The following is a 230686-nucleotide window of genomic DNA, read 5'->3' on the forward strand; positions in this document are numbered from 1 at the left end:
GCAAAATTTCGTTCAATCATAAAACGTGGCATCGGATCCTCCTTGAGTAGTGGCTGCATCGCTGCGCCTCGCAACCTGCAGCCGGGTACTAGTTTCTGAGCCCTGTGCTTGTCCGAGCGGCACGGATGCGCTCCACGAGGGCAAACATCTTCAGTTCGTTCGCCGCGGCGGCCGCCGCGGCGAGCAGGTCTTGCGCTCGTGCTCTGTCTTCGATGCGATTGCGTGCTGCCAGCATGAGGGCGAATTCGTGCCGGCTATGCGCCAGCCAGGGCGACGCTCGCAAGCGCTCATCCATGCACAGCGCGTATTCGAAATGCTCTTCGGCGGCGGACCAATCGCCAAGAGCGCCGGCGAGCATGCCGAGATGCCGTGCCGCCGATCCGCAGCACAGCGTAAACACAGGAACGGTGACAACCTGGTCCCGGAACGGCAGGAGAAGGGCATATATTTGTTCGGCGTGCCCGACGTCCCGGAGCCGCGCAGCGACTTCCGCCACATACGTCAACGTGACGAGCCGCTTGCTGTCTACGGGGATGCTGGATTCCGATTCCGCAAGCCGATCGAGATTGTCGCGGGCCTGCGCTTCGAAGCCGAGATCGCTGCAGATCAACATGAGCCCCGGACGCCACACAGCATCTTCGGAATGCTCGTCGACGAACCGCTTGAAGAGCGGCGCGACCTCGGCGAGCCGGCCTTGTTCGCGGCGTATCGAAAACATCTGCATGCCGTAGACCCCCGTTGCGAGTTTCGCATCGACACTCTGCGCCATTTGCAACGACTCTCGCGCCTTGTGCTCCGCCACGGCGAAGTCCCCGACGAGTATGGCCCGCATCGCCTGCGCACCCGTCACGCACCACTTGTCGACGAAATGCTGTCCACTGGTGGCAATCTGCCGATATCTTTCCAGAGCGCTCTCGAAGCGTTCCACCGCGCCGATCTCCAGGTAGCCGGCGAGACAGCGAGCGCATGCGTGACCTATGGTGTGCGCATCACCGAGATCTTCTGCGATCTGGCTCAACTCCTGTAACGCGCTTGCACGCTCCGGGAACTTGTCCGCAGGCAGAGGGCGAGCTCCGATATGCATCATGTCGCACGCCAATGCGTCGAACAAGCTCGGCAGGTCGTTCAGACGTCTGGCTAGAGCGACAGCCTCAAGAACCAGTTCGTCGGCTTGTTCACCTGCACCGGTCATGTGGACGGTGCGGACCAGACGACTCAACAGGCGAGAGCGCTCGACGGACTCCTCGGCGCCGATCAAGCCGAGCGCCTCTTCCAGCAAGGAAAGCGATGCTTTGCCGGAGCCTTCGAGGAACGTCTCGGCGGTGTCGAAACCCAACGCCGCCTGCACAAGAAACGACGGCAAGTTCTGCTCGCGAGCAATTTGCGCGGCCTGCCGGAAGGTCACTATCGCCTCGCGCCGGGCTAACCGGAGTTCCGCTCCGCCTCTTGTCAGCAGCAGAGGCACCAGGTGGGCTGCCCGATCCTGACCACTATAGGAACATCGGCTTATCAGTTCAAGCCCGCGCTGCACGTGAGCGATAGCCTCGTCGTAGGCTGCGCCGGCAAGGGCCTGCTCCGCGGCACGCTGCCAGTAGCCGATTGCGCGATCTGGCAGGTCGGCCGCAGCGAAGTTCTGAGCGATCAATTCGGGCTGCCGATTGACGATTTCCGGATAATGCTCCTCCAGAGCAGTGGCGATCAGCGCGTGGTATTGGCGGCGGCGCGCAAGCAACAGGGATTGGTAGGCGATCTCCTGGATCAACGCGTGCCGGAACAGATACACGTCTCCCTCCGCGGGGTTACCCGAAACGGGGAGGATAATTTCGGCTGCGATCAGACGGTCTAGCGTTTCCTGCAGATCGTTCTCCGACCTCGACGCGATCAGGCCAAGCAGTTTCCTGCCGAACTCCCGCCCCACCGTGGCCGCGATCTGGGCGGTTTCCTTCACGGCTGGCTCGAGCCGGTCGAGCCGCGATAGTAGCGAGCCCTGTAGCGTGTCTGGGATCGCAATCGTCTGCGGCGTTCCTTTCAACTCGTAGCGCGTGCCGGCATCCTCCAGCAATTCGCCTTGGAGAACGGTCTTTGTCAGTTCCTCGACGAAGAGCGGTACGCCGTCCGTTTTGGAGACGATCTGATCGACTACGAAACGCGGCAGCCGCTTTCCATTGGTCAGCCTTTCGATCATCGCAATGCAATCGCGGCGCGAGAGCCGATCGAGGTTGACCCGTACGAGATGAGGGTAAGTCCATCCCGGTTCGAACTCGGGCCGCGCCGTGAGCAATAGCAGCAGCGAGGCGGCCACGAGCCGCTCGAGCACCAGCCGAACGAACTCGAGGGATGACGGATCGATCCAGTGCGCGTCCTCGACGATGACGAGCACCGGCTGAATTCGCGTCGACTTTTCGATGATGGCGACGAGCACGTCGAGCGTCCGGCGTTTGAAGGACGGGGACGAGGCATCGATTGCCGGATGGCGCGCGCCCGCCGGGATTCCGAGCAAGGTCGTCAGCACGAGAAGCGTCTCGTCGGCATCGAGTCGGAGTCTTGCAATTCCGGCCTCCAGCCGTTCAAGATCCGACGAGTCGGGCGCGTCGGGACCGAGGCCAAAGCTGCGCCGAAGCCAGCGCAATACCGGCCAGAAAGGGCTGTTGCAATAGTACGAGGAACATTGGAGCGAAACGACCGCATGGTTGTCGCCACTGATGCCGTCGCCGAATGCCCGCAGCACACGAGATTTTCCGATACCCGGCTCGCCGCTCAACACCACGCAGCGCATTTCGCCGTCGACGCTCTGCTTCCAGCGTTGCCGGATCATGTCGAGTTCCGCGGCTCGGCCGATGAGCGGCGTGATGCCGCAGACCGCCCTGATTTCGAAGCGGTCGATCGCATCCGTTTGCGCCAGCACGCGTTGGACTCGAACCGGGCCAGCGATCCCTTTAAGCTCTTGCCAACCAAGGTCTTCGAGCACGAACGATCCTTCGATCAGCCGCTGGGTGGCCGGGCCCACGACGATCGCGTCGGGCGGAGCGACCGACTGCAGCCTTGCGGCGATGATTGGCGCCTCTCCGACGATCGCCTGGCGGTCCCGCGTGGACCCAGCGCCGATCGCGCCGGCGACGACAAGTCCCGTCTCGATCCCGATACGCATCTGCAGGCGTACGCCGTGCTCGACTTCGATGCGATCGTTGGCCTCTCGAAGCGCCGAAACGACAGCGAGAGCGGAGAGTACCGCGCGCACGGCATCGTCTTCGTGCGCGTTCGGGTAGCCGAAGTAAACGAGCAGGCCGTCACCGATGTAAAGCGCGATGTGACCTTCATGAACTTCGATCACGCTTGCACAGACTTGATGATAGATCCCTAGCAGGCGTCGCATGTCCTCGGGATCGAATCGCTCCGCGAGAGCGGTGGAATCGATGAGGTCGACGAACATCACGGTGAGTTGCCGCCTCTCGGCCTCGACGGTTGCGCGCGCAGCCAGCGCAGGCAAGTCTGCTCGCTCCTTCGCGCGGTCGAGCGATCGCGCGTGGGATTCGCTCAGCGCCGCAAGCCCTTTCGCGAGCCGCTTGCGGTCGCCGAGCGTCAGGCCGAGCTCCTTTAAATCGCCCTCGGACAGGTCGCCGAGCACATCCCAGTCGATCCCTTGCGATGCAAACTTCGTGGCGTGCCCACCGAGGCCAATTTGCACCAGCCATGTCGTCAGATCGTCCGTCATCGTTAGAACTCTGCTGTGCCGTCGAGGACTATGATCGGCGTGGTAGCGCTACTTGTCCATGCATGTTCTCGCCCGTTCCGACGATTGCCTGATCAGGCGTCGGCAATGTGAGGCGCGTGCGGGCATCGCTTAAGTAAGAGGAACGAACATTGCGCCGCTTGGCGACCCACGGTTAGCGATGCCTGGCTCCTCACGGATCGGCGCGGCGCAGACGTTCGAATGCCGTCCTAACGGCCGTCCCTCGTCGGTCGGTCAGCCGCACCGCGCGCGCTGACTGCCAGCGATAGATGCATCGGCACTGCAACGCTACCACGTTGCAAAGCCTTCCCGACGATGGTGTGTGGTGAAAACTGAAGGTATCGACGACAGGATGCGCTGGTGATTAAATTCCGGGTCGCATTCGGCCACACCCAGCTACCCACAACCGGCGAATGCACGTAACAATATCCTGTACGAGGTCGCCGATATCTTGACGCCTCGCACGGGTTATCCCTCCTAGAACCGATGACGCACCCCAACCGACACAAGTGTCTGTGTATTGGAGCCCGAATTCAGGCCGTAATCGCCGATCACGGCCTGCGCTGCCACGCTCTCCCCTGCGGCATTGAGCGTCGATCCCGACGCGCGTTGGAATGCCGCGATCGCGTAGATATCGGTGCGCTTCGACACGAGGTAATCCGCGCCGGCGTTGACCTGGTTATAGTGCGCCGCATCCGCGCCGCTCAGCCACGTGTAGTGATAGCCGACTCCGAGCCGCAGTGCCGGATTTGCCTGATAGTTCATGAACACCGAGCCGCTGTTGAACCGCGCGCTGCTGGTGAAGAGCGACGCGCCATCGGGTGTGTATTCGGTACGCGAATAGCCGAGACCGCCGGTCCACGCGCCATACGTGTATTGGCCCGCCGCACGCGCAATGCTGACCGAACGCGCGCTCGTGAAGCCTGCGTTTCGACCAGCCCTCAACGAATTCATCCCGGCACGGGGACTCTCAGCGTTCTCCGGCTCGTCCAGTTCAATGCCCTCCTCGCTTTATGCCTCCCAGGAATGACTGTTATCGATGGCGCCTGCCTTCTTCGAAAAGGCGCTGACCTTCATCATTTGCTCACCATCAACCAACAGGAGCAAAACGATGAGCAACTTCCAAACCTACACGATCGATAACGCACCGGCCGCCTCGAAGGCCAGCCTCGAAGACACGAAGCGCGCCTTCGGCTTTGTCCCCAACCTGCAGGCGCATATGGCGGAATCGCCCGCGCTGCTGGCCGGTTACTCGGCGCTGTGGGACCTGTTCTCGAAGAGCACGCTGACTCCACACGAACAGCAGGTCGTCTACCTGACCTCGAACTTCGAGAACAACTGCCACTACTGCATGGCCGGTCACAGCACGCTGGCAAAGATGATCAAGATGGACGCAGGCGTGATCGCCGCGCTGCGCGCCGGCACGCCGCTGCCGGATGCAAAGCTCGAAGCGCTGCATCGCTTCGCGACGCTCGTGGTGCGTGAGCGTGGCTTCGTGCCGGACGCCGATGTCGACGCGTTCCTCGCCGCTGGCTACACCCGTAAGAACGTCCTCGAAGTAATCCTGGGCGTGGCAACCAAGGTGATGAGCAACTACACCAACCACATCGTCCACACTGAACTCGACGGCTTCATGGCCGGTAACGAGTGGACCAAACCGGTCGCTGTCGCCGCCTAAGTCGTTTGCGGGAGCCCACGTGGCTCCCGTCCAGTTCCATGCCGAAATGCCCCGAGGAACCGCGATGTCCACGTTCGACCGCCATAAAAACGCTTACTCCAACGCTACGTTGGCCCGCACGTCGGGCGGCGGCCTGAATCCACCGACTCGTTAGTTTCTCAATTCCTCTATTCCTCTCGACGGAGAACACTCATGTCACTGCAAGACAAACTCGACGCATTCCGGGCCGACTTCAAAGCCGGCAAGCCGCCATTCAGCGCGCCGCCGGAGATTCATCCGGTGATGGAACGCGCCACGGCAGAGCTGATTGCGAGCGGGCAGGCAGGCCGCGCGATCAAAGCCGGCGACCGCGCACCGCATTTCAACCTGAAAGATCAGGATGGCAATGACGTGTCTTCCGCTGCGTTGCTGGTGAAGGGCCCGCTGGTGGTGACGTTCTACCGCGGCGTCTGGTGCCCGTACTGCAATATTGAGCTGCAGGCGATCAACGAAGTGCTGCCGGCGATTCAGGCCTACGGCGCGAACGTCGTGGCGATCTCGCCGCAAACGCCGGTCAATAGCCGCAAGTCGGTGCGCACCAACGAACTAGGTTTTCCGGTGCTGAGCGACGTGAACGGTCAGACGGGCGCCAATTTTGGCCTGCGTTTCGCGTTGCCCGACTATCTGGTCGAGCTGTACAAGAACCTGAAGAACGATCTGCCGGCGTTCAATAACGACCCGAGCTGGACCTTGCCAATGCCCGCGCGCTACGTCATCGGACAGGATGGCATCGTGCTCTATTCTGAGGTCAACCCGGACTACACGCGTCGTCCCGACCCGTCGGACATGTTCACGGTTCTGGAAAAAGCGAAGGCCAACGCCTGAGCCTTTCCGCTCAACGCTCGGCAATCACCACGCCGCGCCGGAGAACCCGTTGCGGCTTTTCGATTCTTTCCGGTTAGTAAAGGACATTTGATGACACAGCGTACATTTCTCGTAACCGGCGCGACCAAGGGCATTGGCCTTGCGTTGACAGAACGGCTGATTGCCGACGGCCACCATGTGGTGGGTCTCGCGCGCGAAGCATGCGATTTCCCGGGCGAACTGGTCCGCGTCGATCTGGCCGACCGTTGCGCAACGGGTGCGGTGCTCGATGATCTGGTGCGTCGTCATGCATTCGATGGCGTGGTGAACAACGTCGCGCTAGTCAGGCCGCAGCGTCTGGGTGAAATCGCACTCAACGATCTCGACGACGTTCTCGCGCTGAATCTGCATCCTGCCGTGCAGACCGTACAGGCGCTGCTTCCCGGTATGCGGGCACACGGCTGGGGACGCGTCGTGAACATTTCCAGCCTGACGATTCTCGGCATGACGCAGCGCACGGCCTATGCAGCGGCCAAAGCAGCGCTGGTGAGTTTTGCGCGTTCGTGGGCGCTGGAACTGGCCGGCACGGGCATCACGGTGAATGCCGTCGCGCCGGGTCCGACCGAAACCGTGCTGTTTCGCGCGAACAATCCGCCGGGGAGCGAGGGTGAAAAAGCGCTATCTGTCCGCAGTGCCCATGGGTCGCTTGGGCCAGCCTCATGAGATTGCCGCGACCATCGAATTTCTGCTTTCTGAGGCGGCCGCTTTCATGACCGGTCAGACACTCTATGTCGACGGCGGAGCGTCAATCGGCAAGCTCGCTTTCTGAGGAAGTGCCGCCGTTGCTGCTGCCAGCGGCGCCGAGTATCTCTTCCACGAACGCGACGAACGCTCGCGCCTTCGCACTCACCAGACGTCCGGCCGGGAAGACCGCCCACAGGTCGATCGGGGGCAATTCCCAGTCGGTCAATACCGCCTGAACCGTGCCTTGGGCAAGTTCCGGCGAGAACATCCATTCCGACGCGATCGCAAGGCCCAGTCCACCGAGCACCGTGGTACGCATGCCTTCGGCGGCGCTCACGCTGACGCGCCCGGACACGACCACCGCCACTTCCTTGCCGTGCTGGCTGAACGCCCACGATTCGCCGCCGCCTCGCAACGAATACACGATCACCTGATGCTGACTGAGGTCCGCAGGCGTTGTCGGCACGCCCGCTTCGGCGAAATACGCGGGCGTGCCGACAACCAGCCGGCGGCTTTGCGCAATGCGGCGTGCGGTCATCGTCGAATCGTCGAGCGATCCCATGCGCAGGGCAACGTCCACGCCTTTTTCGAGCAGATCGATGGAGCGATCGTCCAGCACGATATCGATCTGCAAATCAGGGTGCCGATCGAGAAACGTCTTGAGCGCAGGGAGGATATGCAGCCGCGCGAAGGTCACGGCGGCGCTGATGCGCAGCACGCCGGACAATCCGGTAGACGCGTCGCGCGCGAGATGTTCTGCAAGGTCCGCTTCTTCGATTGCACGCCTTGCGTGCTCATAGAAGCGCTGTCCCGCATCGGTGGGCGTCAGTCCGCGTGTCGAGCGCAAGAGGAGCCTCACGCCGAGTCGCTCTTCGAGTTGCGCAATCGACTTCGAGACGGCCGGTTGCCCGAGTTTGAGCCGTTTTGCGGCTGCCGAGAACGAGCCCGCCTCCACTACGCTGACATACGTTTCCATTGCTGCCATCCGGTCCATGCCGCTGCTTCTCCTTGAAGGACCGTGAAGTCCGTGTCGGGGATAAGATGTGTTCAGGCGGAAGTCTAGCGCGTCAGAGCATGTGGCCGATGAAATTGCTGGTGATCCGTCTTTGCCATCTGAATTCACGCAAACATCCACAAAAGCTAAACGGCCCCGCCGCAGGCGATCCTGCGGTGGGGCCGTTAGCTATGCGCGCAGTCCCGCTCACATAACCGGCGCTGCGCTGTGGAATAAATAATCGGTGTAGCCGCGCGCATCGCCGCCATAGAACGTCGAGCGGTCGTAACGGTTCAGCGGCGCCCCGGCGCGCAGTCGCTCGGGCAGATCCGGATTGGAGATAAACAGGCGCCCCAATGCGACGAGATCGGCGTCAGCTGCTTCGATCATGCGATGCGCACTATCCGCAGTGAAGCCGCCCGCCGCGATGAGCGTACCTTTGAACACGCGCCGCAAGTCCTTCGCCGATACCGCCGACGCCACTGCGGCGATGTCATCATTACCGCGCACACCCGGCTCGACCACACGCAGATGCGCCGGCCCATAGCCATCCAGACGGCGCGCGACATGACCACACCGATTCATCGGTGAGACGACCCCGCTCGCCAATCAACTGCGTAATACCGAACCAGCGCTCAGCCATCCACCTCGGCGAGCAAGGCCTTGACCGCCGCCCTCGCCTCGCGCCCTAGCTGCGCGAGGTCCACGCCGTCGATCTCGTCATTGCGGACCACCTGCCGCCCCGCCGAAAACAGCGCGGCCAAAGACGGCCGCCCACCGGAGGCCACCGGTCCAATGGCCGGATCATGCAGGCCGAAGTAACGCGGGTCGTCGAGGCGATAGATGGCGATATCCGCGGAGTATCCCGGCGCGATTTTGCCCACTTCGTCGAGGCCCGTGATCTGCGCGCCGCCCGCGGTGCCCCAATGAATGACGTCTTCCACGCTCGCCGCATGCGCGCCGCCTTCGAAACTGCCGCCGCGAAATTGCGGTGTGGCCGCCATTCCGAGCCGAGCGCGTTGCGCGAGCCACGTCATGTGTACTTCTGAAATCATGTCGGCGGCTTCGTTGGACGCAGCGCCGTCAACGCCGATCGACACCGGCACACCCGCATCCGCCATCTCCCGAACCGGGCAAATGCCGCTGCCAAGGCGACCGTTGCTTTGCGGACAATGGGCGACTCCTGTACCCGTTTGCGCGAGCATAGCGATTTCGTCGGCATCGACCTTCACGAGATGCGCGTACCAGACGTCGCTGCCGAGCCAGTCGTGCTCGCCGCAGAACGCAACCGGCGAACGCCGGTAAAGATCGTGCGCGCTATCCTGGTAGCCCACTGTCTCGGAGAGGTGACTGTGCAGACGCAGCCCGAGACGGCGCGCCACCGCCGCGCTCTCGCGCATCTGCGTGGGCGAGATCGAATACAGCACCGTAGTAGGTGCCATTACGACACGCTGCATCGCCCGTGGCGAAGCATCGTGATATGTGGCGGCAAGACGTTCGATATCACCGATGTAAGCGTCCAGCGTTTCGGGGCGTAGCGCGGTCGGCAGATCCGCTTCGAGTTGCCGCGTTTGCGTGGCACCGCCACGCAGCAGAACAAATCGCAGACCGAGCTTTTCCGCTTCTTCGAACAGGATGGCCGAGCTGTCGAACGGCATGTCCGGGTAATAAACGTAGTTGTGGTCGGCGACAGTCGCGCAACCGGAACGCGCCAGTTCGATCAGACCGATGCGCGCCGCAAGACGAAAGCGCTGCTCGTCGAAGAGCGCGCGAAAGCGATACGGCGTCGCCGCGAGCCAGGGCGTGAGCGTGGCGTCCAGACCGGCCCTATCGCCCTTGAGCAGCGACTGGAACAGATGATGATGCGTGTTGACCCACGCCGGGTAGATCACGCAATCGGTTGCATCGACAATCGCCTCGCCTGGGCGCGGGGACAGTGCGCCAATCGCTTCGATCGTCTCGCCGCGAATGCGGATATCCGGGCCGCTCACGCGCGCGGGATCGGTCGCGTCGCCACTGCCGCCGGTCATGATGGCAGCGGCATTGCGGATCAGGATAGAGCCTTGCGTTTCGTTAGTTTGCATAGGGTTTGAACGATAAGTAGACGAGGAGCGTAGTGCGTGGAGCGAAAGCGAATCAAAGTTGACTCTCGTGCCATCCGCGCAACCCGATACGCGACACCCACGCGGTGATGCCGAACAGTAGAACGCCCGTTACCGTTATCAGAAGCAAAGCGGCGAAAAGCCGTGGAATGTTGAGCTGGAAGCCTGCCTGGAGGATCTGATAAGCCAGCCCCGCACCGCTTCCGCCTGTGCCGGCGACAAATTCGGCGACCACCGCGCCGATCAGCGACAGACCGCTGGAAATGCGCAGTCCTCCGAAGAAATACGGCAACGCGCTAGGTATGCGTAGCCGCATCAACGTTTGCCAACGCGTGGCACGGTTGATCCTGAACAGATTGATGAGACCGGGATTCACGCTACGCAGTCCGAGCGCCGTGTTCGAGATGATCGGAAACAGTGCGACCAACGTCGCGCACACCACGAGCGCGACAGTTGTGTCCTTCACCCAGATGATGATCAGCGGTGCGATCGCTACCACCGGCGTGACCTGCAGCAGGATGGCATACGGAAACAGGCTCGCTTCGATCAACGGGCTTTGCACGAACAGCAGCGCAATCACTACGCCTAACACCGTGGCGAGCGCGAAGGCCAGCAACGTGATCTTCAGGGTCATCAGCAGGCTGCCGAACAGCAACGGCGCATCCTGGATCAGTTGCCCGACAATCGCCACCGGCGACGGCACCAGATACGCAGGCACCTTGAACAGCACGCACCAGCCCTGCCACAGCGCCAGAAACACAATGCCGACCAGCCACGGCGCGATCGCCTTCGCAACACCCGGCCGCTGCAATATCGGCGTTCGTGTGGGGGCTTTCGCGGCCGCCGCGCGTTGAGTGGGATGAGCCCGCAGCACTTCGCCTGTCATGATTGCACCTCTGTTTGCCCGGTCGGAATCGATGCGCGGTGCGCGTCGGTGATCAGCTCGGAGAGCGTCTTGCAGTCCTGCATGAAGGGGGCGGACACGCGGTACGCATCGTCCCGTTCGAGCGGTCCTTCAATCGACACCCCGGCGATGATGCGTCCTGGCCGCGCCTGCATCACGACAACCCGGCTCGACAGATACACCGCCTCATAAATGCTGTGGGTGACGAACACCACGGTCATGCCGCGCCGCTGCCACAATGCGCGCAGGTCGCTGTCGAGCCGGTTGCGGGTGAATTCGTCGAGCGCCCCAAACGGCTCATCGAGCAGCAGCAGATCCGGCTCGGTGACGAGCGCGCGCGCCAGCGAGGCGCGCATCTGCATACCGCCGGAAAGCTCGCGCGGCAGCACCTTGCCGAATTTCTCGAGGCCAACGCCTGCCAATGCGTCGGCAACGCGCGCGTCCGCCTCGCGGCGCGGAACCTGCGCGAGATCGAGCGGCAAGCGCACGTTGTCGGCCACGGTTGCCCACGGCATCAGGGTCGCTTCCTGAAAGACCATCGACATGCGGCGCCCCGGCGAGCCGACCGTTTCGAACGGCTGCCCCCACCAGCGCAGATGGCCATGCGTCGGCGATTCGATGCCGGCGAACATTTTCAGCAGCGTGCTCTTGCCGCATCCCGATGGTCCGAGCAGGGAGACGAACTCGCCGGGCGCGATGGTGAGCCGCACGTCTTCGAGCGCGACGGTACCGTTCGGATAGCACTTGTCGACGCGCTGTACGGCGAGCAACGGCGCTTCGGCCGCCTGCATGATTTCAGGCTGGCCGTGCTCGCCGGATCGAGCGGAATTCCTGTTGATGCTTTCCATCGTCACGCCTCCGTTTCGACGCGAAACACTTCGCTCTCGCCGTGATCGTTCAGTAGCTTCAGCAGCATGCGACGCATCAGCAACCCCGGTTGATCCGATTCCATATGGCATTCCTGCTGGCGCCGGACGTCGATGCAGGCGTCGTAGTCCGTGGCTTCGAGAATGTCGCGGTCTTCGTCGGTGATGGGACGGTCCCAGTCGATCAGTTCCTGCGTCGAACAGGCCTCTTCGCTGTCGTTGCGGTAGAGCCATTGCGACAGCATCAGCGTGCGATCGTCGATCGGCGTTGCGCAGTTGTAGATGATGTGATGCACGCCGCTTGCCGGATATACGCAGCCAAAGCGCCGCGCAAACGGCATGAACCAGCGGTTGGTCAGATGCCGCTCGGTGACTTCCTCGACCGTGCCAGTCACGCGATGACTCGCTGGCGGATTGCGCACGGGAACGTGCGTCTGCGCTTCGAAGCCCCACTCGTTAGGACGGAATTCGTATTTCGACGGCTTCGGATTGTCGAAGAGACCGAAGTTCGACTTATGCACGAAGCTGAAATGGGAATTGTCGAACGAGTTTTCCATCATCCGCAGTGGGCTCGTTTCCCAGCGCTCGTAAAACTGCAGGATGCGGCGATAACCGGGAGCAGTTTCCTCGGGGAACTCGGGGATAGGCTGCAACGGTTCGTCGAGCGCGACCCACGCGTAGCCGTAGCGCTCTTCGCAGCGATACGCCTGAACTACCGCGCGCGATGGAATCGCTGTGCCGTTGTTCTGCGGAATCTTCACGCATTGACCGGAACAGTCATAGGTCCAGCCGTGATAGCCGCATGCAATGTTGCCGTCGCCATCGACAAAGCCCTTCGACAATCTTGCCGTGCGATGACAGCAGCGATCCCGCAACGCATGCGGCTTGCCGCCCGCGCCTTTCCAAAGCACGATCGGCTCGCCGAGCAGCGTGAACGGTTGCGGACCTTCATCGAGTTTGGCCATCGGCATGATGGCGTACCAGAAGCGGCGTAAAACCCTTTGACGGGTGACGAGCATCGCGAATCTCCTTCAGCATGTTTCGGTTCTCTGCGTGTGCGGGGAAGGAACACCCGGTCATACACCGAGGTATTAGAGAAGAGTGGTCAAGTGATAATGAGCCTGCGCTTAGGGCATCACCTTGGCGTTTTGAATGAACTGCAGCGTGTACGCACTGTGGTAGTCAGTAGCGGGCTTCAGCAGCTTCGCGCCGACCATGTACTCAAACGTCTTCTTCCAGCGCGCGTCGGTCATCGCACCAATGCCCAATGCTGCCGCGTCACCGCCTGTAACCAGCTTCAGCTTCTTCAATTGAGCGACGCCATACGCGAGTTGCGCGTCCGTCATCTGCGGATTGTCTTTCTTGATCAACGCATTGCCCGGCGCCGGATCGTTCAGATAGCTTTTCCAGCCTTCCATCGACGCTTTCACGAAGCGCGCCACCACATCGGGCTTATTCTTCAGCGTGTCGCGCATCGTCACGATGGTCGTGTTGTACGGCGGATAGCCGTCGTCCGCGAACAGGAAAAAATGCGCAGGAACATGCGCCTGTTCGGCCTGGTAGGTCTCCGACGACGGATAGGCCTGCATCGCCACATTGGGGTCCGCGAAGAACGGTTGCAGGTTGAAGGTATACGGGCGCGATTGGGCGTCCGCGTATCCGTACTTCGCTTTGAGCCAGGGCCACCAGCTGGTGCGCCCCGAGCCGGCCACCAGAATGGTTTTATCTTTCAGCCCCGCGAGACTCGACACGTCAGCGTGCGTGAGGATGCCTTGTGGATCGTACTGAAATGCCGCCGCAACGGTCGTTACCGGAATCCCTGCCTCAACGCTCGATAGCGTCTGAAAATCGTAGCCGAGCATGAAATCAGCCTGACCGCCGGCAAGCAACTGCATGCCGTTCACTTGGGGGCCACCCATCTTGATCGTGACATCGAGCCCGTACTTCTGATAGATACCAGCCGCGACTGCCTGATAGAAACCGCCATGCTCGGCCTGTGCATACCAGTTGGTGAGCAAGGTGACGTGATCCGTAGCATGGGCAAACGGCGCGGCAATCAGCCCACCGGTCAGCGTCACGGCAGACACGCTGCGTGCAACGAATGAGCGGTGAGAACCGAACAAGCGGAAGACGCGGGACAGCAAATGCAAAGGGCTCAGAACACGCATGACAAAACTCCGTGTGAGGACACACAACATGTGGATGGTTTGGATGGTGTGGAACGGAATCGCCGAGATAGAGCCAACAAAGAGCATCGCGCGATGCGCGCACGAATGCCCACGCCGCTGGGCGACTGCACAGGCGGTGAGACACATCGTTCGTGAGAAATCGGGCAATACATCGCGCGCTCCTTGTTGGCGAAACCGGACGGTTCCGTTCAAACGTCGACACGAAGATCGACGCGGGCGCACGGTGCGCCCCAAGAGCAATGCCCCACGTTTCCGGCAAGATCCGCCGGTCGCTAGCCGCTTCTACTCTGGCTGCCTATTAAGCGAAGTGCGTGCCAGGTGTGAAGCGAATCGCAAAATCCCTACGCAGAAACGGCTTTGCACGGTGAAGCCGCAAGGCCAATGCCGCGACATGGATGACAAGTGCACGGAGACGAGGCATTTCGGCACCGAGGCAGTGCGTTTTTCGATGCGTGGTGAACAATAAGCAGGCGACAGGGTCGCTCGCTGGCCCGCATTGGTCCTTAATGAAAGACCACCAGCCGCCGCGTCGGCCGCCGGGTGCCCGCTGAACTCACCGGCGTCACCTCGAAATTGGTCTCTTCATCATAGTGAATGGTGTTGCGCGAGAAGTACGGCGGGACGAACATGTCGAACTGTCGTCATCCTGGCTTACGTCGCTAAGCAGTAGATCGGTGCCGCTGGCTATGTCGAGACGAAGCTTCTCCCCTGCAACCAGGACAACCGGCTGCGATGTCAGGCTGAAGCGAAGCGTGACGGTTCGCCAGGCACCAGAGGCTCCGGCCGCTCCATATCGATCGCTATTTCGCTCGTCGAGCCCCGCGTCTTGTCCATATCGCCGCTGCTTGACCCGGTAACCTCACTGCGGCAGAGCCTTGAGGGCTTTACGAGGCCGCGCGCGACGATCAGTACGTGCAGCACGAGTTGGAGTTTCCTGCGCGAGAGAACGACCATAAGAACCATCTTGCGAGCGGACTTCATGGCCTGGAACGAACGGGGAAGTGACAGATTTACTGCGTCTGATGCGAAGTGACAACATTGCTGCGCTTGACGCTAACCGGCAAAGGCTTCTCCCCCCGGGCTCGTCCGGATTCCGGGCGCGAGCCGTGTCCATGGCAGATCGGCGGGATCCGCTGTCATCGGGCCGGGCGCTTTTGCCACGAGAATCGCCTCCGCAATCGGCTCGAAATCCGCACGGAAATGCACCGAACTCTTGTTGATGAGAATCTTCATGTCCTCAGGTTGGATGCCGGCCACGCGATACAGATTGCGGTCGAGCATCTGTGCTTTGCTAGAACTTACCGCGATCAGCACGTCATCGACGCGCAGGCATGCCACGGGGCCGAGTTCGGCCTGCATGCCGTTCATCATCGGGCCGTCATAGCGCAGGTGTCCGTCAGACAATGCAACGACCTCAAAAGCACCGTCGAATGGCCGATCGCCCGGCACGCGCGACTGTCCTCCCAACGACAATTCGAGCCGCGCGCCCAGCCCCGCACGATGCGCAGCGAGCGCCGCGGCGGGATCGTAGATCAGACCGATCGCCGCGCCCTTCGCCCCATTGCGCACGAGCGCGTGCAGCATCTCCATGGTGTTCGCGTCGCCGCCCGCGCCGGGGTTGTCCTGGGTATCGGCGATGACAACCGGGCGGCATGCATCAGCGGACAGCCGCATCGCTTCGCGCACGGCGTCATCGGGGGAAAGAAAGGGCACGCGCCACGCGGCTTCTTCGTCGATCATGCGGTGATAGAGCATATCCACCGCTGCGTGGGCGGCTTTGGGTGCGTTGCCATAGGCCCAGATCACCGGACCACATTCGGGAAAGTCCGCCGCTGGAAAGCCGGGTGCGAACGACACCGATACGACAGCACCCTGTTCGAGCGCCGCGACGCTCGCGTACATGCCGCGCGAGGGCTCCAGCATCGTGCACATGCCGTTGATCGGAATCAGGAACGGCAGCCGCCGCGACGCGTGCTGCAGGCGCTCGCCTGCCAGCAGCCGTTCGAGCAACGCGAAGGCGCGCGCGCCTGTCTCGGCCATATCGACGTGCGGATAGGTGCGATAGGCGACCAGTGCATCTGCATGACGCAGCATGTCTTCGGTGACGTTTGCATGCAGATCGAGCGAAGCGACGATGGGCATATCCGGGCCGACAGCTTCGCGCATCCGTGCGAGCAATTCACCCTCGCCGTCGTCGACATGCTCGGCAACCATCGCGCCATGAAGGTCCAGATACACCGCGTCGAAGACGTGCGACCGTGCCGCGTCAACGATCTCTCCGGCGATGCGTTCGAACGCGTCGCGCGTGACATGCGCGGAGGGGCTCGCGCCCGCCCAGATGACTGGCATGAGGACATGCCCTTGCGCTTCGGCCGCACGGATGAAGCCGCCTGCAGGAATGTTCACCTCGCGCAGCGCGAGCACATCGTCGCCGCGCGACATTAGCGGAAAACCTTCACCGCGCTGGAAATTTTCATAGGTGGCTCGCGACGGCGCGAACGTGTTGGTTTCGTGCTGGAAGCCAGCAATCAGAATGGTGGACAAGTGAAAACCTCATTTTTCTGGTTTGAACGCGCCAAGCGCATGAATGGGAGTTAGCTGCCCCGCGCAGGACGCATCGCGATCAGCACCAAGGCGCCGATTGCGAGAAGGGCGACCATCACATATAGGCCGGCATGCAGGCTGCCTGTGACTGTCTGCGCCCAGCCGATGATTGTCGGGCTGAGAAAGCCGCCCGTCAGCCCGAGGGTGTTGATGAGCGCAATGCCGCCCGATGCTGCGTCACCCTTGAGGTACTCGGAGGGCATCGCCCAGAACACCGTGTAGGCGACCCACATCATCGCCGTGGCGATTGTGATGCAAGTGAGCGCAACGGAGAGTTGATCGCCGAAATACGTTGCAAGCGCGAGTGTCGCCGAGCCCATGAGCGCCGGGATCGCGCTGTGATAGCGACGCTCACCACGCCGGTCCGAACTGCGGCCTATCAGCGTCATTGCAATGGCCGAGGCGAGATAGGGGATGGAGGAATAAAGACCTATCTGCATCGTGTCCTTCACGCCCGCCGCCTTGATGATCGAGGGCAGCCAGAAGCTCACCGCATAGATGCCGCAGATAAAACAGAAGTACGGCACCGCCATCAGATAGACGCGCGGGTCCTTCGCGACCTGCGCAAACGAGTGATGCGAGCCCGATGTGTCGAGTTCAGAGGCTAGCAGGTGCTTTTCGTCGTCGCTGAGCCAGCTTGCGTCGGCGGGACGGTCGTCCAGGACGAACAGCGCGAGCACACCCAGAATTACACATGGCAGGCCTTCGATGAGAAACATCCACTGCCAGCCGTCGAGACCGTGGGCCCCGGAAAACGAAGTCATAACCCAGGTCGAGAGCGGGCCACCGAACATGCCGCCGATCGGTCCGGCGAGCATGACAATCGCCATCACCTGCGCCATACGCGAGCGGCCGTACCAGTACGTGAGATAGAAAATCATGCCCGGTGCGAAACCCGCTTCGAACACGCCGAGCAGAAAGCGCATCGCATAGAACATGGGTTCGTTGCGCACAAATAGCATTGCTGCCGATGTGATGCCCCACAGCACCATGATGCGGCTAATGGTCTTGCGCGCCCCGATCCGGGGCAGCAGCAGATTGCTCGGTATCTCGAACAATACGTAGCCAAGGAAAAAGATGCCCGCGCCGAGGCCGTAGACGGCGTCGGAGAAGCCCAGATCGGCCTGCATCTGCAGCTTGGCAAAACCGATGTTGACGCGATCCAGGTACGCGAACGTGTAGCACAACAGCAGGAACGGCAACAGGCGCCAGCTGAGCTTGCGATAGAGGTTCGCATGCCGCTCAGCGACGAGCGTGGAAGGAATGGCGGACAAGGGCTTTCTCCATGTACGTGGGGTGAGTCATGTTCGACAGCCAAAAACCAGCGAGCAAGAGCAACTGAAGTTTGCTATCGTTGCCGTTCAAGCAACAGTCATCACACTTAACCGATGCGCGAACTCAATCAGCGACGCCTGCGGTATTTCCACGAAGTGCTGACGCACGGCTCGATACGCGCCGCCGCCGACAGTCTGAACACGGCAGCATCCGTGATCACGCGGCAGATCCGCCTCCTGGAAGAAGAAGTGGGCGCGACCCTCTTCGAGCGGCGGGCGCGCGGCGTGCGGCCAACCGAAGCGGCGGCCCATGTACTTGAGTACTGGCGCGGATGCCAATCGCAGCAGGAGCAACTGGAAGATCGCCTGCAGGCGTTGCGTGGGTTGCAACGTGGGCATATCCGGCTCGCCATCAGCGAAGGCTACATAGACGGCTTGATGGAAGAAGTGCTGCAGGCATTCTGTACGCAGTACCCGAAGCTCGACGTCGTGGTGGACGTGATGCCGGTCAACAACGTCCTCGAGGAAATTATCGAGAGCCGCGCGCATATCGGCCTTGCGTACAACCCGCCAGCACATCCCGAAGTCGAATACCGTGCGACGTCGCCAATGCCGGTGGTACTGCTCGTCAATGCGCGGCATCCACTTGCGGTCCGGGGCGGGCCGGTCACCATTGACGAGATGCTCGCCTGTCCGCTTGCGTTGATGCCGCCAGCGTTCGGTCTGGGTCAGATCGTTGACATGCTCGCCTACGCGGAAAACCTCGACATCCGTCCCACACTCACGACAAACTCGCTTCAGGTGCTGCGCCAGTTCGTGACGCGCGGCAATGGGGCAACGCTGATCAGCGCGTTTTCTGTTTATCGGGAAATCGCTGCGGGAGAACTGGTGGCGTTGCCGATCTCACACCCGATTTTCGAGACCGCCAAAGCTCGCGTGCTCGTCAAAGCGCGCAGACCGCTTTCGGTTGCAGCGGAGCAACTGCTGGAATGGATTGTCGAACGAATGACGGTGTTCGCCCGCGGCCCGTGATATGCGCGAAGCGGCGTCGTTGCTTCCGCCACTCTTCACGGCATCCTTGAATGACTTGCCGGCGGTAAATTACCAAAACTGCATTTAATGGTCAGAATCCGGAATTTTTGCACTCAACCGTAACTCCGGCGGGTCTCTCCACTTACCTGTTCACCTCTTTTTCATCCCTGATCATGGGCCAACCGGGCCTTGGCTCTCGCCCTGACGCAGCCTATAGCCGCACCACCTTCGCCGCCCTGCGCCTTTGCCGTGCGATGAAGCAAAAGTAGCAGCGTTACGGAAGTAAAAGTAGCAACAGCCGGCAACACCATTAAAGCTGGCCACGCGGCGAAACATCCGGCCAGCCTCCCGAACTGACTCGGTCACGCCCGGGTGTCCCCCGCTTCGGCAATCGTCCGGCCCGATCTACGGCGATGTGACGCTCCCAGGCACCCAGCGCCCGATGAGAGAACACGCAGGTTGCGGATCCGCCCGATGCGGGGTGGACACTGCAAGATGAGTTCGGGCGCTTACGTTGCACGCAAGAGCAAAAAACAATTCCCTTTCACTCAGCCTTACGTCGAGCCTTCGAATACGCGGAACGACATTTGCTCACAGAAGGGATGCCACTTCCCCTCTCTTCGAGCAAAAGGAGCCTGCAATGTCCGAAACTGTCGGCGATTTCATCATTGAACGACTTCACGAGTGGGGCGTCCGGCGCATCTACGGCTATCCTGGTGACGGCATCAACGGCGTATTCGGCGCACTGAACCGCGCACAAGCGGAAGCAAGGAAGCGCGAGAAACGCGAACGCAAAGACGGCGACGTAGCCGGACCAATCGAATTCATCCAGGTACGCCACGAGGAGATGGCCGCGTTCATGGCGTCGGCACATGCCAAATTTACAGGCGAGCTGGGCGTCTGCATCGCGACCTCGGGTCCGGGCGCCTCCCATCTGATTACCGGCTTGTACGATGCGCGCATGGATCATATGCCGGTGCTGGCGATCGCCGGTCAGCAGGCGCGCGCGGCGCTCGGCGGCCACTATCAGCAGGAACTCGATCTCGTCTCGATGTTCAAGGACGTCGCGGGAGCTTTCGTCGAGCAGGCGACGGTGCCCGCGCAAATTCGTCATCTGGTCGATCGCGCGGTGCGTATCGCGATCTCGGAACGCAAAGTCACCGCGCTGATCCTGCCCAATGACCTGCAAGACTTGCCTTACGAAGCCCCCGGTAGAAAGCACGGCACGCTGCATTCGGGCGTCGGTTATCGCGCGCCGCGGCTAGTACCTTATCAGGATGATCTGCAACAGGCCGCCGATGTACTGAACGCCGGCAAGAAGGTCGCGATTCTGGTCGGCGCGGGCGCCTTGCAAGCCACCGACGAAGTGATGGCCGTCGCCGAAAAGCTCGGCGCGGGCGTGGCCAAAGCGTTGCTCGGCAAGGCGGTGCTGCCCGACGATCTGCCGTGGGTGACGGGTTCGATCGGACTACTTGGTACCAAACCCAGTTACGACCTGATGGCCGAATGCGACACGTTGCTGATGATCGGCTCGGGTTTTCCGTACTCCGAATTTTTGCCGAAGGAAGGCGCTGCGCGCGGCGTGCAGATCGACATCAAGGCCGACATGCTGAGCCTGCGTTATCCGATGGAAGTCAACCTGGTGGGCGATAGCGTGGAAACCTTGCGCGCCCTGCTGCCGCTGCTCGAAGAAAAGAAGGATCGCGCCTGGCGCAAGCGGATCGAAGGCTGGACTGATGACTGGTGGAAAACGCTCGACAAACGCGCGCATGAACCAGGCAAGGACGCCGTCAATCCGCAGCGCACCGTCTGGGAACTGTCCAAACGGATTCCCGCAAATGCGATCGTCACGAGCGACTCCGGGTCGGTGGCGAACTGGTATGCGCGCGACCTGAAAGTGCAGCGCGGCATGATGTGCTCGCTGTCGGGCGGGCTCGCCTCGATGGGCGCGGCGGTGCCGTATGCAATCGCCGCCAAGTTCGCGTATCAGGAGCGGCCGGTGATTGCGCTCGTCGGCGACGGCGCGATGCAGATGAACAACATGGCCGAACTCATCACGGTGTCGAAGTACTGGCAAGGCTGGTCCGATCCGCGCTGGATCTGCATGGTGCTGAACAACCAGGACCTCAACCAGGTCACGTGGGAGCAGCGTGCGATGGAAGGCGATCCGAAATTCGCGGCGTCGCAGGACATTCCTTCCGTTCCGTATCACAAGTTCGCGGAGCTGATCGGCCTCAAGGGCATCTATGTCGACGACGCTGAACAGATGGGCGCGGCGTGGGACGAAGCACTCGCGGCGGACCGCCCCGTGGTGATCGAGGTCAAGGCCGATCCGAATATCGCGCCGCTGCCTCCGCATATCACGCTCGCGCAGGCCAAGGCATTCGCGTCGACGCTGATGAAGGGAGATCCCAACGAAGGCAACGTGATCGTCGAAACGGCGAAACAGGTGCTCGGCGCCGTGCTGCCAGGTCATCACGACAAGTGAGCGAGCGATGACTCACTCGTCTCATCCCGGCGCATCGCGGGCACCTATCGATCACGTGAATGCGCACGCCTATCGCATTCCGACCGACGCGCCGGAAGCCGATGGCACGTTCGCGTGGGACGCCACCACGCTGATCGTCGTCGAGGTGCATGCCGCCGGCCGGAGCGGGCTCGGATACACGTACAGCGATGCCTGCACGGTCGATCTGATTCGAGACACGCTCGCACCATGTCTCTTGCGGCAGGACGCATTGGACCTCCCTGCCCGTTGGCAAACCCTGTGGCGGCAGGTTCGCAATATCGGCCGCTCGGGTCTCGCTGCAAGCGCGATCGCGGCGCTCGACTGCGCAACATGGGACCTCAAGGCGAAGCTTTTCGATGTGCCGCTCGTCGGCCTGCTCGGCTCCGTTCGCGAGCACGTGCCGTTGTATGGCAGCGGTGGATTCACCACCTACAGCGACGCGCAGATGCGCGAGCAGCTTTCCGGCTGGATCGAGCGCGACGGCTGCCGCTGGGTGAAGATCAAGATCGGCAGTGAACCGGAGAAAGACGTGGGCAGAGTCGAGGTCGCCCGCACTGCAATCGGCGGCGACGCGGGTCTGTTCGTCGATGCGAACGGTGCTTTCTCACCGCAGCGCGCCACGTGGTTTGCCCAGCGTTTCGCCGACTACGACGTGCAATGGTTCGAAGAACCGGTTTCGTCGGATGACAGGGAGGGTTTGCGTTTCGTGCGCGAGCACGCCCCGGCCGCAATCGCGATCGCGGCGGGCGAGTACGGCTACACCGCCGACGATTTTCGCCACCTGCTCGCCACGGGCGCCGTGGATGTGCTGCAGGCGGATGTGAGCCGCTGCGGCGGCATAACCGGCTTCATGCAGGCCGCCGCGCTATGCGACGCGTTTCACGTGCCGCTCTCGGCGCATTGCGCGCCCGCTCTGCATTTGCATGTCGCCTGCGCGGTGCCGCGTCTGCTGCATCAGGAGTGGTTCCACGATCACGTGCGCATCGAGTCCATGCTATTCGACGGGGCGCCCCGCGCGCGCAACGGTGCGATCGCGCCCGATCTGTCGCGACCTGGCTGCGGGCTCGAATTCAGGCACGCCGATGCCGCGCCATATCTGGTGAAATAGTTTCCAGCAAGGGATAACGACAACAATGGCTTCATCCCCGATCGCAGGTCTGCTACTGGCTGCAACCGGCGCAATCACCGTCGCCGCTCTTGCTCGTCGTCCCCAGCACGGCCGTTCGGCGGTTCACGTTCCATCCCTGCACACTGCGCTGATGCCCACACGCAAGGTGCACATTCAGGCCGCCCGCAGTTTCAATCATAGCTCGGCGCTACTGGCGCTCTCGGTGCTGGCCGATAGCGCGATGGAGCACTATCGCGGCTCCTTCGACAACCCGGCCATGTACACGCCGCTAGTCTGTGCCGCTCTATCGGTTGGCGCCGGCTTGCATGGTGGACGCGACCACCGGCAGCGCACCCATCAGATCCGTCACGGCATCTATCTGGGCGCGGCGGCCGCGGGCATCGCGGGCACCGGCTTCCATGTCTACAACGTGACGAAACGGCCCGGCGGCTGGAGCTGGAACAATCTGTTCCACGCAGCGCCCATCGGCGCGCCGATGGCGCTGCTGCTTTCCGGCGCGTTCGGCGCGGTGGCCGAAAGACTGCGCAACGAACCCGAGCACGATCCGCAACTGCTCGGCATGCCGGCAGGCCGGGCGCTCGCGCTGCTGGTCAGCGCAGGTTTGATCGGCACTGTCGGCGAAGCTGCGCTGCTGCATTTTCGCGGCAATTTCCAGCACCGTGCGATGTACGCGCCCGTATGCGTGCCACCCGTCGCCGCCGCGCTGCTCGCGCAAGCGGCGCTCGGCGCACCGCGCGAGCGCTGGCTGGCCAGAGCATGGTTGCGTGTGACCACGGCACTCGGCTTCGTCGGCATGGCATTCCACGCTCGCGGCATCGCGCGCCGCCAGGGCGGCTGGCGCAACTGGAGCCAGAACCTGTTCGCGGGGCCGCCGCTACCGGCTCCGCCGGGTTTTTCGGCGCTGGCGCTCGCGGGACTCGCCGCATTGCGGCTGAGGAGAACCGAAACGTGACCGACAAAAAGACCCGAGCCACCGACTACCCCGGCTACGATGTTCTGGACAAACGCGATACACCGTCGTGGGACGAACCGACGCGCGAGGTCATCGCACAGCGGCTCGCGACACCGGCTGAGCCGCGTTTTTTCGACGCCGTGCAATGGCGGGCGGTGTGCGCCCTCTGCTCGCGCATCGTGCCGCAGGCCGACGCCGCGCCGACGGTGCCGATTGCCGGCATGCTCGACACGCGCGTCCATTCGAATCAGGGCGATGGCTATCGTCACGCCGGTCTGCCGCCCATGCAGCGCGCGTGGCGAATTGGCCTTGCCGCACTCGATGCGGAAAGCCGCGCCGCGCACGAGCTTCCCTTTGCGAGTCTCGAACGTGCCATGCAGGACGCGCTCCTCGAGCAGATGCAGCGCGGCCAACTGAAGCACGAAGCGTGGCAAGGCATGCCGTCGAAACTGTTTTTCAGCGAGCGCGTGCTGCACGACATTTGCGGACTTTACTATTCGCATCCTCATGCGTGGAGTGAAATCGGCTTCGGCGGCCCCGCCAATCCGCGCGGCTATGTGCGCCTCTATTACAACCGGCGCGATCCCTGGGAAGCGGCGGAAGCCACGCCCGGCAACGAAGAAAAAGCCCGCGAGGAGAATCGCCGTGTTCGATGAGGCGCTGGAACAGCCGCGAGGCAGAAACGGCCGCGCGCCCGATGTCTTCGAGCGCGGCGGCTGGCTGCCCATGCGCGAGTACGCGGACGACGACGAAGTGGACTTCGCGATTGTCGGCACTGGCGCGGGCGGCGGCACCCTGGCATGCCGGCTGGCCGAGCGCGGCTTTCGCGTGGTGGGCTTTGACGCGGGCGCGTGGTGGCGTCCACTGGAAGAATTCGCCTCCGACGAAACGCATCAGCAAAAACTCTTCTGGACCGACGAGCGCCTCTGCGACGGTGACAATCCGCTCAAGCTCGGCCACAACAATAGCGGCAAGGCGGTTGGCGGCAGCACCGTCCACTTTGCGATGGTATCGCTGCGCTTTCGACCTGAATGGTTCAAGTCACGCAGCGTGCTGGGTTACGGCGCCGACTGGCCGCTCGACTGGCGCGACATGTGGCGATACTACGGCGAAGTCGAGGAGGCGCTGAAAATATCCGGGCCGGTCAACTATCCGTGGGGGCCGAAGCGGCCGCGTTACCCTTGCCGCGCGCATGAGCTGAATGCCGCAGCGATGATTCTCGCGCGCGGGTGCGAGGCGCTCGGCATCGGCTGGACCGCGACGCCGCTGGCCACGTTGTCCGCGCCCCGGGGCAAGGCGCATCCCTGTGTCTATCGCGGCTTCTGCGTCACCGGGTGCGCCACCAATGCCAAGCAAAGCGCGCTGGTGACATGGATTCCGCGGGCCGTGCGCGCGGGTGCGGAGATACGCGACCTCGCGATGGTGGGACGCATCGTCACGAACGACGCGGGCCGCGCCACCGGAGTCGAATATTTACGCGAAGGGCGCTGGCGGTTTCAGCGCGCCAAACATGTGGTGGTGGCCGGGTATGCAATCGAAACACCGCGCCTGCTGCTGATGTCGGCCAACAGCCGCTTTCCGGACGGCCTCGCCAATAGTTCGGGACTGGTCGGCAAGAATCTGATGGTGCAGGCGAACCAGGCCGTATACGGCGGCTTCGATGAAGAAATCCGCTGGTACAAAGGGCCGCCCTCGCTCGCGATCACCGAGCACTGGAATTACACCGACACCGGCAAGGACTTCTTCGGCGGCTACAGCTATATGAGCCAGGGGCCGCTGCCGAATGCATGGGCCGCCGCCCAAAATGGACGCGGACTGTGGGGCGACGCGCTCGCCGCCGAAATGCGGCGCTACAACCATCAGGCCGGACTGAAGATCGTCGGCGAAATGCTGCCTCAGGAGCGTAACCGCGTCACGCTAGCAGACGAGAAGGACCAATACGGGTTGCCCGTGGCGCGCGTCACCTATTCGCTGTGCGATAACGACAAGCGGTTGATCGAGCATTCACTACGATTCATGGAGAACGCACTCGGCGCGGCTGGCGGCAAGCAGATATGGCGCGAAACCGACGACACGTGCCACCTGAACGGCACGGCGCGCATGGGCGACCATCCGGCGACCAGCGTGGTCGATGCGGACTGCCGGAGTTGGGACATCCCCAATCTCTGGATTTGCGATGGTTCGGTTTTTCCGACCGTCGGTGGCGTCAATCCCTCGCTCACGATTCAGGCGATTGCGTGCCGCACCGCGGATCGGATCGTGGCGCTCGCCGCGCGCGGAGAACTCTAGCAGAACCGACGGGAGGGTCGAATGTGGCATCCAGGCAGTTGTAGTTGCGCCGGCAAGACCGTGGTCATCACTGGCGCGAGCGCGGGCGTTGGCCGCGCGAGCGCACTCGAGTTCGCGCGGCGTGGTGCGAATGTCGCATTGATCGCGCGGGACGCCGCCGCGCTCGACGATGTCGCGGCACAAGTGCGTGCTCACCATGTCAAGGCATTGTCATTGCCACTGGACGTTAGCGACGCCGACGCCGTTGAAGCGGCCGCGCAACGCGTGGAGTCGGAACTCGGCCCCATCGACGTGTGGATCAACAACGCGATGCTCACCGTATTTTCTCCGGTCACGCGGATCACGCCGGCAGAGTTCGAGCGCGTGACGCAAGTCACCTACCTCGGCTACGTGTGGGGCACCATGGCCGCGCTGCGCCGCATGCTGCCGCGCAATCGCGGCACGATCGTGCAGGTTGGCTCGGCACTCGCGTATCGATCTATCCCGCTGCAATCGGCTTATTGCGGCGCCAAACACGCGATCCACGGCTTCACTGATGCATTGCGGTGCGAGTTGCTGCACGAGCGCAGCCGGGTCCATCTGACGATGGTGCAAATGCCTGCGCTCAACACGCCGCAATTCGATTGGGCGGAGAACCACATGCCGCATGCGCCGCAGCCTGTCGCGCCCGTGTACCAGCCCGAAGTCGCGGCGCGGGCGATCGCATGGGCCGCGACGCACCGCAGGCGCGAAGTCTACGTCGGCACTTCGACGATGAAGGCCATACTCGCCAACAAGCTTGCGCCCGGCTGGCTCGATCGCTATCTGGGGCGCACCGGCTACCAGTCACAGCAACGCGAGGAACCCGCCGATCCGCATGCCCGCGCGAATCTCTGGGAGCCCGTGCCGGGCGCGCATCGCACTCACGGCCCGTTCGACGACATGGCCAAAGCCCGCAGCGCCGCGCTGTGGCTGGACACGCACCGCTCGATTGCATTCGCCGGCGCCTTGGCGCTGGCCGCCATCGCATGGCGCGGCCGTGCGCGGAAATAGGAGGCGCAACGTGGCCATGCATATCGAGGACTACGCAATGATCGGCGATGGCCAAAGCGCAGCGCTCGTCAGTCTGCATGCTTCGATCGACTGGCTCTGCTGGCCCTCCTTCGACTCGGACACGTGTTTCGCGGCGTTGCTGGGCGACAAGGAGAACGGCTGCTGGACGCTCGCGACCGAGGCGCCGCTCGTCAGCGCGCGGCGTTGCTACCGGCCCGGGACGCTGGTCATCGAAACCACGCTGGAAACGCTAGAAGGCACGCTCGTCGTGACCGACTGCATGGTGCGGCATTCAGAGCGCCCCGTGCTGCTGCGGCATCTGGCATGTACGCGGGGCATCGTGCGCGTAACGAGCGAGGTGCGGGTCCGCTTCGATTACGGCCGTGCGATACCGTGGTGCCGCAGCCGGGCCGGACAGGACGGCCGCGTGAACATGATCTGCGGACCGCAGTCGCTGTGGCTCGACGGCACCGTTGCAAGCGCATGCAGCGACGACACCCCGCGCGCGGACTTCACGATGAGCGCGGGCGACCGGCATCACTTTTCGCTGACCTGTGCCTACTCGTGCGAAGAAGCGCCGCCCCCGCCGGACGCGGACCGTTTGCTGGCCGATACGGTGCAGTTCTGGATCGACTGGTCTGCGCAGAGCACGGCGCGAGGCAGGCATGCCGACGCCGTGTTGCGCTCGCTGATCACCCTGGAAGCGTTGTCCGACACGCGCACAGGCGGGATTGCTGCCGCGCCCAGCAGCTCGTTGCCGGAACGCCCGGGCAGTGCCAGCAACTGGGATTACCGGTTCTGCTGGCTGCGCGACGCAGCCTTCACGATGAGTGCGCTGCTGGGCTGCGGTTATCACGCCGAGGCCGCGCGCTGGCGCGACTGGCTGGTTCGCGCGATTGCGGGCCACCCGGCACAGTTGCAGGTCCTCTACGCTCTCGACGGCTCACGGCGGCTCGACGAATGGACATGTCCGTGGCTGCCTGGCTATCGCAACTCGGCGCCAGTGCGCTTCGGCAATGCAGCGGTGCAGCAATCGCAACTCGACGTCTACGGAGAAGTGCTGAACGCGCTCTATCTGTCGCGCCGAGCGGGTTTGACGCCCGATGACGACGTGTGGTCACTCGAGGTGGGTCTGATCGATCATCTCCAGAAAGTGTGGCGCCAGCCGGACGACGGTATCTGGGAAGTTCGCGATGGCCCGCGGCAATTCACGTTTTCGAAAGTCATGGCATGGGTGGCGGTCGATCGCGCGCTGAGTTCCGCGAAAGAATTCGGTAAGCCGGCGCCTGTCGCGCAATGGCTCGCGCTTGCCGATGAGATACGGCAAGACGTGCTCGCGCGAGGCTACGACGAGCGTTTGAAAAGCTTTACGCAAAGCTATGGCAGCGAGCGCCTCGACGCGAGCTGTCTACTCATACCCGTGGTCGGCTTTCTGCCGATAGATGATCCGCGCGTCGCAGGCACGGTGGCCGCCATCGAGGCGAACCTGATGTGCGATGGCCTGGTTCTGCGCTATCGGGGAATAGACGGGGAACCTGGGTCCCCGTCGTCTGGCGAACGACCGTTTCTCGCGTGCAGTTTCTGGCTCGTCCACGTCTGGAAAATGCAGGGGCGCTGTGCTGAGGCGCAGGCGCTGTTCGAGCGGCTGTTGAGCCTGCGCAACGACGTCGGGCTGCTCTCTGAAAAATATGACGAGGAAGAGAAGTGTCTCGTCGGCAACTTTCCGCAGGCGCTTTCTCATGTATCGCTCATCAATGCAGCGCTGTGCCTGGACGCAGATATAAAGCGGTCCGGGTCGGATTGAAGACCGCGCAGCATGGCCACGGGCTTTGCGGCTGCGGCGCACATAATCTGAACGTTGCCGCGGCACCGCTATTGCTGAGCTATCGACAGCAGCTGGACGCAACGGTCCAAAACATTCATTCGGTGAATTTTTGGAGAATCGCCACTCGACAGGAGATGCACAGATGGCTGGTCGTCATCCGCTCATTGCTTTTCTTGCTGGATTGCCGCAATTCGATGCCATCGCGCTCACGGACTCGGTGCTCGAACTGAGATCGGGCTGCGTCGTCTCGGCAAGCCGGTCCGCCGCCGCGGGCGATGCGGACTCGCGCTTCCGCCTGAACCTCGCGTGGCCGGGCGGCTCCCGTTCCGCAGCGCCAACGCACGAGGTGGACGCCTACAAATACATCGCATTGCAGGTGCAGGAAGCCGCGCGCCTCGGTTTCGATCTACAACTCATGGCGCAAAGCGCGGAACGCGCGATGCTCGACGCTAGCGAGTGGCGCTCGGACGTGAAAGGCGACGAGTCGCCATAGACATGTATCCCTGCTTTCGTTAGGCTCGGGAATAGATAGCCGGGCTTGCTACTGACGGGAACATAGCGTCCGATGTGCGCAGGGGAAAATGAATATTCCCCCACCGCGTGATTGGATTTTTTCTCGCCTCGTCGCAACCAGCGATGGCGGACATGTTTCTTGCTGCTCAACCGTGGAGGGCCGAAGCGCCCTGCCTTCGACGAAGCCCCGGAGGGCATATGTCTTATCAATCCTCTACACCGTACCGCGGGTACAGCATAGATGTCCACATCGTCTCGGCCAGGACCTTGTCGTTCCACGGCGTTGGGCGTCGCTACAAGGTCTCCTGGACAATCAGTTCATGCGAGAACTCCGCGCAAGTGACCGCCGGCTTTCCGGAGCGGCTGGAATTCATGTCCGAGCGGGAAGCGTTCGCCTATGCGAACAATCGGGCACACACGTTCATCGACTGCCTGTTCTCTGGAGCAGCAACCGCCCCCTCACCCGCTGAGTCCGTGCGTGCACCTGCGCCCAACTGATGGCCACGCGAGCAGGGCATCGACGCTATGGCTGGCTGCCCGCCTTCGTCACTCGCCAGACCACGTTACCAACGTCGTCGGCAATGACGACGCCGCCGTCACGGTCCTGGGCGAGACCCACTGGCGCGCCGTGCAGTTCCTTTTCGTCATCGGAGGCGAAGCCCGTGACGACGGGTCTGGGCGCACCCACCGGCTTGCCATTTTCGAACGCGACATACGCAACCGCATAGCCGCTGAGTGGTGATCGGTTCCAGCTGCCGTGCTCGCCGATGAATGCGCCGCCTCGATACTGCGCCGGCAGATTGCTGCCGGTGTAGAAAAGCAGTCCCAGTGGTGCGACGTGCGAACCGATTGCATAGTCCGGCCGTATCGCCTTCGCGACCAGGTCTGGACGCTGCGGCTGCGCACGCCGGTCGACATGCTGGCCATAGTAGCTGTACGGCCAACCGTAGAAAGCGCCCTCCTGGACCGACGTTAGATAGTCCGGAACCAGATCTGCACCGATCTCGTCGCGTTCATTGGCGACCGCCCACAGCCGTCCTGTCTTCGGTTCCCATTGCAGCCCGGTCGGATTGCGAATCCCGGCTGCGTATATGCGGCTGCCGCCAGTTGCGATGTCGACTTCCAGTACGTTCGCGCGCCGGTATTCGACGTCGAGTCCGTTTTCCCCCACGTTGCTGTTCGAGCCGACACCGACATACAACTTCTTGCCGTCGGGACTCGCGAGCAACGCTTTGGTCCAGTGATGGTTGATCGTGTCCGGCAGATCGGTGAGTTCGATCCCACGCGCTGATATGCTCGTCTCGCCCGATTGGTACGGGTACTTCAGGATCGCATCGGTGTCGGCAACATAGAGGGTATCGCCAATCAGTTGCATGCCGAACGGCGAATGGAGGTGTTCGATGAATACGTGTTTGTCCCATTCGCCGCTACCGCCAGCGCGCTGGCGCAGCAGGGTAATCTGATTCGCGCCCTCTGCTTTTTTTCCGGAACGGCTTTCGATCAATCCGGCGATCAACTGCTTCGGTGTGGTCACGGCTTCTTCATTCGGACTGTTCGCTTCCGCAACCAGAATGTCGCCATTGGGCAGAACATAGACCTGGCGCGGATGATGAAGGCCTGATGCGATCTTCTCAATCTTCAGGCCATCCGCCACCTTGGGCGCGTCACCGTTTTGCCATCCGACGTACTTCGGTACTTGCATGGGTGGTGCGAGAAAACTGCGCGCGCCTGGCATCGGCGGATTCGATCCGGCCTGGTGCTCTGCGTCATATTGGGCTCGCTCGTTGCATCCACTGGCAAACACCGCGAAGGTGACAAGGAGGATGCCGCTCTGGATGGATCTATTCACGCGCTAACTCCCTGAATCCCGACTTGCCCACTGCAAGCACGACTTGTCCGATGCTCAGCAACGCCACGGTGATCACCGAGAGGATTACGTTCAGTGGAACCATCGCGTAAGCATCGCGGCTGTGAACGAAGGCGTTGAAGATCGCCGCGATGATGCCCAGCAGGTTCAGCCAGAAATCGAGCTTCTCAAGCCGCGATACCGGATAGCGCGACGGCAGCCAGACATGGCAGAGATTGATCAGGCGCGGCAGGACGGCGAAAAGCAGGCCGGCAGTGACAAGCCATGCAGCGCCCTTCCCCCAGAAAACATTCCTGGTCACCGCATAGGTAATGTCGAAAATCAACGTGCCGACGAAGAGCCCGTATGGGATCGGATTGAACAGATCGAAGATCGCTGTGAAGAATCTCGATCGGTGGGTCGGAATGGCTGGAGTCATGGTAGGTCCTAGTGCTGGCGGCGAAAATGCAATAAGCGACGCCCACTCATGCTGCCGGGAGTAACCGAGGAATAGGTGTCCGAAGATAGGTGTCCGTCGTTGCTTCACGCTTGAACTGCTGGCCCTCTCGCATCGGCATGACGCGAGTCAAGCACTTCATGTGCCCGAGGAATACAAGACCCTGACACGCGCGCAGGGCGTTCCGCTGAAAAGGCTCGCGACTCGGGCATGTCGCCTGCTGGCGAATAGTGGAAGTCTTGCCGCGTGATCGCCCGATACGCACCCGGCACGTGTGGCGTCGGACCCAGGCACGCGCGGCACTCAAACACGAGAGGAGGAGCAATGAAACAGTTTGCACACATCGCACTCGTGGTTGGCGTACTAGCGTTCGGCGTTACGGCATGCCAGAAAGCCCACGAGGCAGGCAATGACAGCATGAGCACAGGCAATAGCCACATCGAGGCGGCTGCCGGGCAATCAGGGAGCGGCGCCAACACGCCGCTTGCCAGCGCCGCTTCTGCCGTCGCGAGTGCTGTCAGACCCGCCGGCGCCAGCCAGTAAACCGCGCGCTGCGAAAAATAGAGTCGCACGAACACCCGCGGGTTGTCTCACCGCATCTCGGGCGCGTGAAGGGAGAAGCGCGTCGCAACGGGGCGATTCCGTCGAGCCCGCGAGGGGCCGAAATTACTTGCTCATCCCACTGGTTACGCCGAAGTCGTTCATGCGAGCGCGGACTGTCTGGACCAGCTGGGTGAGAAGGCCTCGCGCTGCGCGCTTCTATTCCTACGATCGAGCCGCGGCATCGTGCGGAATGCCGCCTTTCCTTCGGCAAGGCGGATATTCTTCGAGCAACAAGGCCATCATGGCACCGGAGCCCCCCGCCTTACGTCTGCGCCATTCAGCCGCGCGGGCGCTGTTTCCGGCGTGACATGAGATCGGCGAGAGACTGAAGGTTGAAGGGCTTGGCGAGGCATGCATCACAGCCCGCCTCCAGTCCGGCTTGTTCTTCCTGTGCGACGGGGCGGCCCGTGACAGCAACGATCGCACTGGCCACGCACGACGGCAGCGCTCTGAGATGCCTCACCAGCCAGTACCCGTCAAAATCCGGCAGGTTCACATCGGTAACGATCAGGTCGAAACTCCGCTGCTTCGCGATTTCCAGCGCGTCGGACGCATTGGCGGCTGTCATGACCTTCGCGTCATAGAGCGAGAACAGGTCCGACATCGCCACGACCGATTCCCGCTCGTCGTCGACCAGCAAAATGCTCGTGCCCCGAAAAACCGAGGGATCCGCCTGCCGGTCGCCCGGTTGCCGATGATCGGATGACGCATCGGCAGGCAGCCAGACGACGAAACGCGCGCCATGACCCGGCCCATCCGAATGCGCCTCCACCGCGCCACCATGCAAGCGGGCAAGCTGTCGCACCAGAGAGAGGCCGATACCCAACCCACCTCTGCGGGCGTGATGCGCTACCACCGGCTCCTGGTGAAACATTTCGAAGATCGACTCGATTGCGTCGGGCGCAATACCAATGCCGGTGTCGCTTACCTCGATCCGCGCCTGTGCCGATTCGAGCGACAAACTGACCGTGACGGTACCTTTTGGCAAGGTGAACTTCAGCGCATTGCTCACCAGATTCCATACGATCTGTTCGACGCGGATCGCGTCACCCCGAATCAGTACTGGTGTCTCGGGCACTGCGACCCGCAGTTCGATGCCTGCTTCCGTTGCATCCTTCTGCAGAGCGTCGGCGATTGAACGCACGATCTCGCTCACATCCGTCGGCGCGAATCGCAGCGACAGCTTGCCTGTATTGACTCGGGAAAAATCGAGGAGATCGTCAATGATCTGCGCCTGGGTATTGACAGATTTCTGTATCGCATCGGCGACTTCCTGAATCCTGCCAATGTGGCGCGCCTCGGGAAGCCGAACCAGCATCTCCGCTTTCATATGAATCAGGTTCAACGGATTCTTTAGCTCGTGCGACAGCACGGCAATGAACTCGTCCTTCATACGGCTAAGTTTCTGCACTTCGGTGTGCTGCGCGCGCTCAATTGCCAGCGCCTCCTGTTGCTGGCCTTCTGCCAGCTTGCGCTGCGTCGCATCATGAACAATCTTCACGAAGCCGGCAAACCCGGGCACATCGATATGGCTCAGAAAACCGCTGCAGAAGACCTGCTCGCCGGTCTGCGTGAGATGCCAGCGCTCGTCTTCGGCGCGCCCGCTTTCCATCGCCTTGCGCCGTTCATGGGCCGGCACACCGCTCGCACGGTCTTCGGGCGTAAAAATGGCGTCGAGGGGGTGGCCCAGCATGTCTTGTGCTTCGAAGCCGAAAATGCGACTCGCACCTGCGTTCCAGTTGACGATCGTGCCATCGGCGTCTAGCACGATGATCGCGAAGTCGTGGGTAGCCTGCGCCGCCAGCCTGAGCTTTTCGACGCTGGCGCGCACCTGGGACTGTGCGGTTTTTGTTTCGCTAATGTCGATGAATGCCAGCACGGCGCCATCGATCCGGTCGTCGTCGGTGCGGTAAGGAAGGACACGCGCGAGAAAACTCCGACCGTCCTTGCTGCCTATTTCGCGTTCGGTTTTCTTCAGTTGCTCGAATGCGGTTCGCAGATCCTCGATCATCGCCGGGTACTCGAGGTTATGTGTCAGATGCTGAAGCGGGCGGCCCCGGTCGCCAGGCAGAATATTGAAGAGTGTCTCCGCCGGTGACGTGTATCGCTTGATGTTGAGCATTCGGTCAACGAAGATCGTTGCGACGCCAACCAGCGAAATGAGGTTCTGAAGGTCGTCGCTGATCCGCGCGGATTCCTGTACCTTGATCACCAGTTCGGAGTTGACCGTCACCAGTTCTTCGTTGAGCGACTGCAGTTCCTCGCGGCTCGCCTCCAGTTCTTCCGTCGCCGAGCGCAGTTCTTCATTCATCGCCTGCAATTCTTCGTTGGATGCCCTCAGCTCCTCGGTTGAGTTCTGCACATTCTGCATTGAACTGCGCAGGCGGTGTTCGCTGCCGGCCAACGCATGTTTCAGCGAGTCGATCGTTTCACCGCCGTTTTCCGCAGCCGGTTTTATCTGCATACCGGGCACGGGCGCAACAGGGTCGCAAACGATCCACAGCAGGTTTTCGTCGTGAGCGGGATCGTGATAAGGCCGCAGTGAAAGATCGACCGATATTGCGCCCGTCGCCGATTCGAACGGGACCGCCTGTTCTTCGTCGCGCCGGCCATTGGCGAGACACCGCTCGATTGCACGTCGAAGGGAGGCCTGTGCGTCGGCGCGCACGATATCGAAAAGGTTGTGCACCCGTGTATGGCGAAGATCGTGCGTGAGGCCATTCGCATTCGCGGACCGGTGCAGGATCTCGCCATCGGCACGCATGATGATCACGGGCGGCCCAAAGAGGTCGAGCGCGCGCGCATGATTGGGCGGAAGTGCATTAGCCACTTTGCCGTCGCCCCCCAGCGCAAAAAAGGTTTGTCCCGATGTGGCTTTCTGCGCCGGTGCGACCGGAAAAAGCGGCAAGCCGCTTTTCGTGGCACCGGGCAACGCCCGGTAGATCTTCCTGTGCTTGTCGACCGGCCCAAACAGTTCGCTTGCGAAGTCGGCCGACTCGGCGCTACCCAGGAAAAGATAGCCGCCGGGCCGCAACGCGAAATGAAACGTATCGAGTACGCGGGCCTGCGCGCGCCGATCCAGGTAGATCAGCACGTTGCGGCATGAAACGAGATCGACGCGGGAGAACGGCGGGTCCCGCAGCAGATTATGTGCTGCGAAGATCACCCTGTCGCGCACCGATTTGACGAGTTTGTACCGGCCGCCGTCTTGATAGAAGTATTGTGCGAGGCGAGACGCCGGGATGTCATTGGCGACAGCTCCCGGATAGCTTCCAGTGCGGGCGATCGAAATTGCCCGCTCGTCGATGTCCGTTGCGTAAACCGTGACACGCGGCTGATGCGGCACCTTCCGCGCCGCTTCGCTCAACATGATCGCGATCGAAAATGCCTCTTCGCCCGTCGCGCAGGCCGGCACCCACGCACGGATTTCGTCGCGCCCTTGCAGGCTTCTGGACAGTTCCGGGATGATCGCTTTCTCCAGCGCGTCGAACGCTTCGGGATCGCGGAAAAAATTGGTTACGCCGATGAGCATGTCCGCAAGTAGTCTGGGCGTCTCATCGGGGGTCGCTACCAGGAAGTCGCGATAGGCGGCAATGGTGATCAGCCCGTTGACCTGCATGCGTCGCTCGAGCCGGCGCAGAATCGTGCCGTGCTTGTAATTGCCGAAGTCATGGTGGGTCCGCTGACGCAGGATATCGAGCACTTCTTCGAGCGGCTCGCCTTCAAGCAACAGTCTTTCCGCGCTCCCGGCAGGCTCCTCGTCCGAAGGCGACGGCAGGACGATATCGGCTGCGCTCCTGACCAGTGTCAGCAATCTCGGGACGATTTCGTCCACCGGTAGCACGAGGTCGACGTCGCCCGTCGCGATAGCGCTTCGCGGCATTTCGCTGTATTCCGCTTCCTCGGGCTGCTGCGCGATCGTTATGCCACCCCTTTCACGCACGCGCGCAATCCCCACCGAGCCGTCAGATCCCGCTCCCGAAAGGATGACGGAAATCGCACGGGAGCCGTGCGCATCGGCAAGACTGCGGAAAAAGACGTCGATGCTCGTCGGCGGCAGCCTGGGCAAATTCGGCTCGCTCAGGCGCAGATAGCCATCGACCATCGAAAGAAGCTTGCCCGGCGGGATGACATACACGTTGTCCGGTTCAAGGGGAACGGGCCCTGTCACCTGTCTGACTTTCAGACCCGTGACGTTCTGGAGCACCGCCTGCGCATGGCTCGTATGGTTTGGCGACAGATGCAGCACGACGACAAACGCGACGCCTGGCTTGGGCGGCACCGACTGAAAAAGGCGCAATAGTGCTTGAACTCCGCCTGCGGACGCGCCGATGCCGACGACCGCAAAGTTCGGCCCGTCGCCATGCGCTCTTGCGCCATTACGCGGTTTGCTAGTCATTTCTTCTCCGATAGGTGCGGCGTGCAATGTAGCGCAATCAGGGCGCTCGGGGGCCTGGCAGGAACCCTGCCGAAGCCCCACGCTCAATTGGGTGCCTGAACATCCGAAATGATAGCCATAAGCGGATCGGCACCGGCGCCCTTGCGGCAGAACGCATCGAAGCCGGCTTGCACCCCCTGATTTTGCACCTCGCTTTCTTCCATTGAAGTATGGGCAATGAGATAGATACCCTCGGTGTCACGCCGGCCGCGCAAAGTTGCGGCAAGCTGGAATCCGTTGGGCGGCGGCATGTTGACGTCGAGGATCGCGATATCCGGCGTCCATGAAGCAAGCCGCCGTAAGGCGTCCTCGCCGCTAAATGCAAATTGCGCCTCATAACCGGCGAACGTCATGGCAAGGGCCACCGCCTGCGCCCCCAGTTCATGATCGTCGACGACCAGTATGCGCAATGGCTGATGCATACGCGTCCGTCTCGCGGTCCATGTTGCCGATTGTCTGGCTGAACTCATACGTCTCCCGCTGGAATCATCGCCGCATCAGGGATGTTTCGGAATGGCGCAACGGCCGTACCAGCCTTTCTCCGTGCACCGTGCTGGTCGTAGCCCGGTCGGCGTCCGACGAAGCGTGGTGCCCCGCCGACCCTGCCTTGCCGGGAGCGGCAATGCACCGGGGCGTCAGGCACGACAGCTGCTGGCTGTCTCGTCGTCAACGGCGGCCGCGCGGCCTGCTTACCAGCTCACCGAACCAGGAGATAGCGATGCAGGTTCTTGGCGCACTGGGACATGCCGTATGGATGTCGTTCATGATGTTGTGGCAGATATTCTGGGGAGTCAGTCTGGGGTTCCTGTTCTCCGCCGTGATCGAAGTAGCGGTGTCGAAGTCCGAGATGTCGAATCTGTTGCCTGACGACTCCCCGCGATCACTGGCCCTCGCGAGCCTGTTCGGCGCCGCGTCGTCGTCCTGCTCTTATGCAGCGGTTGCCATGGCGCGTTCCATGGTTCGCAAGGGAGCGGATTTCACCGCCGCGGTGGCATTCCAGTTTGCGGCCACCAACCTCGTGCTCGAACTCGGCGTACTGATGTGGGTGTTGATTGCATGGCAATTCGCGGCCGCGGCTTTCATCGGCGGATTCGTCATGATTGCGGTGCTCGCTCTGATCTTCAGGTTCCTGCTGAGGAATTCGCTGAAGCGACAGGCGATCGCTCAGGCAAACAAGGGGATTGCTGGCAGCATGGAAGGACATGCTTCGATGGCGATGAGCGAACAGGAAGGCACCTGGAAAGACCGCATCATGTCCAGAGAAGGCTGGAAGGCGATCAGTCACAACTATGTGATGAACTGGATCATACTATGGCGGGATATCGGCGTTGGCCTGCTCGTGGCCGGCGCCATATCGGCATGGGTTCCGGACAGTTTCTGGCAAAAATTCTTTTTCGCAAATCAGCCGACCGCCTCATTGCTTCTGGGCTCGTTCATCGGGCCGCTCGTCGCGGTTGCGTCCTTCACATGCTCGGTCGGAAATGTGCCCTTGGCGGCGGTTCTCTGGAAGGGAGGCCTCAGTTTCGGCGGCGTTGCCTCGTTTATATTCGGTGACCTGATCATCCCGCCCATCGTTAGTATCTACCGAAAGTACTATGGCGGAAAAATGACCGTTTTCATGGTCGCGACCTTCTACTTTGCGATGGTCGTCGCGGGTCTTCTCGTAGAGGCTCTGTTTCAGCTGACGGGTCTCGTGCCCAAGCAACGCCATGGTGCGTTCACTGACGCCACGATCACGTTCAATTACACGGCAGTTCTGAACATTGTCTTTGGGCTGGTTTTGGTAGCGTTGACAATTACTTTCTTTCGCACCGGCGGCGTGGAGATGATGCGAATGATGAAAAGCGGTGAGCATGAGGAGCGCGGACGCGACGCGCATCGCGATAGCCATGAGTCGTCCGCACATCGCCCGCAGTGATGTGAGAGCCGTCGGGCGTTCCGAAAGCGGTACGAGAACCGTCGTCCTAGGGTGGCCACCGGCGTGGCGCGGACGGTTGTCATTGCGCGGAGAGACTTGCATGTTCCCGGTGAGGAGTGCGGGTCGCTGCTTCAGGCAGCGCTTGTATGCACGGTTCCACTATTCAGCAGGCCAGTCGCCCGAGCCTGCCCATCGCAACGTAACGATCTCATTCGTCCGACAATCGGCCGGGAATAACGGGGAGTGATTTCCTTGTCCAACATCCATAGCGATCCCGGACGAGCGAACGTCCACGGCTCGAGCACGACTGGAATCATCGATAGCGCTGTTCTCGAAGAATTCGAGCGCGCGCATGAAGCACAGGTGTTGGGTAAATCTACAAATTTATGCAATCGCTCCCAAACGCTACAATTTTGTGCACAGCCCGTTGCGGATGAATTGTCCTTGAGAGCGCGCACAGCCTTTATTTAAGGCTTGCTGGATAGGAACACATTTGTGCAAACCGACGAGACTTCGATAGTCCAGCAGCGTGGACAACAGCGTGTGAGTCAGTTGCCGCCTTGGTCGCAAAGGAGCCTTACGCCGCAGCGTTCGCGCTGCCTCGAATTCCCGCTTATCATGGTATCGGCTGTCAGCACCGCGGTTCTGGCGATTGGCCTCGCGGGTGCAGGCCCCCGTCGCTCGTCGCAAGATAGCGTCAATCGTCGCACGAATCCGCGCGATCATTGCCCTGCGAGGCCTGCTGCCGCCGCACTCCACTCTGAAAGGAGGCGTGACATGAAAGCATCTGCCTTCCGGCCCATATTGCCCGCGCTCATCGTCGCTGCATTGTCGTGCGGCTGCGCAACCGGCCCCATGCCTGATCCGGGCAGGAACCTGACCGATGCGCAATGTCGCGACCTCACGGCAATCGCGGCGCATGCGCCGCCCACGCGGCAGAGCAACGCGAGCGAGCTGGCTGCATTGCGACGCGCGGGCTATGACCCGTCGCCGTGGTACGACCCGTACTATCCCGACGATCTGCAAGCCGCGCAACGTCTGGTCGATTACTGGTATCGAATGGAGTGCGTGCTGGCTCGCAGCGGATAAGCGAGGCCCCTTGCATGGCTCACGTCTGCGTCGTCCTGCTATGCGGCGGCGCCTCCGCGATCGGTCGGCGACACTATCGGTCGACACATCGATACTGAGCTGACGCTTGCCGCGCTAGAAGTCGCTGTGCGTACCCGTAGGCTGGAGCCAGGAAACTGCGTCCATCATTGCGACAGAGGCTGTCAGGACAGGCGCTTAACGACCGGGCGATAGGCCGCCGTCGACTCGCAGATTCACGCCGGTAATGTATCCGGCAAGCGGACTGGCGAGGAAGGCTATGGCATCCATCGATGACGCAGTCATGTCGTTTATAGCGGCCTTGCACGCCGAATAGTCGGGTGCGGTTAGTGGTGGCATCGTCGCGGCCAAGCTCGAAATATGGATCACGCGTCCCCATCTGGCTTGCTGCATGCCGGCAGCAGGCGCTTAGTGACACGAAGGGCAGCCAAGGACATCGCGATCATAGCCGGACGCCTATGCGGCCGGCTGTGTGTTTGCCCAGCTCTCTTTTGAGCCACCCGACCCTCCAGCATTGTTGATCAGGATATCGACAAGGCCTGCGAGGCTTACCGCATCCTCGATCAATCGCTGCGCATCATCGTCGTGCGTCAAATCGCCAACCACCATAGGCGTGGCCGCCCTGCGCGGTGATGTCATTGGCTACTTTCTCTGCCTAAGCTTTATCGCGACCGTGACCAATGAGGATTGTCTTCTCGAGCGGCGCGGGTTCCTGGCTATGGCTTCGCCAATCGCTTTGCTGCTCCCCGTGGACCGGCAGGAATTCCGAACGATCCATGGCGCTGACCTCATGAGAGGCCGTCGGCAGCTATCCGAAGCGTCGATGGCGCACACGGCGATCATGCGCTGGGTCCAGCGCTTCACGCCGGAGTTCGTCAACCGCTGCAATCGCCTGGCCATGAAAGCCAGTCGGTCATGGCGAGTCGGCGAGAGAGGGACTGCTACAGCCGTCCTGCAGGTCGATCATTCGAGCTTTTCGTGTTTCAACGCCAGTTGCACGGCGGGTCGGGCGCGCATGCGCTGCGCGAAATGCGTCAGCCGCTCCGGCACGTCGATGTCTACCTTGCTTGCCCACAGCAGCATCGTGAACAGATAGGCGTCGGCGACACTCGCGTTGGCGCCAAACAGGTAATCGCCTTTCATCATCGCTGAGATCAATTTGAAACGCTGAGCAAGTTTTTCTCGTGCAGCACTCGCTTCGGCGTCGCTGGTGGGTTTGAATACGCGACCAAATTGCTTGTGTATTTCCGTCGAAATGAAGGCGAGCATTTCGAGCAAGCGTGTGTCGCCCAGTTCGCCGTCCGGTGCCAGCGACGGTTTGCGTTGCGCGATCCACGAGAGAATGGCGACATTCTCCGTCAAGATCTGGCCATCGTCGAATTCGAGCACAGGGACGTAGCTTTTACCATTGATCTCGTCGAATTTCTGTCCGGACTCGGTGAGCTTCGTCTTCAGGTCCACGCGGACCCGCTCGAACTTGAAGTCGGCTTCGTGCAGCGCGATATGGTCGGCGAGGCTACATGCACCTGGCGAGTAGTAGAGTTTCATGGCAATCCCTCTGGTTTGGTAGGAGTGGCACTGTATGAGCGAGCAATGCCCATGCCGCCGGAACCGAATTGCCGCACGCGCTGTCGCAGTGTGTCGTCGGGCGGCATAGAAAAACTCCTGCAAATGAAGGCCAATGGCGCAGCCACGGGAAAATCACCGAAGAACAAATACGATACTTGGAACGAGCGCGCAAGATAAGCCGTACTTCGCTGATCGATCTCTTTTGTCTCTCGCTGCTTGCCGCAAAAAAAGCCCCTAGAAGAACGAGAACGGCGGATCGACGAATCAGGTACGGCGGTTGCGCAACCAAGGTTCTCTAAAGCGCTTTGAGGAATGGCATCATGGACCCGCTCGGCTCAAATGATCCGCTTGATCCCCTCGACCCGAACGCCGTCAGGTCGTCCACGCAGCCGGGAGCAGCCGGCGCACGAATCACGGGGAGCGGAGTCGGCGACGGCCCCGGCCCCGACGTGATGGCGGCAGCCACGCTAGACGGCAACAAAGTACTCTCTTCCGATGGCGAAGATCTCGGCAAGATCTCGGACATCATGCTCGATTTGCGTGGTGGCCGAATCGCTTACGCCGTGCTCACAGCAGGCGGGTTTCTTGGCATGGGCGGAACACTCCATGCCATTCCGTGGAGCGCGCTCACGCTTGACACCGATGAAAAGTGCTTCCGCCTCGATGCGACCGCGGAACGTGTAAAAAGCGCCCCCGGGTTTGACAAGGACCATTGGCCAGCGATGGCTGATCCGCAGTGGGGTGCTGCCGTCCACCAGTTCTACGACCGCGAACCGTACTGGCAGGCCACGCGCGAGGTGGTCGAAAGAGACCCGTTCACCCGGATTGACCCGCCGGCCGATCTGTAGTCTCTACGTCGCGGATATCGGGCGCAGTGCATCCGCGACGTTGCAGATTGAGCTAGCCGTGGGTGGCCTAAGCAGAGCGCCTATGACGTTCACGTGATTTGACCGAAGAACGCGTCGTCCGCGCGACGCGGCACTACGTCGGAGCCGCGATCACGGGCGCGCTATGAAAATCAATGACAGTGTCCAGGTGAGCAATCGGTATTGCGCGCCTCGATGCTATCTCGCAGGCTTTGCCGACAAACGGCGACCTTGGCTAACGTTATGTGACTGCTGGAGACAAACGATGAATATCCCCATGCAAGCCGTCTCTTTCCTCACATCGCGAGGCCTGAAACTGGCCACTGCCGAATCCTGCACCGGCGGCCAGATCGCGTCCTACCTCGCGAGCGTGCCGGGTAGCGGCGCGTGCCTCGACGTCGGCTTCGTGAGCTACTCGCCATCGGGCAAAGCCGGCTTCCTCGGCGTCAGGAGAACGACGATGGAACAGTTCGGCCTGACGAGCGAAGAAGTCGCCCACGAGATGGCGGAAGGCGTGCTTCGCCAGGAAGGCTGCTGTGCCGATGTGGCCGTGTCCAACACCGGGCTCGCGGACGCCGCCCCTGAAGGCGGTCCGCCAGCGGGTACCCAGTGCTTCGCCTGGTCGTTCCGGACCCGCAACGGCGAACTGCTCACGTTCACTGAAACGCGCCTCTTTCCAGGCGACAGAAACGAGGTACGTTCGGCAGCCGCGCTGTACGCGCTGTCGCGCATCGAGCATTACTTCGATCGACTACCGCGCACTCAGCGGGAACACTCTCAGAGGACTTCGCCATGACTTTGCCGCCTTCTACCGAAAGGGACGCCTGGCAACAGGCCGTCATTCACGAACTCGGCGTTGCTCGCGATTTCGACGTCGACATGGAGCGGGAACAACGCATCGCCTTCCTTTCCGACTACCTCATCTCGCAGGGGCTTCGCACTTACGTGCTCGGCATCAGCGGCGGCGTGGATTCGTCCACCGCGGGCCGGCTTGCGCAACTCGCGGTCGAGCGCCTTCGCGCACGCGGCTACGAAGCGAAGTTCGTGGCTGTCCGACTTCCCTACGGCAGCCAGCGCGACGAGGAAGACGCCGCTCTCGCGCTCGAGTTCGTCCGTCCCGACGAGACGTTCACGGTCAACGTCAAGGATCCATCGGATGCGATGCTGTTCTCGCTCAAGCGAGGGAACGTCCAGTACGTCGACGACTTTCAGGAAGACTTCGTGCTCGGCAACATCAAGGCCCGGCAACGAATGATCGCGCAATATGCAATCGCCGGGGCTCGCGTGGGCGTCGTGATCGGCACCGACCACGCGGCCGAGTCACTCATGGGCTTTTTTACGAAATACGGCGACGGCGGTGCGGACATCCTGCCTCTCGCCGGTCTCACGAAGCGGCGCGTACGAGCATTGGCGCAGGCGTTGGGCGCGGCAACTCGCCTCGCCTGGAAGGTACCGACGGCTGACCTCGAATCGCTGACGCCGCAAAAGCCGGACGAGGACAGCTACGGCATCAGTTATGAAGACATCGACGACTTCCTCGAAGGCAAGCCGGTCGGCGACGCAGTGTTTGCCACGATTCATCGCTTTTATACTGCAACCCGTCATAAGCGCGCGCTTCCGGTGTCGCCGGTCTATCCACAGCTATGATCGACGGTCCAGCAGGCACCGCACGCTGCTGCAAAAGAACGAGTTCGCCGATTGCCGAGCCGGGTTGAACGGTCGCCGTCAGGCGTGCAATCTCCGGTAGACAGGTATGCACTGCGGCATTGCCGAAACGCGGTCGCGCCGTCCGTCCCGGGACGGAGCCACCCGGTGCGAGAACGGCCTCAACGCAGCGAACGCGACGCGCACGTGCAGCGTTATTTGTGCAGCTTCTGCCGTAGTGAACTTACATCGTTCGCGGTTATCGGCTGTGCGTTGTTGCCCCACGCGCTGCGGATGTAGGTCAGTACCTGGCCAATTGCCACATCGGGGAGCGTGTCGGCGAAGCGCGGCATTTGTTGACGGGGCGGTCCAGTAAGCGTCGACGGACTATTGCCACCCTCGACCATCAGGCGAATCAGCGAGGTCGTATCTTCCGCGAGCACCGACGTGTTGCCCGCGAGCGCGGGGAACACGTTCGGTACGCCCTCACCCGCCTCACCGTGGCATTTTGCGCAAAACGAACGATAGACGCTGTATCCCAGCGACGACGTATCGGGCACGCGATTGCCGTTCAGCGGCTTGCGCGCAACATTGTCTTGCGGCGCATAGGTTCCCGAGGGATTATGCGGCGGCAGCGACTTCAGATAGCGGGCAATCGCTTGCAGGTCGTCGTCGGTCAGGTACTGCGTGCTGTCCTCGATCTGCTCGACCATGCTCCCATATGCAACGTTGCCCGCGCCGTGCCCCGTCTTCAGGAACGCGGCGATTTCGGCTGCGCGCCAGCGGCCGAGCCCCGAGCCCGGATCCCCGGTTAAATCCGGCGCGAACCAGTGGTCGTTGACGCCGCCGGTGAGAAAGGTCGACGACGTTTCATCCGTGCCCTTCTCCTGGTAAGCGACGCCGCGCGGCGTATGGCAACTGCCGCAATGGCCCGCCGATTGCACGAGGTAGGCACCGCGATTCCACTGTGCGTCGCGGTCGGCGCGCGGCCGGTACGGCTCGGGCGGCACGAACGCCCTTTGCCAGAACCGCAGCGCCCAACGCTGGTTGAACGGGAATGCGACATCCGACTCGGCGTTCGGCTTCGCGACCGGCTGGACGCCATGCATCATGTACGTATAGAGCGCATGCATGTCCGCGTCATCGAGCTTCGCAAACGCGTTGTACGGCATCGCCGGGTAGAGCCGCTTGCCGCCACGCGCGATGCCTTGACGCAGCGCACGCGCGAAGTCGTCGTAGGTGTACCGGCCGATCCCGTAGCGCGGATCGGGCGTAATGTTGGTCGCCATGATCGTGCCAAATGGTGAAACGAGGCCGTGTCCGCCTGCATAGGGCGCGCCGCCTTGCGCCGCCGTGTGGCAACCTGCGCAATCGCTGGCTTTCGCGACGTACTCGCCGCGCGCGAGCGTCCCCGCGTCTGGTCGAGGCGCAGCGGCTCCTACTGGAGCACCTGCCGAAGACGATGCGGAGACGGCGCGCGACGAGTCCGATGCCGACGCATCTTCACTGCGCGCGTCGCGCATTGCGATGCCGGCGGCGGCTATCGCGAGCGCGAGGGTGCAAGCGGCAAGCCCGGCATGACGGCGGGCTCTCGCAAATGCGCGTGACGTTTGCGGCATCATCGCGCACCGTCCTGCGGCAATGCCGCTGTGGGATCGCTGGCGAGATCGTCTCGCGTCGGGCTCCTCAACCAGCGCGCCACGATCGCCAATCCGCCGACCAGGTATACGATCGCAGCCGGCACCCACATGATGAGGCCGCCGGCCTGCTGGTCATGCAGCACATCGACGCCGAGCGCGCTCGTCGGCTCGATATAGAACGGATACCACAAGCCCGGCGCGAGCGAAATCAAGGCGCCGAGCGCGCTCGTATGGACCATCGTCGTGAACACGGACAACAACGCGTGACCGCCTGACTGACGCGAAGCACCGTCGCCAAAGACGGTCCACCAGAAAATGAGCGCGGTCAGCAGGAAACTGGTGTGCTGCAGCGTGTGCACCCACGGGTGCGCGAGCGCGGCTTCGAACATCACCGGCGCATGCCAGCCCCAGAGTGCTGCCGCGTGGAGGACCCATCCGGTGAGCGGCGCGGTCAGCCCCCGCCACGCGCGGACGAATGCGGGCCTGCGCACCGCCCGGCCGACGCGCCGACGGGCGCTGCGTGGCAATGCCCAAATCCATACGCCGAGCGGTCGTGCCGCCACGAGGAGCGGTGCGGCGATCAGCATCATCGTTTCGTGCTGGACCATGTGCGCGGAAAACAGAGCCGCGGACAAAGCATCGAGCGGCGAGCACAACGCGATCACGAGCGCGGCCATGCCACCCGCAAACGCACTCGCATGCCTCGCGCGGATTGCGCGGCTATGCGACGAACCGCGTCGGCGCAACCGCAGGTGACCGATCGCATACGCGAGCGTGCTTGCGAGCATCAACGCGACGACCCACGCGTCGAACGACCAGCCGAATGTGGGCGCGCCGCGTTCGCCTTCGGTAAGCACGTGCGCGCATGCGAGCGGCGCAGCGGTCAGTGCCAATGCGGCGCCCGCGCGCCCGAGCGCGAGTCGCCGCTTTCCGGCAAGGAGCGCGAAGTAGCAGATTGCGGAAAGCCACGCGATCATCGGCAGGGTGAAAGCAGCCATTGCGGGAACCACATCGTCAACTGGATGACCGCGCACAAAGCGGCGACGAGCATCGCCATCAGGGCAAGAAACGGCCGACGCGCGCCGCGCGGCACATAGCTGCCGTGGAAGCGCCCGACTGTGGCGCGCCAGCGCCGGTAGGCAAGCCACGCCGCGATGACCGAGAAGCCGAACGCAAGCGCGCTCACCACGTCGAGCGCAGTGTGCCGGCCGGACGCGCAGGCGATCTGCACCAGCACGTAGTTGAGGCTCTGCGCGCCGAGTACTACCGCCGGGGCCACCAGCAGGCCAAGCCAGATCGAGATTCCACTATGCTTCATTGATGGATCCGCGGGACAAGGTAGATGACTGCGTAGATGGGCAGCCAGCTCAGGACGACGAAGTACCAGTAGACCGCGTTCTCGCTCGTGTCGAGCAGGCGCTTTTTCTCGAACGGCCCGGTGTAGAGCAGCGTCGCCAGCACGGCGGTATCGACGGTATCGGTGATCAGGTGGGTCGTGTGCAGGCCCAGCAGCAGCCACACGATAGAACCGTATGCATTCGCGTACCACATCACGTTGAGCGCGCCGAATTCAGCGCCACGCACGACAAGGAACACAAGCGCAAACGCTAGACATATTACAAGCCATAGGCGCGCCCGATTGCGTTCGCCACGCTCTGCCGCGCGCTTGGCAAGCTGGTTCGGCCAAAGACTCGCGACCAATACGGCCGTATTGACCGATCCCCACACCAGCGAGGGCGGCGGTGCGTGCAGGGGCCACGCTGTGTTGACCGCGCGCAGATAGAAGTACATACCGACGGCCATCGCGAACAGGGTTCCCTCGATCAGCATCAAGCCCGCCGTCGCCCACCACATGAGGCTGCGATGACTGAAACCGAAGCTCGGCAATGCGCGCACGTCGAGCACCGCGGCCCTCTGCGAGGCGCCATGGCTGGCCGCTTTGCGCGACGGCGGGTTCGCGTTCACATGGCGCGCCGCCTTATTCGTGGCGGGCGAATCCGGCCAGCGCTCGAGCGCGCGCGCGACCCGGTTCTCGCGCCGCCCCGGCCAGAACCAGGCAATCATCGCCACGGCGACCGGCACCGTGCCCCACCATACGGCCGAGGGCGTGAAGATCGAACCGATGAAGAAGACTGTGGTCGCGATCGCACTGAGGAACGGCCAGATCGACGGTTGCGGAAAGAGCGGGCGCGTGTCCGGCCGCGCGTCGAGGGCTGTCGTGGTCAACACCTCGCGCGCGAGCGCGGCGAGGCCCGCCACCGCACGCGGCGCGCGCCCCGGCTCCCAGAGCGGCGCGCGGCCGTGCACGACCGGCAGCACATCGAAGTTGTGCGGCGGCGGCGCGCTTGGGACGCTCCATTCGAGTGTGCCCGCACCCCAAGGGTTCGCGTCGGCCCGCGCGCCCCGCCGCAGACTCCATATCACGTTGACGATGAACAGCAGCACGCTCACGGCGATCAGGTACGCCCCCAGTGTCGCGATGAGATTCATGCCGTCCCAGCCCATGGCGGCGGGGTACGTCCACACGCGCCGCGGCATTCCATGGAGGCCCAGCAGGTGCATCGGAAAGAAAGTGACGTTGAAGCCGACGAAGAACAGCCAGAACTGCCAATGCGCGAGGCGCTCGCCAAGCATGCGTCCGGTGAATTTCGGAAACCAGTAGTGGAAGGCGCCAAAGAGCGGAAACACCGCGCCGCCGAGCAGCACGTAATGCAGATGCGCCACGACGAAATAGGTGTCATGTACCTGCAGGTCGAGCGGTACGGAGCCGAGCATGATGCCGGTCATCCCGCCGAGCACGAGAATGAAGAAGAACGCGAGCACGAACAGCAGTGGCGGCTTCACACTGAGACGTCCAGTGAGCAGCGTCGCTAGCCAGCAATAGATCTGGATACCGGACGGAACCGCAATCATCACGCTCGCCGCAGTGAAGAATGTCTTGCCGAGATCAGGGACGGCCGTCGCGAACATGTGGTGCACCCATAAGCCGAACGCAAGAAACGCCGTCGCGATCAGCGCGAGCACCATCGCGGAGTAACCGAAAATCGGGCGGCGCGAGAATGTCTCGATGATCGATGACATAAACCCGAGCGCCGGAATGAAGATCAGATACACCTCGGGATGACCGAAGAACCAGAACAGGTGCTGCCACAACAGCACGTCGCCGCCGAGCGCCGGGTTATAGAACTGCGTCCCTACCAGTCGGTCGAGAATCAGCGCAGTGCTCGCCAGCATGACTGCGGGCATCGCGAAGAGCACCATGAATTGCGTGACAAGCGTGGCCCACACGAAAAGAGGCATCCGGTTCAGCGACATGCCCGGCGCGCGCATCTTGAGGATCGTGGCAATCAATATGACAGCGACGAGTAACGCGGACAGTTCGCTAAAGGTGATCATTTGCGCCCAGATATCGCTGCCCTTGCCGGTCGCATAGTCGGGGCCGGCCAGCGGCACATAGCTGAACCAGCCTGAGCGCGGGCCTGCACCTAGCAGAAACGCGATGAAGAGCGTGACACCGCCGAACAGAAAGACCCAGTATGCGTACGCGTTCATCCGCGGAAACGCGACGCTGCGTGCGCCGATCAGCAGCGGAATCAGGTACATCGCCACCGCCTGCATCACAGGAACCGCGAACAGAAACATCATGGCCGTGCCATGGATCGTGAAGAGCTGGTTGTACATGTCAGGGCCGACTACGTGGTTCGCCGGCCGCGCGAGCTGAGTGCGCATCACAAGTGCCATGATCCCCGCGAGCAGGAAAAACACGAACGTCGTGCACATGAAGCGGCGCGCGATGGTTTTGTGATCGATCGCGCTGAACCAGCCGATGATGCCCGGGCGATCGCTCCAGGTGCGCGCCAGCGCGGCCAGCGTACCGGTATCGGCATCCGGCCCGTCCTTTATCTGCGCGACGGCGTCGGCGCCCGGCGGCTTTTCGATCGTGCTCATTGCAATGTGGTAAGCCATCGGACGACCGCGAGGCGATCGGCATCCGCAAGCGGCACAGCCGGCATCGTCGCGCCGGGCTTCTGTGCATTCGGATCCTTTATCCACGCGGCAAGATTTTCAGGCGTGTTGGCGAGCACGCCCGCGGCGATCGTCTCCCTGCTCATCAGGTGAGTGAGGTCGGGGCCGGGCGTGCCCGTCGCGGAAGTGCCGCGCACCGTGTGGCAACCCGCGCAACTCGCGCGCTCGAACACGTCGCGGCCATGAAGCGCGACGGCGTCGGTGGTTTGCGCGAGCGGCTGCGCCTGCCGCGCCACCCAGGCCGCGTAGCGCTCGGGCGGCTCGGCGACGACGAGCATTGCCATCAATGCATGTTCTGCGCCGCAATATTCAGCGCACTGTCCGCGATAGACTCCTGGCTGGTCCGCGCGAAACTCGATCGTCGTGTCGATACCCGGCAGCATGTCTTTTTTGCCGTGCAGACTGGGCACCCAGAAGCTGTGGATCACATCTTCCGCCTGCAGCGACACGACAACCGGCCGGCCAACCGGCACGTGCAATTCGTTTGCGGTAACGAATCCCGGCTGTCCGCCCTGCGGAGGATACGACGCCTGCCACCACCATTGCGCGCCGATCATGTCGATGCGCACGGGGTCTGTTACCGGCATCCTCGAGAGCGCGCGATCCGTCAGCACGTCGGCGACGATCAGTCCGACGAGGACGATCACCGACAGCACGCTTGCGCCAATCACGACACGCCGCGTGCGGTGTTCCGGCTGCGTCAGCGAGCCAAGCTCAGGCGGGCGAGTCGCCGGCGGTTGCGCGGCAAGGCCGCGCCCATTGCGGACCAGCGCAACGAGAGTCGCCAACAGCACGAGTGCGAAAACGATCCCGCATACGATCAGCGAGAGATTCCATAGCTTCGCAATGTGCGCAGCCTGCACGCCTGCCGGCTGCAACGCGTTTTGCTGCGGCTGCGCGGCGGATTGCGCGACGTGCGACATCGCGAGCAGCGAGCCGGCGACCGTATAGGCCGCGCGTTTCCAGCCGGCAGGCGCAGCGCCGCCGCGGGACCGCGCAATCGCGTGAATCTGAGCTCCGACGTCAGGGATCATTTACGTAGGTAAGCGTATGAGTTTGCGGTCCGCCGCATTTTTCGTGCCGCGTGTCCAGCAGGCGAAAGCGGCAGGTGTTCCGTTACGCCAGCAATGTTCCTCGAGGGCGCGATGGGAAGGCTTGCGCGGCAACAAGCGCGAGCCAACGTGGAATGCGGCTTGCTCACCACGAATTTCCATGTCCCGCCGCACACAGCGCGCAAAGGTCTCATGAACTTCGGCAGCCCACTGCTTGTCGTCTCTCCGCATCTGGACGACGCGGTGCTGAGTTGCGGCCTGTTGCTCGCCGCGCATCCGGCCGCAACCGTATGTACGATTTTCACGTCCGCGCCAGAAGGCGACATGATGACCGACTGGGACCGCGCCTCGGGCTTCACAGGCGCATTCGAGGCGACGCGCGCGCGCAGAACAGAGGATGTGCGCGCTTTGAGCGTGCTGCGCGCTTCACCCATCCATTTGCCTTTCTGCGACGCGCAATATCTGTCATCGCCTTCGCACGAAGCACTTGTCGCGGCGTTGCGCGCAACGTTCCTCGAAGTGAAACCCGCGACTGCGCTGTTCCCCCTTGGACTATTCCATTCCGATCACACGATGGCGTCCGACGCTTGCCTCGCCGCCCTGCGGTCATTCAAAGATCTAGCGGCGTACGCCTACGAAGACGTCCCCTACCGGAATATTCCAGGCATCCTCCAGGAGCGTCTGGCCACTATGCTCGAACAAGGCATCAAGGTGAGTCCAATCGACATGGCAGACACCGGGGCGCACGCGCGACACCTCCAGTTGAAGCAGGCAGCGCTCGGCAGATACGGAAGCCAGCTACGAGCATTCGGTCCCGAAGGGCGTGCCGCCCTCGATTCGCCGGAACGCTACTGGGTCCTTCGCGCTGCCGACGAAAGCGGCAGTAGCCGTGATTGAGCGCATCGGCACAACGCTTGCTCGACACCTGCATCGCATCGTCAGAAGAACATCAACAGCATGGAAAACAAAACGCTGGCCCGGCGCATTTCCGTTGTCGTGCTGACACATAACCGCGCGGACGAACTGAGCGCCACACTTACACGCCTGCTCGCCCTTCCCGAACGCCCACCCATTTATGTCGCCGACAACGCTTCGACCGACAACACCGTCGCGCTCGTCAAGACGCTGTTTCCGACGGTCCGCGTGATCGAGTGCGGCGAAAATCTCGGCGCGGCTGGCCGCAATCGTGCGGCTGCCTTCGTCGGCACTGACTATGTCGCCTTCTGCGATGACGACACGTGGTGGGAGCCGGGCTCGCTCGAACGCGCGGTGCAACTGCTCGACGCGTGGCCGAACGTCGGTGTGTTGAGTGCGCGCGTCGTCGTCGGTGAGAACCAGGCGCTGGACCCGACGTGCGCCGTGATGCGCGCGAGTCCGCTCGGCAGCAACGGCCTGCCCGGTCCCGCATTGATCGGCTACATGGCGGGCGCGTGCGTGTTCCGCACGTCACTGTTCCGCGAGGTAGGCGGCTACGAACCGCGGCTGTTCGTCGGCGGTGAGGAAGAGTTAGTGGCGCTAGACGTGCTGGCGGCGAACCGGTCGATTGTCTATTGTGAACAGTTGACCGTACACCATCATCCATCGCCGGCACGCGATAGCCGCTTGCGACGTCGCACACTCGCGCGCAACGCCGCGTGGATCGCGTGGCTGCGTCTGCCATGGCTGCAAGCATGCCGTGCGACGCTGCGCGCGCTCGACATGCTTGCGCGGGAGGGCAACCTGATGCGCGACGGCGCCGCGCTCATGCGCGGACTCGCCTGGGCACTCTCGCACCGCCGCGTCGTACCGGTCAACGTATTGCATTTGCGCGCACGTGTCCACGCGGCTGAACGGTCCATCGGCGCGATACCGGCGGACAGCCACCAGAAGCCAAGCGGCGGCGAGATCGACGCGCGCACGTGAGTTCATTCACCCGGCGTCGTATATGACGCGAGGGCCCTCGTGCAAGCGGCACCGAGGCGCAGCGCTCCAACGCTCTCCCGCGACCAGCTTCACATGCACTAAGTCGCGGTATTCGCCCGCGACTTGGCGCCCGTCAGCTTCGTGATGGCGAGGATCAACTCTTGCGGCGGCACAGGCTTCGTCAAATGTGCGTCGAAGCCGGCCGCCTGTGCGCGCCGTGGGTCTTCCGTTTCGGCATAGCCGGTCAGCGCGATCGCCGGCAGCGGTGCATGCGCCGTGCTCATGCGTTCGCTTTCGAGTGCGCGTATACGATGCAGCACTTCGTAACCGTCTACGTCCGCTAGCACAATGTCACATAACAGCACCTGCGGCCATTCGTTCCTCTGCGTGCGCCTCAGCCACTCGAGCGCCTGCGCACCGGACGATGCGAGCTGCACTCGCGCGCCACTGGCGCTCAACACCGCTTCGAGCGCGTCGCGCGCTTCCTCCTGATCGTCGACGGCCATGACCAGCAGATCGTCGATCTGCCTCGCGCCATCGTCTTCGCGCACATCGGCAACGGCATGCAGCGGCAGCATCGCGACATACGCGAGCTGGCCGTGCAGCGGCATCAACGTCAAGCCACCGCCCGCCGCTGCAAGCGTCGCTTCCATGCGCCGCGCGGCCGACTCCTCAAGCTCGGCCGGCTTGCCGCCCGCGCCGAGCACACTGACCCACGCATGATTGTTATGTCGTTCGACCCGCAGCGCGATCCGCTCGCCGGCTGCCGCCTGCTGGATTTCATTGAGGCACAATTCTGCGATCACCGGTTGCAGAACGCTCGGATCGCCGGTCACGCGCAGGTCGTTGTCGCCGAGTTCTACGTGCAGAGCCACGCGCTGCGCCGCGATTTCGTCATGCAATGCGTCGACCGCACCGGAGGTCAACGTGGCGAGGCTCACCGACTGCGCGGTGAGTTTGCGCTGCGCATGCTCGAGTTCGCCCTGCTGCCATTGCAGCGACCACATCTTCGCGTAGACGCCGTCGCGCGACAGCAATTCCCGATGCGTGCCCTGTTCGACCACGCGGCCATGCTCCATCACGAGAATCCAGTCGGCGTCCACCACAGTGGAAAGCCGATGAGCGATCACGATCGACGTACGGCCCTGCGCGAGGCGCGTCAGCTCGGTCTGGATTGCTCGTTCGGAGCGCGTATCGAGCGCCGACGTCGCTTCATCGAACACGATAATGCGCGGGTCCTTCAGAATGGCGCGCGCAATTGCAATGCGCTGACGCTCACCGCCCGACAGACGCACGCCGCGCTCGCCCACGCGCGTATCGTAATGGTCGGGCAGCCGCTCGATGAACTCGTCCAGTTGCGCGGCGCGCGCCGCGCGCACGACGTCCGCACGCGTCGCGGAGGGCCGGCCATAAGCGATGTTGTAAGCGATCGTCTCGTTGAACAGCACGGTATCTTGCGGCACGATGCCGATGGCTTCGCGCAGGCTTCGCTGCGTCACCTTGCCGATGTCCTGACCGTCGATGCGGATCGCGCCACTTTCGGGCTGGTAAAGCCGGAACAATAATTTTACGATCGTCGACTTGCCTGAGCCGCTGCCGCCGACCACCGCTAGCGTCTTGCCCGCATACGCATGGAAATCGACGTCGCGCAAAATCGGCCGCGCCGGGTCATAGCCGAAGTCCACGTGTTCGAAGTCGATTTTGCCCGCGTTCACGATCAGCGGCTGTGCTGCGGGATCGTCGATATCCTCGCCCACTCGCCCTTGCGTCGCGAGAATCGCGAACATGCGCTCGACGTTGACCATCGCGTCATTGGTCTCGCGAAATACGAAGCCGAGCGTATTCAACGGCATGCAAATCTGGATCAGATAGGCATTCACCAGAATCAGATCGCCGACGCTCATCGAGCCTGCAATCACATGCTGCGCGGCGAGCAGCATGATTGCGGCGATGCCGAGCGCGATCACCGCGCTCTGCCCGACATGCAAGGCGGTCAGCGCGCGCTGATTTGCCATTCTTGCGTGGACCCATTTTTCCAGCACTTCGCTGAGGCGGCGCGTTTCAGCCGCTTCGGTCGCGAAGTATTTGACTGTGTCGTAATTCAGCAGGCTATCGACGAGACGTCCATCGGATTGCGCCTCGAGCAGATTCACAGCGCGCTGAAAGGCAACCCGCCGCCGCGTGAATAAAAACGTATAGACCGCGTAACAAACGAAGGTAAGCGCGATCGCCAGTGTGAATTCGCGCGCATAGGCGCGCACCATGATCGTGACGATCGTCGCGATCTCGAAGCCGGTCGGCACGATGGTGAACAACGCGACGCCGAGCAGAAAACCGATACCGTCGGCCCCTTTCTGCACGTCACGCGCGATTGCGCCGGTTTCACGGCGCGTATGAAACCGCGCGCTCATTCCGTGCAGATGCGCGAACGTCCGCGCGGTGAAGGCGGCTACCGTGCGCTGCGTGACGACGCTGAACGCCACATCGCGCGCTTCGTTGAGCCCGTCGCCGAGAAAGCGCAGCAGCGCGTAAGCAAGCACCAGGAACACGGGAAACAGCGCCTGCGCGGCGGGTCGACCGAGTTCGTCGACGATGTGTTTCAGGACGAGCGGAATCAGTACGATCGACAGCTTGGCCGCCACCATCAGTAAAAGGGACAGCACGGTTTGCTTGCGATAACCCCACACGGCTTGCGCGAGGTCGGCGGCGATTCGGCCAGTGAGCCGCCGACGGGCCGACGGCGATTGCGGGGACGAAGTCGGTGAATTCAGCATGGGTGTCGACTGCTTCTACGCGCGCTGCGAACGCGACCAACAACTATCTACCGGCCGCGTGACGAAATATCGGAAAGCGAACCATCCCTGCTTGCAATGCGTTCGCACAGCAAGCAGCGCTCCCGGCATATGCAGAAAGTGACATACATATAGCGCCTTTAGCAAAAATTCCCTCGCAATCGCGTATACGCATCGCAGCACGGAACGATCTTCCACGCGCGCAATGTTACATGCGGCGTGTAAAAACAGGGAACGCCACAGCGCTTCTCTCGCACCGAATCGAAAACCAGTGACGACGCTTCGTCCGTCCGCAGAGCAGTGCATCTGCCCGCGTCGGCGGGTAGAACCGTTGGCACACCCCATGCTGTGCGTACTACAACCGCCGCGCACCAACCATTTGTGCCCACCCTGCAAAGGAACGCCATGAAAATCGCTCTCGTCAGTGAACACGCCTCGCCACTCGCTATTGCCGGCGGGGTCGACAGCGGCGGACAGAACATCTACGTCGCCAATGTCGCGCGCGAACTCGTGATGATGGGGCATCAGGTCGATGTCTTCACGCGCCGGGACCGCGCGCTGCTGCCGCTCATCTCGGACATGGACGGCGTGCGGGTCATTCATGTGCCGGCGGGGCCGCCAAAGCAGTTGCCGAAGGAGCAGCTCTTGCCGTTCATGGACGAATTCGCCGCGTTCCTGGTCGAATTCTTCCGACGCGAGCGCGAGCCGTATGAGGTCATCCACGCAAACTTCTTCATGTCCGGTCTTGCCGCGCTGAAGGTCAAGGCGGCACTTGGCGTGCCGCTTGTCACTACCTTTCATGCGCTCGGCCGCGTACGCCGGATTCATCAGGGCGCGGACGACGGCTTTCCTGACGAACGTTTCGCGATCGAGGACGAACTGGTGGCGCGCTCGGACGTCGTGGTCGCAGAATGCCCGCAGGACCAGGCGGACCTGATCGAGCACTATCGCGCCGACCTGTCGCGCATCGAGATCGTGCCATGCGGCTTCGACGCCGCGGAATTCCGGCCGATGGACCGCGCTGCCGCACGCGAAGCGCTCGGCTGGCGCCAGGACGAATTCACGGTGCTGCAACTGGGCCGGCTCGTGCAACGCAAGGGCATCGACAACGTGGTGCGCGGCGTGGGCGTTCTCAAGCAGGCGTTCGGGGCATTCGCGCGGCTCTATGTAGTGGGCGGCAATTCGAACTCGCCGAACGAACTTGCGACGCCAGAGATCGCACGGCTACGCAGCATCGCGCGCGAGTGCGGCGTGGCGGACCAGACTACCTTTGTCGGCCGGCGCGGACGTGCGCAACTGCGCCATTTCTATAGTGCCGCCGACGTGTTCGTGACCACGCCCTGGTACGAGCCGTTCGGCATCACGCCGGTCGAGGCAATGGCTTGCGGGACGCCAGTGATTGGCGCCGACGTAGGCGGCATCCGCTATTCGGTCGCGCACGGCCAGACTGGCTTCCTTGTTCCGCCGCGAGATCCGGCCGCGCTTGCCGCGCGCCTCGACCAGTTGCGACGGGACCCCGAGCTTGCCCGTCGCATGGGTGAGGCAGGTCTTGCGCGCGCACACGCGCAGTTCACATGGCGAGGCGTCGGCGATTCGCTGGCGCAGATCTACGCACGCGCGGCGTGCCTCGCGCCGGCGACAAGCGCTTCCGAGCAGGTGGAAGTGCCGAAACGCGCGGCGGTGGGCGGGGCTTACGGATAAGGCAGCGAATGCGAAGCGCACTTGCGTCGTTGCCCCATCCCTGCCACGGCCATTCATTTCCTGCTCACGCTTTCCGCCTGGACGTTTCATGATGCAAGCCGCTGTATTCCTCGACAAGGACGGCACGCTGCTCGACGATGTGCCATACAACGTCGAGCCTTCGTCGATGCGTTTCGCGCCGGGCGCAGGCGACGCTTTGCGACTGCTCGCCGCGCAGCCGGTCGCGCTGTTCGTCATCAGCAATCAGTCCGGCGTCGCGCTCGGGAAGTTCGACTACGACGCGTTGCATGCAGTCGAAGCCGAACTGCATCGCATGTTCGCCAAGTGCGGCGCGACGCTGGGCGGCGTGTACTGGTGCCCGCATCTTCCAGGCGGCCGCGTCGCGCGCTACGCCTGCGTGTGCGGCTGCCGCAAACCGGCGCCCGGCATGCTGCTGCGCGCCGCGCACGAACACCGGCTCGACCTCGCGCGGAGCTGGTTCATCGGCGATATTCTCGACGACGTCGAAGCGGGCAATCGCGCGGGCTGCCGAACGGTGCTGCTCGACAACGGTCATGAAACCCAATGGCTCGACAGCGAGCACCGCGTGCCGACCGCGCGCGCCGCCGATCTGCATGAAGCCGCGCAAATCGTGGTTGGCGGCGGCAGGACCGACGGCGGACTCGATGCGCCAGTGCGCGAGGAAGCCGCGCGATGAATGCCCCACTGCAACTCGCTCAACCGACACTCGCGCATGCACGGGTAGCCGATACGTCGCCGCCCACTCGCTGGGGTGAGGACGTCAAGCGGATTCTCTGCATACGCGTCGACAATCTCGGCGACGTGCTGATGACGACACCCGCGCTGCATGCGCTGCGTCACGGCGGCCCGGATCGGCACATCACGATGCTCGCATCGCGCAGCGGCGCGGCGCTCGCGCCTTTTCTCGACGACGTGGACGACGTGATCGAATACGGCGCGCCTTGGGTCGCGCCTTTGTCGAACGGCGCACGCACGCTGCTGGACGATCAGCGGATGCAGGACCGATTGCGCTGCGGCGCCTTCGACGCCGCGGTCATTTTCACGGTCTATAGTCAAAGCCCGTTGCCCGCCGCGATGCTCTGCTATCTGGCCGGCATTCCGCGCCGTCTCGCGCATTGCCGCGAAAATCCTTATGCGCTGCTGACCGACTGGCTGCGCGAACCCGAACCGCAGCAGCGCACGCGCCACGAAGTGGAACGGCAACTCGACCTCGTGCGCCACGTCGGCGCGCACGCGCAGGATACGCGCATGCGCTTTCGCGTCAACGCTTCCGACCGTCGCACGCTCCAGGCGCAACTCGTCGCGCGTGGCGTCGCCTGCGAAGGCGGGTGGATCGTGCTGCATCCTGGCGCCACGGCCGCTTCGCGCCGCTACCCGCCTGAGCGTTTTGGCGAGGTCGCGGCTCGGCTCGTACGCGAAACCGGCGCGCCCTTGCTGATTACCGGCTCTTCCGGCGAACGGCCACTGGTCGAAACAGTGATTCGCGCGGCCGCGCCCGGCGTGCGCTCGAAGCTGCACGATCTGAGCGGCGCGCTCACGCTCGGCGAACTCGGTGCATTGATCGAGCGCGCCAGCGTGCTCGTGTCCAACAACAGCGGACCGGTGCATCTCGCGTCCGCACTGCATACACCCGTGGTCGATCTCTATGCGCTGACCAATCCGCAGCACACGCCCTGGCAGACGGCGCAGCGCGTGCTGTTTCGCGACGTGGAATGCCGCTGGTGTTATCGCAGCGTGTGTCCGCAAGAGCATCACGCCTGTCTGCTAGGTGTCGCGCCGGACGAAGTGGTGCAGGCAGTGCTCGAATTGCGCGGCGAGGCAGCGGCGCGCGACGCGGCCGGTGCCACGGCTGGCGACGCGGCGAAGCAGGCCGATCACGCCAGCACGGCGCCCCTCTCTGGTGAACCCATCGCTCCCTGAAACCTTTCTCTTGCGAACGACCATGTACACACTCGGAATCAATGCCGTCTATCACGACAGCGCCGCAGCCCTGCTGCGCGACGGCGTCGTGCTCGCCGCCGCCGAAGACGAACGCTTCACGCATGTCAAACACGCGAAACGGCCTGTGCCGTTTGCGACCTGGCAACTGCCCTTCGACGCCATCGACTACTGCCTGAAGGCCGCCGGCATCACGCTTGCCGAAGTCGATCATGTGGCCTACTCCTATGACCCCACGCTGTTCGGCGGCATGCCGAGCCGCCCGGGCGCGACCATAGAATTGCCGTTCGATCCGGCCAATACGCATGTTCCCGACCCGTCGGCATCGCCGTGGGATCCGCTGTTCCTGAGCTATATCGCGAATGCCAAAGGGCAACTGCTGGACGGCGCGCCGCATCACCTGAAAAAACGCTTTCAGGGCGTCGATCGTGACCAGGGCTTCCAGTGGCACTTCGTCGAGCATCACCTCGCGCACGAAGCCAGCGCCTTTCTCGCCGCGCCGTTCGACGATACCGCCGTGCTGACGATGGACGGTCGGGGCGAAGGTGTGACGACGAGCATGGCCCGCTTTGTCGACGGCGAATACACGCGGCTGAAGCAGGTCGAACTGCCGCATTCGCTCGGCCTGCTTTACGAAGCCGTGACGGATTGGCTCGGCTTCCTGCACTCGTCGGATGAGTACAAGGTGATGGCGCTCGCCTCTTACGGCAAGCCGCTCTACCTCGATGTATTCCGCGAGATCGTGCGCTACCGCAGCGATGGAACCTATACCGTGGATGCGCCACGCCTCGTCGAGCGCTTCGGCCCGGCACGGGAACGCGGCGGGCCGCTGGAGCAGCGGCACTTCGATATCGCGCATTCGTTGCAGCGCGTGCTCGAGGAAACGGTGCTGCAACTGGCGGACTGGTTGCATCGGCAGACGGGTCTGAGCAAGCTCGCGATGGCCGGCGGCGTCGCGTTGAACTGCGTGATGAATTCGAAGCTACGTGACGCCGGTCCATTCGACGACATTTGGGTCCAGCCCGCTGCTGGCGACGCTGGCACCGCACTCGGCGCGGCGCTGTGGATCGATTACCGCGAGCGAGCCGCGCGCGGTGACCGTGCGCGTCGCTGGACGATGGACCACGCGTACCTCGGCCCCGAATACAGCGAAGCGGAAATCGAACAATTCCTGAGTTGGTCGAAGCTGCCCTACCGCCGCATGGACAATATCGCCGCCGAGACCGCCGATCTGCTCGCAAATGGCAAGGTGATCGGCTGGTATCAGGGGCGCACGGAATTCGGCCCGCGTGCGCTCGGCGCGCGTTCGATCCTCGCCTCGCCGGTGGATGCGCAGATGCAGGCGAAGCTCAACGAGATCAAGGACCGCGAAGACTTCCGCCCGGTCGCGCCGGTCGTGATGGAAGAGTATGCGAACGAATGGTTCGTGGATGGCAAGGTCGCACCGTTCATGCTGTTCGTGTTCGACGTGCGCGCGGACAAGGCAGCGCGCATTCCGGCCGTGCGCCACGTCGACGGCACGGCGCGCGTGCAGACCGTCAATCGCGCGCAGCATCCGCTGTATTACGACTTGCTGAACGCGTTCAGACAACGCACGGGTGTGCCGATTCTGGTCAACACGTCGTTCAATACGCGCGGAGAACCAATGGTGAATACGCCGCGCGACGCGGTGGAGTCGTTCTGGACCTCACCGCTCGACGCGCTGGTGATCGGGCCGTTCGTCGTCGACAAAACGGGGGGCCGCGCATGAGTTCGTCCGCGGCGGCTCCAATCGAAGCCGGCGGGATGTCGGCAAGCGCGTCTCGCGCTGAAGAAGCGGTTGCCGCGGATTATGCAGGCGCGCTACCCGCTCGCATGGATGTGTCCGTCGTGGTGCCGACCTATCGCCGTCCCGCGCTGCTGGCGGCGTGTCTGCGCGCACTGTGCGAGCAGGACTACCCTGCGGATCGCTACGAGATTATCGTTTGCGACGACGGCCCTGATGAAGCCACCCGCGCGTGCGTGGCGCGCTTCGCGGCCGCGCAGGCGGCGCGAGGACTGACCGTGCGCTACGTACCCGTCACGGGTAGCCAGGGCCCGGCAGGCGCGCGCAATGCGGGCTGGCAACAGGCGCGCTCGCCGTTGATCGCCTTCACGGACGACGACACGCTCCCTGATCGACATTGGCTTACGGCCGGTGTGGGGGCACTCGCACCCGGCGTGGCGGCCGCCTCGGGAAAGATCGTCGTGCCGCTGCCCGACTCGCCGACCGATTACGAAGCCGACGCGAGCGGACTCGAACGCGCGGAATTCGCCACCGCCAACGCCTTCGTCGCGCGCAAGTTTCTGGTTTCGACGGGCGGGTTCGACGAGCGCTTCACATCGGCGTGGCGCGAAGACTCCGATCTGCAATTTACGCTGATGCAAGCGGGCGGCGAGATCGTGCGTGCGACCGATGCCGTGGTCGTGCATCCCGTGCGGCCCGCACATTGGGGCGTCAGCATCGCGCAGCAGAAGAAGAGCCAGTTCGATGCGCTGCTCTACAAGAAGCACCCGCATCTGTTCAGGACACGCATCCGCGCGACACCGCCACTGCTTTACTACGCGATCCTGTGCGCGGCACTGACTGCGTTGTTCGCCGTGCCGGCCGGCCACATGACTATCGCGCTAACGGCGCTGATCGTGTGGCTGGCGTTGACTGGCTACTTCTCCGTCATGCGTTTGCACGGCCGTGATCGCAGCTGGCGGCACGTCGCCGAAATGGCGTGGACGTCTGTCCCGATTCCGTTTCTCTCGATCTATTGGCGGCTCTATGGCGCCTTCCGTTTCAAGGTGTTCTTTCCATGACTGCACCCTCGTTCCTGAGCGCGCTCGCGCCACGCCGCATTGTCGTGTTTCGCGCACTGCAACTCGGCGACATGCTGTGCGCCGTCCCCGCGCTGCGAGCGTTGCGCCACGCGGCACCGCACGCACACATCGCGCTGGTCGGGTTGCCGTGGGCTTGCGCGTTCGTCGAGCGCTATGCGGGCCTTATCGACGAACTGATCGTGTTCCCCGGTGCAATCGGATTTCCCGAGCAGCCGGAAACGAACGCCGGGCTGCCCGAATTTTTCTCGCGCATGCGCGCGCGGCATTTCGATCTCGCGATCCAGATGCACGGCAGTGGCGGGCCCGCCAACGATCTGCTGCTCGAGCTGGGTGCACAGGCTCTGGCTGGTTTCGTGCAGCCTGACGAGCCGGCGCGCCAAGGCTGCTTTATCGGCTGGCCCGACGATCTGCCCGAGGCCGACCGTTATCTCGCGTTGACGCACGCGCTCGGCGCACCGACGATCGAGCGGCAATCGGCATTTCCGCTTCATCATCAGGATCACGAAGAATATGAGGCGCTGGCCGCCGTCCATGGTGTGGAAGCGCAGCGGCTCGTGCTGATCCATCCCGGCGCGCAGTTGCCGTCGCGGCGCTGGCCTGCCGAGCGTTTCTCCGAGGTGGCCGACAACCTCGCAGCCGAAGGCTGGCAGATCGCGATTACCGGAACCGCCGCCGAAGCCTCGCTGACCGGCGCCGTGTTGGGTTCGATGATGTCTCCCGCGCTGCATCTCGCGGGCGCGACTTCGCTCGGCGGCCTCGCTGCACTCGTCGCGCACGCGCGTCTCGTCGTCTGCAACGACACCGGCATTTCGCACATCGCGGCGGCCGTGTCGACGGCGTCGGTCGTGATCGCTTCCGGCAGCGACACGCGCCGCTGGGCGCCGCCCGACCATGCGCTGCACCGCGTGCTCGCCGACTATACCCCCTGCCGGCCTTGCATGTTCCGCGAATGCCCGTATGGTCATCCATGCGCGTTGAATGTCAGCGTGGAACAGGTCGTTGAATCGGCGCGTGCGCAGCTCGCGCGGGTACACGGCGCGCAACCCGGCGCGCCGAACACGTTGCATGCGAACGCTCGCACTTTCGAGGAGATGCATCATGCTGCGTAACTGCCGCCGCCTGCGCGTGCTGACCTGGCACGTACACGGCAACTATCTGTATTACCTGACGCAAGCGCCGCACGATTTCTATCTCGTCACGAAACCGGGCCATCCGCCCGGCTACGCCGGCAAGGTCGGCGTGCTGCCGTGGGGCGACAACGTCCACGAAATCAATGCGGACGATGTGCCCGACGAAGCGTTCGACGTCGTCCTGTATCAGCACAAGAGCCACTGGGAATACGACCGCGAACATCTGCTGAGCCCGGCGCAGCAGCGCTTGCCGCGCGTCTATATCGAGCATGATCCGCCGCAGGACAATCCGTTCCAGCAATGGCATTGGGTCGACGACCCCCACACCTTGCTGGTCCACGTCACGCATTTCAATCAGTTGATGTGGGATTGCGGCGTCACGCCGACCCGGGTGATCGAACACGGCGTAGTCGTGCCCGAGGGCGTGCGCTATAGCGGCGAACTGGAACGCGGCATCGTGGTGGTGAATCATCTCGCGCAACGCGGACGTCGGCTCGGCGCGGATATCTTCAGCGCGACGCGCACCCGTGTGCCGCTCGATCTCGTCGGCATGGACGCCGGGCGGCTCGGCGGTATCGGCGAGATTGGCAATCTCGATCTGGCCGCCTTCACGGCGCGTTACCGCTTCTTCTTCAATCCGATTCGCTGGACCAGTCTCGGCCTCGCGATCGTCGAAGCGATGACCATTGGCATGCCGATCGTTGGTCTCGCTACGACCGAACTCGCCACGGTGATCCGCAATGGCGAAAACGGCTTCATTCATACCGATGTCGACGCCCTCGTTGATGCGATGGGTAGTTTGCTGCGCGACCCCGCCGAAGCGCGGCGTCTTGGCGAAGGCGCGCGGCGCACGGCGCTGGAGCGTTTTCATATCGACCGTTTCGCGCAGGACTGGCACGACGCGCTGCTGCACGTCACTGCCTGAGCGGCCGCGAACCGTACCTTGAGCAAGGACGACATGTCATGAAAGAACTCACCCGCAAGCGGATTCTGGTTACCGGCGGCGCAGGCTTTCTCGGCTCGCATCTGTGCGAACGGCTCGTGACAGAAGGGCACGATGTTCTGTGCGTCGACAATTTCTACACCGGCACGAAAGACAACATCGCGCATCTGCTCGACTGCGCGAATTTCGAGCTGATGCGTCATGACGTGACCTTCCCTTTGTACGTGGAGGTCGACGAGATCTATAACCTCGCCTGTCCCGCCTCGCCGGTCCATTATCAACACGACCCGGTGCAGACCACCAAAACCAGCGTGCACGGCGCGATCAACATGTTAGGGCTCGCCAAACGCGTGAAGGCGAAAATCTTTCAGGCGTCGACGAGCGAAGTGTATGGCGACGCACTGATGCATCCACAAACGGAGGAATACTGGGGGCACGTGAACCCGATCGGCCCGCGCTCCTGCTACGACGAGGGCAAACGGTGCGCCGAGACGCTATTCATGGATTACCGGCGGCAACATGGATTGTCGATCCGGATTGCGCGGATCTTCAACACGTATGGGCCGCGCATGCATCCCGCCGATGGCCGCGTCGTGTCGAACTTCATGATGCAGGCACTGCAAGGCGAGCCGCTCACGCTCTATGGCGACGGCTCGCAGACACGCTCGTTCTGCTACGTGGACGATATGATCGACGGCTTTATCCGGCTGATGAACACAGCGGACGACCCCAACGGCCCGGTCAATCTGGGCAATCCGCACGAAGTAAGCATGCGCGAGATCGCGCAGCGGATCGTGGTGATCACCGGCTCGAACTCGCCGCTTGAACTGCATCCTCTGCCGACCGACGACCCGTGGCATCGCCAGCCGGATATCACGCGTGCGCGCGAGTGGCTCGGCTGGCAGCCGCGAACTTCTCTCGACGACGGCCTTGCCGCGACCGCGCGCTATTTCCGCGCGCGCATCGAAGCGGGCCGCGCGAAGTTACCCGACGCAGTCGCAAGCTTCGCCGCTCCGCTCGCGCATAGCTCGACATGAACCAGCGGGAGCGGCGGCCGGGCGACTGCCCGGCCGCCACGGATCCGGCTACGGTTCGAGCTTGACCTTGATCCAGCCCGGCTCACGCCGGTCGAACGCGCGGTAGGCCTCGATTGCATCCGTGATCGGCTCGCATTGCGTCAGCACGCCGAGCGGATCGAACGAACCGTTGCGTACGAGTTCGATCAGATGCGGCGTAATCGCCCGATGATTGCAGTTGCCCATGCGGAGGACGAGATTGCGGTTCATCGCCTCGCCGATAGGAAACGTTCGGTCCGTTTGCGGATATACGCCGATGATCGACACCGTCCCCGCCTTCGCCGCCGCCCGCACGGCCCACGACAATACCTGCGATGGCCCGCTGCCTGGCCGCCAGTTGTCGCCGTCCGGTGTGGCTTGCGGCGCGATCTCCTTGACCTCCGCGTCGAAAGCCTGCTGCTGATCTTTCTCTTTCTCCGCCGCCGGTCCGCGTTCCGCCCGTACCGCGTCAATGCCCACGGCGTCGATCACGCGGTCCACGCCAATGCCACCCGTAAGTTGCAGGATGATGTCGACAGGATCTTCCTCGTCGAAGTTGATGACCTCGGCACCTTGTGCGCGCGCCATGTCGAGCCGGGACGCGATCCGGTCCACCGCGATTACGCGGCCTGCGCCCATCAGTTTCGCGCTCGCGATCGCGAATTGACCGACCGGCCCCGCGCCGAACACCGCGACGGTATCGGCAGTTCGCACACCGGCGAGCTGTGCGCCGAAATAGCCGGTCGGAAAGATGTCGGAGAGCAGAATTGCTCGATCGTCATCGATTTCGTCGGGCAGGCGGATCAGGCTCGCGCTCGCGAGCGGCGTGCGTGCGTACTGTGCCTGCAAGCCCTGGAACGGGCCGGTCATTTTGGGGCCACCGAAAAACGCGGTGCCCGCGGCCGCGCCGTTCGGGTTCGCCGTATCGCACTGCGCGGTATAGCCTGCCCGGCAATACGAGCAGAACCCGCAGGAGATGGTGGATGGGATCAGCACCCGGTCGTGCTTGCGAAGATTACGCACCGAGCGCCCCACTTCCTCGATTATCCCAATGCCTTCGTGACCGAGGATGGTACCCGGCACCATGTCGCCGAGCGTGCCGCGCACCATGTGCAGATCGGTGCCGCAAATTGCACTCGACGTAAGACTTACCAGCGCGTCGGTCGGTTGCTGAAGTTTGGGTTCCGGAACGTTGTCGAGACGAATGTCTCCCACGCCGTGAAAGACCACTGCCTTCATCATTCACCTCCTTCAATCACACATTGTTCGAGACTCTCGCCGTTCGGTTTGTTTCGCTTTATTTCGCTTCATGCTCGCGGAGACATGCGTTGTAAAAATTTCGATGCGCTCACCGCGCACCGCTCCGCCTATTGCGCTCCGCTTATTCGTTACCGGGCCCTTTCGAGACCTCGGCGGGACAGCTGTATTCCTGTTGGCAGATTGTCCATCGCAGCGAGAACTTCACTGTCAGCTCCGTTCCCCCTTTGCGGTGCCCAGCAGACTTACCTTGTCGGCGGGATAGCAAGCGATTTTTGCGCCTTTGCACGTCGATATCAGGGTCGCCTTGCATGAGCGGGTGGAATTGACGCGCATGCAGGGATGCAGCATCGACCGTTCCAGCAAACGTATGTCTTTAACGGCCAGCTTTTGCGTGATGGCGCGCTGGCATGACGGGCATTCGCCTTGCTCGTCGACAAGAGTTCGCAGACAAGACAACGAAGAAGCGCCAAGAAACAGCACCGAGGCAACCGACGCCACCACATGTCAAGGAGAACGATATGAATCACGAACCTTCCGATCCCGTCGAACGAGCAGATCAGCGACGGCAAAGGACCGGTGACGGAGATGTGAAGCTCAGGCCCGACGGCGCCGTCGAGCAACGCGCGCACGGCAACATGGACGAAACGATGGTGCCCAAACGCAAGGAACATCCGGACGAAGGTCCGTACGTTCCGGAGCACGACCATCTCGACCCTGATCTCGAACCGGAAACGGGCAAACAGCCGCACGCCAAAAAGGATGAGGAGGCGTGAGCTGCACGATACGTGATCGTCAATGGATCGAATAGACGCTAGAGACAGGTGTGCGAGAGCAACAGCTGGATGCCGATCACGGGCGGTCATTTCAGGGCACCACTGGTGAACGGCGAGATCCTGAATAACTGCGCTGACTAGCAGGTGGTTACGTCGGATGGACCTGCTGTGATCGACAGGCGTTATCTGCTGAAGATGGAGTCAGTGAGTTTTCCGGTTGCGAAGGCAGCACCGGAAACGCTCGATCCGCAGCGATGCGATAGACACAACGCGCCCGGAACCCGCGAAGGCAACGCAAATTCTACGTAGAGTTATTTGAAGTGCAGACTCAAAGACAACTGAAAAACCTCGGGCGATGTCAAACTAACTCGTGCCTGTGCCGCCTACCTGGCGGCTCCAAACCAAAGAGCTTGGCGACTTTGAATTGGCAAAGAAGATCGAGGCTCGTCCGGGGCCGCATGCGTTAGTGACAGCGCTTGCCGCAGCGCTGCGCGAAGCCGCGGTCAGTGACAAGGCGTGCTTCTGTCAGGAAGCGGCCGCGAGCGCGCGCGGCGGACTTCGTGCGCTCATCCAGTTCCAACCTCGCCGGGCGCTCCTTAACCAGTTCTTCGATTGTTGTACCGGCCGAAGGATCCACGTACCCGTACGAATCAGGCGCTTCGTGTCACGGCGGGCGTGCGGGCGCCGCATTCGGCACTGAACTATTGCAGCTTCGTGTCTTCGCGTTTCGCGTCCGCCATGGCCTCCGGCTCTAACTCTTCCGCAGACCGATTCAGGCGGACAAACAGCCCCCAGGCGGCAAGGAGCAAGGCTGTCGAAGCAATCAGCCCGGCAGCATACCAAAGCTGCGATGGATCATGATGTAGCGCTTTGAACGTTGCCACGAGCCCTTCGATGGCAAGCGCGACGACGACAACCACCAGGAATCGCGACATGAAACGTCGTACCCGCGTCGGCGCGCTAACGTCAGCCTCGCGTATGACCTCTTCCTCTATGATGGTCTCGGCGATCTGCAAGGCGACAACGGCCCCAGCCAGCAGTCCCAAAGCTTCAATGATGGATTGCGCGCTTGTCTGGTCCCATCGACTCGCAAATGCAATCGATCCGATGCGAGCAGCAATGGCAATCAACATCAGCGCCGCGCCGGTGAAGAGAACAGCCATCAGCCCATGCACGATCGTAAAGAAGCGCAATAGGAACTTCATTTTTTTGGCTCCTCTCGAATTGCAGGTGGGTGATCCATGCCGTATTCGACAAATTGTGAAAGGCGCGGCGACGAGGACTGATTGTAGAGGCGGACCCCTTGGGCCTGACAATGGGGCCAACCCGCGCTCAGCAATTACCGCTCCTGGGCGCCAGCGCCTGACACCGGTCTCGGGCCGCTCCTCACGTGCTTTAATGTCGAACGCTTGCAGCGGTATTTTTTCCGGTCAAATTTGCATGCGTCGCCCCCACTCAGTATCGGTGGCCGTGGCGCCGTCATGACGCTGAAGTGACGTTATAAATCGAGCACCAGCAACGGCGACTTCGAACGCGAACAACAGGGCAGCAGTTGATCGTTCGCGGCGCGTTCTTCGTCGGTCAGATACACGTCGCGATGATCCGGCTCGCCCTCCAGCACGCGCGTGAGACACGTGCCGCAGACACCCTGCTCGCAGGAAGTCGCGATGGCGATGCCGGCCTTTTCCAACGCTCCTGCGATAGTCTGCGTCGCGGCCACGTCGACGACACGGCCACTGCTTGCGAGCCGCACCTGGAAAGGACCGTCGCTGTCATGCGCCGCCGCATTCGCCGCGGGAGCGCCGAAATACTCGCGATGCACGTTCTCGCTGTGCCAGCCGAGCCGCCGCGCCGCATCGAGCACGAAGTCGATGAAACCTGCGGGACCACACACGTACACATGCCGGTCGGCGGCGGGCGCCGCCAACACGCGTTCGAGATCGAGCCGCCCGGTGGCCGGCGCAGTGTCGAAATACAACCGGCTGTGCGGCTTCAGATGCGGCGCGGCGAAACGCTCGCGAAACGCCGCTCGTTCGGGCTCGCGCGTGCAGTAGTGTAGTTCGAACGAGGCTCGCGCATGCGCGAGCCCCTCGGCCATGCATAGAATCGGCGTCACGCCGATGCCGCCCGCCAACAGAATCGAATGAGCGGCATCAAGCGCGAGCGGAAAGTGATTCCTGGGCTCGCTGATATCGAGGAGCGCACCTTCGCGCAATGCATGCATCGCCGTGGAGCCGCCACGCGAGCACGGCTCACGCAGCACGCCCAACACGTAGCGGTGCGTTTCGCGCGGATCGTTGCACAGCGAATACTGACGCACGAAGCCGTCGGCGGGCATCACGTCAATATGGGCGCCGGCCGAAAACGCGGGCAAAGCCGCGCCGGCGGGATCGGCGAATTCTAACGACACGATGTCGCGCGCCACTTCAGTCTTGCGGATAAGCTGAACCTTCATGACGCGCTCACCTCCTGCGTGGCGTCGCGCTCTTCTTTCAGCAGACGTTCGATGATCTTGCGCGACTGCACGCCACCCGCGTCGATGTTCAGGCTGAGAATCTTTCGATGCGGATTGGCGAGCAGATTGCGCTGCTGCGCCTCGAGCACGGCGAGGTCTTCAGAGAAAATCTTGCCCTGCCCTTCGCGAATCGTTTGGGTGAGCGTTGCGTCCTGCGGCGCAAAGTTGCGTGCCATACCCCAGAAGTACCAGATCGACGTGTCGGTTTCCGGCGTGATGAAATCGACGACGATACTGCCGGCGCGATACTCCGCCGGCGCGTCGTAGCCGCCGTGCCCCGCGTGCGCGACGCCGACTTCGATCAGCACATGACTCGGCGGCGTGAAGCGACAGATCTGCCAGCGGTCGCACGGCACGTTGTCCGCGAGGCCGTTGCCGCGCAGTGCCGCAGCCCAGAACGGTGGCGGCATGATGTTCTGCATGTGGCGTCCGGTGACTACCGTATCGCCTTCCACGCGTGTGGCGGGCGGCGCTTCCTCGATCTCGGGCTGGCCAATGCTGCTTGCGTGCACATAGGTCTCGTGCGTCAGGTCCATCAGGTTATCGATCATCAGCCGGTAATCGCAGTTGATGTGATACAGGCCGCCGCCATAGGCCCACTCGGGATTGTCGGCCCATTCGAGATGATGGATCTTTGCCGGATCGGCGAGCGCCTCTTCGCCCGGCCAAACCCAGATGAAGCCGTAGCGCTCGACGGCCGGATAGCGGCGAATCGCCGGAATACCGCCCACACGCTGCGCGGGCATCGCTTTGCATTTGCCGTCGGTGCCCATCACGAGACCGTGGTAGCCGCAAACGAGCTGGCCGTCGCGCAGAAACCCCAGCGACAGCGCCGCGCCGCGATGCGGGCAGAAATCTTCGAGTGCCGCGACCTTGCCTTCGTCGCCGCGGAACAGCACCATTTTCTCGTTGCAGATCGTCCGACCCAGCGGCTTACCGTCGATTTCGTCAGGCGTGCAGGCGACGTACCACGCATTCTTCAAAAACATTCCTATCTCCTTAGTTATACTGATTTCGTGATCCGGACGTGTAATCTATCCGCCGTGTTCCGGCGCAGCGTCTAACGCCCGATCGGCAGGCGGATCAACTTTCCGCCAGGAACCTGCGTCATCGCATTCTGGTTTTCGAGCGCAGCATGCAGGTTGCGCTGTGCAATGCGGGCATGCTCGCGCATGAGCGCCTCGGCACGTGCGCCCTCACGCCGTTCGATCGACTCGACGACCGCGCGATGCTGCGACTGCGCGATTCGCAGCATGTCGCGCGCGCTGGCATCGATCGATTGCGCCATGACGAAGGCGCTCGGCGAGGCGAACGGCATCGTCATGACCCGCTCGATCTGACGTTCGATCACACTGCTGTTGCTCGCCGCGGCGAGTAGCGCGTGCAGGCGCCGGTTCGCATCGACGTAGGCCGAGAACGCGTCGTCGGTGAGTTCGCCGGCGAGGATCACGTCGATTTCATCGATACAGGCATGCAGTTTTTGCAGTTGGACGGCATCCACGCCGCGTTCGGCCGCGAGCCGCGCGGCCAGGCCTTCCAGCGTGCCGCGCAATTCGATCGAATCGCCGATGTCTTCGACCGTGAACGAACGAACCGCGAAGCCGCCCGACGCGATCGGTTCGAGCAGGCCTTCTTCTTCCAGCCGATTCAATGCGGCGCGCACCGGCGTGCGCGACACGCCAAGACGGTCGACCACCCACAGTTCCGAAATCCGCGCACCGGCAACCAGGTGACCTTCGACGATCAGTTCGCGCAAGCCGAGCAGCGCGCGTTCCGTTTGCGACGCTGCGCCGGGCGCTCGGGCGCGATGTGCGTTCGTCTCGTGCGGCCCGTCTTCGCCCGCAGGTTGTCTTGCCGCGGCATTGCCGACGGCTGCATTTGCGTCGAGGTCAGGCGGCGAAACGGGTATGAGGCGGCGCTGGGTCATGAGGAGGGGTCAGTAACTTGCACGGGTCAATTGTATGCATACAATTTGGATCGTGAGGCATTTACACACGTTTAATCGCCATTTCCGAGGGTAATTACTTAGAATTGGAGCCCAAAGTCGATCATGCTGTATACAAAGATATGGTGATCTTGCTCATTATTCGATGCGCGGAAGATCGACAGCCACACCGGTGCAAAGGCCACGCATGCGCCTTTACAGCGAGCTCCTGCACGAACTCACCGACGTCGCCGCTGGCAGGAAGACTCTCCCTACCCGATTTACCGCGACCAACGACCGAGCGTCCAGAGCGTTCTACCGGAATCGGACCACCCCTGCTTGCTAGGACGAGACAGCGTCGTGCTCACACCGCACATCGCGAGCGCAACGCATGAAACACACTTGAAGATGGCGGAACTGACGCGCGACAATGTACTGCGCTTTTTCTGTGCCGGTCATGCGCTGACCCCGGTCGCGTTGCCGTCCCAACCCGTTGCCGCCGAGTGGCAACCTTACTCAGTGAATGACGCCCATCATGACGCACAACTGCCAGTCCGATCCGTCCGCCGATCAACCCGATACGCCCGCAGCCGCGCGTTCTTCCAGCGGCCTGCGCCAGGGCCTCACGAACTACGGTGACGAGGGCTTCGCGCTTTTCCTTCGCAAAGCTTTCATCAAAGGCGCCGGCTACACGGACGACGTCCTCTCGCGCCCGATCGTCGCAATCGCCAATACGGGGAGCGCGTACAACCCGTGTCACGGCAACGCGCCTCAACTGATCGAGGCGATCAAGCGCGGCGTCATGCTTGCCGGCGGTCTGCCCGTCGAATTTCCGACCATCTCGATCGCGGAAAGCTTCTCGCATCCGACCAGCATGTATCTGCGCAATCTGATGTCGATGGACACCGAAGAGATGATCCGCGCGCAGCCGATGGACGCGGTCGTGCTGATCGGCGGCTGCGACAAGACGGTGCCCGCGCAGCTGATGGGCGCCGCCGCCGCGAATGTGCCGGCGATCCAGCTCGTCACCGGCCCGATGCTCACCGGCTCGCATCGCGGCGAGCGGGTCGGCGCCTGCACCGATTGCCGCCGCTTCTGGGCGAACTTTCGCGGCGACCAGATCGATGCGGCCGAGATCGACGCGGTGAACAACCAGCTGGTCGCGACGGTCGGCACCTGCTCGGTGATGGGCACGGCGAGCACCATGGCCTGCATCGCCGAAGCAATGGGGATCATGCTGCCGGGCGGCGCAACGCCGCCGGCGGTGAGCGCCGAGCGCATGCGGATCGCCGAAAAAACCGGTCAGCAGGCCGTCGCGATGATCGGCGCGCAGCTTACGCCGCAAAAAATCCTGACGCCGCAAGCTGTCGAAAACGCATTGCGCGTGCTGCTGGCTACCGGCGGTTCGACCAACGGCATCATCCATTTGACGGCCATCGCCGGCAGGCTCGGCATTCGTCTCGATCTGCAACGGCTCGACCATATTGCACGGCAGACGCCCGTACTCGTCGATCTGAAGCCCTCTGGACAGCACTACATGGAGGACCTGCATCGCGCGGGCGGCCTGACGACTGTGATGCGGCGCATGCGCCATCTGCTGCATCTCGATGCGCTCACCGTGACCGGACGCACCTTGGGCGAGGAACTGGACGCCGCGCCCGCCGACTTCCCGCAGGACATCGTGCGTTCAATGCAGAACCCGATCTACCCCGAAGGCGGCATCGCGGTACTGAGCGGCAATCTGGCGCCGCGTGGCGCGATCATCAAGCAGTCCGCGGCCAATCCGGCGTTGATGGAACATAGCGGGCGGGCGGTCGTCTTCGAAGATGCCGAGGATCTCGCGCGCCGCATCGACGATCCCGACCTCGACGTGCATGCCGACGACGTGCTCGTGCTCAAGCGGATCGGGCCGGTCGGCGCACCCGGCATGCCGGAGGCCGGGTACATTCCGATTCCGAAGAAGCTGGCGCGGCAGGGTGTGAAGGACATGGTGCGAATCTCGGATGGCCGCATGAGCGGCACCGCCGCAGGGACGATCGTGCTGCATGTCACGCCCGAGGCAGCCGTCGGCGGCCCGCTCGCGATCGTGCGTAGCGGTGACCGCATCCGTCTGAGCGTGGCGCAACGCGTCGTCGCGCTCGAAATGGACGACGCGCAGATCGCCGAACGTCTCGCCGCGTTGCCGCCGGTCGCGACCGAGACGAACGAACGCGGCTATCGCAAGCTGTTTTTGCGCTCGGTCACTCAGGCGGATGAAGGTTGCGATTTCGATTTTTTGCAAGCGCCGCACATGACGGTGAGTGTGCCGCGATAGTGCGCGGTGCCTTGACGCGCCAGCTTGTCACTCCGAGTCTCGATTTTCGCTGCTGCGTTGCTTTAAGGCATTTTTCGCGGCTCGGGAGCGGCAAACCGTCGAGCCCGCGTGCCCTCCCCGCCCGCCCCCCGCAGCAGCGCCTATGAATTGTGAGGAACACAACATAGACTGAACACCCAATAGCCGGTCCAATGGAGAACAGATCATGGCTTGCGAGTTTCGTCACTGCACCTGTCCCGATTCCTCACATTCCATTCAAAGAGGCCGACGTACAGCGCTGAAAACAGGCCTCGGCGTCGCACTTGCCGCAGCGGTTGGCACCGCCGGGCTCTCGGTGTCGTCTGTCTCCCTGGCCGCGGCACTCACGCAAAAAGAGCGTGACAGTCTGACGCCCGATCAGATCATCGAAAGCATGAAGAAAGGCAACGAACGTTTTCGCTCGGGAACCGCGCATCGGCACGACTATCTCGCGCAGAAACGGGCTAGCGCCGGTGGCCAGTTCCCCGCCGCTGTCATTCTCAGTTGTATCGACTCCCGCACACCCGCAGAACTCATCCTCGATTCCGGCATCGGCGATACCTTCAATGCACGTATCGCGGGCAATATTGCCAATGAGGATCTGGCCGGAAGCCTCGAATTCGCGTGCGCCGCAGCCGGAGCCAAGCTCGTGCTGGTCATGGGTCATACGGATTGCGGCGCGATCAAGGGCGCTATCGACAACGTCCAGCTCGGCAATCTGACCGGCTTGCTGGCGAAGATAAAGCCTGCCATCGATGCCACACAATATGAAGGGAAACGCACGGGAAGCAACATTGAATTCGTCGACAAGGTTGCAAGAGCGAATGTCCAGAACACGATCGACGACCTACGCAAACGCAGCGAAATCCTGGCGTCGATGGAAAGGGATGGAAAGATAAAGATGGTAGGTGCGATGTATCACCTGAACAACGGGAAAGTCGAGTTCATGACCTGACATTAGAAACCAGGAAAGGCACGGCGGCGATATTCCTTCTCGAAGCCTGCCAGGAGATACCACTCGGCGCCGCAACAAAAAAATGGCGCTGCAGACGTTCAGCCTGCAGCGCCATTGTGTGGTGCTACGACGCGACCGACACGCCGTAGCCCGACAGCACGCTTACATCTCGACGGTGTCGGCCACTTCCTTGAAGTCTTCGATCTGGTCGAAGTTCATGTACTGGTAGATCTTGTCGCTGTTGGCGGTGAGCACGCCCATGTCGGCCATGTACTCCTCCCGGGTCGGAATCTTGCCCAGACGCGAGCAGATCGCCGCCAGTTCCGCCGAGCCGAGGTACACGTTGGTGTTCTTGCCCAGGCGGTTCGGGAAGTTACGGGTCGAGGTCGACATGACCGTCGCGCCTTCGCGCACCTGTGCCTGGTTGCCCATGCACAGCGAGCAGCCCGGCATTTCGGTACGGGCACCGGCTGTGCCGAACACGCCGTAGTGGCCTTCCTCGGTCAGCTGCTTCTGGTCCATCTTGGTCGGCGGGGCCACCCACAGCTTGACCGGGATGTCGCGCTTACCTTCGAGCAGCTTCGACGCGGCACGGAAGTGTCCGATGTTGGTCATGCACGAGCCAATGAACACTTCGTCGATCTTGGCACCGGCCACGTCCGACAGCGTCTTCACGTCGTCCGGATCATTCGGGCAGGCCACGATCGGCTCGTGGATGTCGGCCAGGTCGATCTCGATGACGGCGGCGTACTCGGCGTCGGCATCCGGCGCCAGCAGTTGCGGGTCGGCCAGCCACTGCTCCATCGCCTTGATGCGGCGCTCCAGGCTGCGCGGGTCCTGGTAGCCTTCGGCGATCATCCACTTCAGCAGCGTGACGTTGCTGTTGAGGTACTCGATGATCGGCTCCTTGTTCAGGTGGACCGTACAACCGGCGGCCGAGCGTTCTGCGGAAGCATCCGACAATTCGAATGCTTGCTCGACCTTCAGCTCGGGCAGGCCTTCGATTTCGAGAATACGGCCCGAGAAGATGTTCTTCTTGCCTTGTTTGGCAACCGTCAGCATGCCTTGCTTGATGGCGTACAAGGGAATCGCGTTGACCAGGTCGCGCAGGGTCACGCCCGGCTGCATTTTGCCCTTGAAGCGGACCAGCACCGATTCCGGCATGTCCAGCGGCATCGTACCGGTGGCGGCCGCAAAGGCGACGAGGCCCGAACCGGCCGGGAAACTGATGCCGATCGGGAAGCGCGTGTGCGAATCGCCGCCGGTGCCCACGGTGTCGGGCAGCAGCATGCGGTTCAGCCACGAGTGGATCACGCCGTCACCCGGGCGCAGCGCAATGCCGCCACGGGTGCTGATGAAGTTCGGCAAGGTCTGGTGGGTCTTGACGTCCACCGGCTTCGGGTAGGCGGCGGTGTGGCAGAACGACTGCATGACGAGGTCGGCCGAAAATCCCAGGCACGCCAGGTCCTTGAGTTCGTCGCGGGTCATCGGGCCCGTGGTGTCCTGCGAGCCGACCGAGGTCATCTTCGGTTCGCAGTATGTGCCGGGGCGCACGCCCTCGCCTTCCGGCAGGCCGCAGGCGCGGCCGACCATCTTCTGGGCCAGCGAGAAACCCTTGCCGCTGTTGGCCGGCTGCTGCGGCAGGCGGAACAGGGTCGACGGAGCCAGGCCCAGTGCTTCACGCGCCTTGGCGGTCAAACCACGGCCGATGATCAGGGGAATGCGGCCGCCCGCGCGCACTTCATCGAACAGCACGTCGGACTTGACCTGAAATTCGGCGATCACTTCGCCGTTCTTCAGGGCTTTGCCTTCGTACGGGCGCAGTTCGACCACGTCGCCCATGTCCATCTTCGACACGTCGAGTTCGATCGGCAAAGCGCCGGCGTCTTCCATCGTGTTGTAGAAAATCGGGGCGATCTTGCTGCCCAGGCACACGCCGCCGAAGCGCTTGTTGGGGATGAACGGGATGTCTTCACCCGTGAACCACAGCACCGAATTGGTGGCCGATTTGCGCGAGGAGCCGGTGCCGACCACGTCGCCCACATACGCGACCAGGTGGCCCTTTTCCTTCAGCGACTCGATGAACTTGACCGGGCCACGCTTGCCGTCCTCTTCCGGAGTGATACCGGGACGGGCGTTCTTCAGCATCGCCAGCGCGTGCAGCGGGATGTCCGGACGGGTGGTTGCGTCCGGGGCCGGCGACAGGTCGTCGGTGTTGGTTTCACCCGTCACCTTGAAAACGGTGATGGTCAGGCTTTGCGGCACTTCCGGACGACTGGTGAACCATTCGGCGTCGGCCCAGCTTTGCAGCACGGCCTGGGCGTTGGCGTTGCCCTTCTGCGCGAGTTCCTTGACGTCGTGGAACTGGTCGAACATCAGGAGAGTCTTCTTCAGCGCCTCGGCGGCCACGGTGGCCACATCGGCATCGGACAGCAGCTCGATCAGCGGCTGGATGTTGTAGCCGCCCAGCATCGTGCCGAGCAGTTCGGTGGCGCGAGCGCGCGAGATCAGCGCGCAGGCGGTCTGGCCTTTGGCCACAGCGGCGAGGAAGCCGGCCTTCACGCGAGCGGCTTCGTCCACGCCGGCGGGCACGCGGTTAGTGATCAGGTCGAGCAGGGTCTGCTCTTCGCCGGCCGGCGGATTCGTCAGGAGTTCAACCAGTTCGGCGGTCTGCTGAGCCGTCAGCGGCAGGGGAGGAATGCCGAGCGCGGCGCGGGCGGCCACGTGAGTACGAAAATTTTCAAGCATGGGGGACCTGCTGGTATTTGCGTTTCAGGGAAAGGCTTTTACGGCACGCCCAAGGCCGTGCCGGACACTGCTCAAGCGCGATTCTAATTGCAATACGCCTGCACGGTCAAATGTCTTATGTCTTATATAAGAGTTGACGCTCAAATCAAATCGCGATCCCGATAGACGTCTCGCGAGGTTGCAAGTTCGGAAACAATGTATTGACGAGAGCTATTTGTGATTAATTTGTAAGAAGATGGCGGACATCAACGCCGGTTGAATCCACCGGCGCTTTGCTGACCTTCGCAATCCGGTGCCGGTGAATGTCGGATGCGTCATGGATGAATGGGTCTTCCGGACCCATCGTCGTCCTTCACCACTGCGGCGTGAATGTCCGCGTGGTTGAGTGGTACTGCCGCATGGACTTCGGGAATTTGTCCTCGAGGTTGCGCCGTCATGCATGGAGGGAAGCCTGATGCGCCATACATTGTCGTTTCATGCTGCTATTGCCTACCTATACTCTGCAAGGGGGGTCGTTAGTTTTACTGCAAGGAACGACAGCCCTTTTTCGTCAGATATATTCTGACTTCGTAGCGTGAGGTGGCACATGCAATACGACCAACAGAAAGTGGAAGACTTCATGGGGCGTATGGTTGGAGAGTTCGGCGCAGTGGCGTGCGCGCCGCTGATCGCGCTCGGCGACCGGCTCGGCCTCTATAAAGCGATGACCGAGCAGGGCTGGATGACCTCGGAGCAGGTCGCCGAACGCGCCGGTCTCGCCGAACGATACGTGCGCGAATGGCTCGCAGCGCAAGCTGCATCCGGTTTCATTGACTATGACCCTTCGACCGCCCGCTATCAGCTCGCCAATGAAATGGCGATGTGCTTTGCCGAAGAAACGAGCCCGACTTTCATCCCCGGCTTCTGCGACTGCGCTGAAGCGATGTTCCGCAGCTTGCCGAAACTCGAAGCCGCGTTTCGCACGGGTTTGGGCGTCGGTTGGCATCAGCATCATCCATCGCTGTTCCGGGGTACTGAACGATTCTTTCGTCCGGGCTACGCAGCGCATCTCGTCGATGAATGGATCCCCGCGCTCGACGGAGTACAAGAGATTCTCAAGGGGCGTGGCGCGAAAGTCGCGGATGTTGGCTGCGGCCACGGCGCATCCACGATACTGATGGCTCAGGCATACCCAAACGCGGCTTTCATCGGCTTCGATTATCACGAACCGTCCGTGCAGAGAGCACGTGAACTTGCCGACGCCGCGGGCCTCGGCGACCGCGTCACGTTTGAAGTCGCAACCGCCCAGCAATATCCTGGAAAGGACTACGACCTCGTCGCATTCTTCGATTGCCTGCACGATATGGGCGACCCGACGGGCGCAGCAGCACACGTCCTGCAAACGCTGCGACCCGATGGATCGTGGATGATCGTGGAACCGTTCGCGAATGACCGCCTCGAAGACAATATCAATCCTGTCGGACGGGTATTCTATTCTGCGTCGACGATGATCTGCACAGGCGCATCGTTATCACAGGAAGGCAGAAGAGCGCTCGGCGCGCAGGCGGGCGAAGCGCGGCTCAGGGAAGTCGTGACTGCTGGCGGCTTCACGCGCTTCAGGCGCGCAACGCAAACGCCGTTCAATCTGGTTTTTCAGGCGCAGGCGTGAACATGGTTTGCTTGCCGGAAACCGTGCGAGCGAGGCACAAAGTCGTCGGAGCGCGCTTGTCCGCACCAATGCTGAAGACGTTGACGAACGTCCGCGCTTCGCCTGCCATGCAACGCCCGCCGCCCGCCTGGAGCTAACTCAGGCGATGACCTTCTGCTCTGCGGCAGCCTGCTCGCGCATGCGACGGGCTTCGTCGCGCAGGAACTGCTGGTAATCGTCCAGATCGCCGTCGAAGGGCTCGACGCCGCCCTTGGTGACCAGCCAGAACTCATCACATACCGCGCGCAGCAGGGCCCGGTCGTGACTGACCAGCATCACCGTGCCCTCAAATTCGTTGAGCGCCATGGCTAGCGCTTCGCGTGTGGCCAGGTCGAGGTGGTTGGTAGGCTCGTCGAGCAGCAGCAGGTTCGGGCGCTGTCACACGATCATGCACAATACGAGCCGCGCCTTTTCGCCGCCGCTCATCGTGCTAACCACCTGATGGACCGTGTCGCCACTGAAGTTGAAAGTGCCGAGGAAGGTGCGAAGCGATTGTTCGGTTCCACTGTGGCCGGGGGCGCGCATGTGAGCAGGCGTGTCCCTGGCAAGGCGGATCATGTGCTCCATCGGCGTGTCAAGCGGGCGCAGCACGTCGAGCTCCTGCTGGGCGAAGTAGCCGATGTTCAGGCCTTTGCCTTCGCTGATTTCGCCGGCAATCGGCGCCAGCGCGTGCGCCACCGTCTTTACCAGCGTGGACTTGCCCTGGCCGTTGGCACCGAGAATGCCGATTCGCTGTCCGGCCAGCACGGAACGGTTGATGCCCCGCACGATGACCGTGGGCGGCGTGCCCGACGGTGCGCCGGTCGGCGCGGGGTAGCCGAAGCTCGTGTCCAGCATCGACAACAGCGGGTTCGGGACGTTGAGGGGCTCCTTGAACTCGAAGTTGAACTCCGCATCGGCCAGCACCGGTGCGATCTTTTCCATTCGTTCGAGCGCCTTGACCCTGCTCTGCGCCTGTTTCGCCTTCGAGGCCTTGGCCTTGAATCGGTCGATGAATTTCTGCAGGTGAGCGATCTTGTCCGCCTGCCTGGCCACTGCAGCCTGCTGCAATACGAGCTGCTCGGCGCGCATGTCTTCGAACTTGCTGTAGTTGCCGCCGTAACGCACGAGCTTGGCGTTGTCGACGTGCACCGTCACCTGCGTCACCGCGTCGAGGAATTCGCGATCGTGGCTGATCACTACCAGGGTTCCTTGATAGCGTTTGAGCCAGGCTTCCAGCCAGACCAGCGCGTCGAGGTCAAGGTGGTTGGTCGGCTCGTCGAGCAGCAGGAGGTCGGACGGGCACATGAGCGCGCGCGCCAGTTGCAGTCGCATGCGCCAGCCGCCGGAGAAGCTGTTGACCGGCTGGCTAAGCTGCGCAGCACTGAAGCCAAGGCCCAGGATCAGCGCCTGGGCACGTGCGGGGGCATCGTGTGCACCGGCGTCGTGCAAGGCCATGTAGGCGTGGGCCATGCGCATGCCGTCGTCGCTGGCTTCGGCGGCGGCTGCTTCGGCCTGCGCGGCCAACAGCATGGTGTCACCCTCGATTACGAAGTCCGTCGCGCTCTGCTCGGTCTCCGGCATCTCCTGGGCGACCTGGCCCATCTTCCACGCAGCGGGAATCGAGAACTCGCCGCTGTCTTCGTGCAGCGTGCCGTTGAGAAGGCCAAAGAAGGACGATTTACCGGCGCCATTGCGGCCGACAAGACCAATCTTTTCGCCGGGGCCGAATGTGATGGACGCGCGGTCGAGTACGACATTAACGCCGCGGCGCAGCGTGAGATTACGGACAGAAATCATAAGGAGCCACTTCGAAGAGGATTGGCATGATAGCCGACCGGACGTGCAGGGCTGTTTCTTTTCTGATCCGCTTGCGCTTCGCGGCGCCCACCGGCAAAGCGAGGTAAGCCATGGTGCACCGGGCTTTCCGGCTGCGGGGCCAGCGAACTTGGCGGTGGATGACGGATCTTGGCTGCGGATTCAACCGGTCGATGCAACACAATCGATGCTGCGTGAGCAGCGGGAAGGTTGCATCGACCGGTTGAATCCGCAGCCGAGTCTTGCCACCTCATTGCAGGGTGAGAAGCTGACGGATTCGAGGCACCTCATGCCGGAGGGAGGTCTTCCGGTGACTTCAACCATTTCGCATACGAGCAACCAACGCGAGCAAGCGAGCACTCATTTCCTTGGCCGGCAAGTGCGCAAGCCAGCCATGACCAGGAAGCAGCCATTCGAAGCGATACGCGGCCAACTTGCCGAGCGATTCAGCGAGCTCGGTCCACGAGTACCAGCATGCATCCCTGAACGCGACTAGGTCCTGCTCGCGCGGACTCCAGGCAAGTGAATCACCCGAGAAGAGCACGCAATCGTCGAGCAGGTACACCACGCTACCTCGAGTGTGCCCGGGCATCGGAATTGCGCACACGCCGGCCGCGATGCGCGGTGCTGATCCGTCGTCGAGCAGATCCGTAGCATATGGGGCAGCCGAACTGTCCTCGCGGTGGATCCACACACGAGCTCCAAACTGGCGCGCGTATTTGTCTGCGTCTGCGACGTCGTCACGATGCGACAGAAGGATGTGCGCAATACCGCCCGAAGCGTCAAACCATTTCACCAGTTCCGCCGCATACCGCGGTGAGTCGATCAGCAGGTTGCCATCCGGCCGCGCGGCAAAATAAGAATGTGCGCCAAACGACGACCGAGCGTTGAACCCACAGCGCCACACGCCCGTTATGATCTGCTGCGGAAAGACCGCGGTGCGCGGACGAGGCTGCTTCGTTTCGCTGCGTACGGATGCCGTAGGACATACGAACACCGCACGCCAGGCAGCAAGCTGCTCTTCCGGCGTGACGGGCTGCCGAACGAATACGCTCTTGTCGTTTCGTTCGGCGATCAGCCCAGGCGCGACGTGCCGCGATGCACCGCAATTGATGCACGCCGTGTCGATGTACCATTCCCCTGGGACGGAGTCCGTATTGCGTAGCGGCTTCATTCCATGCTCCGGTTCTGACAACGCATCGCAACCTCGCAGTTCCCATGATAGAACTTTCAACCGCCCCCTGACGACCGGAGCAACGGAAGGCAATCGGAGGCTCGAGCTTCGTAGCGCTTTACCTCTTGACCGAGCCGTCATTGCACCGAATTTGGGTCGCCGGCGAAGGGGCGAAATCGACCCGCTTCGGCCTGTCGGCGCAACATTCCTCCAGAGGCAGCTTCGAGGGGCGGATTCAACCGGTGGATGCAATAGTTTGCTGGAATCGTTCAGCCGGTGTTTCGTAATCCAGGGTCTTTCGTGGTCGCTCGTTCAGCCTTCGTGCCACGGCGTTGAGTTTGGCCTGTGAGTAGACCGACAGGTCGATGCCTTTCGGAAAGTACTGTCTTAACAGGCCGTTGGTATTTTTGTGATCTGAAGCACTTGTTGGTTCCGCAGTAGAGTCAATCAGGCGTCGAGCGCATACGGATCAACTGTCAAAGCTGCGATCGCAGACCAGTCGCGATCGCCCATGCCCGCGTCGACAGTTTCGGCCATCCGGACATGTACCGCGGCGAGCATCGGCAACGCGCGGCCAGCCTGTTCTGCTGCTTCGGAGGCAAGACGGAGATCCTTCAAGCCGAGCGACGCCTTAAAGCCAGGTTGATACTCGTTCCGGATGATATTGCCGGAGTAGGTCTGATAAGGACGACTACCGAACAGCGTTCCAAGGATCAGTTCGAAAAAGCGCTCTCGCGAAAGTCCGTTCGTCTCGGTTAGAACTACGGCTTCTGCCATCGCCTCTATCGCCATGGCGATCATCATGTTGCAGGCGATTTTGGCGGCATAGGCCATGGGTGGCTCCTCGCCCATGTACCAGACGCGTTTGCTGATGACTTCCAGCGCTGGCTTTACTTTTTCCAGAGCGGTTGACGCGCCGGCGGCGAGCACGTTGAGTTCGCCCCTGGCGGCAACGTCCGGCCGCCCCAACACCGGCGCAGCCACATAGCCGACTCCTGCCGCACCGTGTATCTCCACCAGCTCCCGTGCGAACGCCACGGAGATGGTCGATGCCACGACATGCACCAGGCCCGGCCGTGCCTGACACAGCAGATTCGCATCCAGCAAGACGCTACGGATCGCCGCGTCGTCGGACAGCATCGTCAGGACCATGTCGGCCTGCAACGCCTGCGCAGGCGACTCGACCATGCGCACACCTTCGACATTCCCGCCAGCGCGATTCCACGCGGTGACGGTATGGCCGGCAGCGACCAGATTGCGGGCAATTTCCCGGCCCATTGCGCCTAGACCAATTATTCCGATTTCCATTTGATTCTCCAGGTAAATAAGCTGCTGAACGAGCTGGCAAGGGAGCCGACAAACGAGAGCGAGGTCTGTCCGAACCGAACAGCCGAATCTCAACCAAAGTCGGTTGCGATGGCAACCTGTCGCCCTGCGTCGATGTCTTCGCGAAGTGCCGCCAGCTTGCGATCGGCAATGCCGTAGGCGACCGGTCGCAAGGGCAGGTGCAACGGTGGCGCTTCGCTGTCGACGGCCTGCAGCATCACGTGAACAGCCTTGGCAAGGTCGCCGCACTTCCTGATCCAGCGCCTCAGACAAGCCCTCGACTGCGAACTTGATGGCGCCGTGTTAGCCAGAGCCCCCCGCGCCGGCAATCCCGAAAGTAGATGACAGATTGACGATGCTCTCGCCGCGCCGCTCGCGCAGTACGGGCAATGCTGGGCGGGTGACTTCGATCAGCCCGAAAACATTCACCTCGAACATCGGCCGGTACTGGTCGGGCACGCCTTCCTCGATCGCTCCGAACAGGCCGTAGCCCGCGTTGTTGACCAGCACCTCCAGGCAGCCGAAGGTTTTCCGCAGCCAGCGCCGCGGCCGTCATGGCCGCCTCCGGTTGCGTGACGTCCAGCGCGCACACGCGCACCGTTTCCGGATACTGCTCCGCCAGCGCTCGCAGCGTCTCCAGGTTGCGAGCCGTCGCCACCAGCTGGTCCCCTCGCGCCGCTACCGCCAGCGCGAGATGTTGGCCCCGTGCGCGGGAGCAGCCGGTAATCAACCAGATCTTTTCACGGTTGTCCTTGCGCCCTGCGTCGCTGCTTCCGTGTGTTCGATGAGCCAGTTCAATACCGGCGCCAGCGCTTCATCGGAGTTCTTCTCGTAGATGAGCCCGTGGCCATTGCCGAACACGCCATGGTCAGGAAGATGCAGCACTTCGGCGTGGCTGCCTGCCGCTTTGAGTTGCTCGATCGCGGGTCGGCTCGCAGCGGCAAACGCGGAGGCCTCGGCCGTAACGGCGACGATCGGCAATCCAGCGAGCGCCGGCAGCCGGTGCGTACCCGGGGCGGCCGCGCGCAGTTCGGCAGGCGACGCGACCGGCGGCTCCCAGTTCAGCGGCGCCGCCGCGAGGCCCCATGTCAGCGACCCGATATTGGGAATCTCCGCGAAAGGAGGGCCCATCGGCTCGATCGCGACGATCGCTTTCACGAGTCCCGGCCGGCGATCAGCTACTAACCAGCCGACTGGCCCCGACGCCGAGTGCGTCAGCAGGATCGCCGGGCCAATTCGGTCCAACAGCTTTGCGATCCGGTCCGCCTCCATGTCCTCGGAAAATGCGAGGTCGGTGGGAAGCGGACCATAGCCGGCGATGAACTCGTCCATCGCGGCCTCGTCATCCCGGGCAAAGGGCCATTGAGTGTGCTGACCTTCGTATTCGGCCGGGAAGTAGATCTGGCGGCCGTGTTCATAGGAAAACGCCGGGCCCATCGGTCCCATCGTCTCGACGTGAAAGGGTGAGCGTCCTTGTCCCGGACGGTCGGCGACGAGAACCGCATAGCCCGCTTCGACGAGGCGCTGTGCCCAGCCGGGCCGGCCCTCCGGCGTGTCGAACCACTCGGTTCCCTGATAGCCGCCTCCATGGAGAAGCACGATCGGCCACGGACGAGTCACCTGTTCCGGCGCTTCCCACTCGACAAAGAGCGGACCGCATTGGTAGGTCTCTCCGTCTCGTTCGATCCGGTCGCCGGCAATCCACATGTGTCCGCGACGCACAGTGCGGGGGGCTGCATTTTTCCAGAAGGCCATGGTCATTCTCCTGTCCTTAACATGAGTAACGTGAGGGGCGCGAGACGCGCGCGAGTCGTGCATCACCCCCGTCAGAGCCGGGCGACGCGCAAGCGTGTCGGGGAAATGTCGGTGAAGGTCTGAACGTCGGCCATGACTTCGGCCGCTTCCGGAGATCCGAAGCAGGCTTCAACGGCCGCCTCGTCGCGGAAACGGCATTCGCAGATCACGAGGGTGCCCACGCGGGTGTTCACATCCGTCAGCGCCGGAAAGAAAGCCGCGACATCCTCTAGACCGTAGCGTCGCCATGCCTGCATCACGAGCGGCAGGTGATGTTCGACGTAATGGCTCCGGTCGAAGCGGTCGTTGGGCGCGCCTTTATAGGTGACGTACACGGTTGGTGATGCGATGCGAGACATGACAATCTCCGTTCAGCCTGTCGTTCTGATCAGCCTCGCGAAACCACTCGCGAGGACGTTGGGGCATGCAACGGATCGAAGTCTCGCAAATTCATTCATGTTCGACAATTCACTATAATGCACGCTGTCCGTTCATTTTTGTGGGTGCGTGGGTATGGAGTGGAGCGACGTCAGGATCTTCCTCGCGGTAGCGCGTACAGGGACGCTCGGCGCCGCCGCACGTGGGCTGCAGCTGAGTCATCCGACCATCGGGCGGCGGCTTCGCGCACTCGAAGAGGCCACGGGACAGGTGCTGTTTCAGCGAACCGCGGACGGTTTCGTTCTGACGGAGGAAGGCAGCGCCATCCTGCCGCTCGCCGAGCAGATGGAAGAGAGCGCGTTGACGATGGAGCGCAGGCTGACCGGCGAGCAGCAGAAGCTGGAAGGAACCCTCAAGGTGTCGTCGGCCGACTGGTTTGGCGCCTATGTGCTGCCACCGGTGATCGCCGAATATTCCAGCGAGTATCCGCTGGTTGAAATCGAGGTTCTGACTGGGACACGCCTGTTCGATCTCGCACAGCGTGAAGCGGACGTTGCATTCCGCATTGTTCCGTTCAACGGGCCCGATATCGTGCAAAGACGGCTGACCCGGATGCGCTACGGGGTCTACGTGGCCACAGCAAGTGCCGACCCAGTGGAAAGTGACGGCATGGGGCACCGCTTGATCGCGATGGATACGTCGACCGGCGGCTTTCCCGATATCGACTGGCTAAAAAATCGCTTCCCCAACTCGGGCGTCGTATTGCAGTCGAATAACCGCAATGTCCAGGCACAGATGTGCGGGCGAGGTTTGGGCATCGCCGTTTTACCGCGACCTGTCGGAGATCAGCTCGGTACCATTCGCAGGCTCGATCTGAGCGACGAGCCGCCGAGTCGGGAGATCTGGATGGGCTACCATCGCGATCTCAGGCGGCTGCATCGGTTACGAGCTTTTGTGGAGCTGGCGGTTAAACATCTGGCGGATTAGTCGATGGACGCGATTAATATCGAACTGTAGGGGCTCACGAGCCGGTTGACACCGGCCTTTCAGACCATTGCTCTGAGCGAGTGAGACTTGCCACATGTGGGCGAAATTGCAACGGCTAAGATGGATCGATCGCCTGAGACAGGGCGGATTTCGTCACGGCAGAAAAGATTCGCGGGGAAATCGAGCGTTAATCTGCCTGACTACCGTAGCTTTCGGATGGTTCGCCGCGTGTCGAGCCGGCCCCTCGTCAAACCCCTGTGGCGGCAGCTATCAGGCAATCCGGCCGTTCTACTGTCCGCTCCGACCGACGCGCAGTTCATGGCCGAAGAGACCCGTTCGATAAGCATTTTGCAGTGCCGACGTTGGAGCCCTCAACGGCAGCTTTCCGGCGACCTGCTTGAGTACCTATTGACGCCAATGGGTTGCCGTCCGCCTGGAAACTGCGACCGTCTGCTTTCGCGTGCGACATTCGCTCGCGGCGCTCGTGAGCTTGTGAAGCCATACTTGACGGACGATCAAGCGACGTCCGAGCCATCGCGCCGACCATGCCGATCTATGGTCATCGAGCCCAATCCCACCCGAACGGAGTGGGATCACGGCTGACGTTGTCATCGCCATCGCCGGTGTCGCGCATCGCCACGTTAACCGTAAAGGTGCTCTGTGCAACTATGTTGTCGGATGCGTTGCCGACGTAAACCGTATAAGTCCCTGCGGCGATGTTCCAGCTCTGCGCTGCATTGTCCCAATAGCTAAGCGCGTGAAAACCGTTAATCGGATAGATGTACATCGAAAGCGCCCTCTTCTCGCCCGGTTTGAGCAGCACTTTCTGGAATGCAATCAGCCGCTTCGTGGGTTCGCCGAGGTTCGGCGGCAAGCCCAGATAGACCTGTGCGACCTCCGCGCCTTCCCGCAGCCCGGTATTCTCCAGGGTCAGCGCGACCACAATCGGGCCGTTGCCGGTATAGCCGCGCGGCGAAACCTGGACGTCGGAAATCTTGAAAGAGGTATACGACAAGCCGTGACCAAACGCGAACAACGGTTTGACCTGTCGCGTGTCATACCACCTGTAACCGACCAGTAGACCCTCCGAATAGTGCACAACGGGATCCGACCCGGACGTTCCGGGGTAGCGCTCCGGCATGCTGGTAGGAGTATCCGTAGCCAGTCGTGGATACGTCACCGGCAGCTTGCCGGAAGGATTGGCCAGTCCAAACAGCAATCGCGCGACGATGTTGCCGTCTTCCTGTCCCGAATACCATGTCTCCAGAATTGCCGGAACCTGATCGACCCACGGCATCAGAACCGGGTCGCCGTCCTTCAGAACGACGATCGTTCGCTTATTGCGGTTGGCGACAGCCGCTATCAACTTGTCCTGCCCTTTCGGCAACGACAGATCGGGACGGTCACTCCCCTCTCCAGTCACGACGCCCGCCATCACGATCGCGACGTCGGCCGTCGCCGCAGCCGCGGCGACCGCAGCGTCCATGCTGCCGTCGTTCGGCACGGCGAGCGTCTTCACGGTCGCACTGGAGCCTAGCTGCCGAAGTACGTTCGTGATCCCTTGCTGTGGGCCGACGGTGTAGGTAGGCAGTACTCGCGAGCTACCGCTTCCGCCAGCGATAGCGTCATCCACATAGGTATTGTGGCCAACAATCGCGATCGATTTGATCGCGCCCGACAGCGGCAGCAGATTGCCGCTGTTCTTCAATAGCACCGCGGACTGTTCTCCGATCGCACGGGCCTCGGTTCCGTCATTCTGGATCGTCGTGGAATCGAGCGGCGTACGGGCTACCGGACGATCGAAAATGCCGGCTTTGAACATCTGCGTGTAACGACGGGTCAGCGCCTGGTTGACCGTCGCCATGGTCAACTCGCCAGTCGCCAAGGCCTCGTTAAGGTTTGGCAGCGTGAACCAGATACCCGACTGCATCTCGAGGTCCAGACCGGCATTCATCGCCGGTGCAGTCGAATGCGTTGCGCCGAAGTCGGACTGCACGTAGCCCATGAAACCCAATTCACCGCGCAAGATTGCATTTAGCGTTCGCGGCGTTTCGCAGGCGTACGTCGAGCCGATCCGGTTATAAGAACACATCACCGAGGCGACGTTGCCCCTTCTGACGGACACGGCGAATGGCAGCAAATAGATTTCGTGAAGCGTACGGTCATCGACGACCACACTCACAGTGTTCCGATTCGCCTCCTGATCGTTGAGTATGAAATGCTTGGCCATCGCAATGACGCCGTTCTCCTGCGCACCGCGGATCTCGTTTTCGGCTATGACGCCGGCGAGTACCGGGTCTTCACTGAGGTACTCGAAGTTTCGGCCACCTTGTCCAACGCGGACCGCGTTCATGCCGGGCGCTTCGACTACGTGCAGGCCCAGCATGCGTGCTTCACGGCCCAACACGTCGCCGTACGCTCGCGCAAGGGTGGGATCGAAGCTCGCAGCCAGCGCCATCGACATCGGCAATGCGGTCGCCCGGTCCTGCGGCACGCAGTCGCCCGCCCCAATGCCAACCGGCCCATTCGTAATCCGGAACGTCGGGATGCTCAGCGCCGGTATGCCCGGGATGTGACGGGTACTGTTTCCACACGCCGGCACCTCGGCTATCGTGCCGCTTTGGCCATGCAACTGGGCGGCTTTCTGATCCAATGTCATCGCACTGACCAGCAATGCCGCTCGCCGCTCGGGAGCAAGAGCCGTATTCATCCACGGCGGCCCGCTTGCCGCTTGCGGCGCACCCGCTGACAGCGAAACGAACGCGGCAACGTAAGCGGCGCTTTTACATGCAATGCGGATCGCGTGATGCGGGGTCCAGCGTGGATGAGGTGATGCTTTGAAATTCGACATATCGGTTCTCGATCGAGTGATCAAGGAAAAAGGGACCCGATATGCAATGAGCTTCTTCGTTGTTCGTTTACGGCATTGCGAATCCAGTCGCCGTTTTTTCTCGAGTCACGGTTCATCGGAGTGACACTCGGCGAGCCCTCTTAGACCGGCTGCTGGAAATGGAATCACACAAAGTAGTTACTTCAGCGGAAGCAGCCGCATCAATCGTCGTCTTATGACTGATTTTAGTGCTGCCGTTCGACGCAGCTTCAATCTCGTAAACCCTGCTGAACAGGCAAACTGTCCCGTCACAGCAATCGCCGCGACGTCGTTCTTTGCTCCTGCTTCAGCGACAAAGACCTCGCCCAAAAGGTACGCGCGACCAGCTGCTCGAAACGCACGGCCTGGCGGCGCAGGAGCTCGCAATGGTCAACGAGGGCCCGATGGCGAAGGGCCTCATGCTGAAAGTCGGTTCGGTAGTTGACGCCACGTTGATTTCAGCCCCAGGTTCAACGAAGAACAACGCCGGGACGCGTGACCCGGGCATGCGTTCGACGCAGAAAGGCGGTAACTGGTACTTCGGAATGCGAGCGCTCGACGCGGCTCAAATGTCTGCACGTGGTGGGCGAGTTGCGATCAACGTCCGGTAGGACAGTGCGCGTTCATGGCCGCTCTGTGCCGCCGGCGGCAGTCGCTCGTCGGACCCGCACCAGTCTCTCACCGTTACCGAAAACGGACATTCGAGTGGTGAATGCCGCGGGCGTACGCAGCCTCAAGTGCCGCTTAGCCTGCTGTGAGGAATCGGCTTATTTCAGCAGCCAGTGCCACTGGCTCTTCCAACATCATCATATGGCTGCTTTCACGTACAGACAGCGAAAACTGGTTGGAATACTGCAAAGCGTCAGTTTGGTGCTGAACCCCAAGAAAGTATGCTTTAAGCATTTCTTTATGCCACTCGGGGAGTTGCGCCGGCAGGCTGAGCCGATTTGCGCGAAGGATCAACGTTGGCGCGTCAATTGAGCGGATCAGATCGAAGAAGCTATCATCATGGAGAAATGCTCCATACAAAGCGCGAATTCCCTGAATCGCCCGCATGTCCGTATGGAGCGAGTGACTTTGGTTGCCAAGTGGTTTCAGCGCTCGCCTAACAATCTCTGAACTATCGGCCGGCGAAAGGCCGTAGGCCTCGATTAAGTTTTCTTCGAGCTTAGCTACTGCCTTGTCGGTCAAGTTCGGCTGCGGCCGCACCCATTCAGCTCGCACTCTTTCTTGAGAGGCCGCCGCTTCTTCGGGAGAAAGGCCGACATACTCGGTGGCGAGTAGCGCAAACCCGTCCAAATCGATTACCTGGCTAACACCGCCATACCGCGACGCGTAAAGGAATGCCAAGACTCCTCCGAGCGAATGACCGGCGATAGAAATATTGGTGGTCGAATAGCTCTGAAGCACGGCCCTTATGTCTTTCAAAACAAGATCGACATTCCAATCTCCCGACCCGGATAGCCCGTGGCCGCGCAAGTCCAACGCAATGACATGTCGATTTGATGTCAACAAATGCGCCATTGGAAGCCAATCGGCGGCCGATCGCCCCGCTCCGTGCAGCAAAAGCATGACAGGCCCGATTCCGCCATGATCCTGTACCGCGAGTCTTACAGGACCGGACTGTATAAACGCCTCAAGTTGTAGTGTCATCGCTCATTGTTGATATGCAACTACCGAGGCTCCTCAGTCGGCTAGCTCAATGCGATAACGAAGAGTTTCAGCGAATCCGTAGGCGGCCGTCTTTTTGAACCTTTCGATCAGGACACCGCCGCATGCTGCGATCACCCGCTGTGAGGCTATATTTTCGGGATCAACCGTTAGCTCAACGTAAGACAGGCCTTGTAGCCTCGCTTCGCCCAGCATCAAGTTGAGCGCCTGCCTGGCGTAGCCGTTGCCTCTCTTCCACGGCATGACCGAGAAGCCGATATGTCCAAGTACATACGGCGGCAACTCGGCAGTTCCAGCTTGCCAACGAAATCCGATTGCGCCGCTGACATCGCCGTCCCAAATCCATCGAACCATGCTTGGCAGGCGAGCGATGGTCGATCCGTCGGGCAAAGGAATCGGGCCGCCCGATGCGGTCGGATCATCCAGCCCATCGACGAATGCCTCCGCGTTCAATGCGATAGCGTGCAACTGTTCGCGGGCCGCGACCTCCTTGCGAACATTGTCTGGTGACCATCCCGCCTCAAGGGCCGAAACGTAGCTAGGCAGCAATGCAATCGTAGGCCTCAAGAGTTCAATTTCGGTCATCGTCTTGTTCGTGTCAGGAAGAATGATTGGCAACAGTTTAAGCGGTGGCGTCGAGTGTCTCAAAGTGGCCCGATCAGTGCCTCATGCAAGCGGCATGCGCACGCCGAGGCCGCCCGATGCAGTCATCGGCAGTAGGCGGACCCGTTGGGACCATTCGAACATGAACTGCGGCCGTCTCCTTCCAGCCGGGGACCGGCCAGTTGTAGGTGGTCGGCCAAGGAAGCGGCCGGTCCTCGCACGACGACCGCCTGCCTGATGAAATGGTCGAGGGAGTTCACCGGACGGTTGTTGTCCTGGAGCTTGCAACGCCCGAACGCCGAGGGTTGTGCGTCTGGTACAGGCTCATGAAATCGATACCTCAAGGCATATTTCCTTGCCTTCAGCTACCAAGTCGCGCAGTTCTTATATGATGTCTCCCATGGTTTGCAGGAACACCGTCGACGAGTCGGCATTTGCCCCGGACGTCGCGCTGGCCGCCGAGGCCAACCGCGCGGTCGGCCAGGTGCCAAGGCAGGTGCGACGACTCCGTTTGCGAAAATCGCTGACTATTCGGTCATGTTGAAGGAGCAAAACGCATGTTCGGCCTGACGGTGCTCGACCTCGCCCGTTTTCAGTTTGGCTTCACGATATCCTTTCACATTCTGTTCCCTGCCATTACGATCGGGATGGCCAGCTATCTGGCCGTCCTTGAAGCGTGCTGGCTGCGCACCCGCCAGAACGTCTATCGCGATCTCTATCACTTTTGGCTGAAAATCTTCGCTGTCAATTTCGGCATGGGCGTCGTGTCGGGCATCGTGATGGCCTACCAGTTCGGCACTAACTGGTCTCGTTTCGCGCAGTTTGCCGGGGGCGTGACGGGGCCGTTGCTGACGTATGAAGTGCTCACCGCGTTCTTCCTCGAAGCGGGCTTTCTCGGCGTCATGCTGTTCGGATGGAACAAGGTTGGCCCCGCGCTCCACTTCCTGGCAACGCTGCTGGTCGCGATCGGTACGCTGATCTCGGCGACGTGGATACTCGCGTCCAATAGCTGGATGCAGACGCCACAGGGATACGAGATCGTGAACGGCCGCATCGTGCCGGTGCGCTGGCTCGAAGTCATCTTCAATCCTTCATTTCCGTATCGCCTCGTTCACATGAGTCTGGCGGCGTTTCTCGCGACCGCCCTGTTCGTGGCCGGGTCAGCGGCATGGCATCTGCTGCGTGGCAATGACAACGCGGCGATCCGCAAAATGCTGTCGATGGCGATGTGGATGGTGCTGGTGGTGGCGCCGGTCCAGGCGGTCGTCGGCGATGCGCACGGCCTGAACACGCTGGAGCATCAGCCCGCGAAGATCGCCGCGATGGAGGGGCATTGGGAGAATCATGGCAATGAGGCGGTGCCGCTGATTTTATTCGGCTGGCCTGACATGCAGCGCGAACAGACACGCTTCGCCGTCGAGATTCCTCACCTGGGCAGTTTGATTCTCACACACAGCTGGAACAGACAGTTCAAAGGCCTCAAGGACTTTGCTCCCGAGGACCGGCCCAATTCGACGATCATCTTCTGGACGTTCCGGGCCATGGTGGGACTGGGCATGCTGATGATCATGCTCGGTCTGTGGAGCTTGCTGCTGCGCCGTCGTGAGCGACTCCACCGAACTCGCCCGTTCCTGCGCGCGACCCTGCTGATGGGTCCGATGGGCCTGGTCGCGCTTCTTGCCGGCTGGCTGACAACGGAAATTGGCAGGCAGCCGTGGGTCGTCTACGGCCTGCAGCGCACTGCGGATGCGACCTCACCAACCGGCATGCCGCAACTGGCGCTATCGGCCACGTTATTCGTAGTGTCGTACTTCTTCGTGTTCGGGGTTGGCATCGCCTACATCCTGCGCCTTGTGAGAAAGGGACCGTCGCAGTACATCGAAGAAGCGCCACCGTCAGGCGGCCCGGGGCAGGAGCGCACGCCGGCACGACCGCTGTCGGCTGTCGGCGACGAGTCGCCAAGAACCACGCTGCGTGAAAATTCTAGGAACTGGCGATAATGGCCATCGACATCTCGCTGATCTGGGCCGCCATCATTTTTTTTGGCGTGATGATGTACATCATCATGGACGGCTTCGATCTCGGCATCGGGCTGCTCTTTGCGTTCATCACGTCGCGCGCCGAACGCGACGTGATGATGAACACCGTCGCGCCGGTCTGGGACGGCAACGAAACATGGCTGGTGCTGGGCGGCGCAGGCATGTTAGCTGCATTCCCTATCGCGTATTCGATCCTGCTCAGTGCGCTGTACCTGCCGCTGATATTCATGCTGCTCGGGCTCATTTTCCGCGGGGTCGCTTTCGAATTTCGCTTCAAGGCGAACGACCGGGAGCGCCCCATCTGGGATGCCGCGTTCATCGGGGGCTCGCTTGTCGCGTCGTTCTTCCAGGGCGTATCGCTCGGCGCGTACATCGACGGCGTGCGTGTCAGCGGCTACGCGTTCGCCGGTGGCCCACTCGACTGGCTGCGGCCGTTTCCGGTGTTCTGCGGTATCGGCGTGGTTGCCGCGTACGCGCTGCTCGGCGCGACGTGGCTTGTCATGAAGACGGACGGCAAACTGCAGCAGGCTATGATCCATTTTTCGGGACGGCTCGTCTGGACGCTGCTCGCCGCGATCGTCGTCGTCAGCATCTGGACGCCGCTCTCGCAACCGCACGTCGCTCAGCGGTGGTTCACGCTGCCCAATCTGCTCTGGTTCTGCCCAGTGCCCCTACTCGTTGCCCTGTGCGTGTATGCGCTGCGAGGTTCGCTGCGACATGAACCTGACATGGGACCGTTTCTCTATGCACTGGCGTTGATCTTCCTCGGCTACAGCGGTCTGGCGATCAGTATCTGGCCGAACATCGTGCCGCCGGGCATTTCGATCTGGGACGCAGCCGGGCCGTTGCAAAGTCAGCTGTTCACGCTGGTCGGCGCACTGTTCATCATTCCATTCATCCTTGTCTATACCACGTGGTCGTACTATGTGTTTCGCGGCAAGGTACGACCGGGCGAGCACTATCATTGATGACAAGACAACACGGCGCATCGCGTGTCTGGGGCAAGCGCGTCGCGTGGCTGATCGCAATCTGGGCGGCGAGCGTCGCCGCGCTCGGTATTGTTGCGAGCGTGCTGCACATCGCAATGCACGCGGCCGGACTGAGCCACTGAATCGTTAGCACACCGCGCGACACCTGGCGTGCCGCGCGTGCCCGGTTTCAACTTCCTGGCTTACGATTGGTCCGCGCTAGCCAGGCATTACCGATCAAGCCAGCAATATCGCTGCTGATGACCCGCCATTCGACGGGCGCATGCCGACCATAAGTCCAGGTAAGCGAGAATGTCCCGTCATGGCCGGACCCGGCCCGACGACGAATTTCCGTAGCCGAACCCAAAGCGGTGCTCCAATACGTCACGGTGACAATGCGGGTCTCGGAACCCCTGCGCAAAGTCGTCCCTTGTCTAGTCCTGCTGCGCAACGTACGACGATGCCCAGAAGTGCCCCCAGCACCACATCGCTTGTACGGGACATCGTGCCCACGCGCGTCGCGTTCGCCAGCGCGAGCATCAGGCTTTCGGCTTCCTCACAACACGCGCCCAAATAAACTTACAGTTCGCAACAAATCGCTTGTTTCCAACATCGTTTATACGTGTGCTAGCCTGCCGTGACTCTCGTTCCGGAGATCGCACAATGCCTGGCAAACGCAGCGCCCTTCCTTCAGCAAAGAGCCGCAAGGATAATGGGCGAGTTCTTGACGCGCCCGTATTCTCTCAACCGCAGCCAACGTCCGACCCGCGGACGTTCGTCGTCAGACACGCTTCGGATGTCGCCGCCTACAAGGTCATCGACGAGCTGAACCGCGAGCATAAGCTCAAGCCCTTGCCCTTCCCCGCGCCGCGTGGCGGCGTCGAACCGCGTCTCTCGCTCGCGGACGTGCTCGACAGGAATCAACAAGTGCTGGAACAGATTAACGCGAACGGTCAGATCGTCTTTCATTCGACGGGCGATTGCGGCAGCACCAAAGCCCCGAAAACGCAGAACGAAGTCTCCGACAAGATGGTGAGCGATTTCGATGAAACCGATCCAGCCGAGGTGCCCCAATTCAATTTTCTTCTCGGCGATATCGTCTATAGCTTTGGTGAGTCGCAGTATTACTACGACCAGTTCTATGAACCATATCGCGACTATCACGCGCCGATACTCGCCGTGGCCGGCAACCATGACGGAATGATTTCGCCGCTTCAGCATGAGAAGAGCCTTCAGGCGTATCTCCGCAATTTCTGCGCTGACTGCTTCAAGGTTTCGCTCGATGCCGGGCATCTGTCGCGCACCGCGCAGATCCAGCCAGGTGTCTTCTTCACGTTCGAAGCGCCCTTCGTCCGGATCATCGCGCTATACAGCAACACGCTGGAAGATCCAGGCGTCATTGCGAATGCCGACATCGGCAATAGCCAGCTCAAGTTCTTGAGAGCTGCGCTAACCCGCGTCAAGAAGGAACGTTATACGGGCGCCCTGCTCTTTGCTCATCACCATCCAGCGTATGTCGTACGCGGGAAACATGGATGGAGCATCGAGATGCAGCAGCAGATCGATGCCGTCTGCAAGGAAGTCGGCGTTTGGCCTCATGCGGATCTCGCAGGGCATGCGCACAACTACCAGCGGTTCACAAGGACACGACCGGACGGAACGCACATTCCGTATATCGTATGCGGCAACGGCGGTCACAACGTCCAGCTGCTGACAACGAACGGCCAGCCGCCGCTGCGCGCGCCGCAACTGATCCAGCGGGCATCCGGAGACACTGACGCAGTCGTGTTCGAAAACTACGATGATCAGAACTACGGCTATCTGCGTCTGGTGGCCAATAGCTCACAGTTGCGGATCGAGTACCATTCGGCCAGCGACGGCCCGCACACGAAGGCCCCCAACGATTCGGTGACCGTCGACCTGACCACGCGCCAGCTTTCTCATTACGTGGCACGCGACACAGGGATACCCGCACTTGCATCGCAAATACGTGCTCACATGGTAAGCAGCCAGGTTGCGAAGGACGACGAAAAAACGCGCAAGAAAGCGAAATAAACTTTTCCGCAGCATCGGGGCACATCAGGGCGGTGGGCGAAGATGCGCGAACAGCGTTGCGAGCCGCGAACGACGGTCTTCATTTTTCTGGAGTACCTGGCGCGTCGGCCGGTCAGGCATGTCGTTCACCGCCACGCACGAGGGCCAAGGACGCGACGGTGAATGCGCCCGACTTCGCAACTCCGAAGCGCGTCTGTTTGGGTGCGAGACAAAAGCGCAAGTGGAAGCAGCGGCTCGAACGAAAACACGAATGGATTGCTGAGGCAGTACTTCCCGAAAGGGACCGATCTCTCCGTCTACTCACAGGCCCGGCTTAATGCAGTAGCAAGGCGGCTCAATGAACGCCCCCGGAAAACACTAAACTTCGACACACCAGCTGAGCGATTTCATCAAACTGTTGCATCGACCGGTTGAATCCGCAGGGTCGAGCCGTCGCTCGATACTGCAGCTCGCGGACGTCAAATAGAGCGAAACCTGCTGCCAGCAGCCAGGTCTCCGTCTGGATTCCGCACACCGGCACGCGAAGACCTAACTCTTTGCGACGGGTGCAGGAGGTACGGGCAGGATGATCTCAGAAGCAACCTTCCAGTCCTTCCCGACCTTTATCCAGTTGATGATCATCAGAAACGGCTTGGGAGTTCCGTCCTGCCCTGCATAAGAGACCGTGATGTTCACCGGCGCGTAGGATTGCGCTACGTCCGCCGTCAAGCCGACGACCTTGAGCTTTGAGTAATCCGGTCGGAGGACGACCGGGCCGGAGGTGCCGATGTCGTGCAGCTTCCGATCGATTGCCTCGTTGCCCCAGAAGCCTGCCCAGTTCCCCTCGGAGGGAATTGCGCTTTTGGCGACGAGAAGGGCCGAGGGGGATTGCCAGAACATCTCGTGCAGAGCCTTGAAATCGTGCCGGTTGGCTAATTCCATGAGCTCGCCGAACTCTGATTTGATCGTGTTCAAGGCCTGAGCGTCCAGCGGCTCCTTGTAAGCGGCAGGAGCAGCCGCGAGAGATCCGGCGGAGACGGTCAAGGTGATGGCAGCGGCCAATAACGTCCTGTGCATGGTCAGCACTCCTTTGGGGATTCCATAGCTTCGTTGTGGTGCGGAGCAATCCTACGCGGCCTTCCTGGCGGAGTTCGCCGCGCCCCAGAGCGAGCCCGGATTAGCGTGGTCGGGGTAGAGTTCGAGCATCGCGTCGTAGAGTTGGACGACCAACTCGAGACACAAGGCCCAGCATATTCGATCGGCTGATCGGAAATCTTTAAATTCCCTACGTCCGTTTTCTGGCGTGCGCTTAACTCCTCCCGCTGGGGATGCGGATTTCGCGTCATTGCGCTCGTATGTGCGCGGCGTCGAGCCATGCCCGTCACCCATTCAACTCAAAGATGCTGTCAATCTCAACCGGGATGCCCATCGGCAACGAATGCACTCCCAGCGCACTTCGAGCCGGCAGATTCTCTTGCCCAAACAGCGTCAGCAACAGATCACTGGCGCCATTGGCCACTTGCGGATGCTGGGTGAACGACTGTGTTGTACGCACGTAAACTGTTAGCCGGCTGCATCGCCGGACGTTGTCGAGTCCGCAGGCCTGTTCGACACAGGCCAAGATCATGAGCATCGTTAGGCGCGCCGCGTCTTGAGCCTTTTCCAGAGAAATATCGCGGGCGACCATTCCGACGATTGGCTTGCCATCCTCGAAAGGGCCGAGCCCCGATACATACAGTTGATTCCCCGAAACGGAAACCGTTCGATAGGACCCAAGTGGGTTGATGGGCGATGGCAATTTTAGGCCCGCTTGCGCGAGGCGTTCGGATACGTTCATGTTCGGGCTCAACGTAACGTGAAGAGGAAATGGACTTGGCCTGGTGAAATTAGCGCGATGCAGTGAGCTCGACCGTCCGATACACCGAACGACGTTCGTCGGTTGAGGCTCGATACGCTCGCGGATGCTTGTCCTGCTTACGATGCATTGACGCAATCGATCAGTTCGGTCAACGCATCACGTATCAAGAAGCGTGTGAGTCCCGTTGCTCGAGCCCTGATATGTACGCACTACGGGAAAGTCAATCTCCGTGTTTGCAACGACATTGGCGTAGTTCGTCAAGACGCTCAGTGCGATGTGCACGACAATTTCGACGATCTGCGCATCCGTGTAGCCGGCCTCCTTGAGGACGCGCAGATCTTCGTCGGATACGCGGCCACGTTCGTGCGCGACCTTCGCGGCGAACTGCACGGCAGGGGCAGCCTTTGGTTCATTCGAGCCGCCATTTCGATTGGCGGACATTTCCGCATCGTCAAGCTTCGCCACGTTCTTTCCTAAATAGCTGTGCGCCGACATGCAATAGTCGCAGCCGTTGATTTCGGCGACGGCGAGAGCAATACGTTCGCCGGTTTGTGCTGGAAGTGCGCCTTTTGCCAAGGCTCCGGCCAGACCGAGGTACCCCTCTAGCGCCGCTGGGCTGTTGGCTATCAGACGAAACAGATTCGGTACAACACCCAGTTTCTTGTTGACGGCCTCCAGGAAGGGCTGAGAAGCAGCCGGTGCATCTGCGATCGTGGCGGGTATCTGAAGACGGGACATATCGGTTCTGCCTTTTGAAAACACGAGAAATTGTCGAGACAACGGACGTGTATGCTTCTATTGGAAAGAGCATCCCGGCACAGACCATCGAAGAGCGGCCTGCAGGACGGTGCGCGGAAGCCCGGATATCGCATGCCCACAGCAACACACTCGAAGCCAAAGCGCGGGATGACGAAGCCTCCCGCCTTCGCTTCCCCGGACCGACCGTAAGCCGCCTATTTCGCAGCGGCCTCGATCGCCTTTGCCAGACCGTCGGGATCGGTGAGGAACGGCGTATGACCGGTCGGCAGGGAGTACTCGGCTCTCACGGGAGTGGCGGCAACCATCTCGGCCTGGAACGAGGGGCTGATGACCTGGTCCATGGCTGTGTGGATATAGACCTTGTCGACCTGACCAAAGTTGGGGGAAGTCACGTGTACAGGCGTAGCCAGCGGGCCGACGGGTTCGTCCAGGATCAGATCAGGAATTGCCTCGCGTAGTTTGTCAGGACCTCCATTGGCAAACAGATCGGCACGTGCCGGATATTCGATGGAGGCAATGCCCTTTTCCTTATCGATCTGCAGGTGCGGGCCGATCTTGGCGTCGGCATCCTTACTGGCCATTGAAACGAGCGAGTCGCCGTCTTGCGGCAGGTAGGCGGCAACAAAGACCAAAGTCTTGATCTTCTTCGGTGCCGTTTCCGCGGCGTCGGCGATGACGATGCCGCCGAAGCTGTGACCGACCACGACGGCCGGGCGATGGGATTTGTTCAGCGCGGCGACCACGGTGTCGCGATAGAGGTCAAGGCTGACTTTGTCCGGTGCGGCTGGCGCGCCCGGACGCCCTGGCAGATCAACAGCCACCACCTTAAAGCCGTCGGTTTGAAGTCTGGATGTGACATAACCCCAGACCTGGGCGTCTTCGAAAGCGCCGTGGACCAGAACGATGGGGGGCTTTTCCGCAGCCATCGCACCAGTACCAAAGGCCAATGCTGACATGGCGAGAACAGCGAGGATGAGTTTCATCTAGATTGCTTCCTTGAAGAGACATCGGTGCCGATGTCGTGAATTGAAACCTGCACTTGAAAGATCGGTGGGCATGCCTCGATCTCTCGATTCCGTTTAGGAATCCAGAACTCTATTATGTTGGGGCGGAACTGAACGGCACGAGATCGACGAATTGTCCGAGATCAGCCGACGTTACTTATGCATCGCGGCACGCCCGGCCTTCATGCCGCCTATACAACGGTGAAGCTAGCGGCTGCGCTTCAGCTTCCGATCCAGACGCATGACGCAAGCGTGGGTGCTGCAACGAGAAGTGTTATCGCAAACCGTCTGAGCTGCGTGAGCATGAGAGATCCGAACCATAGTGCGTGAGAGCCTTTCCTCCTATTCAGATACCGGAGGACCTTGGCTATCCACTCTAAAGAACGTATTCGAGACTGACCATATCTCGGCGTCTGATTTGCATGATCCATCGTACGATCGACGCACTCGGACAAGCGAGCAGATCGGCGCCGCCTCGGGACCGGCGCGATGCCATTGAAAGGAAACCGCCGCAATGACAGTTTCAACTGACGGATCAAGCCAACAGTGTAAAGAGGACTCTCAAAGGAGTTCCGCACTTCGCGCGACAAAGGCCCCGGTCTGTGCGATTCGATGCGCGTCACGCGGGGGATAGCCAAACTCCTCCTTGAAGGCCCGACTGAAGGCAGCCTCCGAACCATAGCCGGCACCGTGGGCCACTTCGGTCACCTTCAGGGTCCCTCCGCTTAGCAAGTCTGCTGCGATTGTCAATCTCCAGCGTGTCAGGTAACGCAACGGTGGAAGTCCCACCACCGCCGTGAAGCGATCCGAGAACGTCGAGCGCGACATCATCGCCGTCTCGGCGAGGGCCGAGACCGTCCATGCACGGCCAGGTTCCAGATGCATCGCGTTCAACGCACGGCCTACGCGTTCGTCGCTAAGTCCGGACAGCCAGCCGAGCCGATCGCCTTGCTGGCTGACCCACATCCGCAAGGTGCGGATAACGAGTAGATCAATAAGCCGCGAGATCATCAGCGATGACCCTGGCCCGGCGCTACGCGATTCCACGTCAAGGAAATGCGAGATAGAGGCCAGCCAAGGGGGCTCGCTGACTTTGTCGCATGTCAGATGAATCAGACCGGGAAGCCCGGTGAGCAAAGAGCGTAACGGCGCCCCGTCAAAATAGAATGATCCTGCGAGAAAGGATCCTGCCATGCCGTCATCAGCCGCCCATTTGAACGTCTGAGCGTCTCTGCTGGGGGTAAAGTCCACCGCCGCCTCGAAGCGTTGATGTGCTTTCCCGCCCCGCTCGCTTCGAATCGTATGTCCGGCCGCATGTGGCAAAAGAACGAAGTCACCTGACCGCAGCGTCACGGTGGGGCCATTGCGTTGAGACACCGACAGTTCGCCGGCACGCAGATGCACAAACGTTGCCGGCCCTGGCGGAAAAATCACTTCGGTGGAACTGCCCAGCTCGCCGTGGAAAACATGATCTCCGCGAAGGCGAATCAGCCTGAGTACCTGTGACAAGACATCGGCGTGCTCGGACGGCATGGGCTACTCCTCTGGGGCATATTTACAGGGCTGCGCCCATCAACAATGTATGCGAGGTAAAGAGACTGACGGTTGCCTCAGGGCCACCATCGTACCGTGCCGCTTCCGGTATGCGGACATATCTTAGGCGGAACGAACGCTACGCAGGGCGGGTTGTCCGATCTCAGCTTGTCTTCAGCCATCCGAGCTTTTCTCGAAAATGGCCGCTCATGGCCCGATCGGCGTCCCACGATCGAGCGCGATGCTCATCTCGGCCGCGCAGCAAACGTTCAACCGGTCGCGCCGAGCGGGTGCCATCTCGCCTGTGGTTGTGCGCCCCACAAGGGCATAGGACGCACAGCCGCCAATCTTTCGAGCGTCACCGGCAGCCATCCCCAAGTGTCGTCATTCCTTTGACATCCGGGTTAGTCGTACCCCGCGCTCACCGTCTTCGATTTGCCATCCCAAGGCTCTCAATGTGTCACGTAGGCGGTCGGCTTGGGCCCAATCGCTGTTGGCGCGCGCCTTCACGCGCTGCTCGGCCAACGCAGCAATGTCTGCCGGGATATCCCGCTTGTCCGGCTGCCAATCGGGCAGTCGCAACCCAAGTACCGAATCGAAGCTGTCAACGGTGGCCCGTCGCGTGGCCGGCGGCAAATCGCTCCTCACCAGATCCCACAGCACGGCTAGTGCGCGGGGTAGATTCAGATCCTGATTGACCTCAGCGTTGAAGCGGGCGACAAAACGCTCATCCGCCGTACCACCGGTGGGCCAACTCGCATAGACGTTGCGTAGCCGGTCGAGCGCGACCCTTGCGGCTTCAAGCGCATCCCAGTTGAAACGCAGGGAGCTTCTGTAGTGCGCCGTCAAGCACAGGTAGCGATACGCCAGCGGATCGACTCCGCGGTCGACCAGTGTCTGCAGGCGGAGGAAGTCACCGCCCGCCTTGGACATTTTCGTAGCGTCCAGTGTAAGGAAATGGCCGTGCATCCAGAAGTTGGCGAGCCGGGTACCGTGCGCGGCTTGCGTCTGCGCGATTTCGTTGCTGTGATGCACGGCGATGTGGTCTTCACCTCCGCAGTGAATATCGAACCAGGACCCCAGGTACCGGGCCGACATCGCCGAGCACTCGATGTGCCAGCCGGGAAAGCCGCGTCCCCATGGGCTGTCCCATTCCATCTGTCGCCGGGAATCAGCCGCGCTGAATTTCCATAGCGCGAAATCCGTGACGCGCCTTTTCTCGCCTAGTGCAACCCGCTTGCCGGCTTGCAGACCCTCATGGTCGAGGCGAGCCAGAAAGCCGTAGTCGTCCTGCTTGCTGGTGTCGAAGTACACGCCATCTGCAGTCTGGTACGTGTAGCCGGCGCGCTCAAGGGTGACAATGAAGGCGACCTGATCCGCGATATGGTCGGTTGCCCGACACCAGACCGAAGGCTCCAGCAAGTTGAGCGCTCGCCAGTCGATCAGGAAAGCCTCTGTATAACGCTCGGCGATCGCCCATGCCGACTCTCCGGTTCGCCGGCTTCCTTTCTCCATCTTGTCTTCGCCGTCATCGGCATCGGAGACCAGATGGCCAACATCGGTGATATTGACGACGTGCTGCACGGGGTAGCCGTTTAGCATCAGGACGCGCCGCAGCACGTCTTCGAACACGTAGGTCCGCAGATTGCCGATATGCGCGTGGTCGTACACCGTAGGCCCGCAGCAATACAGGCCGACGTGATCGGGTTGTATCGGCTTGAAGGGGCGCACGGCGCGCGACCAGGTGTCATACAGGACGAGTGGCATCGGAATTTTCGCGTGGTGAGCGATCGTGAAAAACAAAAAGGCCACCGGTTTCGCAACGGGTGGCCAGTTGAGGCTTGGACGTGACGCAGATTGGCGCGCTAGACGCAAGCTCCCCCTGGCAGGCCGTGACAGCATGCGTGGACAAGGCGGAAGAGGGAACGGGCGTAAGCGAGCATGAAAGGCATGTTAGAGCCTGCCGCTCCGTAGGTCAATGTCAGTGAGCGGCTGCTTTCGAGAGCCACTGTCGAGTGACGGCTTGTGGCCGCGCACTGCCTCATGCAAACAGCGTCGGCGGCCCGTCGTCCCTCCGTGTCGTTCGACAAAACGCGACCCCAGGCAGACGTCCAACTTGCCCAACCGCGATGGCCGTCTGCTGAACCGAAAGGGAATAGGCGACGTCGCGAGACCGACATGACGCGCGAAGAATGCCGGCGCCGACGCTCCCGGCGAGCAACCGATCAAACGCCATACTTATACTTAAGCTCAATCTTTGCCACCATCGTCTCGATCGTCGTCGAGGTGGTAACGTCGTTCGTCCCGACAGTCCCATCGGTGATAGCCGGGCAGCCCATCAATCTTGCGGATCCGGACGCCGTCGGCCACATACAGAGCACCGTCATGCCCGAACGCAAGCCCTCTTGGTTGCATCAGCATTGCCTGCACGGCCAGACCTCCGTCACCGGAGTATCCCGCCGTGCCTGTCCCAGCGATAGTCTCAATGGCTCCTGTCTCCCTGTCCACCTGCCGGACGCGGTAATTAGCGCTATCGCTAATGGTCAGGTTGCCTGCGCAATCGGCCGCAATATGCGAGGGATAGTTGAGGAGCGCCTGCGTCGCAGGCTGGCCATCGCCGTTGTAGCCCGCCAGGAAAGCAACCCCTGTCGTGCCCGGATAGACACCCGCCACGGTCGTGAACGTCTGACGCCGTGCGTCAAGCTCACGAACGGTGCTTAGAACCGAGTCGGCAAAGAACATGTCATCCTGCCGGTTGAACGCCGTAGTGATGTAATACAGGAAACCGGCTGCCATCGCAGGCCCGCTGGCCGGACCTGCTCCGTTTATGCCGCCGCCCACTGCAGTCGTGATGATACCGGTGCGACGATCGACGCGGCGAATGCGGTCGTTGCCGGAATCGCTGATGACAAGGTTCCCGTGGCGGTCGAAGGCGATGTCCGTCGCGTTGATCAATGCATCACTTGCAGGGCCGCCATCTCCGGAAAATCCGCGTTCGCTTCCGCCGACTACCGTGCGCATCGTTAGCGTCTGACGATCGACGCGCCAGATCCGGCTGGTCGATCCATAGTCGGCGATATAGACATCGCCGTGCGGTCCGACTGCGACCCCTGTCGGATAGCCGAGATTTGTCGCTGTCGCCTTCAGCCCTTCGCCGTTATAGTCGGTTTGACCGGTACCCGCGTAGGTCGTGATGATTCCTGTCGCGTGATCGATGCGCCGGACCACGTGGTTCACGGGCTCGGCGATAAACAGGTTTCCGCCGTGGTCGAGAGAAAGTCCCTCGGGAGCGAGAAGCGCTGACGTAGCCAACCCTCCGTCACCGGCATACCCTTGCTCTCCGGTACCGGCCACCGTGGCTATTGTTTGTGATTGAGCCGCTGCTGCCAGAGGCACGACCAACAGAACGATCCGGGCCAACTTGAAAAGGCCCGCACAAACGGAGTGTTTCATCGCTGGACTCCCGAGGTTATCCCCGCTCAATCGGCTCTCACAACATCATCCAGGTTATGGTGAGCGCCATCCGTTTTCCGCCAGGCGTTCACCGTCTACTGAGCAAGCTGCCACCAGCACGGCATGCGACGCTACTGCGGGCATGACCCATATCCCGTTAGGCCCAAAGTTCTACGCGGAGCCAAAGCTGGCGGGGGTACTCATCTGAGCGCCGGCCATGTAGGCGCCGCCTAGTGGAAGTGTGCCCGCAGCGAGCGTTGCATGCGCCAAGGCCAGGCCGGTGAGGGAACTGCCGATGATGAACCACAGGCGTCCCTTTGAATGCCGACGACGCAGCGCGCGTTGCGTAGGAGGTAGTTGTGAGGGGCACACACCCTCTCCTTTCCGCGCGGGACACGGAATGGCTGACGACGGCCGCAAAGCCAGCGTGAAACGCGTTAACCGTCGTGTCTGAAGAATAGCTGCTGGCTTCGCAGACGCTTGTCCATATCTCTGCGTTTTGCGCCTTTTATCTGCACACGGTCGCCAAGCGTTCTGATCGACATGGTGCTGGAGCGGATGCTCTGGAGCACTGCCCAACCCCACCCGATAGAGAAGACTCCTAAGCCGGATGAGGCGAGGCTGCTGGACGCTATCGCGGGTTGGATCGAGAAGCGTCCGAGAGTTCTTTCGGAAGCGGTGGCTTTGCATCCGCGTCTGCCCGATACGTCATCGAATTCAGGAAATGCTCCTGCATTCACTCCTTGACCCTTTCACTCTCGACCCCGTTCCACAACGCGTTGATCCCGTCGCTAACAACGTCGGCGAAAACACCTTGCTGCGGTCGATAACCCGATAACAGTGAGCGGCGGCCGAAACTCCCCTGTCTCGTGCGGAGCCCGCCGCATCCTCGGTCCACAGTACGTCTAACTCGTCCTCTTCGCTCTCTACAATTGTTGGTTGCTGCATTCGCAACCAACCATGCGTCAGCTATCGTATGACGGCGCAGCAACGGCCCGCTTCTCCAGGCGCACGCTTGCCCTTGACTCGCCAGCCACACGCTCGGAATTAAAAAGAGGCCAAAAAGAACAAAAGGAATCGCGCATGACCGCCACTGCCGGCGAGACAAGCACCCGGTTGCCGCCGTGTAAAGTTGCCAGTGCGATGGCCAACAGCCCGGTCGTTTCGGTAAATCGTCTATGGCCCCGGTTGCCGCTAAAGACGTTGCTTGACAGACCTACCAGCGGTTTATAGAAATGAAAGCGTCGGGCGCGAGAGTAACCGGCCGAACGCTCGCATGCACCACTGAATTCATCGCCAGGCGCGAGGCGGGCATTGCCTGACATCGGCGACTGATGCTCGCCCACCAAAGCCGCGCATCGACTTCGCCATGTATCGCGTACTGAGGACTTCCATGGACCGTCGGCGCTTTCTCTCACTTTCCGCGTTCTACACCGTCGCAGCCGCTGCTGGCTCTTTGGCCGCCTGCCATTCCGGCGACGACGACAACAATGGACCCGCGCCAAACCCGGTGGGTATGTATGTGTTCCCGCAAGGCGTGGCGAGCGGTGATCCGCGTGACGTGTCTGTCGTGTTCTGGACTCGTTGCATAGCGAATCCGAACAACACGGCGAATGCGTCGACTCCGTCTAACGTGCCTCTGCTGCTTCAGGTCTCCGCACGACCGGACTTTGGGCAGCTTGCCGCAACGGTACAACTCACTGCAATCCCCGACTACGACTACACGGTTCGCGCCAAGGTCACTGGACTTCAGGCCAAGACGACCTATTACTATCGTTTCGTCGCGGGCAGCGACGTCAGCCCGACGGGCACTACGCTGACGGCAGCCGCTGCCACTGAAGCGCTACCGCAACTGCGCTTCGCGTGGTTTGTGTGCCAGAACTGGAGCGCCAATCACTGGCAAGCAATGACGCTGATGGCCGCAGAGACGGATCTCGACTTCATCGTGCACCTGGGCGACTACATCTACGAGACCACTGGCGCGGCCGCGCAGCCAGGTCCCGCTGAGCCCGCGCATCCGATGATCACGCTACCGGACGGCCTGCCGCTGCCGGGTGGCGGCACCTACGCGAACACGCTGGCCGACTACCGCACGCTGTATCGCACCTATCGCGGCGATAAGCGGTTGCAGACGGTGCATGCGCGCTTTCCGGTAATCGCGATCTGGGATGATCACGAGTTCTCCGACGACTGCTGGCAAGACCATCAGACCTACACGAACGCGAACCTCCAGCAAACCGCGCGCCGCCGCAACGCCAATCAGGCATGGGCCGAGTATCTGCCGGTCGACTGGGGTGACGTGTCGTTCGATCTGAACAACCCTGCCTACAACAATATCCGCATCTATCGCGACTTCCATTTCGGCTCGCTGATTCATCTCGTGATGACCGACGAGCGGCTCTATCGTGACGATCACGTCGTGAGCGAAGCGGCGATCGCGTCCTTGCTCGGACATGATCCAGTGAACGGCAATGATTTCGTAGGCTCACGCTACTTCGTGCCGCAACCCGTCCTCGCGCAATCCGAGGTGCTCGATACCCAGCAACTCGGCCGTGTGCCCTCGATCCTTGGCACCACACAAACACAATGGTGGAAGGAGACTTTGCAGGCGTCTACCTCGACATGGAAAGTGTGGGGCAACGAAGTAATGATGAACCGGATGTGGCTGGATCTGAGCGCCATCGCGCCGGCGCCCGACAACGTCGTGTTCGTGCTCGACTGCGATGCGTGGGACGGGTATCCGTCGCACAAGGCGGACCTGATGTCGTTCGTGAAGACGCAAGGCATCACGAATCTCGTCGCCGTCACGGGCGACCTGCACGCTTTTCAGGCAGGCGTCGTGCGGGACGTGCCCAATCCCGCGACAGGCACCCCGGTGATGGTCGATCTGATGTCGGCCGGCATTAGCAGCCGGCCGTTCTTCGCGGATGCGCGGGTCTACGCGGCAGGCATGCCGCTCGCGTCGCTGATCAGTTCGTCGGCAGCGTTCGATGCGTTTATCATGCAAAACAACCCCGACATGCACTATGCGGATCACGACGGCATTGGTTATGCATCGGCAACGGTCACGCCGACGCAGTTTGTCGCGATCTTCAACAAGGTGAAAGGCCTCAACCCGGACGCCACGGCACCGGCATCGCCGCTCGCAAAGCGCACGCGCGTGACGATCAACTCCGGCACCGTCGCGGTACAGGTGGAGGACAACGTCTAAACGTCTAACGACTATCCGTCGGATCGCACGTTCTATGCGGACGCCAATGCCGTCGTCCGTGAGAACCGCCGTACCGCCGACTCGCCCTCTCGCGTCGGACAGCAATCGACCGAGGGCGTGTCAAGACTCCAAATTGCCTGGTTTTCGGGTGCCGCTTCACCCCTGCCCAAGTGCCGCAAAGCCGATACACAGCATTCTCGCGGGTCGACTTTCGCGCGCAACGTCGAAGCCGCACGTTTTTTTCATCTGGGCCGAACAGCAATCGGCGGCCTCACTTCGGTGCTTGCTTCATGGTTGACCCAACGCACCCACGTTCGCGCCGAGTAGCGGGCGCATGACCGCGTCCGGCGTCAGGAGCTCTATAAGGAGTTCATCGAGGAAGCAACGAAGTGCTATGTTGACGCGCTGCAACACAATGAACCGGATCTGAACTCGATCGGCAGCCTCTACGCCAAAAATCAGCCGCATGCGAGTCCAGTCTTCGAGCGAAGTCGCGGATGAGGCGGAAGTTATCGGACGCAAGATCGTCGACACCTACCTCGCGCCAGACAAGTCGTTTATCGAGATTCGCGAGATGCTCGCAGACGGTTCGATCGACATCCGCAATAACTTCAGCGACGCATGCCGCGCGGAGTTCGCATCGCTTCGCGCGCAGCTGGAATAAAGCACGCTCACGTTCCGTTCAACGCGGCGGCCTGAGTTCGACGGGTCGCTCGGCCCGATACCCGCCGCCGAGCGCCTTCGTCAGCGTAATTTCCTGGCTGAGCATCCGCCCGTTAAGCGTGAGTAATGCGACCCGCTCGGCAATCATCGGCCGGCGCGCGTCGAACGCCGAGAGCCGGCTCGTCAGACCTCGCTGGTAGTGCCTCGACGCTGTCCCGCGTGAACGCAACCGATTCGATCCCGCGAACACATACCGCCAGGCTACCCTTAGTTTCCTAAGGGTAAACCGCTATAACACACAAAACGATTGAAATAGTTGGCATACGGAGTATATTTCTTCCAACGCGATAAGCACCAACATGGAGGAAGACATCATGCAATTTCATCTCAACGGTTTTCGTGTCGGCGACCCAGGGATCGAACCCGCCGCCGAGAATATGCACGGCCCCGAGATGCCCGACCAGGTCGACGTTCTGATCGCCGGTTCGGGACCCGCGGGGCTCGTCCTCGCCGCTCAGCTATCGAAATTCCCTGGCATCACGACCCGCATCGTCGAACGCCGGTCAGGACCGCTTTTGATGGGCCAGGCAGACGGCGTCGCGTGCCGGACCGTCGAGATGTTCAATGCGTTCGGCCTCGCCGAGCGCTTGCTGCGCGAAGCATACTGGGTCAACGAAACTGTCTTCTGGCGTCCTGACGCCGACGCGCAAGGCGCGATCCGGCGTACCGGACGTGTTCAGGATACCGAACCAGGCCTTTCCGAGTTTCCGCACGTCATCGTCAATCAGGCCCGCATCCAGGACTATCTGCTCGATGTGATGCGGCTGTCCCCGCGGCGGCTGGAGCCTGACTACGATCTCGAAGTCGTGGCCGTGGAACGCGATGATGTCGGCGAGTACCCGGTGCGGGTCACGTTGCGTCGCACTGATGCAACGCGGCTCGGCGAGGAGATATGCGTGCGCGCCCGCTATGTCGTGGGCTGCGACGGCGCGCGCAGTCGAGTGCGCGCCGCAATCGGACAAACGTTGCGCGGTGACGCGGCCAATCACGCATGGGGCGTGATGGACGCGCTTGCCGTCACCAACTTCCCCGACATCCGGCTGAAGGTGGCTATTCAGTCCGCCCGCGAAGGCAATCTGCTCATCATTCCGCGCGAAGGTGGCCATCTCGTGCGCTTCTATGTCGACCTCGGCGACGTAACGCCTGAAAACCGTGACGCGATCAAACAGATTACGGTTGACCGCATCATCGCGACCGCACAACGGATTCTGCATCCCTATACGCTCGACGTGAAAGAGGTCGCATGGTTCTCGGTGTACGAAGTGGGACAGCGCCTGACCGACCGTTTCGACGATTCCGTCAGCGCAGATGGAGTCGATCGTGACCCTCGCGTGTTCATCGCCGGGGACGCCTGCCATACGCATAGCGCCAAAGCGGGCCAGGGAATGAATGTTTCCATGCAGGACGGGTTCAATCTCGGCTGGAAACTCGCTGCGGTTCTTCAGGGACGCAGCAGCCCCGCTCTGTTACGCACGTATTCCGGCGAGCGCCAACCCATCGCGAAGGAGTTGATCGAGTTCGACAAGGAGTGGTCAGCGATGATGGCGGCGCCACCCAAGGATCCAGCCCGGCCGGAAGCAGGCGGAGTCGATCCCGCTGAATTGCAGGCGTACTTCGTGCGCGCAGGCAGGTACACCGCGGGGGTCGCGACCCGCTACCGCCCCGGCATGCTCACGGGAGGGTCGACTTATCAGGCGCTCGCGAGCGGCTTTACGATCGGTACCCGGTTCCACTCTTCACCGGTGGTTCGCATCGCCGACGCCAAGCCCGTCCATCTCGGACATGCCGCGCAGGCGGACGGCCGCTGGCGCCTGTATGTTTTCGCCGATGCCGGTCAAAGAGCGTTCGATGCGTTGTGCGACCATCTCATGAACTCGCCCGATTCCATCTTGCGGCAAATTACGCCCACCGACACCGACCCGGACAGCGTGCTTGATCTGCGTGCGGTGCTTCAGCAAGACCATCGGGAGGTGTGTCTGGAAGAGTTGCCTCGTCTGCTGCTGCCATGCAAGGGACGCTACGGCCTTATCGACTACGAGAAAGCATTTACGAGCGACGCGGTGACTGATATCTTCGACGAGCGCGGCATCGACCGCGAGCGGGGCGCAGTGGTTGTGGTCCGCCCGGACCAGTACGTTGCTCACGTTCTACCGCTGAACGCCTACGCGGAGCTGAGCACCTTTCTGCAGCCCATTTTCCGAATCAATTAACCTGCGCGGAACACTGCGAAATTGCCAACAAAACCCGATGACCTCAAAGGGCTTGCCCGACACACAGGCAGCCTGGTACGCCGCGCTCAGCAGCGACACCTGGCGGTATGGCTTCGCGAGGTTTCGGCTGAGGTCACGAGCGTGCAATACGCGGCGCTCGTCGTCCTTCACGAGACGCCGGGCGTCAACCAGCGACAACTCGGCGACGAGTTGGACGTGGACCGTTCCACGATTGCCGATCTGGTTGCACGCATGGTGCGAAACGGCCTGATCGAGCGGCAGGACGACCCCGCCGACAAGCGCAGCTATATCCTGTTCCTGACTTCAGCAGGGAAAAAGCAGCTCGCCATGTTGCGCCCTCGCGTCGACAATGTCGATCGTATCCTCACCGCCGCGCTTTCTCCGCTGGAAAGTGCTGAGTTGCGACGACTGCTCGCGGTTTTGCTGTCGGAGCGCGCGTAACATTCCCGCACGGCCGCTTCGTTGCCTTGCATGAAGCAGAGAAGGGCCGGTTCACGAATTTCACCCTCGAAACGATTTATCAGGCTCGCACCAATTTCACGCGCAATATTCAGCCAGTTTTCTCGGAAAGAATTAAATGTCCTATATTGTGAGCTAATTCAAAATTCGGCTATTGGACATCGACCTTGGACCCATCAATAATCATGGACGTGCTATTTCCCAATCCATTTGCGACGTGCGTACGGCCTGAAAAACAGCCATGAAACCATTGCTTGCCGGCGGATGCCTTTGCGGTGCTGTCCATTACTCGGTAAAAGACGAGTTCATCTACGCGTTGAACTGCCACTGTTCAAACTGTCGGCGTGCGACCGGTTCAGCGTTCAAACCATTCGCGGGGATCGAGCGCGACAAGTTGTGTATCACCCAGGGCAAAGACAACCTGTTGATTTTCGGTGACGAACGAGCGTCGCACGATGTGCACTGCAAGACATGCGGCAGCCTGATGTTCTCAGTGGTTCGTCACGGAGAGTTCGTACACGTCACTTTGGGAACGCTCACCGACACCCCCACCATTCGCCCCACTGCTCACATTTTTGTGGGTTCAAAGGCAGCGTGGCATGCCATCACCGATCAACTGCCACAGCACGAAGAATTCGACTGAATGGTTAGACGCTGTCGCACCGGACTATCGGTTCAAATTCGCGACGTGATCGAACTCTTTGCGCCGGCCTGATGCGCGAAATCATCCGCGCCACCGTCTCCTCGCATGGTCGAACGCAAGAGTCGTATTGGGTAACGAAGACACCTTCATTCCTCACCAAGGAATAAATTCCCGCGAATATTTTTAGCACTGCAATTGGACTACAATCAAACGTATCGCAATACGATCGTTTGAATCAATGCCCAAGGCCTCTTCCGCAGCGGCGCCAGCGTCGCGTGACGCGTCTTCCGAACGCTCTTCCCTGTTCATCGGGTCTACCGAAAAGACATTCCGGGTGCTCCACGCGTTCGATGGTGCGAGTCGCCACATGACGCTTGCCGACATTGCCAAAGCATCGGCGCTCGACCGAAGCGCCACGCAGCGCATCGTCTATACGCTGGAAGCGCTCGGTTACCTGTTGCGTGTGCCGGAGACGCGCAATTACCGGCTCACCACCAAGGTGCTTCAGTTCTCTTACAACTACATCCGCGCCAATGAACTGGTCGACAAGGCATCGCCCTATCTGCTGGACATTAGCCGCCATCTAGGCGAGACGACGAATCTGCAGGAAATCGACGGGAACGAAATCGTGTTCGTCGCGCGCTTTCCTGGGCGCCATCTCTTCAACGTCGACATTGCATTAGGGGCGAGGCTGCCGGCTCTCTTCACCGCGTCCGGCACCGCCATTCTTTCGCGCCTGCCCGAGAAGCAACTGAAGGCCATCATCGCGCAAACACGGCTCGAGCGGATGACGCCGTATACGGAGATCGATCCGAAGAAACTGCTCGAACGGATACGGCAGGCATCGCGCCGGGGCTATGCCATCATCGAGAACGAAACGGTGTTGGGAGATATCTCCGTTGCCGCACCCATCACGGATCACGGCGGCGCCGCGGTTGCGGCGATCAACATCTCCGTGCCCACGACTCGCTGGACAGTGGAGCGCGTCGAGGCGGAATTGGCCAAACATGTTCAGGTGGCCGCGACCTCGATCTCGAAGTCGCGCCTGCCCGCCTCCCATCGCTAACGCGCGACGCGTTAGGGCAAACCTCAGCGCGTCACTCGCGTCCCTCGAAAACAGCAAGCTGCTTCTTGAGCTCGGCGCGCAGGTTATTCGCCAGCGTCGCGTCGGCACGCACGAGCGGGGCAAGCACGTCGGGGGCATGCACGCCGATGAGATCCATCACCGACTTCATCGGACCGGGGTTCGTTTCGGCGAAGGCCAGGTTCATCAGCGGAATCAGCGTGCGATGCAAAGCAAGCGCTTCCTGGGTCTTTCCCGCGCTGGCGAGTTCGTAGATACGGCGCCACGCACTCGGCAATAGAGAAGCAGTCACGACGATACCGCCACGCGCGCCTGCCGCGATATGCAGCGGGAACAAGGTGTCCTCGCCGCTCAGGACCGCGAAACTCTCATCGACACCCGCCACTACGCGCAGGAAATGCCACATGTCGGTGTTGCACGCCTTCATGCCGATGATACGTTCATGCTGCGAGAGTTCATGAATCACTTCCGGCGTGATCGCAATGCGCGTCCGGTACGGAATCTCGTACAGCAGGATCGGCACCGGCGATTCATCGGCATAGCGCATGAAGTAGTCGCGGATGCCGGCCTGCGTCGGGTTGGTGTAGTAGGGCGTCAGGACCAGCAAGCCATCGGCGCCGGCCGCGGCGAAGTCTTTCGCCGCCTTGATCGCATCGTGATACCCCGGGTCGAGCACGCCTGCGATGACGGGCACGCGGCCTGCCGCTTCGCGCGCCGTGACTTCGACCATGCGCACGCGCTGCTCGCGTGAGAGCGCGCCATACTCGCCCGTGCCGCCAAGCGGCAGAACTCCGTCGGTGCCCTGCGCGAGCAGATAGCCCAGCAGCGCGCGGGTGGCTTCGACGTTGATCGTGTCGTCCGGGTGCACCGGGGTGGGAATAGCCGGCAAGATGCCGTGCAAGGATTGAGACGTCAACGACATACGGATTTCTCTTTGTTTGAAAGGCTCAGGAGGCCGTTCCCCGGCGCCGCAGGCGATCGGCGACCGAGATCAGGATCGAAATGAAGACGAACAGGCAGGTGGATACCGCCGCGATAACCGGCGAAATCTGCATCGTGGTTTCGTCCCAGAACTGCTTGGGCAGCGTGGTGCTGAGACCGCCCGACGAGAACAGTGCAATCGTCAGTTCATCGAACGAAGTCGCGAACGCGAACAGGAACGAAGACAGCATCCCAGCGCTGAGAATCGGGAACGTGACGCGCCGCAGGGTCGTGAACGGCCCGGCGCCCATGCTTTGCGCGGCCAGATCCAGACGCGTGTCGTAATTGCGCAGCACCGCCATCATGGTGATCACCACATACGGCACGGCCACCACGGTATGCGCCAGCACCAGCCCGAGCGACGAGCCCACCAGTCCGATCTTCGCGAAGAAGTAGAAGACGCCCACCGCGAGAATCATGCGCGGGACCACGATCGGCGCGAGCACGAACGCGAGCATCGTCGCGTTCCAGCGCAATCCGCCGCGCACCAGAAGAAACGCGACCGGCGTGCCGACAGCCATCGACAGCACGCCCGTGCCGACGGCAACGACGAGCGAGCGCGTCGCGGCCTGCATCCACAGCGGCGAGTCGATCACCTGCTGATACCACTGCAGCGATACACCATGCGGCGGCCATGCGAGGCCCGAAGCGGAATCGAACGACAGCGGAATCATCAGGAACGCCGGCGCACTCAGGAACACGATGATCAGCAGCACGACGGTGCGCAAGGTGCGGCTCGCGCCGTCGCCCGCACGCTTGCGGCGTTTCGGCAGCAGGCCGATGAGCGCATCGCTGGCGTTGCCGAGCACCGTGAGCAGCGCGTCGCCGAGCTTGCGGCTCAGCCCGCCGCCGCGTTTCGGAGCGCGCCCCGCGCTGCTGCCGCCCGTCATCGTCGAGAGGCCGACCATGCGGTCGTACACGACGAAGACCACCAGCACCACCGCCAGCAGCAGCACCGAGATCGCGCCCGCAAAACCCCAGTTCAGCGCCTGCAGCACCTGATCGATGATGAGCTGCGTGATCATCGTTTCGTGGCGGCCGCCGAGCAGCGTCGGCGTGATGAAGAAGCCGATCGCGGTCACGAACACCATCAGCGCCGAAGCGAATACGCCCGGCAGCGAGAGCGGGAAATACACCTTCCAGAATGCGGTGCCCGGTCGCGCGCCGAGTGTCGACGCGGCGCTCGGCAGGCGGCGATCGATGTTCTCCATCACCGAGAGCATCGTCATGATCGCGATCGGCATGAGCGCGTGCGTCATGCCTACGATCACCGCCGGCAGGTTGTAGAGCAGCCCGAGCGGCGAGTCGGCGAGGCCCAGATGGCTGAGCGCCCAATTGATCACGCCGTTGCGGCCGAGCAGCACGACCCAGGCGAAGGTGCGCACCAGAAAGCTGGTCCAGAACGACAGCAATACCCAATACAGCAGCCGGTTCTTGCGCTCGCGTGTGAGCGTGGAAATCAGGTACGCAACCGGATAGCCGATCAGCACGGAGAAGAATGTCGTGAGCAGCGACACCTTGAGCGTCACCCACAACACATCCAGATAGACCGACGAAGCGAACAGTCGCTTGTATTCGGCGAGCGTGAAGCCGCTCTGATTGTGAATGCTCAGCAGGAGCAGTTGCCCAACCGGATAGATCAGGAACACCGCGAGCAGCACGACGACCGGCGCGGCCATCGCGGCGACGCGCAGCCTCTCGCGCGAGCGCCGGCTGCGCGCGGGTCGTGCCGGCCTGGCCTCGGTCTGCGCGGCAAGGGCGGAATGGTTCATGTGCTCACCCCGCAATCGCAACGGCGTCGGCGGGCGACCACGACAGCGTGAGCGTCTGACCGATCTCGTACTGCGCGCCGAGGCGCTGGGTCGGGAACGAGGCGATCAGCGCCGACGCATCCGCATCATGCTGCCGACGCTGCATGTAGAGCCGGGTCATGCCGCCGGTAACCATGATGTCGGTCAGCTCCGCCGACATCGATTCGACCCCCGCGCCCGAACCGTCATGGGCATTCACGCGCAGATTCTGCGGGCGCAGCATGAGTTTGATGTCCTTGCCCGACTGCACCTGTGGGTCGTAGACCATTGCCGCGCCCTTGTCCATGCCTTGCATCGCGACGCGCACCTGGTCGCCCTGGCGCTGCGTGACGCGCGCATCGAGCAGATTCGATTCGCCGAGGAAGTCCGCGACGAATACGCTTTTCGGCCGGAAATACAGCTCCGCTGGCGTGCCGAGCTGTGCAATCGAACCCGCGTTCATCAGGCAGATACGATCCGACATGGTCATCGCCTCTTCCTGATCGTGCGTCACGTAGATGATCGTCGTGCCCAGCTCGCGGTGAATGCGCTTGATCTCCAGCTGCATGTGGTCGCGCAGCTTCTTGTCGAGCGCGCCCAGCGGTTCGTCCATCAGAATGATCGACGGCCGATAGACCATGCAGCGCGCGAGCGCGATGCGCTGCTGCTGCCCACCCGAGAGCTCGCGCGCATAGCGGCTCGCCACATGCGGCAGGTGCACCATCTCCAATGCTTCGGCCACGCGTTTCTTCACGCTCGCCGCATCGACCTTGCGCATCTGCAGCGGGAACGCGATATTGTCGGCCACCGTCATGTGCGGAAACAGCGCGTAGTTCTGGAACACCATGCCGATGTCGCGGTCATACGGCGCGCCGTCGGTGACGTCGACCCCATTGATGCGGATCGAACCGCTGTCGGCCTGCGCCAGCCCTGCGATCAGACTGAGCAGCGTAGTCTTGCCCGAGCCGCTCGGCCCGAGCAGCGTGAGGAACTCGCCTTGCTTGACGTCGAGGTCGGTCGGAGCCAGTGCGACGAAATCGCCATAGCGCTTGCCGAGGCCGGAGATCTGGAGATTGATGCTAGCCATACGGATCACTTCCTTGATGAACGATGCCGACCGTTAGGTGAGAATCCAGCGGTTGAAACGCTCGAGCGCCGTGCTTTGATTCTCCTGCCAGTACTTCGCGTTGATCTGCACGCCGGTCTTCATGTTATCGGGGAACGTCGGGCAGTTTCTGGCCTGTTCAGGCTTCACGTAGTTGAAGGCTTCCGGCTGCGTGAGGCCGGCCGGGAAATATTCGACCAGCGCGGCCTGACGCTTGGGGTCGCTGGCGAACTTGATGAACTCGCGGCAGGCGGCGGCGTTCGGCGTGCCCTTGAGAATCGACCAGTTGTCGCAACCCCAGATGTTCTGATTCCAGACGATGCCCACCGGCGCGCCCGATGCCATCGCCGACTGCGCGCGCGAGGCCCAGGTCGCGACCATCGCGACTTCGCCCGAGTTCAGCATCTGCTCGACCTGCGCGCCGGTGTTCCACCATACGTCCACCTGCTTCGAGATCTTGTCGAGGCTCGCGAACGCGCGGTCGAAGTTGATCGGGTACACCTGAGCGGTCGTGGCGCCGTCGGCCATCATCGATTCTTCGAGCGTATCGAACGGATATTTGCGCAACGCCCGGCGGCCGGGGAAGTCCTTCACGTTCCATAGGTCTGCCCACGAGCTGGGCGCTTTACGGCCCTTGAAGGCATCGGTGCGATAGGCGAGCACCGTCGAATAGACGTTGGTGCCTACTCCGTACGGCGACATGTACTGCTTCGGAATCCTTGCGATGGTCGGATCGGATTCGAGATTATGCTTTTCCAGATACTCCTTGCCGCCCGCGGTGAGCAGCAGGATGGCGGGCTGGCTGATCTTCGCCATGTCCCACGAATAGGTCCCCGACTCAACCATGCTCTTGATCTGCGCGGTCGGCTCGGCGTTGGCCTGCACGCCCACCACTTCGATGCCGGTCTGCTCGAAGAACGGCTTGTAGTACACGGCGCCATAGGCCTTCGTGTAGATGCCGCCGTCATCACGCACGACGATGCGCTTGCTGGCCGCGCGCGAAGGCGTCCAGATGAACGGAAAGGCCGTCGCCGCGACGCCCGCGCCGACGGCTTTGATCGCGGATCGGCGAGCGGGGTTGAGGATCGTCTTCTCGCTGTCGTTCTTGTACTTTGGCTTCATGGTCATCTCCTGCGTTAAGCGAATAGCCGCGGTAGGCTGGCGAAGCGGCTCAATGGAGCGGATCGGGGATGAGACGCCCCGGGTTCATGAGGTTGCGCGGATCGAGCGCCGCTTTCACGGCGCGCATGATCGACAGTTCGGCGCCGGACTTGTAGTGAGCCATCTCCGGCAAGCCGGTCTGGCCGATGCCGTGCTCCGCGCTGAACGTGCCGCCGAGCGCATGCGCGGCATCGTTCACGCCGCGGCGCATCGCGGCGCCCGTCGCAGTTGCATCCGCAAGCGCGCGCCAGACATCGAACGGGTACATCGGGATGAAATGAATATTGCCGTCACCCATATGGCCGACGATGACGACGTCGATTTGCGGGTCGAGCGCGCGCACTGCCTGCGTGGCCTGTTCGATGAACGCGGGCACTGCGGACACCGGCACTGCGCAATCCGTCGTCAGGCCGACGCCCGCCTTCTTGTTGGCTTCGGTCACGCTGTGACGGATGTCCCACAACGCGGCGCGCTGCCGGTCGCTGCTCGCGACGATCGCGTCCTCCACGAGCCCGGCTTCCACCGCCTGTTCCAGGGTGGTCTGCAGGGCCGCTTCCATGTCGGCCGCGCCTTGCGTGTCCGCGAGTTCCACAAGGACGTGCCAGTCGTGCGCGCCTTCGAGCGGCTGACGGCGATCGGTCACATGTTCGACCACCAGTTGCAATTGCCGCGCGTTCATCAATTCGAATGCCGTCAGGCGAGCGCCGCAATTCGCCTGAAACAGCCCGAGAACTTGCCGCGCGGCTTGTGGATCGGTCGGCGCAAACCAGGCCAGCGCGTGATGAGTCGGTAACGGATGCAGCTTGAGCGTTGCAGCAGTGACAATGCCGAGCGTGCCTTCCGCGCCAATGAACAGTTGCTTGAGATCGATGCCGGTGTTGTCCTTGCGCAGCGCACGCAGGCCGTTCCAGATGGTGCCGTCGGCCATTACCACTTCGAGGCCCAGCACGTTCTCACGTGTGTTGCCGTAGCGCAGCACGCTAGTGCCTCCCGCATTCGTCGAGAGCGTGCCGCCGATCTGACACGACCCTTCGGCGCCCAGGCTGACGGGATAGAGCCGCCCCACTTCCGCCGCCGCGTTTTGCACGGTTTCCAGCACACAGCCCGCTTCCACCTCCATCGACCCATTGGCCGCATCGATGCGGCGGATGCGGCGCATGCGCGCAAGACTGATGATGACCGGCGGCGTCCCATCGGCAGCGGGAACCGCGCCGCCGCACAGGCTGGTGTTGCCGCCTTGCGCGAGCATCGGCACGCCCTGGGCGGCACACGCGCGCACCACCGCCGCCACCTGTTCCGTCGACGACGGATGCACGACACACAGCGCCGCGCCGCGATAACGACCGCGAAAATCTTCGACGAAGCCTTCCATCTCCGCAGCGGTGACAATGACCGCGTCATCGCCTAGCAGAGTTCGAAAACGACCAATCAATCCGGTTTCAGCTGTCAAGGCAGACCCCATGAGTCGGGGCATGCATCCCCGTTCGAACAAAGCATACGAGCGTCAAAATTGTAATTAAATCACAACGATCGCATTGCAATTAGTGCGTTTTTACTCCGCCAACTTGTTTTGCATAATCAGCAACTTGGATGGTCCATGATTTTGCCGGCACGGCGCTCAGTTGGCTGATTCATGCGGCCGCGCGAAGCCTGTTTCAGGGTGACACGCACGCCGCACGGTCTTCGCGGCCCGGCTTTTGAACACGAGCCTTCGCACTTCTTATCGCTTGATCGAACGATGATTCGGTCGCGACATGCCGGTTGTCGACACTGACGAACCACCGGTCCTGCGCCTGACACCAACGCAAACGCCGGTCCTGCACGAGGAGCGTGAACCAGCGCCACAGATCGGCGTCCTGAGCATTCGCCTCGGCAGCTCCGAATGCCCTGTCCGTCTTCTGCTTGAGTGACGACACGGAGGCCACCGTCAGGAAGCTCTTCTTCATTACGTGGTCCTACTTGTCTGCCGCGTGGTGATTGCGGATGCACGGAGGGCCGCACAGTCGTTCTAACGCCTCTTCTTCGCGCATGGTATCTGGTCGGTCAATGGGCCGAACGGAATGCACGCAACTATCTGTAAACGCAGGCGCAACGTCAAACCAAGAATATTCACGAGGTGTTGATATTTCGTCACACTGCCACCGCTGCGAGCGCGTCAGCGTGAGCCACACTATTTTGAATCGTTGTATTGCGCGTGAAGCGCGATTAAATTGCCACGTAATGAATTTCAGAATCACCATGCGCAAATTCAAGATCCCCAACATGGGTGCGCTGCTGGCTTTTGAAGCGGCCGCGCGGCATGAGAGCTTCACTCACGCGGCGAAAGAGTTGTTCCTCACGGAGAGCGCGATCTCACGCCAGATCGCGACGCTCGAATCGAATCTCGGTGTGCGGCTGTTCGTTCGCGCCAGACAGCGCGTGGTGTTGACGCGCGCCGGCCGCATCTACGGCACGCAGGTGCGGCGCTCGCTCGAACAGCTCGACCGCGATACGTTGTCCATCATTGCGCACGGCAGCGGCGGCGGCTATCTGGAACTCGCGGTGCTGCCCACCTTCGCGTCGCAGTGGCTGATTCCGCGCATCAAGGATTTCTACGACCGCACGCCCCACGTGCGCGTCAACATGGGCGTGCGCACGGAGACGTTTTCGTTTACGGACTCGCACTTCGAAGCGGCTATCCACTACGGCAAGCCGACGTGGCCCGGCACGGCGGCGGACTATCTGTTCGGCGAGGAAGTGGTGCCGGTGTGCAAGGCTTCGCTGCTCGATCAGCCGATCAGGAAAGCCCACGAACTGCTCGCCTATCCGCTCCTGCATTCCACCACGCGCCCCGACGGCTGGACCCAATGGTTCGCGGATCTCGGTGTCGAAGACGCCAGCACGATGCATGGCGTGCGTTACGAACTGCACACCATGGCAATCAACGCGGCCGCGGCGGGGCTGGGCATCGCGCTGGTGCCGAAGTTCTTCGTGAACGGACAGCTTGGGCAACTCGGACTCATCGTGCCGTTCGAAGCCACCACCAAGGTCGATTCCGCGTACTACCTCGTCTATCCCACCGAGCTGAGCCACAGCAAGCCGCTCGAACAGTTCCGCCTGTGGCTGCTGCAACAGGCCAGCCAGTATGACGCGCAGTCGATCGGCGACACGTCGAGCCCTTTGTGCGGAGCATCATGAGTTTTCCGAATCACCTGGTGTTGTTATGTCGTTTGGCCCAACGCGCGCACGGCCCGAACATGGGACGAAGCCTTCAAGGTACGGCCCACGGACGTGCCTCGAAGGTGCATTCAGCCGCCCCTCTCGCAGCGCGCTGCCTTGCGGCACGCGCCGGTTCCACTTCTCGCAGAAAGAGTCTTCGATGGCAAACGAACGAAACAGGCTGTCCGCAGCTTCGCGCCGCGACTTCATCCGTCTTGGCGTAGCCGGCGCCGCCGGGCTGGCGATGCCGGCCATCTGGACATCGGCGAAAGCCGCTGCCCGGAGGCTCGTGGTCCGCGATTCCGGCGGCGTCTATACCGACATCTACACGCGCACGCTCTACAAGCCGTTCCAGCAGGCCACCGGCATCGAGGTCGTGGGCGTGGCTTCGGGCGCGGAGCCGACCGCGCAGATCAGGAGCATCGTCGATACCGGGGCGAAGACGTGGGACATGGCCGAACTGAGCTTCCCGGCGGTGTACCTGTTGTCGCGCAACGGCAAGACGTACCTGGAGCCGGTCAAGCTCGAAGGCAACACCGCGGTCTCGAAGATTCCCGCGCAGTTCGTCGACACCTACGCGGTCGGACACAACGTCTACACGACAGTGATGACCTACCGCACCGATGCGATCAAGGGCGGCAAGGCGCCGTCCTCGTGGGCCGATCTGTGGGACGTGAAGAACTTCCCCGGGCGGCGCGCGCTGCGCAAGTTTCCGTTCGACACCATCGAACAGGCACTGATGGCAGCCGGCACGCCGACAGGCAGCGTATATCCATGTGATCTCGACAAGGCGTTCGCGAGCCTCGATCGCGTGAAGCCGAACATCGACATCTGGTGGACGACCGGCGCCCAGTGCGAGCAGATCCTGCGCTCAGGCGAAGTGGCCATGGCCGCGAGCTGGCTCGCGCGCGTGCTGCCCGCCATCGACGCCGGCGCGCCGCTCGCCATTTCCTGGGGCGGCCACATTTATGGTCCGCAAGGCTTCGGCATCCTGAAGGGCGGCGACAACGTCGATGCATGCCGCCAGTTCGTCGCCTTCTGTGCCGACCCGAAACGTCAGGCGGAGGTCGCGAGCGCGCTCGCCGTCGGCCCGACGCATCCCGACGCGTTCCAGTTCATCGACGCGAAGCGTGCGAAGAACCTGCCGACCTACGCCGAAAACTTGCGCCGCGGCGTGCGCATCGACCCGGCTTACTGGCCCGCGCACCAGGACGTCGCCATTGAACGCTTCAACGAGTGGGTGTTACGTTGAGCGCCGTTGAACAGCCCGTCTTCAGCTGATCGCGCAATGAGTCTGCTCTATTCATCCACGCGAGGCTTCGCCAACGTCGCCGACTATCGGCAAGCCGCACGCCGGCGGCTGGCCAAGATCGCCTTCGACTATCTCGACGGCGGCGCCGAGGACGGTCACACGCTGGCGCGCAACCGCACCGCTTTCGCCGACGTGCATTTCGCGCCGCGCGCGATGGTGGACGTCTCGCATGTCTCGCCCGCCGCGCAGCTTTTCGGTTATGCGGCAGCCGCGCCGATGACCGTCGGGCCGACCGGACTGAACGGACTCTTCTGGCCGAAAGCCGACGAGTTGCTCGCGCGCGCCGCGATGGCCCGCGGCGTGCCGCTCGCGCTGTCGAGCGCCTCGACTTCGCTGCTCGAAGACGTGCGCGAGGCAGCGCCGCACGCCGAACTGTGGATGCAGCTCTACGTGCAGAAGGACCGCCGCATCGCCGAGAGCATCATGCGGCGCGCGTCCGAGGCGGGCTACACGGCACTGCTCGTCACGGTCGATACGCCCGTGCACGGCAAGCGCGATCACGACATCCACAACAACTACCGCCTGCCGCTGCCGATCACGCCTCGGCTGATCCTGGACCTGCTGCGTCATCCGCACTGGGCCTTGCAGATGGCACGCCAGGGCACACCGCAGCTCGTCAACCTCGCGAAGAGCCTCGGCGAAGCGCCGGACCTGCAACGTCAGGCGGCGGCGCTCGCGCGTCAGATGGATCTTGCGCTCGCCTGGTCCGACATGGCGTGGCTGCGCAAGCACTGGAAGGGACCGCTCATCGTCAAAGGCATCATGTCCGTCGAGGACGCGTGCCTTGCGCGCCAACATGGCGCCGACGGCATCGTGCTCTCCAACCACGGGGGCCGTCAGCTCGAAGGCGCGCACGCACCGATCGAAGTGCTGCCGGCGGTGGCCGACGCGCTCGGCGATTCGCTGCACATCCTGCTCGATTCCGGCGTGCGACGCGGCGCCGACATCGTCAAGGCCGTCGCGCTCGGCGCGCGCGGCGTGCTGCTCGGCCGCGCGCCGCTCTATGGCCTCGCCGCCCGCGGCGAGGCCGGCGTCAATCACGTCCTTACGCTGCTGTACGAGGAGATGGTCACCACGATGACCCTGCTCGGTTGCACAGACATCGATACCTTGCACGAGCGCATTGCCGATGCGCAGCCCGGCACGTCGCGGGTAGCGTCGGCGCCCGCCGTCCAACCGAACGTCACCGTTGCTCCCAGAGCCGTCCAATCATGAATCTGGTCGAATCACTGCGCGACATCGTGGGGCCGGCCGGCCTCGTCGACCCAGCCGATGCAGAGCCGCTGCTGAGCGACTGGCGCGGCCGCTACCACGGCAAGGCCCGCGCGATCGTCAGACCGTCGAGCACGGAACAGGTCGCACAGGTCATGGCGCTGTGCGCCCGACACGACATCTGCGTGGTGCCGCAAGGCGGCAATACGGGTCTCGTGGGCGGCGCGACGCCGTCCGAAGCCGGCGATGCCGTGATCATCAGCCTCGCGCGCATGGCGAAGGTCCGCGACATCGACATCGGCAACGACACCGTCACCGTGGAAGCCGGTTGCACGCTGCAGCAGATTCAGGAGCTGGCGGCGTCCGTCGACCGTCTGTTTCCGCTGTCGCTCGCGAGCGAGGGCTCGTGCCAGATCGGCGGCAATATCTCCACCAACGCGGGCGGCACCGCGGTACTGCGCTACGGCAACATGCGCGCGCTCGTGCTCGGGCTCGAAGCCGTACTGCCCGACGGGCGCATCTGGAACGGGCTGCGCGGATTGCGCAAGGACAACACCGGCTATGACATGAAGCAGCTGTTCATCGGCGCGGAAGGCACACTCGGCGTCGTCACCGCGGCGGTGCTGAAGCTCTTTCCTGCGCTGCGCGCGCACGCGACGGCCTGGGTCGCGCTCGAATCCGCCGATGCCGCGATCGACCTGCTTGCGCGCTGTCGCGCCGCCTGCGGCGATGCGTTGACCTCGTTCGAGCTGATGTCGCGCAGCCAGCTCGAGGTGGTCTATCAGGAAGTGCCCGACACGCGCGACCCACTCGACGGCGCTTCGCCCTGGGTCGTGCTGATCGAACTCGCCGACCCGTCGCACGAGGCGCCGCTGCAAGCGATGCTCGAGAACGTGATCGGCACCGCGCTCGAAGACGGCATCGCGCTCGATGCCGCGCTGCCCGCGAGCGAAGCCCAGTCGGCCGCGCTGTGGCATATTCGGCATGTCGTGTCCGAAGCTAATGTGCGCTTCGGCACCAGTGTGACGCACGACATCTCCGTGCCCATTTCGCAGATCCCGCAGTGCCTCGCGCAGACCGAAGCGAAGCTGCTCAACGCGGGCCTCGTCGAAGGCGCGCGCTTTCTGTACGTCGGCCACGTGGGCGACGGCAACATTCATTCGATCGTGCTGTTTGCGCATGCGGTGTGGGCGCAGGTCACCGATCGCGATGCGCGTGTGGATGCCATCGGCACGATCGTCAATGGCATGGCCGTGCAGTACGGCGGCAGCATTAGCGCGGAGCACGGCATTGGCCGGGCGCATCGCGAAGAACTGTCGCAGTACAAAAGCGACGTCGAGCTGGACATGATGCGGGCGGTCAAGCGCGCGCTCGATCCGAAAGGCCGGATGAATCCTGGCAAGCTGCTCTGAGCGGCAGCGCGTCGTATTCTCGCGCGACGCTGCGACTACTGCGAAAAACAGCGGGTCAGTTCATTTCACTTCTGGTTGAGCCGCTTTCTACTGCACTCGCTTCCTCGCCCAGGCTGCCCCGTCCGCGCCGTAGTGAACCGGACGGCGCGGATGGTCACGTTGCTGCATTCCCGAAGGCGTGCAGGCGAGCCGGCAATCGGCCATTTTCCCTGGTGACGACCTTCGAGAGACGGCGATTACCCAGCTAGCTCGTTAGCTACCCAACGTCATCGAACCGGCTACTGCGGGTATCTGAGCGCGCGTTGTCGGTGACTTGTGTGAGTTCTTTCTATTGCTTTATATGCGCGACAATATAGCCCCAGCGCTCATTGTGCTGATGGATCGTTAGCACAGCGGTAACTTCATCCCCCTCTGCAAGCACTAATCGCTGTTTTGTCAGAACCGTATGCGGGCAATAGACGTGCAAGAGAGCGTGCCTTTCCCGACCTTGCTCATGTCTTGATCGTTGCAATCCGCGAACTTCCTCGGGCGCGAACGTGCAGCGAGTTTCGGCCGATCTCGGTTATGAATCGGTAACGGCGTTTATCACGATGTTCAAAAAGGCGCTTGGAGCGTCAACGCCAGATGTCTCAAACGTTAGACAAGGAGCGTCTAACTTCGAACGCTGAAAAATATAAAACTCTGTGTAGACATCAAGCATGCATTTGAGCGCGATTCGACGTCTGCGGCGCGCGTTAGCGACTATGATGTATCGAACCATCTCCTTCTCGAGCATTACGACTAGCGCGCCGGTGAGCCGCTGCCGTTGCGCCTGCAATAGCGGAGCGCAGTGGCTTTGGTCATACGGCAATGCGAGCGCGAATGCGACGACCTTCGAGCATTGCGTAGACAGGCCATCGAAAGTCTTCTAATGAGTTGGCAGCAGGTTCAGGTATGCGGTGTCGGGCGGGTATCGCGCGCAACACGCTGTTGATCGTCGCGCATGCGGTGGCCGCGCGGTTGACCCGGGCGAGATAAGGGTCACGTGTGTGTTGCGGCATACAGGCCGTTGCCGCAATGTCCGGCGCCGTCTCCAGGCCTAATTGGACGGAGACAAAGCGATGAACTCGAGCAGCGGGCTGTGGCGCGCGTGTGGACGCGTGCTGTCGTGGCTGGGTGTGTTCCCTGTGCTGGTACTGTGCGCCATGTGGAGCGGCGGCGCGCATGCGGAGTCGGTGGCCGGTTCATGTGGCGACGCGGCATGCGGACGGCACAAGCCGCCTCCGTCGACAACAAGCTGCCAGCACCTGAACGGGTTGACCATCCAGGCCCCCGAGATCGGCCTGCCGACAAACGGCGCAGTCGTCACATCGACCGCACAGGTGACAGCGAGCGGCAGCGGGCCGACGGCGACCCCGTCGTACTGTCTCGTGGCCGGCGCAATTCATCCGATCGATCGGTCCGCCCCAGACATCCTGTTCAACATCGCGTTGCCTAACCAGTGGAACGGCAAGATCCTGATGCTCGGCGGCGGCGGTTTCAACGGCTCGATTCCTGCCGTGACCGACAACGTGCCAAGCGCGCCGCCCGATCTGCCGGGACCGCTGTCGCGTGGCTACGCGGTGTTCGCGAGTGATTCCGGGCACGAGGGGACGGGTGGCTCGATAGACGGCGCGTTCTCCGTCAACGCCGAGGCGTACGACAACTTCATGGGTGAAGCGCTGAAGAAGACGCATGACGCGGCGCTCGTGATCATCGACAAGCGTTACGGCACGCATCCGTACAAGGCGTATTTCGCGGGTGGCTCGACTGGCGGGCGGGAGGCGCTGACCGTCGCGCAGCGCTGGCCGCAGGACTGGGATGGTGTGATCTCGTTTTATCCCGCGTACGACTTCACCACGCTGAGCCTGCAACAGTTACGCGTGACGAAAGGCTTCGCGGCGCCTGGCGCGTACCTCGACACGGCGCAGCGCGCGCTCCTTCTGAAAGCGGTGATGCAGGCGTGCGATGGGCTCGACGGCGCCGCCGACGGGCTGATCAGCAACGTGCAGGCGTGCAATGCGACGTTCAATCCCGCGACGGCTTACGTCGACGGCAAGCGACTGCGCTGCTCCGGCGGTGCGGCGCGCGGCGACACGTGTCTGTCGGACCGGCAGATCGCGGCGCTCAATACGATGAACACGCCCCTCGTGTTTGCGTATCCGCTCGAAAGCGGCGAAACGCAGTACCCCGGCTTTAACGTGTATGGCGCAGATCTCGGCATGGGCAGCGGTTCTCCGCTCGAGGAAACGGTCACGTTGCTCGCGCTCGGTACGACGCAGCCGTCGTATCCGCTGCAGATCACCACGATGTTCGACGGACAGATCAGCGACGAGTTCGTCCGCTACACCGTAATGGGCAACCCGAACGCCAACTCGCTGACGTTCAACCCGGCGCTTGCCGGTCGATGGTCAGGGCGGATCAGCACGCTGTCTGGACTCGACGCGACCGACGCAGACCTGACGTCCTTCATGCGACGCGGCGGCAAGGTGCTGATGGCACACGGCACCGTGGACCTGACCGTCAGCACGCGGGCATCCGAGAGCTACTATCAGCGCTTGGTGTTGACCATGGGCTCCGGCGCCGTCGGGTCGTTCGTGCGCTTCTACGAGATTCCGGGGCTGCAGCACGGGGTAGGCACCGAGTTCAACGCCTCGTGGGACTCGCTCACGACGCTTGAGAACTGGGTCGAGCACGGCAAGCAGCCGGTGCATCAGGTGGTCACCGATACCGCGGGCGTACCGGGACGCACGCGGCCACTGTGCCAGTATCCGGCTTGGCCTAGCTATAACGGCGCGGGCGACATGAACAGCGCAGCTTCATTTACCTGTGTGCAGGGGTAACACACGCAGGCCGCGCGAGGGGCTACCGCAGGTAGCTCCGCGCGGCGCTCGGGTATGCCTTCCTCTGCGCGCATCGATGTCGGCATCAGATATGGCGCGGGCATGTGGCCGGATCTCATGTCCAGCTCTTTGCTGCGTGACGAATTTTTCCCGGTCGGTAGTCCGTCCGTCGTGGAAGGTCCAATGCCCTGAAGCAGCCGTCCGATCTGAAGAATCACCCTTTGATTGATGCCACGTCGACGAGCGGTTTCGGTGTGTTTCCCACATGGCGCTAGTGGCTGCTGCACGCGGGCTATCGTGGTTCGCGAGAAAAGCCTGCTGCCGATACTTAACCGGCAAGCAGGCTTCATCGTTCGATCAGAAATCGATCTTCGCATTCAGGCTGACCGTACGCGGATCGCCCGGCGCAATGTAGTTTTCGTACTGGAACATCCAGTAGCGGCGATTCGTGATGTTATCGATCGCCGCGCGCAGCGTCACGTCGTGGCCGCCGATGCGAGTCATATAGTTCGCACCGACGTTCACGAGCATATAACCGCCCGTCTGCAGATTGCCCGCCGGACGTACTTCCATATTGCCTGTGTACTTCGTATCTGCGCCCACCTGCAGACCCGGCACGAACGGAACATCGTAGGTCACGCGCGCTGCGGCAACGAACCGCGGCGCACCGGCGACGCGGTTGCCGTTATACGTCTGCCCCTTCGCGTACCACGTGTCGAGCAGCATGACGTCGCCCGCCACCTGCCAACTGCGACCCAGACGCACGCTGCCGCCCGCTTCCATACCCTGGTAGATCGACGTGCCGTCCTGCGTCAACACGTGCTGGTCGTTCTCGTACGTGGCGCCGCGCTCGATACGGAACAGCGCCGCATTCGCGCTCCAGCGCCCGTGCTCGCTCTTGATGCCGACTTCATACTGACGCGAGCGCAGCGGGTTCAGTAGCGCCCCCGCGTTCGCATAATTGCTGGCGACGCTCGTCCCTTGCTCCAGCGACTCCACGTAGCTCGCGTAGACCGTCGTGTTCGGCTCTAGCTTGTACATGAGCGCGAAGGTCGGCGTGACGACACCATTGTGACCATACGACGACGCCAGCGAGCCGTTCACGTTGTACGTCTGCTGATCGTAGTTCGTGACGCGCACGCCCGCGAGCACCGACCAGCGGCTCGTCAACTGGATCGTGTCGCTCGCAAACACCGATTTCTGCGTGATCTCGCTCGCGCGATACTTGTCGAGACCCGCGCCCGAGTAATAGCGCCACGGATTCGGCTGGAAGAGATTGCCGTTGCCGAGTTCGAAGGAGTACGAAACGGCGCTGTAGTCGTTGGTCTGATGCTGCCACGACGCGCCGAGCACCAGTTGATGCATGAACGGGCCGGTCTTCACCTTGCCTTCGAACATCCCCTGCCAGTAAATGTCCTGGTGGCCTTCGTCGCCGTTCCAGCGGTTGTCGGTGTAGTCGCCCGCCTGGTTGAGCAGCGTGAGCGTGCTCTCGTTACGGTCGCGTGTCGACTTGCTGTAGCTCAGCGACGTATTGAACGACCAGTCCGGCGTGATCTGGTAGCGCACGCCTCCCGTGTAGAGCTGAAGGTTCGTATTCAGATGCTGATCGGTGCCGCCCAGCAGATTGCTGCCGCCGCTGATCGTCGCGGGCAGATTCGCCGCCGTATAGCTACCCGTGTAGATCGCCGGCGTGCCTCCGCTCGAGCGGCTTTGCTGATAGATCGCATTGAAGTAGACGGCGAGGTCGCGCGTGAGCTGGCCGTCCAGCGCCAACGCCACCGAATTGCGGTTGATGTCGCCGGCGTTATAGGTCTTGCCCGCCTCGTGCGTGTAGTTGATGCGTGCGCCGAACATCCCGTCCGGACCGAAACGGCGGCTCAGGTCCACGTGCTGGCTCAGCACGCCGTCCATCCGGTAGCCGAGAGAGGCGCTCGTCACCGGTTCGGCCCCCGGCTTCTTCGTCACGTAATTGACGATGCCGCCTGGCTGCGCGAAACCATACATGAAGCCACCGAGGCCCTTGAGCAACTCGACCCGTTCCAGATTTTCATAAGGCATAGTGATGCCGTATGAAATGAAGGGATTGCCGTCGATACGAAAACCGTTCTGCCAGTCGATCGGCAGACCGCGGATCGTGATGTACGTCGCCCACGCGTTATACGCGTTGCTGCTGTCGGTCACCGAAGCATCGCCCGCGAACACGTCGCCGAGCTTGTTGGCCTGGCGATCGGCGAGTTCTTCACCGGTCACGACAGTGGTCGAGAACGGTGTCTCCAACTGCGAGCGCGAACCGAGCGCGCCAGCCGAAACAGGCGTATTCAGATGCAGCGGCGAGTCTGCCTGCACGGCCGCAGTCACTTTGACGGCGGGTAATGCCTGTTCGCCGCGGGCAGTCGCTGGCGCAGCCGCTGTCACGCCGGAGGCGGCAGCCGGCGCCGCGGCTTCGGCGCTGGCGTTGCTCTGAGCGAAGGCATGCTGAGATGCGGCGGCAAAAGTGAGCCATGCGGCGATCTGCAAAGGACGGTAAGGCATGAGCCCGGTACGGCGTTTGGTTTGTTGATTTTTCATGTCTGGCAGGACCGAGGCGTCTGCGCCTCTCGTTGTGAATGGGAATCATTCTCAAAGGCGCGATACTAGCAAAACGCACGTCCATTTAAAAGCCTTACGCTGCAATTCGATTGCCTTACGGCCCCTTGGAAGCGCTGCGTCGCGCGCCAGACGGCGTTCCCAGCTCTGTGTGGCCCCGCATATCTGCTTCGCACGAACCCCCACGTGCAGAAGGGTTATGAAGTTCGATGAAATCGGAGAACCGCATTTTTCGTGGTCCCGACAGGCGCCTGTTGCGCACAGCGCCACAACCCTGCGCCTCTTCGATCCACAGCGACTTTGCGCCCGCTACGACGCATGACCCGTTCATGCGCAGTGAGTCAATCAATTGATTCGGATTCCTTTAATTTGTCATGCGGCCTTGCCAGACGCCGAGGAAATTCCTATGATCCTCAAACGCGAATCACTCTCATTCACACATAAGTCGCATGCCACTTCGCGGGCGTTTCGCTGTGACAGTTGCGTGACTCTCGTGACTTCCATACATCGTTGATGGCATCCCAACATGGGCCTACCCGGTCAAAGAGGAAACTCGAACATGAGTACAACTAATATCTTCGATGAGCACGAGCCCCGTACTGCAGGTGCGGGCTCCGATGCCGGGACGAACCCGGCGGTTCTCGATTTCATCGCGATCGGTCTGGGCCCGTTCAACCTGAGCCTCGCGTGTCTCGCGGACCCAATCCGCGATCTGCATGGTCTCTTCCTCGAACGCAACGAAGACTTCGACTGGCATCCCGGCATGCTGATCGACGACACCACGCTGCAAAATCCCTTTCTTGCCGACCTCGTCAGCCTCGCCGATCCGAAGAGCAAGTTCAGCTTCCTTAACTACTGCAAGCAGGAGGGCAAGCTCTACGCGTATTACATCCGCGAGCGCTTCTACCTGAGCCGCGAGGAATACAACCGTTACTGCAAATGGGCGATCAGGCAGCTTTCCAGCATCGCTTTCGGCTCCAGTGTCGAGCATGTCGAATACGATCGCGAGCGTGCCCATTACGTCGTGAGCGGGCGTCATGTGCGAACCGGCCAGACCTTCGTGCATCGCGCGAAGCGGCTCGTGATTGGCGTGGGTTCGGTGCCGCAACTGCCGGCCTGTTGCGACGCGAAGCGCGAGCGCTGCATTCACAGCGCGCATTACGTGGCGCGCAAACACGAATTGCAGCAGAAGCGATCGATCGCGGTGATCGGCAGCGGCCAGAGCGCCGCCGAAATATTTCACGATCTTCTCAAGGAAAGCGATATGTACAACTATTCGCTCACATGGATCACGCGTTCGCCGCGCTTCTTCCAGATGGAGAACACCAAGCTCACGCTGGAAATGATCTCGCCCGACTACATCGACTATTTCTATAACCTGCCGGGCAATGTCCGCGAAAGCATCATCGCGAAGCAGGACAGTCTCTACAAAGGCGTGAATGCTTCGTTGATCAACCAGATCTATGATCTGCTCGATGACCGCCGCAGCCGCGGTCATCGCAACGCGCGGCTCATCACGAACTCGGAACTGACCGGCTGCCATCACGATCACGTCGACGACCGCTACCATCTGCGCTTCGTGCAGCGCGACGAGGGCGTGCAGTACACGCACATCACAGACGGCGCGATCTTCGCGACCGGTTACCGGCAGAACGTGCCGGACTTCATCGACGGCATTCGCGAGCGCATCCGCTGGGACGACAACGGTCGTTACCGCCTGTCACGAAACTATGCGATCGACGTGAACGAACGCGACATCTTCGTGCAGAACGCCGGACTTCTGAGCCACGGGCTGACCAATCCCGACCTCGGCATGAGTTGCTACCGCAATTCGTGCATCCTGCGCGAACTGACCGGCGTCGAGCACTACAAGATCGAGCGGCGCATCGCGTTGCAAGACTTCTCGGTGCCCGACACGGAGGCGTTCGTCAAAGCGCCGCTGGAGGCGCGATGAAGTTGCGCAACATGATCATCCTCATGACGACCTTCGCGGTCGTCAGCGACGCGATCCTGATTCCGTTCTATCCGCAGTTCTTCGCGGCGCGCTACGGCGTGACGAGTCCTGTGCACGCGGGCGCCTACGTGGCGTTCATTTCGATCGTCGTGATGCTGACGCTGCCCATCTGGGCACGCATCGCCAAACGGCTCGACGCCATGCATCTGCTCGTCTATACGCAATGCGCAGCCGGCGTCCTGTCGCTGGCGAGCTACTGGGCGTCGACGCTGCCGCTCTTCTGGGTGTTCTCGCTCGCGATGTTCATGTGCAAGAGCAGCTATCTGCTGATGTACCCGTACATGATGCGGCTCGAGCCGAAGGAGTCCCACGTGCATACGATCGGCCTGCTCTCGGTGGTCGTGCACTTCGGCGCGATCGCGGGCGCTGTGGCGGGCGGCTTCGTGATGCAGGTCTGGAGCGCGGGCACCTGCATCTTCGCGATGGCCGCCGGCGACTTCGCGCAGATGGCGATCTGCATGTGGCTGATCCGCTCGCACGCCATCACACGACGCTGCCGCTTCGCGGACGAAGCGACAGCGCAGGCTGCGATCGTGCGTCCGACGCTGCGCACTCGGCTGCCTATTTTGCGGCTCGCGTTGCTGATGCTTGCGTTCGACTTCTGCGTGTACCTGATCCGGCCGTTCATGTCGTCCTACTGGCAGAACACGAGTGGTTCGCCGAGCGAGCTGCTCTCCGGGCTCGTCTTCGCGATTCCCGGCATGGTTGCACTCGTCGCGTTGTATATCAACAAGCACACCGCGAGGCGAGGCCGGCGTCTGCCGGATCAGATGATCCCGAATCTGCTGCTTTGCACCGTGGGCATGCTGCTCCAAGGCGTCGAAGCGCCGCTGTGGATCATCGTCGGGCGCGTGCTGTTCGGCTGGGCGTTCTTCCAGATCGTCGTCAAGCTCGACGTGACGATGTTCGCACTCAGTACGCCCGCGTCGTATGCCACCGACTTCAGCGTGATCAACTTCTTCCAGAACCTCGGCGTGCTGCTCGCTTCGTTCGCCGCCGGCGCGATCGTCGATGAAATCAGCTTGCGCGCGCCGTTCCTCATCGCCTCGGCGGGCCTCTTGCTATGCGCGCTGATGAGCATCTGGCTGCTCGAACGACGGCCCGCTCGCGACACGGAGCATGCCGCGCTCGCCGATGCCGCGCTTTCCAATGACCTTGCCAACACAGGAGCCACCGGCCATGCGAACTGACATCGCCTCCGACGAAATCGCACTACGCGCGCCCGCGCCGTTATCTGGCGCACGACTCGCCGATAACCCGGCTAGCTCGCAACACGCAACGCTCTGCGCAACCGTGAATGGCTTTTACATCCGCCCGCTCGACGCCAAACGGGACGCACCCATGCTGCACCGCTGGTTCATCGAAGAGCGCGCCGCCTTCTGGAACATGCAGGACAAGAGCGTCGACGAGGTCGCCGCGTTCTATCATGCCATCGAAGACTCCGGCCACGCACGTGCATGGATCGGCAGCCAGCGTGGCGCGAGCGTCTTTCTCTTCGAGAGCTACGACCCGGCGCACGACGAAGCGGGCGAGCACTACGACGTGCGCGACGGCGATCTCGGCATGCATCTGTTCGTAGGACCCGCCGCGACGCCCGCGCCCGGACATACACGGCGCGTGTTTCAGACGCTGATGAGGTTCCTGTTCGAACAACTCGACGCCGAGCGCATCGTCGTCGAACCGGATGCGCGCAACACGCGTATCCACGCACTCAACCGCGCGATGGGTTTCGTCTATGCGAAGAACGTCGCGTTCCGTGAGAAAACCGCCTCGCTCGCGTTCTGCACGCGAGCCGACTTCTACGCCACCCTTCAAAAGACCACTGCAAAGGATATCAAGTCATGACCCAACCGACGACGCAACCTTCGATGCAACACGTGACGCTCGCCCCGCAACAGGCCGCCGCGCATCTCACACCCGACGTATGGCGCAACGCCAACCGCATGCTGGTTCGCAAGGCGCTCGCCGAATACGCGCACGAGTTGATCGTCGAGCCGACGCGTATCGGCGACGCGCCCGGCGAACACCATGCGCGCTACGAACTGAGGTCCGACGACGGCACGAGCATCTACAGCTTCGAAGCACGGCAACTCGCGCTGCGTCACTGGAGCATTCGTCCAGAGTCGATCGTGTGCACACGGGACGGTGTTCAGCAGCCGCTGGACGCGCTCGCCTTCATCCTCGACGTCAAGAGTCGTCTCGGCATCAAGGAAGAGATGCTGCCGATCTATCTCGACGAAATCAGCAGCACCCTGTATGGCGCCGCGTACAAGACCGTCAAGGTCGGCCCGGACACGCCCGAACTGTTGGGCGCCGACTTCCAGGCGATCGAAACCGCGATGAGTGAAGGTCACCCGGGCTTCGTCGCCAACAATGGCCGCCTCGGCTTCGACGCGGGCGACTATCGCGCGTTCGCGCCGGAAGCCGGTTCGCCGATTCAGGTCGTCTGGCTCGCGGTTTATCAGGACAACGCCGCCTTTCATTGCAGTGACGACCTCGACTACGCGCGTCTCATGGACGAGGAACTCGGCGCGCCGACCATCGCACGATTCAGGGAGATCGTGGAAGCCGGCGGCTGTAACTTCGACGACTACCGTCTGATGCCGGCCCATCCGTGGCAATGGTTCAACAAGCTGTCGATCGCGTTCGCGTCGTACGTCGCGACGAATCGCATCATCTGCCTGGGCTATGGCGACGACCGCTATCTCGCGCAGCAATCGATCCGGACGTTCTTTAACCTCTCGGACCGCTCGAAGCGCTACGTGAAGACCTCACTATCGATACTCAACATGGGGTTCATGCGTGGTCTTTCGCCATACTACATGTCGGGCACGCCGGCGATCAACGACTACATCAAGGACCTCGTCGCGAGCGATCCTTATTTGCAGCAGCAAGGCTTCACGATCCTGCGCGAAGTCGCGTCGCTCGGCTTTCGCAATCGCTATTACGAAACGGCCGTGCAGGCCGACAGTCCGTACAAGAAGATGTTTTCGGCGCTCTGGCGCGAGAATCCGCTGACACTCGTGGGCGAAGGCCAACGCCTGATGACGATGGCGGCGCTGCTGCACACCGACCGCCACGGCCGCGCGCTGCTGCCCGCGCTCATCGAAGCGTCCGGGCTCAGCGGGCAGGCGTGGCTCGAGCGCTACCTGAACGCGTATCTCGCACCGCTCGTGCATTGCTTCTATACCCACGACCTGGTGTTCATGCCGCACGGCGAGAACCTGATCCTCGTGATGGAGAACCACGTGCCGGTGCGCGCGATCATGAAGGACATCGCGGAAGAATCCGCGATCCTCAACAAGGACGCCAAGCTTCCCGAGAACGTGAGGCGGCTCGCAGTGGACGTGCCCGAACACGTGAAGCTGCTGGCGATCTTCATCGACGTGTTCGACGGCTTCTTCCGCTACGTCAACCAGATTCTCGTCGAGCACGGCTGCTGCAGCGAAGATGTGTTCTGGAACGCCGTGGCAGGCTGCGTCGCGCGCTATCAGTCAGAGCATCCACAGCTCGCGCAGAAGTTTGCCGACTACGACCTGTTCGCGCCGGAGTTCCTGCATTCGTGCCTCAATCGCCTGCAGCTCGGCAACAATTTGCAGATGGTCAATCTGTCGGACCCCGCTGGCAATCTGAAGATGGCGGGCAATCTCCAGAACCCGCTTGCGGGACGGCGCGCCGCATCGCAGGAAGCCGAAACGGCCGCGCTCGCCGAAGCGGTCGAAGCGTAAGCATGACGGCGAACCGCACACTGGAAGATTTCCTGCGGCTCGCCGCACGCGTAGTGCCTGGCCTGCGCGGAGTCGTCGCGGACTGCGCAAGCTCTTCGCCGCCCTGCAACGACGAATCCGCGCGTCGCGCAACGCACTTTCGCCCTGCCCGTTGCGACGGCAATCGTGTCGCGCTGGAAGCGCTGCTCAGTTTCTGGACCACGGGATATCCCGAAGCCGGACGTGCGTACTGGTCGTTGCGCTGCTGGGGCATTCTGATCTGGCAGCCGATTTACCTGAGCGTGGTCGGCGTCCACACAGCTCAGCGCGCGCTGTTGCTCGATCGCTTCGAGCAGCCCATCGAGAACGGCTGGACCCGCGAAGTGCGGTTGCCCGATCACGTGCCGGTGCAGGGCGATCCCGACGCCCTGATCGATCGCGCCGCGAGTGAGATTGCCGCCTGCTGCGCGCAGATTTTCGACGAACTGTCGAGCATCGCCCGGCTCAATGCTCACGCCGCGCGATGCATGCAGGCCGATTGCGTGCTGGCGGCGTTGCTCGCCTTGCGGCCCACGCATCCCGGCTGGAGCCACGCGCATATCGAAGCGCTCGGCGAACGTTGGCTCCGGGCGCTCGCACTCGCAGGCCGTGGCGGCTTTTTCGTTTTCGCACGCAGCGACGGCGCGAGCGCGCTCGCGCTCGATCGCCAGACCTGCTGCTACCACTATCGCCGACGCGATGGCGAACTTTGCAGCACATGCCCGCGACTGGAACAACGCGAGCGCATCGTGCGCCTGAATGCGGAACGGGATGCCATGCCGGCCGCGTGAACGTGAACGTGAACGCACGCGCACATGGCGTCTAACCGAAATGGAAACGACCGATGAACGACATCAGCAACATGACGCATCTTGTTCCGCCGTCCGATGCGGAAGACGCGCAGCTGCAACTGCCGGCAAGCGCCTATTTCGACGAAGCGCTGTTCGAGCGAGAAATGGCGCGCATCTTCACGAACGCCGCGCTGTACGTGGGCCACGAACAGTCAGTGCCCGCGCTGGGCGACTGGCGCCGTCTGCCGCAGGAGGAAGGCGGCCGCGTTCTTGTGCGTAACGCGAGCGGCGTGCAGTTGCTCTCCAACGTCTGCCGTCATCGCCAGGCGCTGATGCTGGGCGGAGAAACGGGGAACGTGGGCGGCGCCGCGCAATCGAGCGGCAATCTCGCCGCGACCGGCGGCAACATCGTTTGCCCGCTGCATCGCTGGACATATGACGGCAAGGGCGAACTGATCGGGGCGCCCGAGTTCGAACGCAAGCCTTGCCGCAATCTCGAACGCTTCGCGCTGAAGAATTGCCACGGACTCCTCTACGAAGGACCGCGTGAACCTGCGAGAGACATGGCCAATGCGTTTGCACGCCCCGAATTCGATTTTTCCGGCTATGTGTTCGACCATACCGAAACGCACATCTGTTATTACAACTGGAAGACCTTCATCGAGGTATATCTGGAGGACTATCACGTCGCTCCGTTTCATCCGGGACTGGGCAAATTCGTGACCTGCGACGACCTCGATTGGGAGTTTGCCGACACGTACAGCATGCAGCGGGTCGGCGTACATAACGCACTCGCGCAGCCGGGGTCGGATATCTATCGGGCGTGGCACGACCGGCTGCTCGACTACCGCGGCGGCGACGCGCCCTCGTTCGGCGCAATCTGGCTTGCGTATTTTCCGACTCAGATGATCGAGCTTTATCCGCATGTGCTCGTGGTGTCCACGCTCTATCCGAAAGGACCGCAGGAAACGCTGAACGTCGTCGAGTTTTTCTATCCGGAGGAAATCGCGGCGTTCGAGCGCGAATTCATCGAGGCGCAGCGCGCCGCGTATCTGGAAACAATGATCGAAGACGATGAAATCGCCGAACGCATGGATGCAGGGCGCCTGCGTCTGCACCGGCGTGGCGTGAGTGACGCGGGGCCGTATCAATCGCCGCTCGAAGATGGCATGCGCCACTTTCATGCGTGGTATCGGCGTGCGCTCGCCGCGCCTGCTGCGAGTTCGCTGAGCGGGGAGCATAACGTGTTTGAACTGCGCGTCGTCGAGGATTCAGTGTGCTGAGGGCCGCGAGCGTAGTGCACGTGACAGTGACTGCGTCGCCGATTTTGCCTACCGACGATCCGCCGGCAGCAACGGTCCAGTGCCGGATGGACGAGCGTGTCTTCGAGGCATGCGCTAACTGGCAAGAAAGCCGCCCAGGGCAGCGATCCTGTGTCGCCCATCGCGCATGCCTGCATGATCCGGCTAGAACGTAGTACGCATGCCGACCATCACGCTGCGGCCCCCCTCTGGCGCAATATCCCGGACCACCGAACTTGCATAGCGAATCTCCTGATTCGTGAGATTATCCCCGCGAACATACGCAAGCCAGTTCGTTGTGCCGACATGGAACTTGTACGTGAGAATCAGGCCCAGCCTCGTATAGCTCGAAGTCGGCAGATCGTTGTCGGGTACGCGATTCTGAGCCCACGCATGCTCCATCTCGGCACGCGCGCCGAACGGTCCGTAGCCATAGTCGACGGCGAGCGTCGCACGCAGCGGCGCAATCCGAGGCAGCGCCTCGCCGTTGTCGATGTCGCGAGCATGTGTGTAGTCGGCAACGAGTTCGACGTCCACCTGATGCGCGCCCTTCTCAAAGACGCGCCATCTGCCGTCGAGTTCGATGCCATAGAATTCCGCGCGCACGCCGCGATATACCGCCTCGTTCAACGCACCATCGGTACCGGGCGGCACGACTTCGTCGTCGTCGTTGACGAGACGCCCTGTGTTGAATTCGGTCAGATAGTTCTTGAAGCGGCTGTAGAACACGCCAACGCTACCCTTGTTCGGGCCGCTCGCAAAGCGCAATGACAGATCGGTCGACACGGACTTCTCTTTCTGTGCAGCTGGATTGCCGATCAGATACTGGCCCGTCGCATCGTGCGGCCCGTTTGCATAGAGTTCGTACAGCGCCGGCGCGCGTTCCGTATAGGCGGCATTGCCCGCCACCGACCACACTGGCGACAGTTTGTACAACGCTCCGAGCGACGCGCTGACCGCATTGAAGTCGCGGTCGGTCGCACTCGCGAACCTGTCGTTGCCGTTGGCCACGGGGTCCTGTTTTACATGCTCGTAGCGTGCGCCCGCGCTGAGTTTGAAGGCGTCGGTGACGTTCCACTCTTCCAGCCCGAACAGCGCCACGTTGGTGGTCTGCGTGGTTGGGACGAGTGCTTCGTCGCCTAGCGCTGAAAACGTGTTCTGGCTGATCTGCGCGCCAACGGCTCCCTCGAACGGGCCGATCTGTCGATGACGCGCTTCGATACGCGCTTCATAGCCATGGTTGCGAAAGGTCGTGCTGGTTTCGCCGTTGTCGATCTCCCTGTGTTCGTAATCCGTGTAGCCGAAATCGAACTTCAGTTGCGAGAATGGCCCGCTCAGATTGCGTAACTCCGAGGCGAATGCTACGTGGTCCTGATGCATGCGTAGCCGCACGTCGTCTTCTGCGACCGAGCCGTAGTTGCCGTCGTAGCCGTTGTACGACAGACCTGCATAGCCATCGGCCCAGGTATACGCACCGCCGACCGCGCCGCCGTGCCACCGGCCGTCGCTGTTTGGAATGCTGCCGTAGGCCTCGTTGGCATCCGGGCCGTCGAGCGCGCGCTGGCGATCGGAGTGCGCGAAACCAGGAATACGTTGCGTGCTGGTGTCCCGATCGAACGCGTCAACGTGAAACGCAAATCGCCCATTGCCTCCTTCGACGAGGGCCGCGCCGGCGCGCGCGTCGTTGGCCCCGCCGTAGCTCGCGTCGACTGCGCCCGTGACGCCCTTGATCGGCTCGCGCGGAATGCGGTTGTCGATCGTATTGACGACGCCACCGATGGCGTTGCCGCCATAGAGCAGCGCCGCAGGCCCTCGGACGATCTCGACGCGCTCGATCGTCAGGGGCTCCTGCGGTACCGCGTGGTCGTACGACAGCGACGATGCGTCCCACGCCGCCACCCCGTTCTGCAGAATGCGGATGCGATCCCCGTCCATGCCACGGATGATCGGCCGGCCCACCATCGGCCCATACGTCGTGGTGGACACGCCGGGCAGGCCATTGAGCGTTTCGCCGAGTGAATTGGTCTGTCTGAAGGTGAGAGCGTCGCCGTACAGCGCAGTGGCCGGCGCGATGAGGTTGGTCGAGCCCAGCGGGTTCGCGGTGACGAAGACGGGCGCAAGCGCGCCCCCGGGCAACGCATCCGGTGTCTCGTTCTCTTGCTGGGCTTGCGCGGAGAATGCGAGCAAGGCCAACGGAACCGGCGATAACCGGCCGGGCCACCGCGCGATGGAGCGTGTAGGTTGTCTGTTCACGATCTTTTTTCTAAGGGTTGACTTCGACACCGGCGGCGATGTCGAGTGCAACGCTATAACATTGCACGTCGCAGGCGCCGTATGGTCGACAAAATTCCTGACGGGTGCTTTCTCCCGCAGGCAACGGCGTCGTATGTTATAACATTACAATTCAGAAAGAAAGAGTCAGTCGCAAGTACCCGGCTGTTGTACCTTGTGCGCGCGGCGCGCTTTAACACGTGAGCGCAAGCGCGCATGCGCCCGCGCGTCTCTTCAGCGAGACCGGCTCGAGACTCGCCCTGTGACGTCAGCAGGCGTCGCCTTGTCGGGACTGTGCCGAAGCTGATGTTGGACGTACTCGTTGCGACGGTCAGACATCCGCCTTCTATCCGCCCGTCATGAAATCGGGATTTTCCGCGACGATTTTCAGCAGAAAGTCCATCACTGCCCGGACATGCGGCGAACGACGCAAATCCCGATGCACGGCCATCCAGATGTCTCGCGAAAACGATTCACCATCGTGCGGCAGGCGTTGCAGATTCGCACTCGTCTGCGCAAGGAAGCGAGGTAAGCCAGCTACACCCGCGCCTGCTTGAGTCGCCGCAAGATGGCCCGTGATATCGCTGATCTCGCAAGCTATCGGTCTGCCGTTTGCAACGCTCATCAACCACTTTTGCTGGGGCATTTCCGAGAAGCCGGCGTCGTAGACGATGAACTCCCAGGCAGAGGGATTATGCAGATGCGCATAGTCCCGGCTCGCGTACAGATCGAAAGGCATACGCCCTAGCTTGCGTATCACGCTGGTCGCTTCATCGGGACGAACCAGCCGCAAGGCGATGTCCGCCTCCCTCCGGCTGAGCGAAACCTGCCGTGCGTCGCCCGAAACGGACAACTGGACGCTGGGATGGGCGAGCCGGAAGGCCCGCAGATGCTTCACCAGAAAACTGGCCACGAGTACCGGCGGCGCGCTCAACGTGACCTTTCCACTCAGCGGGGAAAGGCTGGCATCGAGAAACCGCTCGATCGCGTAGGCGTTTTCCTCCATGCCTTGCGCCAGCTCGAAAACGCGCTGCCCGGCTGGTGTGAGCTTGCAGGCTCTGGGAAGCCGTTCGACCAGGCGAGTCTTGACCTCATCCTCCAGTGCGCTCAAGCGACGGCTCACAGTCGCGTGATCCACCTTCAGTTTGCGTGCGGCCCCTGACAACGTGCCAATGCGGGCGACCGCCAGGAAATGACGAATATTTTCCCAATCGAACATCTGTGCATTTTCTCAAGGATGGTGTGCAGTGATGTGGAATATTCGCACAAAGCTTATCTGCCTAACATCGATACTCGTTCAATCGATCGGGGCCGTTCCAGATGAGCATGTCCATGAGCCGCAATCAACGCGGCACACTCGCCGCCGCAGGGCTGGGTTTTGTCGTCGTCCTGCTGGATGTCAGCGTCGTCAACGTTGCGCTCGACGCCCTGCGAGGCCGCTTCGCGACAGACGTGACCGACCTGCAATGGGTCGTCAACGCATATACGTTGGCGTTCGCTTCGCTGCTTCTGACCACGGGCGTTCTTGGCGACCGCTTCGGCGCGAAGCGGGTCTTCACCGCAGGGTTCACCGTGTTTACGGCGGCCTCGATCATGTGCGGAATGGCCGGCTCCTTGCCGCTTCTGGTGATCGCGCGTGTCGTGCAAGGTATAGGCGCCGCGCTGCTCGTCCCCAATTCGCTGGCCATGCTGCGGCAGGCCTTCCCCGACGCGGAACAACGAAGCCGCGCGGTGGGATGGTGGGGTGCCGCAGGCGGGATTGCGCTGGCCGCGGGCCCCGTGATGGGCGGCCTGCTGGTCACTCATGTCGGCTGGCGCAGCATATTTCTGCTCAATCTGTCCATCGGCATCGTCGGTGCGGCCCTCACCCTGCGCCATGCGGCCGCCGCTGAGCCGGCGCCTGGCCGAAGCATCGATCTTCCCGGTCAACTGGCTGCGATCATGGCACTAAGCGCTTTGACCGTGTGCATCACGGAAGCGGCCCACTTCGGATTCGATCATCCACTGGTCTATGGCGCGCTGCTGCTTGCCGTGATCTTCATGCTGGCTTTTGTCTGGGTCGAGTGGCGCACGACGGAACCCATGTTCCCACTGGCGCTATTTCGAACCGCCACGTTTGCCACTGCGTCGGCCGCCGGCGTCATCGTCAACTTTGCGTACTACGGTTTGATCTTCGTTTTCAGCCTCTTCTTTCAGATCGAGCAGCATTTGTCCGCCCAGCAGACGGGACTCGCATTTTTACCCATGACCGTTGTGCTGATGGCGGTGAACATTCTGGCGGCGCGCCTGCTCAACCGGGTCGGCGCAAAGAAACTGATGATCGCCGGCATGGTGATCGCCGCGTCGGGTTACCTGCTTCTCCTGCCAGTCAGTCTGAATGGCTCGTACCGGCTGCTGATCGTGCCAATGCTCATTGCTGCAAGCGGTATTGCACTCATGGTGCCGACCATGACAAACCTCACGTTGTCTTCCGTGGAGGCGTCCCGGTCCGGCATCGCATCGGGCATGTTGAACGCCGCGAGGCAGGTAGGCGGCATGCTCGGGGTGGCGGTCTTCGGGTTTTTCGTGCGCGATTCCCGCCCTGATGCGTTCATGCAGGGTATGCATCTTTCCTTGATGACCGCCGCGGCGCTGCTGCTGCTGTCTGGCAGTGTGATGTGTCTGTACGGAATTCGATTGCCGCGCGCCGTACGCGTCGAGACCGCGTGCGACGCCCTGGCCTCGGATTGATAAGACAGCGCAACGTTCGCCGACAACGTCATTTGCAATGCAGGATTCGCGACAACGTCAACGACGCCGAAGCACCGGTGGCACGAGACGGCTCCGGGGTCACGAAACTCACCGACCTCGAGCGGCGTGGGAGCGCGGCGACATCGACGCGACTCGGTGCCATGACGCGGGAAGGCCTGGCAGCGGGCGCAATGACACCGCGCGTCCGTTTTCGATCACGCCGTCCTGACCTCCGGAGCAGATGCCGCGTCGTCATGCATGACACCGAGCAGCCGCGCCTGCGTGAACTCGTCACGCTCCAGCGCTTCGGCGGTGTTCTGATACGCCACGCGTCCGTTGACGAGCACATACACGCGGTCCGCGATCGGCAGCACCATATCCGCCTGATGCTCGACGATGATCACACTCGCGCGCTCGCGCAAGCGCACCACCGCATCGAGCACTTCCTGCACGACGGCCGGCGCGAGGCCTTCGAACGGTTCGTCGAGCAGGATCGCCTTTGCCGGCGCCATCAATGCGCGGGCAATCGCCACCATCTGCCGCTCGCCGCCCGAGAGATTCTCGGCGCGCGTGTCCTTGCGGTTAGCCAGACGCGGGAAGAGCGCATAGATTTCTTCGACGCTCGCGCCGCCTTTGCGCGCCGCGAGGCGCAGGTTTTCATAAACCGTCAGGTTTGGGAAAAGCCGCCGGCCCTCCGGCACCATCGCGAGACCGAGCCGGTTGATCACATGGCTCGGCTCGTGGGTGATGTCGCGTCCGTCGAACGTGATCGTGCCGGCATTGATCTGCACGACCCCGGTGGCCGCGCGCAGCGTAGTGGTCTTGCCCACGCCGTTACGGCCGAGAATCGCCACCACCTCGCCTTCATTGAGCGTGAGGTCGAGACCGTCGAGAATCGTGTTGCCGCCGTAACCGGCCTTCAGATTCCTGATGCTCAGCAGCGGCTTCGTCGCCGCTGCGCGTGCGACGCGCGTGTTCACGCGCTCGGCGATCGGCAGCGTCAGCTTCGAGCGGCCCATGTACGCTTCGATGACTTCCGGATGCGCCGCCACGTCCGCGGGCGCACCATCGGCAATCAGATGTCCGCGGTGCAAAACGCTGATGCGATCGGAAATGGCGAGCACGCGATCGATATCATGTTCGATCAGCACTACCGCATGATGATTCGCGAGTTCGCGCACGATCTTCGCAACGATCTCGCGATCCGCTTCGGCCAGCCCCGCGAGCGGTTCGTCCAGCAACAGGATCTTCGCCTGAGTCGCCAGCGAAATGGCGATTTCAAGCAGACGCTGCTCGCCGTGCGACAGGTTCTCGCACGCCGCAGCAGCCTTGTCGGCAAGGCCGACCGCCGCCAGCAGCGACCACGTGCGGGCATTCTGTTGCGCGCAGCCATGCGCATCGCGCCACATGCCGAGACGGTTCCGTTCAGCCGCCTGCACGGCCACGCGTACGTTCTCGAATACCGTGAGATGAGAAAACACGCTCAGAATCTGGAACGAGCGACTCATGCCGAGACGTACGCGCTTGAACATCGCCATGCGCGTCACATCCTGACCATCAAACACTATGCGTCCTGCCGTCGGTTGCAGCACACCGGTCAGCATGTTGAAGAAAGTCGTCTTACCCGCGCCGTTCGGGCCGATAAAGCTGTGCAACCGATACGGAAACACATCGAGATCGATCTTGTCGGCGGTGACCAGCGAGCCGAACTGCTTCGACAAACTACGCACCGACAGGATCGGCTTGTCTGGATCGGCATCGATACGTGCGCTTTTATATGGCTCGATGACAGCAGGGCGTGCCGGAATCGTGTCACGCACGAGCGTCCAGCGCGGTCTCTTCAGTACGCGCTGCACCAGCCCCTGAATCCCTTCGGGCGAGAAGAATGCAAAGGCAATGATGATCGGCGCGAACAGCAGCCACCAATGCTCCGTCAGACCACTCAGTTTGTCTTCGAGCAGAATGAAGGCAATCGCGCCCCACAGGGGCCCGAGGAACTGATGCACGCCGCCGAGCACGGTCATCAGCAGACTGTCGCCCGCGTGTTCCCAGCTCAGGTTGTTCGCGTACGCGCCTTGCAGCATCAGACAGAGCAAGCCGCCCGCATAACCGATGATCGCCGCGGACACCACGAAAGAAAACAGCTTCAGGCGATACGTGTCATAGCCGAGGCTCGACGCGCGCTGTTCGTTGTCGCGCAGTGCCTGCAACGCGCGGCCGAACGGCGAGTGCACGAGGCGCCACAAGATCCACGCGGCCGCCACCACCGTCACGCAGGCAAACACGTGGAACGCCGCAAAGGTCGCGAACATCGGACGCGGCACATCCTGCAGGCCGTTCTCGCCGCCGGTCACGTCGGTCCATTTGAAGGCGATCTCAAAGGCAATCTGCGAGCACGCCAGCGTCAGCAGCGAGAAGTAAAGTCCGCGCCGCTTCAGCACCACCGCGCCGATCAGCAGCGCCATCCCCGCCGAAAGCGCGACGCTCAACGCGAGAGCGAGCGCCTCGTTATGCACGTAGCGCTGCAGCGACACGGCGACCAGATACGTCGACGTCCCGAAGAACACCGACGCGCCGAACGGCACGAGCCCGGTATAGGCGACGAGCAGATTCACGCCCATGCCGTACAGCGCATAGATCGCCACCTGCGTCGCACGTTCGAGCGGCGTGCCGGTCAGCGCGAGCAACGCCGAAACGACAACGAGGCAGACGGCGAGCAGCGCGACCGGATGCCGTGAGACGAGTTTCAGATTCATTCGAAGCGCTCCCAACGTTCACCGAACAGCCCACGCGGACGCACGAGCAGCACGAGGGCCATCAGCACGTACATCGCGACGGCCGAAGCCTCGGGGAAGAACTGCACCGCCAGCGCGGTGACGACACCCACCAGCAGACCCGCGACCACGGCGCCCGCGAACGAGCCGAGCCCGCCGATCGTGACGATCACGAAGGCCGGCATCACGGCGGCCGTCGCCATGCTCGGCGTGACAGTCAGCAGCGGCGCGGCGAGCAGACCCGCCACACCGGCCAGCAACGCGCCGAGTCCGAATGCGCCGGTCAGTACGCGCGGCAGATTGATGCCGAGCAAGCCGACCATTTCCGGGTCGCGGCTGCCGGCGCGCAGGATGCGTCCGTACGGCGTGAACTTGAGAAACCACCAGAGCGCGAGCAGGATCAAGACCGTCGTGACGAGCACGAACAGGCGGTATTTCGTGAGCAGCAACGGCCCATATACGATGAAACCCGACAGCGCCGCCGGCGGACTGAACGGCAAGCCGCCCGCGCCCCACACGAGCCGGATCAGCGCGGTCAACAGCAGCGACAGCGCGAACGTGACGATCAACCCCAGCAGTGGCTCCTTGCCATAGAGCCGGCGAATGAACACGACCTCGATCAGCATGCCGACCGCTGCAACCAGCACAGGGGCGAGCACGACCGCCCACCAGCCGAAATGCGTCGATAACGCGATCGCAAAGTACGCGCCGAGCGCGAACAGCGCCCCGTGCGCGAAGTTGACGATACCCAGCAGCCCGCAGATGATCGACAGCCCGATTGCGAGCAAAACGTAAAGGAATCCCTGCACCAGACCATTGGCGATCTGGGACAAGACAATTTCTGCCATGTCCGTACTCCCGGTAGCAGCGTGCTTGAAGGATCAGATCTGGCGCGGCGGCATCGTGCAGCCGACTTCCTGTCGCGAGCCGTAAAGCTTGTCGACATCGGCGGCGTTCTGCGGCACGACCGACACCTGGTCGAGCCAGTCCCATTTGTCGGTGACGTGGTCCTTCACCTTGAACACGCTCCAGCGACGCACCATCTGGTGGTCCCATGCGCGGTAGTAAGCGGGCACGGCGCCGTCGTCGAGCTTGACGGTTTCGAGGCTCGACGCGATGTCCGCGCCGCTCGTGCTCTTCGCCTGCTTGATGCCTTCGAGCAGGCCCCGCGTCGAGAACCAGCCGAGCCATGCCTTGTCGGCGGGCGGCTTGCCGTACTTCGCCGTATAGCTCTTGATGAAGGCCAGTTCCGCCGGCGTGTGACCGGGCGAGCTGAAATGCCACGGCTTACCGTAGTAACCGGTCGCGGCATCGGGACTGATCGCCCACAGGTCCGAGTCGCCGATGATCGGGCAGGCCACCGGAATCGTCCCTCTCATGCCCATCTCGGCGTACTGCTTGAGGAACGTGGACAGGTCGCCGCCGGGCAGACCGAGCACCACGACGTCCGGCTTGGTTTGCCTGATCTTGAGGATGAAGGAGCTGAAATCGGTGGTGTTCAACGGCGTGACGTCCGCGCCCGTCATCGTGCCGCCGGCCTGCTTGAGCAGTTCCGACATCGAACGCTGAATGTCCTGGCCATACGCGTAGTTCGCGACGAGGAAGTGCCAGCGCTTGCCCTTCGCGAGAAGCGACGGCGCGAGCGCGCGGCACGTCACCGGCGTCGGCGCAAGCGTGCGGAACGTGTACGGGTTGCAACTGCTGCCGGTGAGTTCGCGGGCAGCCGCATTCGGCGAGATGTACGGCACCTTCGCGCGACTGGCGACGGAGGCCATCGCGAGCGACGTGCCGCTATTGGTGCCGCCGATCACCGCGACCACTTTGTCTTCGTCGACGAGCTTCTGCATGTTCTGCTGCGCCGATTGCGGGTTCGGCTCGTCGTACCAGATCAGATCGACACGCCGGCCGCGCACCTGATTACCGGCATCGGCCAGCGCCAGCTTCACGCCGTTCGCGATCATCTCGCCCTGCTCGGTCCACACGCCCTGCTTAGCGATCACGAGGCCGAGCTTCAGCGGCTGGTCGCCCTGCGCGCGCACGAAAGCCGGTGCGGCCATCATCGCCGCGCCGCTCGCGAGCGTCTTGCCGGCCGCGGCCAGCCAGTCGCGCCGCGTCATTGCTCCCGGCGTCTCGCTTGCGTTGCCGCGCTCTTTCTTGTCGCCACCGTGGTTCTCGCTCATCTGTCTCCTCCTGTTTGCCCATCCATGACGGCAGCGAGATCTGTCGCCGCCGATGCCGATTTTTATGAATACTAGTTTTATATGGAATATGATTCAACAATATTCAACCCTTACAGGGTTTTCGTGAATACAGAGGTTCCGGGGAACGAGCGGCGCGGGCGCTACCGGCGCTCGCGGTAGAACGCCAAGGTCTGGCGCAAGCCGTCTTCCAGCGACGTGGCCGGCAAACCCGGCAGCAACCTGTCGAGCGCCGGGTCGTGCGCAAAGTCGGTGGCGATCGGCAATGACGCGCCGGCGGCGCCGAGACGCGCGCCAGGTGCGAGCGCGCACAGCCTCTCGATCACGCTATCGACCGAGACGATCTCGCCTGCCAGCGTGAACACATGCGCTCCCTGCGCCGGCGCAAAAAGCGCGGCCTCGTAGGCGGCGGCGACATCGTCGGCGAATACGAGGCCGGTCGAGCCCGTGAACGGGATCGTGTACGCGTCGCCGCGCGCCGCCGCGCGGCACGCGAGACTCGGCCCCGCGCTGGAGCCGGTCTCGCGCCCCGCGCCATACACCACGAGCGGGCGAAAGCCGATGCTCGCAATACCGCAGTCATTCCAATACGCTCGCGCCGATCCCTCGCAGGCGAGCTTGAATGCGCCGTAGTGCGTTTGCGGATGCGGCCGCGCGCCGTCGTCCGGACCGAAGACCCCCGCGCTGCTCGCATACAGCACGCTGCGCAGACCGGCCTCACGCGCGGCATCGAATACGTTCAGCGTGCCGATCAGATTGATTTGCGCACCGCGCACCGGATCGCTCGCGCAACTCGGCGTCAACACGCCTGCGAGATGAATCACGCCGTCGCAATCTTGCAGCGCACGCCTCACGTCGCTCGCCACGGCAATGTCGCCCGTCGCCCATTCGACTTCAGCCGCCCTCTGCGGCGTGAGTTCGCCCAACAGGCGCGGGTCGCAACGCCTGTCGAACGCACGCAAGCTGACATTGCGCGCCAATAGACGCCGCATGATCCATGCGGCAAGAAAGCCGCTTCCGCCCGTCACCAGAACCCGCATCGTTTGCTCCTCCAATGTGCGTGAAAACTTTGATTTTTAAGTTTTTGTGGAATACTATTCCAATAATAAAATTTGTTCTACATATTTCCGTGCCGCGGCACAAGGAGACATCCAGGCGATGAACGAAGCGAGACAAACACAGTGGGACGAGGAAACTGATCTGCTGGTGTTCGGTGCCGGAGCCGGCGGCATGACCGCCGCGCTGGTGGCTCATCACGAAGGCATCAGGGTTCTCGTGTGCGAAAAGACGGACGCGGTCGGCGGCATCACGTCCACCTCCGGAGGCACCACGTGGGTGCCCGGCACGAGCCTGAGCGCGAGCGCCGGTGTGCCCGACAGCGTCGACGACGCGCGGCGCTTCCTCGCCTCGGTGGTCGGCGAGCGCGGCGGCGACGAAGCACGCGCGGCGTTTCTGGAAAGCGGCCCGGCGGCAATCGACGAACTGCAGCGCATCAGCGACGTGAAGTTCGTCGCGGCCACGGCTCACCCGGACTACGTGGCGGGGCCGGGCGCCGCGTTTGGCGGGCGTGCATTGGCGCCCGTCGCATTCGACGGCCGCCTGCTCGGCGACAAGTTCGTGCGCGTGAGACCGCCGCGCAAGGAGTTCATGGGGCTTGGCGGCATGATGGTCGCACGCACCGATCTGGATGCGCTGCTCGCGCCTTTCGCGTCGAAAAAAAACTTCTCGCGCACGCTGGCCGTGGTAGGCCGCTATATGCTCGACCGGCTGCGCTATCCACGCGGCACACAGCTCGTCATGGGCAATGCGCTGGCGGCGCGGCTCTTTTACAGCTTGCGCAAACAGAAGGTGGAAGTCCGCTTCGATACGCCGCTGGTTGAACTCGTAATCGAGCAAGGCGAAGTCACTGGCGCCGTGGTCGAACAGAAAGGTGTGGGACGCAAGCGGATTCGCGCGCGTCGCGGCGTAGTGCTGGCGACTGGCGGCATTGCCCGTCATCCGGTGTTGCGCAAGCAGTTGTTTCCCGCCGGGGCCCAACCGTTGTCGCTGTCACCGGACACGCATACCGGCGACGGCGTCGGCAGTGCGCTGAAGATCAACGCGCAGTTGAACGACGGCCACGACAGCCCCGGTCTCTGGATGCCCTGCTCGATCCTGCGCTCAGGCAACGGACCAGACGCCGTTTGGCCGCACATCATTCTCGATCGGGCGAAACCCGGGTTGATCGCGGTGAACCGGCGCGGCGAACGGTTCGTCAACGAGTCGGACTCGTATCACGACTTCGTGATGGGGATGTTGCGCGACGCGAATGGCGAAAGCGTACCTGCGCATTTGATCGTGGATGCGGCATTCATTCGCGACTATGGTCTCGGACTGCTGATGCGCGAACGGAGCCGCGCGCGCATCGCCAGTTTCGAAAAAGCGGGCTATCTGATCAAGGGCAAGACACTCGCCGAACTGGCCGCAAAGCTGGGCGTCGATGCAGCGGGCCTCGAACGCACGGTCGCCACCTACAATCGCGACGCGGCGCAAGGCGAGGACCCCGCGTTTCAGCGCGGCTCCAGTCCCGTGAACCGCTTCAACGGGGATGCCGCGCAGAAGCCCAATCCCTGCATCCGTCCGATCGGCGCCGGCCCGTACTATGCGGTGACGGTGTGGCCTGCGGATCTCGCCTGTAGCGCCGGGCTCGCGGGCAATGCCGATGGCCAGGTGCTCGATAACGACGGTCAGGTGATACCCGGCCTGTACGCATGCGGCAACGACCTTGCGTCGATCTTCCGCGGCACCTACCCCGGTCCGGGGACCACGCTGGGCCCTGCTATCGTGTTTGGCTGGCGGGTCGCCAAAAATGCGGCTCGCGCAGCGCGGGATCCGGCTGCGCCAACGCGGTTCGATTCGGACGTGCCGCATCGGCGTGCGACTGCCTGAAAGCCCTTCGCGAGTACCGGGAGAAAGTTGACTGCGGGCGCCTCGACGGCGCCCGCCTTCTTATTGGTTTTCGCGCTTATCCGGCAGTCGTCTTATGCAGCAGGATGATGAGCGGCGAACGCCGCCGGAGTAAGGTCCTCTCAGCGCATCCGCGCGGACAGGTACGTGCGCGGGCACTGATTGATTCGCCATGCCTCGGCGAGCCGGACGAGCAGTCCGGCATACCCACAATCAGGCCGCCTTGGGCCGACCCTTGCGCCGCGCCGGGACCGGCTGCACCTTGGTCACCACCGGCGCGACTTTCAGACTGCGTTTGAAATACGGCGAGCTGAGCGTCGCCGCGCTCATGTCCGACACGGCTTCGAGCAACGCTGGCGCAAGCGCCTTCAAGCGCGCCTCCGGCAGGCGGCTCGTCGGTCCGGCGAGACTCACCACGCCGACGGCGAGCCCGGTGACGGGATGGCGGACAACCGCGGCCATCGACGTCATCCCCACCTCGTAGGTGTCGCTCGCGACGCCGTAACCGCGTTTTCGCGCGCCGGCCAGGTCCTGGAGAAACTGCTGGATCGACTTCGGCGCCCTCGGCCCGGTCTGGCCCGCCTTGCCAATTCCACCCTGGCGCGACACCAGTTCGAGCGCCTCTTCATCGCTCATCGTCGACAGCCACGCCTGCCCGCTCGCCGTGCAATGCAGCGGCGGCTGGCTGCCCATGTCCGGGTCGTAGCGCAGGCCGGATTTGGCGCCCTGCGCCTTGCCGACGAACGTGATGTGATCGTCCTCGACCACGCCGAGCCGCGCCAGTTCGCCCGAGGCCGAGGCGAGCCTGTCGAGCACGGGTTGCGAAATATCGAGCACGCCGCCCGTGGACAGCCAGATCAACGCCAGCGACACGAGCTTGAGCGCAAGGACGTACTCGCCGTGCTCGTCCTGCCGCACATACCCTTCTTCGCTCAGCTCGGCGAGCAAGCGGTGGGTTCCGCTGCGCGGGATGTTCAGCGTGTCGGCGATCGCGGCCAGTTGCATGCTGCCGCCCTGCTTCGCCAGCAATTCGATGATCGCCAGTGCCCGCTCAAGATTCCCCGCCATATATGAACTCTCAGTTCGACTTAGATACCGAATGAGAACACAATTCCACATCGGAATTCAAGCACCCCGCATTCCGGTGTGATACCGAGCGCCGGCCTAGTGGCCGGCAACCTCGACCCGCAGCACCGGCCCGCGATGCCGCGCGCCTTTCAGAAGCACCGCAGCGGCGCCCACCGCGGCTGGAATCGCCAGTGCCGTGAACACCTCGCCGAAGCCCCAGTTCGCGTGCAGCATGCTGGCGCCGAGCATGGCCCCCGCGATGCCGCCGAAGCGGCCGATGCCGAGCATCCAGCTCGTGCCGGTCGCGCGCATACGGGTCGGATACGATCCGGCGGCGAGCGCGCAAAAGCCGGTGTTCGAGCCGTTCATGCAGTAACCCATGCCGAACGCCAGCACGCTGATGCCGACGATGCCATGCCCCGGCAAACCCATGTACCACGCAAAGACCCCGCCGACGAACACCGTCGCCCCCAACGCGCGATGCGGGTTGACGCGGTCCATCAGCCAGCCGATCGCGAGCGAGCCGATGGTGCCGCCCGCCTGAAACAGCGCCCCGACGATCGCCGCCTGTTCGAGGGTGAAGCCGGCGCCGCGAATCAGGGTCGGCAGCCAGCTACCGAGCAGGTACACCGTCAAGAGACCCGCGAAGTAGCAGACCCACAGCATTACCGTGCCGAACAGGTAGTCGCGCGAGAGGATCAGACGGACCGGGCTGCGTTCGCGCTGCGGCGTGTCGTGCGCGACGAAACGCGTTGCGCGATCGGCGAGGCCGGCTGTGATGCGGTTCATCACCGTGACGAGGCGCGTGCGGCGGGTTTCCTTCAAGGCGAGAAAACGCGCGGACTCGGGCAGCCATTTGATCATCAGCGGCACGTAGAGAATCGGCAGCACGCCGCCGAGGATCAGCACCGAGTGCCAGCCGTGCGCCGCGATCAACCACGCGCTGATGAAGCCGCCGCCGGCCGCGCCGAGCGTGAAGCCGCAGAACACGGTCGTCACCATCAGCGCGCGGCAGCGTTGCGGCGCGTATTCGGCCATCAGCGTGGCAGCGTTGGGCATCGACGCACCCAGTCCCAGGCCAGTCAGAAAACGCAGCACCGCCAGTTCGCCGACGTTGCTCGCGAACGCCGAGCCCAGACTCCAGACGCCGAAGAACAGCACCGCGCCGGTCATCACCGTCTTGCGGCCGAAGCGGTCCGCGAGCGGCCCCGCGCCCAGCGCGCCGAACGCGAGGCCGAGCAGGCCGCCGCTCATCACCGGGCCGAGCGCATCGCGCGGAATCGCCCAGGCGGTGGACAGCGCCGGCGCGATGAAGCCGACCATCACGGTGTCGAGCCCATCGAGCGTGACGATGAACATGCACATCAACAGCACGAGAATCTGAAAGCGTCCTACTGGCTGTTCGTCGAGAAGCTTTTGCACGTCGATGACGCGCGCTGCCCGCGCGTCTGACCCGACGCGCTTCAATGATGCCTTCATGGGTTGTCTCCGGATCGTTATTTGTTGTTATCGATTAGGAACGCCAAGTCCGAGCTCCGACTTGCGCGGGCTCGTCAGTGGACTGTGCAACGGACTGTGCGACAGTCACGCGCTTTAGCCGGCCGCGTATGTTTGCGCCAGCACGGCAAGCGTCGCCTCGCGCAGCTTGCGGGCACGTTCAAGCGCCGGCGCGGTCTTCGCCCACTGCTCGGTCGGCACCTCGATGCTGAGCGGCAGATGGGCGGGCAGCGCACGCAGAATGCCAGCGAGATCGATGCCGCCTTCGCCTGGGATCATCCGCTCGCAGCGCGCCTGGAAGAGCAGCGTCTCCAGATCGGTGGGGCGCTCGGCAGGCGCATCGCAGAACTGCACGTAGCCGAAGTACTCGCGCGGCAGTGCCGCGAGTTCTTCTGTCGACGAACCGGCGCGGTCGAAGTGAATCGGGTCGATGATGAGGCCGGTATTGCTGCGGCTCGCGGCCTTGACGATGCGCGCGCCCTGCGTGATGTCCTTCACGTCGGTCCACGGCATCGGTTCGAGCGACGGCGACAGTCCCAGCGGCTTCGCGAGATCGCAGAGCTGCGCGAGACGATCCGCGGTGCGCGCTTCGTCGGGATCGTTGCCGGCCACCAGCACGTAGCGTGCGCCCAGCTCCGCGCCGGTCTCGAGCATCGCCTTGTAGTCGGTGACATGCGTGTCCGGCTTCAGGCGCAGAATCTCGATGTCGAGCACCTTGATGCCGGTGTCGCGCAAGCGCGCGAGCGTCTCGCGTTTCAGCGGCGTATCGCCGATGATCTCGTGGCGCACCTCGTGATCGGTTGCAGGCAACAGGCGCAGGCCGACGTAGTCGTAGCGCGCCTGCGCGGCGCACTCCACCATCTGCGGCGGCGTCAGTTCGAGCGCGGTCAGTGCCGAGAGAGAAAGCGCGCGCGTGTTGTGCTGTGTCATGTGGTTTCCTTGAATCCGGTTGTCCGTTCGAGCGTGATACACGTTCAGCGCCACCTTCAGCGCAGCGGCGAAAACGGCGCGGGCACGCAGATGGTCGATTCCATCGTGGTCAAATGCGCGGGGCCGCCCTTGGGCGGCCAGATGCCGTCCTTCACCGCTTCGGCGCGAATCCGCGAACGTTCGTCGACGCTCGCGTACGGCCAGATGTTCAGAAAGCGCGGCACGGCGCCTTCGAGCGAATACATCGCACCGATCAGCGGCGAGCGCTGCGTGCGTTCCGGCAGCGCTTTTTCCCACGCATCGATGGTGTGCTGCAGGCTCGCGAGCTTTGTCCCATAGACACGCATTTCGTAGATGCCGCCGTGCACGGCAGGCTCGATCGGCGGCAGGAACGGGAACAGCGAATAGCTGTCGATCTTCACATCGGTGACGCACTCGCCGCAGCCAAACGGGTTGCCTTCGAGCAGCATGCGCTTGCGCTCGCTGACGAGCGCGGCCTCCGATTCGAAACCGCGCAACACCAGCACTTGCCCGAGTACACCGATATCCGAATACCAGCAGCCGAGCAGTTTCGAACCGGACTGATCGCCGCTTGCCTTGATGCTTTCGAAGACCTGAGCATTCGAGCCGATTTTCACGGTAAGCGTCACTACGTCATAGAGGGTCATTGGATGTGTCCTTGCATGTGATTGGAGAGAGGCGCGGCGGGCTGCGTCTGAGCCGAACCGGCGAGAGCGAGTCCCGCGATGTAGCCGAAAGTCATTGCCGGGCCGAGCGTGATGCCGCCAGCCGGATAGCAGCCGCCCATCATGCTGGCGCTATCGTTGCCCGTCGCGAACAGACCGGCGATCGGCTGGTGCTCGTCATCGAGGACGCGGGCGGCGGCATCGGTCGCCAGACCGGCGAAGGTGCCGAGGCTGCCGGGAAGCAGTTTGACTGCGTAAAACGGGCCGTTTTCGAGCGGCGCTACGCATGGGTTGGGCTTGTGAAGCGCGTCGCCCTGCATACGGTTGTAGGGTGTCGAGCCTCGGTGGAAATGCGGATCGAGGCCGTTTTTCGCGTACGTGTTGTAGGCGGCCACGGTGTTCGCGAGTCCGTGCGGATCGATACCGCATTGCGCGGCCAACGTGGCGAGGCTGTCCGCGCGTTTCAGATAGCCCGAGCGCCGATAGGGGCCGGTCGGAAACGGAAACGGCCTCGATACGCCGAGACCGTAACGGCGCTGGAACCGGTGGTCGCAAATCAGCCACGCGCACACTTCGTCGTCTTGCGGCGTCGCCTCGAAGAGCGCGTTCATCAGGTCGTAATAGGACGACGCTTCATTACCGAAGCGCCTGCCCGTGCGCGTCACTGCAATCACGCCAGGCTTCGCGCGCTCGATGAGATGCGGGAATGCCACCGGCGGCTCGCCCTCTCGTTGCGGCACGAGCGACACCGGCGCCCATGCGGCGGGCGCGCGAAGCGTGGCATCGAAATGGCCGCCGGCCGCCTCGCCGATGCGAATGCCGTCGCCGCTATTGGACAATGGCGCGGCCGACCAATGCTCGCGCCCTGACGGCGTGTAAGCGAAGGTGCGCGCGCGGCGCGCAACGTCATGCGGATAGCCTCCGCACGCTAGCACCACTCCCCGAGCAGCCCGCACTTCCTGCACGATTCCATCAGTCTCGATGTATGCGCCCACCACGCGGCCAGCCTCGCGAATCAGGCCGACGGCTTTCGCGTTCGAGCGCAGATCGACCCCATGATCCGCGGCCGATTTCAGCAGACGCGCAACCATCGCGTGACCGTTGACCAGGTGCATCGAGCGGCCGTAGCGCAGCTTGTGCAGTGCGAACGTCGCCAACCTTCGCGTGACATACAACGCGGAGCGCAGCGAGCGCGTCGCGTTAAAGAAATGGCTGAGGTCGGCGCCCGATGCAATTCCCATCCCCCCGAGCGTCGTCACGGCGAGCGGTTGCCGCAGCTTGTCGATCAGCGGTCCCAGTTCACGGCCGTCGAACGGCATCGCGCAGACCGAGCGGCCTCCCGTTCCGGCGCCGCCCGAGGTGTGAAAGTCCGGAATCTGGTTGCCGTCGACGAAACGCATCGACGTATGCCGCTCGAAGAACTCGACCATACGCGGGCCGTGGTCCAGCAACGCGCCCGTCTTGGCCGAATCGAAATGCGAGCCGAGTTCGTTGCGCAGATAGGTGCGCGGCGCTTCGACATCCTCCGTGATCCCGGCACGCACGGCGAGCGGATTGCCGGGTATCCACATCCAGCCGCCAGACCACGCCGTCGTGCCGCCGAAGACCGCCTCCTTTTCCGCGACGATGACCCGCAGTCCTCGCACGGCGGCGGTGACCGCCGCAGAAAGGCCGCCTGCGCCGGAGCCCAGTACCAGCACATCACATTCGAGCATCGGTTCGCGCTTCATGGCCAATCCGCTTCCTCCTCGGGTAACTCATTTGTTGAATACTATTCCATATCGTTATTTTATTCAAACAAGGCTTAACCCTTAGCGCTCGGATGCCGAACCATGCCGCGCCTCAATCAAAGGGCCGGCGCGACGCGCGCGCCCGCCGCCGCCGCGCGATGCACGGCGAAGGTCGCGGCCAGCGTGCGCGCCGCGTCCTCGCCCGAACAGACCGGGGTTTCGGCACCGGCGATCACGGCGGCGAAATGGCGCAACTGTTCTGCGTACGGATCGCCGCTGTGCGGCGTCGTGCGCTCGTGCGTCAGCGGTTCGTGCCAGCCTTTGCCGCCGCGGTATTCCCAGACGTCGAGTTGCGGCAGGGTCAGCGAGGCATCCGTGCCCGACACGAAATGCGTGTTCACCTGCTGACGGGGATAGTGCGCCGCCTCGCCCGCGGCGAGGTCCCAGTTCCAGGGCGAGGCCGCGCAATCGGACACGGCCAGCGTGCCAAGCGCGCCATTCGCAAAGCGCAGGATGACGGCGGCGGTATCCTCGACTTCGAAGCCCCGTACCGCGTTGGACGTCAGCGCCTGCACGTCGACGATATCGCCGAGCAGGAAGCGCATCATGTCGATGTCATGAATCAGATTGATCAGGACCGGGCCACCGCCCTGGCGACGGCGCCATTCGATGTCGAAATAGGCGTCCGGTTTGTAGAAGGTGGCGAGAGCCGTGGCGGTGACCGGTTTGCCCAGTCGTCCCGACTGCACGATGTCGCGCGCGCGCCGCAGAATCGGATTGTGGCGGCGATGATGGCCGACGAGCAGCGGCACGCGCGCCCCGAGCGCCGCGTCGTTCAATTGCCGGGCCTGTTCGACGGTGTCCGCCACGGGCTTTTCCATCAGCACGGGCACGCCGCGCGCGATACAGTCGAGCCCAACATCGGCATGCGTTGCATTGGGCGTCGCGACGATCGCGCCCTCGGGCCGCACGTCGTCGAGCATCGAGCGGTAGTCGGCGAACCAGCGCAGACCCTGGTCGCGCGCGAAGCTCTCGGCCTGTGGCGAAGGATCGGCGATCGCGACGATCGCGCACTGCGCATGCGAACGCGCGCGCTCGACATGCATGCGCCCGATGGCTCCCGCGCCGATCAACGCCAAACGTCTCCTGCTCATCTGTCTCTCCTTGGATTTGAGTGCTTCTGTAGTTAGCCGGCACATCTGTCACGGCGTCTGAAACCTCATCTATTTGTTGAATGCTATTCCATATCAGATTAAAGTTCACCTAAAAATGTGCAGCAGGGACGAGCGACCCGGTCTGGATGACCGCGCACCGTTTCCGCTGTACAACGGGACCTGGAGACATTCAAAGGAGGTTGGAAACAGCATGAGTCAGCAGAACGCATCTTCGTTTTCTCCGTCGCTCGATGAAGGCCTGAGCGGCGCGACGCGTATCTATTTCATCGTCGGCGACCCGATCGCGCAGGTCCGTTCGCCTGCCGGCGTCACCGCCGCATTGCGGGCGGCCGGCCGCGACGCGCTGGTAGTGCCCGCTCACGTGGCGCCTGCCGATCTGCCCGCATTCTTCGCGGGCGTGAAGCCGATGCACAACGTCGACGGCGTGATCATTACCGTGCCGCACAAGTTCAGCGCGGCCGGATATTGCACGACGCTTTCCGACGAAGCAGGCTTCCTCGGCGCAGTCAATACGCTGCGCCGTACGCCCGACGGCCACTGGCACGGCGGCATGTTCGACGGCACGGGATTCGTCGCGGCGCTGAAGGATGCCGGGTGTGATCCGACGGGCAAGCGCGCGCTGCTCATCGGTGCTGGCGGCGCAGGCTCAGCGATCGGCCATGCCCTCGTGAGCGCGGGCGTCGCTTCGCTCGACATCCGCGATTACGATGCGGACCGCACGACGTCGCTGACCGGGCGGCTCAATGCACTGCGACGTGGCAAGGTGAGCGGCGCCGCATCCGATGTCCAAGCGCATGCGTTCGATATCGTGGTCAACGCGTCGCCGCTCGGCATGCGCGCGGACGACCCGTTGCCTATCGACGTATCACGCTTGCAGCCCGAGACCTTCGTTGGCGACGTCGTCACGAAACCGCCGCTCACGCCGTTTATCGAAGCGGCCCGTGCCCGTGGCTGCCCAACGGTGACCGGCACGCAGATGTTCGGCCGTGTCTGCGACCGGATGGTGGAGTTTCTGCTGGAAGCGGCGCAGCCATAAGCACAGAGCGCGGCGCACACGCGAATCTGAGTGTGCGCCGCGCTCTCGAGAAAAAACCCCGCCGTCAATTCGTGGGGACCGCGACCCGTTTCGAGGCCTTCGCTGGGTTTGCCGTTGCCGCGCTGGCGAGCGCGTCGTCATGTGGTTCGTAGTCCATTGCATGCGCCGCGTGACGGCCCGCTATGTAGCCGAACGTCATCGCAGGGCCGAGGTTGATGCCGCCCGACGGATAGCATCCGCCCATCACACTCGCCATATCCGTTCCCACCGCGTACAGACCGGCAATCGGTTTGCTGTCTTTAGTCAACACCTGCGCGGACCCGTTGGTTTTAAGGCCGGCGAACGTGCCGAAGCTGCCCGGCAACACCTTGACCGCATAGAACGGTCCCTGTTCAAGCGATGCGACGCAAGGATTCGGACCCGCATGCAAGGGGTCGCCGCCCTTGCGGTTATACGGCGTCGAGCCGCGTCCGAACTCCGGGTCCTCGCCGCGGCGAGCATGCTCGTTGTAGCGCGTTACTGTCGCCGTCAATGCATCAGGGGCGATACCGCAACGCTTGGCCAGTTCTTCGATCGTCGAACCTCGTTGCAAATAGCCGTTGCGGATCAGCGAACCGACCGGCACAGGAAAAGGCCGCGCATAGCCCAGACCATAGCGGCGCAAAAACCGGTGATCGCAGATAAGCCACGAAGCGACTTCTTGTCCGTCGGGTGCTGCCGCGACCATCGCCGACGTGTAATCGTAGTAGCCATCCGCTTCGTTCACGAAGCGTTTGCCGTTCGCGAGCACGCCGATCACACCTGGCTTCGCGCGGTCGATGATGTGCGGGAAGTGGCCGATACTGCCGTCTGCGTGCATGACTTTCGACACCGGCGCCCACGCGGCCGCCGACGCCACATCGGTGAAGAGATAACCGCCGGCCGATTCTCCGAGACTCACGCCGTCGCCCGAGCAACTTTCGGGGGGCAGCGCGAGGTGTTCGCGGCCCGTCGGCGTACGCGCAAAGAGCGCCTTGCGTCGCGCCACGTCGTTGGGGAAACCGCCGGCGGCCAGCACGACGCCCCTCGTCGCACGAATCGTCACTTCTCCTTCGAGCGTCGCGACGACTGCTCCACGAACCGCGCTCCCTTCGAACACCAGGCGTCGTGCGGGCGATGACTCCATCAAGACGACACCCAGGTCGTGCGCCGATTTGACGAGACGCGCGACGAGTGCCACGCCGTTGACCAGTTGCATCGCTCGGCCATAGAGCGCGAGATCCAGCAGATGCCGCGCCAAACGCCTCGCCACGTGGATGAATGATTTGAGCGAGCGCGTCATGCTCAGGAAAGCCGTCAGATCAGCGCCGGCCATGATCGGCATGCCCATGAACGAGGTCTCGCGCATGGTTTTGCGCAGACGTTTGATCAACGGGCCGACCTTGCGTCCGTCGTAGGGCGCGGCGATGACCTGATGACCTTGCGTGGCCGCGCCTTCGACGTTGCCATGGACATCGGGGATGCCGTTGCCGTCCGCGAATTGCAGCGACGTATGCGCTTCGAAGAACGAAACCATGTGCGCACAGTTGTCGAGAAATGCGTCGACACGCTCCGCGTCGTAACGGGGGCCGAGTTCGTTCCTGAGGTAAGTGCGCGGTTGCTGCGGATCTTCGAAGATGCCCGCGCGTTTGGCCAGCGGATTGCCCGGCACCCACATCCAGCCACCCGACCATGCCGTTGCGCCACCGAATACGGCATCTTTTTCGACGACAATCACCTTGAGGCCATGCCATGCGGCCGTTACCGCGGCGGCCAGACCCGAGGCGCCGGAGCCGATCACGAGCAGGTCGCATTCCATCTGATTTGAAGTGTTCATTTCCACAGTTGCTATGAAAGACGCTTTTAGCTGGCGCTTACTTTGCGCCGGTGGCCGGGTTGGTCAACGATGGCCGCCCCCCAATCCATCCACTCGGAGCCGAAGTTCGACCCTGTACCGGGGAAGGGAGTGTTGTCTTCTCGGTCCGTTCATTCGACGAAGTTGAATTTAGTTCTCTTTGGAATAGTATTCCACAATAAGCGCGGACGTGTCAATGTCAGCGCCAAGCGCTAAGACGGGCCGCATCGTTGAACCCGAAGCCGGGATGTCGAAAAAACGCGGGGCTCGACCACGCAACTGAATTGTCAAGCCGATATGGAAGTCAGACTACACCGTGCATCCGGCGCAATCAGGACCGGTCAGCAGAATTTGCTAACCGGCCGGAGAGTCCATTTCAGCTCAAATAATCGGCGCGCCGCCCGTTACGGCAATCGTGGCGCCTGAGATGTAACTCGCTTCGTCCGAGGCGAGCATCACATAGGCCGCCGCCAATTCGGCGGGTTGACCGGGTCGCTTCATCGGAACCTGCTCACCGAATTTCTCGACCTTCTCCGGCGGCATCGTGGACGGAATCAGCGGCGTCCAGATCGGGCCGGGAGCCACACAATTTGCGCGAATGCCCTTTTCGGCCAGCAGCTGCGCAAGCCCGCCGGTAAAGTTCTGAATCGCGCCTTTGGTCGTCGCATAGGCGATCAGTCCGGGATTCGGATGGTCGGCGTTGATGGACGTCGTGTTGATGATCGCCGCACCGGACTTCATGTGCCTGACCGCTGCGCGCGTGATCCTGAACATCGCACCGATGTTGGTATCGAAGGTCTTGTCCCACTCTTCGTCGCTGATGGCGTCGAGCGAGGGGTAGCTCATCTGATATGCCGCGTTGTTGACCAGCACGTCGAGCCGGCCGAACGCCTCGATGGCCTTGTCGACGATAGCGTCGCAGTGCGCGGGCGAAGTGATGTCTCCCGGCACCAGCACCGCCTTGCGGCCCGCCTCCTCCACCCAGCGAGCGGTTTCGCGTGCATCGTCGTCTTCGTCGAGATACGAGATCAGTACGTCCGCGCCCTCGCGCGCAAATGCAATAGCGACGGCGCGGCCGATGCCGCTGTCACCACCGGTCACGATCGCCGCTTTGCCCGCGAGGCGTGCGGAGCCCTTGTAGGTTTGTTCGCCATGATCGGGTTGCGGATTCATTTCAGCCGTCGTGCCCGGCGTGCGTTGTTGCTGCTGGGCGGGAAACGGCGGCGTGGGTCGTTGGGTAGCGCTCATGTCAAATCTCCAGGTGCGGGCGGATAGGGAGTGGCGTGCGGGAAAACGCTCGGCATCGCGACTTTCATGACGGAGATCAGCAACCTTTGGGCCTAAGGCTTGTGGTGCACGAGGGCACGCTCATGTCGGCAACGGCAGGGCTAACTGCCATGAGGTGTCGATTGCTCACGCTCGCTCATGCGCCCTGTGTCTGCTTCGGCCACTTTGCCGAGCACGGCGAGCGCCTCGGGGAACAGGGGTTGCTACTTCTCGTTGCGTCACAATCCACCCATGCACTCGTGCGCCCGCTCGCCATGGAACATATCGACGACGTTCGTATCGGCATTTCCGGCTGGCGCTATAAGGGATGGCGAGGCGACTTCTACCCTGAAGGCTTGAAACAGGCGGCGGAACTGCAATTCGCGTCGCGTCTGTTCCAGACGATCGAGGTCAATGGCACGCACTACAGTCTCCAGTCGCTCGACAGCTGGCGACACTGGTATGCCGACACTCCGCCCGACTTTGTGTTCGGCATTAAAGGCGCGCGGTATCTGACGCACCTGTTGCGCTTTCGTGATGACAGCGCACGGGCCGGATGCGCGAATTTCTTCGCGCAAGGACTGCTGGCGCTGAATGAAAAACTCGGCCCAATTCTGTGGCAATTTCCGCCGTCGTTCTCCTTCGAGCCCGACGGCATGGAACGCTTCTTACGCTTGCTGCCGCGCGACACATCGGCCGCGCTCTCGCTGGCGAGACACCACGACGAACGGGTAAAGACGCCCTATCTCGAGATTTGCCACAAGCACCGATTGCGCCACGCAGTCGAGATACGTCACGCGAGTTTTCTCGACCCTGCCTTCGTTGCGTTGCTCAGGCGATACGATGTCGCACTGGTGGTGTCCGATTCCACCGAGTCCTGGCCACTCGCCGAAGACCTCACTGCGGACTTCGTCTACATTCGACTGCATGGCACCGAATCCCGATATGCAGGCTCATACTCCGACGTGGAGCTCGACCGCTGGGCTGCGCGGATCGAAGCATGGCGTCATGGGTCGCAGCCGGCCGACGCGCGGCTGATCGCAGCGAACGAGCGTCCGCCCCGCCGCAAACGGCGCGACGTGTACTGCTATTTCGACAACGACGTCAAAGCACGCGCGCCATTCGACGCACAGCGGTTGATGAAACGGTTGGGGTTGCAGCGAGCGGGTTCGGCCGCGTGACCGATGCCGGCCTGGAACTCACGAACCGGCGCGTTTGCGCTGACGAGCGAGTTTCTCCGCGCTGCGAAGCGCGTCGACGATCATGGCATAGACACGCTGACGGGTCGCCGGATCAGGCGCGCGCAATGCAAACGATGGATGATAGGTCGCCACCACCAGACGCTCGCCGTGCTCGATCGGTTTGCCGAGTGCGTCCTGCAGCCGTGCGTGAGCGTCGTCGAGCACGGCTTTGAGTGCGGTTGCGCCCAGTGCGACGATCACGCGTGCCCCTGAGCGGTGCAACTCCTGTTCGAGCCAGTATTCGCAGGCATCGATCTCTCTTTGCCCCGGCGTCTTGTGCATGCGACGCTTGCCTCGCGCCGTCCACTTGAAATGTTTGACCGCATTCGTCACGTAGACCTCGTTGCGCGCGAGGCCCGCCTCTTCCAGCGCTTTGTCCAGCAGCGCGCCGGCCGGTCCGACAAAAGGCTTGCCCTGAAGATCTTCCGCATCGCCCGGCTGCTCGCCGACCAATACGATCGAGGCGTGACGCGGCCCTTCACCCGGCACCGCTTGGGTCGCATTGCGCCAAAGCGCGCAGCGACGGCACTCGTCGAGTGTCGCAGGCTGCTGATCGCGCTCGACGTCCGCGTCGGTATGCGTGTCGCGGCCCGTGCGCCGAGGGGGTTTGTCGTCTGTGGTGGCCGGCATGTCCGCGATGCCTATGAATGGCGGGTCGAATCCGGTGGGATCGGGTTTTTGTCCTGCGAAGACTGCAACGCGTTTTCCGAGCGGCTATGTTTGCGCTTCTCCTCGACATCCCGCTTCTTTTGCGTGGTATCGAGCGGCGTGTTCGTGTTAGCGGCGCTTGCGCGCTTACTGGGGTTGCCATCCACAGTGCTCTGCGCCGGATCGTCTGCTATAGGTTTCATCATGCCCTCCGCGGGATAGGGTTCGAGAACGTCGGCAGGTCTGCGCAATGCAGTCAGTCCCGGCAGGCCACGTGTGCGCATTGGGTCTATCCGTGGACGCCGCCTATGCGCGGTGTCCACGGTTCCCCATCACGACATGCCGTCAAGGCTGCCGTTGACCGCCCTGATGCTGCGGCGTCTTCTGCTGGTTCTGCTGTTGCTGGCCCTGCTGTTTGCCTGCGTTTTTGGGATTACCGGGCTGTGCATTCGATTGCTTCGTGTCAGTCATAACCACTCCTTTCGCCGGTTAAGCCGGCAGCTACCGAGGTACAGCAAGCGTCGTTCCGCAAGCTCTGGCGTCGTGAAGCGATGTTCGCTACTCCGGTCTGCCCTCGTCGTATTCATCCCGTACGCCAGCGGGCAGCCAAGGCTCCTTGTGACAGCACCACAATTCGTAGCTCGGCTCGTAGATGCCCACGCGATCGAACGCCCCCAACGGCAAATCGAGCTCGTCGCTGCTGACGTATTCCATGAACGCGACCGACCCGCACGTGGGGCAAAAATGCCGGCGCGCGCCGGGCGAACTCTGCCACGCCTGAGTAGATCCCGAGAATTCCACCGCACTGCGTTCGAACATGGCATAGCCGCCAAAAACGTTGCCATGAATGCGCCGGCAAGTCATGCAATGGCAGAGCGACACCCGCCGCGGGCGCGCGTTGACGCGAAAGCGCAGCGCACCGCACGCACATCCTCCGGTTTCCTCAACCGGTTCGCTGTTGGTCGCCATAGGCCTCTCCCTGGCGGATTCCCGTACCCGCCATTCACTCGCGTTACTTGTCACTCTTCTTCGGGATCTTCGCGCCCGACTTGCGCGCCTGATTCAACGCAATCGCCACGGCCTGCTTGCGCGGCTTACCGTGCTTCGTCTCGGTCTTGATGTTGCGCGATACCGTATCTTTCGAGGTTCCTCTCTTCAGTGGCATGATCTACTCCTTTCATTCTGTCCGTCACGAATGCAGCGACGTGACCATGCGTCGCTACACGCAAGCGAGCATACGATGTGCCCGGCGCCGCCTCGCCCAGGAATAGCGTTTGCTGCGAAGCTGCGCTGAGACCACCGGGAGTACGTCATGAAGCAAATCGCGCTGCAGCGGCTGCGGCCTTCACAGATGACGCACGGTATGCGGGAAGTCGCAAAGAAGGCCGAGCAATATCGAAGCCTTTCGGAGCACGACCGGCAAATGGCCATTGCTGAAAAGCCCGTGCCGATCGTGCTCGGTCCGAACGAAGTGGCGTATGTGACCGATCACCACCATATCGTCGCCGCGCTCCACATGCTGCAGATACCGGCCGTGCCGGTTGTACTGATCGAAGACCTTTCCTCGCTGACGCCCGAGAAGTTCTGGCTGACGATGGAAGACCGGCGCTGGACATACCCCTACGACGAACAAGGCCGCCGTCGGCCGTTCAGCGACATGACGCGACATGTCTGGGAATTGCCGAACGATGAATATCGCAGTCTCGCCGCTTTCGCCCGCGACGCGGGAGCCTTTGAAAAAACCGACACGCCGCTGGCGGAGTTTCGTTGGGCCGATCTTCTGCGTAGTCTGTTGCCTGCGCCGACCAACGATGAAGAGTTTGCCGACGCGCTTCGCGAGGCGATCAAACTCGCTCGCAGCGAACTGGCGATCGGACTACCGGGCTTTCTCGGCAAGTCGTAGCGCAGTCGCGCATGTTGCAGTCATGAGCGTTCTGCAGATGCACGACGGCCGGTGGTTGTCGCCGGCCTGGTAAGCCGAATGCAAGGCACGTTCATTGCGGACAGTCGTACACGTCGTTCATCTCGGGGAGGCCGCCATGAGCTCGGCACATAAGGACACGGACGCCTACCAGCACGCCAGCGGCGGCTGGGGATCGATTAAAGCGGTCGCGGGCGCGCTCATGCAGGAAGGCGCGCCGGTTGGCACGAGCCGTGTGCTCGTGCATCAGAACAAGCCAGACGGCTTCATGTGTGTGAGTTGCTCCTGGGCCAAACCAGCGCATCCGCATCCATTCGAATTCTGCGAGAGCGGCGCGAAAGCCACCGCATGGGACACCACCTCGCGCCGCGTCGACGCTGATTTCTTCAAAGCCCACACACTGGCGGAACTGGAGCAATGGCACGATCACGCGCTGGAAGATGCCGGCCGCCTCTGCGCGCCGATGCGATGGGACTCTGCGCTGGATCAATACGTCGAAGTGACATGGGAGCATGCGTTCGGTGAAATCGGCCGCGAACTGCGCGCCCTTCAGCCCGATGAAGCGGTGTTCTACACGTCCGGCCGCGCGTCGCTCGAAACCGCCTACATGTACCAGCTTTTCGCACGCATGTACGGCACCAATAACTTGCCGGACAGTTCGAACATGTGCCATGAAAGCACGAGTGTCGGGCTCAAGGAAGCGATCGGCGTGGGCGTCGGCACGATCACACTGGACGACTTCAAGCATACCGATCTGATGTTCTTCTTCGGCCAGAACGTGGGCACGAACAGTCCACGCATGCTGCACGACCTGCAGGAAGCGAGGGAGCGCGGCGTGCCGATCATCACGTTCAATCCGATTCGCGAGCCCGGCCTCGTGAGCTTCGTGAATCCGCAGTCGCCCACGCAAATGCTCAAGCCGGGCGCGACGCAAATCAGTACGCAATATCATCAGTTGAAAGCGGGCGGCGATTCGGCAGCGATCGTCGGCATCTGCAAGGCCGTGATCGAGGCGGACGACCACGCGCAAGCCACCGGCGCCGCGCGTATCGTCGACGCTGCGTTCATCGCACAGCATACGAGCGGCTTCGACGAGTTCGCGGACTATGTGCGCAGCGCCCGCTGGGACGAACTCGAGCACCTATGCGGTCTCTCGCGCGCGGCGCTCACGGCGGCGGCCGACGAATACATGCGGGCGAAGGCGGTCATCATCCACTACGGCATGGGCCTCACGCAGCATCGGCTGGGCGTGCAGAACGTGCGGATGGTCGTGAATCTGCTGCTGTTACGCGGCAATATCGGCAAACCCGGCGCGGGGCCGTCGCCGATTCGCGGCCATTCGAACGTCCAGGGACAGCGTACGGTGGGCATTACGGAAAAACCGGAACTCGCGCCGCTCGACAAGCTCGCCGAGCAGTACCACTTCGAGCCGCCGCGCACGCAAGGCATGGCGACTGTCGATGCGTGCAAGGGCGTGATAAACGGCAAGGTGCGCGCCGTGTTCCAGCTAGGCGGCAACCTCGTGCGCTCGGTGCCCGACCGCTACATAATCGAGCCGGCGTGGCGCAAGCTGCGGCTGACCGTCAACATTGCAACCAAACTCAATCGCAGCCATCTCGTGCATGGCGAAGTGTCCTATCTGCTGCCTTGTTTGAGCCGCATTGAAATCGACGAGCGCATGGGCCGGCCGCAGGCGGTCTCGATGGAAGACAGCACCGGCTGCATGCACGGCTCGCGCGGCGTGGCGCAGCCGGCAAGCGACCGGCTGTTGTCCGAGCAGGCGATCGTCGCGGGAATCGCGAAGGCCACGCTCGATTCGCAATGGGTCGACTGGGACGCGTGGAGCAACGACTATGCGCTGATTCGCGACGCCATCGCCGAAACGTATCCGGACATTTTCCACGACTTCAACGCGCGTATGTGGACGCCGGGCGGCTTTCATCGGCCGCTGGCCGCACGCGAGCGTCAATGGAAAACGAAGAGCGGCAAGGCCGAATTCATGGTGCCGGCCACGCTGGACGAAGACCCCGACATGCCCGCTCGCCAGCCCGACGACCTGCGTCTCTTCACGCTGCGCAGCGACAGTCAGTTCAACACGACGATCTACACACTGGACGACCGGTTTCGCGGCGTACGGGGCTCGCGCATGGTGCTGTTGATGAATGCGCGCGACATCGCGCGCCGCGGGCTCGAAGCAGATGCCGAGGTATCGCTGGAGGCGGTATCTCCGGATGGAATGGAACGTCGCATCGACGGGTTGCGCATCATTGCGTTCGACTTGCCCGAGGGTTGCGTCGCGGGTTACTACCCGGAATGCAATCCGCTCATTCCGCTGTCCCATCATGCGAAAGAGAGTAAGGTGCCCGCGGCCAAGGCGATTCCGGTGAAGGTGGTCGCCGCTCTTCGACCCGCTTGATTGCGCACGTACCCGGTTCATGCCGGTCGCGATGCGACAGCGCGCCGGAATGAACGCTGTCGCCGTTCTGTTTATGCACGGCTGCGCGTACGCTCGCCACCTCTCTCGCCGTCACCGGCGCCGCCGCATTGCCCAGGTATTGCCGATGAACGTCAGCACATGCGCGATTTCGCGATCATTCGGTTTGCCGGCGAAAGACGGCATCTCGCGAGACTCCGGGCCGCCGTCAGTATGGGGGCTCGCGCCCCTTCACCAGCAGTCGCACGAGCGGCACTGACGGTTCATCAACCGGGCAGGTGCTCGAGATCACCGGCGGTGAAGGTGTGGACCGCCGTTGCGAATGCGTCGGCTATCAGTGCAGTCGCAAGGGCCATGAAGTGCCGAATCTGACCATCAACAACCTGATCAAGGCAGTGCATCCACAGGGGGCATCGGCGCGGCGGGCGTATTCCATTGCCGAAAATCCCAAAGCCGACGACGACCTTGCAAAGAAACCAGCTCGCACTCGATTTCGGACAGCTGTCATGCATCGCCCTCTTCGTGCTAGTCATGTCGTCGCAGCGGTGCTCATTTCGCGCGTGCAGGTTCGAGGCATTGGTCCGGCTCCTTACGTCCGTCGCGAATCTGCTCCACGCAGATCGCGACCGCCTCGGCCACATTGGCCACATCTTTCTGCATCTCGACGTCGCGGTCGAGCGTGGCGTGACTGGTGGCATAAGGCTCGTAGTAGCCGATGAAGCGGTCGAGACGCGACTTCGCGCCCGACTCGATGAAACCCATCCAGTTGAGCCAGTCCGTCAGCGCCCGCCGCGAGCTTTCGATGCCCGCGACATCGCCGTGGACGACGAGGCCATACGCTCTGCCCGCCAGATGCTTCGGATAGTCCCACCCAGCGAGTTCGATCCGCTTCGCCTCGTCCGCCTTCTTCCCATGCGTCGACGTGGGGTCCGGGTTGCCGCCGTCCGCACAGACGAGACGGTCCATCAAAAGCTTCAGCGGGCTGCTGACTTGATACCAGTAGACCGGCGTCACGAACAGAACGCCATGGCACGCGGCGAAACGTTCGTAGATTTCGTTCATCCAGTCGTTCACCAGACCCAGCGAGTGATTCGGATAGCAGGTGCAAGGCCAGTGGCAGAGCGGCATCGCCGTCGACACACAGCCTTTGCAGGGATGAATATGCAGATCATGGTCCGAATTAAGCCGGGAAAGATCGAGGAAATCGACCTCGCAGGCTTTGCGCTCCAGAGTTTGTTGCGCGAGTTTGCCGAGCCGGAAGCTCTTCGACATTTCGCCGGGACACGTATAGTCGTTTCGCGATGACGCGTTGACTATGAGGACCCGGGAGGGCGTGGAGCGGTCTTGCTGTCGCGCCTGGGCGGCCTTGATGCGTTCACTGGCCGCGCGCCATTCCACGGACAGGTCGTAGTCGGGGTCCGCAAAGCCGCCCCCCGCCTTCCCGGTAACCGGCGATTTGCGGGCATTGCAATATGCGTCCCACGCAATTGCCTCGAGCCGGGCGAGCGAGGCGTCTTCCGCCCTGAACGCCGGATCGTAAAAGCGGGCCATGAAACGGTCGCGAAACGCCTCACGCGACATCTTTTCCGTCACTTGCCCCTTCCGGACTTCGATCGGCTGGTAGCCGGCAGACTGCTCTGAATTTGAACTCATGACGTGTCGCCTGAGAGCACGGATTCGTTCAGCTTCAGCAACCTTCGTACCTGTGTCGGCCCAAGTCCGTTCGGTGGGCACCATAAAAAAAGCCGCAGACAGCGCTGCGGCCAGAACACACACGCCGCGCGATGAGGCGCTGACGTTGCGTCAATGTCTCATGCTCGAGCGCGTGAAACAATCCGGTTTTTTGTCTGACCTTAGGGTGCTGCCGCGCAGGCCGCGTCCACGCTGGCATCGCGGATTTGAGAAAATTGGATGTGTTGCAAAAACGCCAAAACATATTGATCTCGGGAATTTTGGCGGTGTATGTCACCGGCGCGAGAGGATATGTGCATACAAATAGATTGCTCACGCCGTGACATATCGTGGGTGAGCGCATGAAGACGTACAAACCCTGACCTGGCCTGTGGTCGGCCCCCCTCGTGACGCACTACGAGGAGTGCTACGATAAGGCCCGCCCATCGTGATAGCTGACGGTAAAAGCGCCGCGACATCGACCAGCATTCCTCGGAGACTTCATCCCGGAGTAGTCCGCCTTCTTCAAGCAAGCCGAACCCGTTTTTTCGTAGTGGAGTAGTCAGGCCGTTCAATACTCGAACAACAAGGAGACGTTCAATGAAATTGTCGAAGCTCGTGCTCATCAACCTGTTGGCTTTGTCGGCCGCCGGCTTGGCCTCCGTTGCCGCCCATGCTGAAGATTTGCTGGACACCGTCAAGCAGGCCGGGGTACTCAAGGTGGGTCTGGAAGGCACCTATCCTCCGTTCGACTATCGGAACAACGACGGCCAACTCGAAGGCTTCGATGTCGATGTCGCGAAAGCGGTTGCCGCCAAGCTCGGCGTCAAGGCGCAGTTCATTCCTACCGAATGGAGCGGTATCATCGCGGCGCTCCAGACCGGGAAGTTCGACGTCATCGTGAACCAGGTGACGATCACGCCGCAACGCAAGCAGGCCCTCGACTTCAGTCAGCCCTACACCTACTCGGCCGCGCAATTGATTCAGCGCGCGGATGACAAGCGCGAATTCAAGTCACTGGACGAATTCAAAGGGGACAAGAAGCTGGGGGTGACGCTCGGGACCAACTACGATCAGATGGCGCGAGCCGTCCAGGGCATCAACGTGCAGACGTACCCCGGCGCGCCCGAAAAGTTGCGTGACCTGGCCAGCAAGCGTATTGATGCGACGATCGACGACCGGCTGATGCTGCCGTACATCATCAAGACCTCACAGTTGCCGCTGCGGCCCGGTGCGGTACTCAAGGGAGCCGAGCAGGAGATGGGTATTCCGTTCCGCCAGAACAATCCCAAGTTTGCGAAAGCCATCAACGATGCGCTGACCGAGTTGAAGCAGGACGGTACGCTGAAAAAGATATCCGTTCATTGGTTCGGTACCGACGTGACCCAACCCGTTGCGCAGTAATTCCGCAGCCTGTCTGCATAGGCACGCCGATCCGCTGGACTGGTCGGCGTGGCGGATTGCACACTGATCGCGCAGCGACATCCGTCAATGTCGTCAGTCATCACGCGGTCATATGAGCCGGCCCGCCGCGCCGACCAAGTCCCCCACATCTTTGCGTAGGCCGTACGACGTGTGCTCGCCCGAGCACCGCTCCCGTCTTTGCGCCCCTCGCTTCAGCTAACGCCGACCGCGGGCCGCGCGTTGAGCGTGCCGTGTGCAGGCGGACATGGCACGCTTCAGTGTCTGCTGTTGTATCCAACAGTTCTATCTGGACGCCGACGCGGCCGCGCAATCGGACCCGCCGTTCACCCATCACCGGCCGCACCTCGTGAACCATGCGCGAATGCCAGAAGTACAAACAAAGCGCGCCTGACTCGCCCCGCCGCTATTTGAGACCGACCGTTCGCTTGCACAAGGGCGACTGCGCGACGCCGCCACTCAGCGCCCGTTCGCCTCGCACACCCGCGAGCGCCCCATCGCCAACTCCCGCGCACTTTACCTGGGGCAGAACTCGGGCGCACAATCTGTCCGGCTATGGCGGCCCGCGATACTCTCACCAGTTTGATCGGCAACCGCCCACAGACTCACTTCCGCACGCACAGTGCGCACACCCCTTCGGAACGCGTCCATGAGCAATAAGTCTTCAGGCAAACTGGAAGATCTGTTGGCAGGCGGCAGCCGCCACTACCAGATCTTTCCCAAGTTGGATGAGCGGCAATTCGCGCTTTTGGAACGATACGGCGAACGGCGCAAACTGATCACCGGCGACGTGCTGTTCTCCGAAGGCGAGCGCCATATACCCATGTTCGCTATCGTCTCCGGCACCATCGAGGCGACGAGGGGCACGGGCGAGAACATGCACGTGCTGGGTCTGCACGGGCCCGGCAGTTTCACCGGCGAAGTGGGAACGCTTGCGGGTCGCGCCGCGGTGGCGAGCGCCCGCGCGACCAGCGACTGCGAAGTGATCGTAATCGACGAGGAGTCGCTGCGCGCGCTCGTCATCGCTGAAGCGCAGTTGAGCGAAACGATCATGCGCGCCTATATCCTGCGGCGCGTCGCCTTCATTCAGGATCAGAACGGCGGCGTACTGGTCATCGGCAGCCCCGCCTCGCTGGACACGCTCAAGTTGCGGCATTTCCTGAGCCGCAACGCTCATCCCTTTGCCTACTTCGATATCGTCGAACACGAAGAAGCGAAAGCACTTCTTGAACGCTATGGCGCGACGGAAGCCGATTTGCCAGTGGTGATCACGTTGCAAGGAAACGTGCTGAAGCAGCCGACCCATCGAGCCGTCGCCGATGCGATCGGGCTGAGCCCCGACCGCCTGAATGGCGAGCAATTCGACGTGGTGGTAGTCGGCGCGGGACCGGGCGGTCTTGCGGCTGCGGTTTACGCGGCGTCCGAAGGATTGAGGGTGGCCGTGCTGGACACCAAGGCGCCGGGCGGCCAGGCGGGTACCAGTTCGAAGATCGAAAATTATTTCGGTTTCCCAACTGGCATCTCGGGGCAGGCGCTTGCCGGGCGCGGCCTGTCGCAATGTCGTAAATTCGGCGCCGAGGTCGGCGTGCCGATCGAAGTACTCGGCATCGAATGCCGCAATGCGCCGCCCTTTCACCTCCGTCTCAATTACGACGAGCATCTGTACGCCCGCTCGGTCGTGATCGCGACCGGCGCACGCTATCGCAAACCCATGCTGGAGCGCCTCGAACATTTCGAGGGACGCGGCATCTATTACAGCGCGACGTATATGGAAGCCGCGTTCTGTGCGCAGCAGGAGTTGGTCATCGTCGGCGGAGGCAACTCGGCGGGCCAGGCCGCGGTCTTTCTCGCGGGATTCGCCCGTCACGTGCATGTCGTGATTCGCGGTGACGGACTCAATGCGAGCATGTCGAACTATCTGATCAGGCGCATCGAGGCAGCCGCAAATATCATCGTTCATACGCGAACGCAGATCGTGGAATTGAACGGCGACACGCAACTCGAATCGATCAAATGGGACCGGCAAGGGCAGATCGAAGAAAAGACGATCCGCCATGTCTTCCTTTTTCTCGGTGCACAGCCCAATACCGCATGGCTTGGCGATTGCGTCGAACTCGACAGGAACGGCTTTGTGCTCACGGGACCCGATGCAATCAACACATGGTCTTCGGAGCGCCCCGCTCATTTTCTCGAAACGAGCCGGCCCGGCATCTTCGCGGTGGGTGACGTCCGCAGCGGCTCGGTCAAGAGAGTGGCGGCGGCTGTCGGGGAAGGCGCTGCTGCGGTTCAGTCTCTGCACCAGTTTCTCGCGCTCGGGGAGTGATGCCGGAATCGCCGCCGAAATGGTTGAAGCCGACCTCTCTACGAGGCCGGCTTCAGTGCCAGTGCTTTCCTGGCTGTCTGTTTGCGCTGCTGCATGTTTGCCAGTTTTCCCGGCCCAGACGCAACCTGCGTTCCATCGACTTGTCTTCGTCAACGCGCCTGGACGCAGTCAAACTGGCGGGCGTAATTTAGCACGCGACTATGCCGGATAACTGTTTCCAAAGCAGAGAAAGAGTCAAGAATTGTAATTTCGCGCGGGATGCCCGCCACCATCGGCAACGCGCAATCCCACGGCCTTCTGGCCCTTAAAACGCGTGCCTGAGCCCCACCATCCCGACGAATTGCGAAGGTCCGGACGACGGCGTCGTATTCTGCGAGTCACCGACCACCGCGACTGCATCGACGATACTCGTCGCGCCGACACCCGTTGCGACCAACGACTTGCCACGTGCATGCTGGTATGCCTGCAGCGCATAGAGCGTCGTGCGTGCGGACAGGTTGTACGTCTGTTCGAGCGAAATCTGTTGATAGCGTGCGGGATCACTGATGCCATTCGCCTTGCTGGCCTGCGTATAGCTGTAGCCCGCGCCGACTGTCACACTGGACGTGACCCGGTAGGTCGAAATCACGCCGTACGTATTGAACACGGCCTTGCTCGTAAACAGAGAACCATTGCCCGGCGTGTATTGCACGTTCGAATAGTTGATGCCGACCATCAGGTCCTGCAAGCTATAGCGCGCCGCCGCAGCAAACAGTTGTGCGCTACGCGCGGTAGCGTAGCCATTATTCACCGGCGAGTTGATTGCAAAGCTGCCGAGCGCCGCGCTCGTCGCGATGTCTTTCAGCTTCACGTAGCCCGCTGCAATCGCAAACGGCCTGTAATCGTAGCGAAACGCTGCGCTGAAATGGCTGCCGTTGGCAATGCTGCCCGGCACACCACCCAGCCCGTATTGCGCGCTCATCTGCAGGCCCGCAATAGTCGGCGATAGATAGGTTACCGAATTATTGAAGCGCAACGTCGTGTCGAGCGCGTCGATATCGCCGGGATGCGCGCCGGTCGCGCCGGTGAGCACGCCGGTCGGCCCGAGTGCGCCGACCATCTGGAAGTAAGGCGTGTATTGGCGGCCGAGCGTCACCGTGCCGTAGCGGTCATTCGCGAGGCCCACATAAGCCTGTCGATTGAACAGGTAGCCGGCGCTGCTTTGCGCGCCGGTCAGCGAATTAAAGCCGCTTTCGAGCCGGAAAATCGCCTTCGTGCCGCCGCCAATGTCTTCCGCGCCGAGCAGGCCGAACTTGCTCGCCTGCAGGTTGCCCTGGCTCATGTAGACGTTGGAGTGGCCGTTCTGATTGCTGACATAGGCAAACGCGTTATCGACGACGCCGTACAACGTCACGCTGCTTTGCGCCCATGCGCTGCTCGACGCCACTGCGCCCGCCAACGGCAGGCAGGAAAGGACGATCGCGCGGGTTCGCGCGCGCTTCAAAGTGTTCATCGCTTGCTGGTCTCCGGATTGAATGTCCGGCCTGATCCCTCAGGCCGGTGCTGGACGTTTTTTCGAGGGGTTCAGTGGGACAGGGAGATCGTCAGGCAGCGCCAGCCTTCGGCCGTGTGGTCGGCTGTGAGCGCTGCGCCGATGCACTCGATAGCTCGCGCTTCATGCATCGGCACGTAGAGGTGGACTTGCGTCTGCGGCTGTTGCATCCAGCCTTCACGTTCAACCGCAATGCGCAACGTATGCGCGTCGCCTGTCATCGCGACGTTCCAGCGGCCTTGCTCGCCGGTGCGCCAGGCTTCGCTTTCACCGTCGTCCTCGACGCAGCCGCCGCGCGTCACGCCGCCGCCGGCGTGCGGCACCGCCATGAACGCGCGTTCGTCAGCCGGGCGGCCGAAGTGCTGTTCGGCGATATTCAACGGCACCACGCTGCCTTCACGCAGCAGGAATACAGGCTGTTCGAAAGGCGCCGGCAGCGTCACCGTCTGACCACCGTCGAATGCTTCGCCGCTCCAGTACGACACCCAGCGCGTGCCCGCAGGCAGATACACGTCGCGCGTCGACTGGCCCGCCTCGACCACCGGCGCGACCAGCACCGACGAACCGAGCATCATGTCGTCGCCGTCTTCGAGGCAGCGCGGGTCGTGCGGAAACTCCGCGAACATCGGCCGCAAAACAGGTTCATAGGCGCTGTGCGATTGCCACAGCAGTTCGTACAAGTATGGGATCAACCGATAGCGCAGTTTGATCAGGTCGGCCACCTGCTGCGTGACCTCGGGGTACATCCACGGTTCGTTGACGGTGCCGTCGTCATTCCACGAGTGGATGCTAAAGCGCGGCAGGAAGATGCCGAACGCGACCCACCGCGCGAACAACTCCGGCCCCGGCGCCGGACCCGAGAAGCCGCCGATGTCATGGCCGCTGTTCGACACGCCGGACATCGCGAGTCCAAGGCCCATTTTCAGGTTGAAGCGCAACGTTTCCCACGACGTGTAGTTGTCGCCCGACCACGTCTGCACGTAGCGGTGCATGCCGACGCCGCCGGAGCGCGACACGAGGAACGGGCGCCGGTCGGGCGCATGCTCGCGCTGCGCATCGTGCGACGCGCGCATCATCATTTGCGTTTGCAGCACCTTCGTCTGGAGCGCCGGATACGGTTTGCCGAAGCCGCGCGCCATCGCGTCAGGCGACCAGATCTCGAACTCGTTGTTGTCGTTCCACGTCGCCGCAATGCCGTGCTTCAGCAGGCTTTCTTTCACGCGCGCCTTCCACCAGTCGATGGTGTCGGGATTCGTGAAGTCCAGATACGCGCCGACTTCGTCCCAGTACTGCACCCATGCCGGCTCGCCGTCGCGCGACTCGATCAGCAGACCCGCTCGGGCTGCGTCTTCGAATGCCGGATGATCCTGCAGCAGACACGGCTTGATGTTCGCGCACAGGCGCACGCCGTGATCGAGATAGCTCTGCACGAAGCCGTCGATATCCGGGAACTTCTCGTGATTCCAGTTGAACACGTAACGCTTCGGACCGATCGACGTATAGCCCGACGACAGATGAAACGAATCGCACAGCACGTCGTGCTCGCTGCATCGCTCGATGAATTCGCCCATGCGCTGCTGCGCGTCGGGCGCATCGGTGTAGCTCATGGTCGAGCCGGAGTAGCCCAGCCCCCACTTCGGCATCCAGGCGGGGCGGCCCGTCAGCCACGTGAAGCGGCGCACCGCATTCAACGGCGTGCCAGCGGACGCGATGAAGTAATAGTCGAGGTCACCATGCTCGGCGATGAAATGGCGGTAGTGGCCGTGGTAGTTGTCGAGCTCGCGGCCCATGTCGAAGCGGCAATCGGCGAGCGTGTCGTAGAACAGGCCGAAGCCGGTCGACGTTTGCGGCTGCCACGTCACGTAGAACGGGATGTGTTTGTAGAGCGGATCGGTCGTGCGCGCGCTGTAGCCCATCGCGTCGATATTGCGCATCTCGTAGCTCTGATGCGCGCGGTCGAGCGAACCGGCACGCTCGCCAAGTCCGACATACATTTCGTCCTTGCGACGCTCGATGTAGTGATACACGCGCTTGTCCCACCAGCCGAAGTTGTAGGACTGCGTCTTGCGATCGCTCATCACGCGATGCCAGGCGCCGTCGTGCAGGATCTCCCACGCGCACAGGCCGCCGGCGAGCGTGACCGTCAGGCGCACGCGCGCCGTCTCGAGCACCAGGTGCCGCGCGTCGTTCGACACCACAAACGGCGGCGGCGTGAAGCCGCTGAGGTCGCGACGCTCGCGCCCTTGCAGTGCGACGTCGTCGGTGCCCGGCGCGATCGCCCAGGTGCGTGGGCCGTGCAATTCGCCGTCGGGCAGCACGAGCACACGGATGATATCTTCCGCGAGAACGAACAGCTCGATTCGGCAGTTTTCCTGCGCGGTCAGAACAAGGTGGTTGTCGAGCTGGGACGACAACGCAAAACGTGGCGGGTGTTTTAGATTCGTCAGTGAACGCATGATGGGTCTTCGAATGAGGTCACGCAGGGGTGCCGGCGCCGTCGGCGATCGGACGCGGACGGCCGTCGGGCGAGACGCCGCGCATCAGGATGATCAGCAGCGTCGCGCCGATCAGGTCGAAAGCGCCGAGGGCGCCGAATAGTGGTGTATAGCCGATCGAGTCGGCCAGCGCGCCGACGAGCAGCGAGAAGCCGAGGCCGCCGATCCACGCGGCCATGCCCGCAAAGCCGGCCACGGTGCCGACCTCGCTCGGGTCGAACACGTCGGCGGCGAGCGTATTCACGAGCGCCGAGATCATCTGATGCGCGAAACCGCCCACGCAGAAGAGCGCGATGGCCTGATACGGCGAAGCGACGAGGCCGATGGCGGCCGGCCCGAGCATCATGAAAGCGCCGAGCACGACGCCCGCGATGCGTGACCAGATCAGCGGCACGCGCAGGTGTTTCATCAGGAACGGCGACAGATAACCGCCGAACAGCCCGCCCAGATCGGCGGCGAGAAAGGGCAGCCACGCGAACATCGCGATCTGCTTGAGATCCATGTGACGCTGGGTGGCGAGATAAAGGGGAATCCAGAAACTGAAGGTCTGCCACGCGGGTTCCGCAAAAAAGCGCGCTTGCGCAATTGCCCAGAACCGGCGCGTGCGCAATACCTCGCGAACGCTGCGGCGGCGGGGCGCGGCAGGCGCCTGTCCGCTGACGATCTTTTCGCGCTCCACCTCGCTGATGCGCGAGTGATCGGCCGGCGAGCGGTACAGCAGATACCATGCGGCGGCCCACACGAAGCCGAGCGCGCCCGTCGCGGCAAACGCGCTTTGCCAGCCATAGCGCAACGAGAGGAAGACGACGAGGGGCGGCGCGAGCAGCGAACCGAGCGAGGTGCCCGCGTTGAAATAACCCACTGCAATGGATTTCTCGCGATCGGGAAACCATTCGGCGACCACCTTCATGCCCGCGGGGATGGCGACCGCTTCGCTCAGCCCCATGAGCCCGCGCAATGCCGCAAGCGAGAGCCAGCCGCTCGCGAAACCGTGGAATACCCCGGTCAGCGACCAGAGGCAGGCGAACAGCGCGAAGCCGAGCCGCAGGCCAATCAGATCGATGATCACGCCGCACACCGGCTGCATCACCGTGTAGCCGATCTGGAAGGCGCCGACAACGTACGAATACTGCTGGGTGCTCATGTGCAGCAGCGGCATCAACTGCGGCGCCATTACGCCGAGCGAATTGCGCGAGAGATAGTTGACGATCGTGCCGAGACACACGAGCGCGATGATCCACCAGCGCAGTCCAACGATTGTTTTCAAGGTATCTCCGAATTTTCGATGCCGCGAGTCGCCTCGAGCGGTGCGCGAATTCGAACATTTTCCGTTCGTTTCGCTTCAGTCATCGTATCACTCGGAGATCGACATCACAGTAGGGAAAACCATGTATTCTTGTTATGCTATTGATTATATTGAGATATCTTTGAGGAAATTTTAGAAAGCACCGAGACTGTGATGTCTGATGACAAGCGTGATCACGCGCGTATTTTTTCTTTTCTGATTCACAAATGTTCGAATTTGCGGCCGATTCGAGTGATTGGCCGTCGAGCGGGAGTTGTCCGGATCGGTCTGCCGTGGCACGGGCGTTCGCGCGTCGAGAGATTGAGTGGGGAATGCCAGCGGCGTACAAGCGCCGAGGCAAGTGGTGAGCCGCTCAGCTGCGGCGCAGTGTTCCACCATAGCGGTCGAGGTGGATGGCAAGCACTTCACGACATCCAGCGTCTTGGTGTCGAAGTAAATCTCGACCTTCTTGCCTTGTTTGTTGTAGCCGTAGATTTCATAACAGCTGCCATCCACCTTGAGTCTTGGCCCGTATCGTCAGGTCTCCACGCTTTTCTCTCAGCCCCATATTCAGGCCGCGTGACATGTGCCGACCGGAACCGCTCGCCAAGGACTACCTCGACCGGACGCTCGCTACGCGTGATTTCAACGTGGCAGCGAAGTCGTTACGAATCCTGGATTTAGAACGCCGTCGCCCGACGACCTGATGCACGCCGAAGCCGCGCCGCTGCCTGCCTGCGGGCCGCAAACCGCCGGCCTGTTCCAGGGCTGGCGTTGCTACATCCGACGGATCAGGGTTGGCGTTTGGCGCGGCCACCAGCAAGTTTGCCAGCCGGCTTACGTGAACCCGCAACTGGCTTGCCGGCCGGTTTGCTGCGCGGCTTTTGCACGCTGAATGGGTTGCCGCTGGACAAGCTGGTGCCTTTACTCGCGGCCACAGCGCGTTGCGCCGCAGGCTTGCGTTTGTTTTCGCCGCTTTGCTGCGGGCGCGTTTTTTTGCTGAGCACCTGGATGGCGCCCGGCGCAGCTTGCGGCGCTTTGGGCTTCTTGGGCTTTTTGGGTTTCTTGATGATCTCGCCCGTCGCGCTGGTTTGCGGCACGCGATGTTCCGCTTCAAAACCCGGCTCTTCCTTACGGGACAGCGTTTGCCGGATCAGCGCTTCAATTGCGGCCAGTTGCGGCGCTTCATCGGCACACACAAGGGACACCGCCACGCCGCTGGCGCCCGCGCGGCCGGTACGGCCAATACGGTGCACATAGTCTTGCGCCACGATCGGCAGATCGACGTTGATCACCAGCGGCAGGTCGTCGATATCCAGCCCGCGCGCGGCCACATCGGTGGCGACCAGCATATGTACTTCGCCCGTCTTGAAGCGCTCCAGCGCACGCAGGCGCGCGGGTTGCGGTTTGTCGCCATGGATGGTGTCGACCGCATAGCCGGCTTCATCCAGCATGGCCGCCAGGTAATCCACGCCATTGCGGGTCTTGACGAACACCAGCGCGTGCTTCCAGTTGTTCTCGGCCACAAGGTGCATGAAGAGGTCAGGCTTGTTCTTTTTATCGACCGTCACCACCCACTGCCTGATCTTGCTGGCCGTGGCATTGGGCGGGCTGACGCTGATATTGACCGGGCCGCGCAGAATGCCCGCCGCCATGGCGCGGATATCATCGGTAAACGTGGCAGAGAACAGCAGGGTCTGGCGCTGAACGGGCAAGGCAGCAAAGACGGCGTTGAGTTCGCGCGCAAAGCCCAGATCCAGCATGCGGTCGGCTTCGTCCAGCACCAGCGTTTGTACTTGATCAAACTGCACTGCGTTCTGGCGATTGAGATCCAGCAAACGGCCCGGCGTGGCAACGAGCACATCCACGCCTTTGCGCAACTTCATCATCTGCGGATTGATACTCACACCGCCGTAGGCGGCCAGAAATTGTAAGTCGAGGCCTTTGCCGTAAACGATAAAGCTTTGCAGCACTTGTTCGGCCAGTTCACGCGTGGGCACCAGCACGAGAACACGCGCGCGGTTGCTAGACACTGCCGGGCCGTGTTGCACCAGCCGTTGCAGCAGCGGCAGCGCAAAACCCGCCGTTTTGCCAGTGCCGGTCTGTGCCGCAGCCATGACGTCCTTGCCACTGAGCACAGCAGGAATCGCCTTGGCCTGGACCGGCGTAGGTGTCTGGTAATTGAGGTCGTGCACATTGCGCAGCAAGGGCTCGATCAGGCCAAGCGAGGCAAAAGACATGGGCGCATTCCGGGCTAAAACCCCAATTCTAGCGGTTACTGCCTGATTGCACCGCGCAAATCAATGGTCCATAAGATCTACGTTGATCGCCACTGAAAGATGTAGCGCTGCCCGGCGCCGCACCAGCAAGCTGTTCTACGAGACACCGATGAGCAACGCTGCGGCCAGCGCCAGTCGCAATTGCATCAACAGCAAACGCGCCAGTGGACGCAAAAAAAGCCACGCCTGCATCTGCACCGCCACCGACTGCCCGAAATAAGGCCCGAGCCCCGCCACGTCATCCATGATCAGATCTGTCGCCGAGACGAAGATCAGTAAAAATCGGGACGGCACGAACAGGAATGCTTATTTAGCAAGATCGTCGAACTGCAAGGTGTCTGAACTATGCCGGCCACCGTCACTCTTCATCCAGCGTGCGACGAATGAGTCGTATCGGCCCGAAGCGGTCGCTGAACCTGGTATTTCCGAATGTCCGCTTCTGACCGAGGCCTGGGCTGGTCGGCCCGTCACAAGACAACGGGCACGGCACCGACGCATAAGAACATCTTGATTAGGAAATGAACATTTCCTATAATGCGGCGATGACTACGCGCAACCCTACTGCCAGACATTCCCGTGCCCCGGGACGCCCACGCGAATTTGACATGGATGTAGCGCTAGACGGCGCAATTCAGATTTTTCGCGAACGCGGCTATCACGCGACGTCCCTCGGAGACCTTGGGTCGGCGATGGAACTGACGGCCGGCAGTATCTATAAGGCCTTTGCCGATAAACGCGCCGTATTCGTTGCCGCGCTAGACCGCTACATTCACCTACGAAATGCGCAGTTACAGAGCCTGATCGATCGGGAGCCAACCGGACGGGACAAGGTGCGCGCTGTTCTGCATTTCTATGCAGAGTCAGCGCATGGCGTCGAGGGGAAGCGGGGCTGTCTTGTCGCTGGAAGCGCAACAGACCTCGCTACCTTCGATAGCGAGGTCGCCGGTCGTGTCGTAGCGGCCTTGCAGCGAATTGAAGTCATGTTCAGCCGTCTGATCAGTCTTGGCCAGACAGACGGCTCCATCACATCGGCCGTGGACTCAAAGGCCTCTGCCTGTGCACTGCTGAGTGTGGTGCAAGGTTTCAGGGTCGTCGGCAAGATGGGGCGATCGCGGGCGCACATGATGGCCGCAGCAGATCAGGCCATGCGGCTACTTGGCTAAAAAACCGCTGAAGGCATGATCCTCATCAAATGGAAGCTGCTCGACAAAATAGGAAACGAATATTTCCCAATGGGAATTTGCCGACAGGCAAACCCGTTACTGCTTTCGTCACCACCAAATCCAAGGAGTCTCATTCGTGACAGCGCATCTTTCGCCCACCCAATCAGGAAGTCCCACAATCGCAAACGAATTGCCTGCATCAAGGCCCGTTCCGGGACTGGCAGGATTCGAGCATCGGTTCGAGACCGTTAGCGGGCTTCGGCTGCACTACGTCACGGGAGGCAACCCGGACGGTGATGTGATTGTTTTACTCGCGGGATTTCCCGAGAGCTGGTTCGCCTGGCGCAAAGTCATGGGAATGCTCGCGACGACCTACAGAATCGTCGCGCCGGACCTTCCTGGGCAAGGTGATTCCGATCGGCCGGCAGACGGCTATGACACGCGGACCCTCGCGAACCATGTCCATGGCTTGCTCCAGCAACTCGGCGTGAAGCGGTACTTCGTCGCTGCGCACGACATAGGAGCGTGGGTTGCTTATCCTTACGCGGCATTGTTCAACAACGAAGTCCGCAGACTCGCGCTACTGGACGCGGGTATTCCGGGCATCACGCTGCCGGATGCCCTGTCGATCGCTCCCGAGCGTGCGTGGCGTACCTGGCATTTTGCATTCCACATGCTGCCGGACCTGCCGGAGACGTTGATAACCGGCAAGGAACGTGAATACCTCGACTGGTTTCTGCGTCGAAAGACGGCGAATCCCGATACTTTTACTGACGCGGATCTCGATGAATATCTGCGCACCTTCAAGAAAGACGGTGGCTTACGCGCCGGCCTTGCGTACTACCGTGCCGCGCATGTGTCCGCGCAGCAGAACCGCGAACTGAACGAACATGGCATGCTCAAGGTTCCGCTACTGGCCCTTGGTTCCGATCAAGGGTCCATCCCCGACATGGCAACACCTCTGCGCGCCTTCTTCGCCGATGTGCAGGGCCGCACCATTCGTCACTGTGGACACTTTCTGCCCGAAGAACAACCGCGAGCGGTCGCCGACGAACTCGCCGTGTTCTTTGGAATGGGCGACGAGTGAACTGGTATGTGGGCTTCACTTGCGCGCCTGCCAGACCGACTCGCTCCAGGTCGGTGCCGCTGCCCGGATGATGTCGAGGACATCTGGCGGGACGTCGCCCGCGCCGGTGAGTTGGCGCACCTCCAGTACATCGTCCGTGCCCAGACCGGATGGCGCGCGCAATGCCCAGGAAATCGCCTCCTCAAGCGATCCAACTTCGATGATGTAAAAGCCACCGACCAGTTCCTTGGACTCGGCAAACGGGCCATCAACGATGTAGCGTTTGCCCTTGCTAACCGCAATTCGCGCTCCGGGCGCTGCTGGGTTCAAGCCTTCGGAAGCCACCAGGACACCGGCCTTGTGCATCTCTTCGTTGAACTTCATGTACGCCGTGAGAAGGGCCTCGTCCAAACGGCCGCCTGCATCCGGCTCCTCCTTGTCTGCACTTGCTTGGGCTGTGATGATGAATCGCATCGTCATTCTCCTGAGTTCAATGGTGCTTCAGAACCACGACGAACGAAGGACCGTCGAATCGACACGTTGCGGTCGATTTCGACGTTCACGACGGGCAGCTAGTCGCCAAACGCGGGCGAACGCGAATCACGGCTGTGTCATTTGCCTGCCGGCGCAGTGTCAGCCGATTCGTGGTTGTTACGCGGCGCTACTCGCCATACAGCGTTACCGACGTCGTCAGCCACGAGCAAGGCCCCGTCCGCGTCCAGTGCGACGCCGACAGGTCGACCCAGGGCGTAGCCGTCTACCGTCAGAAAGCCAGTCAGAAAATCCTCAGGTAGGCCGACAGGTTTTCCATCGACAAATGGCACGAACACCACCTTGTAGCCCGTACGCGGTTTACGGTTCCATGACCCGTGCTGGCCAACAAACGCGCCGCCACGATAATGAGGCGGGAACAGCGTCCGGTCATAAAAGACCAGACCTAGCGAAGCCGTATGATTGCCGAGCGCATAGTCAGGCACGACGGCCTTTGCAACCATATCAGGGCGTTGCGGTTTGACGCGGGTGTCGATGTGCTGGCCATAATAGCTGTACGGAAAACCATAGAACGCCCCGTCTTTTACTGCTGTCATGTAGTCTGGCACCAGGTTATTGCCGAGATCGTCCCGCTCGTTGACTGCCGTCCACAATGCGCCGCTGTCCGGTTGCCACGAGAGCCCATTGGGGTTACGCAACCCTGTCGCGTAGGGCGCGAGGCGCCCGCTGTCCACGTCGAACTCGAGAATTCGCGCTCGGCCTTCTTCGGCGTCGACTCCGTTTTCCCCTGCGTTGCTGTTCGATCCCACCGTGATGTACAGACGCTTGCCGGAGCGATCGGCCAAAATATTTTTAGTCCAGTGATGATTGATCGGCCCGGCCGGCAAGTCGGCAACCTTGACGCCGGGGCTTGCAATCTGGGTGGTGCCCGTCACATAGTCGAAACGCAGCAGAGCGTCCGTATCGGCAACGTACAGTTGATTGCCAATGAGCGCCATCCCGAAGGGCGAGTGCAGGCCGCGCAGAAACACGGTGTGCATCCCTGCGACGCCGCTGCCGTCCACCTCGCGCAACAGCACAATACGATCGGGGCTCGGCACACCGGCGCCTGCGCGCTTCATGACCTGCTTTCTGACCCAGCCGAAGAGGCCGCTGCCTTCATCGTGTTCTTTTGGCGCGTCGCTTTCCGCTACCAGTACGTCACCATTGGGCAGCGTGTAAAGCCAGCGCGGGTGCGCGAGGCCACCGGCAAACTCGGTGACGATAAAGCCGGCGGGAGCGGTGGGGATGAAACCGTCGGGACGCTGAACAGGCGCGATGTTGACCATCGGAACCCACGACGTTTTCGGAGCGGGCATGGCGGGCGACGCGCCGAAGCCCGCATCGCTTGAACTCGATGGTCCGATCGCGCAGGAGGCCAGCGGCAAAATCATTGAAATAGCCAGACGGTTTAGCAGGCGCATGTGAGCTTCCAGCGAAGAGGGTTAATTGATGATGCACGGAAGGAATAGCAAGAAGCCGGCCCGTGACATTGCCTGCAAAGGCGCAAACCACTCCGTGATTCAAGCAAAAGACCTCGGCCTCCCGGCTTGCCGGTCTCGCTGACGCTATGTTGGCCTGTGCGGAATCAGCAGCGGAGTCGAGCATCCGGATCGCCCCCGCCGAACGTCAGGTTTCCTTAAGCTAAAGCCGCTAGTATCGGCCGGATTTGTGCAGTGCTTTTTTCGGGAATCAGTTCAAGATTCGCAGGCTGCGCGCCTCATCAATTCATCAAGTCGTGGCAACTTGAGGAGCAGGAATGGCGAAGGTGTTCGAAATGAAGCGTCCGGCATATGACGCAGTCGCGCGCATGCTGCACTGGCTAACCGTCCTGTTGGTCGCCACGCAGTTTGTGATCGGCTGGACGATGCCGGATGTCCACAAAGACACCCAGCCCGTCAACCTGATCGCCTGGCATCTTGGCGTGGGCGCGACGCTCGTCGCCGTGATGGCAATTCGGGTGATCTGGCGATTGACGCATCGGCCCGCGCCGGACGAGCTGCCGCCGCTACTCGCGGTCGTCTCCCGCATAACGCATGTTCTTCTCTACGCCGCCCTGGTGCTGGTGCCGCTGCTCGGCTGGATCAACGCGTCCTCACGCGGTTGGTCGGTCCGCTTGCTGGGCGTCGTGCCTTATCCGGCACTGAGCGAACCGGGCTCGGCCTTCGGCCATGAGATGGGGGATGTGCATGGCATCCTCGCATGGGTGCTCTTCGCATTGATTGGCCTGCATGTCGTCGCAGCGTTGTTCCACCGCTTTGTTCTGAAAGACCATGTGCTACAACGGATGCTGCCTCACACAGGGCCGTCGCGTGATCGGGGTCGAGACCGCTAGGGCCTGCCAACGCCCAAGGCTCACAAAGAGCCGCGTCGAATCAAGGCGATTGGCTCTGGCTACGCGCTGCGGTGCCGGGCTTCGATCGACTCGCCGATTCGGTCTAGTCGATGGCGCTGGTGTTTTTTACGTGTGCGTGACGCGATCCAACCTTGAAGCCGTGCGCTCGCGCGAGCCACGCGATGGCAAATCCGGTTGCAAGCAGAATCACCACAACCGGCGGAAAAGACTGTGCACCCCACGCATCCAGCAGCACGCCGCCCACGAGGCCGCCGCCGGCAATAGCACCGTTCCACGCCACCACGTTCATCGACAACGCCACGTCGGCACCCTCACCTGCGGTATCGGCCAGCGCGGTTTGCAGGAGCGTCGCCGCGCCGCCGAATGTCAGCCCCCACACGGTCACGCCGGCATATACGGCGGCCGGGACCCGTGCCAGCCAGACGAACAGCAGGGACACGACGGCGAAGATCGCCAGACTGGCCAGCACGGCGGCGCGCAGGTGGTGATCGACAAGGCGGCCTGCGACGCCGATGGCGACCAGTGCGGCTACACCGAAGATCAGTAGCACCACGTCCACATGCGCGGCGAGTCCAGCCTGCGCGACGAATGGCGCGACGTAGGTGTAGAGGATGTTGTGCGCCAGCATCCAGGCGATCACGACGGCCAGCACGGGCCGCACACCTGGTGTCGTGAACACTCTGCGCAAGGGCTGTCGCTCGTGACTGGCCTGCCCCGGATAATCGGGTACCGTCGCAAGTACCCACACGATCAGCACCAGGGTCAGCGCCGACATGAGGGCGAATGCACTGCGCCAGCTTATGGCGGTACCTAACCATGTTCCCAGGGGAACGCCCAGCGATAACGCGATCGGCGAGCCGATCATCGCCACGGCCAACGCCTTGCCTTGCTGGTGCGCCGGCACCATGCGGCGCGCGTAGCCGGCCAGCAGGCTCCACGCCAGACCCGCCGACACGCCTGCGAAGAACCTAGCCGCAAGCGTCAACCAGTAGTTCGACGATAGTGCCGTGATCGAGTTGAATACCAGGAACCCGATGATCGTCAGCAGTAGCACGTTGCGCCGTCGCCAGCCTTGCGTGGCAATGGTCAGCGGGATGGCTGCAAGCAGCGAACCCATGGCATAGGCCGTGACGGTCTGGCCCGCCAGCGAGGTCGACATGCCGAGGCCAGCCGCTATCTGCGGCAGCAGCCCCGCCGGCAGGGTTTCGGTGATGATGCAGATGAAGCCGGTCATGGCCAGCGCCAGGAGCGCAGTGATCGGCAAACGGTCGTCCTTGGTCGTGCTAGCCGTTGAAGTCAAAGTCGTCACAATGTTTTCTCAATGATGGGAGGGCTTCATCAGCCTGGCCCTGGATCCAGCGTTTTATATGTATCAATCGGTACATATGTGGGAGAAAAGTTCTATCTGCACGCGCGCTAGAGCTGATACGGGAAGTAGGAAACCAGCGTTGTCCGCTAAAACGAGCTTACGTCTTTCGCCTACATATGTATTGATCGGTACATTAATCGCCCGAAGGCAAGATTGTCAACGAGTTATGTATCGTTTAGTATTTAAGTTATCGAATTTTCCCGGAGTTCGACATGGCGACCATGGGACGCCCACGGACGTTCGACCGAGACAAGGCGGTCGAGCAAGCGCTGCACATCTTTTGGCAGAACGGCTACGAATCGACGTCGCTGAGCCAGTTGAAGGCTGGAATCAGCAACGGGATCTCCGCACCGAGCTTTTACGCGGCCTTCGGTTCCAAGGAGGCGTTGTTTCAGGAATGCACGACGCTCTACCTGTCTACCTTTGCACAGGTGACGGAATCTCTATGGGACACCAATCTCGCTCCGCGTGATGCCATCGAAACGGCACTGCGCAGTTCGGCCAGGATGCAGTGCGAGCGCGGACACCCAAAAGGCTGCATGGTCGGCCTGGGCGCCATGAGCGCTCCAACCGAAGAAAACGCGGGCGTGACCGTGCCGTTGACACGCTCGCGGGCGCGGACGCGAGCAGGCATCACCGCATGTGTGCAACGGGGTGTCGACAGTGGAGAACTGCGCGCCGATATTGATGTTCGAGCACTGGCGACCGTTTTCGACGCGTTCCTGTTAGGCCTGTCCACCCTCGCGCGCGACGGTATTCGCCACGCCGTCATGGATGTCTCTATCACCCAGATCATGTTGGTGTGGGATGCGTCGAAAACCATAACGGGCTAGCCGATAGATGACGTTAGCTGCTAGCCGACCGACCGCTTGCTGACACGATAGAGTCGAGATGTGACGCCGTGGCCGCCTCTTTCGGCTGGCGGTGGCCGAATAAAAATGCGAGGCTCCTGAGCCGAGACATTGGAGCAGCAAGATGCCGCCGTCGATCACCGCCTGCGCGCCCAACATGTACCGCGAAATGTCAGTCGCCAGAAATAGCGCCGCTGTGGCGATATCGCTCGCTTCGCCCATCCGGCCCACCGGCATCTGCACCTCGAAGGCCAGGAGGCGTCGTACCGACTTTTTTCTGCTATGCCGGCAAAAGACCAGCGATACGGTAGCTTTCAATTAACCCATCATAAACAGAGACATCCGCGCGACTCCTGGCGATGAGTTGAGCGCCAGCGACGGCCGCGAAGATGGCGCGAGCACGCCCCGCGCGCTCCTCGGCGCGGGCAAGGGCCGTGGCGGCTAGCACCTTGCTCAGCCATGCAACATTCACATCAGCAAAGGTTTGGACCTCTTTCGTCACCGCCGCCGGCAAGTCATCAGATTCGGCGGCCATGAAGCTGCAGAGGCATATGCGATTACCACGCTCCAGTGCCTTGCGAAAGGTATCCGGATAGCGGCGCAGACAGTCGATCGGATTCGCGGATTCGGCCCAAAGTGCATCCAGCGTGGCTGCCGAGTCTTCCCAATAACGCCTCGCCACCGCTGCGCCGAGATCGGACTTGCTTGCGAAGTGATGATAGATGCTCGCGGCCTTGATGCCGACAGCATCAGCCAGATCACGAAAATTCAGGCCGCTATAGCCGTGCGCTTGCGCAATCTCTGTAGCAGCCACCAGGATTCGTTCCCTGGAGCTCAAGCCCGAATCGTTCTTCACTACGACCGCCTCCGCAAACTGGAATGACTGTTGACATAGCGAATTATACCCTCTATCGTAAACCTAACAAACGTTAGGTAGGTAGATGGCTCCCCTACCCTCCGAACCCGAGTAACAGCCACCTGGAGAGGTAAGCATGACATCAGGCGTCATTCAATTCGATGTAACCAAACTCCCCATCATGACGATTTACGATTTCCCCAAGGGACCTTATCCGACACGCGTGCGTATCGCCTTGGCCGAAAAGAATCTGCAATCGCGCGTCGAGTTCGTGATGGTCGATCTTTACACGGGAGAGCACAAAAGGCCCGAGTTCATCTCAGGGAAAAACTACTCGGGTACGCTGCCGGTCCTCGAACTCCACGACGGAACCTGCATCGCCGAATGCACCGCCATCACCGAATACCTTGATGCGCTCGATGGCGCACCCACGCTGACCGGTAAAACACCGCTCGACAAGGGCGTGATCCACATGATGAGCAAGCGCGCCGAGCTGGAATTGCTCGACGCCATCAGTGTCTATTTCCACCACGCCACGCCTGGGCTCGGGCCCGAAGTCGAGCTTTATCAGAACCCCGAATGGGGGTTTCGTCAGCGCGACAAAGCCCTCAGGGGCATGCAGTACTTCAATGACGTTCTGAAAAAACAGCCGTTTGTCGCCGGGGATGCATTCTCGATGGCCGACATCACCGTCATCGGCGGCCTGGTCTTTGCGTCGATCGTGAAGCTGGCGGTGCCCGCAGAGTGCGAAGCCCTTCTCGCCTGGTACGCGAGAATGCGCGAACGCCCGAGCGTCAAGAGCCAGCCGGCGTTTGCCTGAAATCGCAGCTGTTGTGGGCCTTCATTGATGCGCGACCACTCTTTGGTTGCAAAACTGGTGCGACCGGTACGCATGAGTCGGACGACTGGTGAACTCACTCGCGACAGAATGGCTACGACGCCGAGGCTGATCCGGAAGTCAATCCTGTCAACGAGGATCCGTCGTTCCGGCGCAAGGCACCGCATTGCTCGACTTTATGTTGACGGATTCCATATCTCTGACTAAAGTCAGAAATATGGAATCCGACATTCTCCACATCCGTCGCTTTAACCGCATAGTCGCCGAAAGCATTGGCGCTATCGATGACCATTTCCTCGGAAGGGGACGCCCGATGGGTGAATCACGCCTGCTATGGGAGATTGGTGTCGAAGGTGCGGATATTCGCGCTCTGCGCGCGCGTCTAAATCTTGATTCAGGCTATGTCAGCCGGACGTTGGCATCTCTTGAACGGCAAAAACTTGTTGCTGTTCTCGCTCATTCGGACGACCGGCGGGTACGCCGGGTTTGCCTCACTCAGAGAGGCCTCATGGAAAGGGCCGAACTCGAACGGCTCTCTGACGAGGTCGCTTTGCGCGCGCTCGAACCGCTCGGCGATGAACAGCGTCGAAGACTGGTCGCAGCCATGTCCGAGGTTGAGCGTTTGCTGCAGGCATCCCTTGTGAATTTCGCGCTAGAGGATCCCGACACTGATGACGCGCGATGGTGCTTTGAACAGTATTTTGGCGAGCTTGATCAGCGCTTTGAAGGAGGATTCGACCCGTCCAGCAGCCTGTCGGCGGATGCGCATGAACTGAAGGCACCGGCAGGCGCATTGATCGTCGCGAGACTCCATGGAAAGCCAATCGGCTGCGTCGCGCTGAAATTTCATAAGAAGTCGCCAGCCGAGCTCAAAAGAATGTGGGTGAGCCCTTCCGCCCGCGGTATGGGTGTAGGCCGCCGACTGATGGTCGAGGCGGAGAAACGCGCTCGGCAGGCCAAAGTGCGCGTTATTCGCCTGGAGACAAATCGAACTCTGGGTGAGGCGATTGCGCTCTACCGGCAATCTGGATACGTCGAAGTCGATGCGTTCAGCGCGGAACCGTATGCCCATCACTGGTTTGAAAAGCGACTGGTCTGAACGGCCGTCACTCTTTGCTCAGCGGACTTGCAACTGTCGCTGATGATCCTCTCCTATGATCCTGACGATGAAGCGCACTCCCTCCTCCCTCGACACGCCGCATCAAGAGCCCACCCCAATGGATGACGCGACCCACATCTTCGACAAGCTTCGCCCTCGACTGCAGGGCATCGCGTACCGGATGCTCGCGTCGGTTGCGGAAGCCGAAGATGTCGTCCAGGACGCATGGCTGCGATGGCATGGCGCCGAGCGCGCCGCCATCGACAATCCGGAAGCATGGCTCGTATCGGTCACCACGCGTTTGTCGATCGACCGCTTGCGCGCCGCCAAGGTGCAGCGCGAGCACTACGCCGGTATCTGGCTTCCGGAGCCGCACATCATCGAGTCACCGGTCACGCCCGAGGAGATCAAGGAGCGCGCGGACGACGTATCGGTTGCGTTCCTGATGCTGCTCGAACGACTGACGCCCGAGGCGCGCGCAGCATTCCTGCTGCGAGAAGTTTTCGATGCCGACTACGACGAAGTGGCAAACGCCATCGGCAAAAGCGAAGCCGCTTGCCGTCAGTTGGTGAGCCGTGCAAAAACGCAGTTGCGCGATGAGCGGCCGCGTTTCGCGGTGTCGCGCGAAAGCCATCTGCGATTGCTGCAAGTGTTCGCACAGGCGTTGGAGCGCGGCGACTTCGCGGCCATCAACGGCATGCTCGCTGAAGACGCCGTGCTCGTCGGCGATGGCGGCGGCCGCGTGCCGAGCTTCCCGAAACCGATGGTCGGCGGCAGGCGCATCGCGCAACTGTTCTACGCCGCGAGCCGGCGCTTTGGCAACGACCTGCGCATCGAACTCGCGGTACTCAACGGACAGTGGGCACTGTTGCGCTTCATCGAAGGCACGTTGGAATCGGCACAGTCGTACGAGACCGATGGCGAGCGGATCGTGCGCATCCAGATACAGCGCAATCCTGCCAAGCTCGTGCGTCTCGCGGCCGCATTCGGAGCTTGCTGAAGATTTTCTCCCCGGCGGCAGGCGCTGGCGCGATTGGTGTCGAGCAGGCAACAGCGTGAGCATCCTGGCGTGTCTACCGGGCTCGGGCGGCGGAACCTACCATGGTTTCCGTACGGCACATCGCCGACACCGATGCCCCGGTCGCCGAAGGGCGCCGGCTTCATTCCCGCCAGGAGAAAATCATGAGCCAACGCATCAACTACATTCAGCAATCGCCAGAACTGTTCAAGAAGTTTCTCGAGTTCAGCAACCTGCTGGGCGACAGCGCCATCGAGGAATCGGTCCGCGATCTCGTCGCGGTCCGCGCTTCGCAGATGAACGGCTGCGGCTTCTGTGTCGACATGCACGTGAAGCAGGCGAAGATCCACGGCGAGCGCGAGTTGCGCCTGCATCATCTGGCCGCCTGGCGCGAATCGACGCTGTTTGCGCCGCGCGAACGGGCCGCGCTCGCGTGGACCGAAATCCTCACGCGCCTGCCCGAACAAGGCGTTCCCGACGACATTTACGAGCGCGTCCGCACGCAGTTTTCGGAGAAGGAACTGTCGGATCTGACTTATGACGTGATGGCGATCAACGGTTGGAACCGCGCGAACGTCGCCTTCAAGACCGTGCCGGGCTCGTCGGACAAAGCGTTCGGTCTCGACAAGGCCGGCCTTGCATGAGTGACGGCCGCGCCCGCGCGGCCTTTACAGGAGAAACGTCATGTCGAGCTCGAAAAAACTCGCGTTGCTGATGCCGCTGCTGTGCTCGGCGTGGTTTGCGGAGCCGGCCAGCGCCGCGCCCGAAGCGATCGTCACACCTGTGATGGAGCAGCCGCTTGCGGACTATCCCGGCAAGGAAGCGCTGATGATCACGGTCGTCTACCCGCCCGGCGCCGCCGATCCCGTCCATCGGCACGATGCGCATGGCTTCATCTATGTGCTGGAAGGGTCGATCGTGATGGGTGTCAAGGGCGGCAAGGAAGTGACGCTGACGCCTGGGCAGAGCTTCTATGAAGGGCCGAACGACATTCACACGGTCGGCCGGAACGCCAGCGCCACGCAGCCGGCGAAGTTTCTCGTCCTGCTGCTGAAGAATAAAAACGCGCCGGTGCTGACGCCGGTGAAGTGAAGTGATCCACCCGCCTGTGACATCGTCCGCCGAACAAAAAATGGCGGATCGTGTCACAGCGCGCGCGCGTCGCCCGTCTTGAGGATATGCACACCTTCGACCCGACCCGCCATGCCTGACACGCACGCGTTTCGCCGACCATCGGCACCCTCTTCCCTTTCCGCCCCCGCTTGCGAGGATTCGCTCGCCAGCAGCTTCGCCACCAGCTACGCGGGCGTCATCGCGTTTCTGGCGGTCGCCAGCGAAGGCAGTTTCGCCAAGGCCGGCGACCGGCTCGGCATCGGCCGCTCGGCCGTGAGCCGCAACATCCAGAAGCTCGAAGCGCAACTGGATGCGCGCCTCTTTCTGCGCACCACCCGCAGCACCTCGCTCACGCGCGAAGGCGAACTTTTCTACGAGAACTGCCATCCGGGCGTTGAGCGCATCGTGCAGGCGTTGGAGGAAATGCGCGAGCTTCGCAGCGGGCCGCCGCGCGGGCAATTACGCATCTGTTCGACAAGCGGCTTCGGCCGTGCGATCGTCGCGCCGCTGTTGCGCGGTTTTCACGAGCGCTACCCGGATATCGCGCTCGACATGCTGCTCAACGATAATCCGGCCAATTTCACGGCCGACCGCGTCGACGTCGCTTTCCGCGATGGACGCATGGAGGACAGTCAGGTCGTCGCCAAGCAGTTGATTCCGATGCAGATGATCGTCTGCGCGTCGCCCGCCTACGCACGCGAGCACGGCTTGCCGCGCAGCGTGGCGGAGCTGGCGGCGCATCGCTGCATCAACTTGCGGGCGGCGTCGGGACGCATCGCCGAATGGGAGTTCAAGGTCAACGGCCTGCCGCACAGGATGACGCCCAACGCCCCACACACGTTCAACGATCCGGACCTCGTGCTGCAAGCCGTGCGCGACGGCTCGGGCATTGCGCAGTTCGCCGCGTACCAGGTCTGCGACGCGCTGCGCGACGGGCGGCTGCGGTCCTGCCTCGAGCAATACGCACCCGACGATCGCGGCCACTACATCTGCTATCTGAGCCGCAAACATCTTCCCGCGCGTATCCGTGTATTCGTCGATTACATGACAGAACAAACGCGCGCGCTTGACCTCGACTGCATGACCGCATTCCCGGAACTTTCCGCATTGCCCGCGGCGCACGCGCGCTGACTGGTGTCGTCACGGCAACAGTGCGAGTCGCGGCGCGAGTCTACCGGGCGCCGCGTCCGACGCCTACTATTCACCTCGTACGAGGACCAGATAAATCAGGTCTCCGATACAGCCCAACTGCGACGCATCGTGTGCGATGCGCGCGCCACACTCCGAGACATATCCGTGGCCCGTGCGGCCGCACGAACACTCATCGAGAGGACATCATGAAAATCGTCGTCATTGGCGGTAGCGGACTCATCGGCAGCAAAGTCGTCAACGACCTGCGTACACGCGGTCATGACGTGATCGCGGCGTCGCCCGCGTCGGGTGTCAACACGATCACAGGCGAGGGACTTGCAGACGCACTGCGCGGCGCGCAGGTCGTCGTCGACGTGGCCAACTCGCCGTCGTTCGAGGACAAGGCCGTGCTCGAATTCTTCGAAACGTCCGGCCGCAATCTGTTCGCGGCCGAAATTGCCGCGGGCGTCACGCATCACGTCGCGTTGTCGGTGGTCGGCACCGAGCGGCTCGCAGAAAGCGGCTATTTCCGCGGCAAGATCGCGCAGGAGAAACTGATTCGCGCGTCAGGCGTGCCGTACACGATCATCCAGTCGACGCAATTTTTCGAGTTCGTCGGCGGCATCGTGCAATCGGGCACCGAAGGCGACACCGTGCGGCTTCCGACCGCGTACATCCAGCCGATCTCCTCGGACGACATCGCCCTCGCGGTCGCGGACTATGCGCTCGGCAAGCCGCTGAACGGCGTCGTCGAAGTGGCGGGTCCGGAGCGGATTCGGCTGCCCGAACTCGTGGAGCATTTCCTGAGCGCGACGCACGATCCGCGCAAGGTGGTCGCGGATCCGCACGCGCGCTACTTCGGCGCCGAACTGTACGACGACACGCTGGTGCCTGGTGCAAATCCGCGTCTCGGCTCGGTCACGTTCGACACATGGTTCCGCCGGTCGCAAGCCGCGCGTTGAAGCAGGAATCTGAACACATTGCGCTCGGCGCGGCTCACCCTTGCTCGATACGGATCACAGCCGCGACCGTCGTGTACTGTATTCAACCGTCGTCACCGTGAGCGGCGCCCCTCGCCGCGCGGCTCGCCTTTCCGAGTACGATTGACGGCATCCATGGGTTTTCCCTGAGCAAATCCATGTCGATACCCGCATTGCCGATTCGTCGTAGAAGTAAGTCCAACTTCTCTAGTGAAAGGCGAGCACATCATGACTACCGGAACCATTCATCTTCACCGCGTCTTGCGCGCCACGCCCGAGCGCATCTACCGGGCCTTCCTCGAACCCGATGCAATCGTGCGGTGGCTGCCTCCCTACGGCTTTACCTGCCAGGTCCACCACATGGATGCCCGCGTCGGCGGCACCCACAAGATGTCTTTCCGTAACTTCGGCACCGGCCATAGCCACTCGTTCGGCGGCGAGTACATCGAACTGGTGCCGAACGAGAAAATCCGCTACTTCGACCGCTTCGACGATCCGAACCTGCCCGGCCAGATGCACGTCACCATTTCATTGCGGCAGGTGTCCTGCGGCACCGACATCGCCATCGTGCAGGAAGGCGTGCCGGAGGTCATTCCGGTGGAGATGTGCTACCTCGGCTGGCAGGAATCGCTCGCTCAACTGGCGAGGCTGGTCGAGCCAGAGATACCTGACTGAGCGCGTCCGGCGGGCAAGCGTGCGCCGCGTTGCCCGGAGCGCGTCTGGCGATAAGACGCTTCGGGCAGCGGCGCGTCGTTCGCGTTTTTGACGCCTACTTCGTGCGCGCCGGCTTTTTTGCGGCCTTTGCTTTTACAGCGGCGGTATTAAGGGCGATGGCGGCACGGATGAGCGTCTTGAACGCGCGCGCGTCGACCTGCTCTCCTTCGTGGATGTCGATCGCGCGTCGAACATTTCCGTCCAGACTCGCGTTGAAGAGGCTGGCTGGGTCCTCCAACGAAGCCCCTTTGACGAAGGTAAGCTTCACGACTGATTTGTACGACTCGCCAGTGCAGATGATCCCATCATGCGACCACGTGGGCGTGCCCATCCACTTCCATTCCTCCACGACGGCGGGGTCCGCTTCCTTGATGAGCTTGCGCATCCTGCTCAACGTCTCTGCGCGCCAATCTCCGAGTTCGGCGATTCTGTTGTCGATCAATTCAGATGCCGGCTGACCTTCGGTCGGCTCCGTTTTTTTCATCTTCTCCTCCTGATCTTTCGGATATCGAGCTGATTGGGGGCGAGCCTTCTTATTAACTACGACTTCGATCTCGGCTTTGCCCCTCACCGTGCTCCTCGTATCAGAGACCAAAGCGCTTTGTGTACTCGGTGTTCAGGCGCGGCCAGCCGAATTGCATCGCGTCGCCGCCAACGATACGCCCAATCGGATCACCGGCCACGAGCCTCTCGAGCACGTCGAGGCAAATGTGCCATCCGGCTGCGCCCATCGAGATGAAGTTGCGATCGATGTTATGCCAGAGCGTGAGACGCGTGCCGTCGCCGAGCGGCTCGAGGGTCCACCGCATATCATTGCCGCCCCAGCGATATTCGAGCAGATTCGGCGCGTCGGCACGCGTCACCTCGGTCTCCGAGATCTGCGGCGTCGGCGTTCCGACCGTCGAAAGCTTGACGGGACCGACCGAAGCAAGGCTGCGGTCGGCATCGAACGGCGCCCATTCGCGCAGACTGGCCGGATCGGTCAACGCCGTCCAGACTTTCTCGGGCGAATGGCGCAACTCGCGGACGACAACGAGCGTCCACTTCTCCGCATCCTTTCTGACTTCGGCGCCGGCGGCAGGGCCCGGCATGTATTCGTCGCGATTGCTCATCGTTTCTTCCCCTTGCTGCGCGGTGCAGGATCGATCTGATCGAGGTGACGCTCGAGAGCGTCGAGGTGGACCGACCAGAATCGGCGGAACGGAGCGAGCCAGGCGTCTATCTCCATCAACGGTTCCGGATTGAGCCGGTATAGACGCCGTTGTGCATCAACGCGAGCTTCCACGAAGCCGGCCTCCCGGAGCACCCGCAGGTGCTTCGAGACAGACGGCTGCGAGAGATTGAGCTTCTCCTCGATATCACCCACGGACTGCTCGGAAGCGGCAAGCAGACTCAGGATGGCGCGGCGGTTCGGCTCGGCGATGATGGCAAATGTCGACTCCATATCTCTTATATACCTCTTCAGGCATATACAAGTCAAGCGGTGGGAATGCGTGCGGCGCTGCGGGACGCGCGGTCCCTGATCTTGCTGCTCGCTCTCATCGACACGCATCGCGGATTCAGTCACTTCCGCGCATTCACGGCGATGCCGGTAGAATCCGCGTCGCCGCCCATATGCGCGATTCGAATGATTCGATTTGTTTAATACATTTGCCTGTTCGGGCAATTTGCGCTCGAATGGCAGGTTTGCGCGCCGCTTTAGACTCGTCCAATGGTCCCGGCGCAGCAGCGTGCCTGACGTCCGTTGGCGTTCGTCCATTCACGTCGTGCGGTTTTTAAAGAGTGATGAAAAGGAAAAACATGAAAACCATGCTTGCAACGCTGACAATGGCGCTACTCGCCGTATCGTCCGGCAGCGCCATCGCGAAGGAGTGGTCGACCGTGCGCTTCGGCGTCGATGCGAGCTATCCACCGTTCGAATCGAAAGCCGCCGATGGCAAGCTCGTCGGCTTCGATATCGACTTGGGCAGCGAGATCTGCCGCCGCCTGAACGCAAAATGCGTGTGGGTCGAAAACTCGTTCGACGGCATGATTCCCGCGCTGAAGGGCCGCAAATTCGACGGCGTGCTCTCGACGATGTCGATGACCCCGGCGCGCCAGGCGCAGATCGCGTTCTCGTCGAAGGTATTCCGCATCCCCACGCGCCTCGTGGCGAAGAAGGGCTCGCCGATCGTACCGACACCGGAAGCGCTGAAGGGCAAGCACATCGGCGTCGAGCAGGGCTCGATCCAGGAGACGTATGCAAAGACGTATTGGGAACCGGCCGGCGCGGTCATCGTGTCGTACCAGGATCAGGATCTCGTCTATGCGGATCTGATTGCCGGTCGTATCGACGCATCGTTGCAGAACGCCGTGCAGGCCGAAGTCGGCTTCCTGCGGACGCCCCGAGGCAAAGACTTCGCATTCGCCGGCAATGCGCTCTACGACGCGAAGACGTTGGGCAGCGGCACCGCGATCGGTTTGCGCAAGGACGACGCCGAGTTGAAGGAGAAGATCGACAAGGCGATCGCCGACACGCGCGCGGACGGCACCTACGACAAAATCGCCAAAAAGTATTTCGACTTCGACGTCTACGGGCAGTGAAGTCGGCCCGGCTCACCCCATGGCGTGGCGAGCCGGATCGCTACAGCATTGCGCGCAACGCGCATTCACATGACAACCGGCAGCACGCTTCGCCCGACTCAGAAGAGATAGGTGCAGAAGATGCCATACGATATCTGGCTCGTCTTCTCGGTGATCGGGCTGTCGGTTGCGTCGCCCCGCAGCCACGCGAATGCGGCATTGGCGCCGACATTCCAGTGCCTCCCAATCCGATAAATACCGCCGACCGAGAAGCGCAACTGGTTCAACCCGGAACTGGCCGAAAAGCCCGGCAAACCAGAGCGGGCACTCTGCTCCGCGTTCACACCGAAATAGGTTTCGTTGTAGTCGCTGCTCGCCCACGTCAGTCCGGGTCCGGCGCTGAGCGTCAATCCCGGCATCGGCTCGTATTTGCCCAGCACATCAAAAGTCACCACGGTGCCGCGGTCGTTGCCCGCGATATCGGTCAACACGCTCGCGCGCGCAGTGACGAACTGATAGGTATAGACACCGAATAGCTCGGCGTGCGCAGTCCGCTTGACATCGCCGAGGCCATGCAGTCGCGAGTCGTCGGATTCGTTACGCGGCTCTATGACGTCGTAAGTGATGGCCGCGCCTACGCGCCAGTTATTATCGCGATACAGGTAAGCACCGAGCGACAGGAAGGATGCGGCATCCGGATTGGCGCCAATGAAGAAGCGGTCGTAACTGACGCTCACTGCCGGCACGACCTCCCATTTCGTGCCGCTCGCGCCTGGAAATTTTGGCAGGTTCACGACACCGGCGCCCACGGAAAAGCGCCACGGACTGGGCGTACCGGACGGGCCGGGTTGGATCTCTGGGGCGGCAAGGGCAAAGAGGCTCTCTGAAAGGCTCAGCGTATCGTCCGCCATGGCCGTCACGGCACACAGCGATAGCGCAGAACCCGCAAGCAGCTTGGTCATGCACCGCATTGACACTTCGATCATTTCGGCTTCTCCGTCGGCAAGTGAAGGGATCGAACCCGGCGGTGTCGGTCATGAAGTTCAACACGCAGTTTTGATGCTGAATTTCAGACTCGCTACTGCACGGCTTGTGGTTGTTCGAAAGACGGCCAACCCAGCGCATCGATCACATGAAATCGTTCATGTCCTGCTGCATTCGGAGCCGCGATGGAAAGTGCCGCCAATACTTGTGAATGGATCAACTCGAGTACTCATTCGGTCCATCTCGCTCTCCGATACTGTTAAATTTTTCTGTCTTATTGCCAGAGATTTGTCGACGCAGTTGCGTGTCATGAGAATAGCCCCTTTTTTTGGGCTATCGCAAGCAAATTTTGCCAGGTGCCCTTTTGCAACAGTCAAGCATTCCTTTCTATTAGTACTGCATCGATCACCGACAGGTTCCTCTTGTACCTGATGAATTTTGAGTCTCGTTCTGCCCGGCCTCAGCAACGCGCAAAGCGCTAGCCCCCCGCCCCCCCCGAAGCGGGTGGTCTTCACGAACTTCCGGCTCTTCGACGGCAAATCCTCGACCTTGCGTGATGGGCTGTACATGGTTATCGAGGGCAATAGCATCGGTCAATTGGGCCAGGGGCACAACCCGCGTCGACCGAGGGCAAGATGGTGGTCGACTGCCACGGCATGGTCATGATGCCCGGCATGATCGACATACACTGGCACTCGTTGCTCGCGTCACTGCCCATTCAGGCGATCCTCCAGTCCGACATGGCCTTCGTTCACCTTGCGGCGAGCGCCGAAGCCGAGCGTACGTTGCTGCGTGGCTTCACCACCGTGCGTGATGCCGGCGGCCCAGCTTTCGCGCTGAAGCAGGCCGTCGATGCCGGCTTGATCTCGGGGCCGCGTATTTATCCGTCCGGCGATTCAGGCATAAGGAAAGCCGCCTATGCGTTGCAACACTGTTACGCAGCGGGGCTGTAATCTGCGAGAGAGAACGCGCGGCACTCATGTCATGCCAGTCGGCGTATTCCTGAAGATCTCGCCGTCTTTCATGATTGGCGCGAGCTTGCTCGTGGCGTCGGTCAGACGTCTGCATGAGCCTACTGACCGCCGCGCCCGATGATTTCACTGCACACCGCAAGCCGGCTATCGAGGGACTGCACACAGGCACGCCCCCCGCCGTGTTGATCGCGAGATCGACCTGGCTCGCCTCGGGCACGCTGCCGCTCAACGACACTCCTCCGTTATTCGCCCCTCGAAGAGAAGAAGGAAATCCGTCGGATCGGCCACTGCGCGAAGACCGACGATCACGGTTACGCTCAATGTGATCGAGAGACGTATCGGAATCCGAAGCATTAGGACGAAGGCGGGTCAAGCAGCAGCACGCGCGCCACGCTGGTCACATAGTGCATCGGCTTGCACCACTTCATCCTGTCCGTGAGCCTGCCACCCAACCGCGACACGAACGTTCGAATCAGACCGGCGACGCCGCCAGGTGTAGCGGCTCGCGTTTGAAGCTGATCCGGCTCGCTTTGCATGCGCTGGCCGGCTCACATTCTTGGCAACTGACCGGGCGCGCCGGCCCACCATGACCTGTATCGCCGCCATGCGTCTCCACCTTAAGCAAATCCTGCGATCGACGCGTCGCGTTCGCCGATGAGTTTGTTGCTGACACTGCGGCCGGTCATTCTCAGTAGATGCGTCGCGAAGGCGCGACCCTCATCCGCCCCGCCGCGTACTCCAATCGCTGCATCGTGATGCACGACCGCGCTATTCGCGCTTCCAGTGATCTGGCCCGAGGCGCTTCGGGAGACGCAGCCGCCCGATTCAAGGGCGCGGCGCGAATGAATCGTTGAGAAAAAAATCTCACACACGGCCATGGTGCACTGCAGTGTGATCTCTCGCGGCACGCGTGCTAAAAAACGTCTGTACGTTTCAGCAGCGCAGACATATGGCGCCACAAGTGGCGCACAATGCCTTCTGCACCCTTGCTCGCGCTGAATTCGCCCGGAGGTTCGTGATGCCGTATGTTCCGTCGACCCAGCATATCGACCGCATCTGCAACGTCATCGAAGGGCGGACGGTGCGGCCCGGCGCCGACGGCAAACGGCTCGCGTCGTCGTATCGGCGATCGCTCGAGCAATACCATCTCGACCCCGGCGCAGCCGCCGGTCCACGCGTGCTCACGGTTCCCGAATTGCGCGATGTGCAGCATCGCGAAGAAACTTTCCTTCGAGCCTCGGGCCAGTGTCTGTCGCGGCTGCATGAAATGGTGCGCGAAGCCGACTACTGCGTGATGCTCACCGACGCGCAAGGCGTGACCATCGACTATCGTGTCGATCGCGATCGTCGCCACGACTTCAAGCGCGCGGGCCTCTATCTCGGTTCGTGCTGGTCGGAGAGCGAAGAAGGCACGTGCGGCGTCGCCTCCGTGCTGCTCGACGCGGAACCGATCACCGTTCACAGGACGGATCACTTTCGCGCGGCGTTCACCACGCTGACTTGCAGCGCCTCGCCAATCTTCGGCTTGCACGGCGAATTGCTCGGCGTGCTGGATGCGTCGGCGGTACGCTCGCCCGACGAGCGCGAGAGCCAGCGGCTCGTCAATCACATCGTGCGGCAAAGCGCGCTGTTGATCGAGGACGCGTACTTCCTCAATGCGGCCACCGATTGCTGGGTGCTGCTCGCGCACCGCAATCGCCACTACGTCGAGGCGCAGCCGGAAATCCTGATTGCGATCGACGCGTGCGGCAACGCGATCGCCGCGAACCGGCGCGCGCGCGAATGCGTGCCGGCCCTCACGCGGTTGCCGCGCCACGTCACCGAGCTTTTCGACGTCCCGGCGGAGCGTCTGTTCGACGCCAAGGCGAGCCGCGGCCTCGTCTCGCTCAGATTGAACGACACCGGTTCCACGCTGTATGCACGCGTGCGGCCGCCGCCCGTCGCGCGTATGCCGAAGCGGCCGGCACCGCCGCCGCGCGGCGCCGCCGCATCACCGGCCACGCCCGCGCCGCCTTCCGCCATGTCCGAAAGCGACGCGCTCGAACGCAACCGCATCGTCGCGGCCTTGGGCGATGCGAAGTGGCGCGCGGAGCAAGCCGCGCAAGCGCTGGGCATGTCACGCGCGACGCTGTACCGGCGCATTGCCAAGCTCGGCATCCTGCCGCCGCACAAGTGTTAGCAACGCCGCAACGATTCCCTTAGCGGGCGCAGAACCCGCCTGTCCATCGAAGTTAGATATCCGTATTGTATGGAGGAGCAACCATGTCTGAAAACAACGCCAACCGGCCCATCTCCAGCGTTCTGGAATCGCTCGAAGCCGCGCTGAAACGCGGCGATACGGCAGCGGCCGTCGAACTGTTCCAACCCAATTGCTACTGGCGCGATCTGGTCGCGTTCACCTGGAACATCAAGACCATGGAAGGCCGCGAGCAGATCGCCGCGATGCTGAATGCGCAGCTCGGCGCGATCAAACCGTCGAAGCTGAAGCTCGCCGAAAGCGAGCCCGAGCCGCAAACCGATGCGAATGGCGTGACCCAAGGCTGGATCACGTTCGAAACCGAAGTGGCGCGCGGCAGCGGCTTCATTCGGCTGAAGGACGGCCGGATCTGGACCCTGCTCACGACGATGGCCGAGCTCAAGGGCCACGAAGAACGCAAAGGACCGAAGCGGCCGATGGGCGCCGAGCACGGCGCGCGTCCCGAGCGCACCAGCTGGAAGGAAAATCGCGAGGCCGAGCTCGACGCGCTCGGCCACTCGTCGCAGCCCTACTGTCTGATCGTCGGCGGCGGGCAAGGCGGAATCGGGCTGGGGGCGAGACTGCGGCAGCTCGGCGTGCCGACCATCATCGTCGACAAGAACGAAAGACCCGGCGACGCCTGGCGCAAGCGCTACAAGACGCTTTGCCTGCATGATCCGGTCTGGTACGACCATATGCCGTATCTGCCCTTCCCCGACAACTGGCCGGTCTTCACGCCGAAGGACAAGATCGGCGACTGGCTCGAGATGTACACAAAGGTGATGGAGTTGAACTACTGGGGGTCGACCATCTGCAAGTCCGCCCGTTATGACGAAGCGAAAGGCGAATGGATCGTGGAAGTCGAGCGCGACGGTCGTGCCATCACGTTGCGGCCCAAGCAGCTCGTGCTCGCCACCGGCATGTCGGGCAAGCCGAACGTGCCGAACTTCAAGGGCATGGACGTGTTCAAGGGCGAGCAGCATCATTCGTCCAAACATCCCGGGCCGGACGGGTATCGCGGCAAGAAAGTCGTCGTGATCGGCGCGAATAATTCGGCGCACGACATTTGCGCAGCGCTGTGGGAAGCGGGTGTCGACGTCACGATGGTGCAACGTTCGTCCACCCACATCGTCAAGTCGGACTCGCTAATGGAACTGGCGCTGGGCGACCTGTATTCGGAGCGCGCCGTGGCGGCCGGCATGACGACGCCGAAAGCCGATCTGACCTTCGCCTCGATTCCGTACGCGATACTCCACGAATTCCAGATCCCGGTGTTCAACGCGATCAGGCAACGCGATGCCGAGTTCTACGATCGACTTGAAAAGAGCGGCTTCATGCTCGATTTCGGTGATGACGATTCCGGGCTCTTCATGAAGTATCTGCGGCGCGGCTCGGGATATTACATCGACGTCGGCGCGTCGGATCTGGTGGCCAATGGCCAGATCAAACTGAAAAGCGGCGTCGACGTGGTGGAATTGAAGGAACACTCGGTGCTGCTCAGCGACGGCAGCGAACTCGAAGCGGACGTGGTGGTGTACGCCACCGGATATGGCTCGATGAACGGCTGGGCCGCCGACCTCATCTCGCGCGAAGTCGCCGACAAGGTGGGCAAGGTGTGGGGACTCGGTTCGAACACGACCAAAGACCCGGGGCCATGGGAAGGCGAGCAGCGCAACATGTGGAAACCGACGCAGCAGACGGCGCTCTGGTTCCACGGCGGCAATCTGCATCAGTCGCGCCACTACTCGCAGTACCTGTCACTGCAACTGAAGGCCCGGATGGAAGGTATCGCGACGCCGGTGTTCGGATTGCAGGAGGTTCATCACCTCTCGTAATGGGTCGGATTGCGGGTTGCGGCCTTGTGATGGCCGCCACAATCGTGGCATAGCCTCTGGTGAAAAGTATTGGGTGCAGCGGTACGTTGCCGATCGCAGCGCCGCTGCGCCCAATCGCCGACCCATCGCCGCCCAATCGCCGACCCATCACCGCCCCATTTGCGCGAGCCATGAACCGGCACCGGCGGAACAGGCCGACGCTACTGCGCCGCGTCGCGCAGATCCCTGATGTGCTGATAGACGGTCGCGCGTCCCATCCCCAAGACGTTCGCGACGTAGTTCGCCGCGCTCTTGCCCTTGAATGCGCCCTCCTCCCACAGCGCGGCGACGAGTTCGCGCCGATGATCGCGTGTCAGCGAATTGAGCGCCAACTGGCGCTCCTGAAGCCAGCCATGGAGGAATGTGTTGATCCGTTCCTGCCAGTCGTCCTTGAACAGTTCCTCCGGCTGCTTCACCACGCCGACGCCCGAAATCACGAGGTCGATCACGTGCTTCACTTCTTCGAACACGGCAATGTTGTAGTTCACGCACATCACGCCCGAAGCGACGCCCTCGTCATCGAGCAACACCGTGCTGACGCAACGCATGCGCCGGCCGTCCCAATTGATCTTCTCGTACGGACCGATCGTGCCGGGCTGCGCGACGTGATCGATCTCTTCCAGCGCCGAGTCGTCACCCAACTCCCGCTTCGACAGATTGTTGGCGATGTACGCGATGGTCTGGCTGTGAAGGTCGTGAATGACGATTTCGACGTAGGGAAAAAACAGCAGCGCGATACCGTCGGCGACGCGGCTATAGCGTTCGAGCAACTGTCGGCGAGCCGGGGTGGATTTTGTCTTTCGCATGAAGGTCGGGAGGTTCCTGGGGCGGGGGGGGGGGGGGGGGGGGGGGGGGGGGGCGCGTGCCCCCCCCCCCCCCCCCCCCGCCCCTGTTGGTCCGTACTATTTTGCCACGGGGTGCCGCGCGCTCAGATATCGAAACAGCTCATACGCGATCGCCACATCTTCCAGTCCGAGCCCGATCGAACGAAAGAACGCGTGCCGCTGGTACGACGGCTTAGCCGCTTTGCCGCTCGCCAGCTCGGGCAGGTCACCTACGATGTTGTGCGGCGACCATCCGTGCAATTCGGCCGCCAGCTTCATTTCACCGGCACTCGCGGGCGTGGTGCGGCGGTAGTCGCAATACACGTCCATCTGCGGCAACCACGCAGGCGCAATCTCATGCGCGTTGGCGACGTTGGTGCTGATCGACGTGATCAGCGCCGGCTTCGTCAGCATGCCTTCAGCCAGCACCGGCGCGCCCGACGAGGTGCACAAGACCACCACGTCCGCATCGCAGACGCAGTCTTCGAGCGTCGCGCTCACGCTCGCGCGAGGGTCCAGCGCGGTGACGGCGGCACGCTGTGCGGCGTTGCCCTGCAGATTCGGCGAGAAAACGTGGATCGAATCCCACGCACGCAACGGCGCAATGTGGCGCAGATGCGCCTGTCCCACCGCGCCGGTGCCAACAATAGCCAGCCGGCGGGCGTGAGGCTCCGCGAGATGCTCGACGGCAAGCGCAGTGGCGCCTGCCGTGCGCTCAGTCGTCAGCAGACCGGCATCGCACCACATCAACGGTTGGCCGGTTTCCATCGACATCAGCGCGGTCCATGCGGTGATGATCGGCTTCGCGCCCGTGACGATGTACGGCGACATCTTCGCGCCGAATACCTTCGCGTCGGCAATCGCGCCAAGGTACGTGATGAAATCGCCCGCGTTCGCGGGAAACAGCGTGAGGCTTTGCGGCGGCTGCACTGCCTGCTCGCCGTGCAGTGCGCGAAACATCTCAGTCAAGGCACGGCGTACGTCCAGTTCGGGCAGCGCGTTGCGCACCGCCTCCTCGTGGACGATGAGCGGGGTTGTCGTTTCGCTGTGGTTCATGTGTCTGCTCTCCAGGTCGGTGCCAAAGGTCCGGCATGGCTCGATTCTAAATTTAAAGTCCAATCTGGATTATTTTTTTTGAAATGCCTTGCAATTATCACCGTCCAGAATAGACTCATGTTCCAGAACAGCGACAAGGCAGCGACCATACGATGGCTCCGCGGCAAGCTCAATGCTGTTTCATTTGGCCCCTTTCTAGCGATCCCACCTACGCCTGGACCCATCATGATTCTCAAGCTCTCGCTTTCCGTTTGCCTTGCTGCCGCCCTGGTCAGCGTGGCCGGCGCAGCCAACGCCGAAACCGCCGGCACTTTGCGTTTCGGCATCGAGGCAGCGTATCCGCCGTTCGAGAGCAAGTCGCCGACCGGTCAGTTGCAAGGCTTCGACGTCGATGTCGGCAATGCGGTCTGCGCAAAGATGGGCGTGAAGTGCGTGTGGGTGGAGAACTCGTTCGACGGTCTGATTCCAGCGTTGCAGGCGCGCAAGTTCGACGTCATCAACTCGGCGATGAACATCACCGCGAAGCGCAAGCAAAGCATCGATTTCACGCCGCCGATCTACGTCGTGCCGATCGTGATGGTGGTCAAGCACGGCTCGCCGTTGCTGCCCAACGTCAAGAGCTTGCAAGGCAAGCGCGTGGGCGTCCTGCAAGGGTCGTCGCAGGAGGACTTCCTGAAGCAGCACTGGGCGAACGCGGGGGTGTCGATCGTGTCGTATCAGGACCAGGATCAGGTGTATAGCGATCTCACCGCGGGTCGCCTCGACGCCGCGGTGCAGGAAGCGCAGACGGCTCAGGATGGATTTCTCGACAAGCCGGCCGGGCGTGACTATATGATCGTCGGCGAGCCGCTGAAAGACCCGGCGACACTCGGTGAAGGCACCGGCTTCGGGTTGCGCAAAGGCGACAAGGCGCTGGAGAGCAAAGTCAACGCCGCGCTCGACGCACTGAAGAAAGACGGCACGCTGAGCAATTTGTCGGTCAAGTATTTCAAGCGCGACATCGTTGCGAAATAACTCGTTAAATAAGCGCCTCCCGGCCTGCGAGCAGCAGGCCCCTCCCGCGCGAACCGGCGCGGGGAACAGAGCCAGTCTATGGATTTCGATGTAATCGTATTGGGTGCCGGCATCGTCGGCGTGTCGTCCGCCCTGCATCTGCAGGATCGCGGACGCAGCGTCGCGCTGGTCGACCGGCGCGGGCCCGGTGAGGAAACCAGTTTCGGCAACGCGGGCCTGATCGAGAGTTCGTCGATCGTGCCGTACGGCTTTCCCCGCCGTCTGCGCACATTGCTGCGCTACGCGCGCAATCAATCGACCGACCTTTACTGGGACTACCGCGCGCTTCCCGCATTCGCCGCATGGCTCGGGCGTTTCTGGTGGGAGTCGTCACCCGAACGGCTGGCGGTGGCGGCGCGCGATATGTTGCCGTTGATCCGGGCGAGCGTCACCGAGCACGATGCGTTGATCGCGCGCGCGGGTCTTGGGCGACTCGCGCACGACGGCGGGTGGATCGAAGCATTTCGCACGCAAAGCGAGTTGGGCCATCAGACGAAGGTGGCCGAATCCGCCGTGCGCGAACACGGTCTGCGCGTGCAGCCCCTCGATGCGCCTGCATTGCGCGCGAAAGAGCCGGGCATCGGCGCAGGATTTTGCGGAGCGTTGCATTGGCAGGATCCGAAGAGCATCTCCGATCCGGGCGCGCTGACGAAAGGCTATGCGCGTCTATTCGAACAGGCCGGCGGCACGCTGCTGAACGGTGACGCTACCACGCTGCGCGTACGCGGCGCCGCGTGGGCCGTTCAAACCAACAGCGGAGAAATCAGCGCGAAGGAAGTGGTGGTCGCGCTCGGACCGTGGTCGGACACGGTGTTCGCCCCGCTCGGCTATCACATTCCGTTGCGCGCGAAGCGTGGCTATCACATGCACTATCGTCCTACGGGGACGGTCCTGTCCGTCCCCGTGGTCGACACGGAAGAAGGCTACGTGATTGCGCCCATGCGTGGCGGCTTGCGGCTCACCACCGGCGTCGAAATTGCGCGGCGTGAAGCCGCACCCACGGCGATCCAGCTAGAACGCGCCGAACGCATCGCCAAACCGGCCTTCGGCTTGGGCGAGCGCCTGGACGACGCGCCGTGGCTCGGGCTGCGTCCTTGCACGCCCGACATGCGGCCTGTGATCGGGCGCGCGCCCAGGCACCGAGGTTTGTGGTTCGCGTTCGGACACAATCATCACGGCTTGACGCTCGGCCCCGTCAGCGGACGTTTGCTGGCGGAGATGATGACCGGCGCGGCGCCGTTCATCGATGTGCGTCCGTTCCGTCCCGAGCGGTTCCGATAGACAGAGCTAGCGGCGAAGACCCGCCCTGCACCTGAAAGAACTTCTTCCGAATGAGCACCGCGGTCATGCCTTTGAACGGCATGGCCGTCGCCTCTGGCGCAACCCCGCACACGCCTGCAGAGAGGTGGCCGACAAGGCACCTCATGGTTTCCCGAACACGCCTGACTACTGCTCACCGCATGGCGGTTTACCCTCTACCGATGCGCAACGAATTCAACGCGATGCTGAAAAACACCACGCTCGTCAGCGGGATCGGCGTACTGCATCGCGACCATGGCCGCCGCTCCCTCGGCGAAGAACTGGCGCCCGCTATCCGCTAGCCGACCACGGTTGCGCCGTCGCACCGCGCACCGCGTTGGACTCGCGCAATGAAGCGCAACTGCTTGGCCGGGACCCCAATGCTCGCGCGGCGATGCTGGTCGACGGTAACGCACCGCTGCCCGGCACCACTCGCCAGCCGCTTCTTGCGAACACGCTGCGCGCGATCGCCGAGGGTGGCCGGGATGCGTTCTATCGCGGCGACATGGCGGCCGACATCGTCGCCCATCTGCAACGCCATGGCGGACTTCACACGCTGGACGATTTCGCGGACTACCTAGGTCCGGTTTTCATACGCGCTCGTCAACCTCGTGCGCGGTCGATCGCGCTGGTAGCCAGCTCCCGCGCAAGGTCCGCGTATAGCTCGGCCCACTTGCCCAGCAAGGACGAGTCGTCGGTCAGGAAAAGCGGATGCTCGGCCCATGCACTGACATTTTCACCCTTCCAGGCCATTTCGAACACGCGCAGGTCTTCATCCTCGCTGACGCCGATGTCGATCAGCTCGCGAAACGAGGCCAGCTTGCACAGAGACACCTCGTGGGTGGCGACGCCATGAATCGCGGCCAGCGCGATGGTCGCGCGCTTTCGGGCGTCGTCGCGGTTGCCGGCGATCAGGAATACGATCCGCTCATCGTGGCCGCTGCCGAACACGGCCCGATAGAGTGAGGTTTTGCAGCAATGGCTCAGTTGCGTGCCCATCATCGCCTCGTCCGAAAACGATTCCCGGTTCGACCCGCTCGCCTGAGCGCCGCTTGCGTGCGTTTCGGATCGGCGTTTGCGGTTGCGGTTGCGGCAGGTATCGCTGCTCCGGTACACATACAATCCGCATACGAACAGACAAGCCAGCGCGAGAATCCCGACGCCCACGAGTACCGCCAGATCGTCGTGCGCCATTTCAGGGCTCCTTCAGTCTCGTGCGTGCTTCGGCGGCCCTTTCGGGGGTCTTTCCCGCAAGCTTCGACGGCGGTGGAATTCCCCAGCATTGCGCGGTCCCGCACGCGAGCCGGGAAAGGCGGGTCGCAAATCGGTCTGCTCCCATAGTCCACGTTGCCATGAGTTTTGTGAGCGTGGGGACGATGTTCCGAGTATCGGACGGGAATGGCTATTGTTCAACAGAGCACACTTCTCTATTGACCAATCGGTTCCGCTATAGGACGCTATGGGGCTGCGGCTGCGCGTTCCGTGGTCGAAATAGCGGGAGCGGGCAATGGTTCGTCTGCCGGCCGCTGAAACTGGAAACGGATTCTCCCTCTGCGCCTCAGACCGCCGGCGAACTTCCACCGTAAGTCAGCCTGCCGTTCTTCGACAGCAGGATCGCGACCGGCCTCGTCATCTCGAACTCCGAGAAAATAATGATCACGATGACGGTGATCGGCACGGCGAGGAATGCGCCGGATACACCCCAGATCGCCGACCACACCGCCATGCTGGCGAGGATCGCAAACGGGCTCAGGTTCAGTGAGTTGCCCATCAGATACGGGTCCAGGATGTTGCCGATCACGAATTGAATCGCGCTCAGCGACACCAGCACGATGAGCACCTCGTTGACCTCGCCAAACTGCAGCACCGACATGAGCGTCGGAAAGACGATGCTCAGCACCGAGCCGATATAGGGCACATAGTTGAGCAGCGCAATCAGTACGGCCCACAGTCCGGCGAATTCGAGGCCGACGCTGCGCATCGCACCCCAGCTTATGCCACCGAGCACCACGCCTAGCAGCGTTTTCAACGCGAGATAAGCGCCAATGCGCCGGTTGATGTCGGTGACGACGCTTTTGATACGTTCGGCGTTGCTCGAATTCGCGGCCATGTTCGTCAGTTTTTCGCTGAACGTCCGCTGCTCGATGAGCAGAAAGCTGGCGTACAGAACCACCACAAAGATATTGACGATCATCGACGACAGCGAAGCCAGCATGCTTGCGACGAGCGCCTGAACGTTGAACTGGGCAAGCATGTCGCGCCGCAACGAATCCCAGGTGGGCTCGCTCTCCACATGCAGCAGGACGGCGACCTTCTGGATCAGCGCGAGAACGGATTCCTGATAGCGCGGCGCCAGCGCGATGAGGCCGTCGTAGTTCGCGACGAGCATGTCGACAGCGAGAAATATTCCAGCCGCGATTACGAACACGGACAACGCATAACGCAACTGCGTCGGCATCCTCGCTCCAACGACAGGAATGCGCTCCAGCAATCGGGTGAAACCGACGATCACATAAACCGCGATGATGCCAAGCACGATAGGAACGAATACGGCGCGCCCAATGTAGAGCACCCAGCCGACAATCAACAGCAGTACGACAACGCATACGGACGCCTGCAATCTGTCGCTCATCTATTCATGCTCCATTGATCTGCGAACTGCTCGCTGTCGAGTATTGCCGCATGAACGATGCAAGCGGCGGCCAAATCGTCTTTTCCTGTCCGTTGCCCAGGCTGCCGTACGACTACCTTACACGTGGCGCCGGCAGCATGTATGGCTGAATTTCATCAGCGCTCATGCTCGCATGTATTTCGGGTGGCGCGGCAAGAAATCGCGTGTCTCCAAACTTGCCGCACGATATGCGCACCATAGCGCATGGATATATCGACTGGCGGGCAAACACCCTGCCCCCGGCAACGCCATGCAGCTTCCCAATCACGCTCTTTCAACGGCTCCGCTACGCCTTTATCTTAGTCGCCACTTGAGCAATCCGGTCCCGCACTACACCGATCGCCTGCTTCAGCGCATAAACGTCCTGGAAATAACGATGCGGAATCCGTATCAGGCTCGCATGCGCATCGATGTTCTCAATCTCGTCGCGCCATTTCGCGATCTGGGCGCGAGTCGGCTGCGTGTTTTTCCAGGTTTCGTCTTCCAGCGATTTGATTTCCCGATACCAGACCACCAGCCGCTTTTTTATCCGCGCCTCCACCATGCGCGGCAACGCCTGCAGCAAGCCGATCAACAGCGCCATGAAGGGCAGCAAAATCAGGAAGCGTCGTTCGATCAGACTTGCCAGCCAGAACGGAAGGTAGCGCTGAAGAAATGGGCGACCGGATTTGAAGTAGCGCGTGCTTTCGTCCGAAACGGGAAATTCCTCGGTACGAAGATTGGGGAACGTGCCGAGCGGCGTGAAGTAATCTTCGCCGCCGTGGACCGTTTTGGCCGCATCCAGCAGCAGATAAACGAGCGCCGGGTGCAAGGTGTCCCTGGAGACGAGCAGCGCCGTGGCGGCCAGCAAAGTGACATCGGTCCGCGGCAGATCGTTGACGATACTCGTCGAGGCGCGCGGATAAATGATCTTCGAGAGCGACGGGAATTTCTGCACCAGGGCCTCGGCCTGGGCGAAACTCATCAGCTTCAGATCGCTGTTTAATAGCTTCGTTTGTATCGCAGCGTCGGGGCGGCCGATAAAAAATGCGGCGTCCAGTTCGCCACTTTCGAGGCGTTGATAGGCGTTGAGCGCGTCGAGCTCCAGCAGCGTGCTGTTGTCGCGGGTGACACCGCTATAGCCGAGTAAGACGAGCGAGACGTTGAGCAAGCCGCTACCGGGAACGCCTATGCCGACTTTCTTGCCGCGCAATTGGGCCAGCCGATTGATGACGGCGTCGCCGCGGTAGAACACCCAGATCGGTTCGTATGAGACGGCGGCGATAGTCTGAAGGTTATCGGTTTCCTTGGGCCTGATCGTGCCCGACTGGATGAAGCCCACTTCGTATTCGCTGTCTGGATTCGTCAGCCGCTGATAATTTTGGACCGAGCCGGAAGAACTGCGGATATCGAGCTTGATACCTGCGCGCTTCAGAATCGGTGCGTAGCGTTCCGCAAAGCCCCGATAGATGCCGCCGTCGGCGCCGGTCGTGATGACGATCGTGCGCTGAAGCACCGGCCTGAGCGCCGTCACCAGCGCCCAGCCAAGCACGGTCACCAGCACGATCGCCCAGATGATGAGAAACCGCCGGCGAGCCCGCGTCATCGGGGTTCTCTGAATACGATGAAGCGCTGGGTCGTGTTTGGGCATCGTTAGCCTTCTCTCATCAACCTTGCTCGAGCGGACTGCGGTCCTCGCGCGCGTTCGCGTGGCAGCGCTCCGGCCGGCCGACAATCCTCGTGCGGCGAGCGATATTTGTCATCTGGTTCACGGGCTCTTTGCCTTGCCAACAGAGCTGAAAGCAAGCCGAATGACGCGCCGCTCGCCCCCCTTGTCCACGCCCGCATGCGAGTTCGTTGCCGTCGCTCAACTCTTATGCTTCTCCGGCCTCAAGATACCAGATTGTTTCATTGCAACATCTCGTCGGCGAATGAAGATTCGAGTGCAAAGCCGGTTCGTATCGATTCGCCGAGCAACGTGGCGGTCACCACGTCGGATGCGAACCTGACGCTGAACAACGTCAACCTGCCGATCATTCGCTCGTCGAATCGGCCGGCACCTCGGTCCCGCTGCCGTCTTCGTCACCTCGTCGTGGCCGCCGGACGGCTCTCACTTTTCCGCTGCCGCCGCCTCCGCAGAAGAAGCGATCCGCGCCATCGGACTCGAGTCCCGACACGCTCATGCCGGCCGGCATCTCGACGCTTTCCAGCACCTGTCCCGTGCGAGGATCGATGCGCCTCAACTCGCTGGCGTCGTCTTCCCAAGTGCCATGCCACAACTCTGCGTCGACCCACGTGACGCCGGTGACGAAGCGATTGGATTCGATCGTGCGCAGCACCGCACCGGTTTCGGGATCGATCTGATAAATCTTCCGCTCCGGATATTGCCCCACCCACAGCGTCCCCTCCGCCCAGGTGAGCCCCGAGTCGCCACCGCCGCCCGGCGCCGGGATCGTCGCGAGCACTTGACCGCTCTGCGGATCGATCTTGCGGATGCGGCCGCCGGCGATCTGAAACAGGTGCGTGCCGTCGAAGGCCGTGCCCGCATCGGCGGCGACGTCGATCGAGCGCAGCGGTTTGCCACTGGCCGTATCGAACGCGTTCAGACTGTCGCCGACGGCAATCCACACCTGCCGGCCGTCATACGTCACCCCATGTACTTTATCGACACCCGGAAAGGGTCCATATTCACGAATGATTCTGGCCGCTGATCGATTCATGTCGCCATCCTAATCATTGGGTAGTGGAGGGAGGAGTAATAAAGCCGTTGCGAATCCCGGCATGGGCGGGGTTATCCAGCGACGCGCCCGGCCACGCCCGAACGATTGCACCTTGCCCGCAGCCGCCAGCGAATCGAGTGCACGTTGCACGGTGCGCTGGCTCGCGCCGAGCACCAGCGCAAGCGCCGAGCTCGACCACGACTCGCCGTCCGCGAGAAATGCGAACACCTGGGCATGCTCGCCTTCGACGGGCCGCGCCAGCACGACGACCTCGCCGGCGCGGCGCGGCGTCAGTGCGAAGCCGCGCTTCGTCGCGCTCACGCCGGCCAGCGTGCCGAGCGCCGCGCGAAGCCGGCCGATCTCGACTCGCAGCCGCGCGCGATGCGACTCGTCGGCGCGCTTTGCCCGGAACGCACGCGCGACGAGCACGCCCCTCGGCACATCGTCGGGCCACGCTTCTGCGAGCGTGCGAGCAAGCGCGAACAGCACCGGACGGCTCGCGAGCGAAACCACCGTGCCCGCGTCGCGCACGACATGACGGCACGCATCCACGACGAGCGCCTTCGACGCCAGCAACGCCTCGACTTCGTCAAGCAGCAGGAGGCGCTCGCCGCCACGCGCGAGCAGACGCGCAGCCGGCGTGCTCAGCACGAGCGACGCGCTTTCGACCTCCGCCATCAGCGCCGGGATGCCCGCATCGCGCGCGGCGCGTCCGGCTCTCGCGAGCGCGCTGCGTGCGGTCCTGGTGCGCAGGCGGCGCAGCGCGACACCCGCGACGACCAGCTCGTGGGCGGCCTTCAAGGCGGGCGGCAACAGCGTGGGGGAGAACGCCTCGAGCGCCTGTTCGGCCGCTTCGAGGCGTCCGAAGAAAAGCAGGCGCCGGACTTCGAGATAGCGCGCATGCGCGGCGTTCACGCGGTCGCCATGAGCGTCGAGCGTCGCTCTCGCGGCGTCGAGCGTCTTCGTGGGCCAAGCCAGATCGCGAGAGGCGAGCGCAATCTCGGCCTCCGCGACGACACATCTCGCGCGGGCCACCGCATCGTCAGGACCGAAGGCGCGCGCCGCGCTTCGCACGAGCGCCCTCGCTCGAACGAAATCGCCAAGCTGTGCCATGGCGATGCCGCGAAGCGCGAGCGCGGGCGCGTCGTCGCGCAACGCGACGCGGTCGAGCGCGCCAAGCGGATCACCCGCTGCGAGCGCACGCGCCGCCGCCGTGATCGGCGAGTCCATCGGGTCACCCAAATCCCGCCACACTTGTCACTCCCACCTGGTCGAGGCCCGGTACTAATCTAGCACGACCAACAACCCGTACACGACGCCGTATCGGCAACCGGCTGGGCGGCGCGGGACGACCCTCGGAGGCACACATGACCACGACACAACATCTGACCGGAACACGCGAGCAATGGCTGGCCGCGCGGCGCGAGCTGCTCGCGGCGGAAAAGGAGTTCACCCGGCGCAGCGACGAGCTGGCGCGACAACGCCAGGCCTTGCCGTGGGTCCGCGTCGACAAAACCTACCGGTTCGAAACGGACGAAGGCAGCGCGTCGCTCGCCGATCTCTTCAAAGGACGCTCGCAACTGCTCGTCTATCACTTCATGTTCGGCCCTGACTATGCGGCGGGATGCCCGTCGTGCTCGGCGGTCGCGGATGGCTTCGACGGCTTCGCGGTCCATCTGGCGAATCACGATGTGATGCTGATGGCGGTATCGCGCGCGCCGCTCGCGAAACTGCAGGCGTACAAGCACCGGATGGGGTGGACGTTCCCGTGGGCGTCCTCGGCGGGCGGCGACTTCAATTTCGACTTCAACGTGTCCTTCACGGAAGAGCAGCAGCGCTCGGGCGACATCGACTACAACTTCGAGCGCGGCGGCCACGCCATGGACGCGACACCGGCGCCGCAGCCCGTCGTCGAATTCGCGGCGATGTCCGGCACCGATCCGGCCACCTACTCGCGCGACCGCCCAGGCATGAGCGCGTTCGTGATCGAGGACGGCGTGGTCTATCACACCTACTCCACCTATGCGCGCGGCGTGGACGGGCTGTGGGGCATGTATCAGTGGCTGGACCGTGCGCCCAAAGGACGCAACGAGTCAGGCATCTGGTGGCGCCGCCACGACGAGTACAACAGGCGATGAGCAAACTCGTGAGTGCCGCTCGCGCAGCGCCGCAAGCGGCGTTCGCGCGGCGCGGCGTCTGCCGCGCGATGTTCGTTGGCGTCTGCGTGCTGTGCCTGGCGGCGAGCGCGGCGGCGACGATCATCGGGAGCGCGTCGATGGCGGCGATGGGCGACACGCCGATGCCCGGCGGCTGGACGATGTCGACGCTCTGGACGCGAATGTGCGGACAGACATGGGCCGAAGTCGCGGCATCGTTCATCGGCATGTGGATCGTGATGATGGTGGCGATGATGCTGCCGTCTCTCGTGCCCATGTTGTGGCGTTATCGCGAGGCGGTCGGCAGGGCAACGCAAGCGCGCGCCGGATGGCTGACCGTGCTGGTCGCCGTCGGGTACTTCGTCGTGTGGACGGCGCTCGGCGTCGTCGTCTTTGGGCTCGGCGCCGCGTTCGCTGCGCTCGTAATGCGGGTGCCGGCGCTGGCGCGTGCCGTTCCGGGCGCGATCGGCGTCGTAGTGCTGATCGCGGGCGCACTGCAGTTCACCGCGTGGAAGGCGCGTCAGCTCGAATGCTGCCGCAATGCGCCGGGGCGTTGCCGCAAGCTGCCTGCCGATGCCCGCACTGCCTGGCGGCACGGGCTGCGCCTCGGCCTTCACTGCGGTTGCTGTTGCGCCGGCTTGACCGCGATCCTGCTCGTCGTCGGCGTGATGGATCTGCGCGCGATGGCGGCCGTGACAACCGCGATTACCAGCGAGCGTCTGCTGCCGGGTGGGAAACGCGTCGCGCAAGTTATCGGCACGGCCGTTGTCGGCGCCGGGATGATGCTGATCGTGCAGGCTGCCGGACGAGGATGACGCCCAAGTCAGAGTGGCCGGATTCGGCGGGCGCGGAACCGCGCGTCAGTGATGCCCCAGCAGAAATGCGCCTACCGCCAGCAGCACGACGATCACGCCCGCATAGGCCATATGCATGTAGCGCACCTGCCGCCTGTAGCGCGAAGAATAGAACGGCGCAAACTCCTTCATGCGTTGGCCGAAGACACTGATCGGATTGTCCAGAAACTGCTCGTACTTCGCGCGATTGCGCATGAATATGAGGCGTTGCGATTCCTCGACCTTGCCCGACGTCACCAGCTCGGTCGAGCGCGAACTTTTCTTCACGCGATACAGGTAGAGCGGCGCATCGACGAATCGCACCTTCGATTGTGGGCTCAGAAGCCGCACGTAAAATTCCCAGTCCTCGAAGCCGTGGATCATTTCCGACGAGTACCCGCCGATACGGAAAAAGCCTTCACGCCGGTACATGGTCGTGTTGACGATCATGTTCTGCCAAAGCAGCTTCTCATAGCTGTACTCGGGCAAGCGCCAGATTTTGTTCGACTCCCCGATGCGCTTCGTCTTGCAGTGGACAAGCTCGGTATCAGGATGCTCGGCAAAGCATTCGGCGCACAGCTTCAGGAAATCGGTGTGTATCTTGTCGTCGCCATCGAGCGGCACGAAGAGCGCTCCCGTTGCCTGCGAGAAGCCGAAGTTGCGCGCGGCGGCGACCCCGGCGTTAGCTCTGGTAAACGGCAGGAATCGACTGTCCTTATTTGCGTACTGCTGAATGATGCCCTCGGACCCGTCGGTGGATCCGTCGTTCACGACGATGCATTCCCAATCGCTGTACGACTGGCGCAACACCGACTCCAGGGTCTCGCCGATGAATTCTTCCTGGTTGAAACACGGAACAACGATGGATATTTTTGTCATGGCCGATTTGTAACTTTCAATTGCCATCGCTTTCGCCCGGCATTCCAAACGCCGGGAATTTTAACGTATCCGGCATGGCCCGCACCCGTTGTGCCGCATTCCCCAGCACGCCAGGATCGAAACCGGCATGTCTCCATGATCGATCTGCGTGGTCCCGGGCCTGCCCGGCGCCCGGTTCGCGCGTCACCCATTCACGGGTTCTATACTTCGCGAGGACGCCGGCGATCGGTCATCGGCTTGATTCGCAGCCGCTTCCCTTATAAGTTTGGAGCCCGAAGCCGAACGGACCGCGCCGCAAGCAGAATGACCTGCCCTCAACCCGTTCTGTCACGCTTATCCAAGAGAGGTTCATTCGATGCTGCGACGTGTCCTGGCTTCGAGCCGCTACATCATGATCGTTCCCGTCATCGGGACGTTTCTGGGTTCCGTGGCGTTGCTCCTGTATGAGACGATCGTCCTGTTCTGGAGCGGCGTCACCGCGCTGCGAGTCGGCTCCCTGACGGCCAAGTCGGTCAAGATATTCGCGGTGGGGATAGTCGAGGCAGTCGATGTGTTTCTGATCGCGATCGCGGTCTACATCATCAGTATCGGCCTCTACTCGTTGTTCATCGACGACAAGCTGCCGTTGCCGAAGTGGCTCGAAGTCAGCAATCTAGAAGACCTGAAAGGGAATCTGGTCAGCGTCGTGATCGCGGTGCTTGCCGTGCTGTTTCTGCGCGAGGCCGTCGCCTGGGACGGTACGCACGACATCGCCGCTTTCGGTGTTGCGCTGGCGCTGGTGATTGCCGCGCTCACTTTCTTTCTGATGAAGAACAACGTCCGGCGGAAATGAGCCTGCTTCATTGCCGGCGACGCGGCGCCGGCAGATCGTCCTGCTTCAGCGGACGGGCGGCAGGGTCTTCGCCACCAGCAGTTCCTCCGCGTTGTTCGGCGGGCGCAGACCGTCTGTTCTATGCGCGAAGTAGCGCTGGGTGAGATCGGCGGCCGACACGTGCTGCGCTTCTCCAAAGCCTGTTTCGCGGGCCAGCGTCAACATCTGCGCCGGCGTAAAGAAGCTCACGAACGGTGTGCCGCTTGCTCGCGCGCCCTTCTCCGCCATCTCGAGCCCGGGACGTACCTCGGGGTCCGCCATCTCCAGCGGCAGCAGGAACGTCATCGCGAACGTCGATCCCGGTGCGAGGACCGCGACCTCGCGCAGCGCGGCCGCGTTCGCCTCCTTGCTGAGATACATGCTGACGCCCGTGGAGACCACGATGGCCGGTTTGCCGTCATCGAAGCCGGCCGTCACGAGCCGCTCGCGCCAGGCCTCGCCCGCTTCGAAATCGACCGGCACGAAGCGCAGCCAGTCCGGCACGCCGAAACCCAGTTCGACCAAACGCTGACGCTTCCATGCCTGCGGGCCGGGCCGGTCGATCTCGAATACCCGAAGGCCGGAAGCGATCTCCGGCCTGCGTTGCGCGAAGCTGTCGAGGCCGGCGCCGAGAATCACATACTGAGTGAGACCGAGCTTGGCCTGCTCCACGACGAGGTCCTCGATAAAGCGCGCACGCGCCACGATCGACGCGCGGAAGGCGCGCGTGAACTGCGGGTCCATGTCGCCGCGCGTGCGCCATTCCTCGTCCGGGGCCAGCAATTGGAGGCCGATTCTGTCTTCGAGCACGTGCGGCGGCGCATCGGCCTCGACGTGCAGCGCACGCCACAAAGCGACCCGCGCCGCCGTGCTGTCTGGTGCGATGTCTTGCTTGTCGTTCATGACAAATTCAATCCTGGTTCCGCGTCCTGATCTTTGCACTATGCCCGCATGGGGCAAAGCAGTGAGCAGCAAGAATATCACCGGCGCTATCGCGGCGATGGACGAGGCCAGAAACTCGTGCGCCTCGGAAAGAGGTCATCGTCCGAAGCGCGTCAGCATCGCCGTCGACGTCATGAACAGAAGGAAAAGCGCGAAGCGAAGGCTCGCGCGCAACTGACGTCAAACGCTGAAGCCGATACATAGACATCCAGCAGTCACGCACCCGGGCGCGAACCATTCCACCCCCGGGCACGCGACAGCCCTACACCGCCTAGCTGCCCTGCAAACGGATATCACGCGACGAAGCGCCCACGTACACCGTGCCGCCCGGCACATACCGCCAGCCGTTGCGCGAGGTGTCCCACACGCTCTGCATGCGCGGCGTGACCGTGATGCGCACACGGCGCGTTTCGCCCGGGTTCATGCCGATCTTCTCCCAGCCGACCAGACGCCGCGGCGGTTCGCCGTTATACGGCACGCCGAGATACACCTGGGGCACTTCGGCGCCCGCTCTGCGGCCATCGTTGCGCACGGTGAACGACACGTCGAGCGCGCCGTCCGGCCGATGCGCCACCGACAGCCCCGAGTACGAGAAGTGCGTGTACGACAGCCCGTAGCCGAACTCGAACATCGGCGCGATGTTCTTCGCGTCATACCAGCGGTAGCCCATGTTCAGCTGTTCCGAGTAGACCGGGTCCGTCTCGAACGCGCCGTTTTGCCCCCAGGTCGGCGTGTCCTGATCGTGCAGCGGGAACGTGACCGGCAGCTTGCCCGACGGATTGACCTTGCCGAACAGCACGTTCGCGATCGCCTTGCCACCGCCTTCGCCCGGATACCATGCTTCGACGATCGCGGACACGCGGTCCTTCCACGGCATCAGCACCGGGTTGCCGCTCTCCACCACGACGATCGTGCGCGGATTGGCCCGCGCGACCGCATCGACGAGCGCGTCCTGGTTCGACGGATTCGCGAGGCTCAGGCTTTGCAGGTCGCCGATGTCCTCGCCGGCCGGCTGCGCGACGACGACGATCGCCACATCAGAATGGCTCGCCAGCGCCGCCGCCTCGTCGATCTCCTGTTGCGTGTAGGCACGGAACGGCGACTGCTGATCGCTGTTGCCGGCGAAGCTCACCTGCGCCGACGGCGCGAGTGCGCGAACCGCCGCGACGATCGGCGTATCGAGCTTGAGCCACGGATTGCTCCACCAGCTGCAGCCGCTCGTCGTGCCGAACGTCAAGCCGCCGCAACCGGCGAACGAGCCGGTGACCGGATCGCGCGTGTTGCCCGAGCCGCCGCCTGTCAGCACCGCCGCGTCGGCGTGTGCGCCGATCACCGCGATCCGGCTGAGCGAGCCTGCCGACAGCGGCAACTGGTTGTTGTCGTTCTTCAGCAGCACCATCGATTGTTCGGCGGCCGACTGCGCGAAAACGTTTGCGCGAGCGAAGTCGATAGTGCCGCCGGCCTTTGCCGGATGGTCCATCACACCGGTACGAATCATCACGTACAGCTTGCGCTTGACCATGTCGTCGAGACGCGCGGTCGACACCGAGCCGTTCGCGATCGCCTGCTTCACCGCAGCTGGCGTGAGATAGACGGTCGCGCCGACGTCCTCTTCTTCGTCGAGACCGGCATTGATCGCTTTCGCCGTGCTATGCGCCGCGCCCCAGTCGGACTGCACCTGACCTTCGAAGCGCCAGTCGTTCTTGAGCACATCGTTGAGCAGATGCGAGTTCTCGCACGCATAGTCGCCGTTGAGCCGGTTGTAGCTGCACATCACGCTGCCCGGCTGCGCGCGTCGCGCGGCGATTTCGAACGGCAGCAGATAGAGCTCGCGCAGCGTGCGCTCGTCGATCTGACTGTTGCCGCCGCTGCGGCCGTGCTCCTGCTCGTTGCCCGCGTAGTGCTTGATCGTCGCGATGACCTTCTGGCTCTGCGTGCCGTCGGTGCGCTCGGCGAGCATTTCGCCAGCGAGCACCGGATCTTCGCCGAGATACTCGAAGAGCCGGCCGCCGCGCGGTTCGCGCGCGAGGTTGGTGCCGCCGCCGAGTCCCATGCCGAAGCCCTGCGCACGCAGTTCGAGGGCGATCTGTTTGCCGAAGTCGGACGAGAGGCCGCGATCCCAGCTTGCCGCGAGTGCGATCGTCGCGGGGAAGGTGGTGCTCGGCTGCGATGTGCTGCCCGAACCCGTCGACGAATCGACCATGTTCAGGTCAGGAATGCCGAGGCGCGGCACGCCCTGAATGTAGCCGGCGCCGCCGCCCGGCACGGCGGACATGACGTACTGCGAATGGATGAACTGCAGCTTTTCGTCGAGCGTCATTTTGCCGACGAGCGAATCGGCGCGCCGATGCGCCACCGCCGATTCGAACGCGTTCAGGACCGCCGAGGTGGGGCGGAAATCGAGTGGAAAATCGGGCACACCGGCGCGCGCAGCGACGCACACGGTCGCCACTAACGCGACGACCGGTAATAGTCTTTTTTGCATGTCTGTCTCTCCGAGATCCAGCTTGGATGGGGCGATGCGAAAGCGGAGCGCGTCGAATGGGTTCAATGCGGACGCGAGCGCCGGCAACGCAGGGTGACTGCGAGGACGTGTACCTGCCGGCAGAAGAATCGGGCCAGCCGGATTGGCTGATAGCGATGCTCCGTGTGAGGTAATGTAAGAATGTAGTCTGACTACAGCATCGGTATTTATACCAATAGAATATGCTTTTATGCTAAATAGCCTATGTAATGAATAGCTATAGGCCATTCAGTTTGTTTAATATATGAACCGGCTTGTGTTCCGTACATGGTCTACTGAAACGCCCATTGCGCGTTCAATGAAGGAATGCGGGTCGCCATATCTTTCCCGCGAGTTTCTGCACCATTTTTTATTGAATTTGTGCAGATGCAATATGCGCTTTAATAAGCTATTTGTAATATATGGCGGTATGCCATTGGCAATTGAAGCGGAGATTCTCGTCATCGCCATGGCCCGCCGCTTCACCGCTAGAACCGGTAGCCGACACCGGCCAGAATCACGTCTGTATCGCGGCTGTAGCGCGTCATCACGCGATTCCAGCTCACGCGTGCCGACCAGTGCTGCGTCATGCGATACGAAGCGGACATCGACACGAGACCCGCCAGAATCCCATCGCCCGTGTCGTTGTCGTCGTCAGAATTGCCGTGGTGGATTGCTGCGTATGCACCCACGCCGATGCCGAACGACAGATGGTCATTGAAGAACGCACGTGTGAGCCAGAGTTGGGCCGTCGCGCCATCGCGTCGCGCGGAGATCCCGCTGCCTTCGTGCAGATAACCGAGGGTGGCGTCGAGGTAGTTCGTCAGGCCGCGCCGGTATTCGATCGCCTGCGCCGCAGCGGTCTGCGAATCGAGGCTGTTCAGGATCGTCGCGCCAGCCATCAGCGTGATTTCGTTGTTCGTGACTTTCTGCGAGCGCGGCAGTGCGAAGTCGCGCGGGCCTGACGTCTCGGGTGCGTCCAGTTGATAACCGACGCCGAGCATGATTGCGGTGGTTGACGAGCCGTTGGTCACCTGCACGTGATTGAGTTGCAGATTAGCTGTCCAGCGGCGCGACGAATACCAGGTCGCGCGGGCGCTGTACACGACGCCCCAGCCGTGCGTATTCGAATAGCCCGCGCCTTGATCGGCGGCCTCGGTATCGAAGTAACGGTACGGGCCGACGCCCAGCGCCAGGACGATGCGCCGATCCATGAGGGGAAGCTTGCCCCATATCTGGGCCGTGGGGCCGTCGCGGTGATGACCGGGAATGTGCCCTTCGTTGAGCCAGGTGATGCTGCCGGCGAAATAACGGCCGAAGCCCTCCGTGTAGTCGATCGCCCACGCATAAGTGTGTTCGTGCTCGCCGGTTAACGGTCCGGCGTACAGCGCAAACTCTTGGGCCACTGCCCGGCTGGAGCCCACGCAAAACGCCACAGCCGCAATCAGAAAGGTACAGGTAGTCTTCATCCTCGCCTTGCTGTCCAGTGGTATCGGAAACGCACCGCGTGACGACCGGCGAATCTGGTCGTATCTGTTGGGCATTGTGTCATGGCCTTGTGCAAAATCACGGCAGAAAACCACGCGCATTGACCTTGACTCCGTCTGCGAAGCGACTCATGCGCTGGGCATTCGCCCAATGCGAAGTTGACATCCTCATGACCCGTCAACAGCGCTTGGCATAGCTGCATTTATTCCAATATGTCGATTGGGAATCGCTCATTTAGACGCGCCATTTAATCCAATGTGCATAATCGGCGGACTTTTTTACCGCCCTTTACAGCGCTGCGCGTATGCATGACTTATCGTCGTCAAATTCGGAATTCACTCATTTGCCGTGACATTCGCGGCGTGGTCGGTCAGAATTCGCATTTACACGGCAGTCATAGCCGTGGCGTAATGCCTGATTTGCGCAGTACAAATACATGTCCGGTTGTTTCAGCCGGCGCATGTGAACGGGGAGCGATCGTTGGGAGAAGAGCCGCTCTGGAAATTGCTGATAAATTCCTGGCTCCACACAGATGAGTACTACCGGAATATCGCCTTGGGGCATGCGCAAATTGGCGGCAGTGCGCCCGTTTCTGACTCAGGCATTCATCCCTGCCGCGCGCAATCTGCAATACATGCGCCGCAGGATGCGTCCCTTTGCGCTGATTGCGATCATCGGCTTCCCGCTCTATTTCTACGTCTGGCACGCGCTTTTTCCGCAGCCGTACGAAAACCTGGCGCTGCGGCTCGTGGGCTCCGCGCTGTTTGTCCCCATTCTGTTTTCGGATCGCTGGCCGGCGCCGGTCAAGAAATTCTTACCGTACTACTGGTACCTGACGATCTTCTATTCGCTGCCCTTCTTCTTTACGTTCATGCTGTTGAAAAACAGCGGCTCCAATGTATGGATAGAAAGCGCGTTGATTGCCGCGTTTGTCATGGTGCTGCTGCTGGACTGGTTGATGCTGCTGCTCAATTTCGTGATCGGCATCGGGGTCGCGTATCTCGCCTATTGGCTGACGACGGACCCCGTCGTCCTTCATACGACCTACCCCGCGCATCTGGCGATTTTCTCGTTCGCGGTCGCGATCGGCGTGGTGGCGAACTACGACATGGACCGGATCAGGATCGAACAGGAGCGCGCGATGCTCGCCACCGCAAGCAGCATTGCCCACGAGCTGCGCACGCCACTTCTGGCGATTCGCGCGGGCGCTTCGGGGCTTGGCTGTTATCTTCCGTCGCTGCTGGAAAGCTATTCGATCGCGCAACAGAGCGAACTGCCGGTGCCGAAAATCCGTCTCGTGCATCTGCAGTCGATGGATGGCGTGCTCTCGCGCATCGAACAGGAGGCCATCCATTCGAATGCGATCATCGACATGCTGCTCGCGAACGCGCGCTTCACGGGCGGCTACGCGCATGGCGCGACCGGGTGCTCCATCGCGCAGTCGGTCAGAAGCGCGCTGGAGCGCTATCCGTTTCGCGAAGGCGAACGCGACCGGGTGCTGACCGACCTTGCCACGGACTTCACGTTCCACGGCTCGGACATGCTGATGGTCCACGTGCTGTTCAATCTGCTGAAAAACGCGTTGCGCGGCATGGCCAGTGTGGACAGCGCACTGATCTCGATCCGGCTCGTGGCGGGGCCGCGGAACAACCAGTTGCTGTTCCGTGACACCGGCGCCGGCATCGCACCCGATGTGCTGCCGCACATCTTTACCCGCTTCTATACGTCGTCGGCAGGGATCGACGACGCCTCGATCGGTACCGGCATCGGTCTTGCTTTTTGCCGCGATGTGATGCGCGGAATAGGCGGCGCCATTGACTGCAAGTCTGTCGAAGGGATGTTTACCGAATTCGCTTTGACCTTTCCCCGGCCATAACGATGCACACGATCAAACCATTCTATTTCCCGACGACCGTCACGTTCGTAGACGACAGCCCGACCTTCCTGTCGAATCTGTGCCTTCAGCTCGACCCGCAATTGGCTTTCCGTCTCTTCAGTTCGCCCGGGGAAGCGCTCGACTTCGTGAACAGCCGCCCGCGCCCGGGACCATTGGACGAACCGATTTTCGCGCCGTTTCGTGACCGCACCGACGAGGACGTCGCTCACCAGGTGATCGCGCTGAGCGTCAATACGGTCCGTAAGCAGGTGCACAACGCGCAGCGATTTCTGGCGACCTCGGTCGTGGTGATCGATTACGACATGCCCGGCATGAACGGTCTCGAGTTTTGCCGCCGCATGACCGATCCCGCCGTGCGCAAGATCATGCTGACCGGCAAAGCGGACGAACACATCGCAGTGCAGAGCTTCAACGAAGGCATCATTCACCGCTTCATCAGCAAGCAGGATGCGGCGGCGGTGCCGGCGCTCAATCGCGCCGTGCGCGATCTGCAGAACGCCTATTTCGACGACGTGTGCCAGTCGATCCTCGATACGTTGGCCGTGTCGGAATACGCGTTCCTGCGCGACCAAGCGCTGGCCGCGCGAGTGGCCGAGATCTCCGACTCGCTCGGCATCGTCGAACACTATCTGTCGTACTGCCCCGGCGGCCTGCTGATGCTCGACAGCGCAGGCAAGTCGTATCTGCTGATCGTCCACTCGGACGAGACACTGCGGGGTTTGCGGGAAATAGCCATCGAACAGGACGCGCCTGCGGAGTTTTTGAAGGAACTCGACAGTCGGCGCAGCCTGCCTTACTTCTGGCAAACCGACGGACATTACCCCACGGATTGCACGGCGTGGGAACCCTACATGCACCCGGCGACGCAACTTGGCGGCCGGCAGAATTACGTGTACTCGGTCATACCCAATCCGCCGGGGCTGGACCTGAGCCGGGTGCTCAGCTATGACCATTACCTCGAACGGCTCGACCGCGAAAAGTAAGCGACATGGAGCCCGGCAAACCGGGCTCCATGTCACGCGCCTATCAGGCTGTCACAGCGGTGTTTTCGTCCATGGTCTCGCGCCTGCGCCGGCGGGACGACAGCTCATCCCCGAGACGCCGCGTGGACGCCCACTTGTCGAGTTCGACCTCGCTGCGGATGTCGCGGCACACGCTCGCGATCTTTTCGACCTGCATATCGCTCAGCCCCGCGTGGATCGACAGGCGCATCAGCGCACGGTTGCGCGCCGTCGCGGGCGCACAGAACACCGAGCCGAAAATGCCACGCGACTCCAACGCGTCGCGCAATACGATCGTGCGCTGTTCCGTGCCAGCTTCGAGGGCGATGATCTGACTTTGGCTGCCGTTCAGGTTGTAGCCGAGTTCGGTCAAACGCTGCCTCAGCCATGCGGCGCTCGCGGTGAGTCGCGCGCGCCGCCCGTCCGCGGCTTCGATCACCGACAACGTTGCGTCGAGCCCGCTGATTTCATGCGGCAACAGCGTGGAGCTGAAGATGGCGGGATTCGATTCGAATTTGAAGTACTCCTGGAAATCGACCGGACAGGTGATGAAGCCAGCTCTGCCCGCGAACGCCTTCGCCAGACTCGCGGTGCGAAACGCCACCCGGGACTCCAGCCCGAGTTCGGCAACGAGTCCCGCGCCGCGCGGGCCGTGCGTGCCGAGCGAATGCGATTCGTCGACGACGAACACGCAGGCGTGCCGCTCGCAGACGTCCGCGATCTCAACGAGCCGGCAGACGCCGCCGGTCGTGCTGTACACCGAGTCGACCAGTACCACCCCCTGTCCATAACGCCCGATCTGCTGCTCCAGATGCGCAACGTCGTTATGCCGAAAAGCGACCGGCACCGCACCCGCGCTGCGAATGCCTTCCCACAACGACATGTGCGCCATCATGTCGACGTAGACCGGCGTTTGCGCCGACGCGATCGACTGAAGCAGCCCGGTATTGGCTGCATAGCCCGATTGACACAGCACGCCCGCCTCCGCACGCATGAACGTTGCGAGCCGGCTTTCGAATCGAAGCTGCGGGCAATCGCCGTGCAGGAAGATGCCCGACATCAGCAGGCCGTTGCCGTTCTCACGCAGCGTACTGCCCATGCTGTCGATGATGTCCGGATGCCGCGCAATCGCGAGATAGTCGTTGCTCGACAGATGCAACGCGTCGGGCCCAGCGATACGGCCGCGCATGATATGTCCGCCGCCCCAGGTTTCCTGCACCCGCTCACGGTAATACCGCTCGACGCGCGAGGTGACGAAGGCCGGCAACACCGGTCGGTTATGCCGCTGTGTCGTGCGATCAAGAACGCTTTTCATTTTGTGGCTCCATAGGATTAGCTGTCGTAGCGGACAGCGGGTCCATAGTGAGCCCGTCATTTATGACTTGTACGGAAAGTCAGGCAAGTTATGCGTGATGGGTTGAGCGCGGCAAAGATTGATCGTTCGCTTCCTTCCCTTCGGCGGTAAGGCAGGAATCCAGAGCGCGGGTTGACCGGAAAGACCCTCGTCAGACAGGTGCCGCAAACGCCTGCTCACAAGACGTGGGGATCTGGATTCCATTCGCGACCAATGCCTGAAAGACGGTGGGATCGGCGGCGCACTGATCGTCGCGCCGCTGCTGGCGATACGCATGCCGACGCGGGCCTTTGCGCCACGATGCGTCGCGAAGTACAAGGGCCGCCCGTCTGTTGCTATTGCTTCACCGTCCCCGTTCGCGGCGACGATGACGCACCATTTGGCGACAGCGCATTCGCACGCTTATCCATCAGCGTTCCGGGTGGGTTGTTGGGGGTGCCTTGCGCGGCCGGGGCGTCGATGGCTTGTCCCGCCTGTCCAGGCTGAGTTTCCTTCGTTTGCGTGCCGCTGTTTGCCGGCGTTTTGCCGGCCTGTTGAGCGTAGGCTGCGCTGCTCATGCAAAGCACGAGCGCGGCGCAAGCAACTTTCAAGGTGTCCATGACTGTCTCCTGGTTTCACGGCGCATGCCGTTGTTCTGGAAGTGAGCATCTTGCGTGCCGCAAGCAAAATGGAGGCCGATAAAAAACAGACAAATCGTGAGATACCGAGCCGGTTCAGAATCGGAGCCGATAATGAAAGTGCCCGGTGGCGCCGAAACCAGACCTCACGCACTTAACGTTTCCCCCAAGCCCTTCCCCACGACCAGCGGATAGAATTTGCCTCACTGTGATCACACATCACAGCAATGCAAATCAACGGAGTCGAGCTTGGCAACCCGTCCCACATCCCCATCCGTGCTCCCGCTCGAAGTGGTCGCGCACGAAACGATGGCCGGCAAGGTCTATCAGCAACTGCGCGAGGCGATCATGAGCGGCCGGTTCGAGCCGGGTCTGCCGTTGAGTCTGCGTTCCGTCGCCGAAGCCGTCGGGTCCTCCACGATGCCAGTGCGCGCCGCGCTCACCCGGCTCCAG

189 protein-coding genes and 9 pseudogenes (2 of these 198 only partly in view) are annotated in these 230686 nt (G+C 62.2%); 92 read left to right on the forward strand and 106 right to left on the reverse strand.

The features are described 5' to 3' along the window. The 3 genes from HV770_RS10210 to HV770_RS10220 form a co-directional block, all read right to left on the reverse strand. On the reverse strand, positions 1 to 32 hold the 5' end (the start) of the coding sequence (locus HV770_RS10210; protein WP_175159564.1) for a DUF4242 domain-containing protein. It extends 226 nt beyond the left edge of the window; 32 of the gene's 258 nt are visible here — the first part of the coding sequence; its start codon is at positions 30 to 32; its stop codon lies off the left edge, out of view. 56 nt (positions 33 to 88) lie between these two features. Beyond that, positions 89 to 3712, reverse strand: coding sequence for an AAA family ATPase (locus HV770_RS10215; protein WP_175159283.1), 3624 nt, complete (start codon positions 3710 to 3712; stop codon positions 89 to 91). A gap of 495 nt (positions 3713 to 4207) precedes the next feature. Then, a complete protein-coding gene (locus HV770_RS10220; protein ID WP_246290805.1) occupies positions 4208 to 4675 on the reverse strand; it encodes a porin in 468 nt (155 codons plus the stop codon). A gap of 166 nt (positions 4676 to 4841) precedes the next feature. Here HV770_RS10220 and HV770_RS10225 point away from each other — a divergent pair, with 166 nt between their 5' ends. The 3 genes and pseudogenes from HV770_RS10225 to HV770_RS10235 all read left to right on the forward strand — a co-directional run bounded on the left by HV770_RS10225 (position 4842) and on the right by HV770_RS10235 (position 7080). Then, complete coding sequence (locus HV770_RS10225; protein WP_175159285.1) at positions 4842 to 5408, forward strand: carboxymuconolactone decarboxylase family protein; 567 nt, start codon at positions 4842 to 4844, stop codon at positions 5406 to 5408. 192 nt (positions 5409 to 5600) lie between these two features. Continuing rightward, on the forward strand, positions 5601 to 6272 hold the full coding sequence (locus HV770_RS10230) for a peroxiredoxin-like family protein (RefSeq protein WP_175159286.1): 672 nt from the start codon (positions 5601 to 5603) through the stop codon (positions 6270 to 6272). 90 nt (positions 6273 to 6362) lie between these two features. Then, positions 6363 to 7080: pseudogene (locus HV770_RS10235) on the forward strand (SDR family oxidoreductase). Here HV770_RS10235 and HV770_RS10240 read toward each other — a convergent pair. The 10 genes from HV770_RS10240 to HV770_RS10280 all read right to left on the reverse strand — a co-directional run bounded on the left by HV770_RS10240 (position 7057) and on the right by HV770_RS10280 (position 17928). Further along, positions 7057 to 7989, reverse strand: a complete 933-nt coding sequence (locus tag HV770_RS10240; protein WP_175159287.1) for a LysR family transcriptional regulator — start codon at positions 7987 to 7989, stop codon at positions 7057 to 7059. The pseudogene HV770_RS10235 and the gene HV770_RS10240 overlap by 24 nt on opposite strands. A 207-nt stretch (positions 7990 to 8196) precedes the next feature. After that, complete coding sequence (locus tag HV770_RS10245; RefSeq protein ID WP_246290806.1) at positions 8197 to 8574, reverse strand: oxidoreductase; 378 nt, start codon at positions 8572 to 8574, stop codon at positions 8197 to 8199. Between the two features lie 50 nt (positions 8575 to 8624). Then, positions 8625 to 10073 (reverse strand): isoxanthopterin deaminase, encoded by a 1449-nt coding sequence (locus HV770_RS10250; protein WP_175159288.1) that lies wholly within the window; start codon positions 10071 to 10073, stop codon positions 8625 to 8627. Between the two features lie 52 nt (positions 10074 to 10125). After that, positions 10126 to 10977, reverse strand: coding sequence for an ABC transporter permease (locus HV770_RS10255; RefSeq protein WP_246290807.1), 852 nt, complete (start codon positions 10975 to 10977; stop codon positions 10126 to 10128). Beyond that, positions 10974 to 11786, reverse strand: coding sequence for an ABC transporter ATP-binding protein (locus tag HV770_RS10260; protein ID WP_175159567.1), 813 nt, complete (start codon positions 11784 to 11786; stop codon positions 10974 to 10976). The genes HV770_RS10255 and HV770_RS10260 overlap by 4 nt, the downstream gene beginning before the upstream one ends. A 59-nt stretch (positions 11787 to 11845) precedes the next feature. Next, positions 11846 to 12880 carry an aromatic ring-hydroxylating oxygenase subunit alpha gene (locus HV770_RS10265; protein ID WP_175159289.1) on the reverse strand — a complete coding sequence of 345 codons (1035 nt, stop codon included), beginning with the start codon at positions 12878 to 12880 and terminating at the stop codon, positions 11846 to 11848. 108 nt (positions 12881 to 12988) lie between these two features. Next, entirely contained in the window at positions 12989 to 14029 is a 1041-nt protein-coding gene (locus tag HV770_RS10270; protein WP_175159290.1) for an ABC transporter substrate-binding protein, read from the reverse strand. Between the two features lie 524 nt (positions 14030 to 14553). After that, the gene (locus HV770_RS39395) at positions 14554 to 14679 is read right to left on the reverse strand and encodes a hypothetical protein (RefSeq protein ID WP_281366207.1); all 126 of its coding nucleotides are present in this window, start codon (positions 14677 to 14679) and stop codon (positions 14554 to 14556) included. Between the two features lie 424 nt (positions 14680 to 15103). Further along, positions 15104 to 16594 (reverse strand): M81 family metallopeptidase, encoded by a 1491-nt coding sequence (locus tag HV770_RS10275; RefSeq protein ID WP_246290808.1) that lies wholly within the window; start codon positions 16592 to 16594, stop codon positions 15104 to 15106. 50 nt (positions 16595 to 16644) lie between these two features. Further along, entirely contained in the window at positions 16645 to 17928 is a 1284-nt protein-coding gene (locus tag HV770_RS10280; protein WP_175159291.1) for an MFS transporter, read from the reverse strand. A gap of 114 nt (positions 17929 to 18042) precedes the next feature. On the opposite strand from HV770_RS10280, the gene HV770_RS10285 reads away from it, so the two are divergent. The 10 genes from HV770_RS10285 (at position 18043) to HV770_RS10330 (ending at position 29707) form a co-directional block, all read left to right on the forward strand. After that, entirely contained in the window at positions 18043 to 18960 is a 918-nt protein-coding gene (locus tag HV770_RS10285) for a LysR family transcriptional regulator (RefSeq protein WP_175159292.1), read from the forward strand. Between the two features lie 640 nt (positions 18961 to 19600). Further along, on the forward strand, positions 19601 to 21448 hold the full coding sequence (locus HV770_RS10290; RefSeq protein WP_175159293.1) for a thiamine pyrophosphate-requiring protein: 1848 nt from the start codon (positions 19601 to 19603) through the stop codon (positions 21446 to 21448). 7 nt (positions 21449 to 21455) lie between these two features. Then, complete coding sequence (locus HV770_RS10295; protein ID WP_175159294.1) at positions 21456 to 22577, forward strand: enolase C-terminal domain-like protein; 1122 nt, start codon at positions 21456 to 21458, stop codon at positions 22575 to 22577. A gap of 25 nt (positions 22578 to 22602) precedes the next feature. Further along, positions 22603 to 23550: a hypothetical protein gene (locus HV770_RS10300; protein ID WP_175159295.1), complete on the forward strand. Its 948-nt coding sequence runs from the start codon at positions 22603 to 22605 to the stop codon at positions 23548 to 23550. After that, positions 23547 to 24206 carry a gluconate 2-dehydrogenase subunit 3 family protein gene (locus HV770_RS10305; RefSeq protein ID WP_175159296.1) on the forward strand — a complete coding sequence of 220 codons (660 nt, stop codon included), beginning with the start codon at positions 23547 to 23549 and terminating at the stop codon, positions 24204 to 24206. The genes HV770_RS10300 and HV770_RS10305 overlap by 4 nt, the downstream gene beginning before the upstream one ends. Then, positions 24196 to 25839 carry a GMC family oxidoreductase gene (locus tag HV770_RS10310; protein ID WP_175159297.1) on the forward strand — a complete coding sequence of 548 codons (1644 nt, stop codon included), beginning with the start codon at positions 24196 to 24198 and terminating at the stop codon, positions 25837 to 25839. Before HV770_RS10305 ends, HV770_RS10310 begins: the two co-directional genes overlap by 11 nt. A gap of 21 nt (positions 25840 to 25860) precedes the next feature. Then, positions 25861 to 26871: an SDR family oxidoreductase gene (locus HV770_RS10315; RefSeq protein ID WP_175159298.1), complete on the forward strand. Its 1011-nt coding sequence runs from the start codon at positions 25861 to 25863 to the stop codon at positions 26869 to 26871. 16 nt (positions 26872 to 26887) lie between these two features. Continuing rightward, positions 26888 to 28675: a glycoside hydrolase family 15 protein gene (locus tag HV770_RS10320; RefSeq protein WP_175159571.1), complete on the forward strand. Its 1788-nt coding sequence runs from the start codon at positions 26888 to 26890 to the stop codon at positions 28673 to 28675. Positions 28676 to 28838: 163 nt separating this feature from the next. Beyond that, positions 28839 to 29189: a hypothetical protein gene (locus tag HV770_RS10325; protein ID WP_175159299.1), complete on the forward strand. Its 351-nt coding sequence runs from the start codon at positions 28839 to 28841 to the stop codon at positions 29187 to 29189. Positions 29190 to 29407: 218 nt separating this feature from the next. Continuing rightward, positions 29408 to 29707 (forward strand): hypothetical protein, encoded by a 300-nt coding sequence (locus tag HV770_RS10330; protein ID WP_175159300.1) that lies wholly within the window; start codon positions 29408 to 29410, stop codon positions 29705 to 29707. 25 nt (positions 29708 to 29732) lie between these two features. On the opposite strand, the gene HV770_RS10335 is transcribed toward HV770_RS10330, so the two are convergent. Further along, the gene (locus HV770_RS10335; RefSeq protein WP_246290809.1) at positions 29733 to 31058 is read right to left on the reverse strand and encodes a PQQ-dependent sugar dehydrogenase; all 1326 of its coding nucleotides are present in this window, start codon (positions 31056 to 31058) and stop codon (positions 29733 to 29735) included. Then, on the reverse strand, positions 31051 to 31494 hold the full coding sequence (locus HV770_RS10340; protein ID WP_175159301.1) for a DUF2231 domain-containing protein: 444 nt from the start codon (positions 31492 to 31494) through the stop codon (positions 31051 to 31053). The genes HV770_RS10335 and HV770_RS10340 overlap by 8 nt, the downstream gene beginning before the upstream one ends. Before the next feature lie 342 nt (positions 31495 to 31836). On the opposite strand from HV770_RS10340, the gene HV770_RS10345 reads away from it, so the two are divergent. Further along, the gene (locus tag HV770_RS10345) at positions 31837 to 32055 is read left to right on the forward strand and encodes a hypothetical protein (RefSeq protein ID WP_175159302.1); all 219 of its coding nucleotides are present in this window, start codon (positions 31837 to 31839) and stop codon (positions 32053 to 32055) included. A gap of 337 nt (positions 32056 to 32392) precedes the next feature. Here the strand turns inward: HV770_RS10345 and HV770_RS10350 are convergent, their stop codons facing one another. Next, positions 32393 to 36514, reverse strand: coding sequence for a CheR family methyltransferase (locus HV770_RS10350; protein WP_175159303.1), 4122 nt, complete (start codon positions 36512 to 36514; stop codon positions 32393 to 32395). Positions 36515 to 36597: 83 nt separating this feature from the next. Further along, positions 36598 to 36975 (reverse strand): response regulator, encoded by a 378-nt coding sequence (locus HV770_RS10355; protein ID WP_175159304.1) that lies wholly within the window; start codon positions 36973 to 36975, stop codon positions 36598 to 36600. 20 nt (positions 36976 to 36995) lie between these two features. Here HV770_RS10355 and HV770_RS10360 point away from each other — a divergent pair, with 20 nt between their 5' ends. Further along, positions 36996 to 38471 (forward strand): permease, encoded by a 1476-nt coding sequence (locus tag HV770_RS10360; RefSeq protein ID WP_246290810.1) that lies wholly within the window; start codon positions 36996 to 36998, stop codon positions 38469 to 38471. Positions 38472 to 39248: 777 nt separating this feature from the next. Then, the gene (locus tag HV770_RS10365; RefSeq protein ID WP_175159305.1) at positions 39249 to 39560 is read left to right on the forward strand and encodes a DUF4148 domain-containing protein; all 312 of its coding nucleotides are present in this window, start codon (positions 39249 to 39251) and stop codon (positions 39558 to 39560) included. Positions 39561 to 39755: 195 nt separating this feature from the next. Here HV770_RS10365 and HV770_RS38540 read toward each other — a convergent pair whose 3' ends face one another. Next, positions 39756 to 39971: an SDR family NAD(P)-dependent oxidoreductase gene (locus tag HV770_RS38540; protein ID WP_281366208.1), complete on the reverse strand. Its 216-nt coding sequence runs from the start codon at positions 39969 to 39971 to the stop codon at positions 39756 to 39758. A 427-nt stretch (positions 39972 to 40398) separates the two neighbouring features. Here HV770_RS38540 and HV770_RS39690 point away from each other — a divergent pair. Continuing rightward, positions 40399 to 40509 (forward strand): annotated as a pseudogene (locus tag HV770_RS39690) (IS6 family transposase); the annotation flags it as partial. A 32-nt stretch (positions 40510 to 40541) separates the two neighbouring features. On the opposite strand, the gene HV770_RS10375 reads toward HV770_RS39690, so the two are convergent. Further along, on the reverse strand, positions 40542 to 41126 hold the full coding sequence (locus tag HV770_RS10375; protein ID WP_175159577.1) for a glutathione binding-like protein: 585 nt from the start codon (positions 41124 to 41126) through the stop codon (positions 40542 to 40544). A 341-nt stretch (positions 41127 to 41467) separates the two neighbouring features. Here HV770_RS10375 and HV770_RS10380 point away from each other — a divergent pair, with 341 nt between their 5' ends. The 3 genes from HV770_RS10380 (at position 41468) to nadE (ending at position 43660) form a co-directional block, all read left to right on the forward strand. Then, the gene (locus tag HV770_RS10380; RefSeq protein ID WP_175159306.1) at positions 41468 to 41995 is read left to right on the forward strand and encodes a PRC-barrel domain-containing protein; all 528 of its coding nucleotides are present in this window, start codon (positions 41468 to 41470) and stop codon (positions 41993 to 41995) included. A 283-nt stretch (positions 41996 to 42278) separates the two neighbouring features. Beyond that, on the forward strand, positions 42279 to 42809 hold the full coding sequence (locus HV770_RS10385; protein ID WP_175159307.1) for a CinA family protein: 531 nt from the start codon (positions 42279 to 42281) through the stop codon (positions 42807 to 42809). Next, positions 42806 to 43660: an ammonia-dependent NAD(+) synthetase gene (gene nadE / locus HV770_RS10390; protein WP_175159308.1), complete on the forward strand. Its 855-nt coding sequence runs from the start codon at positions 42806 to 42808 to the stop codon at positions 43658 to 43660. Before HV770_RS10385 ends, nadE begins: the two co-directional genes overlap by 4 nt. Before the next feature lie 212 nt (positions 43661 to 43872). Here the strand turns inward: nadE and HV770_RS10395 are convergent, their stop codons facing one another. From HV770_RS10395 to coxB, 5 genes are read right to left on the reverse strand one after another with little or no spacing between them, the layout of a single operon-like run. After that, a complete protein-coding gene (locus HV770_RS10395) occupies positions 43873 to 45276 on the reverse strand; it encodes a c-type cytochrome (RefSeq protein ID WP_425497398.1) in 1404 nt (467 codons plus the stop codon). Then, complete coding sequence (locus HV770_RS10400; protein ID WP_246290815.1) at positions 45276 to 46295, reverse strand: cytochrome c oxidase assembly protein; 1020 nt, start codon at positions 46293 to 46295, stop codon at positions 45276 to 45278. The genes HV770_RS10395 and HV770_RS10400 overlap by 1 nt, the downstream gene beginning before the upstream one ends. After that, positions 46271 to 46615, reverse strand: a complete 345-nt coding sequence (locus tag HV770_RS10405; protein ID WP_175159309.1) for a hypothetical protein — start codon at positions 46613 to 46615, stop codon at positions 46271 to 46273. Before HV770_RS10405 ends, HV770_RS10400 begins: the two co-directional genes overlap by 25 nt. Then, positions 46612 to 49245 carry a cytochrome c oxidase subunit I gene (gene ctaD, locus HV770_RS10410; protein WP_175159310.1) on the reverse strand — a complete coding sequence of 878 codons (2634 nt, stop codon included), beginning with the start codon at positions 49243 to 49245 and terminating at the stop codon, positions 46612 to 46614. The genes HV770_RS10405 and ctaD overlap by 4 nt, the downstream gene beginning before the upstream one ends. Beyond that, positions 49242 to 50357 (reverse strand): cytochrome c oxidase subunit II, encoded by a 1116-nt coding sequence (gene coxB / locus HV770_RS10415; protein WP_425497388.1) that lies wholly within the window; start codon positions 50355 to 50357, stop codon positions 49242 to 49244. Before coxB ends, ctaD begins: the two co-directional genes overlap by 4 nt. A 210-nt stretch (positions 50358 to 50567) precedes the next feature. On the opposite strand from coxB, the gene HV770_RS10420 reads away from it, so the two are divergent. Both HV770_RS10420 and HV770_RS10425 read left to right on the forward strand, forming a co-directional pair. After that, positions 50568 to 51272 carry a PIG-L deacetylase family protein gene (locus HV770_RS10420; RefSeq protein ID WP_175159311.1) on the forward strand — a complete coding sequence of 235 codons (705 nt, stop codon included), beginning with the start codon at positions 50568 to 50570 and terminating at the stop codon, positions 51270 to 51272. Positions 51273 to 51332: 60 nt separating this feature from the next. Further along, positions 51333 to 52277 carry a glycosyltransferase family 2 protein gene (locus HV770_RS10425; RefSeq protein ID WP_175159312.1) on the forward strand — a complete coding sequence of 315 codons (945 nt, stop codon included), beginning with the start codon at positions 51333 to 51335 and terminating at the stop codon, positions 52275 to 52277. Between the two features lie 98 nt (positions 52278 to 52375). On the opposite strand, the gene HV770_RS10430 is transcribed toward HV770_RS10425, so the two are convergent. Further along, positions 52376 to 55051, reverse strand: a complete 2676-nt coding sequence (locus HV770_RS10430) for an ATP-binding cassette domain-containing protein (protein ID WP_175159313.1) — start codon at positions 55049 to 55051, stop codon at positions 52376 to 52378. Between the two features lie 423 nt (positions 55052 to 55474). Here HV770_RS10430 and HV770_RS10435 point away from each other — a divergent pair, with 423 nt between their 5' ends. From HV770_RS10435 to HV770_RS10470, 8 genes are all read left to right on the forward strand, one after another. Beyond that, entirely contained in the window at positions 55475 to 56770 is a 1296-nt protein-coding gene (locus HV770_RS10435; RefSeq protein ID WP_175159314.1) for a glycosyltransferase family 4 protein, read from the forward strand. An 88-nt stretch (positions 56771 to 56858) separates the two neighbouring features. Then, the gene (locus HV770_RS10440) at positions 56859 to 57467 is read left to right on the forward strand and encodes a D-glycero-alpha-D-manno-heptose-1,7-bisphosphate 7-phosphatase (protein ID WP_175159315.1); all 609 of its coding nucleotides are present in this window, start codon (positions 56859 to 56861) and stop codon (positions 57465 to 57467) included. Continuing rightward, the gene (gene waaF, locus HV770_RS10445) at positions 57464 to 58711 is read left to right on the forward strand and encodes a lipopolysaccharide heptosyltransferase II (RefSeq protein WP_175159316.1); all 1248 of its coding nucleotides are present in this window, start codon (positions 57464 to 57466) and stop codon (positions 58709 to 58711) included. The genes HV770_RS10440 and waaF overlap by 4 nt, the downstream gene beginning before the upstream one ends. Before the next feature lie 22 nt (positions 58712 to 58733). Beyond that, the gene (locus HV770_RS10450) at positions 58734 to 60479 is read left to right on the forward strand and encodes a carbamoyltransferase family protein (RefSeq protein WP_175159317.1); all 1746 of its coding nucleotides are present in this window, start codon (positions 58734 to 58736) and stop codon (positions 60477 to 60479) included. Next, positions 60476 to 61555 carry a glycosyltransferase family 2 protein gene (locus tag HV770_RS10455; protein WP_175159318.1) on the forward strand — a complete coding sequence of 360 codons (1080 nt, stop codon included), beginning with the start codon at positions 60476 to 60478 and terminating at the stop codon, positions 61553 to 61555. Before HV770_RS10450 ends, HV770_RS10455 begins: the two co-directional genes overlap by 4 nt. Next, positions 61552 to 62685, forward strand: a complete 1134-nt coding sequence (locus HV770_RS10460) for a glycosyltransferase family 9 protein (RefSeq protein ID WP_175159319.1) — start codon at positions 61552 to 61554, stop codon at positions 62683 to 62685. The genes HV770_RS10455 and HV770_RS10460 overlap by 4 nt, the downstream gene beginning before the upstream one ends. Then, positions 62675 to 63631, forward strand: coding sequence for a glycosyltransferase family 4 protein (locus HV770_RS10465; protein ID WP_175159320.1), 957 nt, complete (start codon positions 62675 to 62677; stop codon positions 63629 to 63631). Before HV770_RS10460 ends, HV770_RS10465 begins: the two co-directional genes overlap by 11 nt. Before the next feature lie 38 nt (positions 63632 to 63669). Beyond that, entirely contained in the window at positions 63670 to 64686 is a 1017-nt protein-coding gene (locus tag HV770_RS10470) for a UDP-glucuronic acid decarboxylase family protein (protein WP_175159321.1), read from the forward strand. Positions 64687 to 64734: 48 nt separating this feature from the next. Here the strand turns inward: HV770_RS10470 and HV770_RS10475 are convergent, their stop codons facing one another. Beyond that, positions 64735 to 65943 (reverse strand): zinc-dependent alcohol dehydrogenase, encoded by a 1209-nt coding sequence (locus HV770_RS10475; RefSeq protein ID WP_175159584.1) that lies wholly within the window; start codon positions 65941 to 65943, stop codon positions 64735 to 64737. Positions 65944 to 66371: 428 nt separating this feature from the next. Here HV770_RS10475 and HV770_RS10480 point away from each other — a divergent pair, with 428 nt between their 5' ends. Then, positions 66372 to 66737 (forward strand): hypothetical protein, encoded by a 366-nt coding sequence (locus HV770_RS10480; protein WP_425497390.1) that lies wholly within the window; start codon positions 66372 to 66374, stop codon positions 66735 to 66737. Between the two features lie 701 nt (positions 66738 to 67438). Here the strand turns inward: HV770_RS10480 and HV770_RS10485 are convergent. From HV770_RS10485 to HV770_RS10500, 4 genes are all read right to left on the reverse strand, one after another. Beyond that, the gene (locus tag HV770_RS10485; protein ID WP_175159322.1) at positions 67439 to 67942 is read right to left on the reverse strand and encodes a hypothetical protein; all 504 of its coding nucleotides are present in this window, start codon (positions 67940 to 67942) and stop codon (positions 67439 to 67441) included. 293 nt (positions 67943 to 68235) lie between these two features. Beyond that, positions 68236 to 69192 carry a PDR/VanB family oxidoreductase gene (locus HV770_RS10490; RefSeq protein ID WP_175159323.1) on the reverse strand — a complete coding sequence of 319 codons (957 nt, stop codon included), beginning with the start codon at positions 69190 to 69192 and terminating at the stop codon, positions 68236 to 68238. Next, positions 69189 to 70241: an aromatic ring-hydroxylating dioxygenase subunit alpha gene (locus HV770_RS10495; protein ID WP_175159324.1), complete on the reverse strand. Its 1053-nt coding sequence runs from the start codon at positions 70239 to 70241 to the stop codon at positions 69189 to 69191. The genes HV770_RS10490 and HV770_RS10495 overlap by 4 nt, the downstream gene beginning before the upstream one ends. 71 nt (positions 70242 to 70312) lie before the next feature. Next, positions 70313 to 71179 (reverse strand): GntR family transcriptional regulator, encoded by an 867-nt coding sequence (locus HV770_RS10500; protein WP_175159325.1) that lies wholly within the window; start codon positions 71177 to 71179, stop codon positions 70313 to 70315. Positions 71180 to 71711: 532 nt separating this feature from the next. Here HV770_RS10500 and HV770_RS10505 point away from each other — a divergent pair. Together HV770_RS10505 and HV770_RS10510 are read left to right on the forward strand one after the other, a co-directional pair. Beyond that, on the forward strand, positions 71712 to 73490 hold the full coding sequence (locus HV770_RS10505; protein ID WP_175159326.1) for an IlvD/Edd family dehydratase: 1779 nt from the start codon (positions 71712 to 71714) through the stop codon (positions 73488 to 73490). A gap of 205 nt (positions 73491 to 73695) precedes the next feature. Then, positions 73696 to 74463 carry a carbonic anhydrase family protein gene (locus HV770_RS10510; RefSeq protein ID WP_175159327.1) on the forward strand — a complete coding sequence of 256 codons (768 nt, stop codon included), beginning with the start codon at positions 73696 to 73698 and terminating at the stop codon, positions 74461 to 74463. 162 nt (positions 74464 to 74625) lie between these two features. On the opposite strand, the gene acnB is transcribed toward HV770_RS10510, so the two are convergent. Beyond that, positions 74626 to 77211 (reverse strand): bifunctional aconitate hydratase 2/2-methylisocitrate dehydratase, encoded by a 2586-nt coding sequence (gene acnB / locus HV770_RS10515; protein WP_175159328.1) that lies wholly within the window; start codon positions 77209 to 77211, stop codon positions 74626 to 74628. Positions 77212 to 77797: 586 nt separating this feature from the next. Between acnB and HV770_RS10520 the strand changes: the two genes are divergently transcribed. Beyond that, positions 77798 to 78859, forward strand: a complete 1062-nt coding sequence (locus HV770_RS10520) for a class I SAM-dependent methyltransferase (protein WP_175159329.1) — start codon at positions 77798 to 77800, stop codon at positions 78857 to 78859. A 138-nt stretch (positions 78860 to 78997) separates the two neighbouring features. On the opposite strand, the pseudogene HV770_RS10525 reads toward HV770_RS10520, so the two are convergent. The 9 genes and pseudogenes from HV770_RS10525 to HV770_RS10555 form a co-directional block, all read right to left on the reverse strand. After that, positions 78998 to 80677: pseudogene (locus HV770_RS10525) on the reverse strand (ABC-F family ATP-binding cassette domain-containing protein). Between the two features lie 334 nt (positions 80678 to 81011). Beyond that, positions 81012 to 81869, reverse strand: coding sequence for an MBL fold metallo-hydrolase (locus HV770_RS10530; RefSeq protein ID WP_175159588.1), 858 nt, complete (start codon positions 81867 to 81869; stop codon positions 81012 to 81014). Positions 81870 to 82104: 235 nt separating this feature from the next. Next, positions 82105 to 82278, reverse strand: a pseudogene (locus tag HV770_RS10535) (transposase); the annotation flags it as partial. A 38-nt stretch (positions 82279 to 82316) separates the two neighbouring features. Then, positions 82317 to 83177 carry an NAD(P)-dependent oxidoreductase gene (locus HV770_RS10540; protein WP_175159330.1) on the reverse strand — a complete coding sequence of 287 codons (861 nt, stop codon included), beginning with the start codon at positions 83175 to 83177 and terminating at the stop codon, positions 82317 to 82319. Positions 83178 to 83266: 89 nt separating this feature from the next. After that, on the reverse strand, positions 83267 to 83416 hold the full coding sequence (locus tag HV770_RS38170; protein WP_217468590.1) for a hypothetical protein: 150 nt from the start codon (positions 83414 to 83416) through the stop codon (positions 83267 to 83269). 82 nt (positions 83417 to 83498) lie between these two features. Further along, a complete protein-coding gene (locus tag HV770_RS38175) occupies positions 83499 to 83732 on the reverse strand; it encodes an SDR family NAD(P)-dependent oxidoreductase (RefSeq protein WP_281366212.1) in 234 nt (77 codons plus the stop codon). A 46-nt stretch (positions 83733 to 83778) separates the two neighbouring features. Further along, a pseudogene (locus HV770_RS39695) lies at positions 83779 to 83925 on the reverse strand (short-chain dehydrogenase/reductase); the annotation flags it as partial. Beyond that, positions 83922 to 84950 (reverse strand): alpha/beta hydrolase, encoded by a 1029-nt coding sequence (locus tag HV770_RS10550; RefSeq protein ID WP_175159331.1) that lies wholly within the window; start codon positions 84948 to 84950, stop codon positions 83922 to 83924. The gene HV770_RS10550 and the pseudogene HV770_RS39695, both read right to left, overlap by 4 nt. A gap of 71 nt (positions 84951 to 85021) precedes the next feature. Then, positions 85022 to 85348 (reverse strand): EthD family reductase, encoded by a 327-nt coding sequence (locus HV770_RS10555; protein WP_175159332.1) that lies wholly within the window; start codon positions 85346 to 85348, stop codon positions 85022 to 85024. Positions 85349 to 85502: 154 nt separating this feature from the next. On the opposite strand from HV770_RS10555, the gene HV770_RS10560 reads away from it, so the two are divergent. Continuing rightward, on the forward strand, positions 85503 to 86354 hold the full coding sequence (locus tag HV770_RS10560; RefSeq protein WP_175159333.1) for a LysR family transcriptional regulator: 852 nt from the start codon (positions 85503 to 85505) through the stop codon (positions 86352 to 86354). A 559-nt stretch (positions 86355 to 86913) separates the two neighbouring features. Here the strand turns inward: HV770_RS10560 and HV770_RS10565 are convergent. After that, positions 86914 to 89064, reverse strand: coding sequence for a beta-glucosidase family protein (locus HV770_RS10565; RefSeq protein WP_246290817.1), 2151 nt, complete (start codon positions 89062 to 89064; stop codon positions 86914 to 86916). 506 nt (positions 89065 to 89570) lie between these two features. On the opposite strand from HV770_RS10565, the pseudogene HV770_RS10570 reads away from it, so the two are divergent. Further along, positions 89571 to 89777: pseudogene (locus tag HV770_RS10570) on the forward strand (IS5/IS1182 family transposase); the annotation flags it as partial. A 190-nt stretch (positions 89778 to 89967) separates the two neighbouring features. On the opposite strand, the gene HV770_RS10575 reads toward HV770_RS10570, so the two are convergent. Both HV770_RS10575 and HV770_RS10580 read right to left on the reverse strand, forming a co-directional pair. Beyond that, positions 89968 to 90876 carry an alpha/beta fold hydrolase gene (locus tag HV770_RS10575; protein ID WP_217468592.1) on the reverse strand — a complete coding sequence of 303 codons (909 nt, stop codon included), beginning with the start codon at positions 90874 to 90876 and terminating at the stop codon, positions 89968 to 89970. 33 nt (positions 90877 to 90909) lie between these two features. Next, positions 90910 to 91479, reverse strand: a complete 570-nt coding sequence (locus tag HV770_RS10580) for a GNAT family N-acetyltransferase (RefSeq protein ID WP_175159336.1) — start codon at positions 91477 to 91479, stop codon at positions 90910 to 90912. A 575-nt stretch (positions 91480 to 92054) separates the two neighbouring features. Between HV770_RS10580 and HV770_RS10585 the strand changes: the two genes are divergently transcribed. From HV770_RS10585 to HV770_RS10605, 5 genes and pseudogenes are all read left to right on the forward strand, one after another. Continuing rightward, entirely contained in the window at positions 92055 to 93497 is a 1443-nt protein-coding gene (locus HV770_RS10585; RefSeq protein ID WP_175159337.1) for a cytochrome ubiquinol oxidase subunit I, read from the forward strand. After that, entirely contained in the window at positions 93497 to 94504 is a 1008-nt protein-coding gene (cydB, locus tag HV770_RS10590; protein ID WP_175159338.1) for a cytochrome d ubiquinol oxidase subunit II, read from the forward strand. The genes HV770_RS10585 and cydB overlap by 1 nt, the downstream gene beginning before the upstream one ends. Beyond that, complete coding sequence (locus tag HV770_RS10595; protein WP_175159339.1) at positions 94504 to 94647, forward strand: DUF2474 domain-containing protein; 144 nt, start codon at positions 94504 to 94506, stop codon at positions 94645 to 94647. Before cydB ends, HV770_RS10595 begins: the two co-directional genes overlap by 1 nt. A 520-nt stretch (positions 94648 to 95167) precedes the next feature. Continuing rightward, the gene (locus HV770_RS10600; RefSeq protein WP_175159340.1) at positions 95168 to 96559 is read left to right on the forward strand and encodes a metallophosphoesterase family protein; all 1392 of its coding nucleotides are present in this window, start codon (positions 95168 to 95170) and stop codon (positions 96557 to 96559) included. A gap of 228 nt (positions 96560 to 96787) precedes the next feature. Continuing rightward, positions 96788 to 96973, forward strand: a pseudogene (locus HV770_RS10605) (transposase); the annotation flags it as partial. A 114-nt stretch (positions 96974 to 97087) separates the two neighbouring features. Here HV770_RS10605 and HV770_RS10610 read toward each other — a convergent pair. From HV770_RS10610 to HV770_RS10640, 7 genes are all read right to left on the reverse strand, one after another. Next, on the reverse strand, positions 97088 to 97615 hold the full coding sequence (locus HV770_RS10610) for a hypothetical protein (protein WP_175159341.1): 528 nt from the start codon (positions 97613 to 97615) through the stop codon (positions 97088 to 97090). A gap of 304 nt (positions 97616 to 97919) precedes the next feature. After that, positions 97920 to 98375 (reverse strand): RidA family protein, encoded by a 456-nt coding sequence (locus HV770_RS10615; RefSeq protein ID WP_175159342.1) that lies wholly within the window; start codon positions 98373 to 98375, stop codon positions 97920 to 97922. Positions 98376 to 98552: 177 nt separating this feature from the next. Next, positions 98553 to 99134, reverse strand: a complete 582-nt coding sequence (locus HV770_RS10620; protein ID WP_175159343.1) for a carboxymuconolactone decarboxylase family protein — start codon at positions 99132 to 99134, stop codon at positions 98553 to 98555. Between the two features lie 215 nt (positions 99135 to 99349). Next, positions 99350 to 100138, reverse strand: coding sequence for an alpha/beta fold hydrolase (locus HV770_RS10625; RefSeq protein ID WP_175159344.1), 789 nt, complete (start codon positions 100136 to 100138; stop codon positions 99350 to 99352). A gap of 582 nt (positions 100139 to 100720) precedes the next feature. Continuing rightward, positions 100721 to 101692, reverse strand: a complete 972-nt coding sequence (locus tag HV770_RS10630; protein WP_175159345.1) for an AraC family transcriptional regulator — start codon at positions 101690 to 101692, stop codon at positions 100721 to 100723. Between the two features lie 384 nt (positions 101693 to 102076). Then, positions 102077 to 103459 carry a cysteine--tRNA ligase gene (gene cysS, locus HV770_RS10635; RefSeq protein ID WP_175159590.1) on the reverse strand — a complete coding sequence of 461 codons (1383 nt, stop codon included), beginning with the start codon at positions 103457 to 103459 and terminating at the stop codon, positions 102077 to 102079. Between the two features lie 483 nt (positions 103460 to 103942). Then, complete coding sequence (locus tag HV770_RS10640) at positions 103943 to 105145, reverse strand: NHL domain-containing protein (protein WP_246290819.1); 1203 nt, start codon at positions 105143 to 105145, stop codon at positions 103943 to 103945. Between the two features lie 1393 nt (positions 105146 to 106538). Here HV770_RS10640 and HV770_RS10645 point away from each other — a divergent pair. From HV770_RS10645 to HV770_RS10670, 6 genes are all read left to right on the forward strand, one after another. Continuing rightward, positions 106539 to 108356: an alkaline phosphatase D family protein gene (locus HV770_RS10645; RefSeq protein ID WP_175159346.1), complete on the forward strand. Its 1818-nt coding sequence runs from the start codon at positions 106539 to 106541 to the stop codon at positions 108354 to 108356. Positions 108357 to 108822: 466 nt separating this feature from the next. After that, positions 108823 to 109020 carry a hypothetical protein gene (locus tag HV770_RS38550; RefSeq protein ID WP_246290821.1) on the forward strand — a complete coding sequence of 66 codons (198 nt, stop codon included), beginning with the start codon at positions 108823 to 108825 and terminating at the stop codon, positions 109018 to 109020. Positions 109021 to 109393: 373 nt separating this feature from the next. Further along, a complete protein-coding gene (locus tag HV770_RS10655; RefSeq protein WP_175159347.1) occupies positions 109394 to 111289 on the forward strand; it encodes an FAD-binding monooxygenase in 1896 nt (631 codons plus the stop codon). A 21-nt stretch (positions 111290 to 111310) separates the two neighbouring features. Further along, entirely contained in the window at positions 111311 to 111751 is a 441-nt protein-coding gene (locus HV770_RS10660; protein WP_175159348.1) for a MarR family winged helix-turn-helix transcriptional regulator, read from the forward strand. Between the two features lie 259 nt (positions 111752 to 112010). Then, positions 112011 to 112412, forward strand: coding sequence for a GFA family protein (locus HV770_RS10665; RefSeq protein WP_121324703.1), 402 nt, complete (start codon positions 112011 to 112013; stop codon positions 112410 to 112412). 238 nt (positions 112413 to 112650) lie between these two features. Next, positions 112651 to 113478: an IclR family transcriptional regulator gene (locus HV770_RS10670; RefSeq protein ID WP_175159349.1), complete on the forward strand. Its 828-nt coding sequence runs from the start codon at positions 112651 to 112653 to the stop codon at positions 113476 to 113478. A 31-nt stretch (positions 113479 to 113509) separates the two neighbouring features. Here the strand turns inward: HV770_RS10670 and dapA are convergent, their stop codons facing one another. The 6 genes from dapA to HV770_RS10700 all read right to left on the reverse strand — a co-directional run bounded on the left by dapA (position 113510) and on the right by HV770_RS10700 (position 120479). Next, positions 113510 to 114418: a 4-hydroxy-tetrahydrodipicolinate synthase gene (gene dapA, locus HV770_RS10675; RefSeq protein ID WP_175159350.1), complete on the reverse strand. Its 909-nt coding sequence runs from the start codon at positions 114416 to 114418 to the stop codon at positions 113510 to 113512. A gap of 25 nt (positions 114419 to 114443) precedes the next feature. Continuing rightward, positions 114444 to 116249 (reverse strand): ABC transporter permease subunit, encoded by a 1806-nt coding sequence (locus tag HV770_RS10680; RefSeq protein WP_425497391.1) that lies wholly within the window; start codon positions 116247 to 116249, stop codon positions 114444 to 114446. A gap of 4 nt (positions 116250 to 116253) precedes the next feature. Next, complete coding sequence (locus tag HV770_RS10685) at positions 116254 to 117354, reverse strand: ABC transporter ATP-binding protein (protein WP_175159351.1); 1101 nt, start codon at positions 117352 to 117354, stop codon at positions 116254 to 116256. Positions 117355 to 117387: 33 nt separating this feature from the next. After that, positions 117388 to 118494, reverse strand: coding sequence for an ABC transporter substrate-binding protein (locus HV770_RS10690; RefSeq protein WP_175159352.1), 1107 nt, complete (start codon positions 118492 to 118494; stop codon positions 117388 to 117390). Between the two features lie 49 nt (positions 118495 to 118543). Further along, positions 118544 to 119995 carry an FAD-binding oxidoreductase gene (locus HV770_RS10695; RefSeq protein WP_175159596.1) on the reverse strand — a complete coding sequence of 484 codons (1452 nt, stop codon included), beginning with the start codon at positions 119993 to 119995 and terminating at the stop codon, positions 118544 to 118546. Positions 119996 to 120188: 193 nt separating this feature from the next. Next, positions 120189 to 120479 carry a hypothetical protein gene (locus tag HV770_RS10700; RefSeq protein ID WP_246290823.1) on the reverse strand — a complete coding sequence of 97 codons (291 nt, stop codon included), beginning with the start codon at positions 120477 to 120479 and terminating at the stop codon, positions 120189 to 120191. 292 nt (positions 120480 to 120771) lie between these two features. Between HV770_RS10700 and HV770_RS10705 the strand changes: the two genes are divergently transcribed. From HV770_RS10705 to HV770_RS10725, 5 genes are all read left to right on the forward strand, one after another. Beyond that, positions 120772 to 121710, forward strand: coding sequence for a LysR family transcriptional regulator (locus HV770_RS10705; RefSeq protein WP_175159353.1), 939 nt, complete (start codon positions 120772 to 120774; stop codon positions 121708 to 121710). Positions 121711 to 121891: 181 nt separating this feature from the next. Continuing rightward, a complete protein-coding gene (locus HV770_RS10710; RefSeq protein ID WP_175159354.1) occupies positions 121892 to 122983 on the forward strand; it encodes an ABC transporter substrate-binding protein in 1092 nt (363 codons plus the stop codon). Between the two features lie 36 nt (positions 122984 to 123019). Continuing rightward, positions 123020 to 124258 (forward strand): alpha-hydroxy acid oxidase, encoded by a 1239-nt coding sequence (locus tag HV770_RS10715; protein ID WP_175159355.1) that lies wholly within the window; start codon positions 123020 to 123022, stop codon positions 124256 to 124258. Continuing rightward, complete coding sequence (locus HV770_RS10720) at positions 124255 to 125667, forward strand: FAD-binding oxidoreductase (RefSeq protein WP_175159356.1); 1413 nt, start codon at positions 124255 to 124257, stop codon at positions 125665 to 125667. Before HV770_RS10715 ends, HV770_RS10720 begins: the two co-directional genes overlap by 4 nt. A 1100-nt stretch (positions 125668 to 126767) precedes the next feature. Beyond that, on the forward strand, positions 126768 to 128528 hold the full coding sequence (locus HV770_RS10725; RefSeq protein ID WP_246290826.1) for a tannase/feruloyl esterase family alpha/beta hydrolase: 1761 nt from the start codon (positions 126768 to 126770) through the stop codon (positions 128526 to 128528). Between the two features lie 357 nt (positions 128529 to 128885). On the opposite strand, the gene HV770_RS10730 is transcribed toward HV770_RS10725, so the two are convergent. Beyond that, a complete protein-coding gene (locus tag HV770_RS10730; protein ID WP_246290828.1) occupies positions 128886 to 131096 on the reverse strand; it encodes a TonB-dependent siderophore receptor in 2211 nt (736 codons plus the stop codon). Between the two features lie 577 nt (positions 131097 to 131673). Between HV770_RS10730 and HV770_RS10735 the strand changes: the two genes are divergently transcribed. From HV770_RS10735 to HV770_RS10760, 6 genes are read left to right on the forward strand one after another with little or no spacing between them, the layout of a single operon-like run. Further along, positions 131674 to 133068, forward strand: coding sequence for a lysine N(6)-hydroxylase/L-ornithine N(5)-oxygenase family protein (locus HV770_RS10735; RefSeq protein WP_175159357.1), 1395 nt, complete (start codon positions 131674 to 131676; stop codon positions 133066 to 133068). Next, positions 133065 to 134318, forward strand: a complete 1254-nt coding sequence (locus HV770_RS10740) for an MFS transporter (RefSeq protein WP_175159358.1) — start codon at positions 133065 to 133067, stop codon at positions 134316 to 134318. The genes HV770_RS10735 and HV770_RS10740 overlap by 4 nt, the downstream gene beginning before the upstream one ends. Then, positions 134308 to 134973 carry a GNAT family N-acetyltransferase gene (locus HV770_RS10745; RefSeq protein WP_175159359.1) on the forward strand — a complete coding sequence of 222 codons (666 nt, stop codon included), beginning with the start codon at positions 134308 to 134310 and terminating at the stop codon, positions 134971 to 134973. The genes HV770_RS10740 and HV770_RS10745 overlap by 11 nt, the downstream gene beginning before the upstream one ends. Further along, complete coding sequence (locus HV770_RS10750) at positions 134970 to 136856, forward strand: IucA/IucC family protein (RefSeq protein WP_425497392.1); 1887 nt, start codon at positions 134970 to 134972, stop codon at positions 136854 to 136856. The genes HV770_RS10745 and HV770_RS10750 overlap by 4 nt, the downstream gene beginning before the upstream one ends. 2 nt (positions 136857 to 136858) lie before the next feature. Then, complete coding sequence (locus HV770_RS10755) at positions 136859 to 137665, forward strand: siderophore ferric iron reductase (RefSeq protein ID WP_175159360.1); 807 nt, start codon at positions 136859 to 136861, stop codon at positions 137663 to 137665. Positions 137666 to 137718: 53 nt separating this feature from the next. After that, positions 137719 to 138948 (forward strand): aromatic ring-hydroxylating oxygenase subunit alpha, encoded by a 1230-nt coding sequence (locus HV770_RS10760; RefSeq protein WP_175159361.1) that lies wholly within the window; start codon positions 137719 to 137721, stop codon positions 138946 to 138948. A 183-nt stretch (positions 138949 to 139131) separates the two neighbouring features. Here the strand turns inward: HV770_RS10760 and HV770_RS10765 are convergent, their stop codons facing one another. Continuing rightward, entirely contained in the window at positions 139132 to 141153 is a 2022-nt protein-coding gene (locus HV770_RS10765) for a TonB-dependent receptor (RefSeq protein WP_425497393.1), read from the reverse strand. A gap of 430 nt (positions 141154 to 141583) precedes the next feature. Further along, on the reverse strand, positions 141584 to 142456 hold the full coding sequence (locus HV770_RS10770; protein ID WP_175159363.1) for a LysR family transcriptional regulator: 873 nt from the start codon (positions 142454 to 142456) through the stop codon (positions 141584 to 141586). Positions 142457 to 142569: 113 nt separating this feature from the next. On the opposite strand from HV770_RS10770, the gene HV770_RS10775 reads away from it, so the two are divergent. Further along, positions 142570 to 143967, forward strand: coding sequence for an MFS transporter (locus HV770_RS10775; protein ID WP_246290830.1), 1398 nt, complete (start codon positions 142570 to 142572; stop codon positions 143965 to 143967). A 215-nt stretch (positions 143968 to 144182) separates the two neighbouring features. Here the strand turns inward: HV770_RS10775 and HV770_RS10780 are convergent, their stop codons facing one another. From HV770_RS10780 to HV770_RS10795, 4 genes are all read right to left on the reverse strand, one after another. Continuing rightward, positions 144183 to 146723, reverse strand: a complete 2541-nt coding sequence (locus HV770_RS10780) for a branched-chain amino acid ABC transporter ATP-binding protein/permease (protein ID WP_175159365.1) — start codon at positions 146721 to 146723, stop codon at positions 144183 to 144185. Beyond that, entirely contained in the window at positions 146720 to 147589 is an 870-nt protein-coding gene (locus HV770_RS10785; RefSeq protein WP_175159366.1) for a branched-chain amino acid ABC transporter permease, read from the reverse strand. The genes HV770_RS10780 and HV770_RS10785 overlap by 4 nt, the downstream gene beginning before the upstream one ends. A 33-nt stretch (positions 147590 to 147622) precedes the next feature. After that, positions 147623 to 148921, reverse strand: a complete 1299-nt coding sequence (locus HV770_RS10790) for an ABC transporter substrate-binding protein (protein ID WP_175159367.1) — start codon at positions 148919 to 148921, stop codon at positions 147623 to 147625. Positions 148922 to 149082: 161 nt separating this feature from the next. Then, positions 149083 to 149979 carry an NAD-dependent epimerase/dehydratase family protein gene (locus HV770_RS10795; protein ID WP_175159368.1) on the reverse strand — a complete coding sequence of 299 codons (897 nt, stop codon included), beginning with the start codon at positions 149977 to 149979 and terminating at the stop codon, positions 149083 to 149085. A 118-nt stretch (positions 149980 to 150097) separates the two neighbouring features. Between HV770_RS10795 and HV770_RS10800 the strand changes: the two genes are divergently transcribed. Beyond that, positions 150098 to 151867, forward strand: a complete 1770-nt coding sequence (locus tag HV770_RS10800; RefSeq protein WP_175159369.1) for an FAD-dependent oxidoreductase — start codon at positions 150098 to 150100, stop codon at positions 151865 to 151867. Between the two features lie 231 nt (positions 151868 to 152098). Here the strand turns inward: HV770_RS10800 and HV770_RS10805 are convergent, their stop codons facing one another. The 6 genes from HV770_RS10805 to HV770_RS10830 all read right to left on the reverse strand — a co-directional run bounded on the left by HV770_RS10805 (position 152099) and on the right by HV770_RS10830 (position 158950). Continuing rightward, positions 152099 to 152953: an IclR family transcriptional regulator gene (locus HV770_RS10805; protein WP_175159370.1), complete on the reverse strand. Its 855-nt coding sequence runs from the start codon at positions 152951 to 152953 to the stop codon at positions 152099 to 152101. A 96-nt stretch (positions 152954 to 153049) separates the two neighbouring features. Then, a complete protein-coding gene (locus tag HV770_RS10810; RefSeq protein WP_175159371.1) occupies positions 153050 to 154432 on the reverse strand; it encodes an MFS transporter in 1383 nt (460 codons plus the stop codon). Between the two features lie 114 nt (positions 154433 to 154546). Beyond that, the gene (locus HV770_RS10815; RefSeq protein WP_175159372.1) at positions 154547 to 155380 is read right to left on the reverse strand and encodes a sugar phosphate isomerase/epimerase family protein; all 834 of its coding nucleotides are present in this window, start codon (positions 155378 to 155380) and stop codon (positions 154547 to 154549) included. A 56-nt stretch (positions 155381 to 155436) separates the two neighbouring features. Continuing rightward, positions 155437 to 156048 (reverse strand): NIPSNAP family protein, encoded by a 612-nt coding sequence (locus HV770_RS10820; protein ID WP_175159373.1) that lies wholly within the window; start codon positions 156046 to 156048, stop codon positions 155437 to 155439. Beyond that, positions 156045 to 157796, reverse strand: a complete 1752-nt coding sequence (locus HV770_RS10825; protein WP_175159374.1) for an FAD-dependent oxidoreductase — start codon at positions 157794 to 157796, stop codon at positions 156045 to 156047. Before HV770_RS10825 ends, HV770_RS10820 begins: the two co-directional genes overlap by 4 nt. A gap of 116 nt (positions 157797 to 157912) precedes the next feature. Beyond that, positions 157913 to 158950 carry a Gfo/Idh/MocA family protein gene (locus HV770_RS10830; RefSeq protein ID WP_175159375.1) on the reverse strand — a complete coding sequence of 346 codons (1038 nt, stop codon included), beginning with the start codon at positions 158948 to 158950 and terminating at the stop codon, positions 157913 to 157915. Between the two features lie 211 nt (positions 158951 to 159161). Here HV770_RS10830 and HV770_RS10835 point away from each other — a divergent pair, with 211 nt between their 5' ends. Continuing rightward, positions 159162 to 160007 (forward strand): shikimate dehydrogenase family protein, encoded by an 846-nt coding sequence (locus HV770_RS10835; RefSeq protein ID WP_175159376.1) that lies wholly within the window; start codon positions 159162 to 159164, stop codon positions 160005 to 160007. A 64-nt stretch (positions 160008 to 160071) separates the two neighbouring features. Here the strand turns inward: HV770_RS10835 and HV770_RS10840 are convergent, their stop codons facing one another. Both HV770_RS10840 and HV770_RS10845 read right to left on the reverse strand, forming a co-directional pair. Next, on the reverse strand, positions 160072 to 161862 hold the full coding sequence (locus HV770_RS10840) for an FAD-dependent oxidoreductase (protein WP_175159377.1): 1791 nt from the start codon (positions 161860 to 161862) through the stop codon (positions 160072 to 160074). 399 nt (positions 161863 to 162261) lie between these two features. Next, the gene (locus HV770_RS10845; RefSeq protein WP_175159378.1) at positions 162262 to 163128 is read right to left on the reverse strand and encodes a glucose 1-dehydrogenase; all 867 of its coding nucleotides are present in this window, start codon (positions 163126 to 163128) and stop codon (positions 162262 to 162264) included. Between the two features lie 293 nt (positions 163129 to 163421). On the opposite strand from HV770_RS10845, the gene HV770_RS10850 reads away from it, so the two are divergent. Continuing rightward, complete coding sequence (locus HV770_RS10850; RefSeq protein ID WP_175159606.1) at positions 163422 to 164327, forward strand: DUF72 domain-containing protein; 906 nt, start codon at positions 163422 to 163424, stop codon at positions 164325 to 164327. An 18-nt stretch (positions 164328 to 164345) separates the two neighbouring features. On the opposite strand, the gene HV770_RS10855 is transcribed toward HV770_RS10850, so the two are convergent. The 5 genes from HV770_RS10855 to HV770_RS10870 all read right to left on the reverse strand — a co-directional run bounded on the left by HV770_RS10855 (position 164346) and on the right by HV770_RS10870 (position 166200). Continuing rightward, a complete protein-coding gene (locus HV770_RS10855) occupies positions 164346 to 165017 on the reverse strand; it encodes a UdgX family uracil-DNA binding protein (protein ID WP_175159379.1) in 672 nt (223 codons plus the stop codon). 11 nt (positions 165018 to 165028) lie between these two features. Then, the gene (locus HV770_RS10860) at positions 165029 to 165319 is read right to left on the reverse strand and encodes a hypothetical protein (protein ID WP_175159380.1); all 291 of its coding nucleotides are present in this window, start codon (positions 165317 to 165319) and stop codon (positions 165029 to 165031) included. 61 nt (positions 165320 to 165380) lie between these two features. Continuing rightward, positions 165381 to 165506, reverse strand: a complete 126-nt coding sequence (locus tag HV770_RS39400; protein WP_274597591.1) for a hypothetical protein — start codon at positions 165504 to 165506, stop codon at positions 165381 to 165383. Positions 165507 to 165593: 87 nt separating this feature from the next. After that, positions 165594 to 166004 (reverse strand): GFA family protein, encoded by a 411-nt coding sequence (locus tag HV770_RS10865; RefSeq protein ID WP_175159381.1) that lies wholly within the window; start codon positions 166002 to 166004, stop codon positions 165594 to 165596. Positions 166005 to 166047: 43 nt separating this feature from the next. After that, a complete protein-coding gene (locus tag HV770_RS10870) occupies positions 166048 to 166200 on the reverse strand; it encodes a DUF6496 domain-containing protein (protein WP_175159382.1) in 153 nt (50 codons plus the stop codon). 147 nt (positions 166201 to 166347) lie between these two features. Between HV770_RS10870 and HV770_RS10875 the strand changes: the two genes are divergently transcribed. Beyond that, a complete protein-coding gene (locus HV770_RS10875; RefSeq protein WP_175159383.1) occupies positions 166348 to 166938 on the forward strand; it encodes a ParB-like protein in 591 nt (196 codons plus the stop codon). Positions 166939 to 167074: 136 nt separating this feature from the next. After that, positions 167075 to 169372 carry an FdhF/YdeP family oxidoreductase gene (locus tag HV770_RS10880; protein WP_175159384.1) on the forward strand — a complete coding sequence of 766 codons (2298 nt, stop codon included), beginning with the start codon at positions 167075 to 167077 and terminating at the stop codon, positions 169370 to 169372. A 567-nt stretch (positions 169373 to 169939) separates the two neighbouring features. Here HV770_RS10880 and HV770_RS10885 read toward each other — a convergent pair. After that, on the reverse strand, positions 169940 to 170971 hold the full coding sequence (locus tag HV770_RS10885) for an NAD(P)H-dependent oxidoreductase (protein ID WP_175159607.1): 1032 nt from the start codon (positions 170969 to 170971) through the stop codon (positions 169940 to 169942). 690 nt (positions 170972 to 171661) lie between these two features. On the opposite strand from HV770_RS10885, the gene HV770_RS10890 reads away from it, so the two are divergent. Together HV770_RS10890 and HV770_RS10895 are read left to right on the forward strand one after the other, a co-directional pair. Continuing rightward, complete coding sequence (locus HV770_RS10890; RefSeq protein WP_175159385.1) at positions 171662 to 172465, forward strand: transporter substrate-binding domain-containing protein; 804 nt, start codon at positions 171662 to 171664, stop codon at positions 172463 to 172465. Positions 172466 to 173132: 667 nt separating this feature from the next. Beyond that, positions 173133 to 174806 carry an FAD-dependent oxidoreductase gene (locus HV770_RS10895; protein ID WP_175159386.1) on the forward strand — a complete coding sequence of 558 codons (1674 nt, stop codon included), beginning with the start codon at positions 173133 to 173135 and terminating at the stop codon, positions 174804 to 174806. Positions 174807 to 175110: 304 nt separating this feature from the next. Here the strand turns inward: HV770_RS10895 and HV770_RS10900 are convergent, their stop codons facing one another. The 6 genes and pseudogenes from HV770_RS10900 to HV770_RS10925 form a co-directional block, all read right to left on the reverse strand. Continuing rightward, positions 175111 to 176298 carry a porin gene (locus HV770_RS10900; RefSeq protein WP_175159387.1) on the reverse strand — a complete coding sequence of 396 codons (1188 nt, stop codon included), beginning with the start codon at positions 176296 to 176298 and terminating at the stop codon, positions 175111 to 175113. Between the two features lie 71 nt (positions 176299 to 176369). Next, positions 176370 to 178793: a glycoside hydrolase family 31 protein gene (locus HV770_RS10905; protein ID WP_175159388.1), complete on the reverse strand. Its 2424-nt coding sequence runs from the start codon at positions 178791 to 178793 to the stop codon at positions 176370 to 176372. A 19-nt stretch (positions 178794 to 178812) separates the two neighbouring features. Continuing rightward, positions 178813 to 180099 (reverse strand): MFS transporter, encoded by a 1287-nt coding sequence (locus HV770_RS10910; RefSeq protein ID WP_175159389.1) that lies wholly within the window; start codon positions 180097 to 180099, stop codon positions 178813 to 178815. 441 nt (positions 180100 to 180540) lie between these two features. Beyond that, positions 180541 to 180642, reverse strand: a pseudogene (locus tag HV770_RS10915) (PepSY domain-containing protein); the annotation flags it as partial. A 266-nt stretch (positions 180643 to 180908) separates the two neighbouring features. Further along, positions 180909 to 182357 (reverse strand): DEAD/DEAH box helicase, encoded by a 1449-nt coding sequence (locus HV770_RS10920; RefSeq protein WP_175159391.1) that lies wholly within the window; start codon positions 182355 to 182357, stop codon positions 180909 to 180911. 135 nt (positions 182358 to 182492) lie between these two features. After that, on the reverse strand, positions 182493 to 182642 hold the full coding sequence (locus tag HV770_RS10925) for a hypothetical protein (protein ID WP_175159393.1): 150 nt from the start codon (positions 182640 to 182642) through the stop codon (positions 182493 to 182495). Between the two features lie 359 nt (positions 182643 to 183001). Between HV770_RS10925 and HV770_RS10930 the strand changes: the two genes are divergently transcribed. Continuing rightward, entirely contained in the window at positions 183002 to 183559 is a 558-nt protein-coding gene (locus tag HV770_RS10930; RefSeq protein ID WP_175159395.1) for a TetR/AcrR family transcriptional regulator, read from the forward strand. Positions 183560 to 183695: 136 nt separating this feature from the next. Continuing rightward, a complete protein-coding gene (locus HV770_RS10935; RefSeq protein WP_425497395.1) occupies positions 183696 to 184646 on the forward strand; it encodes an alpha/beta fold hydrolase in 951 nt (316 codons plus the stop codon). A 15-nt stretch (positions 184647 to 184661) separates the two neighbouring features. Here HV770_RS10935 and HV770_RS10940 read toward each other — a convergent pair whose 3' ends face one another. Both HV770_RS10940 and HV770_RS10945 read right to left on the reverse strand, forming a co-directional pair. Continuing rightward, on the reverse strand, positions 184662 to 185099 hold the full coding sequence (locus HV770_RS10940; protein ID WP_121324671.1) for a YciI family protein: 438 nt from the start codon (positions 185097 to 185099) through the stop codon (positions 184662 to 184664). A 137-nt stretch (positions 185100 to 185236) separates the two neighbouring features. Further along, positions 185237 to 186580, reverse strand: coding sequence for a PQQ-dependent sugar dehydrogenase (locus HV770_RS10945; protein ID WP_175159397.1), 1344 nt, complete (start codon positions 186578 to 186580; stop codon positions 185237 to 185239). 335 nt (positions 186581 to 186915) lie between these two features. Here HV770_RS10945 and HV770_RS10950 point away from each other — a divergent pair, with 335 nt between their 5' ends. Further along, positions 186916 to 187491 carry a cytochrome b gene (locus tag HV770_RS10950; protein WP_175159399.1) on the forward strand — a complete coding sequence of 192 codons (576 nt, stop codon included), beginning with the start codon at positions 186916 to 186918 and terminating at the stop codon, positions 187489 to 187491. Positions 187492 to 187594: 103 nt separating this feature from the next. On the opposite strand, the gene HV770_RS10955 is transcribed toward HV770_RS10950, so the two are convergent. Beyond that, entirely contained in the window at positions 187595 to 188746 is a 1152-nt protein-coding gene (locus HV770_RS10955) for an MFS transporter (protein WP_175159401.1), read from the reverse strand. Positions 188747 to 189093: 347 nt separating this feature from the next. Here HV770_RS10955 and HV770_RS10960 point away from each other — a divergent pair, with 347 nt between their 5' ends. Further along, positions 189094 to 189714, forward strand: coding sequence for a TetR/AcrR family transcriptional regulator (locus HV770_RS10960; protein ID WP_175159403.1), 621 nt, complete (start codon positions 189094 to 189096; stop codon positions 189712 to 189714). Here HV770_RS10960 and HV770_RS10965 read toward each other — a convergent pair. Both HV770_RS10965 and HV770_RS10970 read right to left on the reverse strand, forming a co-directional pair. Further along, entirely contained in the window at positions 189607 to 189975 is a 369-nt protein-coding gene (locus HV770_RS10965) for an SDR family oxidoreductase (RefSeq protein WP_281366214.1), read from the reverse strand. The genes HV770_RS10960 and HV770_RS10965 overlap by 108 nt on opposite strands. 37 nt (positions 189976 to 190012) lie before the next feature. Beyond that, positions 190013 to 190588 (reverse strand): TetR/AcrR family transcriptional regulator, encoded by a 576-nt coding sequence (locus HV770_RS10970; protein WP_175159405.1) that lies wholly within the window; start codon positions 190586 to 190588, stop codon positions 190013 to 190015. Positions 190589 to 190724: 136 nt separating this feature from the next. Here HV770_RS10970 and HV770_RS10975 point away from each other — a divergent pair, with 136 nt between their 5' ends. From HV770_RS10975 to HV770_RS11010, 8 genes are all read left to right on the forward strand, one after another. Next, on the forward strand, positions 190725 to 191408 hold the full coding sequence (locus HV770_RS10975; protein ID WP_175159407.1) for a glutathione S-transferase: 684 nt from the start codon (positions 190725 to 190727) through the stop codon (positions 191406 to 191408). 235 nt (positions 191409 to 191643) lie between these two features. After that, positions 191644 to 192525 (forward strand): bifunctional helix-turn-helix transcriptional regulator/GNAT family N-acetyltransferase, encoded by an 882-nt coding sequence (locus tag HV770_RS10980; protein ID WP_175159409.1) that lies wholly within the window; start codon positions 191644 to 191646, stop codon positions 192523 to 192525. 118 nt (positions 192526 to 192643) lie between these two features. Then, the gene (locus HV770_RS10985; protein WP_175159410.1) at positions 192644 to 193525 is read left to right on the forward strand and encodes an RNA polymerase sigma-70 factor; all 882 of its coding nucleotides are present in this window, start codon (positions 192644 to 192646) and stop codon (positions 193523 to 193525) included. 182 nt (positions 193526 to 193707) lie between these two features. Then, positions 193708 to 194187 carry a carboxymuconolactone decarboxylase family protein gene (locus HV770_RS10990; RefSeq protein ID WP_175159412.1) on the forward strand — a complete coding sequence of 160 codons (480 nt, stop codon included), beginning with the start codon at positions 193708 to 193710 and terminating at the stop codon, positions 194185 to 194187. Between the two features lie 70 nt (positions 194188 to 194257). Then, positions 194258 to 194635, forward strand: a complete 378-nt coding sequence (locus HV770_RS10995; RefSeq protein WP_246290858.1) for a cupin domain-containing protein — start codon at positions 194258 to 194260, stop codon at positions 194633 to 194635. Between the two features lie 111 nt (positions 194636 to 194746). Further along, positions 194747 to 195787 carry a LysR family transcriptional regulator gene (locus HV770_RS11000; RefSeq protein ID WP_175159416.1) on the forward strand — a complete coding sequence of 347 codons (1041 nt, stop codon included), beginning with the start codon at positions 194747 to 194749 and terminating at the stop codon, positions 195785 to 195787. A gap of 206 nt (positions 195788 to 195993) precedes the next feature. Beyond that, on the forward strand, positions 195994 to 196749 hold the full coding sequence (locus HV770_RS11005; RefSeq protein WP_175159418.1) for an SDR family oxidoreductase: 756 nt from the start codon (positions 195994 to 195996) through the stop codon (positions 196747 to 196749). A 246-nt stretch (positions 196750 to 196995) separates the two neighbouring features. Beyond that, a complete protein-coding gene (locus HV770_RS11010; protein ID WP_175159419.1) occupies positions 196996 to 197442 on the forward strand; it encodes an SRPBCC family protein in 447 nt (148 codons plus the stop codon). Between the two features lie 94 nt (positions 197443 to 197536). On the opposite strand, the gene HV770_RS11015 is transcribed toward HV770_RS11010, so the two are convergent. From HV770_RS11015 to HV770_RS38560, 3 genes are all read right to left on the reverse strand, one after another. Next, positions 197537 to 197965 (reverse strand): DUF1801 domain-containing protein, encoded by a 429-nt coding sequence (locus HV770_RS11015; RefSeq protein WP_175159421.1) that lies wholly within the window; start codon positions 197963 to 197965, stop codon positions 197537 to 197539. A gap of 100 nt (positions 197966 to 198065) precedes the next feature. Beyond that, complete coding sequence (locus HV770_RS11020; protein WP_175159423.1) at positions 198066 to 198593, reverse strand: SRPBCC family protein; 528 nt, start codon at positions 198591 to 198593, stop codon at positions 198066 to 198068. Beyond that, positions 198590 to 199240 carry an ArsR/SmtB family transcription factor gene (locus HV770_RS38560; protein WP_246290832.1) on the reverse strand — a complete coding sequence of 217 codons (651 nt, stop codon included), beginning with the start codon at positions 199238 to 199240 and terminating at the stop codon, positions 198590 to 198592. The genes HV770_RS11020 and HV770_RS38560 overlap by 4 nt, the downstream gene beginning before the upstream one ends. 41 nt (positions 199241 to 199281) lie before the next feature. Here HV770_RS38560 and HV770_RS11030 point away from each other — a divergent pair, with 41 nt between their 5' ends. Continuing rightward, on the forward strand, positions 199282 to 200064 hold the full coding sequence (locus tag HV770_RS11030) for an ABC transporter substrate-binding protein (RefSeq protein WP_175159424.1): 783 nt from the start codon (positions 199282 to 199284) through the stop codon (positions 200062 to 200064). Between the two features lie 98 nt (positions 200065 to 200162). Here HV770_RS11030 and HV770_RS11035 read toward each other — a convergent pair whose 3' ends face one another. Continuing rightward, positions 200163 to 201029: a MipA/OmpV family protein gene (locus HV770_RS11035; RefSeq protein ID WP_217468593.1), complete on the reverse strand. Its 867-nt coding sequence runs from the start codon at positions 201027 to 201029 to the stop codon at positions 200163 to 200165. A 633-nt stretch (positions 201030 to 201662) separates the two neighbouring features. Between HV770_RS11035 and HV770_RS38565 the strand changes: the two genes are divergently transcribed. Next, the gene (locus tag HV770_RS38565) at positions 201663 to 201980 is read left to right on the forward strand and encodes an amidohydrolase family protein (RefSeq protein WP_246290833.1); all 318 of its coding nucleotides are present in this window, start codon (positions 201663 to 201665) and stop codon (positions 201978 to 201980) included. Positions 201981 to 202618: 638 nt separating this feature from the next. Here the strand turns inward: HV770_RS38565 and HV770_RS11045 are convergent. After that, positions 202619 to 202879, reverse strand: a complete 261-nt coding sequence (locus HV770_RS11045; protein WP_175159428.1) for a hypothetical protein — start codon at positions 202877 to 202879, stop codon at positions 202619 to 202621. Positions 202880 to 203019: 140 nt separating this feature from the next. Between HV770_RS11045 and HV770_RS11050 the strand changes: the two genes are divergently transcribed. Continuing rightward, a complete protein-coding gene (locus tag HV770_RS11050; protein WP_175159430.1) occupies positions 203020 to 204180 on the forward strand; it encodes a sigma-54-dependent Fis family transcriptional regulator in 1161 nt (386 codons plus the stop codon). Between the two features lie 83 nt (positions 204181 to 204263). Next, complete coding sequence (locus tag HV770_RS11055; protein WP_175159433.1) at positions 204264 to 206072, forward strand: NAD(P)/FAD-dependent oxidoreductase; 1809 nt, start codon at positions 204264 to 204266, stop codon at positions 206070 to 206072. Positions 206073 to 206272: 200 nt separating this feature from the next. Here HV770_RS11055 and HV770_RS11060 read toward each other — a convergent pair whose 3' ends face one another. Then, complete coding sequence (locus HV770_RS11060) at positions 206273 to 206917, reverse strand: helix-turn-helix transcriptional regulator (protein ID WP_175159435.1); 645 nt, start codon at positions 206915 to 206917, stop codon at positions 206273 to 206275. 96 nt (positions 206918 to 207013) lie between these two features. After that, the gene (locus HV770_RS11065) at positions 207014 to 207991 is read right to left on the reverse strand and encodes an ornithine cyclodeaminase family protein (protein ID WP_175159437.1); all 978 of its coding nucleotides are present in this window, start codon (positions 207989 to 207991) and stop codon (positions 207014 to 207016) included. 225 nt (positions 207992 to 208216) lie between these two features. On the opposite strand from HV770_RS11065, the gene HV770_RS11070 reads away from it, so the two are divergent. The 4 genes and pseudogenes from HV770_RS11070 to HV770_RS39700 form a co-directional block, all read left to right on the forward strand. After that, complete coding sequence (locus tag HV770_RS11070) at positions 208217 to 209005, forward strand: ABC transporter substrate-binding protein (protein WP_175159451.1); 789 nt, start codon at positions 208217 to 208219, stop codon at positions 209003 to 209005. 78 nt (positions 209006 to 209083) lie between these two features. Next, the gene (locus HV770_RS11075) at positions 209084 to 210325 is read left to right on the forward strand and encodes an NAD(P)/FAD-dependent oxidoreductase (RefSeq protein WP_175159453.1); all 1242 of its coding nucleotides are present in this window, start codon (positions 209084 to 209086) and stop codon (positions 210323 to 210325) included. A gap of 50 nt (positions 210326 to 210375) precedes the next feature. Further along, positions 210376 to 210645 carry a hypothetical protein gene (locus HV770_RS38570; RefSeq protein WP_246290835.1) on the forward strand — a complete coding sequence of 90 codons (270 nt, stop codon included), beginning with the start codon at positions 210376 to 210378 and terminating at the stop codon, positions 210643 to 210645. A gap of 35 nt (positions 210646 to 210680) precedes the next feature. Then, positions 210681 to 210863: pseudogene (locus HV770_RS39700) on the forward strand (gamma-glutamyltransferase); the annotation flags it as partial. 83 nt (positions 210864 to 210946) lie between these two features. Here HV770_RS39700 and HV770_RS39410 read toward each other — a convergent pair. The 5 genes from HV770_RS39410 to HV770_RS11105 form a co-directional block, all read right to left on the reverse strand. After that, on the reverse strand, positions 210947 to 211537 hold the full coding sequence (locus HV770_RS39410) for a hypothetical protein (RefSeq protein WP_175159455.1): 591 nt from the start codon (positions 211535 to 211537) through the stop codon (positions 210947 to 210949). A gap of 364 nt (positions 211538 to 211901) precedes the next feature. Continuing rightward, a complete protein-coding gene (locus HV770_RS11090; RefSeq protein WP_121324646.1) occupies positions 211902 to 212975 on the reverse strand; it encodes an AI-2E family transporter in 1074 nt (357 codons plus the stop codon). 325 nt (positions 212976 to 213300) lie between these two features. Next, positions 213301 to 214599 carry a TAXI family TRAP transporter solute-binding subunit gene (locus tag HV770_RS11095; protein ID WP_175159457.1) on the reverse strand — a complete coding sequence of 433 codons (1299 nt, stop codon included), beginning with the start codon at positions 214597 to 214599 and terminating at the stop codon, positions 213301 to 213303. Positions 214600 to 215026: 427 nt separating this feature from the next. Then, on the reverse strand, positions 215027 to 215713 hold the full coding sequence (locus tag HV770_RS11100; RefSeq protein ID WP_175159459.1) for a Vgb family protein: 687 nt from the start codon (positions 215711 to 215713) through the stop codon (positions 215027 to 215029). A 9-nt stretch (positions 215714 to 215722) separates the two neighbouring features. Then, positions 215723 to 216943 carry a helix-turn-helix domain-containing protein gene (locus tag HV770_RS11105; RefSeq protein WP_175159461.1) on the reverse strand — a complete coding sequence of 407 codons (1221 nt, stop codon included), beginning with the start codon at positions 216941 to 216943 and terminating at the stop codon, positions 215723 to 215725. 137 nt (positions 216944 to 217080) lie between these two features. On the opposite strand from HV770_RS11105, the gene HV770_RS11110 reads away from it, so the two are divergent. Continuing rightward, positions 217081 to 217851, forward strand: a complete 771-nt coding sequence (locus HV770_RS11110; RefSeq protein ID WP_175159463.1) for a DUF899 domain-containing protein — start codon at positions 217081 to 217083, stop codon at positions 217849 to 217851. Then, positions 217848 to 218684, forward strand: a complete 837-nt coding sequence (locus tag HV770_RS11115; protein WP_175159465.1) for a DUF2182 domain-containing protein — start codon at positions 217848 to 217850, stop codon at positions 218682 to 218684. The genes HV770_RS11110 and HV770_RS11115 overlap by 4 nt, the downstream gene beginning before the upstream one ends. A 45-nt stretch (positions 218685 to 218729) precedes the next feature. Here HV770_RS11115 and HV770_RS11120 read toward each other — a convergent pair whose 3' ends face one another. Beyond that, positions 218730 to 219581 (reverse strand): glycosyltransferase family 2 protein, encoded by an 852-nt coding sequence (locus tag HV770_RS11120; protein WP_175159467.1) that lies wholly within the window; start codon positions 219579 to 219581, stop codon positions 218730 to 218732. A 355-nt stretch (positions 219582 to 219936) separates the two neighbouring features. On the opposite strand from HV770_RS11120, the gene HV770_RS11125 reads away from it, so the two are divergent. Next, positions 219937 to 220413: a YqhA family protein gene (locus HV770_RS11125; protein ID WP_175159469.1), complete on the forward strand. Its 477-nt coding sequence runs from the start codon at positions 219937 to 219939 to the stop codon at positions 220411 to 220413. A gap of 45 nt (positions 220414 to 220458) precedes the next feature. On the opposite strand, the gene HV770_RS11130 is transcribed toward HV770_RS11125, so the two are convergent. From HV770_RS11130 to HV770_RS11140, 3 genes are all read right to left on the reverse strand, one after another. Continuing rightward, positions 220459 to 221334 (reverse strand): class I SAM-dependent methyltransferase, encoded by an 876-nt coding sequence (locus HV770_RS11130; protein ID WP_175159470.1) that lies wholly within the window; start codon positions 221332 to 221334, stop codon positions 220459 to 220461. Positions 221335 to 221644: 310 nt separating this feature from the next. Further along, the gene (locus tag HV770_RS11135) at positions 221645 to 223858 is read right to left on the reverse strand and encodes a beta-glucosidase (protein WP_175159472.1); all 2214 of its coding nucleotides are present in this window, start codon (positions 223856 to 223858) and stop codon (positions 221645 to 221647) included. Positions 223859 to 224364: 506 nt separating this feature from the next. Continuing rightward, a complete protein-coding gene (locus HV770_RS11140; RefSeq protein ID WP_175159474.1) occupies positions 224365 to 225345 on the reverse strand; it encodes a hypothetical protein in 981 nt (326 codons plus the stop codon). 551 nt (positions 225346 to 225896) lie between these two features. Between HV770_RS11140 and HV770_RS11145 the strand changes: the two genes are divergently transcribed. Together HV770_RS11145 and HV770_RS11150 are read left to right on the forward strand one after the other, a co-directional pair. Further along, a complete protein-coding gene (locus HV770_RS11145) occupies positions 225897 to 227240 on the forward strand; it encodes a sensor histidine kinase (protein ID WP_246290839.1) in 1344 nt (447 codons plus the stop codon). Between the two features lie 2 nt (positions 227241 to 227242). Then, entirely contained in the window at positions 227243 to 228244 is a 1002-nt protein-coding gene (locus HV770_RS11150) for a response regulator (RefSeq protein WP_175159476.1), read from the forward strand. 43 nt (positions 228245 to 228287) lie between these two features. Here HV770_RS11150 and cqsA read toward each other — a convergent pair whose 3' ends face one another. Continuing rightward, positions 228288 to 229577 (reverse strand): alpha-hydroxyketone-type quorum-sensing autoinducer synthase, encoded by a 1290-nt coding sequence (gene cqsA / locus HV770_RS11155; protein WP_175159478.1) that lies wholly within the window; start codon positions 229575 to 229577, stop codon positions 228288 to 228290. Between the two features lie 374 nt (positions 229578 to 229951). Then, positions 229952 to 230215, reverse strand: a complete 264-nt coding sequence (locus HV770_RS11160; protein ID WP_175159480.1) for a hypothetical protein — start codon at positions 230213 to 230215, stop codon at positions 229952 to 229954. Positions 230216 to 230542: 327 nt separating this feature from the next. Here HV770_RS11160 and HV770_RS11165 point away from each other — a divergent pair, with 327 nt between their 5' ends. Next, positions 230543 to 230686, forward strand: partial view of a GntR family transcriptional regulator gene (locus tag HV770_RS11165; protein ID WP_175159616.1) — the 5' portion only. 516 nt of this gene lie beyond the right edge of the window; 144 of the gene's 660 nt are visible here — the first part of the coding sequence; it begins with the start codon at positions 230543 to 230545; its stop codon lies beyond the right edge, outside the window.

It is taken from the genome of Paraburkholderia fynbosensis (genome assembly GCF_902859935.1).
GTDB classification, from domain to species: domain Bacteria; phylum Pseudomonadota; class Gammaproteobacteria; order Burkholderiales; family Burkholderiaceae; genus Paraburkholderia; species Paraburkholderia fynbosensis.

What these genes read in the sequence shown, in the direction of transcription:
- HV770_RS10320 (WP_175159571.1), top strand. Translation starts at nt 26,888, where the DNA reads ATGCATATCGAGGACTACGCAATGATCGGCGATGGCCAAAGCGCAGCG.
- HV770_RS10720 (WP_175159356.1), top strand. Translation starts at nt 124,255, where the DNA reads ATGAATCTGGTCGAATCACTGCGCGACATCGTGGGGCCGGCCGGCCTC.
- HV770_RS10355 (WP_175159304.1), bottom strand. Translation starts at nt 36,975, where the DNA reads ATGCATCAGCCATTGCGCATACTGGTCGTCGACGATCATGAACTGGGG.
- HV770_RS11020 (WP_175159423.1), bottom strand. Translation starts at nt 198,593, where the DNA reads ATGAGCAATCGCGACGAATACATGCCGGGCCCTGCCGCCGGCGCCGAA.
- HV770_RS10385 (WP_175159307.1), top strand. Translation starts at nt 42,279, where the DNA reads ATGAATATCCCCATGCAAGCCGTCTCTTTCCTCACATCGCGAGGCCTG.
- HV770_RS10250 (WP_175159288.1), bottom strand. Translation starts at nt 10,073, where the DNA reads ATGCAAACTAACGAAACGCAAGGCTCTATCCTGATCCGCAATGCCGCT.
- HV770_RS10240 (WP_175159287.1), bottom strand. Translation starts at nt 7,989, where the DNA reads ATGGACCGGATGGCAGCAATGGAAACGTATGTCAGCGTAGTGGAGGCG.
- HV770_RS10955 (WP_175159401.1), bottom strand. Translation starts at nt 188,746, where the DNA reads ATGACCGGCTTCATCTGCATCATCACCGAAACCCTGCCGGCGGGGCTG.
- HV770_RS10705 (WP_175159353.1), top strand. Translation starts at nt 120,772, where the DNA reads ATGCGCAAATTCAAGATCCCCAACATGGGTGCGCTGCTGGCTTTTGAA.
- HV770_RS10995 (WP_246290858.1), top strand. Translation starts at nt 194,258, where the DNA reads ATGCCGCTGCTGTGCTCGGCGTGGTTTGCGGAGCCGGCCAGCGCCGCG.
- HV770_RS10600 (WP_175159340.1), top strand. Translation starts at nt 95,168, where the DNA reads ATGCCTGGCAAACGCAGCGCCCTTCCTTCAGCAAAGAGCCGCAAGGAT.
- HV770_RS11135 (WP_175159472.1), bottom strand. Translation starts at nt 223,858, where the DNA reads ATGCAAAAAAGACTATTACCGGTCGTCGCGTTAGTGGCGACCGTGTGC.
- HV770_RS10470 (WP_175159321.1), top strand. Translation starts at nt 63,670, where the DNA reads ATGAAAGAACTCACCCGCAAGCGGATTCTGGTTACCGGCGGCGCAGGC.
- HV770_RS10825 (WP_175159374.1), bottom strand. Translation starts at nt 157,796, where the DNA reads ATGAAGCGCGAACCGATGCTCGAATGTGATGTGCTGGTACTGGGCTCC.
- HV770_RS10860 (WP_175159380.1), bottom strand. Translation starts at nt 165,319, where the DNA reads ATGCGCACACGTGGCCTGCCGGGACTGACTGCATTGCGCAGACCTGCC.
- HV770_RS10325 (WP_175159299.1), top strand. Translation starts at nt 28,839, where the DNA reads ATGGCTGGTCGTCATCCGCTCATTGCTTTTCTTGCTGGATTGCCGCAA.
- HV770_RS10715 (WP_175159355.1), top strand. Translation starts at nt 123,020, where the DNA reads ATGAGTCTGCTCTATTCATCCACGCGAGGCTTCGCCAACGTCGCCGAC.
- HV770_RS10225 (WP_175159285.1), top strand. Translation starts at nt 4,842, where the DNA reads ATGAGCAACTTCCAAACCTACACGATCGATAACGCACCGGCCGCCTCG.
- HV770_RS10820 (WP_175159373.1), bottom strand. Translation starts at nt 156,048, where the DNA reads ATGACCCTCTATGACGTAGTGACGCTTACCGTGAAAATCGGCTCGAAT.
- HV770_RS10630 (WP_175159345.1), bottom strand. Translation starts at nt 101,692, where the DNA reads ATGCCGTCCGAGCACGCCGATGTCTTGTCACAGGTACTCAGGCTGATT.
- HV770_RS10495 (WP_175159324.1), bottom strand. Translation starts at nt 70,241, where the DNA reads ATGTTTTTGAAGAATGCGTGGTACGTCGCCTGCACGCCTGACGAAATC.
- HV770_RS10680 (WP_425497391.1), bottom strand. Translation starts at nt 116,249, where the DNA reads ATGAACCATTCCGCCCTTGCCGCGCAGACCGAGGCCAGGCCGGCACGA.
- HV770_RS10925 (WP_175159393.1), bottom strand. Translation starts at nt 182,642, where the DNA reads ATGGATGACGTGGCGGGGCTCGGGCCTTATTTCGGGCAGTCGGTGGCG.
- HV770_RS11010 (WP_175159419.1), top strand. Translation starts at nt 196,996, where the DNA reads ATGACTACCGGAACCATTCATCTTCACCGCGTCTTGCGCGCCACGCCC.
- HV770_RS10380 (WP_175159306.1), top strand. Translation starts at nt 41,468, where the DNA reads ATGGACCCGCTCGGCTCAAATGATCCGCTTGATCCCCTCGACCCGAAC.
- HV770_RS10560 (WP_175159333.1), top strand. Translation starts at nt 85,503, where the DNA reads ATGGAGTGGAGCGACGTCAGGATCTTCCTCGCGGTAGCGCGTACAGGG.
- HV770_RS10420 (WP_175159311.1), top strand. Translation starts at nt 50,568, where the DNA reads ATGAACTTCGGCAGCCCACTGCTTGTCGTCTCTCCGCATCTGGACGAC.
- HV770_RS10950 (WP_175159399.1), top strand. Translation starts at nt 186,916, where the DNA reads ATGGCGAAGGTGTTCGAAATGAAGCGTCCGGCATATGACGCAGTCGCG.
- HV770_RS10850 (WP_175159606.1), top strand. Translation starts at nt 163,422, where the DNA reads ATGGAACATATCGACGACGTTCGTATCGGCATTTCCGGCTGGCGCTAT.
- HV770_RS11095 (WP_175159457.1), bottom strand. Translation starts at nt 214,599, where the DNA reads ATGACGCGGGCTCGCCGGCGGTTTCTCATCATCTGGGCGATCGTGCTG.
- HV770_RS10490 (WP_175159323.1), bottom strand. Translation starts at nt 69,192, where the DNA reads ATGAAGGTTCAGCTTATCCGCAAGACTGAAGTGGCGCGCGACATCGTG.
- HV770_RS10460 (WP_175159319.1), top strand. Translation starts at nt 61,552, where the DNA reads ATGACTGCACCCTCGTTCCTGAGCGCGCTCGCGCCACGCCGCATTGTC.
- cysS (WP_175159590.1), bottom strand. Translation starts at nt 103,459, where the DNA reads ATGCCACTCGTCCTGTATGACACCTGGTCGCGCGCCGTGCGCCCCTTC.
- HV770_RS10865 (WP_175159381.1), bottom strand. Translation starts at nt 166,004, where the DNA reads ATGGCGACCAACAGCGAACCGGTTGAGGAAACCGGAGGATGTGCGTGC.
- HV770_RS38570 (WP_246290835.1), top strand. Translation starts at nt 210,376, where the DNA reads ATGAGCACCGCGGTCATGCCTTTGAACGGCATGGCCGTCGCCTCTGGC.
- HV770_RS10540 (WP_175159330.1), bottom strand. Translation starts at nt 83,177, where the DNA reads ATGGAAATCGGAATAATTGGTCTAGGCGCAATGGGCCGGGAAATTGCC.
- HV770_RS10725 (WP_246290826.1), top strand. Translation starts at nt 126,768, where the DNA reads ATGAACTCGAGCAGCGGGCTGTGGCGCGCGTGTGGACGCGTGCTGTCG.
- HV770_RS10945 (WP_175159397.1), bottom strand. Translation starts at nt 186,580, where the DNA reads ATGCGCCTGCTAAACCGTCTGGCTATTTCAATGATTTTGCCGCTGGCC.
- HV770_RS10475 (WP_175159584.1), bottom strand. Translation starts at nt 65,943, where the DNA reads ATGAAGGCAGTGGTCTTTCACGGCGTGGGAGACATTCGTCTCGACAAC.
- HV770_RS10815 (WP_175159372.1), bottom strand. Translation starts at nt 155,380, where the DNA reads ATGACACAGCACAACACGCGCGCGCTTTCTCTCTCGGCACTGACCGCG.
- HV770_RS10530 (WP_175159588.1), bottom strand. Translation starts at nt 81,869, where the DNA reads ATGAAGCCGCTACGCAATACGGACTCCGTCCCAGGGGAATGGTACATC.
- HV770_RS10895 (WP_175159386.1), top strand. Translation starts at nt 173,133, where the DNA reads ATGAGCAATAAGTCTTCAGGCAAACTGGAAGATCTGTTGGCAGGCGGC.
- HV770_RS10795 (WP_175159368.1), bottom strand. Translation starts at nt 149,979, where the DNA reads ATGCGGGTTCTGGTGACGGGCGGAAGCGGCTTTCTTGCCGCATGGATC.
- HV770_RS38540 (WP_281366208.1), bottom strand. Translation starts at nt 39,971, where the DNA reads ATGCAGCAAGCCAGATGGGGACGCGTGATCCATATTTCGAGCTTGGCC.
- HV770_RS11060 (WP_175159435.1), bottom strand. Translation starts at nt 206,917, where the DNA reads ATGCGAAAGACAAAATCCACCCCGGCTCGCCGACAGTTGCTCGAACGC.
- HV770_RS11115 (WP_175159465.1), top strand. Translation starts at nt 217,848, where the DNA reads ATGAGCAAACTCGTGAGTGCCGCTCGCGCAGCGCCGCAAGCGGCGTTC.
- HV770_RS10505 (WP_175159326.1), top strand. Translation starts at nt 71,712, where the DNA reads ATGACGCACAACTGCCAGTCCGATCCGTCCGCCGATCAACCCGATACG.
- HV770_RS10930 (WP_175159395.1), top strand. Translation starts at nt 183,002, where the DNA reads ATGGATGTAGCGCTAGACGGCGCAATTCAGATTTTTCGCGAACGCGGC.
- HV770_RS10295 (WP_175159294.1), top strand. Translation starts at nt 21,456, where the DNA reads ATGACTCACTCGTCTCATCCCGGCGCATCGCGGGCACCTATCGATCAC.
- HV770_RS10975 (WP_175159407.1), top strand. Translation starts at nt 190,725, where the DNA reads ATGACATCAGGCGTCATTCAATTCGATGTAACCAAACTCCCCATCATG.
- HV770_RS10425 (WP_175159312.1), top strand. Translation starts at nt 51,333, where the DNA reads ATGGAAAACAAAACGCTGGCCCGGCGCATTTCCGTTGTCGTGCTGACA.
- HV770_RS11015 (WP_175159421.1), bottom strand. Translation starts at nt 197,965, where the DNA reads ATGAAAAAAACGGAGCCGACCGAAGGTCAGCCGGCATCTGAATTGATC.
- HV770_RS10875 (WP_175159383.1), top strand. Translation starts at nt 166,348, where the DNA reads ATGAAGCAAATCGCGCTGCAGCGGCTGCGGCCTTCACAGATGACGCAC.
- HV770_RS11055 (WP_175159433.1), top strand. Translation starts at nt 204,264, where the DNA reads ATGTCTGAAAACAACGCCAACCGGCCCATCTCCAGCGTTCTGGAATCG.
- HV770_RS10300 (WP_175159295.1), top strand. Translation starts at nt 22,603, where the DNA reads ATGGCTTCATCCCCGATCGCAGGTCTGCTACTGGCTGCAACCGGCGCA.
- HV770_RS10840 (WP_175159377.1), bottom strand. Translation starts at nt 161,862, where the DNA reads ATGAACACTTCAAATCAGATGGAATGCGACCTGCTCGTGATCGGCTCC.
- HV770_RS10395 (WP_425497398.1), bottom strand. Translation starts at nt 45,276, where the DNA reads ATGCCGCAAACGTCACGCGCATTTGCGAGAGCCCGCCGTCATGCCGGG.
- HV770_RS10685 (WP_175159351.1), bottom strand. Translation starts at nt 117,354, where the DNA reads ATGGCTAGCATCAATCTCCAGATCTCCGGCCTCGGCAAGCGCTATGGC.
- HV770_RS39400 (WP_274597591.1), bottom strand. Translation starts at nt 165,506, where the DNA reads ATGACTGACACGAAGCAATCGAATGCACAGCCCGGTAATCCCAAAAAC.
- HV770_RS10360 (WP_246290810.1), top strand. Translation starts at nt 36,996, where the DNA reads ATGTTGCCGATTGTCTGGCTGAACTCATACGTCTCCCGCTGGAATCAT.
- HV770_RS10615 (WP_175159342.1), bottom strand. Translation starts at nt 98,375, where the DNA reads ATGAACGTATCCGAACGCCTCGCGCAAGCGGGCCTAAAATTGCCATCG.
- HV770_RS10315 (WP_175159298.1), top strand. Translation starts at nt 25,861, where the DNA reads ATGTGGCATCCAGGCAGTTGTAGTTGCGCCGGCAAGACCGTGGTCATC.
- HV770_RS10790 (WP_175159367.1), bottom strand. Translation starts at nt 148,921, where the DNA reads ATGAGCGAGAACCACGGTGGCGACAAGAAAGAGCGCGGCAACGCAAGC.
- HV770_RS10665 (WP_121324703.1), top strand. Translation starts at nt 112,011, where the DNA reads ATGAAACCATTGCTTGCCGGCGGATGCCTTTGCGGTGCTGTCCATTAC.
- HV770_RS10890 (WP_175159385.1), top strand. Translation starts at nt 171,662, where the DNA reads ATGAAATTGTCGAAGCTCGTGCTCATCAACCTGTTGGCTTTGTCGGCC.
- HV770_RS10985 (WP_175159410.1), top strand. Translation starts at nt 192,644, where the DNA reads ATGGATGACGCGACCCACATCTTCGACAAGCTTCGCCCTCGACTGCAG.
- HV770_RS11005 (WP_175159418.1), top strand. Translation starts at nt 195,994, where the DNA reads ATGAAAATCGTCGTCATTGGCGGTAGCGGACTCATCGGCAGCAAAGTC.
- HV770_RS10455 (WP_175159318.1), top strand. Translation starts at nt 60,476, where the DNA reads ATGAGTTCGTCCGCGGCGGCTCCAATCGAAGCCGGCGGGATGTCGGCA.
- HV770_RS10365 (WP_175159305.1), top strand. Translation starts at nt 39,249, where the DNA reads ATGAAAGCATCTGCCTTCCGGCCCATATTGCCCGCGCTCATCGTCGCT.
- HV770_RS10450 (WP_175159317.1), top strand. Translation starts at nt 58,734, where the DNA reads ATGTACACACTCGGAATCAATGCCGTCTATCACGACAGCGCCGCAGCC.
- HV770_RS10575 (WP_217468592.1), bottom strand. Translation starts at nt 90,876, where the DNA reads ATGACACTACAACTTGAGGCGTTTATACAGTCCGGTCCTGTAAGACTC.
- HV770_RS10510 (WP_175159327.1), top strand. Translation starts at nt 73,696, where the DNA reads ATGGCTTGCGAGTTTCGTCACTGCACCTGTCCCGATTCCTCACATTCC.
- HV770_RS10655 (WP_175159347.1), top strand. Translation starts at nt 109,394, where the DNA reads ATGCAATTTCATCTCAACGGTTTTCGTGTCGGCGACCCAGGGATCGAA.
- HV770_RS11140 (WP_175159474.1), bottom strand. Translation starts at nt 225,345, where the DNA reads ATGAAGACTACCTGTACCTTTCTGATTGCGGCTGTGGCGTTTTGCGTG.
- HV770_RS10710 (WP_175159354.1), top strand. Translation starts at nt 121,892, where the DNA reads ATGGCAAACGAACGAAACAGGCTGTCCGCAGCTTCGCGCCGCGACTTC.
- HV770_RS10215 (WP_175159283.1), bottom strand. Translation starts at nt 3,712, where the DNA reads ATGACGGACGATCTGACGACATGGCTGGTGCAAATTGGCCTCGGTGGG.
- HV770_RS10555 (WP_175159332.1), bottom strand. Translation starts at nt 85,348, where the DNA reads ATGTCTCGCATCGCATCACCAACCGTGTACGTCACCTATAAAGGCGCG.
- HV770_RS10845 (WP_175159378.1), bottom strand. Translation starts at nt 163,128, where the DNA reads ATGAGCGCTACCCAACGACCCACGCCGCCGTTTCCCGCCCAGCAGCAA.
- HV770_RS39395 (WP_281366207.1), bottom strand. Translation starts at nt 14,679, where the DNA reads ATGTTCGTCCCGCCGTACTTCTCGCGCAACACCATTCACTATGATGAA.
- HV770_RS38550 (WP_246290821.1), top strand. Translation starts at nt 108,823, where the DNA reads ATGCGAGTCCAGTCTTCGAGCGAAGTCGCGGATGAGGCGGAAGTTATC.
- HV770_RS10565 (WP_246290817.1), bottom strand. Translation starts at nt 89,064, where the DNA reads ATGAATACGGCTCTTGCTCCCGAGCGGCGAGCGGCATTGCTGGTCAGT.
- HV770_RS10640 (WP_246290819.1), bottom strand. Translation starts at nt 105,145, where the DNA reads ATGAAACACTCCGTTTGTGCGGGCCTTTTCAAGTTGGCCCGGATCGTT.
- HV770_RS39410 (WP_175159455.1), bottom strand. Translation starts at nt 211,537, where the DNA reads ATGGCGCACGACGATCTGGCGGTACTCGTGGGCGTCGGGATTCTCGCG.
- HV770_RS11090 (WP_121324646.1), bottom strand. Translation starts at nt 212,975, where the DNA reads ATGAGCGACAGATTGCAGGCGTCCGTATGCGTTGTCGTACTGCTGTTG.
- HV770_RS10785 (WP_175159366.1), bottom strand. Translation starts at nt 147,589, where the DNA reads ATGGCAGAAATTGTCTTGTCCCAGATCGCCAATGGTCTGGTGCAGGGA.
- HV770_RS10330 (WP_175159300.1), top strand. Translation starts at nt 29,408, where the DNA reads ATGTCTTATCAATCCTCTACACCGTACCGCGGGTACAGCATAGATGTC.
- HV770_RS10830 (WP_175159375.1), bottom strand. Translation starts at nt 158,950, where the DNA reads ATGAGCAGGAGACGTTTGGCGTTGATCGGCGCGGGAGCCATCGGGCGC.
- HV770_RS10465 (WP_175159320.1), top strand. Translation starts at nt 62,675, where the DNA reads ATGCTGCGTAACTGCCGCCGCCTGCGCGTGCTGACCTGGCACGTACAC.
- HV770_RS10610 (WP_175159341.1), bottom strand. Translation starts at nt 97,615, where the DNA reads ATGCACAGGACGTTATTGGCCGCTGCCATCACCTTGACCGTCTCCGCC.
- HV770_RS10290 (WP_175159293.1), top strand. Translation starts at nt 19,601, where the DNA reads ATGTCCGAAACTGTCGGCGATTTCATCATTGAACGACTTCACGAGTGG.
- nadE (WP_175159308.1), top strand. Translation starts at nt 42,806, where the DNA reads ATGACTTTGCCGCCTTCTACCGAAAGGGACGCCTGGCAACAGGCCGTC.
- HV770_RS10270 (WP_175159290.1), bottom strand. Translation starts at nt 14,029, where the DNA reads ATGCGTGTTCTGAGCCCTTTGCATTTGCTGTCCCGCGTCTTCCGCTTG.
- HV770_RS10880 (WP_175159384.1), top strand. Translation starts at nt 167,075, where the DNA reads ATGAGCTCGGCACATAAGGACACGGACGCCTACCAGCACGCCAGCGGC.
- HV770_RS10480 (WP_425497390.1), top strand. Translation starts at nt 66,372, where the DNA reads ATGACGGGCATTCGCCTTGCTCGTCGACAAGAGTTCGCAGACAAGACA.
- HV770_RS10800 (WP_175159369.1), top strand. Translation starts at nt 150,098, where the DNA reads ATGAACGAAGCGAGACAAACACAGTGGGACGAGGAAACTGATCTGCTG.
- acnB (WP_175159328.1), bottom strand. Translation starts at nt 77,211, where the DNA reads ATGCTTGAAAATTTTCGTACTCACGTGGCCGCCCGCGCCGCGCTCGGC.
- HV770_RS11035 (WP_217468593.1), bottom strand. Translation starts at nt 201,029, where the DNA reads ATGATCGAAGTGTCAATGCGGTGCATGACCAAGCTGCTTGCGGGTTCT.
- HV770_RS10345 (WP_175159302.1), top strand. Translation starts at nt 31,837, where the DNA reads ATGAAACAGTTTGCACACATCGCACTCGTGGTTGGCGTACTAGCGTTC.
- HV770_RS11030 (WP_175159424.1), top strand. Translation starts at nt 199,282, where the DNA reads ATGAAAACCATGCTTGCAACGCTGACAATGGCGCTACTCGCCGTATCG.
- dapA (WP_175159350.1), bottom strand. Translation starts at nt 114,418, where the DNA reads ATGTCGTTGACGTCTCAATCCTTGCACGGCATCTTGCCGGCTATTCCC.
- HV770_RS11075 (WP_175159453.1), top strand. Translation starts at nt 209,084, where the DNA reads ATGGATTTCGATGTAATCGTATTGGGTGCCGGCATCGTCGGCGTGTCG.
- HV770_RS10775 (WP_246290830.1), top strand. Translation starts at nt 142,570, where the DNA reads ATGAGCCGCAATCAACGCGGCACACTCGCCGCCGCAGGGCTGGGTTTT.
- HV770_RS10245 (WP_246290806.1), bottom strand. Translation starts at nt 8,574, where the DNA reads ATGAATCGGTGTGGTCATGTCGCGCGCCGTCTGGATGGCTATGGGCCG.
- HV770_RS11105 (WP_175159461.1), bottom strand. Translation starts at nt 216,943, where the DNA reads ATGGACTCGCCGATCACGGCGGCGGCGCGTGCGCTCGCAGCGGGTGAT.
- HV770_RS10625 (WP_175159344.1), bottom strand. Translation starts at nt 100,138, where the DNA reads ATGAAACTCATCCTCGCTGTTCTCGCCATGTCAGCATTGGCCTTTGGT.
- waaF (WP_175159316.1), top strand. Translation starts at nt 57,464, where the DNA reads ATGAATGCCCCACTGCAACTCGCTCAACCGACACTCGCGCATGCACGG.
- HV770_RS10855 (WP_175159379.1), bottom strand. Translation starts at nt 165,017, where the DNA reads ATGCCGGCCACCACAGACGACAAACCCCCTCGGCGCACGGGCCGCGAC.
- HV770_RS10805 (WP_175159370.1), bottom strand. Translation starts at nt 152,953, where the DNA reads ATGGCGGGGAATCTTGAGCGGGCACTGGCGATCATCGAATTGCTGGCG.
- HV770_RS10740 (WP_175159358.1), top strand. Translation starts at nt 133,065, where the DNA reads ATGAAGTTGCGCAACATGATCATCCTCATGACGACCTTCGCGGTCGTC.
- HV770_RS11160 (WP_175159480.1), bottom strand. Translation starts at nt 230,215, where the DNA reads ATGGACACCTTGAAAGTTGCTTGCGCCGCGCTCGTGCTTTGCATGAGC.
- HV770_RS11125 (WP_175159469.1), top strand. Translation starts at nt 219,937, where the DNA reads ATGCTGCGACGTGTCCTGGCTTCGAGCCGCTACATCATGATCGTTCCC.
- HV770_RS10500 (WP_175159325.1), bottom strand. Translation starts at nt 71,179, where the DNA reads ATGACCCAGCGCCGCCTCATACCCGTTTCGCCGCCTGACCTCGACGCA.
- HV770_RS11150 (WP_175159476.1), top strand. Translation starts at nt 227,243, where the DNA reads ATGCACACGATCAAACCATTCTATTTCCCGACGACCGTCACGTTCGTA.
- HV770_RS10440 (WP_175159315.1), top strand. Translation starts at nt 56,859, where the DNA reads ATGATGCAAGCCGCTGTATTCCTCGACAAGGACGGCACGCTGCTCGAC.
- HV770_RS10265 (WP_175159289.1), bottom strand. Translation starts at nt 12,880, where the DNA reads ATGCTCGTCACCCGTCAAAGGGTTTTACGCCGCTTCTGGTACGCCATC.
- HV770_RS11120 (WP_175159467.1), bottom strand. Translation starts at nt 219,581, where the DNA reads ATGACAAAAATATCCATCGTTGTTCCGTGTTTCAACCAGGAAGAATTC.
- HV770_RS11130 (WP_175159470.1), bottom strand. Translation starts at nt 221,334, where the DNA reads ATGAACGACAAGCAAGACATCGCACCAGACAGCACGGCGGCGCGGGTC.
- HV770_RS10670 (WP_175159349.1), top strand. Translation starts at nt 112,651, where the DNA reads ATGCCCAAGGCCTCTTCCGCAGCGGCGCCAGCGTCGCGTGACGCGTCT.
- HV770_RS10340 (WP_175159301.1), bottom strand. Translation starts at nt 31,494, where the DNA reads ATGACTCCAGCCATTCCGACCCACCGATCGAGATTCTTCACAGCGATC.
- HV770_RS10350 (WP_175159303.1), bottom strand. Translation starts at nt 36,514, where the DNA reads ATGACTAGCAAACCGCGTAATGGCGCAAGAGCGCATGGCGACGGGCCG.
- HV770_RS10260 (WP_175159567.1), bottom strand. Translation starts at nt 11,786, where the DNA reads ATGCAGGCGGCCGAAGCGCCGTTGCTCGCCGTACAGCGCGTCGACAAG.
- HV770_RS38565 (WP_246290833.1), top strand. Translation starts at nt 201,663, where the DNA reads ATGGTGGTCGACTGCCACGGCATGGTCATGATGCCCGGCATGATCGAC.
- HV770_RS11070 (WP_175159451.1), top strand. Translation starts at nt 208,217, where the DNA reads ATGATTCTCAAGCTCTCGCTTTCCGTTTGCCTTGCTGCCGCCCTGGTC.
- coxB (WP_425497388.1), bottom strand. Translation starts at nt 50,357, where the DNA reads ATGATCCCTGACGTCGGAGCTCAGATTCACGCGATTGCGCGGTCCCGC.
- HV770_RS11065 (WP_175159437.1), bottom strand. Translation starts at nt 207,991, where the DNA reads ATGAACCACAGCGAAACGACAACCCCGCTCATCGTCCACGAGGAGGCG.
- HV770_RS10550 (WP_175159331.1), bottom strand. Translation starts at nt 84,950, where the DNA reads ATGGCCTTCTGGAAAAATGCAGCCCCCCGCACTGTGCGTCGCGGACAC.
- HV770_RS10940 (WP_121324671.1), bottom strand. Translation starts at nt 185,099, where the DNA reads ATGCGATTCATCATCACAGCCCAAGCAAGTGCAGACAAGGAGGAGCCG.
- HV770_RS11000 (WP_175159416.1), top strand. Translation starts at nt 194,747, where the DNA reads ATGCCTGACACGCACGCGTTTCGCCGACCATCGGCACCCTCTTCCCTT.
- HV770_RS10690 (WP_175159352.1), bottom strand. Translation starts at nt 118,494, where the DNA reads ATGAAGCCAAAGTACAAGAACGACAGCGAGAAGACGATCCTCAACCCC.
- HV770_RS10485 (WP_175159322.1), bottom strand. Translation starts at nt 67,942, where the DNA reads ATGAAGTTCCTATTGCGCTTCTTTACGATCGTGCATGGGCTGATGGCT.
- HV770_RS10585 (WP_175159337.1), top strand. Translation starts at nt 92,055, where the DNA reads ATGTTCGGCCTGACGGTGCTCGACCTCGCCCGTTTTCAGTTTGGCTTC.
- HV770_RS11110 (WP_175159463.1), top strand. Translation starts at nt 217,081, where the DNA reads ATGACCACGACACAACATCTGACCGGAACACGCGAGCAATGGCTGGCC.
- HV770_RS10810 (WP_175159371.1), bottom strand. Translation starts at nt 154,432, where the DNA reads ATGAAGGCATCATTGAAGCGCGTCGGGTCAGACGCGCGGGCAGCGCGC.
- HV770_RS10375 (WP_175159577.1), bottom strand. Translation starts at nt 41,126, where the DNA reads ATGAAACTCTACTACTCGCCAGGTGCATGTAGCCTCGCCGACCATATC.
- HV770_RS11050 (WP_175159430.1), top strand. Translation starts at nt 203,020, where the DNA reads ATGCCGTATGTTCCGTCGACCCAGCATATCGACCGCATCTGCAACGTC.
- HV770_RS10435 (WP_175159314.1), top strand. Translation starts at nt 55,475, where the DNA reads ATGAAAATCGCTCTCGTCAGTGAACACGCCTCGCCACTCGCTATTGCC.
- HV770_RS10870 (WP_175159382.1), bottom strand. Translation starts at nt 166,200, where the DNA reads ATGCCACTGAAGAGAGGAACCTCGAAAGATACGGTATCGCGCAACATC.
- HV770_RS10905 (WP_175159388.1), bottom strand. Translation starts at nt 178,793, where the DNA reads ATGCGTTCACTGACGAATCTAAAACACCCGCCACGTTTTGCGTTGTCG.
- HV770_RS11145 (WP_246290839.1), top strand. Translation starts at nt 225,897, where the DNA reads ATGAGTACTACCGGAATATCGCCTTGGGGCATGCGCAAATTGGCGGCA.
- HV770_RS10835 (WP_175159376.1), top strand. Translation starts at nt 159,162, where the DNA reads ATGAGTCAGCAGAACGCATCTTCGTTTTCTCCGTCGCTCGATGAAGGC.
- HV770_RS11100 (WP_175159459.1), bottom strand. Translation starts at nt 215,713, where the DNA reads ATGAATCGATCAGCGGCCAGAATCATTCGTGAATATGGACCCTTTCCG.
- HV770_RS38560 (WP_246290832.1), bottom strand. Translation starts at nt 199,240, where the DNA reads ATGGACGAACGCCAACGGACGTCAGGCACGCTGCTGCGCCGGGACCAT.
- HV770_RS10980 (WP_175159409.1), top strand. Translation starts at nt 191,644, where the DNA reads ATGGAATCCGACATTCTCCACATCCGTCGCTTTAACCGCATAGTCGCC.
- HV770_RS10885 (WP_175159607.1), bottom strand. Translation starts at nt 170,971, where the DNA reads ATGTCGCGTGAGGCGTTTCGCGACCGTTTCATGGCCCGCTTTTACGAT.
- HV770_RS10430 (WP_175159313.1), bottom strand. Translation starts at nt 55,051, where the DNA reads ATGCTGAATTCACCGACTTCGTCCCCGCAATCGCCGTCGGCCCGTCGG.
- HV770_RS10620 (WP_175159343.1), bottom strand. Translation starts at nt 99,134, where the DNA reads ATGTCCCGTCTTCAGATACCCGCCACGATCGCAGATGCACCGGCTGCT.
- HV770_RS10760 (WP_175159361.1), top strand. Translation starts at nt 137,719, where the DNA reads ATGAACGACATCAGCAACATGACGCATCTTGTTCCGCCGTCCGATGCG.
- HV770_RS10595 (WP_175159339.1), top strand. Translation starts at nt 94,504, where the DNA reads ATGACAAGACAACACGGCGCATCGCGTGTCTGGGGCAAGCGCGTCGCG.
- HV770_RS10920 (WP_175159391.1), bottom strand. Translation starts at nt 182,357, where the DNA reads ATGTCTTTTGCCTCGCTTGGCCTGATCGAGCCCTTGCTGCGCAATGTG.
- HV770_RS10750 (WP_425497392.1), top strand. Translation starts at nt 134,970, where the DNA reads ATGACCCAACCGACGACGCAACCTTCGATGCAACACGTGACGCTCGCC.
- HV770_RS10255 (WP_246290807.1), bottom strand. Translation starts at nt 10,977, where the DNA reads ATGACAGGCGAAGTGCTGCGGGCTCATCCCACTCAACGCGCGGCGGCC.
- ctaD (WP_175159310.1), bottom strand. Translation starts at nt 49,245, where the DNA reads ATGAGCACGATCGAAAAGCCGCCGGGCGCCGACGCCGTCGCGCAGATA.
- HV770_RS10400 (WP_246290815.1), bottom strand. Translation starts at nt 46,295, where the DNA reads ATGGCTGCTTTCACCCTGCCGATGATCGCGTGGCTTTCCGCAATCTGC.
- cydB (WP_175159338.1), top strand. Translation starts at nt 93,497, where the DNA reads ATGGCCATCGACATCTCGCTGATCTGGGCCGCCATCATTTTTTTTGGC.
- HV770_RS10405 (WP_175159309.1), bottom strand. Translation starts at nt 46,615, where the DNA reads ATGAAGCATAGTGGAATCTCGATCTGGCTTGGCCTGCTGGTGGCCCCG.
- HV770_RS10755 (WP_175159360.1), top strand. Translation starts at nt 136,859, where the DNA reads ATGACGGCGAACCGCACACTGGAAGATTTCCTGCGGCTCGCCGCACGC.
- HV770_RS10990 (WP_175159412.1), top strand. Translation starts at nt 193,708, where the DNA reads ATGAGCCAACGCATCAACTACATTCAGCAATCGCCAGAACTGTTCAAG.
- HV770_RS10770 (WP_175159363.1), bottom strand. Translation starts at nt 142,456, where the DNA reads ATGTTCGATTGGGAAAATATTCGTCATTTCCTGGCGGTCGCCCGCATT.
- HV770_RS10580 (WP_175159336.1), bottom strand. Translation starts at nt 91,479, where the DNA reads ATGACCGAAATTGAACTCTTGAGGCCTACGATTGCATTGCTGCCTAGC.
- HV770_RS10735 (WP_175159357.1), top strand. Translation starts at nt 131,674, where the DNA reads ATGAGTACAACTAATATCTTCGATGAGCACGAGCCCCGTACTGCAGGT.
- HV770_RS10730 (WP_246290828.1), bottom strand. Translation starts at nt 131,096, where the DNA reads ATGAAAAATCAACAAACCAAACGCCGTACCGGGCTCATGCCTTACCGT.
- HV770_RS10780 (WP_175159365.1), bottom strand. Translation starts at nt 146,723, where the DNA reads ATGAATCTGAAACTCGTCTCACGGCATCCGGTCGCGCTGCTCGCCGTC.
- HV770_RS10900 (WP_175159387.1), bottom strand. Translation starts at nt 176,298, where the DNA reads ATGAACACTTTGAAGCGCGCGCGAACCCGCGCGATCGTCCTTTCCTGC.
- HV770_RS11045 (WP_175159428.1), bottom strand. Translation starts at nt 202,879, where the DNA reads ATGGCCGTGTGTGAGATTTTTTTCTCAACGATTCATTCGCGCCGCGCC.
- HV770_RS10230 (WP_175159286.1), top strand. Translation starts at nt 5,601, where the DNA reads ATGTCACTGCAAGACAAACTCGACGCATTCCGGGCCGACTTCAAAGCC.
- HV770_RS10285 (WP_175159292.1), top strand. Translation starts at nt 18,043, where the DNA reads ATGCGCGAACTCAATCAGCGACGCCTGCGGTATTTCCACGAAGTGCTG.
- cqsA (WP_175159478.1), bottom strand. Translation starts at nt 229,577, where the DNA reads ATGAAAAGCGTTCTTGATCGCACGACACAGCGGCATAACCGACCGGTG.
- HV770_RS10700 (WP_246290823.1), bottom strand. Translation starts at nt 120,479, where the DNA reads ATGAAGAAGAGCTTCCTGACGGTGGCCTCCGTGTCGTCACTCAAGCAG.
- HV770_RS10960 (WP_175159403.1), top strand. Translation starts at nt 189,094, where the DNA reads ATGGCGACCATGGGACGCCCACGGACGTTCGACCGAGACAAGGCGGTC.
- HV770_RS10520 (WP_175159329.1), top strand. Translation starts at nt 77,798, where the DNA reads ATGCAATACGACCAACAGAAAGTGGAAGACTTCATGGGGCGTATGGTT.
- HV770_RS10745 (WP_175159359.1), top strand. Translation starts at nt 134,308, where the DNA reads ATGCGAACTGACATCGCCTCCGACGAAATCGCACTACGCGCGCCCGCG.
- HV770_RS10695 (WP_175159596.1), bottom strand. Translation starts at nt 119,995, where the DNA reads ATGGGGTCTGCCTTGACAGCTGAAACCGGATTGATTGGTCGTTTTCGA.
- HV770_RS10645 (WP_175159346.1), top strand. Translation starts at nt 106,539, where the DNA reads ATGGACCGTCGGCGCTTTCTCTCACTTTCCGCGTTCTACACCGTCGCA.